243 protein-coding genes and 4 tRNA genes (2 of these 247 only partly in view) are annotated in these 222,552 nt (G+C 57.9%); 91 read left to right on the top strand and 156 right to left on the bottom strand.

Going from position 1 to position 222,552, the window contains the following annotated elements; genetic code table 11:
- The 7 genes in view from V8J84_RS16305 to dtd are tightly spaced (at most 46 nt apart) and all read left to right on the top strand, a layout consistent with a single transcriptional unit that may run on beyond the window.
- Positions 1-623, top strand: partial view of an SPFH domain-containing protein gene (locus V8J84_RS16305; RefSeq protein WP_339933099.1) — the 3' portion only. It extends 502 nt beyond the left edge of the window; the window shows 623 of its 1,125 coding nt (coding positions 503-1,125); its start codon lies beyond the left edge, outside the window; it ends in the stop codon at positions 621-623.
- Positions 624-657: 34 nt separating this feature from the next.
- The gene (locus tag V8J84_RS16300) at positions 658-1,080 is read left to right on the top strand and encodes a hypothetical protein (RefSeq protein WP_339933097.1); all 423 of its coding nucleotides are present in this window, start codon (positions 658-660) and stop codon (positions 1,078-1,080) included.
- A gap of 46 nt (positions 1,081-1,126) precedes the next feature.
- Positions 1,127-1,678, top strand: coding sequence for a cytochrome b/b6 domain-containing protein (locus tag V8J84_RS16295; RefSeq protein ID WP_339933095.1), 552 nt, complete (start codon positions 1,127-1,129; stop codon positions 1,676-1,678).
- The gene (locus tag V8J84_RS16290; RefSeq protein ID WP_339933093.1) at positions 1,675-2,097 is read left to right on the top strand and encodes a hypothetical protein; all 423 of its coding nucleotides are present in this window, start codon (positions 1,675-1,677) and stop codon (positions 2,095-2,097) included. The genes V8J84_RS16295 and V8J84_RS16290 overlap by 4 nt, the downstream gene beginning before the upstream one ends.
- A 2-nt stretch (positions 2,098-2,099) precedes the next feature.
- Positions 2,100-3,218, top strand: a complete 1,119-nt coding sequence (locus V8J84_RS16285) for a TFIIB-type zinc finger domain-containing protein (protein WP_339933091.1) — start codon at positions 2,100-2,102, stop codon at positions 3,216-3,218.
- 18 nt (positions 3,219-3,236) lie between these two features.
- Positions 3,237-4,145 carry a carbohydrate kinase family protein gene (locus V8J84_RS16280; protein WP_339933089.1) on the top strand — a complete coding sequence of 303 codons (909 nt, stop codon included), beginning with the start codon at positions 3,237-3,239 and terminating at the stop codon, positions 4,143-4,145.
- On the top strand, positions 4,142-4,579 hold the full coding sequence (gene dtd, locus V8J84_RS16275) for a D-aminoacyl-tRNA deacylase (RefSeq protein ID WP_339933087.1): 438 nt from the start codon (positions 4,142-4,144) through the stop codon (positions 4,577-4,579). Before V8J84_RS16280 ends, dtd begins: the two co-directional genes overlap by 4 nt.
- Here the strand turns inward: dtd and V8J84_RS16270 are convergent.
- From V8J84_RS16270 to V8J84_RS16255, 4 genes are all read right to left on the bottom strand, one after another.
- A complete protein-coding gene (locus V8J84_RS16270) occupies positions 4,576-5,055 on the bottom strand; it encodes a CAP domain-containing protein (RefSeq protein ID WP_339933085.1) in 480 nt (159 codons plus the stop codon). The genes dtd and V8J84_RS16270 overlap by 4 nt on opposite strands.
- A gap of 99 nt (positions 5,056-5,154) precedes the next feature.
- Complete coding sequence (locus V8J84_RS16265) at positions 5,155-5,943, bottom strand: metal ABC transporter permease (RefSeq protein WP_339933083.1); 789 nt, start codon at positions 5,941-5,943, stop codon at positions 5,155-5,157.
- Entirely contained in the window at positions 5,943-6,698 is a 756-nt protein-coding gene (locus V8J84_RS16260; protein ID WP_339933081.1) for an ATP-binding cassette domain-containing protein, read from the bottom strand. Before V8J84_RS16260 ends, V8J84_RS16265 begins: the two co-directional genes overlap by 1 nt.
- Positions 6,695-7,162 carry a transcriptional repressor gene (locus V8J84_RS16255; RefSeq protein WP_339933079.1) on the bottom strand — a complete coding sequence of 156 codons (468 nt, stop codon included), beginning with the start codon at positions 7,160-7,162 and terminating at the stop codon, positions 6,695-6,697. The genes V8J84_RS16260 and V8J84_RS16255 overlap by 4 nt, the downstream gene beginning before the upstream one ends.
- A gap of 71 nt (positions 7,163-7,233) precedes the next feature.
- Between V8J84_RS16255 and V8J84_RS16250 the strand changes: the two genes are divergently transcribed.
- Positions 7,234-8,283: a zinc ABC transporter substrate-binding protein gene (locus tag V8J84_RS16250; RefSeq protein ID WP_339933077.1), complete on the top strand. Its 1,050-nt coding sequence runs from the start codon at positions 7,234-7,236 to the stop codon at positions 8,281-8,283.
- On the opposite strand, the gene V8J84_RS16245 is transcribed toward V8J84_RS16250, so the two are convergent.
- From V8J84_RS16245 to V8J84_RS16230, 4 genes are all read right to left on the bottom strand, one after another.
- Entirely contained in the window at positions 8,280-9,383 is a 1,104-nt protein-coding gene (locus V8J84_RS16245; RefSeq protein WP_339933075.1) for a hypothetical protein, read from the bottom strand. The genes V8J84_RS16250 and V8J84_RS16245 overlap by 4 nt on opposite strands.
- A gap of 40 nt (positions 9,384-9,423) precedes the next feature.
- Positions 9,424-10,980 carry a trimethylamine methyltransferase family protein gene (locus V8J84_RS16240; RefSeq protein WP_339933073.1) on the bottom strand — a complete coding sequence of 519 codons (1,557 nt, stop codon included), beginning with the start codon at positions 10,978-10,980 and terminating at the stop codon, positions 9,424-9,426.
- Positions 10,981-11,075: 95 nt separating this feature from the next.
- On the bottom strand, positions 11,076-11,750 hold the full coding sequence (locus V8J84_RS16235; RefSeq protein WP_339933071.1) for an HAD family hydrolase: 675 nt from the start codon (positions 11,748-11,750) through the stop codon (positions 11,076-11,078).
- A gap of 8 nt (positions 11,751-11,758) precedes the next feature.
- Positions 11,759-12,037, bottom strand: a complete 279-nt coding sequence (locus V8J84_RS16230) for a DUF3572 domain-containing protein (RefSeq protein WP_339933067.1) — start codon at positions 12,035-12,037, stop codon at positions 11,759-11,761.
- A gap of 93 nt (positions 12,038-12,130) precedes the next feature.
- Here V8J84_RS16230 and V8J84_RS16225 point away from each other — a divergent pair, with 93 nt between their 5' ends.
- Entirely contained in the window at positions 12,131-13,519 is a 1,389-nt protein-coding gene (locus tag V8J84_RS16225; protein WP_339933065.1) for a diguanylate cyclase, read from the top strand.
- Here the strand turns inward: V8J84_RS16225 and V8J84_RS16220 are convergent, their stop codons facing one another.
- The 4 genes from V8J84_RS16220 to V8J84_RS16205 form a co-directional block, all read right to left on the bottom strand.
- Positions 13,520-13,987: a periplasmic heavy metal sensor gene (locus tag V8J84_RS16220; protein WP_339933063.1), complete on the bottom strand. Its 468-nt coding sequence runs from the start codon at positions 13,985-13,987 to the stop codon at positions 13,520-13,522.
- Positions 13,980-14,330, bottom strand: a complete 351-nt coding sequence (locus V8J84_RS16215) for a hypothetical protein (protein WP_339933061.1) — start codon at positions 14,328-14,330, stop codon at positions 13,980-13,982. The genes V8J84_RS16220 and V8J84_RS16215 overlap by 8 nt, the downstream gene beginning before the upstream one ends.
- Positions 14,323-14,913: an RNA polymerase sigma factor gene (locus V8J84_RS16210; protein WP_339933059.1), complete on the bottom strand. Its 591-nt coding sequence runs from the start codon at positions 14,911-14,913 to the stop codon at positions 14,323-14,325. The genes V8J84_RS16215 and V8J84_RS16210 overlap by 8 nt, the downstream gene beginning before the upstream one ends.
- Positions 14,914-15,001: 88 nt before the next feature.
- Complete coding sequence (locus V8J84_RS16205; RefSeq protein ID WP_339933057.1) at positions 15,002-15,472, bottom strand: calcium-binding protein; 471 nt, start codon at positions 15,470-15,472, stop codon at positions 15,002-15,004.
- Between the two features lie 194 nt (positions 15,473-15,666).
- Here V8J84_RS16205 and V8J84_RS16200 point away from each other — a divergent pair, with 194 nt between their 5' ends.
- Positions 15,667-16,062: a DUF983 domain-containing protein gene (locus V8J84_RS16200; protein ID WP_339933055.1), complete on the top strand. Its 396-nt coding sequence runs from the start codon at positions 15,667-15,669 to the stop codon at positions 16,060-16,062.
- Positions 16,063-16,069: 7 nt separating this feature from the next.
- Positions 16,070-16,735 carry an NUDIX hydrolase gene (locus V8J84_RS16195; RefSeq protein WP_339933053.1) on the top strand — a complete coding sequence of 222 codons (666 nt, stop codon included), beginning with the start codon at positions 16,070-16,072 and terminating at the stop codon, positions 16,733-16,735.
- On the opposite strand, the gene V8J84_RS16190 is transcribed toward V8J84_RS16195, so the two are convergent.
- The 4 genes from V8J84_RS16190 to V8J84_RS16175 all read right to left on the bottom strand — a co-directional run bounded on the left by V8J84_RS16190 (position 16,732) and on the right by V8J84_RS16175 (position 20,796).
- A complete protein-coding gene (locus tag V8J84_RS16190; RefSeq protein WP_339933051.1) occupies positions 16,732-17,634 on the bottom strand; it encodes an EamA family transporter in 903 nt (300 codons plus the stop codon). The two genes, V8J84_RS16195 and V8J84_RS16190, sit on opposite strands and share 4 nt — an antisense overlap.
- Positions 17,635-17,679: 45 nt before the next feature.
- Positions 17,680-19,146 (bottom strand): carnitine 3-dehydrogenase, encoded by a 1,467-nt coding sequence (locus V8J84_RS16185; RefSeq protein ID WP_339933178.1) that lies wholly within the window; start codon positions 19,144-19,146, stop codon positions 17,680-17,682.
- A gap of 184 nt (positions 19,147-19,330) precedes the next feature.
- Positions 19,331-19,891, bottom strand: coding sequence for a lipocalin family protein (locus V8J84_RS16180; protein ID WP_339933049.1), 561 nt, complete (start codon positions 19,889-19,891; stop codon positions 19,331-19,333).
- On the bottom strand, positions 19,888-20,796 hold the full coding sequence (locus tag V8J84_RS16175; protein ID WP_339933047.1) for a 3-keto-5-aminohexanoate cleavage protein: 909 nt from the start codon (positions 20,794-20,796) through the stop codon (positions 19,888-19,890). Before V8J84_RS16175 ends, V8J84_RS16180 begins: the two co-directional genes overlap by 4 nt.
- 265 nt (positions 20,797-21,061) lie before the next feature.
- Here V8J84_RS16175 and V8J84_RS16170 point away from each other — a divergent pair, with 265 nt between their 5' ends.
- Positions 21,062-21,514, top strand: coding sequence for a GNAT family N-acetyltransferase (locus V8J84_RS16170; protein WP_339933045.1), 453 nt, complete (start codon positions 21,062-21,064; stop codon positions 21,512-21,514).
- On the opposite strand, the gene V8J84_RS16165 is transcribed toward V8J84_RS16170, so the two are convergent.
- Entirely contained in the window at positions 21,508-22,551 is a 1,044-nt protein-coding gene (locus V8J84_RS16165; RefSeq protein ID WP_339933176.1) for an aldo/keto reductase, read from the bottom strand. The two genes, V8J84_RS16170 and V8J84_RS16165, sit on opposite strands and share 7 nt — an antisense overlap.
- 116 nt (positions 22,552-22,667) lie before the next feature.
- Between V8J84_RS16165 and V8J84_RS16160 the strand changes: the two genes are divergently transcribed.
- The 5 genes from V8J84_RS16160 to V8J84_RS16140 all read left to right on the top strand — a co-directional run bounded on the left by V8J84_RS16160 (position 22,668) and on the right by V8J84_RS16140 (position 27,795).
- Positions 22,668-23,249 (top strand): YceI family protein, encoded by a 582-nt coding sequence (locus V8J84_RS16160; RefSeq protein ID WP_339933043.1) that lies wholly within the window; start codon positions 22,668-22,670, stop codon positions 23,247-23,249.
- 85 nt (positions 23,250-23,334) lie between these two features.
- Positions 23,335-24,573 (top strand): MFS transporter, encoded by a 1,239-nt coding sequence (locus tag V8J84_RS16155; protein ID WP_339933040.1) that lies wholly within the window; start codon positions 23,335-23,337, stop codon positions 24,571-24,573.
- A 6-nt stretch (positions 24,574-24,579) separates the two neighbouring features.
- A complete protein-coding gene (gene metG / locus V8J84_RS16150; protein ID WP_339933174.1) occupies positions 24,580-26,343 on the top strand; it encodes a methionine--tRNA ligase in 1,764 nt (587 codons plus the stop codon).
- A complete protein-coding gene (locus V8J84_RS16145) occupies positions 26,343-26,930 on the top strand; it encodes a YdeI/OmpD-associated family protein (protein ID WP_339933038.1) in 588 nt (195 codons plus the stop codon). Before metG ends, V8J84_RS16145 begins: the two co-directional genes overlap by 1 nt.
- 64 nt (positions 26,931-26,994) lie before the next feature.
- Positions 26,995-27,795, top strand: coding sequence for a lytic murein transglycosylase (locus tag V8J84_RS16140; protein WP_339933035.1), 801 nt, complete (start codon positions 26,995-26,997; stop codon positions 27,793-27,795).
- Between the two features lie 64 nt (positions 27,796-27,859).
- Here V8J84_RS16140 and V8J84_RS16135 read toward each other — a convergent pair.
- The 3 genes from V8J84_RS16135 to V8J84_RS16125 form a co-directional block, all read right to left on the bottom strand.
- Positions 27,860-27,945 (bottom strand) — tRNA-Leu (locus V8J84_RS16135).
- Positions 27,946-28,019: 74 nt separating this feature from the next.
- Positions 28,020-28,478 carry a tetratricopeptide repeat protein gene (locus V8J84_RS16130; protein WP_339933033.1) on the bottom strand — a complete coding sequence of 153 codons (459 nt, stop codon included), beginning with the start codon at positions 28,476-28,478 and terminating at the stop codon, positions 28,020-28,022.
- Positions 28,479-28,595: 117 nt separating this feature from the next.
- A complete protein-coding gene (locus tag V8J84_RS16125) occupies positions 28,596-29,075 on the bottom strand; it encodes an Lrp/AsnC family transcriptional regulator (RefSeq protein WP_339933172.1) in 480 nt (159 codons plus the stop codon).
- 105 nt (positions 29,076-29,180) lie between these two features.
- Between V8J84_RS16125 and putA the strand changes: the two genes are divergently transcribed.
- A complete protein-coding gene (putA, locus tag V8J84_RS16120) occupies positions 29,181-32,633 on the top strand; it encodes a bifunctional proline dehydrogenase/L-glutamate gamma-semialdehyde dehydrogenase PutA (protein ID WP_339933031.1) in 3,453 nt (1,150 codons plus the stop codon).
- Positions 32,634-32,674: 41 nt separating this feature from the next.
- On the top strand, positions 32,675-33,418 hold the full coding sequence (locus V8J84_RS16115; RefSeq protein WP_339933029.1) for a rhomboid family intramembrane serine protease: 744 nt from the start codon (positions 32,675-32,677) through the stop codon (positions 33,416-33,418).
- A 68-nt stretch (positions 33,419-33,486) separates the two neighbouring features.
- Here V8J84_RS16115 and V8J84_RS16110 read toward each other — a convergent pair whose 3' ends face one another.
- Both V8J84_RS16110 and V8J84_RS16105 read right to left on the bottom strand, forming a co-directional pair.
- Positions 33,487-34,278 (bottom strand): inositol monophosphatase family protein, encoded by a 792-nt coding sequence (locus V8J84_RS16110; protein WP_339933027.1) that lies wholly within the window; start codon positions 34,276-34,278, stop codon positions 33,487-33,489.
- Between the two features lie 65 nt (positions 34,279-34,343).
- Positions 34,344-35,249 carry a LysR family transcriptional regulator gene (locus V8J84_RS16105; RefSeq protein WP_339933170.1) on the bottom strand — a complete coding sequence of 302 codons (906 nt, stop codon included), beginning with the start codon at positions 35,247-35,249 and terminating at the stop codon, positions 34,344-34,346.
- Positions 35,250-35,342: 93 nt separating this feature from the next.
- Between V8J84_RS16105 and metF the strand changes: the two genes are divergently transcribed.
- Together metF and V8J84_RS16095 are read left to right on the top strand one after the other, a co-directional pair.
- A complete protein-coding gene (gene metF / locus V8J84_RS16100) occupies positions 35,343-36,209 on the top strand; it encodes a methylenetetrahydrofolate reductase [NAD(P)H] (protein ID WP_339933025.1) in 867 nt (288 codons plus the stop codon).
- A 37-nt stretch (positions 36,210-36,246) separates the two neighbouring features.
- A complete protein-coding gene (locus tag V8J84_RS16095; RefSeq protein ID WP_339933023.1) occupies positions 36,247-36,744 on the top strand; it encodes a PaaI family thioesterase in 498 nt (165 codons plus the stop codon).
- Here the strand turns inward: V8J84_RS16095 and V8J84_RS16090 are convergent.
- Both V8J84_RS16090 and V8J84_RS16085 read right to left on the bottom strand, forming a co-directional pair.
- Positions 36,710-37,801 carry a DUF2235 domain-containing protein gene (locus tag V8J84_RS16090; protein WP_339933021.1) on the bottom strand — a complete coding sequence of 364 codons (1,092 nt, stop codon included), beginning with the start codon at positions 37,799-37,801 and terminating at the stop codon, positions 36,710-36,712. The genes V8J84_RS16095 and V8J84_RS16090 overlap by 35 nt on opposite strands.
- Positions 37,788-40,088 (bottom strand): xanthine dehydrogenase family protein molybdopterin-binding subunit, encoded by a 2,301-nt coding sequence (locus V8J84_RS16085; RefSeq protein ID WP_339933019.1) that lies wholly within the window; start codon positions 40,086-40,088, stop codon positions 37,788-37,790. Before V8J84_RS16085 ends, V8J84_RS16090 begins: the two co-directional genes overlap by 14 nt.
- Positions 40,089-40,332: 244 nt before the next feature.
- Here V8J84_RS16085 and V8J84_RS16080 point away from each other — a divergent pair, with 244 nt between their 5' ends.
- Positions 40,333-43,449: a valine--tRNA ligase gene (locus tag V8J84_RS16080; RefSeq protein WP_339933017.1), complete on the top strand. Its 3,117-nt coding sequence runs from the start codon at positions 40,333-40,335 to the stop codon at positions 43,447-43,449.
- A gap of 77 nt (positions 43,450-43,526) precedes the next feature.
- Here V8J84_RS16080 and V8J84_RS16075 read toward each other — a convergent pair whose 3' ends face one another.
- Complete coding sequence (locus V8J84_RS16075; RefSeq protein ID WP_339933015.1) at positions 43,527-43,685, bottom strand: Tat pathway signal protein; 159 nt, start codon at positions 43,683-43,685, stop codon at positions 43,527-43,529.
- Positions 43,686-43,770: 85 nt separating this feature from the next.
- On the opposite strand from V8J84_RS16075, the gene V8J84_RS16070 reads away from it, so the two are divergent.
- Positions 43,771-44,883, top strand: coding sequence for a pyridoxal phosphate-dependent aminotransferase (locus tag V8J84_RS16070; protein WP_339933013.1), 1,113 nt, complete (start codon positions 43,771-43,773; stop codon positions 44,881-44,883).
- Between the two features lie 229 nt (positions 44,884-45,112).
- On the opposite strand, the gene V8J84_RS16065 is transcribed toward V8J84_RS16070, so the two are convergent.
- On the bottom strand, positions 45,113-46,291 hold the full coding sequence (locus tag V8J84_RS16065; RefSeq protein WP_339933011.1) for a pyridoxal-phosphate-dependent aminotransferase family protein: 1,179 nt from the start codon (positions 46,289-46,291) through the stop codon (positions 45,113-45,115).
- Between the two features lie 175 nt (positions 46,292-46,466).
- Here V8J84_RS16065 and V8J84_RS16060 point away from each other — a divergent pair, with 175 nt between their 5' ends.
- Complete coding sequence (locus V8J84_RS16060; RefSeq protein WP_339933009.1) at positions 46,467-48,248, top strand: ABC transporter ATP-binding protein; 1,782 nt, start codon at positions 46,467-46,469, stop codon at positions 48,246-48,248.
- On the top strand, positions 48,241-48,972 hold the full coding sequence (gene ygfZ / locus V8J84_RS16055; protein WP_339933007.1) for a CAF17-like 4Fe-4S cluster assembly/insertion protein YgfZ: 732 nt from the start codon (positions 48,241-48,243) through the stop codon (positions 48,970-48,972). Before V8J84_RS16060 ends, ygfZ begins: the two co-directional genes overlap by 8 nt.
- Before the next feature lie 71 nt (positions 48,973-49,043).
- Here the strand turns inward: ygfZ and efp are convergent, their stop codons facing one another.
- Positions 49,044-49,607, bottom strand: a complete 564-nt coding sequence (gene efp / locus V8J84_RS16050) for an elongation factor P (protein ID WP_339933005.1) — start codon at positions 49,605-49,607, stop codon at positions 49,044-49,046.
- Between the two features lie 225 nt (positions 49,608-49,832).
- On the opposite strand from efp, the gene V8J84_RS16045 reads away from it, so the two are divergent.
- Entirely contained in the window at positions 49,833-50,156 is a 324-nt protein-coding gene (locus tag V8J84_RS16045) for a DUF6280 family protein (protein ID WP_055294189.1), read from the top strand.
- Between the two features lie 85 nt (positions 50,157-50,241).
- On the opposite strand, the gene V8J84_RS16040 is transcribed toward V8J84_RS16045, so the two are convergent.
- Positions 50,242-50,811 carry a cobalamin biosynthesis protein CobQ gene (locus tag V8J84_RS16040; RefSeq protein WP_339933002.1) on the bottom strand — a complete coding sequence of 190 codons (570 nt, stop codon included), beginning with the start codon at positions 50,809-50,811 and terminating at the stop codon, positions 50,242-50,244.
- A 53-nt stretch (positions 50,812-50,864) separates the two neighbouring features.
- Here V8J84_RS16040 and V8J84_RS16035 point away from each other — a divergent pair, with 53 nt between their 5' ends.
- On the top strand, positions 50,865-52,328 hold the full coding sequence (locus V8J84_RS16035; protein ID WP_339933000.1) for a cobyric acid synthase: 1,464 nt from the start codon (positions 50,865-50,867) through the stop codon (positions 52,326-52,328).
- On the opposite strand, the gene V8J84_RS16030 is transcribed toward V8J84_RS16035, so the two are convergent.
- The 3 genes from V8J84_RS16030 to V8J84_RS16020 all read right to left on the bottom strand — a co-directional run bounded on the left by V8J84_RS16030 (position 52,325) and on the right by V8J84_RS16020 (position 55,328).
- Positions 52,325-53,158: a hypothetical protein gene (locus tag V8J84_RS16030; RefSeq protein ID WP_339932998.1), complete on the bottom strand. Its 834-nt coding sequence runs from the start codon at positions 53,156-53,158 to the stop codon at positions 52,325-52,327. The genes V8J84_RS16035 and V8J84_RS16030 overlap by 4 nt on opposite strands.
- Positions 53,159-53,262: 104 nt before the next feature.
- Positions 53,263-54,627 (bottom strand): TolC family outer membrane protein, encoded by a 1,365-nt coding sequence (locus V8J84_RS16025; protein ID WP_339932996.1) that lies wholly within the window; start codon positions 54,625-54,627, stop codon positions 53,263-53,265.
- A 47-nt stretch (positions 54,628-54,674) separates the two neighbouring features.
- Complete coding sequence (locus V8J84_RS16020) at positions 54,675-55,328, bottom strand: protein-L-isoaspartate O-methyltransferase family protein (RefSeq protein ID WP_339932994.1); 654 nt, start codon at positions 55,326-55,328, stop codon at positions 54,675-54,677.
- Positions 55,329-55,466: 138 nt separating this feature from the next.
- On the opposite strand from V8J84_RS16020, the gene V8J84_RS16015 reads away from it, so the two are divergent.
- A tRNA-Cys gene (locus tag V8J84_RS16015) sits at positions 55,467-55,540 on the top strand.
- Between the two features lie 31 nt (positions 55,541-55,571).
- Here the strand turns inward: V8J84_RS16015 and V8J84_RS16010 are convergent.
- The 4 genes from V8J84_RS16010 to V8J84_RS15995 form a co-directional block, all read right to left on the bottom strand.
- A complete protein-coding gene (locus V8J84_RS16010; RefSeq protein WP_339932992.1) occupies positions 55,572-56,330 on the bottom strand; it encodes an IclR family transcriptional regulator in 759 nt (252 codons plus the stop codon).
- A 15-nt stretch (positions 56,331-56,345) separates the two neighbouring features.
- Positions 56,346-57,704: a TRAP transporter large permease gene (locus tag V8J84_RS16005; protein WP_339932990.1), complete on the bottom strand. Its 1,359-nt coding sequence runs from the start codon at positions 57,702-57,704 to the stop codon at positions 56,346-56,348.
- Positions 57,704-58,375, bottom strand: coding sequence for a TRAP transporter small permease (locus V8J84_RS16000; RefSeq protein ID WP_339932988.1), 672 nt, complete (start codon positions 58,373-58,375; stop codon positions 57,704-57,706). Before V8J84_RS16000 ends, V8J84_RS16005 begins: the two co-directional genes overlap by 1 nt.
- Before the next feature lie 115 nt (positions 58,376-58,490).
- Positions 58,491-59,723: a TRAP transporter substrate-binding protein gene (locus tag V8J84_RS15995; protein WP_339932986.1), complete on the bottom strand. Its 1,233-nt coding sequence runs from the start codon at positions 59,721-59,723 to the stop codon at positions 58,491-58,493.
- Between the two features lie 106 nt (positions 59,724-59,829).
- Between V8J84_RS15995 and V8J84_RS15990 the strand changes: the two genes are divergently transcribed.
- Positions 59,830-61,434, top strand: coding sequence for a GMC family oxidoreductase (locus V8J84_RS15990; protein ID WP_339932984.1), 1,605 nt, complete (start codon positions 59,830-59,832; stop codon positions 61,432-61,434).
- A 16-nt stretch (positions 61,435-61,450) separates the two neighbouring features.
- Here the strand turns inward: V8J84_RS15990 and V8J84_RS15985 are convergent, their stop codons facing one another.
- A complete protein-coding gene (locus V8J84_RS15985) occupies positions 61,451-63,886 on the bottom strand; it encodes a GcvT family protein (protein WP_339932982.1) in 2,436 nt (811 codons plus the stop codon).
- A gap of 327 nt (positions 63,887-64,213) precedes the next feature.
- On the opposite strand from V8J84_RS15985, the gene V8J84_RS15980 reads away from it, so the two are divergent.
- From V8J84_RS15980 to V8J84_RS15965, 4 genes are all read left to right on the top strand, one after another.
- Entirely contained in the window at positions 64,214-65,134 is a 921-nt protein-coding gene (locus V8J84_RS15980; RefSeq protein ID WP_339932980.1) for a LysR family transcriptional regulator, read from the top strand.
- A 77-nt stretch (positions 65,135-65,211) separates the two neighbouring features.
- Positions 65,212-67,290 carry a hydantoinase/oxoprolinase family protein gene (locus tag V8J84_RS15975; protein ID WP_339932978.1) on the top strand — a complete coding sequence of 693 codons (2,079 nt, stop codon included), beginning with the start codon at positions 65,212-65,214 and terminating at the stop codon, positions 67,288-67,290.
- Between the two features lie 5 nt (positions 67,291-67,295).
- Positions 67,296-69,005, top strand: a complete 1,710-nt coding sequence (locus V8J84_RS15970) for a hydantoinase B/oxoprolinase family protein (RefSeq protein WP_339932976.1) — start codon at positions 67,296-67,298, stop codon at positions 69,003-69,005.
- Complete coding sequence (locus V8J84_RS15965; RefSeq protein ID WP_339932974.1) at positions 69,002-70,213, top strand: NAD(P)/FAD-dependent oxidoreductase; 1,212 nt, start codon at positions 69,002-69,004, stop codon at positions 70,211-70,213. The genes V8J84_RS15970 and V8J84_RS15965 overlap by 4 nt, the downstream gene beginning before the upstream one ends.
- A gap of 43 nt (positions 70,214-70,256) precedes the next feature.
- Here V8J84_RS15965 and V8J84_RS15960 read toward each other — a convergent pair whose 3' ends face one another.
- Positions 70,257-71,156 (bottom strand): LysR family transcriptional regulator, encoded by a 900-nt coding sequence (locus V8J84_RS15960; protein WP_339933168.1) that lies wholly within the window; start codon positions 71,154-71,156, stop codon positions 70,257-70,259.
- A gap of 101 nt (positions 71,157-71,257) precedes the next feature.
- Here V8J84_RS15960 and V8J84_RS15955 point away from each other — a divergent pair, with 101 nt between their 5' ends.
- The 5 genes from V8J84_RS15955 to V8J84_RS15935 all read left to right on the top strand — a co-directional run bounded on the left by V8J84_RS15955 (position 71,258) and on the right by V8J84_RS15935 (position 75,627).
- On the top strand, positions 71,258-71,956 hold the full coding sequence (locus V8J84_RS15955) for a DUF4386 domain-containing protein (protein WP_339932972.1): 699 nt from the start codon (positions 71,258-71,260) through the stop codon (positions 71,954-71,956).
- Between the two features lie 36 nt (positions 71,957-71,992).
- Positions 71,993-72,994, top strand: a complete 1,002-nt coding sequence (locus tag V8J84_RS15950; protein WP_339932970.1) for an NAD(P)-dependent alcohol dehydrogenase — start codon at positions 71,993-71,995, stop codon at positions 72,992-72,994.
- A 131-nt stretch (positions 72,995-73,125) separates the two neighbouring features.
- Entirely contained in the window at positions 73,126-74,136 is a 1,011-nt protein-coding gene (locus V8J84_RS15945; RefSeq protein ID WP_339932968.1) for an AraC family transcriptional regulator, read from the top strand.
- Positions 74,137-74,380: 244 nt separating this feature from the next.
- Entirely contained in the window at positions 74,381-74,965 is a 585-nt protein-coding gene (locus tag V8J84_RS15940) for an NAD(P)H-binding protein (protein WP_339932966.1), read from the top strand.
- Complete coding sequence (locus tag V8J84_RS15935) at positions 74,962-75,627, top strand: hypothetical protein (RefSeq protein ID WP_339932964.1); 666 nt, start codon at positions 74,962-74,964, stop codon at positions 75,625-75,627. Before V8J84_RS15940 ends, V8J84_RS15935 begins: the two co-directional genes overlap by 4 nt.
- A gap of 160 nt (positions 75,628-75,787) precedes the next feature.
- Here the strand turns inward: V8J84_RS15935 and V8J84_RS15930 are convergent, their stop codons facing one another.
- A complete protein-coding gene (locus V8J84_RS15930; protein ID WP_339932962.1) occupies positions 75,788-76,372 on the bottom strand; it encodes a Crp/Fnr family transcriptional regulator in 585 nt (194 codons plus the stop codon).
- Between the two features lie 81 nt (positions 76,373-76,453).
- Between V8J84_RS15930 and V8J84_RS15925 the strand changes: the two genes are divergently transcribed.
- Positions 76,454-77,584 (top strand): alpha/beta fold hydrolase, encoded by a 1,131-nt coding sequence (locus V8J84_RS15925; RefSeq protein ID WP_339932960.1) that lies wholly within the window; start codon positions 76,454-76,456, stop codon positions 77,582-77,584.
- 84 nt (positions 77,585-77,668) lie between these two features.
- Here the strand turns inward: V8J84_RS15925 and V8J84_RS15920 are convergent, their stop codons facing one another.
- From V8J84_RS15920 to V8J84_RS15880, 9 genes are all read right to left on the bottom strand, one after another.
- Positions 77,669-78,160 carry a hypothetical protein gene (locus V8J84_RS15920; protein ID WP_339932958.1) on the bottom strand — a complete coding sequence of 164 codons (492 nt, stop codon included), beginning with the start codon at positions 78,158-78,160 and terminating at the stop codon, positions 77,669-77,671.
- Positions 78,147-80,303: an efflux RND transporter permease subunit gene (locus tag V8J84_RS15915; protein ID WP_339933166.1), complete on the bottom strand. Its 2,157-nt coding sequence runs from the start codon at positions 80,301-80,303 to the stop codon at positions 78,147-78,149. Before V8J84_RS15915 ends, V8J84_RS15920 begins: the two co-directional genes overlap by 14 nt.
- 9 nt (positions 80,304-80,312) lie before the next feature.
- Complete coding sequence (locus V8J84_RS15910; RefSeq protein WP_339932956.1) at positions 80,313-80,810, bottom strand: isoprenylcysteine carboxyl methyltransferase family protein; 498 nt, start codon at positions 80,808-80,810, stop codon at positions 80,313-80,315.
- On the bottom strand, positions 80,810-81,874 hold the full coding sequence (locus V8J84_RS15905; protein ID WP_339932954.1) for a type III polyketide synthase: 1,065 nt from the start codon (positions 81,872-81,874) through the stop codon (positions 80,810-80,812). The genes V8J84_RS15910 and V8J84_RS15905 overlap by 1 nt, the downstream gene beginning before the upstream one ends.
- A gap of 325 nt (positions 81,875-82,199) precedes the next feature.
- Positions 82,200-82,337, bottom strand: a complete 138-nt coding sequence (locus V8J84_RS15900; protein ID WP_339932952.1) for a hypothetical protein — start codon at positions 82,335-82,337, stop codon at positions 82,200-82,202.
- 263 nt (positions 82,338-82,600) lie between these two features.
- A tRNA-Arg gene (locus V8J84_RS15895) sits at positions 82,601-82,677 on the bottom strand.
- Positions 82,678-82,734: 57 nt separating this feature from the next.
- On the bottom strand, positions 82,735-84,168 hold the full coding sequence (locus tag V8J84_RS15890) for a sensor histidine kinase (protein WP_339932951.1): 1,434 nt from the start codon (positions 84,166-84,168) through the stop codon (positions 82,735-82,737).
- A 29-nt stretch (positions 84,169-84,197) separates the two neighbouring features.
- Positions 84,198-85,616: a dihydrolipoyl dehydrogenase family protein gene (locus V8J84_RS15885; RefSeq protein WP_339932950.1), complete on the bottom strand. Its 1,419-nt coding sequence runs from the start codon at positions 85,614-85,616 to the stop codon at positions 84,198-84,200.
- Between the two features lie 4 nt (positions 85,617-85,620).
- Positions 85,621-86,364 (bottom strand): TVP38/TMEM64 family protein, encoded by a 744-nt coding sequence (locus tag V8J84_RS15880; protein WP_339932948.1) that lies wholly within the window; start codon positions 86,362-86,364, stop codon positions 85,621-85,623.
- A 287-nt stretch (positions 86,365-86,651) separates the two neighbouring features.
- Here V8J84_RS15880 and rpmH point away from each other — a divergent pair, with 287 nt between their 5' ends.
- From rpmH to yidD, 3 genes are read left to right on the top strand one after another with little or no spacing between them, the layout of a single operon-like run.
- Complete coding sequence (gene rpmH, locus V8J84_RS15875; RefSeq protein ID WP_008231458.1) at positions 86,652-86,786, top strand: 50S ribosomal protein L34; 135 nt, start codon at positions 86,652-86,654, stop codon at positions 86,784-86,786.
- A 23-nt stretch (positions 86,787-86,809) separates the two neighbouring features.
- The gene (rnpA, locus tag V8J84_RS15870) at positions 86,810-87,226 is read left to right on the top strand and encodes a ribonuclease P protein component (RefSeq protein WP_339933164.1); all 417 of its coding nucleotides are present in this window, start codon (positions 86,810-86,812) and stop codon (positions 87,224-87,226) included.
- Positions 87,223-87,444 carry a membrane protein insertion efficiency factor YidD gene (yidD, locus tag V8J84_RS15865; RefSeq protein ID WP_339932946.1) on the top strand — a complete coding sequence of 74 codons (222 nt, stop codon included), beginning with the start codon at positions 87,223-87,225 and terminating at the stop codon, positions 87,442-87,444. The genes rnpA and yidD overlap by 4 nt, the downstream gene beginning before the upstream one ends.
- Before the next feature lie 26 nt (positions 87,445-87,470).
- Here yidD and V8J84_RS15860 read toward each other — a convergent pair whose 3' ends face one another.
- Both V8J84_RS15860 and V8J84_RS15855 read right to left on the bottom strand, forming a co-directional pair.
- Positions 87,471-88,013 carry a DUF3833 family protein gene (locus V8J84_RS15860; RefSeq protein WP_339932944.1) on the bottom strand — a complete coding sequence of 181 codons (543 nt, stop codon included), beginning with the start codon at positions 88,011-88,013 and terminating at the stop codon, positions 87,471-87,473.
- 15 nt (positions 88,014-88,028) lie between these two features.
- A complete protein-coding gene (locus tag V8J84_RS15855; RefSeq protein WP_339932942.1) occupies positions 88,029-88,625 on the bottom strand; it encodes a DUF1353 domain-containing protein in 597 nt (198 codons plus the stop codon).
- A 48-nt stretch (positions 88,626-88,673) separates the two neighbouring features.
- On the opposite strand from V8J84_RS15855, the gene ttcA reads away from it, so the two are divergent.
- The 9 genes from ttcA (at position 88,674) to V8J84_RS15810 (ending at position 96,962) form a co-directional block, all read left to right on the top strand.
- Positions 88,674-89,534: a tRNA 2-thiocytidine(32) synthetase TtcA gene (ttcA, locus tag V8J84_RS15850; RefSeq protein ID WP_339932940.1), complete on the top strand. Its 861-nt coding sequence runs from the start codon at positions 88,674-88,676 to the stop codon at positions 89,532-89,534.
- Between the two features lie 53 nt (positions 89,535-89,587).
- Positions 89,588-90,964: a bifunctional diguanylate cyclase/phosphodiesterase gene (locus V8J84_RS15845; RefSeq protein WP_339932938.1), complete on the top strand. Its 1,377-nt coding sequence runs from the start codon at positions 89,588-89,590 to the stop codon at positions 90,962-90,964.
- A gap of 121 nt (positions 90,965-91,085) precedes the next feature.
- On the top strand, positions 91,086-92,939 hold the full coding sequence (gene yidC / locus V8J84_RS15840) for a membrane protein insertase YidC (RefSeq protein WP_339932936.1): 1,854 nt from the start codon (positions 91,086-91,088) through the stop codon (positions 92,937-92,939).
- Positions 92,940-93,695, top strand: coding sequence for an MOSC domain-containing protein (locus V8J84_RS15835; RefSeq protein WP_339932934.1), 756 nt, complete (start codon positions 92,940-92,942; stop codon positions 93,693-93,695). It begins immediately after the preceding gene.
- The gene (yihA, locus tag V8J84_RS15830) at positions 93,695-94,342 is read left to right on the top strand and encodes a ribosome biogenesis GTP-binding protein YihA/YsxC (protein WP_339932932.1); all 648 of its coding nucleotides are present in this window, start codon (positions 93,695-93,697) and stop codon (positions 94,340-94,342) included. The genes V8J84_RS15835 and yihA overlap by 1 nt, the downstream gene beginning before the upstream one ends.
- 14 nt (positions 94,343-94,356) lie before the next feature.
- Positions 94,357-95,220: an acetylglutamate kinase gene (argB, locus tag V8J84_RS15825; protein ID WP_445285982.1), complete on the top strand. Its 864-nt coding sequence runs from the start codon at positions 94,357-94,359 to the stop codon at positions 95,218-95,220.
- Positions 95,221-95,279: 59 nt separating this feature from the next.
- The gene (locus V8J84_RS15820) at positions 95,280-95,786 is read left to right on the top strand and encodes a hypothetical protein (protein ID WP_339932928.1); all 507 of its coding nucleotides are present in this window, start codon (positions 95,280-95,282) and stop codon (positions 95,784-95,786) included.
- A gap of 37 nt (positions 95,787-95,823) precedes the next feature.
- The gene (locus V8J84_RS15815; RefSeq protein ID WP_339932926.1) at positions 95,824-96,459 is read left to right on the top strand and encodes a ferredoxin; all 636 of its coding nucleotides are present in this window, start codon (positions 95,824-95,826) and stop codon (positions 96,457-96,459) included.
- Positions 96,456-96,962 (top strand): SixA phosphatase family protein, encoded by a 507-nt coding sequence (locus V8J84_RS15810; protein ID WP_339932924.1) that lies wholly within the window; start codon positions 96,456-96,458, stop codon positions 96,960-96,962. Before V8J84_RS15815 ends, V8J84_RS15810 begins: the two co-directional genes overlap by 4 nt.
- A 77-nt stretch (positions 96,963-97,039) precedes the next feature.
- Here V8J84_RS15810 and V8J84_RS15805 read toward each other — a convergent pair whose 3' ends face one another.
- From V8J84_RS15805 to rpmC, 31 genes are all read right to left on the bottom strand, one after another.
- Positions 97,040-97,831 (bottom strand): amino acid ABC transporter ATP-binding protein, encoded by a 792-nt coding sequence (locus tag V8J84_RS15805; RefSeq protein WP_339932922.1) that lies wholly within the window; start codon positions 97,829-97,831, stop codon positions 97,040-97,042.
- Between the two features lie 14 nt (positions 97,832-97,845).
- Positions 97,846-99,159: an amino acid ABC transporter permease gene (locus V8J84_RS15800; RefSeq protein WP_339932920.1), complete on the bottom strand. Its 1,314-nt coding sequence runs from the start codon at positions 99,157-99,159 to the stop codon at positions 97,846-97,848.
- Position 99,160: 1 nt separating this feature from the next.
- Positions 99,161-100,438 (bottom strand): amino acid ABC transporter permease, encoded by a 1,278-nt coding sequence (locus V8J84_RS15795; RefSeq protein ID WP_339932918.1) that lies wholly within the window; start codon positions 100,436-100,438, stop codon positions 99,161-99,163.
- A 140-nt stretch (positions 100,439-100,578) separates the two neighbouring features.
- Entirely contained in the window at positions 100,579-101,598 is a 1,020-nt protein-coding gene (locus tag V8J84_RS15790) for an amino acid ABC transporter substrate-binding protein (protein ID WP_339932916.1), read from the bottom strand.
- A gap of 215 nt (positions 101,599-101,813) precedes the next feature.
- A complete protein-coding gene (locus tag V8J84_RS15785; RefSeq protein ID WP_339932914.1) occupies positions 101,814-102,524 on the bottom strand; it encodes an ATP12 family chaperone protein in 711 nt (236 codons plus the stop codon).
- Positions 102,521-103,180, bottom strand: a complete 660-nt coding sequence (locus tag V8J84_RS15780) for an HAD-IA family hydrolase (protein ID WP_339932912.1) — start codon at positions 103,178-103,180, stop codon at positions 102,521-102,523. The genes V8J84_RS15785 and V8J84_RS15780 overlap by 4 nt, the downstream gene beginning before the upstream one ends.
- Before the next feature lie 3 nt (positions 103,181-103,183).
- On the bottom strand, positions 103,184-104,233 hold the full coding sequence (locus tag V8J84_RS15775; protein ID WP_339932910.1) for an RluA family pseudouridine synthase: 1,050 nt from the start codon (positions 104,231-104,233) through the stop codon (positions 103,184-103,186).
- The gene (gene crcB, locus V8J84_RS15770) at positions 104,230-104,580 is read right to left on the bottom strand and encodes a fluoride efflux transporter CrcB (protein WP_339932908.1); all 351 of its coding nucleotides are present in this window, start codon (positions 104,578-104,580) and stop codon (positions 104,230-104,232) included. The genes V8J84_RS15775 and crcB overlap by 4 nt, the downstream gene beginning before the upstream one ends.
- Positions 104,577-105,890: a replication-associated recombination protein A gene (locus V8J84_RS15765; protein WP_339932906.1), complete on the bottom strand. Its 1,314-nt coding sequence runs from the start codon at positions 105,888-105,890 to the stop codon at positions 104,577-104,579. The genes crcB and V8J84_RS15765 overlap by 4 nt, the downstream gene beginning before the upstream one ends.
- A 95-nt stretch (positions 105,891-105,985) precedes the next feature.
- Entirely contained in the window at positions 105,986-106,402 is a 417-nt protein-coding gene (rplQ, locus tag V8J84_RS15760) for a 50S ribosomal protein L17 (RefSeq protein WP_339932904.1), read from the bottom strand.
- A gap of 120 nt (positions 106,403-106,522) precedes the next feature.
- Entirely contained in the window at positions 106,523-107,539 is a 1,017-nt protein-coding gene (locus tag V8J84_RS15755; RefSeq protein WP_339932902.1) for a DNA-directed RNA polymerase subunit alpha, read from the bottom strand.
- Between the two features lie 112 nt (positions 107,540-107,651).
- Positions 107,652-108,041: a 30S ribosomal protein S11 gene (gene rpsK, locus V8J84_RS15750; RefSeq protein WP_339932900.1), complete on the bottom strand. Its 390-nt coding sequence runs from the start codon at positions 108,039-108,041 to the stop codon at positions 107,652-107,654.
- A 15-nt stretch (positions 108,042-108,056) separates the two neighbouring features.
- The gene (rpsM, locus tag V8J84_RS15745; RefSeq protein ID WP_339932897.1) at positions 108,057-108,425 is read right to left on the bottom strand and encodes a 30S ribosomal protein S13; all 369 of its coding nucleotides are present in this window, start codon (positions 108,423-108,425) and stop codon (positions 108,057-108,059) included.
- Between the two features lie 160 nt (positions 108,426-108,585).
- Complete coding sequence (locus tag V8J84_RS15740; protein ID WP_339932895.1) at positions 108,586-109,263, bottom strand: hypothetical protein; 678 nt, start codon at positions 109,261-109,263, stop codon at positions 108,586-108,588.
- A gap of 29 nt (positions 109,264-109,292) precedes the next feature.
- On the bottom strand, positions 109,293-109,943 hold the full coding sequence (locus V8J84_RS15735; protein WP_339932893.1) for an adenylate kinase: 651 nt from the start codon (positions 109,941-109,943) through the stop codon (positions 109,293-109,295).
- The gene (gene secY / locus V8J84_RS15730) at positions 109,940-111,280 is read right to left on the bottom strand and encodes a preprotein translocase subunit SecY (RefSeq protein WP_339933162.1); all 1,341 of its coding nucleotides are present in this window, start codon (positions 111,278-111,280) and stop codon (positions 109,940-109,942) included. Before secY ends, V8J84_RS15735 begins: the two co-directional genes overlap by 4 nt.
- Before the next feature lie 123 nt (positions 111,281-111,403).
- Positions 111,404-111,886 carry a 50S ribosomal protein L15 gene (gene rplO, locus V8J84_RS15725; protein ID WP_339932891.1) on the bottom strand — a complete coding sequence of 161 codons (483 nt, stop codon included), beginning with the start codon at positions 111,884-111,886 and terminating at the stop codon, positions 111,404-111,406.
- A 217-nt stretch (positions 111,887-112,103) separates the two neighbouring features.
- Complete coding sequence (locus V8J84_RS15720) at positions 112,104-113,072, bottom strand: hypothetical protein (RefSeq protein WP_339932889.1); 969 nt, start codon at positions 113,070-113,072, stop codon at positions 112,104-112,106.
- A gap of 110 nt (positions 113,073-113,182) precedes the next feature.
- The gene (locus tag V8J84_RS15715) at positions 113,183-114,403 is read right to left on the bottom strand and encodes a threonine ammonia-lyase (protein WP_339932887.1); all 1,221 of its coding nucleotides are present in this window, start codon (positions 114,401-114,403) and stop codon (positions 113,183-113,185) included.
- 57 nt (positions 114,404-114,460) lie between these two features.
- Positions 114,461-114,817, bottom strand: a complete 357-nt coding sequence (locus tag V8J84_RS15710) for a DUF3775 domain-containing protein (protein ID WP_445285981.1) — start codon at positions 114,815-114,817, stop codon at positions 114,461-114,463.
- 149 nt (positions 114,818-114,966) lie between these two features.
- Positions 114,967-115,155 (bottom strand): 50S ribosomal protein L30, encoded by a 189-nt coding sequence (rpmD, locus tag V8J84_RS15705; protein WP_339932885.1) that lies wholly within the window; start codon positions 115,153-115,155, stop codon positions 114,967-114,969.
- A 16-nt stretch (positions 115,156-115,171) separates the two neighbouring features.
- Complete coding sequence (gene rpsE / locus V8J84_RS15700) at positions 115,172-115,774, bottom strand: 30S ribosomal protein S5 (protein WP_339932883.1); 603 nt, start codon at positions 115,772-115,774, stop codon at positions 115,172-115,174.
- Positions 115,775-115,887: 113 nt separating this feature from the next.
- Positions 115,888-116,253 carry a 50S ribosomal protein L18 gene (gene rplR / locus V8J84_RS15695; protein WP_339932881.1) on the bottom strand — a complete coding sequence of 122 codons (366 nt, stop codon included), beginning with the start codon at positions 116,251-116,253 and terminating at the stop codon, positions 115,888-115,890.
- 11 nt (positions 116,254-116,264) lie between these two features.
- Positions 116,265-116,798 (bottom strand): 50S ribosomal protein L6, encoded by a 534-nt coding sequence (gene rplF / locus V8J84_RS15690; protein WP_339932879.1) that lies wholly within the window; start codon positions 116,796-116,798, stop codon positions 116,265-116,267.
- Positions 116,799-116,808: 10 nt separating this feature from the next.
- Positions 116,809-117,201: a 30S ribosomal protein S8 gene (gene rpsH / locus V8J84_RS15685; protein WP_339932877.1), complete on the bottom strand. Its 393-nt coding sequence runs from the start codon at positions 117,199-117,201 to the stop codon at positions 116,809-116,811.
- Positions 117,202-117,213: 12 nt separating this feature from the next.
- Complete coding sequence (rpsN, locus tag V8J84_RS15680; protein WP_339932874.1) at positions 117,214-117,519, bottom strand: 30S ribosomal protein S14; 306 nt, start codon at positions 117,517-117,519, stop codon at positions 117,214-117,216.
- 17 nt (positions 117,520-117,536) lie between these two features.
- Positions 117,537-118,100: a 50S ribosomal protein L5 gene (rplE, locus tag V8J84_RS15675; protein WP_339932872.1), complete on the bottom strand. Its 564-nt coding sequence runs from the start codon at positions 118,098-118,100 to the stop codon at positions 117,537-117,539.
- Positions 118,100-118,405 carry a 50S ribosomal protein L24 gene (gene rplX, locus V8J84_RS15670; RefSeq protein ID WP_339932870.1) on the bottom strand — a complete coding sequence of 102 codons (306 nt, stop codon included), beginning with the start codon at positions 118,403-118,405 and terminating at the stop codon, positions 118,100-118,102. The genes rplE and rplX overlap by 1 nt, the downstream gene beginning before the upstream one ends.
- 1 nt (position 118,406) lies before the next feature.
- On the bottom strand, positions 118,407-118,775 hold the full coding sequence (rplN, locus tag V8J84_RS15665) for a 50S ribosomal protein L14 (protein WP_339932868.1): 369 nt from the start codon (positions 118,773-118,775) through the stop codon (positions 118,407-118,409).
- Positions 118,776-118,856: 81 nt separating this feature from the next.
- On the bottom strand, positions 118,857-119,087 hold the full coding sequence (gene rpsQ / locus V8J84_RS15660; protein ID WP_339932866.1) for a 30S ribosomal protein S17: 231 nt from the start codon (positions 119,085-119,087) through the stop codon (positions 118,857-118,859).
- Positions 119,087-119,296: a 50S ribosomal protein L29 gene (rpmC, locus tag V8J84_RS15655; RefSeq protein ID WP_339932864.1), complete on the bottom strand. Its 210-nt coding sequence runs from the start codon at positions 119,294-119,296 to the stop codon at positions 119,087-119,089. Before rpmC ends, rpsQ begins: the two co-directional genes overlap by 1 nt.
- Before the next feature lie 215 nt (positions 119,297-119,511).
- On the opposite strand from rpmC, the gene V8J84_RS15650 reads away from it, so the two are divergent.
- The 5 genes from V8J84_RS15650 (at position 119,512) to V8J84_RS15630 (ending at position 122,190) form a co-directional block, all read left to right on the top strand.
- Positions 119,512-119,949, top strand: a complete 438-nt coding sequence (locus tag V8J84_RS15650; protein WP_339932862.1) for a hypothetical protein — start codon at positions 119,512-119,514, stop codon at positions 119,947-119,949.
- Positions 119,946-120,320, top strand: coding sequence for a hypothetical protein (locus V8J84_RS15645; RefSeq protein ID WP_339932860.1), 375 nt, complete (start codon positions 119,946-119,948; stop codon positions 120,318-120,320). The genes V8J84_RS15650 and V8J84_RS15645 overlap by 4 nt, the downstream gene beginning before the upstream one ends.
- Positions 120,321-120,329: 9 nt before the next feature.
- Positions 120,330-120,950, top strand: coding sequence for a TIGR02466 family protein (locus V8J84_RS15640; protein WP_339932858.1), 621 nt, complete (start codon positions 120,330-120,332; stop codon positions 120,948-120,950).
- 103 nt (positions 120,951-121,053) lie between these two features.
- Positions 121,054-121,938: a polyphosphate kinase 2 gene (gene ppk2 / locus V8J84_RS15635; RefSeq protein WP_339932856.1), complete on the top strand. Its 885-nt coding sequence runs from the start codon at positions 121,054-121,056 to the stop codon at positions 121,936-121,938.
- Between the two features lie 9 nt (positions 121,939-121,947).
- Positions 121,948-122,190, top strand: a complete 243-nt coding sequence (locus V8J84_RS15630; protein ID WP_339932854.1) for a YdcH family protein — start codon at positions 121,948-121,950, stop codon at positions 122,188-122,190.
- 3 nt (positions 122,191-122,193) lie between these two features.
- Here the strand turns inward: V8J84_RS15630 and V8J84_RS15625 are convergent, their stop codons facing one another.
- The 6 genes from V8J84_RS15625 to rplB form a co-directional block, all read right to left on the bottom strand.
- On the bottom strand, positions 122,194-122,946 hold the full coding sequence (locus V8J84_RS15625; protein ID WP_339932852.1) for a leucine-rich repeat domain-containing protein: 753 nt from the start codon (positions 122,944-122,946) through the stop codon (positions 122,194-122,196).
- 229 nt (positions 122,947-123,175) lie between these two features.
- Positions 123,176-123,589 (bottom strand): 50S ribosomal protein L16, encoded by a 414-nt coding sequence (rplP, locus tag V8J84_RS15620; RefSeq protein WP_339932850.1) that lies wholly within the window; start codon positions 123,587-123,589, stop codon positions 123,176-123,178.
- Between the two features lie 14 nt (positions 123,590-123,603).
- Positions 123,604-124,308: a 30S ribosomal protein S3 gene (gene rpsC, locus V8J84_RS15615; RefSeq protein ID WP_339932848.1), complete on the bottom strand. Its 705-nt coding sequence runs from the start codon at positions 124,306-124,308 to the stop codon at positions 123,604-123,606.
- Positions 124,308-124,688: a 50S ribosomal protein L22 gene (gene rplV / locus V8J84_RS15610; RefSeq protein WP_339932846.1), complete on the bottom strand. Its 381-nt coding sequence runs from the start codon at positions 124,686-124,688 to the stop codon at positions 124,308-124,310. The genes rpsC and rplV overlap by 1 nt, the downstream gene beginning before the upstream one ends.
- Positions 124,689-124,691: 3 nt before the next feature.
- Positions 124,692-124,970, bottom strand: coding sequence for a 30S ribosomal protein S19 (gene rpsS / locus V8J84_RS15605; protein ID WP_339932844.1), 279 nt, complete (start codon positions 124,968-124,970; stop codon positions 124,692-124,694).
- 3 nt (positions 124,971-124,973) lie between these two features.
- Positions 124,974-125,816, bottom strand: coding sequence for a 50S ribosomal protein L2 (gene rplB, locus V8J84_RS15600; RefSeq protein WP_339932842.1), 843 nt, complete (start codon positions 125,814-125,816; stop codon positions 124,974-124,976).
- Positions 125,817-126,145: 329 nt separating this feature from the next.
- On the opposite strand from rplB, the gene V8J84_RS15595 reads away from it, so the two are divergent.
- Positions 126,146-127,594 (top strand): hypothetical protein, encoded by a 1,449-nt coding sequence (locus tag V8J84_RS15595; RefSeq protein ID WP_339932840.1) that lies wholly within the window; start codon positions 126,146-126,148, stop codon positions 127,592-127,594.
- Positions 127,595-127,688: 94 nt separating this feature from the next.
- Here the strand turns inward: V8J84_RS15595 and V8J84_RS15590 are convergent, their stop codons facing one another.
- The 10 genes from V8J84_RS15590 to rpsL all read right to left on the bottom strand — a co-directional run bounded on the left by V8J84_RS15590 (position 127,689) and on the right by rpsL (position 136,153).
- Positions 127,689-127,985: a 50S ribosomal protein L23 gene (locus V8J84_RS15590; RefSeq protein WP_339932838.1), complete on the bottom strand. Its 297-nt coding sequence runs from the start codon at positions 127,983-127,985 to the stop codon at positions 127,689-127,691.
- A complete protein-coding gene (rplD, locus tag V8J84_RS15585) occupies positions 127,982-128,602 on the bottom strand; it encodes a 50S ribosomal protein L4 (protein ID WP_339932836.1) in 621 nt (206 codons plus the stop codon). Before rplD ends, V8J84_RS15590 begins: the two co-directional genes overlap by 4 nt.
- Positions 128,592-129,437 carry a 50S ribosomal protein L3 gene (rplC, locus tag V8J84_RS15580; RefSeq protein ID WP_339932834.1) on the bottom strand — a complete coding sequence of 282 codons (846 nt, stop codon included), beginning with the start codon at positions 129,435-129,437 and terminating at the stop codon, positions 128,592-128,594. Before rplC ends, rplD begins: the two co-directional genes overlap by 11 nt.
- A 15-nt stretch (positions 129,438-129,452) precedes the next feature.
- On the bottom strand, positions 129,453-129,770 hold the full coding sequence (gene rpsJ / locus V8J84_RS15575) for a 30S ribosomal protein S10 (RefSeq protein ID WP_339932832.1): 318 nt from the start codon (positions 129,768-129,770) through the stop codon (positions 129,453-129,455).
- A 190-nt stretch (positions 129,771-129,960) separates the two neighbouring features.
- Entirely contained in the window at positions 129,961-130,878 is a 918-nt protein-coding gene (locus tag V8J84_RS15570; protein ID WP_339932830.1) for a nickel/cobalt transporter, read from the bottom strand.
- Positions 130,866-131,516, bottom strand: a complete 651-nt coding sequence (locus tag V8J84_RS15565; protein WP_339932828.1) for a DUF1007 family protein — start codon at positions 131,514-131,516, stop codon at positions 130,866-130,868. Before V8J84_RS15565 ends, V8J84_RS15570 begins: the two co-directional genes overlap by 13 nt.
- A 294-nt stretch (positions 131,517-131,810) precedes the next feature.
- Positions 131,811-132,986 (bottom strand): elongation factor Tu, encoded by a 1,176-nt coding sequence (tuf, locus tag V8J84_RS15560; RefSeq protein ID WP_339932780.1) that lies wholly within the window; start codon positions 132,984-132,986, stop codon positions 131,811-131,813.
- Positions 132,987-133,082: 96 nt separating this feature from the next.
- Positions 133,083-135,200 (bottom strand): elongation factor G, encoded by a 2,118-nt coding sequence (fusA, locus tag V8J84_RS15555; protein WP_339932826.1) that lies wholly within the window; start codon positions 135,198-135,200, stop codon positions 133,083-133,085.
- Between the two features lie 18 nt (positions 135,201-135,218).
- Complete coding sequence (gene rpsG, locus V8J84_RS15550; RefSeq protein WP_339932824.1) at positions 135,219-135,689, bottom strand: 30S ribosomal protein S7; 471 nt, start codon at positions 135,687-135,689, stop codon at positions 135,219-135,221.
- Positions 135,690-135,781: 92 nt separating this feature from the next.
- Positions 135,782-136,153, bottom strand: a complete 372-nt coding sequence (gene rpsL / locus V8J84_RS15545; protein ID WP_055294782.1) for a 30S ribosomal protein S12 — start codon at positions 136,151-136,153, stop codon at positions 135,782-135,784.
- Positions 136,154-136,550: 397 nt separating this feature from the next.
- On the opposite strand from rpsL, the gene V8J84_RS15540 reads away from it, so the two are divergent.
- Entirely contained in the window at positions 136,551-137,162 is a 612-nt protein-coding gene (locus V8J84_RS15540) for a hypothetical protein (protein WP_339932822.1), read from the top strand.
- 7 nt (positions 137,163-137,169) lie between these two features.
- Here the strand turns inward: V8J84_RS15540 and V8J84_RS15535 are convergent, their stop codons facing one another.
- The 9 genes from V8J84_RS15535 to rplJ all read right to left on the bottom strand — a co-directional run bounded on the left by V8J84_RS15535 (position 137,170) and on the right by rplJ (position 151,940).
- Positions 137,170-138,072 carry a DMT family transporter gene (locus V8J84_RS15535; RefSeq protein WP_339932820.1) on the bottom strand — a complete coding sequence of 301 codons (903 nt, stop codon included), beginning with the start codon at positions 138,070-138,072 and terminating at the stop codon, positions 137,170-137,172.
- Positions 138,073-138,110: 38 nt separating this feature from the next.
- Positions 138,111-139,100, bottom strand: a complete 990-nt coding sequence (locus V8J84_RS15530) for a fatty acid desaturase family protein (protein ID WP_339932818.1) — start codon at positions 139,098-139,100, stop codon at positions 138,111-138,113.
- Positions 139,101-139,372: 272 nt separating this feature from the next.
- On the bottom strand, positions 139,373-143,629 hold the full coding sequence (gene rpoC / locus V8J84_RS15525; protein ID WP_339932816.1) for a DNA-directed RNA polymerase subunit beta': 4,257 nt from the start codon (positions 143,627-143,629) through the stop codon (positions 139,373-139,375).
- Positions 143,630-143,704: 75 nt separating this feature from the next.
- On the bottom strand, positions 143,705-147,844 hold the full coding sequence (rpoB, locus tag V8J84_RS15520) for a DNA-directed RNA polymerase subunit beta (protein ID WP_339932814.1): 4,140 nt from the start codon (positions 147,842-147,844) through the stop codon (positions 143,705-143,707).
- Positions 147,845-148,205: 361 nt separating this feature from the next.
- Positions 148,206-149,060 (bottom strand): DUF4394 domain-containing protein, encoded by an 855-nt coding sequence (locus V8J84_RS15515; protein WP_339932812.1) that lies wholly within the window; start codon positions 149,058-149,060, stop codon positions 148,206-148,208.
- A gap of 109 nt (positions 149,061-149,169) precedes the next feature.
- On the bottom strand, positions 149,170-149,586 hold the full coding sequence (locus tag V8J84_RS15510) for a VOC family protein (protein WP_339932810.1): 417 nt from the start codon (positions 149,584-149,586) through the stop codon (positions 149,170-149,172).
- A 65-nt stretch (positions 149,587-149,651) separates the two neighbouring features.
- Positions 149,652-150,740, bottom strand: coding sequence for a sensor histidine kinase (locus tag V8J84_RS15505; protein ID WP_339932808.1), 1,089 nt, complete (start codon positions 150,738-150,740; stop codon positions 149,652-149,654).
- A gap of 244 nt (positions 150,741-150,984) precedes the next feature.
- Complete coding sequence (rplL, locus tag V8J84_RS15500) at positions 150,985-151,359, bottom strand: 50S ribosomal protein L7/L12 (protein ID WP_339932806.1); 375 nt, start codon at positions 151,357-151,359, stop codon at positions 150,985-150,987.
- 68 nt (positions 151,360-151,427) lie between these two features.
- Entirely contained in the window at positions 151,428-151,940 is a 513-nt protein-coding gene (gene rplJ / locus V8J84_RS15495; protein WP_339933158.1) for a 50S ribosomal protein L10, read from the bottom strand.
- 345 nt (positions 151,941-152,285) lie between these two features.
- Between rplJ and V8J84_RS15490 the strand changes: the two genes are divergently transcribed.
- Positions 152,286-154,031 carry an LTA synthase family protein gene (locus V8J84_RS15490; protein ID WP_339932804.1) on the top strand — a complete coding sequence of 582 codons (1,746 nt, stop codon included), beginning with the start codon at positions 152,286-152,288 and terminating at the stop codon, positions 154,029-154,031.
- 81 nt (positions 154,032-154,112) lie between these two features.
- Here V8J84_RS15490 and V8J84_RS15485 read toward each other — a convergent pair whose 3' ends face one another.
- The 8 genes from V8J84_RS15485 to V8J84_RS15450 form a co-directional block, all read right to left on the bottom strand.
- Positions 154,113-154,277 (bottom strand): hypothetical protein, encoded by a 165-nt coding sequence (locus V8J84_RS15485; RefSeq protein WP_339932802.1) that lies wholly within the window; start codon positions 154,275-154,277, stop codon positions 154,113-154,115.
- A 112-nt stretch (positions 154,278-154,389) separates the two neighbouring features.
- A complete protein-coding gene (gene rplA / locus V8J84_RS15480; RefSeq protein WP_339932800.1) occupies positions 154,390-155,088 on the bottom strand; it encodes a 50S ribosomal protein L1 in 699 nt (232 codons plus the stop codon).
- The gene (gene rplK / locus V8J84_RS15475) at positions 155,088-155,513 is read right to left on the bottom strand and encodes a 50S ribosomal protein L11 (RefSeq protein ID WP_339932798.1); all 426 of its coding nucleotides are present in this window, start codon (positions 155,511-155,513) and stop codon (positions 155,088-155,090) included. The genes rplA and rplK overlap by 1 nt, the downstream gene beginning before the upstream one ends.
- A 113-nt stretch (positions 155,514-155,626) precedes the next feature.
- Positions 155,627-156,157 (bottom strand): transcription termination/antitermination protein NusG, encoded by a 531-nt coding sequence (gene nusG / locus V8J84_RS15470; RefSeq protein ID WP_339932796.1) that lies wholly within the window; start codon positions 156,155-156,157, stop codon positions 155,627-155,629.
- A 185-nt stretch (positions 156,158-156,342) separates the two neighbouring features.
- Positions 156,343-156,537, bottom strand: a complete 195-nt coding sequence (gene secE / locus V8J84_RS15465; protein WP_339932794.1) for a preprotein translocase subunit SecE — start codon at positions 156,535-156,537, stop codon at positions 156,343-156,345.
- Between the two features lie 66 nt (positions 156,538-156,603).
- Positions 156,604-157,572, bottom strand: a complete 969-nt coding sequence (locus tag V8J84_RS15460) for a glycerophosphodiester phosphodiesterase family protein (protein ID WP_339932792.1) — start codon at positions 157,570-157,572, stop codon at positions 156,604-156,606.
- Between the two features lie 19 nt (positions 157,573-157,591).
- Positions 157,592-158,485 carry a hypothetical protein gene (locus tag V8J84_RS15455; RefSeq protein WP_339932790.1) on the bottom strand — a complete coding sequence of 298 codons (894 nt, stop codon included), beginning with the start codon at positions 158,483-158,485 and terminating at the stop codon, positions 157,592-157,594.
- Between the two features lie 50 nt (positions 158,486-158,535).
- Positions 158,536-158,611: transfer RNA gene (locus V8J84_RS15450), tRNA-Trp, on the bottom strand.
- A 108-nt stretch (positions 158,612-158,719) separates the two neighbouring features.
- Here V8J84_RS15450 and V8J84_RS15445 point away from each other — a divergent pair.
- Positions 158,720-159,409 carry a lysophospholipid acyltransferase family protein gene (locus V8J84_RS15445; RefSeq protein ID WP_339932788.1) on the top strand — a complete coding sequence of 230 codons (690 nt, stop codon included), beginning with the start codon at positions 158,720-158,722 and terminating at the stop codon, positions 159,407-159,409.
- Here the strand turns inward: V8J84_RS15445 and V8J84_RS15440 are convergent.
- Positions 159,401-160,051, bottom strand: a complete 651-nt coding sequence (locus tag V8J84_RS15440) for a CatB-related O-acetyltransferase (RefSeq protein ID WP_339932786.1) — start codon at positions 160,049-160,051, stop codon at positions 159,401-159,403. The two genes, V8J84_RS15445 and V8J84_RS15440, sit on opposite strands and share 9 nt — an antisense overlap.
- A gap of 108 nt (positions 160,052-160,159) precedes the next feature.
- Between V8J84_RS15440 and V8J84_RS15435 the strand changes: the two genes are divergently transcribed.
- A complete protein-coding gene (locus V8J84_RS15435) occupies positions 160,160-160,657 on the top strand; it encodes a ferritin-like domain-containing protein (RefSeq protein WP_339932784.1) in 498 nt (165 codons plus the stop codon).
- Positions 160,658-160,717: 60 nt separating this feature from the next.
- Here V8J84_RS15435 and V8J84_RS15430 read toward each other — a convergent pair whose 3' ends face one another.
- On the bottom strand, positions 160,718-161,491 hold the full coding sequence (locus V8J84_RS15430) for a hypothetical protein (protein ID WP_339932782.1): 774 nt from the start codon (positions 161,489-161,491) through the stop codon (positions 160,718-160,720).
- Positions 161,492-161,755: 264 nt separating this feature from the next.
- Positions 161,756-162,931: an elongation factor Tu gene (tuf, locus tag V8J84_RS15425; protein ID WP_339932780.1), complete on the bottom strand. Its 1,176-nt coding sequence runs from the start codon at positions 162,929-162,931 to the stop codon at positions 161,756-161,758.
- A 220-nt stretch (positions 162,932-163,151) separates the two neighbouring features.
- On the opposite strand from tuf (V8J84_RS15425), the gene V8J84_RS15420 reads away from it, so the two are divergent.
- From V8J84_RS15420 to V8J84_RS15410, 3 genes are read left to right on the top strand one after another with little or no spacing between them, the layout of a single operon-like run.
- Positions 163,152-163,505, top strand: a complete 354-nt coding sequence (locus V8J84_RS15420; RefSeq protein ID WP_339932778.1) for a YciI family protein — start codon at positions 163,152-163,154, stop codon at positions 163,503-163,505.
- Between the two features lie 3 nt (positions 163,506-163,508).
- The gene (locus V8J84_RS15415) at positions 163,509-164,750 is read left to right on the top strand and encodes an RNA polymerase sigma factor (RefSeq protein ID WP_339932776.1); all 1,242 of its coding nucleotides are present in this window, start codon (positions 163,509-163,511) and stop codon (positions 164,748-164,750) included.
- Positions 164,751-164,798: 48 nt separating this feature from the next.
- On the top strand, positions 164,799-165,170 hold the full coding sequence (locus V8J84_RS15410) for a VOC family protein (RefSeq protein WP_339932774.1): 372 nt from the start codon (positions 164,799-164,801) through the stop codon (positions 165,168-165,170).
- On the opposite strand, the gene V8J84_RS15405 is transcribed toward V8J84_RS15410, so the two are convergent.
- Both V8J84_RS15405 and V8J84_RS15400 read right to left on the bottom strand, forming a co-directional pair.
- Positions 165,167-165,562, bottom strand: a complete 396-nt coding sequence (locus V8J84_RS15405; RefSeq protein WP_339932771.1) for a hypothetical protein — start codon at positions 165,560-165,562, stop codon at positions 165,167-165,169. The genes V8J84_RS15410 and V8J84_RS15405 overlap by 4 nt on opposite strands.
- Before the next feature lies 1 nt (position 165,563).
- On the bottom strand, positions 165,564-167,876 hold the full coding sequence (locus V8J84_RS15400; RefSeq protein ID WP_339932769.1) for a DNA topoisomerase IV subunit A: 2,313 nt from the start codon (positions 167,874-167,876) through the stop codon (positions 165,564-165,566).
- A 145-nt stretch (positions 167,877-168,021) separates the two neighbouring features.
- Between V8J84_RS15400 and V8J84_RS15395 the strand changes: the two genes are divergently transcribed.
- The 6 genes from V8J84_RS15395 to V8J84_RS15370 all read left to right on the top strand — a co-directional run bounded on the left by V8J84_RS15395 (position 168,022) and on the right by V8J84_RS15370 (position 172,103).
- Complete coding sequence (locus V8J84_RS15395) at positions 168,022-168,564, top strand: SH3 domain-containing protein (protein ID WP_339932767.1); 543 nt, start codon at positions 168,022-168,024, stop codon at positions 168,562-168,564.
- Positions 168,565-168,602: 38 nt separating this feature from the next.
- Positions 168,603-169,427 carry an SDR family NAD(P)-dependent oxidoreductase gene (locus V8J84_RS15390; RefSeq protein WP_339932765.1) on the top strand — a complete coding sequence of 275 codons (825 nt, stop codon included), beginning with the start codon at positions 168,603-168,605 and terminating at the stop codon, positions 169,425-169,427.
- A 66-nt stretch (positions 169,428-169,493) separates the two neighbouring features.
- Positions 169,494-169,700, top strand: coding sequence for a twin transmembrane helix small protein (locus tag V8J84_RS15385; RefSeq protein WP_339932763.1), 207 nt, complete (start codon positions 169,494-169,496; stop codon positions 169,698-169,700).
- A 6-nt stretch (positions 169,701-169,706) separates the two neighbouring features.
- The gene (locus V8J84_RS15380) at positions 169,707-170,279 is read left to right on the top strand and encodes a cob(I)yrinic acid a,c-diamide adenosyltransferase (protein ID WP_339932761.1); all 573 of its coding nucleotides are present in this window, start codon (positions 169,707-169,709) and stop codon (positions 170,277-170,279) included.
- A 135-nt stretch (positions 170,280-170,414) separates the two neighbouring features.
- Positions 170,415-171,173: an electron transfer flavoprotein subunit beta/FixA family protein gene (locus V8J84_RS15375; RefSeq protein WP_339932759.1), complete on the top strand. Its 759-nt coding sequence runs from the start codon at positions 170,415-170,417 to the stop codon at positions 171,171-171,173.
- Positions 171,174-172,103: an electron transfer flavoprotein subunit alpha/FixB family protein gene (locus V8J84_RS15370; RefSeq protein ID WP_339932757.1), complete on the top strand. Its 930-nt coding sequence runs from the start codon at positions 171,174-171,176 to the stop codon at positions 172,101-172,103.
- Positions 172,104-172,169: 66 nt separating this feature from the next.
- Here the strand turns inward: V8J84_RS15370 and V8J84_RS15365 are convergent, their stop codons facing one another.
- Positions 172,170-173,015, bottom strand: coding sequence for a DUF6473 family protein (locus V8J84_RS15365; protein WP_339932755.1), 846 nt, complete (start codon positions 173,013-173,015; stop codon positions 172,170-172,172).
- 149 nt (positions 173,016-173,164) lie between these two features.
- Between V8J84_RS15365 and V8J84_RS15360 the strand changes: the two genes are divergently transcribed.
- Positions 173,165-174,040, top strand: a complete 876-nt coding sequence (locus V8J84_RS15360; protein WP_339932753.1) for a 3-hydroxybutyryl-CoA dehydrogenase — start codon at positions 173,165-173,167, stop codon at positions 174,038-174,040.
- A gap of 106 nt (positions 174,041-174,146) precedes the next feature.
- Here the strand turns inward: V8J84_RS15360 and V8J84_RS15355 are convergent, their stop codons facing one another.
- From V8J84_RS15355 to V8J84_RS15325, 7 genes are read right to left on the bottom strand one after another with little or no spacing between them, the layout of a single operon-like run.
- Positions 174,147-175,022, bottom strand: a complete 876-nt coding sequence (locus V8J84_RS15355) for a lysophospholipid acyltransferase family protein (RefSeq protein ID WP_339932751.1) — start codon at positions 175,020-175,022, stop codon at positions 174,147-174,149.
- 41 nt (positions 175,023-175,063) lie between these two features.
- Positions 175,064-175,333: an HPr family phosphocarrier protein gene (locus V8J84_RS15350; protein WP_339932749.1), complete on the bottom strand. Its 270-nt coding sequence runs from the start codon at positions 175,331-175,333 to the stop codon at positions 175,064-175,066.
- 3 nt (positions 175,334-175,336) lie between these two features.
- Positions 175,337-175,729, bottom strand: a complete 393-nt coding sequence (locus V8J84_RS15345) for a PTS sugar transporter subunit IIA (protein ID WP_339932747.1) — start codon at positions 175,727-175,729, stop codon at positions 175,337-175,339.
- Positions 175,726-176,652: an RNase adapter RapZ gene (gene rapZ, locus V8J84_RS15340; protein WP_339932745.1), complete on the bottom strand. Its 927-nt coding sequence runs from the start codon at positions 176,650-176,652 to the stop codon at positions 175,726-175,728. Before rapZ ends, V8J84_RS15345 begins: the two co-directional genes overlap by 4 nt.
- Positions 176,649-177,083: an HPr kinase/phosphorylase gene (locus V8J84_RS15335; protein WP_339932743.1), complete on the bottom strand. Its 435-nt coding sequence runs from the start codon at positions 177,081-177,083 to the stop codon at positions 176,649-176,651. Before V8J84_RS15335 ends, rapZ begins: the two co-directional genes overlap by 4 nt.
- Before the next feature lie 5 nt (positions 177,084-177,088).
- The gene (locus V8J84_RS15330; protein WP_339932741.1) at positions 177,089-178,825 is read right to left on the bottom strand and encodes a sensor histidine kinase; all 1,737 of its coding nucleotides are present in this window, start codon (positions 178,823-178,825) and stop codon (positions 177,089-177,091) included.
- 26 nt (positions 178,826-178,851) lie between these two features.
- Entirely contained in the window at positions 178,852-179,553 is a 702-nt protein-coding gene (locus tag V8J84_RS15325; RefSeq protein WP_339932739.1) for a response regulator transcription factor, read from the bottom strand.
- 304 nt (positions 179,554-179,857) lie between these two features.
- Here V8J84_RS15325 and V8J84_RS15320 point away from each other — a divergent pair, with 304 nt between their 5' ends.
- From V8J84_RS15320 to V8J84_RS15310, 3 genes are all read left to right on the top strand, one after another.
- On the top strand, positions 179,858-181,456 hold the full coding sequence (locus V8J84_RS15320; protein ID WP_339932737.1) for a phosphoenolpyruvate carboxykinase: 1,599 nt from the start codon (positions 179,858-179,860) through the stop codon (positions 181,454-181,456).
- Positions 181,457-181,513: 57 nt separating this feature from the next.
- The gene (locus tag V8J84_RS15315) at positions 181,514-182,059 is read left to right on the top strand and encodes a DUF3859 domain-containing protein (RefSeq protein WP_339932735.1); all 546 of its coding nucleotides are present in this window, start codon (positions 181,514-181,516) and stop codon (positions 182,057-182,059) included.
- A 118-nt stretch (positions 182,060-182,177) separates the two neighbouring features.
- Positions 182,178-183,866, top strand: a complete 1,689-nt coding sequence (locus V8J84_RS15310) for an acyl-CoA dehydrogenase family protein (protein WP_339932733.1) — start codon at positions 182,178-182,180, stop codon at positions 183,864-183,866.
- 82 nt (positions 183,867-183,948) lie between these two features.
- Here V8J84_RS15310 and V8J84_RS15305 read toward each other — a convergent pair whose 3' ends face one another.
- Positions 183,949-184,560: a hypothetical protein gene (locus V8J84_RS15305; RefSeq protein ID WP_339932731.1), complete on the bottom strand. Its 612-nt coding sequence runs from the start codon at positions 184,558-184,560 to the stop codon at positions 183,949-183,951.
- Between the two features lie 117 nt (positions 184,561-184,677).
- On the opposite strand from V8J84_RS15305, the gene V8J84_RS15300 reads away from it, so the two are divergent.
- Entirely contained in the window at positions 184,678-185,061 is a 384-nt protein-coding gene (locus V8J84_RS15300; protein WP_339932729.1) for an META domain-containing protein, read from the top strand.
- Here V8J84_RS15300 and recO read toward each other — a convergent pair.
- From recO to folK, 14 genes are all read right to left on the bottom strand, one after another.
- The gene (recO, locus tag V8J84_RS15295; RefSeq protein ID WP_339932727.1) at positions 185,058-185,780 is read right to left on the bottom strand and encodes a DNA repair protein RecO; all 723 of its coding nucleotides are present in this window, start codon (positions 185,778-185,780) and stop codon (positions 185,058-185,060) included. The genes V8J84_RS15300 and recO overlap by 4 nt on opposite strands.
- Positions 185,781-186,048: 268 nt before the next feature.
- Entirely contained in the window at positions 186,049-186,375 is a 327-nt protein-coding gene (locus V8J84_RS15290; RefSeq protein ID WP_339932725.1) for a DUF1491 family protein, read from the bottom strand.
- A gap of 6 nt (positions 186,376-186,381) precedes the next feature.
- Positions 186,382-187,299, bottom strand: coding sequence for a GTPase Era (era, locus tag V8J84_RS15285; RefSeq protein ID WP_339932723.1), 918 nt, complete (start codon positions 187,297-187,299; stop codon positions 186,382-186,384).
- On the bottom strand, positions 187,296-187,976 hold the full coding sequence (rnc, locus tag V8J84_RS15280) for a ribonuclease III (protein WP_339932720.1): 681 nt from the start codon (positions 187,974-187,976) through the stop codon (positions 187,296-187,298). The genes era and rnc overlap by 4 nt, the downstream gene beginning before the upstream one ends.
- Positions 187,973-188,809: a signal peptidase I gene (gene lepB / locus V8J84_RS15275; protein ID WP_339932718.1), complete on the bottom strand. Its 837-nt coding sequence runs from the start codon at positions 188,807-188,809 to the stop codon at positions 187,973-187,975. The genes rnc and lepB overlap by 4 nt, the downstream gene beginning before the upstream one ends.
- An 88-nt stretch (positions 188,810-188,897) precedes the next feature.
- Positions 188,898-189,302, bottom strand: a complete 405-nt coding sequence (acpS, locus tag V8J84_RS15270; RefSeq protein WP_339932716.1) for a holo-ACP synthase — start codon at positions 189,300-189,302, stop codon at positions 188,898-188,900.
- Positions 189,299-189,757 carry a hypothetical protein gene (locus V8J84_RS15265; RefSeq protein WP_339932714.1) on the bottom strand — a complete coding sequence of 153 codons (459 nt, stop codon included), beginning with the start codon at positions 189,755-189,757 and terminating at the stop codon, positions 189,299-189,301. Before V8J84_RS15265 ends, acpS begins: the two co-directional genes overlap by 4 nt.
- 27 nt (positions 189,758-189,784) lie before the next feature.
- The gene (locus V8J84_RS15260) at positions 189,785-190,096 is read right to left on the bottom strand and encodes a Dabb family protein (protein ID WP_339932712.1); all 312 of its coding nucleotides are present in this window, start codon (positions 190,094-190,096) and stop codon (positions 189,785-189,787) included.
- Positions 190,093-190,716, bottom strand: a complete 624-nt coding sequence (locus tag V8J84_RS15255; protein WP_339932710.1) for a LysE family translocator — start codon at positions 190,714-190,716, stop codon at positions 190,093-190,095. Before V8J84_RS15255 ends, V8J84_RS15260 begins: the two co-directional genes overlap by 4 nt.
- On the bottom strand, positions 190,713-191,456 hold the full coding sequence (locus V8J84_RS15250) for a pyridoxine 5'-phosphate synthase (RefSeq protein ID WP_339932708.1): 744 nt from the start codon (positions 191,454-191,456) through the stop codon (positions 190,713-190,715). Before V8J84_RS15250 ends, V8J84_RS15255 begins: the two co-directional genes overlap by 4 nt.
- Positions 191,457-191,495: 39 nt before the next feature.
- Positions 191,496-192,167, bottom strand: a complete 672-nt coding sequence (locus tag V8J84_RS15245) for a DUF2062 domain-containing protein (protein ID WP_339932706.1) — start codon at positions 192,165-192,167, stop codon at positions 191,496-191,498.
- A gap of 37 nt (positions 192,168-192,204) precedes the next feature.
- On the bottom strand, positions 192,205-194,337 hold the full coding sequence (locus V8J84_RS15240; protein ID WP_339932704.1) for a RelA/SpoT family protein: 2,133 nt from the start codon (positions 194,335-194,337) through the stop codon (positions 192,205-192,207).
- A 57-nt stretch (positions 194,338-194,394) separates the two neighbouring features.
- On the bottom strand, positions 194,395-194,748 hold the full coding sequence (rpoZ, locus tag V8J84_RS15235) for a DNA-directed RNA polymerase subunit omega (protein WP_339932702.1): 354 nt from the start codon (positions 194,746-194,748) through the stop codon (positions 194,395-194,397).
- Between the two features lie 87 nt (positions 194,749-194,835).
- Complete coding sequence (gene folK / locus V8J84_RS15230; protein ID WP_339932700.1) at positions 194,836-195,423, bottom strand: 2-amino-4-hydroxy-6-hydroxymethyldihydropteridine diphosphokinase; 588 nt, start codon at positions 195,421-195,423, stop codon at positions 194,836-194,838.
- A 99-nt stretch (positions 195,424-195,522) separates the two neighbouring features.
- On the opposite strand from folK, the gene V8J84_RS15225 reads away from it, so the two are divergent.
- The 7 genes from V8J84_RS15225 to rnhA all read left to right on the top strand — a co-directional run bounded on the left by V8J84_RS15225 (position 195,523) and on the right by rnhA (position 200,135).
- Positions 195,523-196,098 carry a LabA-like NYN domain-containing protein gene (locus V8J84_RS15225; RefSeq protein ID WP_339932698.1) on the top strand — a complete coding sequence of 192 codons (576 nt, stop codon included), beginning with the start codon at positions 195,523-195,525 and terminating at the stop codon, positions 196,096-196,098.
- 236 nt (positions 196,099-196,334) lie between these two features.
- Positions 196,335-197,045 carry a helix-turn-helix transcriptional regulator gene (locus tag V8J84_RS15220; protein ID WP_339932696.1) on the top strand — a complete coding sequence of 237 codons (711 nt, stop codon included), beginning with the start codon at positions 196,335-196,337 and terminating at the stop codon, positions 197,043-197,045.
- 176 nt (positions 197,046-197,221) lie between these two features.
- Positions 197,222-198,172, top strand: a complete 951-nt coding sequence (gene ispH, locus V8J84_RS15215) for a 4-hydroxy-3-methylbut-2-enyl diphosphate reductase (RefSeq protein ID WP_339932694.1) — start codon at positions 197,222-197,224, stop codon at positions 198,170-198,172.
- Entirely contained in the window at positions 198,169-198,624 is a 456-nt protein-coding gene (locus V8J84_RS15210) for a YdeI/OmpD-associated family protein (protein ID WP_339932692.1), read from the top strand. Before ispH ends, V8J84_RS15210 begins: the two co-directional genes overlap by 4 nt.
- Positions 198,621-199,073 (top strand): DUF3429 domain-containing protein, encoded by a 453-nt coding sequence (locus V8J84_RS15205; RefSeq protein WP_339932690.1) that lies wholly within the window; start codon positions 198,621-198,623, stop codon positions 199,071-199,073. The genes V8J84_RS15210 and V8J84_RS15205 overlap by 4 nt, the downstream gene beginning before the upstream one ends.
- 1 nt (position 199,074) lies before the next feature.
- Entirely contained in the window at positions 199,075-199,668 is a 594-nt protein-coding gene (locus V8J84_RS15200; RefSeq protein ID WP_339932688.1) for a class I SAM-dependent DNA methyltransferase, read from the top strand.
- 14 nt (positions 199,669-199,682) lie between these two features.
- Positions 199,683-200,135 carry a ribonuclease HI gene (gene rnhA / locus V8J84_RS15195; protein WP_339932686.1) on the top strand — a complete coding sequence of 151 codons (453 nt, stop codon included), beginning with the start codon at positions 199,683-199,685 and terminating at the stop codon, positions 200,133-200,135.
- Here the strand turns inward: rnhA and V8J84_RS15190 are convergent.
- Both V8J84_RS15190 and rpsU read right to left on the bottom strand, forming a co-directional pair.
- Entirely contained in the window at positions 200,132-200,647 is a 516-nt protein-coding gene (locus tag V8J84_RS15190) for a redoxin domain-containing protein (protein ID WP_339932684.1), read from the bottom strand. The genes rnhA and V8J84_RS15190 overlap by 4 nt on opposite strands.
- Positions 200,648-200,795: 148 nt before the next feature.
- A complete protein-coding gene (gene rpsU / locus V8J84_RS15185; RefSeq protein ID WP_339932682.1) occupies positions 200,796-201,002 on the bottom strand; it encodes a 30S ribosomal protein S21 in 207 nt (68 codons plus the stop codon).
- Between the two features lie 110 nt (positions 201,003-201,112).
- Here rpsU and V8J84_RS15180 point away from each other — a divergent pair, with 110 nt between their 5' ends.
- A complete protein-coding gene (locus tag V8J84_RS15180) occupies positions 201,113-201,808 on the top strand; it encodes a COQ9 family protein (protein WP_339932680.1) in 696 nt (231 codons plus the stop codon).
- 4 nt (positions 201,809-201,812) lie between these two features.
- On the opposite strand, the gene V8J84_RS15175 is transcribed toward V8J84_RS15180, so the two are convergent.
- A complete protein-coding gene (locus V8J84_RS15175) occupies positions 201,813-202,175 on the bottom strand; it encodes a hypothetical protein (protein ID WP_339932677.1) in 363 nt (120 codons plus the stop codon).
- Positions 202,176-202,236: 61 nt separating this feature from the next.
- On the opposite strand from V8J84_RS15175, the gene V8J84_RS15170 reads away from it, so the two are divergent.
- Positions 202,237-203,229 (top strand): NAD(P)H-quinone oxidoreductase, encoded by a 993-nt coding sequence (locus V8J84_RS15170; protein WP_339932675.1) that lies wholly within the window; start codon positions 202,237-202,239, stop codon positions 203,227-203,229.
- Positions 203,230-203,243: 14 nt separating this feature from the next.
- Here the strand turns inward: V8J84_RS15170 and V8J84_RS15165 are convergent, their stop codons facing one another.
- From V8J84_RS15165 to V8J84_RS15155, 3 genes are all read right to left on the bottom strand, one after another.
- Complete coding sequence (locus V8J84_RS15165) at positions 203,244-204,209, bottom strand: DMT family transporter (RefSeq protein WP_339932673.1); 966 nt, start codon at positions 204,207-204,209, stop codon at positions 203,244-203,246.
- A 225-nt stretch (positions 204,210-204,434) separates the two neighbouring features.
- Positions 204,435-205,541, bottom strand: a complete 1,107-nt coding sequence (gene leuB, locus V8J84_RS15160) for a 3-isopropylmalate dehydrogenase (protein ID WP_339932671.1) — start codon at positions 205,539-205,541, stop codon at positions 204,435-204,437.
- A gap of 58 nt (positions 205,542-205,599) precedes the next feature.
- A complete protein-coding gene (locus V8J84_RS15155; protein ID WP_339932669.1) occupies positions 205,600-206,496 on the bottom strand; it encodes a LysR family transcriptional regulator in 897 nt (298 codons plus the stop codon).
- A gap of 93 nt (positions 206,497-206,589) precedes the next feature.
- On the opposite strand from V8J84_RS15155, the gene V8J84_RS15150 reads away from it, so the two are divergent.
- On the top strand, positions 206,590-207,501 hold the full coding sequence (locus V8J84_RS15150; protein ID WP_339932667.1) for an NAD-dependent epimerase/dehydratase family protein: 912 nt from the start codon (positions 206,590-206,592) through the stop codon (positions 207,499-207,501).
- Here the strand turns inward: V8J84_RS15150 and V8J84_RS15145 are convergent.
- From V8J84_RS15145 to V8J84_RS15110, 8 genes are all read right to left on the bottom strand, one after another.
- Positions 207,436-208,476 carry an endonuclease/exonuclease/phosphatase family protein gene (locus V8J84_RS15145; protein WP_339932665.1) on the bottom strand — a complete coding sequence of 347 codons (1,041 nt, stop codon included), beginning with the start codon at positions 208,474-208,476 and terminating at the stop codon, positions 207,436-207,438. The genes V8J84_RS15150 and V8J84_RS15145 overlap by 66 nt on opposite strands.
- Before the next feature lie 11 nt (positions 208,477-208,487).
- Positions 208,488-209,285: a hypothetical protein gene (locus V8J84_RS15140; RefSeq protein WP_339932663.1), complete on the bottom strand. Its 798-nt coding sequence runs from the start codon at positions 209,283-209,285 to the stop codon at positions 208,488-208,490.
- Between the two features lie 414 nt (positions 209,286-209,699).
- Positions 209,700-210,305, bottom strand: a complete 606-nt coding sequence (gene leuD / locus V8J84_RS15135) for a 3-isopropylmalate dehydratase small subunit (RefSeq protein ID WP_339932661.1) — start codon at positions 210,303-210,305, stop codon at positions 209,700-209,702.
- A gap of 21 nt (positions 210,306-210,326) precedes the next feature.
- The gene (locus V8J84_RS15130) at positions 210,327-210,770 is read right to left on the bottom strand and encodes a hypothetical protein (protein ID WP_339932659.1); all 444 of its coding nucleotides are present in this window, start codon (positions 210,768-210,770) and stop codon (positions 210,327-210,329) included.
- A gap of 10 nt (positions 210,771-210,780) precedes the next feature.
- Complete coding sequence (locus tag V8J84_RS15125) at positions 210,781-211,239, bottom strand: hypothetical protein (protein WP_339932657.1); 459 nt, start codon at positions 211,237-211,239, stop codon at positions 210,781-210,783.
- On the bottom strand, positions 211,236-211,688 hold the full coding sequence (locus tag V8J84_RS15120; RefSeq protein ID WP_339932655.1) for a hypothetical protein: 453 nt from the start codon (positions 211,686-211,688) through the stop codon (positions 211,236-211,238). The genes V8J84_RS15125 and V8J84_RS15120 overlap by 4 nt, the downstream gene beginning before the upstream one ends.
- Positions 211,689-211,692: 4 nt before the next feature.
- Positions 211,693-213,096 (bottom strand): 3-isopropylmalate dehydratase large subunit, encoded by a 1,404-nt coding sequence (leuC, locus tag V8J84_RS15115; RefSeq protein WP_339932653.1) that lies wholly within the window; start codon positions 213,094-213,096, stop codon positions 211,693-211,695.
- A 228-nt stretch (positions 213,097-213,324) separates the two neighbouring features.
- Positions 213,325-213,924 (bottom strand): hypothetical protein, encoded by a 600-nt coding sequence (locus tag V8J84_RS15110; RefSeq protein WP_339932651.1) that lies wholly within the window; start codon positions 213,922-213,924, stop codon positions 213,325-213,327.
- Positions 213,925-214,070: 146 nt separating this feature from the next.
- Between V8J84_RS15110 and V8J84_RS15105 the strand changes: the two genes are divergently transcribed.
- The 6 genes from V8J84_RS15105 to V8J84_RS15080 all read left to right on the top strand — a co-directional run bounded on the left by V8J84_RS15105 (position 214,071) and on the right by V8J84_RS15080 (position 220,603).
- Positions 214,071-215,480 (top strand): mechanosensitive ion channel family protein, encoded by a 1,410-nt coding sequence (locus tag V8J84_RS15105; protein WP_445285980.1) that lies wholly within the window; start codon positions 214,071-214,073, stop codon positions 215,478-215,480.
- Between the two features lie 169 nt (positions 215,481-215,649).
- Complete coding sequence (gene rsfS / locus V8J84_RS15100; RefSeq protein WP_339933154.1) at positions 215,650-216,021, top strand: ribosome silencing factor; 372 nt, start codon at positions 215,650-215,652, stop codon at positions 216,019-216,021.
- 6 nt (positions 216,022-216,027) lie between these two features.
- Positions 216,028-216,498 carry a 23S rRNA (pseudouridine(1915)-N(3))-methyltransferase RlmH gene (rlmH, locus tag V8J84_RS15095; protein ID WP_339932649.1) on the top strand — a complete coding sequence of 157 codons (471 nt, stop codon included), beginning with the start codon at positions 216,028-216,030 and terminating at the stop codon, positions 216,496-216,498.
- Between the two features lie 83 nt (positions 216,499-216,581).
- Positions 216,582-218,096, top strand: coding sequence for a 2,3-bisphosphoglycerate-independent phosphoglycerate mutase (gene gpmI, locus V8J84_RS15090; RefSeq protein ID WP_339932647.1), 1,515 nt, complete (start codon positions 216,582-216,584; stop codon positions 218,094-218,096).
- A complete protein-coding gene (locus tag V8J84_RS15085; RefSeq protein ID WP_339932645.1) occupies positions 218,093-219,220 on the top strand; it encodes a murein hydrolase activator EnvC family protein in 1,128 nt (375 codons plus the stop codon). The genes gpmI and V8J84_RS15085 overlap by 4 nt, the downstream gene beginning before the upstream one ends.
- Before the next feature lie 18 nt (positions 219,221-219,238).
- The gene (locus V8J84_RS15080) at positions 219,239-220,603 is read left to right on the top strand and encodes a S41 family peptidase (protein WP_339933152.1); all 1,365 of its coding nucleotides are present in this window, start codon (positions 219,239-219,241) and stop codon (positions 220,601-220,603) included.
- An 82-nt stretch (positions 220,604-220,685) separates the two neighbouring features.
- On the opposite strand, the gene V8J84_RS15075 is transcribed toward V8J84_RS15080, so the two are convergent.
- On the bottom strand, positions 220,686-222,552 hold the 3' portion of the coding sequence (locus V8J84_RS15075; RefSeq protein ID WP_339932643.1) for a GcvT family protein. 581 nt of this gene lie beyond the right edge of the window; the window shows 1,867 of its 2,448 coding nt (coding positions 582-2,448); its start codon lies beyond the right edge, outside the window; it ends in the stop codon at positions 220,686-220,688.

Raw genomic sequence — 222,552 nt, 5'->3', positions numbered from 1 at the left:
AGGAGTTTTCTCGCGCGATTGCCGCCAGCGGTATTCCGGTGCTTGATATGGCCGCCAACACCGGTGAAGTGGGCAAACTGATTGCGCAAGCTATCAGCGGCACAATTGGGCAATACGGCATCAGCCTGCCAGAGCTTTATATCGAGAATATCAGCCTGCCGCCTGCGGTGGAAAAGGCACTGGATGATCGCACCAGCCGCGGCATTGCCGGTGATCTGGACGAACACATGAAATACAAGGCCGCCGAGGCGATGGCCGCCGAAGGCTCTGCCGCAGGACAAGCCATGGGCATGGGCATGGGTGCAGGTCTTGGCATGCAAATGGGTGGCATGTTCAATCAAGGTCCGTGGGGCATGGCCCAACAGCAGGCACCACAGGCCCCCGCAATGGCCCCTCCTCCACCACCGCCGCCCCCAGCAGAGCATGTCTGGCACATCGCCGATGCTGGCACTGTGACCGGGCCATTTTCCAAAGCAGCCATGGGCCGCAAGGTGACCGAAGGCAGTGTCACACGCGACACGATGGTCTGGACCCAAGGACAGGACGGCTGGAAACGCGCCGAAGATGCCGACGATCTGGCGCAAATCTTCACCGTGGCGCCGCCACCGCCGCCGGGTGCATAGCCCGATGACGGTGGCGGCCAAAACTGCGATTATCATGCTGACTAGCCTGACTTTGGCAGGATGTGACGCGCTGTCGGGCATGACCCGTAGCGTGTTCTCGGAACGCCCCGCGGGGGCAGAGCCTGTTGATGTGCTGGCCCTCAGAGCCGCCTTGGTTGAGCAATATCCAACCGCAGATACATTTGCGGCGCTTGATCCCAACGGGCGCGGATTGGTGCTTGGGCTGGATGGCTCGGCAAGCTTCCTTGCACCGGTGGGCAGCGTGCAACCGCGCGTTGAGACGACCATCGCCGGGTTTGAGGACAACACCATGTGTCTGGCAGAAGCCGGCGGCTGGTCGGGTGTATGCGTGGACCTGTTCCAGACGCCCGATGGCAGCTATTTCTGCGAAGGCACGTATGGTGACGGACGCGCGCTGGACTTCCCGTGTATCCTGCGCCCCTATCTAGATGGCTAGGGCAAGCACGCGAAACTTTTGGCCCTTGTTTCCCGTGGATCAGGGTATGACCAAGCTTCGCACATATCTGCCGCATCGGCGCACAACGATCAAATGGCTGCACTGGCTGACATTGCCGTTGCTCGTATGGTTCATTTTTGTGACGCCAACGGATGTGAACAAGATCGGACCGTGGGCGTTCAGGCTTCACTCTGTTCTCGGACTGATCTTTGTGAGCCTGGCACTTGGCTGGACCGCGATGTATCTGCGCAAAGGTCTGGTCGGACGTGCCGGACCAAAGCTGTCGCCACCTTTGCGACGGCTGCACCAGATCATGCACAAGGTTATGGTCTGGGGCCTGTTTGGTGTGGCCGTCACAGGTTTTTTGCTTGGATTGACATCAACCGTGCAACTTTGGGCCGGTGGGATCGTTCCTATTGCGATGCCATTGGGATTACCTGAAATGAATGATCTTGTCGGACAGGTCCATATCGTCGAATTTTATCTGCTGGCCGCGATTGTAATCGGGCATGCAGGTTTTCATATCTGGCGCCATGTCCGGCTGCATGACAACGCCTTGCGGATCATGGCCCCGCGCGCGCTGCACCGTTTTCTATGACCCGTCGCAGGATCAACATGGTTCTTCACTGGTCTGTGGTCCTGCTTGTCCTTGCGATGATGAAAGGTAGTGCTGGCGATCCAATCATCCGCTGGGCGCTGGTCACCGCCGGAGCGGTCTGGACCGTTATTGCAATCGTCAAAGGCCCTCTCGCCCGTCCGGGACCGAAGCTGGGCGACGGGCTGAAACGGGCCTACCGTCCCGCCCATATCGGGCTTTACGGCATCTTGGCCCTAACCATTGCGGCGCAGGCTGCCGCCTTGCTGGGCTATACCGATCAGCTGTTGGCGTGGTATGCCTTGCTGATCCTGTTTGGCGCTGGCATGTTTCACGCACTTTTTCAGCTTTGGCGCCACACGGCGCTTTATGACGGTGCGCTGCGCACCATCACACCTCGCATCTGGCACAAGCACCTGTAAATATGACCAATCCCTTCGATTTGACCCAAACCGTGACGCCAGTGGATGAACACCACTTCCCTTGCAACAACTGCGGGTCCGATCTGCGGTTTGATCCACAAACTCACCAGCTTTTGTGCGATCACTGTGGCAACGTCGAACAGATCGAGGCGACAAGCCCCAACGGCGGTATTCGCGAGCTGGATTTCAAAGACGCGGTCGCCAACAGGCTGGCCGACGAAGAGATCGAGGAAACCCGCGTCATCACCTGCCCCAACTGCGGGGCCAGCACCGAATTTGACGCCGATACCCATGCCGCCGAATGTCCGTTCTGTGCCACACCAATCGTCACCGACACCGGGACACACCGCCATATCAAACCGCGCGGCCTGCTGCCCTTTAGTCAGGACGAAGAGAAGGCCCGTGATGCGCTGATCAATTGGCTGGGCAGCCTGTGGTTCGCACCAAACGGATTGAACGAATACGCCCGCAAGGGCCGTAAGATGAATGGCATCTACGTTCCCTACTGGACCTTTGATGCCGACACCAAAAGCGCCTACTCCGGTGCGCGTGGCACGCATTATTATGAAACGCGCACGGTGATGCGCGATGGCAAGCGTCAGCAAATCCGCGTGCGCAAAACCCGCTGGCGGAATGTATCGGGCCGCGTTGCGCGGTTCTTTGATGATGTGCTGGTGCTGGCGTCCCGTAGCCTACCCAAGAAGTATACCGATGGTCTTGAGCCTTGGGACCTGTCGGCGCTTGAACCCTACAAGCCCGAATACCTCGCCGGATTTCGCGCCGAGGGCTATCAGGTGGAACTGACAGAAGGCTTTACCGAGGCCCGCGCCTATATGGACCGGATGATCCTGCGGGATGTGAAATATGATATTGGCGGGGATGACCAACGGGTCAGCAACGTGGAAACCCAGATTAGCGATGTGACGTTCAAGCATATCCTACTGCCCGTCTGGCTGGCCGCTTACAAATACCGCGGCCGCACGTTTCGCTTTGTCGTGAACGGTCGCACAGGCCGCGTGCAGGGCGAACGCCCCTATTCAAAGTGGAAAATCTCGTTTGCCGTCATTATTGGTCTCATCATTGCGGCTGGCGTGGGGTATGTTATCGCTAACAGCCAGTAATTGACCGGAGCCAGAACCATGATCCTTTGTGCGGGCGAAGCCCTGATTGACATGCTGCCGCGCGAAACCGTGCAAGGTAATCCAGCCTATGCGCCCCATGCAGGCGGCGCGGTTTTCAACACTGCCATCGGCTTGGGGCGGCTAGATGTGCCGACACAGTTCTTTTCCGGCATTTCCACCGATCTGTTTGGTGACATCCTTGTTGATGCTCTTGCAGCGTCCAAGGTTGATGCCAGCCCTGCAGAACGCTCTGACAGGCCCACAACGCTTGCCTTTGTGAAGCTTGTCGACGGTCAGGCCACTTACGCCTTTTACGACGAAAACACAGCTGGTCGGATGCTGGACACAGTGCCGGACGTGCAGGCCGATGCGTATTTCTTTGGCGGGATTTCACTTGCCGTCGAACCCTGCGCAAACACCTATGAGGCGTTGCAGGAAAAGGTCGCGGGCACGGCAGTGACGATGATTGACCCGAATATTCGTCCATCTTTCATCAAAGACGAACATGTCTATCGTAAGCGGGTTGGGGGCATGGTGGCGCGGGCTGACATCGTGAAAATGTCGGACGAAGACATGGAATGGCTGCTTGGCGGGTCGGACATGGCCGCAAAGGCACAGGACCTGATCGCAGAAGGCGTGAAACTGGTCTGTGTGACCGAAGGCGCCAAAGGCGTGACCGGATACACGAAAAATGGTGCCACCTTTGTTGCCGCTGACAAGGTTGAGGTCGTGGATACCGTCGGCGCTGGTGACACGTTCAACGCGGGGCTGCTGGCCGGATTGCATCGTACCGGCGTGCTGACCAAGGATGGTCTGGATAAGATGACCGAGGATCAGTTACAGCAAGCGCTTAGCCTTGGCGCACGTGCCGCTGCGGTCACGGTCAGCCGTGCTGGCGCAAATCCCCCATGGACCGGTGAAGTATGAGAGCACTGATCCAGCGGGTCAGTGAAGCGCAAGTTGATGTGGCCGGGCAGACGATCGGAAAGATTGATGCGGGGCTGCTGATCCTTGTGTGTGCGATGCAGGGCGACGATGCGGCCAAATCCAAGCAGCTGGCCGCTAAAATCAGCAAACTGCGCATCTTCAAAGACGAAGATGGCAAAATGAACCGCTCGCTTATCGATACCGGCGGCAGCGCCCTGATCGTAAGCCAGTTTACGCTGGCCGGTGATACATCTCGCGGCAATCGCCCCGGTTTTTCAAGCGCGGCCCCACCCGCCGAGGGAGAGGCGCTTTACCAGCAATTCATCGCAGATGTGCGTTCACTGGATATCACGGTTGAGACAGGACAATTTGGTGCCGATATGGCGGTGACGCTGACCAATGATGGCCCCGTCACCCTATGGCTGGACGTTTAGCAGCCTTTGGCAAGCACCAGCACCCAATTTGGCCCGCGCGGCCCTTGGGTGATGCCGATCCCCATTTCCTGCGCATCGCGCAGCAGCATATTGCTGCGATGCCCCGATGAGTTCATCCACCCGCTGATGATCTGGCCAGAGGTCGGATAGCCCCACGCAAGGTTTTCAGCCGTCAGACAGGACCGGTAACCTTCCGCCTGCACGCGCCGCCCGACAGATGATCCATCAGACCCGCTGTGCCCGAAGAAATTGTTTACTGACATATCGCAGGCATGCTTCATCGCGGCCTGCCCCAACGTAGCATTGTATTGCAGCGCCTGCAGTCCACGGGCCGCGCGGTTCGCGTTGACGCCCGCGGCAATTTCGCTGGCCATATCATTGACGTTCTGCGGCGTCGTGCAGCTGCTTGAGGCTGCGGCGTGACTTGCAGTCAGGCCAATACCTGCTGCGGCGATCAGGGATAAAAGGCGGTTCATCAGATCCTGCTTTCCATGTTGCGCCCCACAGGTAGGTATGGTCGCAAAACCCGGCAAGCGTTGGACAAAATGCAGGCCAAAGCCTGCCTATTGAAGGGATTATGCGCGCAGTTTTCCGCTAATCGTCGCGATCATAAAGCAGGCCACAGCCACGCAAACGATGGATGGGCCAACAGGGGTGTCCAACAACAACGCCATCTGCAGCCCTCCCAAGGCGGACAGCCCACCGATACCGATAGCGATCATCGCCATGCCCTCTGGCGTGCGGGCAAACGTCCGCGCTGTTGCGGCCGGAATGATCAGCAGGGCGGTGATCAGCAGCGCGCCAACTACCTTGATCGCAACGGCAACCACAAGCGCCAGCATCATGGTTAGCACAAGCTCTTCGCGGCGGGGGTTGATGCCTGCTGCGTAAGCAAGATCGGGGGACAGTGTCGCAGTGAGCAAGGATTGCCAGTGCCGCCAGATCACAAACAACACGATAACAGCGCCGCCCCAGATAATCGCCAGATCAAGTCGCGTGACCGTCAGAACGCTTCCGAAAAGATAGGAATCAAGGCTGATCCGCTGCCCGGGGATCAGCGCAACGGCCACCAGACCCAGCGCCAGACCGCCATGCGCAATCACCCCCAAGGCCGCATCTGCCGATTGGCCCTGCCCTGTCAGGCTTAGAAACAGGAATGCCATGGCAAGCGCTGTGACGATGACGCCTGCAAAGATCGACAGTTCAAACCCCAGTGACAGCGCGACGCCCAGCACCGCCGCATGGGCCATCGCATCACCGAAATAGGCCATGCGCCGCCAGACGACAAAACACCCCAAAAGACCAGCGGCCAACGCCGTGCCAAGGCCCGCAAGCGCGGCCCGCACCAGAAAATCATCCAGCATTACTCGGCGGCCTCGTGCTTATGGTCGTGCGAATGGTCGTGATCGTGGCTGTGATAATGGTCATGCTCGTGTCGGTAAAGTGCCAACGCGCCGCCTGTTCCCGTGCCGAAAAGCTCGCGATAGGCAGGTGCGGCACTCACCACTTCTGGGGTGCCTTCGCAACAAACGTGACCATTGAGGCAGATGACGCGGTCAGACGCGCTCATCACCACGTGTAATTCGTGGCTTACCATCAGGATCGCGCAACCAAGCGAGCGGCGGACAGCCTCGATCTGGCGGTAAAAGCTTGCTGATCCGGGCTGATCAAGCCCTTGCGTCGCCTCGTCCAGCATCAGCACCTGTGGCTTGCCCAGCAAGGCGCGCGCCAGCAAGACGCGCTGAAACTGGCCACCTGATAAGGACGCCATCTGCTGGTGTCCTACATCCGGCAAACCAGCTGTTTCCAGCGCCTGAACGGCATCTGCGTGGCTGACCTTCACCGGCAGGTCCAGAAACCGCCGCACTGTCATGGGTAAAGTAGGATCAATCGCCAGCTTTTGCGGAACATAGCCAATGCGCAAACCATCGGTCCGCGCGACCTGCCCCGCACCGGGCGTCTGCGCGCCAATAAGAACACGCAGAAGTGTCGATTTGCCCGATCCGTTTGGCCCGACAATCGTGACGATCTCGCCCGCGTTCAGATCAAGCGAGACACGTTGCAAAACGTGCCGTCCGCCAAAGCTGACATCGATATTATGCGCTGACAAAAGGGTCATGGCGCGTCCTGACAGGCAGGGCAAAGACCTTCGGCCTCAATCACCGTCTGTTCCACGTGAAAGCCGGTCGCTGCCGCAAACGTCTGATCAGCGGCCACCGCTTCTGCGACTTTGCCGCAGCCCCGACAAATCATGAAGGCCGGATCGTGCGTTGCGCCAGGATGCGAACATGCGACAAAGGCATTGAGCCGTTCCAGACGGTGAACGAAACCTTGCTCGACCAGAAATGTGAGCGCGCGGTACGCCACAGGTGGCTTATCGCCGAATCCGTCCGCCTCAAGCCGCGCCAGAACATCATAGGCGCCAAGGGCGGCATGCGCTTCCAGCAGAATTTCCAGCGTGCGGCGGCGTACAGGCGTAAACTGCACCTTGCGCTGATCGCAGGCCGCTTCCGCCGCAGCCAATGCCTGCGACACACACGCCGCATGATCGTGGCGCGCGAAACCTTTTGGATGATCCGACATTTTCGGCCTTGTTATGTTATAACATCACAATGTATAGCCTGTCGCGACCATTTGTTCAAGGGAGCGTCTTTATGATCCGCACAGCAACTGCCATTGCACTTGTACCGTTTGCGGCGCAAGCCGAGGTGCCACAGGTTCTGACGGACTTCGCACCGGTTTATAGCCTGACCGCACAGGTCATGGACGGGGTCGGAACACCGCAAAGCCTGCTGCCCGCCGGAGCCGAGCCGCATGACTACGACCTGTCACCGGGCGATGCTGCAAACCTTGCAGGCGCTGACCTGCTGGTCTGGGTTGGTCCCGCAATGACACCGTGGCTGGCCGAACCTGTGACGACACTGGCACCGGAGGCACGCCAGATTGTCCTGTTGGAGACATCAGGCTGGGAGCCGCTTGAAACACGCGGTGAGGCTGTGCACGACCACGACGATCACGAAGGCCATTCTGATCACGAAGGTCACGAAGGTCATTCTGATCACGCTGACCATGACGAGCATGATGATCATGAAGGGCACGACGACCACGCGGATCACGACGAGCACGATGATCACGCCGACCATGACAGCCAAGAAGATCATGAAGATCATGCGGGGCACGACCATGACCACGGCCCCATCGATCCGCATGCATGGGTTGATCCCGACATCGCCGCGATCTGGGTTGGGCAGATTGCTTCGGCCTTGGGTGAAATGGATCCCGATAATGCTGCGACCTACACCGCAAATGCGCAGGCAACACAGGCCAATCTGGCAGCTTTGGGCGCGGAGATTGAAATGATGCTGGAGGGTGTGACGGGGACATATATCCTGCCTCACGACGGCTATCAGTATTTCGAGGCGCGCTTTGATCTGCCTGCGGCTGGTGCAATTGCGGGATCTGACGCGCACGCCCCCGGCCCTGCCCGCATCGCAGCACTACAGGATATGGTGCAGTCTGGTGAGGTCACCTGCATCCTGACAGATCGCGAAACCGATCCCGCTTGGGCCACGCTTCTGATCGAAGGCACCGATGCACGCACCGCGATGATTGATGCCACCGCCGCGGACTATCCACTCGGCCCTGAAGCCTATGGCAACATGATGCGCAAACTGGCGCAAACGATGGCTGACTGTCTGCGCTAGATCGCTTTGGCAAACAGGTGAAGGCGGTGTTGCTGATCAGCACCCGCCTTGACCGCCTGCGCAAGACTTGCGCCGTTTTCATCCGCAATCCAAGTGTTGGCCAGCGTCTTGTAGCCCGCGTCGCGCGCGGCCTGCATGATACGCGCCATCAAAAGCGGATTAACGCCGCGATTTTGCAGCGCCGGAATAACGCCAAGAAATATCAATGAAATACCGGTATTCGTCATGCGATGACGCAGGTAGTGCCAAGGCGTTGATATCCCCATCCGGGAACCGATACGGCGCAGGAGCGGATTGAGATCGGGCACGCAAATGACGCAGGCCGCTGGCTTGCCATGATGATGCAGCACAACCGACAGACGCGGGTCCATAATCCATTTCATGTCCTTGGCCTGAAAATGAAACTCGTCGGCTGTGACGGGCACAAACATCGGATTGTCGGCGAATGACGCGTTCAGAATCAGCCGCGCGTCGTCCATTCTGGCGGGGATCGTGTGGCGGGTGACCGGTGCAAAGGCAAACGCAGGATCGTCAAGGATCGCCTGCTGCTTGGGGCCGATGGTTGGGCCACCGCGCGTTAGATCAAGCGAGAATGTCGCCATCGGAAATTGTGGTGCAAAGCCGTTTTCGGTCAAAAGCCGTGCGATGTGCGGCGGCGACCAGACCTGATCAAGGTAAGGCCTGCGATCGAACCCTTCCGTGACCACACCAATCTGCTGCATGGCCGTCAGGTTGAAGTTGCCGGCCATTTTCGAAAAGTCGCGCGCGCGCAGCCAATCCGCAGCAGCCGTCAGAAGGGCAGCGGCGGCATCCGCATCATCAGCACAATCAAAATAGCCGAAATACCCCAGATCAGGATCATGCATCGCGTTTGATTCTGCGTGAAAATGCGCCGTGATCCGACCAACAACGCGCCCATCGCGGTGGGCGGTGAAATAGGTCAGGTCGCTATTGCCGCGGAAAAGCGGATTGGCGGACTTGTCCAGAAAGCGTTTCAGATCGGATCGCAGCGGCGAAACATAGGGCGAATCTGTGCCATAGGCAGCAAAGGGGGCATCGAAAAATGCGTCGAAGTTTTCGGTCTGAAGCGTGACAGTCATGGCCTACCGTCGCATGTGGCGCACGGGCTGGGAAGCCTCATCAGAAATCGGTTGGCGCTCCGCCCTCGGACTTGCGACGATCGACAAAAGCTTCCAGTTCCTCGCGGATACCGGCGTCCATGGCGGGGGGCTCAAAGTTATTGACGATGTCTTTAAAGATGCGATGCGCCCGTTCAGCTGTCCATTCCGCACCCGCCTGCTCCCAAGCCTCAAAATTGCGCCAGTCCGAGACAAATGGCTGATAGAATGCCTTTTCGTAGCGGTCCTGCGTATGCTGGATGCCAAAGAAATGGCCCTGTGCGCCCACCTCCTTAATCGCGTCGATGGCAATCTCGTCCGGTCCTGTCGCTGTGATCTCCGGCTCCATATAGCGCTGGATCATCTGCAAAACCTCGCAATCCATCACGAACTTTTCAGGGCTGGCGATCAGCCCCCCCTCAAGCCAGCCTGCCGCGTGATAGACGATATTCGTGCCAGACTGCACAGCGGACCAGAGCGAGTTGGATGTTTCCCACATCGCCTGTCCGTCAGGCACATTGGCAGCACAGACACCCGATGCACGCATCGGAAGACCGTAAAACCGTGCCATCTGCCCCGTCATTTGGGTGGCCCGCATATATTCTGGCGTGCCAAACGCAGGCGCGCCGGACTTCATATCGACGTTGCTGGTGAAGGTGCCGATGACACAAGGCGCACCGGCGCGGACGTATTGAAAGAGAGCAATCGCCGACAGCGCCTCGGCAATGGACAACGTGACAGCCCCTGACATGGTGACGGGCGCCATCGCCCCGGCAAGCGTGAATGGCGTCACCACCACGGCCTGCCCACGCCGCACGCAGCGCAAGCAACCGTCGATCATCGGCACATCATGCTTGAGCGGCGAAGTTGAGTTGATGTTGGTATACATATGCGGCTTGGACTGGAACTCTTCCTCAGTCAGACCGCCTGCGATCTTGACCATCTCCATCACGTCCTCGACCCGCTCCTTGCCCAGCGAATAGGCGTGTGCTGCCTTGTCAGTGAGGGTCATTTTGTCGAACACCACATCAAGGTGGCGAACAGAGGCGTGCACATCGACAGGTTCCACCGGATAGCCGCCAGCGAAGTGGATGCAGTTGAAATACTGGGTGAGACGCAGCATGTCGGCGCATTGCGCGCGCGTGCCAGAGACCTTTTTTCCGATCTCAAGGTCATAATAGTTGGGCGGGGATGATACATTACCGAACAGAATGTGATTGCCGCCAATCGTAATCTCGCGGTTCGGGTTGCGTGGTGTGATCGTGAACTGGTCGGGGGCCTTGCCCACCATCTCCATCACCCAGTCGCGGCCCATCTTGACGTTGGTGCCATCAACCTTGCATCCCGCCTGCTTGAAAATCTCACGAGCTTCGTCGTTTAGAAATTCGATTCCGATCTCTTCAAGGATGCGCATCGCGCCGTCGTGGATGGCCTGCACACCTTCGGTGCCAAGAGGCTCTGTCGGGCGATCGGTATTTACCGGAATCCGCCATGGCATTTGTTCGATCACTTCGCCGCCGCGCCGCTGGGCTGCCCCTGCCCGTCCACCACCGCGCTGCCGTCTATTCCCGCTTGCCATCGTCACCATCCCGTCTCATCGTTTCAAGATCAGACTGGCAGGTCACCGAGCGCGATGAAGTTGCTTTTTCGACAAATTGCGTCGCAAACAGAGCCCTAGGCCCGATCAAGCCACGCAGGAATGTCAGCCACAGAGGCCAGAACCACATCTGCATGCGGGGCAAGTTCCTCGGCCGGTGCGGGTCCGGTCAGCACGCCAACGGTGACCATCCCTGCAGCGCGCCCTGCGTGCAGGTCATGCAAACTGTCACCAACCATCGCACATTTGGCGGCGGCAAGTCCGGTCTGGTCACAGAACGCCTGCAACTGACCGGTTTGCGGTTTGCCACCAAAGCCGCTGTCGGCACCCGCGATGAAATCGAACAGCGGCACAATGTCAGACCGTCCCAGATGTGCGCGCGCAGGGGCTTCCGCATCATTGGTCGCGACACCCAGTTTCAGACCGCGACCGCGCAGATTTTGAAGCAAACCGCGCAAATCTGCCGCCTCTTGCTGTGGCACAGATGTGGCTGCGGCCTTCATCCGCTCCATCAACGCGGGTTTATCAGGATCGGGCAGATGCGGCAGAATCGCATCGGCCACAACATCTACCGTCTCAGCGATAACAATACTGCCCGCGCGAAACCGTTTGGCTTCGGGATCAAATCCAAGCGTGTCGGCTAAAGCTGCAAAACGCGAAGCACTTCCCGCCGCTTCGGTCATCAGCATCATGTGCGCCCAAGCGCCCCACGTGGCGTTGAAATCGTAAAGCGTGCCGTCCTTGTCGAACACGATCCCCCTTAGGTCCAATGCACAGCCTCCGCACCTGGCAAGGCGTAGCGCGCCATCAGCGGCTGGTCATAAGCAATGTCATGGGCGTCACAAAACGCGACGACCCACGCGTCGTCCTGCGTCAGAAAATCCAGAACAGAGGCCTGAAACGCTGGATCACCCGCCTGTTGCCGCAGATCCTCAACCGAGCTTCCGGTTGCACCCAGAAAAACAGGACACAGGTCATCATTGCCCACAAGCCAGCCCAAGGCCTGCAATGCAATCATTTCGGCACGTTCTGGCGACATTTGCGGCATCCTGATGAAGTGAACTCTTTCTTAACGATTAGGCGGGAATGTAGCGACACGCGCTCCGTGGTGAAACCACACAAAGGAAGAAAGATGTCGGGAAGACTTCTGATCGTCGATACCATTGCCAGCAATCGCATCGTGCTGAAAGTAAAAATGCAGTCCGCGCAATACGATGTGCAGACCTGCGCCACATTGGATCAGGCCCGCATTGCGATCAGGCAGGCGCGCCCTGATATGATTCTGCTGAACATGGCAGACCCCGCCGAAGATCAGCATGCGTTCTGCCATGATCTGAAGTCCGATCCAGAAACCGCCGATCTGGCGATCATCGGCGTTGGCATGGTGGATACCTGCCGCGCAAGGTTTGCCGCCCTTGATGCAGGCGCGGACGAGGTGATGCCACGCCCGATTGAGGATGCACTGCTTTTGGCACGGATCCGCAGCCTTTTACGGATGCGCAACGCCAATGCCGAACTTTGGCTGCGCGATGGCACCAGTCGCGCTCTTGGCTTTGAAGAAGAAACCGCCAACTTCGTTCATGCCGCCAAAATTGCCGTTCTGACATTTGCCGAAAACTGCGCCTCTCCGTTTGTCGATCAGGTCAGTGAGCTGTTTCAACGCGGGCTAAAAGTGATGCCCGCGAAGACAGGACTATCCGCACAGGCACTTGCCCCTGTACCGGACCTGTTTGTTATTGATGCCACCGATGCGCAGGACGAAAATGCCATCTTCCGGCTCGTATCCGATCTGCGGTCACGCGCAGACACGCGGCTTTCATCGCAACTTGTAGTACTGCGCCCCGACGCGCGTGCCGTGGCCGCGATGGCGCTAGATCTGGGGGCCGATGACGTGGCCTTTGGTGGCATCGGCACGGATGAAATCACCCACCGGGCAGCGCGGCTTGTCCGTCGCAAGGAACAACAGGACAAGCTGCGTGCCACTGTCCGCAACGGCCTGCAAGCGGCGGTCACGGACCCGCTGACAGGCCTTTATAATCGCCGTTACGCCGAACCTCATCTGCTGCGCCTTGCTGAACAGGCAACCAAGACCAGTCAGGATTTGACGGTCATGATGCTCGACATTGATCACTTCAAACGGGTCAACGACACGCACGGGCATGCTGCAGGCGATTCAATCCTGCGCCAGACCGCGCAGCGTTTTCGGGAAAACCTGCGTGCTGTGGATATGATCGCCCGCGTCGGCGGCGAGGAATTCCTGATCGCCATGCCAAACACCAATTTCGCGCAGGCCGAGATTGCCGCCGACAGGCTCTGCCGTGTGATCAATGGCAAGCCATACATTTTGCAGGACGGCGCGCTGCATGTGCGGGTGACGCTGTCGATTGGCGTTGCAGTCTGGCATACGCAGGACGGCGCAATGCCAAGTGGCGACAGCATGTGCAGGCAGGCCGATGAAGCGCTATATGCTGCAAAACTCGGTGGCCGCGATCAGGTTTCGTTTGCGATGAATGCGGCCTAGCTAGGGGCGCGGCCGCGGGCGTTTCAGGGCCTCTTCCAGCCGGCCAGCAAACGCAGCCCTTTCCGCTGCATCCATATCGCGGATCACAGTGATCAGTGCTTCTTGAGCTGCGGACTGCAATGCCGCACCACGGTCCTGCATCTGCGCGAAAAATGCTTCCAGCGTCGTATCATCAAAAGCGTCGCTTTTCAGGGCATCAAGAACCGGGCGAAGATCGGCCGCAATATCGGCGCGGCGCAAACGTGTCGGGCCTGCTGAACCGCGCATTTCATCACGCAACGCATCACGTTGGTCGGGCAGCAAAGCCGCCGCTATTGGACCCGCGCCAAAATCGAACCCGCGCGGACCCTTATCCCAGCGGCCCGAGAAGGACGCGCCTACAACAAGACCAACGACGATGAGGTTCAAGGCCAATGATAACACAAGTACACTGCGCAGCAGCCGGGATGGACGTGCAGTATCAGCCATCAAACACGTCCTCCAACCCGTAAGAATACCCCATCAGGTCAACCTCTTGGGTTGTCCCCACGAGGTCCGCCGCCAGATTTTCAAGTGATACCGGCGGCGCAAATCCGATCCAGACGCCAGCCACACCAGCCGTCGCAAGACCACCGATTGCAGGCCAGCCGCCGATCAGATCGCGAAAGCTGCTCCAAGCTGACCGGCGCACCTTCGGCACCATCTGTGATGCAGGTTGCAAATCATATGCATCAGCCAGCACGCGGCTCATCAAATCATCACCCACCGGCGGAGCGCGGCGGGCGGCAAGATCCAGCATCTTGTCCAGATCATCCATCTTCGGATCAGTCATCATTATACCCCAGTGCATCCCGCTGACCTGCTAAAATTTCGGCCAGCGCCCGTTTCCCGCGTGCTGTAAGACTTTCCACGGACCGCACGCTGATGTCCATGATTTGCGCAATTTCCGGGTTCCCCAACCCTTCAAGATGCCGCAACGCAACTGCCTCTGCCTGCCTGTCCGGCAGCGTCGCAAGCGCATCCGTCAATGCCGTCAAGCGCGCCTGATCCTGCATTTGCGTCGTGACTGACGCGGTCGTATCCGCAGGTTCCGCGATCTGGTCAAGGCCGGTGCGATCCCGCCGTTTTCGCAACCTGTCCACGCAAAGGTTTGCGACCACGCGGTAAAGCCATGTTGAAATCTGCGCCTCGCCCGTTCGCCAGTCCGGCGCCACTTTCCACAGGCGCATCATCGCTTCTTGTGCGATATCTTCTGCTTCCGCCTGATCGTGCAACATCCGCGTGGCCTGCCCCACAACACGCGGCAAGTGACGCCCGACCAATGCCGCGGCCGCCGACCGGTCGCCAGCGGCATAGGCCAGCAAAAGCGCCTCGTCGTCCTCGGGCGGTGCAGATCGAGCATTTGTCTGGGTCATGGATTAGAAACGTAGCCACATCAGATCATCCTGGCAAAACCGACCTTGCGCGCGAGCGGGCCCGCGCACAAGGCCATGTGCGTATGTGTTAGCCGCGATCACGAGGACCGTTGCCGTCATGGTGGCGCGATCCCCGCCCACGGCCTTCGCCGCGATGAGCGCGCATCTCCTCAAATTCCTCGGCGCTGATGGCCCCGTCATCGTTCGCGTCAACACGCGAGAACATCCGCTCAGCGCGATCACCACGATCCGGCAGTTCATCCTGACTGATGGCACCGTCACCATTTTCATCCAGACGCGAAAGCATCCGCTCAACCGCCATTGCGGCACGTCCCTGCGCCGCTGCGGTCAGTTCGTCTTGTGACAACACGCCATCATCATTGGCATCTGCGGTGGCAAAACGGCCCTGCGATTGCAGTTCTTCCAGCGTCAATGTGCCGTCACCGTTGGTGTCAAGCGTTGCAAAGTCGGGCTTTTCACGGGGACCATCGGCGGCTGCATCCAGTGCCGGCAGCAGCATTGCACCTGTCATTGCAGCGATCAGAAATGTCGTTTTCATATGTCTCGTCCTTTTTTTGATCTCGGACTGGCCTGCTCAGCCAATCGATGTGGGTTCAACGGACGCGTCAGAAGTTTCCGGCGCTCGGCGTGCAAAAAAAATCTGTTTCATGCGGCTGAGCGCCGCAGAACCCGCACAAAGTCTTTATTTTTCAATCAAACACCGCCATGTAGAAGTCGAAACGGAGTGCCGCCATGCTGCAAGAAACCGACCAGACCCCCGATGATCGCCCGACCAAACCGGCCATGTGGCGTGGTTTTCAGCGCAAATGTCCGTCCTGTGGCGAGGCTCATTTGTTTGATGGCTATCTCAAGGTGGTGGACCGTTGTCCGGTCTGTAGCGAGGAATTGCACAATCACCGCGCCGATGATGGTCCGGCATATCTTGTGATCCTGATCGTCGGGCACCTTCTTGCGCCGCTTATTCACATCGTATGGACCCAGTTCCGCCCTGATCCCTTGGTAATGGCGACGCTGTTTTCGATCGGCTGCGTGGCGCTGTCGCTTTATCTGCTACCCCGCATGAAAGGCATGGTCGTCGGCATTCAATGGGCGCGACGCATGCATGGCTTTGGCGGGGCGTCCAGCTAGACCACCTATGGACAAGTCCCAGATTAGACATGCGGCCACCGTCATTATCCTGCGCGAGGACGCTGTGCTGATGGGGCAGCGTGGGGCCTCTGCGGCGTTCATGCCTGGTAAGTTTGTATTTCCCGGAGGCGCGGTCGATCACGGTGATGCGCAAATTGATGTGGGCGCACTGCCAGAACCGACGGCGACGCGGCTTACAGGTGAGAGTACCCTGAGCCCCCAGACACTTGCCGCCGCCGCGATCCGCGAGCTTTGGGAAGAGACAGGTCAGATCCTCGGCACGCCAGCCGATTGGGCCGATGCGCCGCAGGGATGGCGCGGCTTTGCCAGAACAGGACATCGTCCTGATGCCCGCAAGCTTGAGTTTTTCTTTCGCGCTGTGACCCCGCAGGGGCGACCACGGCGTTTTGATGCGCGCTTCTTCCTTGCTGGCGCTGACGCGCTTTGTTCCGATCCCGACGATTTCAGCAACGCAGAAGATGAGCTGTCACACCTGCAATGGGTACCTTTGCGGGACGCGCGGAAATTCGATCTGCCCTTCATCACACAAGTAGTCATTGCAGAACTTGCCAGCCATCTTAAAACCGGCGGCACCCCTGCCCACGTGCCGTTTTTCCGCAATGATGACGAGGCACATCTGGTGTCACGGCTGGGCGGCGCACCGGTTCTTTAGACGACCAGCACCAGCAACACGATGCTGCCGGTCAAAAGCAAAAGCCCCTGCCATTCCCGCGCTGTGATCCGCTCACCAAAGACCATGGCCCCGATGGCAATGGAAAATATCAGCTCAACTTGGCCAACCGCATTCACATAGCCGGCAGTTTGTAGCGTAAAGGCTGAAAACCAACACATGGTGCCGATCATGCTGGCCAGACCGGTCAGGGCGACCTTGCGCCAAGCCACCAAAACTTTACCGATCTCGCCCGCTTCACGCCAGCGCAGCCAAGCTGTCATGACCAAAACCTGATAGGCCGTTACACACATCATCGCGATTGTGGCGCGATAAAACGTATCGCCTTCTGCAATCGACAAAGATGCGCCGCGATAGAACACGCCCGAAAACCCGAACAAGAGGCCGGACAGAAGGCCCAGTGCTACAGCCTTGTTCAAAATGCGCTTGTGCCAACGGCCTGTCGCATTGGGCGGATCGGACAGGAGCAGCACGCCAGCCAGTCCGATAAATATGGCGATCAGGGCTGGCACAGTCACCGCGTCGCCCAAAATCACGAAGCCGATCAAAACGCTCAACAGGACTTCGGTCTTTTTAAATGTAATCCCGACGGCAAAATTGCGCAGCGAAAACAATGCCACAACGCACATCGTTGCCAATATCTGCGATGTCCCGCCCGCGATTGCATAAGCAAAGAAGACGGGCGACACTTTTGGCAATCCCTGTCCTGAAAACCACGCATATGACATCGCGATCAGCGCAACCAACGGTGCAGCAAAGACAAACCGCGCAAACGTGGCACCCGCGGTGGATAGGCCCGCTGATTTTAGCTGTTTTTGCAGCATGAACCGCAGCGACTGCGCCAGTGCTGCCGCGAACGTGATGTAGATCCAAAGCTCCATGTCGCTTGTTGTGCGCGAAACAGGGCCGCTATGCCAGCTTCCAGATTACCGCTTGCCGACGGCAGCACCAGCACCTTCAGGTAACGGCAACGATGCGTGGGCTTGCGCCACCTTGGCCAGCGGCACTGCGACGCGCGGATCAGGTTCCGACGCTTTGCGGGTCTCCAAACTGACATGGATCAGCATATGTTCCCCGGTCGCCAGCAACTGATCCCCAGACCGCATCCGGTGAAACAGATGAAGTTTCTTTCCTTTGCCAGCAATTACTTGCGTATCGATGCTAATCTTTGACCCGGCATGCACCTCATCAAGATGGCGGATATGCGTTTCGGCGGTGAAATAGCTGCCACCGGACGCGATATAATCAGCATCGCATCCGATCATGGCCATAAGCTGATCAGTTGCGTCGCCAAATGCCTGTAGATAGCGGGCCTCGTTCATGTGGCCGTTGTAATCCGTCCAATCAAGCGGGATTGCGCGGGACACCGTGACGATTGGGACAGACAAATCATCAACCAAATCAATATGTTTTACGACGTTCTTCAAGCGATCATCTTGTTTGTTTAGCAAAGCGCCGGCGCCAAAGTCCTGTGCTTTCAGGCCGCGCAGGATTGTCACCAGATTGTTGTCGCGGGCGCGTTCAAGTTCTCTGATCGTCATGTGGCCAGACTGCGTATCGGACTGATCGGCGATCTGGTCGATAAGGTCATCTGTGAGGTCCGGCACGTCCATCAGTTTTGTCCAAGGCCATGACAGGCAAGGTCCGAATTGTTCAATAAAGTGGCGCATTCCCGCCTCGCCACCGGCGATCCTGTAGGTTTCGAACAATCCCATTTGCGCCCAGCGCAACCCGAACCCATAGCGAATGGCGTTGTCGATCTCTTCCGTGGTCGCCACGCCGTCCTTGATTAGCCAAAGCGCCTCGCGCCAAACCGCTTCCAGAAAGCGATCCGCGATATGCGCGTCAATTTCGGCGCGGACATGAAGGGGATACATCCCGATCTGGTCAAGAATATCTTTTGCATTTTCAACGATTTGCGGGGCGTTTTTGTAGGACGGCACCAATTCGATAAGCGGCAGCAAATAGACCGGATTAAACGGGTGCGCGACGACGATTTGTTCAGGCCGCAACGCATCCTGCTGAAGCTCGGACGGTTTGTAACCACTTGTCGACGATCCAATGACAGCGCCCGCATCACAAGCTGCCTGAATTTCCGCATAGGTTTTGTGTTTGATATCAAGACGCTCTGGCACACTTTCCTGAATCCACGCGGCGGGCCAAACCGCCTCTGCGATGGAATCGTGAAACGACAAGGCGCCCTCAGCAGGCAACGCCACGTCGGATAGCCCGGGAAGCGACCGACGCGCGTTGGCCAGCACCTCGTTGATTTTGCGCTCTGCGTCCGGGTCGGGGTCAAAAACACGCACGTCCCATCCCATCAGAAGGAAACGCGCGGCCCATCCGCCGCCGATAACGCCACCACCAACGATTGCCGCAACTTTATTCTGCATCATCTTTTCAGTCTTTTCACGCTAGGTTTGGGCGCCATGCCCGCGATAAATTTGGCGGTGCCCCATGCGAGCAGAACCACGACTGCCAGTGTCGCAAGGATCGCCCCCCAAATAAGCTGATCCATTTGCAGGAGGATAAGGCCAAACAATAGCACGGCGATTGCCGCAGCCGGAATGCGCCACGTCATTGCGGCACAATCAGCAGACGTGACAGGTCATATCCGTTGAATGCCAAGACCTGTCGAGCGGCCTCAAGGCGATCCGCGGGAATGATCGGGTCACGGTTCAAAATCCAACCGGAGCGCCCGTTTGGCGCACCGACAACAGCGGTGCGATACCCCTCATCAACCCACAAAACCCAGTAGTCCGCAGCGCCAAACGGCACTGATGGGAAACTGACTTTCAGTTGTCCGGGGCCAACGATCTCCGCGCTGCCGTCAATCACGGACAAAACCTCGCCAGTTTCATCACGGCAGATATTCTGGACCGAGATGTGGTCCGTCGCGATCAGTTGATATTCGGCTGTCACGCCAACGCAGCCACGTTCAAATGGCACGGGATAGCGCGCCACCTCGTGCCAGACGCCGGTATAGCGGGCCGGATCAAACAGAGCTGCGGATGAAATGGGCTGTGAGGTGTCGCGGTACACCTCAAGCAGGCCGCCGTTGTCATCTTCGGTCACACCATCGCTACAGGCTGCCAGAAGGATGCACGCCGCAGCGGCCTTGATTGCCAGACGGATCATTGCGGCGCCTGCTTGGTCAGACCGAGCTTTTCGCGCACCGCGTCCGGCCCGATAACACGCGCGCCCATGCCTTCAATGATACCTTTTGCGCGGGTCACAAGTTCGGCATTGGTCGCAAGCTGCCCCTTACCAAGCCAGAGGTTGTCTTCCAGACCTACACGCACATTGCCCCCCGCCAACACGGCAGCGGCGACATATGCCATTTGATTGCGCCCAAGGCCAAAAGCCGAAAAGGTCCAATCGTCAGGCACGTTGTTCACCATCGCCATAAAGGTGTTCAGGTCGTCAGGCGCCCCCCACGGCACACCCATACAGAGTTGCACCAAGGCGGGCGCATCCAAAACACCGTCTTTTACCAATTGCTTGGCATACCACAGATGCCCGGTATCAAACGCCTCGATCTCCGGCTTGACGCCCAGCGCGGTCATCATCTTGCCCATCGCGGTCAGCATACCAGGGGTGTTGGTCATGACATAATCCGCTTCCGCGAAATTCATGGTGCCGCAGTCCAGCGTGCAAATCTCTGGCCGGCATTCCGCGATATGCGCCACACGTTCCGTGGCACCGACCATATCGGTGCCGTCCACCGTTGGTAGCGGGCTTTCCACGCCCCCAAAAACAATGTCACCACCCATCCCGGCGGTAAGGTTCAGCACCACATCTACATCAGCGGCGCGAATGCGGTCTGTCACCTCGCGGTAAAGCTTTGGGTCGCGCGACGGCACGCCGGTTTCGGGATCACGCACATGACAATGCACAATTGCGGCACCCGCCTTTGCCGCGGCGATCGCGCTGTCGGCAATGTGTTCAGGCGAGCGCGGCACATGCGGGCTACGATCCTGCGTGGCACCCGATCCGGTGACGGCGCATGTGATAAAGACATCGGTATTCATCGAAAGGGGCATGAGGGTCCTCGCCTGCGTGATTGCCGCAACCGTCCGCGATTCTGCGGCGCGGGACAAGTCTGGAAGCGACGGGTCTGTCGTGGTTGACAGATTAAAGCGGATAGTGCGATCACAATCGTCATGCACCTGAACGTATCTCATCGGCGATTTTACGGCCTGCTTTCATAGCGGCCTTCTTGTGCATTCCAACACAATCGAAAGCCGCCGCTTGGGGCGGCTTTTTTCTTTTGTCCCCCTTAGCGCGGCCAAAACCAAGGACATAGCAATGACACCCGAACTTGCCCGCCCGAGCGACCTGCCCGCCATTCTTAAGCTGATCCGCGCGCTATCTGCGTTTCACGGCGATACGGCCACAGTGACGCTGGGCCAGTTGCAGGATGCATTCTTTGGTCCGGCCAAGCGATCCACCGCCATTGTCATGCGCGATGGACCGAACATTACTGGCTATGCGGGTCTGAACCATACGCTATCGCTGCACACCGGCGTTGCCCGCATCGACATCCATCACCTGTTCGTCTGCGAAACCCATCGCGGGAGGGGCATTGGTAAGGCGGTCATCGCTTACGCCAAAACAATCGGGCGTGATGCCGGTGCGCGCGGGCTGACGATTGGGACCGACCCCAAGAACATCGCCGCGCAATCGGCCTATCGCGCGATGGGCCTTGAGGAAATCACCGATAGCGGGCCAAGGTTCTGGATTCCGCTTGAGGATCAGTAAGGCATCGGGTTTGCGCGGTTCGCGTCGTCAATCTCTGCAATGACCTCATCCGACAGCACCAGATCACGCCCTTTCAAAAGATGGGCAAGCTGGTCTGTCGTGGTGGCGCCAAAGATTGCAGAGACGGCGAACGGCCGCGTTGCCTGCCACGCCATCGCCAGGTGCACCGGATCAAGGCCGTGCTTGGACGCGATATCAAGATAGACCTGCGTGATCGGCAATGTGCGCGGGGTCATACGCCCGCCAAGCTCTGGCCCGATGGACCGGCGGCTACCTTCGGGGATGGCGCCGTCTTGATACTTGCCAGTCAGCAGACCACATGCCAGCGGCGAAAATGACAGCAGGACCACATCCTCGTTCACGGCAGTTTCGGCCATGTCGGTATCGTAGAGCCTGCACAGCAGGGAGTATTCGTTCTGAATGGCAGCAACGCGCGGCAGGCCATGTTTTTCGGCCAGATTGATCCACTGGGTCGTGCCCCAAGCGCTTTCGTTTGACAGCCCGAAGGCGCGCACCTTTCCCGCCTTGACCACATCGTCCATCGCCTCGAGCACGTCCATCATGTGATCCAACGTCTGCTGCTTGTTCTGGCCAGAGGGGTCATAGGTCCAGTTTTGCCGAAACATATAAGATCCGCGTTCAGGCCAGTGCAGCTGGTAAAGATCAATGGTGTCCGCTTGCAAACGCACAAGCGACTGATCGACAGCCTCGCGAATGATCTGGCCATCATAGCCCTTGCCGTCGCGCACAAAACCGCCGTTTGACCCCGATACCTTGGTCGCAACCAGCATGTCGTTTTTGCGGGTCGATTTCGCGCGCCACGTGCCCACAATCTTTTCCGAATTGCCCACGGTTTCGGCGGACACCGGGTTCACGGGATACATCTCGGCCGTGTCCAGAAAGTTGATCCCGGCCTCAAGCGCCATGTCAATCTGGCGGTGCGCGTCGCTTTCCGGTGTCTGATTGCCGAATGTCATTGTGCCAAGGCACCAGTCGGTGACCATCAGGTCGGAGCGGCCAAGCGGAATTTTCTTCATGATCATTGGGCTTTCTGTCTTATTTCAAGCGGACAACCTAACGTGTGTTATCGTGACGACAACCCGTGTCGAATTGCTGCTAGGCAAATCACAGGTGCCGCGACAAAGGAACGACGATGCTGACACGACGGACAATAATGGTATGCCTGCCTGCGCTTATTGCCGCGCCGAAAATCAGCTTGGCGGCCCCCGTGGCATACCGGCTTGATGCGGCTAGGTCGCAAGTCGGATTCTCTGTCACCGCAGCGGGTGAGGCTTATGCAGGCACCATGCCAATCACATCAGCCGATCTTGCCTTGGATTTTGGACAAGTCAGCAATAGCCGCGTGTCGGTCACCCTGCGCCCGGCTGCGGCACAGATGGGCATCATCTTTGCCACACAGGCGCTGAAAAGCGCCGAAGTCCTCGACACCGCGCGCTTTCCGTTGATCCAGTTCGAAAGCACGTCGATCCGCACCGGTGCCACATCAGCCGAAGCCGTGGTGAACGGACGCGTGACCGTGCGTGGCGTGACCCAGCCAATCTCATTGGCAGCAAGACTTAGCCAGCAGGCCGAAACGGTCGGGCAAACCGACCCGGAACTCACGCTGGTGCTGACCGGTGGTCTTGACCGTCACGCGTTTGGGGCGTCCGGCTACGCGAGCCTTGTAGCCCCTACCGTAGCACTGCGGATCGTGGCGCGGATCAGGCGCGCTTAGCTCATTGGCCATTAAACCAACTGTGCGCCAAACAGGGTCGCTTTCAGCCTAGTAATTCCGGCCCGTCCCGTCGCAAGGTCAGCACATGCGAATGCTGATCTCCTTTGCGGCCCTTTTTGCGTCAGTTGCCTTGCTGCAACTGTCATCAGGCGGCGTTGGCCCGCTGGACGCTTTGACCGGACTGGCAGGAGGCTTTTCGCGCGCCGAGGTCGGCTTTCTGGGGTCCGCGCATTTCATGGGCTTTTTTATCGGATGCTGGTGGGCACCGCGCCTGATGGGCGGTGTCGGACATAGCCGCGCCTTTGCCACGTTCACAGCGCTTGGTGCGATCGGCCTTGCGGCCCATGTGATCTTGCAAGACCCGATCTGGTGGGCAATTTGCAGGATTGCATCAGGTATCTGCATCGCAGGCTGCTATACGGTGATTGAGGCATGGTTGCAGGCCAAAGTGACGAACGAAACCCGCGGGCGGGCCATGGCCAGCTACCGCATCGCGGACACGGGCGCGTCTTTTGTCGCGCAATTCATGATCGGCGCATTGGCCAGCATGGAAACCTACATCGCCTACAACCTTCTGACGATCCTATGCTGCGCTTCACTGCTGCCGCTCACGCTGACCAAGACATCTCAACCCGCCACACCAGAGGCCACCCGCCTGCGCCCGTCGCTGGCTTGGCGTTGTTCACCGCTGGCAGTTGCCGCCGTGATCGTGGCGGCGATCTCGTCTGCATCGTTTCGCATGGTCGGCCCGATTTATGGACAAGAGGTCGGCCTGCGCCCCGACCAGATCGGTGCGTTTCTGGCGGCCTTCGTGGCGGGCGGTTTTATAGGCCAGTACCCGATGGGTTGGGCCGCCGATAAATACGACCGCCGCTATGTGCTGATCGGCTTGTCCATCGCAGCGGTGATCGCCTCTGCCGTGACAGTTTTCGCGGCGGCGTCGGGGCCCACTGGCGTGATGATTGCTGCGGGACTTTTCGGACTGACAACCTTCCCGATCTATTCGGTCGCCACCGCCCACGCCCATGATTTTGCAACCGGCGATCAACGTGTCGAACTATCTGCTGCCTTGATGTTCTTTTACGCGGTCGGCGCGATTGCAGCCCCCTACACCACGTCGACCCTGATCGAATACTTCGGATCTGCTGCACTGTTCTACTTCATTTCGATCACACACATTCTGTTGGTCATCGTCAGCCTAAGCCGGATGCGGGTCCGTGCAGCGCCTGACGAACGCACCGCCTATGTGACCGCGCCGCGCACCTCGTTCCAGATCGGCAGGCTGACGCGCCGCGCCCGCGATAATGATAGCGACAAGAGTTAGTCTGGCATCCGCCCCGCCCCTTCGCTAGAACGGCGCAACACCAGCAAGGACACGCACATGGCCCGCCACCTGATCACTTCAGCCATTCCCTACATCAACGGGATCAAGCATCTGGGCAATCTTGTCGGCTCGCAACTGCCAGCCGATCTTTACGCGCGGTATCTGCGCCAGCGTGGGCATGAGGTGCTATTCTTGTGTGCCACCGACGAACACGGCACCCCTGCCGAACTGGCTGCGGCCAAAGCGGGCAAGCCTGTCGCTGAATACTGCGCCGAGATGCACAGCGTTCAGGCGGATATCGCGGACGGTTTCGGGCTATCGTTTGATCACTTCGGACGGTCATCCTCGCCACAGAACCACGCGCTCACGCAACAGTTTGCAGGACGGCTCGCCGATATGGGCCTGATCCGCGAAGTGACCGAGGATATGGTGTATTCCAACGCCGATGGCCGCTTCCTGCCAGATCGATATATCGAAGGCACCTGCCCCAACTGCGGCTTTGACAGCGCGCGCGGCGACCAGTGCGACAACTGCACCAAGCAACTGGACCCGACCGACCTGATCGACCCACGCTCGACCATTTCCGGCTCCACCGATCTTGAAGTGCGCACGACAAAGCACCTCTACCTACGCCAGTCCGAGCTAAAAGACGATCTGGCCGCATGGATCGAAAGCAAGACAGACTGGCCCGTGCTGACCACCTCCATCGCGAAAAAGTGGCTGAACGATGGTGACGGCCTGCAAGACCGCGGTATCACCCGCGATCTGGACTGGGGTATCCCGGTCAAGAAGGGTGACGCCGACTGGCCCGGCATGGAGGGCAAGGTCTTCTACGTCTGGTTTGACGCGCCCATCGAATACATCGCCTGCGCGCAGGAATGGGAGGCCGCTGGCAAAGGCACCGATTGGGCGCGCTGGTGGCGCACCGACAAAGGTGCCGACGACGTGACCTACACCCAGTTCATGGGCAAGGATAACGTGCCGTTTCACACGTTGAGCTTCCCAGCCACGATCAAAGGCACGCAGGAACCGTGGAAGCTGGTCGATTACATCAAATCGTTCAACTATCTCAACTATGACGGCGGCCAGTTCAGCACGTCGCGCGGGCGCGGCGTGTTCATGGATCAGGCGCTTGAAATCCTGCCTGCCGACTACTGGCGCTGGTGGCTTTTGTCCCACGCGCCTGAATCGTCCGACGCGGAATTTACGTGGGAGGCGTTCCAGACGGATGTGAACAAAGACCTAGCCGACGTGCTGGGCAACTTCGTTAGCCGGATCACGAAGTTCTGCCGTTCCAAGTTTGGCGAGGCCGTTCCCGAGGCTGGCACGCAAGGGCCGGACGAGGAAGCGCTGATCGCTGCCCTCACCACCCGCATTCGCGCGTTCGAGCAGCACATGGACAATCGCGAAGTCCGCAAATCCGCCGCTGAATTGCGTGCAATCTGGGTACTAGGCAACGAATACCTGCAAGAGCAGGCACCTTGGACCACGATCAAAACCGACCCCGACCGCGCCGCTATGCAGGTGCGAACCGGTCTCAATCTTATCCGTCTCTATGCCGTCCTATCCGCCGCCTTCATCCCCGACGCCAGCAAAACCATGCTGGACGCGATGCAGACCGATGACGCAAGCTGGCCCAATGATGTCGCCGCCGCTATGACCGCCCTACGCGCTGGTCACGCATTTACAGTGCCTGAAAACCTGTTCCGCAAACTCACCGATGACGAGCGCGAAGAATGGGCGGAGCGGTTCGCAGGCACCCGCGACTGATGAGCAAGCTGGACGACGCAGAACAGGTGACGTTTGACAGCGTCCCTGCCCTGCGCGACTGGCTTGCTGCACATCACACGCAACCGGATGGCATCTGGAGTGTGACCTACAAAAAGGCGGACCCACGGTATGTGGCGGTCACGGATATCGTCGATCAATGTCTGTGCTTTGGCTGGGTCGACAGTCTCACGCGCGGCAAAGACGACTTTCGCACAATGCTCTACCTCGCGCCGCGCAACCCCAAGTCCAATTGGTCGCGGGTAAACAAAGACAAGATCGCCCGACTCGAGGATAGCGGCCAGATGACCGACGCAGGACGCGCCGTTGTGCAGCGCGCAAAATTCGATGGCACATGGACTGCGTTAGATGACGTCGAAAATCTGGTGATCCCAACTGATCTTCAGGCATCATTTGATGCCACACCGGGGGCTGAGGCTGCATGGCACGCCTTCCCCCGCTCGGTCAAACGGGGCGCTTTGGAAATCTTGCTGAATGCGAAACGCCCCGCCACCCGTGCCGCGAAGATCGCGACAATCGTCGATGACAGCACAGCAGGTCGCCGCCCGTTTCAATGGCGAAAATCGTAAGGTTATTGGATAACCGGCCCGTCATGCTATCATTCATGATGACGTTAACCACATGAGACTTGATATGTTTAAGACTTTATCCGCATCTGTGCTGGCCATTGCGCTTGGCACAGCATCTTACGCTGCCCAGTGCGGCAACGACGCCAGCGGTTTTGGCGCATGGAAACAGGCTTTCGCCTCCGAAGCTGCCGCTGCCGGTGTCGGCCAGCGCGGCCTGCAAGCCCTTGCCAACGCAAGCTATTCCCAATCCACCATCAACGCCGACCGCAATCAGCGTGGCGTGCGCTATGCGCTTGATGACTTTATCCGTATCCGCCTTGGATCTATCGACAGTTTTGCGACGCAAGCCCGCCGTGTGAAGGGCCAGAACGCAGGTTTCTACGCGTCGCTTGAGCAGGCCTACGGCGTTCCAGCGGGCATCCTTTTGGCGATTCACGGCATGGAAACCGGATTCGGGCGCAACATGGGCAACACACCAGTGGTCGATTCGATCACCACTGTTGCCTACGACTGTCGACGCGCGGGTTTCTTCACCCCACATGCGATTGCTGCGCTGAAGTTGGTGGATCAAGGCGGTCTGGACCCGAACCAACGCGGCGCTGCGCATGGCGAAATGGGTCATACGCAATTCCTGCCAGGCAATGCCCTGCGCTATGGTGTTGATGCTGATCGCAACGGTCGTGTCGATCTCTACAATCAGGCCGATGCAATGGCCTCGACCGCAAACTTCCTGCGGCAGAAAGGCTGGCAGCCCGGACAATCCTATCAGGAAGGCACGACGAATTTCCGCGTGCTGAATGAATGGAACGCGGCAACTGTATACCAACAGGCTATCGCGCTTTCTGCGGCCCGCATCGACGGCTAAGCTCGCGCCATAAAACGACAAAAGCCACCCGCGTATCACACGCGGGTGGCTTTTTTCTTGCCAGTGGTGCCCCCGGCCGGACTCGAACCGGCACGGCCGTACGGCCAAGAGATTTTAAGTCTCCAGTGTCTACCATTCCACCACGGGGGCCCGTGTCTGGGATAAGTGAGCCTTTCGTAAGGTGCACCTGCGCGGGGGGCAAGATGTTAGATGGGCTGCGCGGGTCAGATATCCTGCCCGGGTGGCTCGATGATCAGGCTGCGCTCGGATAGCCACGGGTTCAGCGCCACGGCAGCGCGCAATGCCTCTTGCGCCTCTTCCGTCCGGCCCAGCCCCATCAAGGTCAGTCCCTTGCCCGACAAAGCTGCAACGTGGTTTGGCAACAATTCAAGCGCGCGATCAAGATCAACCAGCGCTGCATCAAAATCCTGCCGCAGGAAATTGGCAAAGGCGCGCTGGTTATACCCTTCGGCATAGTCGGGGCAGTAAGCGATCAACTCGTCCAGCGTTTCACTTGCACCGGCCAGATCAAACCCTTCGCGCTTTCGCATACCCTCGTCCAGAAGTGCCTGCGCCTTGGCGTCAGGGGCATCGGTCCAGATTTCCCACAACTGCGCGCTTAGTTGGCGATTGCGGAATTGGCCGTCGGGCCCGTTCAATTCGGTATAGATGGTAGCCAGCATATCGGAATTATCCGCCACAGCTGGACAGGTTTCAGCAAAGGCAGGGGTCGCGCACACAAGGGAAAGAACAAGATATCGCATGCTATATAAACTGGCGCACGCTGCCGCAGCGTCAAGTCAGGGGGCGATTGGTGCCAATCCCTCTTCTTTCACGGCTTGCATCGCAACATATGTCGACGTGCTGGCCACATGCGGCAAAGTCGAGATTTTCTCCGCCAAAACAGCGCGGTATCCGGTCATCCCTGATGTTCTGACTTTCAGCAGATAATCGAACGCCCCTGCGATCAAATGACACTGTTCCACCTCGGCCACCTTCATCACCGCGGCGTTAAACGCAGCCAGCGCCGTTTCGCGGGTGTCTGACAGTTTCACCTCAACAAAGGCCACGTGATCACGGCCAAGCCGGATGGGATCGTACAATGCGCGATATCCGCGAATGACCCCTGTTTCTTCTAAACGGCGCAAACGCGCCTGCGTGGGCGATTTTGACAAACCGATTCTGCGGGCAAGTTCGGTCACGGATACCCGACCCTCGACGGATAATGCATCAAGTATCTTTTTATCGAATATGTCCAAAACCGAGTTCTTTTCGACCATCAAAATCACCATCATAAATACAAAAGTACGCTGGGGTTCAAATTAGCAGGTCAATCGCCTTTTGGCTATATGCTAATCTGAAGGCAGATTAGACAGGAGCCTCCCATGCCGCGCGATTCGCAAACCAACCTTCGGACCCGTATTGATGCTGCCATTTACGCCCCTGAAATGGAGGTGCTTGAAGACCTTATCGCGTCGGCTGCGCTGTCAGATGCAGACCGCCGCAATATCTCGGCTGATGGGGCCAATTTGGTGCGCAAAATCCGCAACAGCGCAGAGCCCGGTCTGATGGAAGTTTTTTTGGCCGAATACGGGCTGTCGACCGATGAGGGGATTGCGCTGATGTGTCTGGCCGAGGCGCTTTTGCGGGTGCCTGACGGTGACACGATGGACGCGCTGATCGAAGACAAGATCGCACCATCGGACTGGGGCAAGCACCTGGGCCATTCCGCGTCGTCACTAGTCAATGCGTCTACATGGGCGCTGATGCTGACAGGGCGTGTACTTGATGATGAACGCAAGGGGATTTCAGGTCAGTTGCGCGGCGCGATCAAGCGTCTGGGGGAGCCGGTAATCCGCACTGCCGTTGGCCGTGCCATGCGCGAAATGGGTCGCCAGTTTGTGCTTGGCGAAACCATCGAAAAAGCGATGAAACGCGCGGACGGCATGCAAGCCAAGGGCTTCACCTACAGCTATGATATGCTGGGTGAAGCGGCTCGCACGGATGCTGATGCACGCGCTTATCACCTGTCCTATTCCCGCGCGATCAGCGCAATTGCACAGCACTGCGTGCATGACAGCGTGGCTGAAAACCCCGGCATTTCTGTGAAACTGTCGGCACTGCATCCCCGCTATGAAGAGGCGCAGCGCGACCGCGTGATGGCCGAACTGGTGCCACGGTGCCGCGCGCTTGCCATGCTCGCGAAATCGGCTGGCATGGGGTTCAACATCGATGCCGAGGAGGCAGACCGCCTGTCCCTGTCACTTGATGTGATCGAGGCTGTTCTGGCAGAACCCGCCTTGGCCGGTTGGGATGGATTTGGCATCGTTGTGCAGGCTTACGGCCAACGCGCAGGTTTGGTGATCGACACGCTTTATGACATGGCGGAGCGGCTGGATCGCAAGATCATGGTGCGACTGGTGAAAGGCGCGTATTGGGACGCCGAGATCAAGCGCGCACAGGTCGAAGGGCTGGACGGTTTCCCTGTCTTCACGACAAAGGCGCACACGGATGTCAGCTATATCGCCAATGCACGCCGTCTGCTTGGCATGACAGATCGCATCTATCCGCAATTCGCCACGCATAACGCGCATACGGTTGCTGCCGTGCTTGATATTGCCCACGCCGAAGGGCGCACGGCGTCCGATTATGAATTCCAGCGTCTGCATGGGATGGGCGAAACGCTACACAAAATCGTACTGGATGCCCAACACACCCGCTGTCGGATTTATGCACCCGTTGGCGCACACGAAGATCTGCTGGCTTATCTGGTGCGGCGACTACTGGAGAACGGCGCGAACTCAAGTTTCGTAAACCAAATCGTGGATGAAGATGTCAGCCCGGAAACGGTGGCAGCATGCCCGTTTGAGGCAGTAGGAAAGGGCCTGACACTTCCCAAAGGGCCTGAACTATTCGAACCGGAGCGCCAGAATTCCAAAGGCTGGGACCTGACGCACACGCCGACCCTCGCACAAATCGAACAAGACCGCAGTGATGCGCTGCATACGGCGCTTAGTGCCGGTCCGATGCTGGCGGTTGACACGAAAAGTACCGATACCCGCCCGATCTTCAATCCGGCCAAGCCGTCGGACATCGTTGGCCATGTGACAGAAACGGCTGAAGCAGACATTGCAACTGCGCTATCGCATGCCGCGCGGTGGGACGCAGATGTTACTGCACGAGCGGCCGCCCTGAACGCTGCCGCTGATGCTTATGAGGCCAACGCCGGTGCGCTCTTTGCCATTCTCGCCCGCGAAGCTGGCAAGGGACTGCCAGATGCCGTTGCCGAATTACGCGAAGCGGTTGATTTCCTGCGCTATTACGCGGCGCAAGCCCTCACGTCCAACGCTCCAGCGCGTGGTGTCTGGACCTGTATCAGTCCCTGGAACTTTCCCTTAGCGATTTTCACCGGCCAGATCGCAGCGGCCTTGGCGTCCGGCAATGGCGTGTTGGCCAAACCGGCCGAACAGACCCCCCTCATTGCTGCAAAGGCGGTTGCGCTGCTGCATGAGGCTGGCGTGCCCCGCCATGCCTTGCAACTTTTACCCGGCGGAGGCGCTGTCGGGGCCGAATTGACCGGTGATAGGCGCATCGCGGGTGTGGCCTTCACAGGTTCAACGGCCACGGCGATGAAGATACAGGACAACATGGCGCAGAACTGCGCGCCCGGCACGCCGCTGATTGCGGAAACAGGTGGCCTAAACGCGATGATCGTGGACAGCACGGCACTGCCGGAACATGCCGTGCGCGATATCATCAACGGCGCTTTCCGGTCTGCCGGACAGCGCTGCTCTGCCCTGCGGTGCCTGTATGTTCAGGAGGACATCGCTGAAAAGCTGCTCAAAATGCTGAAGGGTGCGATGCAGGAACTGCGCATCGGTGATCCGTGGCATATTTCAACTGACGTTGGGCCGGTCATTGATAGCGCGGCGCATCGCGGCATCGCGGATTATATCGCAGCGGCCACGGCGGAGGGGCGGCTTATTCATGCGCTGACAACACCGACAGACGGGCACTTTGTCGCACCAACGATTCTGCGCGTGGATGGGATTGCGCAAATGGATCGCGAGGTTTTCGGGCCGGTGCTGCATGTGGCAACGTTTAAGGCTTCGGAATTGGATGACGTGATCGCGGCGATCAATGCCACGGGATATGGCCTGACGTTTGGCCTGCACACACGCATTGATGATCGTGTGCAAACCATCTTTGAGCAGGTAAATTGCGGAAATATCTACGTCAACCGCGACCAGATCGGTGCTGTCGTCGGCAGCCAGCCCTTTGGGGGCGAAGGGCTTTCGGGAACCGGACCGAAAGCCGGCGGTCCGCACTATCTGCCGCGTTTCGGCGTTCGGGCGCGGCCTGATATTGCCGCTGCATGGGACGTCAATGACAGCCTTAAGCGACTGAACAAGGCGATGCGGGATGCCCAGACACCTTCCGCCCCTGCCCCGCGTGATCTTCCCGGTCCCACCGGCGAGTCTAATCGCCATAGCGTCGCGGCGCGTGGTCCCGTTCTGTGCCTCGGCCCCGGCGCCGAGGCCGCAGCCGAACAGGCCAAGCAGGTCCGCGCCCTTGGCGGGATGCCGGTTACGGCAAACGGTCATGTCAGGCCGGAATGGCTGGCCACCTGTGACGAGCCCGGATCGGTTATCTGGTGGGGGGAAGAAAAGCTGGGGCAGCACTACGCTCTGGAACTTGCCAAGCGTGACGGACCCATCGTCGCTTTGATCACCGATTGCCCCGATGCGGCCCATGTGCTGCACGAACGGCATGTCTGTATTGATACGACAGCCGCTGGCGGAAATGCCGCGTTGCTTGCTGCTGTCAGCGAGGCCTGATCGCCCTTGACCGTTTGCGGGAAACCGCAGACGGTCGCCACATGTTACCGATCAGAGATCACAACCCGTCCGAACGCATCCCGTATGTCACCTATGCGCTTATTGCGCTGAATGTGGCGGTTTACCTTTTCGGGCTATTTTTCATCACCACAGACCGACAGATTGGCGCGCTATATTACGACTTTGCGATGATCCCTGCGCGGATCACAGCGGGCGAAAACTATCCGTCGCTTGTTACGTCGATCTTTTTGCACGCAGGCTTCATGCATCTAGCGGGCAATATGCTGTTTTTGTGGATTTTCGGAGACAACATGGAAGACAAGATGGGGCATATTCCGTTTTTGTTGTTCTATCTGGCCAGCGGCATCGGGGCCGACCTCGCGCAGTATGCGACAGATATCTATTCGCCTGTGCCAACCGTCGGCGCGTCCGGCGCGATTGCAGGCGTGATGGGGGGCTATCTGCTGCTGTTTCCCAAGGCCAAGGTGGATATTTTTATCTTTTTTATCATCATCTTCCGCATCATCCCGGTGCCAGCATGGATCATGCTGGGCATCTGGTTTGCGCTTCAGTTGGGCAATGGTGTGATTTCGGACGCTAGCGGCGGCGGCGTCGCTTATTGGGCGCATGCCGGTGGGTTTGTAATCGGGTTCTTGCTGACCATTCCGCTGTGGGTGCGCTTAGGCGGGGGCGGATTTTGGGCGCGGACAGGTGGACACCCAGACCACCCCGAAGCGACCTATCCCTTCACCAAATCCAGCGTTCCACGGGTGAAACGACGCTAGTATAGCTTCACTTGAGCCGGGCCTATGCGCCCCCAACCACGTTGGCCATTTTCAACCAAAAGTCAGAACTAGCTGCCCTTACGGATGATTTTAGCAAAGTTTTCGAACACCGGCTCATTCGAACAGATCAGCGCACCATCGATCAGGATGTCACCGTCAGGGTTCATTGGCTCAAGCATTCCACCGGCCTCTTTGACGATGATCAGACCTGCGGCGATGTCCCAAGATTTCAGATTCCGCTCCCAAAAGCCATCGTAGCGACCGGCTGCGACGTAGGCCAGATCAAGCGAGGCTGCACCAAAACGGCGCACACCGGCACAAACGGGCAGGAGACGGGCGAGATCCTGCAATGTCGCAGGCAAATCGGTCCGGCCAGCAAAAGGCAGACCGGTAGCAAAGATGCTTTCAATCAGCCGCGCACGGCCAGACACACGCAGACGGCTTTCGTTCAGCCATGCACCCTGCCCTTTTTCGGCGTAGAACATCTCGTCCTTGACCGGATCATAGACAACACCGGCCACGATCTGGCCCTTGTGTTCCAGCGCGATAGACACAGCCCAGTGCGGCAGTCCGTGCAGAAAGTTGGTGGTGCCGTCCAGCGGGTCAACGATCCAGCGACGGGTCGGGTCTTCGCCTTCGATTTCTTTGCCTTCTTCGCCGACAAAACCGTAGGACGGACGCGCCGCCAGCAGGTCTTCGCGAATGGTTTCCTCGGCCTGACGATCCGCACGGCTGACAAAATCGCCGGGACCTTTGGTCGAGACCTGAAGCTGCTCTACTTCGCCAAAGTCCTTGACCAGAGCGCGGCCCACCTTGCGGGCTGTTTTCATCATCACGTTCAGATTTGCGCTACCAGCCATCGGGGCCTCCTGCCATTGGATCAGGGGTGGCGTATAGGCCCCAGCGCGACGGGGAACAAGGGGGTCTAGCTGCGTTGCAGTTTCACCGCCTCTTGGCGCGCAAGCCGGATCAGATGTGCCATAAACGGAAGGCTGGTATCCGAACTGCGTGTGGCCGCAAAAAGCCTGCGTGTCATGCCGCCTTGGGTCAGTGGGCGCGTCACGTAATCGGCATTGTAGCGCACCTGACTGACCACCCAATCGGGCAGCACAGCAACACCGCGATTGGACGCGACCAGCAGCAGGATTACGGCTGTCAGTTCCACTTGCCGGATCGCTGCAGGTTCGACCTTGGCCGGTGTCAAAAGCTGGCTAAAGATGTCCAGCCGCGCACGATCCACCGGATAGGTAATCAAAGTCTCGCCGCGGAAATCCTCTGCCTCGATCACCTGTTTTTGCGCCAAAGGATGTTGGGCGGAAGCAACAAAGACAGGTTCGTAGTCAAAAAGCGGCGTAAAATCGGTGCCGTCCAGATCTTCGGGATCGGACGAGACGACCAGATCAACCTCTTCCTTTCGAAGTGCAGGCATTGCATCAAATGCCAGCCCGGGCCGGATATCCACATCCACGTCGGGCCAAGCCTTGCGAAACGCCTCAAGCACCGGAAACAGCCATTCAAAGCAGGCATGGCATTCAATTGCGATGTGCAAGCGCCCCGCTTTGCCAGCGATCAATCCGTCAAATTCCGCCTCTAGTGCAGCGACCTGCGGCAGGATTTGCTCGGCAGCAGCCAACATACGCAAGCCCGCTGGTGACAGCTTCAGCGGTTTGGACCGGCGCACAAAAAGCTCGACCCCCGCCTGATCCTCAATGCCTTTGATCTGATGGCTTAGGGCGGATTGAGTGATGTTGAGCTGTGCTGCTGCACGCGCCAGCCCGCCCGTATCGTGGATAGCCTTGATGGTGCGCAGATGGCGAAATTCGATATGCACTTGAGAAACGCTCATAATGAAGCTGAAAGTTATGAATTTGTCTCATGTCGCACAATGAGTGACAAGGGGTTAAACCAATAGAAAGCATGCATCATGACCTCGCCTTCCGTTTCTTACGAATTTTTTCCGCCGCGGTCAGTTGAGGGATCGTTCCGACTTTGGGACTGCATTAAGACGCTGTCGCCATTCGATCCGAAATTCGTGTCCGTGACCTATGGTGCTGGCGGCACAACCCGCAAGATCACGCATGAGGCAGTGACCGCGATCCATCGCAGCACGGGGCTGAACGTGGCCGCCCACCTGACCTGTGTTGATGCAACGCGGTCTGATACGCTGTCGATTGTTGATAATTATGCAGATGCAGGCGTGACCGAGATTGTCGCATTACGAGGTGATACGCCCAAGGGCGAAACAACTTTCCGTGCGCATCCCGACGGCTTTGCCAGTTCAATTGACCTGATTGCGGCGCTGACCGCTCGTGGTCAGTTCAATATCCGCGTTGGCGCCTACCCCGAAAAGCACCCCGAGGCTGATAGCCAGGCCGCCGACATCGCTTTTCTCAAGCGCAAGATCGACGCCGGTGCGACCTCGGCGATTACGCAGTTCTTTTTTGAGGCTGATACCTTTTTCCGGTTCCGCGATGCCTGCGTCAAAGCGGGGATTGATGTGCCCATCATTCCGGGCATTTTACCGGTAGAAAGCTGGCAAGGTGTCCAGAGATTTGCGCAGGGCTGCGGCACACATATTCCGCAGATCGTCGCTGATGGCTTTGAAAACGCGGCCCGCGATGGCACGAGCGATCTTCTGGCAACGGCCCTTGCCACCGAGCTTTGTGACGACCTGATCACAGGCGGCGTTGATCATTTGCATTTCTATACGCTGAACAAGGCCCGACTGACCCGCGATGTCTGTCATGCGCTGGGACTGACGCGGGACAAGCAGTTGCAAAACGTCGCGTGAGGTGGGACGGTCCGGCAGATTTGCCGGAGCCGCACCTATGTTTACAGCCCAGACACCTGATGACCTGCCCACGTTGGCTCAAACGCTGTCCATGTCAGGTCTGGAATTCATGCAAGGGGTGGTTGCTGGCACAGTGGCCCGTCCGCCCATTTCAGCTGTGTTGAACTACACGCTGGACACGGTCGAGGACGGTCGCGTTGTCTTTCGCGGCACACCGGAGTTTGCGCACACCAACCCGTTGGGCACCGTCCATGGCGGTTGGTATGGCACGTTGCTGGATAGCTGCATGGCCTGTGCGGTGATGACCAAAGTGCCGCGCGGATCGATTTACACGACGCTGGAATACAAGGTGAATATCATCCGCAGCATTCCCCTTGGCACAGAGATTGTCGCGACAGGCACCACGGATCACGCTGGGCGCAGCACCGGTGTCGCCCATGGTGAAATTCGCGGGGCGGGTGACGGCAAGCTCTATGCCACCGGCTCGACCACCTGTCTGATTATGAAGATGCCTGCGCCTGACGCGGAGGGGTAGCAGCTGTGGCGAAATCCGGCGCAAAAGCACGTTGGTACTTCGCGGCATCCACCGTGTGATGGATAGCCTCTGACCGGCAGCGTCCGATGATCCGCCGCTTGCGCCGCCAGAAGATCTTGCTCCATCCCCGCCAAGACCCGACAGAGGGCGCGGTGATGTCCTGCTCGAACCGTGCCCGCCATCCATCAGGAAGCGGCACGCGGCACATTTCAAGCCTGTCCAGCATCCAGACCAGCGGGATATTTGCCAGAGGGCGGCAGGCAAAATAATCGCCCAGCTGTCCGCCAACATCGCCGTGGCTGCCCTTGAACCAGACCTGTTCCATATTGCCCTGCCAATCCAGCGGACATTCCCACATCACAGGAGCATAAGCTTCTCTGGTTTCGTCAAGTGCGACAGCGTGAAAGCCGTTGCGCACATGTGGGCCAAGCGCATGGTTGTGGAAATTATGTGTCTCGGTCCCCCAGCGCCACAGGATCGGCAAACGCAGGCCCAGCGCCTTGACGGTATCCCAAACGGCAACCGCCTCAATCTGGACATCGGCGTGGCAAAACTCGCGGCGGAAGGCGTCGGCAAATTTGTTGCGCCCGCCCGTGCGGTAGTGGCGATAGGCCAATTCAATCCCGCGCACGGTTGCATGGTTAGCGGTGACAAGACCCACCGTATCAATCACCCCCGCAAGCGACCGGACAGCATAGGCGCCGCGCGAATACCCCACGAGGACGATCTGATCGCCTGGCCGATATCGCGATGCAAGGACACCATAGGCCCGCTTAATCTGCCGGTTGATGCCACGGCCTGTCATCACGTCCCATGTGCCACGCCAGTCGCGCCACTGAATGCCTGCCTCGTAATGCACTGTCAGACTGGCGCTGGCCCCTGCCTCTTGCAGCAATTTGTAAGTCAGGCCGGCGTTGGTTTCACGTCCATCAACAAGCGACGACATGGTGCCATCGAGAATGATGATGTGGGTCGCAGCCGCGCGCGTGCGGCTGATACTGTCTTCGGTGCGCGCGCGGCGCCCGAATAAAGAAAAGACCCAATCACGCAGCGGCACGCTTATCCCTCGCATCCTGAAGCCACTGCCATACACGGTGCGGTGTAAACGGCATCTCAACGTGGCGTACGCCCTCATCCCAAAGCGCATCAATGACGGCGTTTGTGACAGCAGCCAGTGCGCCGACTGTGCCAGCCTCACCGCAGCCTTTCATGCCCATCGGATTATAAAGCGACGGGGTGCCTTCGGTGCTAAACCCGATCATTGGCAGATCGTCCGCGCGGGGCATCCCGTAGTCCATGAAACTGGCCGTCAAAAGCTGGCCCTGTGCGTCAAACACAGTGCGTTCCGTGATCGCCTGCCCGATGCCTTGCGCCACGCCGCCGTGCACCTGTCCTTCGGCCAGCATCGGGTTGATCAAATTGCCAAAGTCATCAACGACGGTATAGCGATCAACTGTCACGACGCCTGTTTCAGGATCGATCTCAACCTCGGCTACATGGGCCCCGTTAGGAAAGCTGCGATTGTCCAGCGTGATGGTCGCGGATTGGCGCAGCAGGTCATCGCGACCTGCGTCGCGGGCCATATCGGCCACGTCCAGCATCGTAGGCGTCAGGTTTGACCCGGGAATACGGAAGCGTTCATCGTCAAAGGTGATTTCAGCGGCTGGCACGCCTTCGGCATCCGCCAAAAACGCTGTGAAAGCCTCACTGATCTTTTCCACAGCCGCCAGAGTTGCCGTGTTTTGCACGGTAACCGAGCGTGACCCACCCGTGCCACCACCCGTAGCGATCCGGTCGCTGTCGCCTTGCACAACTTCGATCTGGTCGGCGGGGATACCTGTCTGGTCTGACAGAAACTGCGCATAGACCGTCTCATGTCCCTGCCCGTTGGACTGCGTGCCCACATAGATCAAAGCCCCGTCACCGGTGAATTCGACTGTTGTCGTTTCAGTGGGCGCGCCAAGGATGCTTTCGATGTAGTAACAAAGCCCCATGCCACGCAATTTGCCGCGCGCCGCCGCATCGGCTTTGCGATCCGCGAAACCGGCGCGATCTGCTGTTTCTTCAATCCGGCTGAGAACCTTGTCAAATTCGCCCACATCATAGGTGACACCAGAGACGGTGGTGTATGGAAACTGGTCGGGGCGGATGAAGTTGCGGCGGCGCAATTCCCACGGATCAATGTCCAGCTGGCGTGCAGCCTCGTCGACGGTCCGCTCAAGAATAAAGATCGCCTCTGGCCGACCTGCGCCGCGGTAGGCATCCACGGGCGTGGTGTTGGTATAAACGCCGCGCGTGCGCATAAACGCCGTCTGCACGTCATAGGTGCCCATGAGCACCTTGGCGAAAAGATCGGTCTGGATCGCTTGGGCGAACTGCGAATTGTAGGCCCCCATATTTGCGATGGTATCAAGCTGGTAGGCCGTGATGCGCAGATCATCATCAAAGGCGATGGTCGCGGTTGTTGACAAGTCACGACCAGCATTATCGGTCAACATCGCCTCGGTGCGTTCAGACATCCAGCGGACGGGGCGATCCAGCATACGGGCGGCCTGTGCCACGGCAAAAGTTTCAGGATAACGCATCGCCTTCATGCCAAAACCACCACCCGTATCGGGATTGGTGACGCGGATATCCTTCGCATCCATGTTCAAGTGATAGGCCAGATCGTCCTTGGGGGCCCAGACACCCTGACCGTTGACAGCAACGTGCAGGCGTCCGTTTTCAATTTCAGCGTAGCAGCCGCGCGGCTCCATCGCATTGACGATGACACGGTTGTCGGGAACTTCTACGGTGACGACATGTGCGGCATCCTTTATTGCCGCAGCACAGGCATCCGGATCGCCCAGCCCCCAATCAAAGGCCTGATTATCGGGTGCCGTGTCATGGATGGCATCGCCGCCAGTGGCCAGATCCAGATGCACAGGCAGATCGTCGATCTCCAGCATGATCGCCTCGGCGGCATCCTTTGCGGCCAGAAGCGTGTCGGCAATAATCGCAACAACAGGTTCGCCCACGTGACGCACACGGCCTTGTGCAAGGATCGGGCGCACCGTCTGCGCGCCTTTTGATCCGTCACGGTTCTTCACTGTGACGCCTTTCAGCGGCAGCGTTACACCGGCATCCGCCAAGTCATCAGCAGCCAAGACCAGATGTACACCCGGCATGTCGCGTGCGTCGGCCAGATCAAGTGCTGTGATCGTGCCGTGGGCCACATTGGAGCGCAAGAAATACGCAAACAGCGCGCCATCCGGCGTGATATCGTCCACATAAGCGCCATGGCCGGTCAGAAACCGCTGGTCCTCTATCCGTTTGACCGATTGGCTGCGCCCGAATTTTTCCATTGTCATCGCCCTTGTTGCGTGCCCCGAAGGTAGCGGGGCGGCCTGAAGTGTAAAGCACGGCGCGCCCTCCTCACCAGAGTGTGCGCTTGCGCGATCAGATCGGTGATCTGCTTGGACAAAGTCGTAGCGGGGTTGCGATCAGGACGCCAGAGCACGCGTCGCCGCATCGTCACACCCACAATGCCCCTTTCAGGCCGCCTGCGGTTTCGCTAAGACCAGCGTGATCAAAAAGGAACGCTGACCGATGGCCATGGATAAGACATTTGATGCGGCGACTGCCGAACCACGCATTTTTGCGGCTTGGGAAAAGGCTGGTGCATTTCGCGCCGGTGCCAACGCAAAAACAGATGCTGCAACCTACTGTATCCAGCTTCCCCCGCCCAATGTGACAGGTGTCCTGCACGTCGGTCACGCATTCAACCACACGCTGATGGATATCCTGACCCGCTGGAAGCGGATGCAAGGGTTCGATGTGCTGTTCCAACCCGGCCTTGATCACGCCGGCATCGCCACCCAGCTTGTGGTGGAAAAGCAGATGGCCGCCAATGGCGAGCCAAAGCGTGCCGATATGGGCCGTGAGGCGTTCACCCGGAAAATCTGGGACTGGAAGAAAATTTCCGGCGGCACGATCCTTGAGCAAGACAAGCGCATCGGCTCGGGCATGGATTACGACCGCGTGGCCTTCACCATGTCCGGTGCGCCGAATGCGCCCGAGGGCGAGGAAGGCAACTTCCACGACGCCGTGATCAAGGTTTTCGTCAAGATGTACGAAGACGGCCTGATCTATCGCGGCAAGCGTCTGGTCAACTGGGACCCGCATTTCGAAACCGCGATCTCCGATCTTGAGGTCGAGAATATCGAAGTCGACGGCCACATGTGGCACTTCAAATACCCACTGGCCGGTGGCGCGACCTATACCTACGTCGAGAAGGACGAGGACGGGAATGTCCTGTTCGAGGAAGAGCGCAATTACATCTCTATCGCCACCACCCGCCCAGAAACCATGCTGGGCGACGGTGCCGTGGCGGTCCACAAGGACGACGAGCGTTACGCCCCCATCGTCGGCAAGCTGTGTGAAATCCCCGTCGGCCCCAAGGAACAACGCCGCCTGATCCCGATCATCACCGACCCCTACCCCGATATGACCTTCGGCTCCGGTGCGGTGAAGATCACTGGCGCGCATGACTTCAACGACTACGAGGTCGCCAAACGCGGCAACATCCCGATGTATGCGCTGATGGACACCAAGGGTGCTATGCGTGCCGATGGACGCAGCTACGCCGAGGAAGCCGCGACTGCCCAGCTCATTGCCAACGGCGAGGAGGAGTTCGACGAGGCCAAGATCGCCGCAATGAACATGGTGCCAGAAGCCTATCGCGGCATGGACCGGTTCGCCGCACGTCAGGCCGTGGTCGATGATATCACGGCCGAGGGCCTCGCAGTGATGACAGTCGCCACCGACCCCCGCTTGGGCAAAGCCGCTGTGAAAGCCCCCGTTGCCCCCGAAGAAGGTGGCGAGGCGCGCACGGATGCCGAAGAACTCGTCCCGCTGGTCGAAGCCAAGAAAATCATGCAGCCCTTCGGCGACCGCTCTAAGGTCGTGATCGAACCCGCGCTGACAGATCAGTGGTTCGTAGACACCGCAAAAATCGTCGGCCCCGCACTGGACGCCGTGCGCGACGGCACCGTGAAGATCATGCCCGAAAGCGGCGAGAAGGTATATTTCCACTGGCTGGAGAACATCGAACCGTGGTGCATCTCGCGCCAGCTGTGGTGGGGGCATCAGATACCGGTTTGGTACGGGCCAAGCAAAGAGGATCTGGACAACTTTTCTTTGCCACAAAATGGAACGACTATCACTTCTGGCGGTCAGCGAATTTGGCCTGTCTCACGAGCTTCCAAAATGTTTGGTGCGAGTACCGAGGCTGACGCGCTGAAACAGGCCCGTGCATATTACGGCAGCGAGGTAGACGTTCTCATTGCCTCAACTGCTGGCGAGGAACATGCTTTTCGGTTTGGCGATAAACTGGGGAAAAAGTTTGTCGAAATTCGCCGCGACCCCGACGTCCTCGACACATGGTTCTCCTCCGGCCTCTGGCCTTTCGGCACGCTGGGCTGGCCGGATGACACCGCAGAGCTGCAAAAATACTTCCCCGGTGACGTGCTGATCACCGGCTCCGACATCCTGTTTTTCTGGGTCGCGCGGATGATGATGATGTCCTACGCCGTCGAGGAGAAAGAGCCGTTCCACACCGTCTATCTGCACCAACTTGTCCGCGACGAGAAGGGCGAGAAGATGTCGAAGACACGCGGCAACGTGCTCGACCCGCTTGAGATTGTGGACAAATACGGTGCCGACGCCCTGCGGTTCACCAACGCGCAGATGGCGGCGCTGGGCGGCGTGCTGAAAATCTCCGAGGACAAGATCAAGGGCTACCGCAACTTCGGCACAAAGCTGTGGAACGCGTTTTCCTTCGCCGAACACTACGAGATCCCCAACACTGGCAACAACGCGCGGCCCGACGCGACGCAAACGCTGAACAAATGGATCATCGGCGAGACCGCCAAGGTCCGCGCCGAGGTGGATGCAGCATTGGAGGCCTACCGTTTTAACGACGCGGCCAACGCGCTTTACGCCTTCACATGGGGCAAGGTCTGCGACTGGTATCTGGAATTCTCCAAACCGATCCTGCAAGGCGACGACGCGGCCGCCAAGACCGAGACCCAAGCCACCCTGCGTTGGGTGCTGGACCAGTGCCTCATCCTGCTGCACCCAATTATGCCGTTCATCACCGAGGAACTCTGGGGCCTCGCCGACAGCCGCGAAAAGATGTGCGTCCACGCCGATTGGCCGACCTACGGGACGGAATTGATCGACGCCGAAGCCGACCGCGAGATGAACTGGGTGATCACCCTGATCGAAAGCGTGCGGTCCGCCCGTGCGCAAGTCCATGTGCCTGCGGGTGCGAAAGTGCCACTCTTGGTGCAGGGGCTCGACGCGAGAGGCCAATCAGCGTGGGACAACAACGCCACGCTGATCCAGCGCCTTGCGCGAATTGAGAGCCTCGAGAGCGTGGAGAGCTTCCCCAAAGGATGCGTCACCATCCCGATGGACGGCGGCACTTTTGGTATCCCGCTCGAAGGGCTGATCGACGTCGCCTCCGAAATCGCGCGTCTTGAAAAGACGCTTGGCAAGCTGGGCAAGGAATTGGGCGGCCTGCGCGGGCGGCTCAACAATCCCAAATTCGTGGCTTCCGCCCCCGATGATGTGGTGGCAGAAGCAAAAGCCAACCTCGCCCTGCGCGAGGACGAAGAAGCACAGCTCAATGCAGCCATCGCGCGGCTTCAGGAACTGGGCTAAACACAGGCGGACAGTCTGAAATTTGCAGACTGTCCGTCCATCCCGCATTTTTTTAAAAACTTGAAGAGCTTGTGGCGCTACGGCACGACCCGCTCCACCGCACGCATCATGCCTAGCGCTTTGTCGTAAACCAGCGTCAGGATGCGCCGCCCGTTCGGTTTAGCCGCCTGCGGAACGGCGCGCATACCAGCGGCAGCCGCACCCGTTGCCAAAAATCCTCGTCTGCTCAGATTCATCACACGCCCCTTAGTTGCGAACCATTCTCATGTATGCGTCATTTCTGCGATTGCAAGCGCACACGGTCCGCGCCAGATTGCGCGCATGACACATGATACAAGACTGACGCCGCTCGCCGCTTCCCTGCCCGCCTCTGTTCCTTTTGTCGGCCCAGAGACGCAGGAAAGGGCCCGCAATGCCCCGTTCAAAGCTCGCCTTGGCGCGAACGAAAGCGCGTTCGGCCCGTCGCCCAAAGCGATTGCGGCGATGCAAGCCAGCGTGGCGGACGTCTGGCAATATGCCGATCCGGAAAGCCATGACCTGCGGCAGGCGCTTGCTGACAATCACGGCATCTCGCCTGACAACATCATGGTCGGTGAAGGAATTGATACGCTGCTAGGGCTTATAGTGCGGCTTTATGTCGGACAGGGCGATCCCGTTGTGACGTCAGCGGGTGCCTATCCGACCTTCAACTATCACGTGGCAAGCTTTGGCGGTGATCTGCACGCTGTCCCCTACGCCGGTGATTTCGAAGACCCGGAGCGGTTGATCGCCACCGCTAAAACCAAAAACGCGAAGCTGATCTATTTCGCCAACCCCGACAACCCGATGGGAAGCTGGCATGATGCCAGCACAGTGGAGCGGATGATATCGGCTGTCCCAGACGGCTGCCTGTTGGTGTTGGATGAGGCGTATATCGAGCTTGCGCCAGACGGCACAGCACCGCGCCTGAACACTGATGATCCGCGGGTGATCCGGATGCGCACGTTTTCTAAGGCGCATGGCATGGCTGGCGCACGTGTCGGTTATGCTATCGGGCACGCGGATGTTATCAGCGGCTTCAACAAGGTGAGAAACCATTTTGGCATGAACCGGATCGCGCAGATTGGCGCATTGGCGGCTCTTGCCGATCAGGATTGGCTGGCCCATGTCACTACGCAGGTGGCAAAGGCACGCGACCGGATCGCGGCTATCGCATATGATAACGGCCTGACGCCGCTGCCATCCGCGACAAACTTTGTGACTGTGGAGTGCGGACGCGACGGTGACTTTGCCCGCAAGGTTCTGGCCTACCTGATTGATGCCGGTATTTTTGTCCGTATGCCCTTTGTCGCACCACATGACCGCTGCATTCGCATCAGCTGCGGAACGCCGGACCAGCTTGACGCCTTCGAAAAAGCCCTACCATCTGCATTACTCAAGGCAATGGAGCGTTAACGCCTCAAGCTCTATCATGAAGCCAAGGCGCAGCGACGGAGGTCTGTTTGTCCTATCACCGCGAACCACCCAAGTCGGTCGAAAACTATACTGATGCTTTCTTTGCGTCTTTCGGCGTTCTCTTGTTCATCGTGCTTTGGACCATTGCAGCGCTTGCCGGGTATCTTTGGGTGATGGTGACAGCGTGGGGCGTCGACAAGATTGGCCGTGCCATTTGCAGCAGGCTGCGCTAGGTCGCTTTTGCAATGACAGCGGCGGCTGCTGACAGTGCGCCCTCACCATGCGCTATATCCAGCGCCTGCAATCCCGCTTCCATCGTGCCAAGCAGCCCCATAATCATATGGGCATTCACGTGCCCCATGTGACCCAGCCGAAAGTACGCATCGGACGGCGTGCGCCCCAGTCCGATGCCCAAGGTGAGGCCCGCCTGATGTTCGCACCATTGCCGCAACCGGTCGCCATTTGGCGACCCGATCACACAAGACGTGACAGCATGTGACCGTGCAGCCTCGTCCGCGATATTAAGGTGAAGCGGTCCGGTCTGGGACCACCGATCAAACGCTGCCCAGATCGCGCGCGCCAATGTCTCATGCCGTTGCCAGATCGCAGGCATGCCCTCGTCCATCATCATGTCCAACGCCTGGCGGAGGCCATAAAGATGATGGGTCGGCGCAGTGCCATTGAAATACATAAAGAATTGCGCAGGATCTGCCCGCTTGCGCCAGTCCCAATAACTTGTGACCAGATCACCGCGCCGCGCCTCGGCCTTTTCGTTGAAATACACAAAGCCGAGGCCCGCAGGTGTCATGAGTCCCTTTTGGCAAGCAGCGACCATTACATCGACACCCCATGCGTCCATCTCGAACTGGTCGCACCCCAGAGACGCAATACAATCTGCCATCAAAAGCGCATCGTGACCCGCCGCATCGATTGCTTTGCGGATGCCCGCGACATCGTTCTTGGCACTGGTTGACGTATCCACGTGGCAGACCAGAACCGCCTTGATCTTGCCCTTGGTATCCGCCCGCAGCGCATCTTCAACGCGATCAAGGTCCACTGGGGCTGCCTCACCGTGGTCGATGGTCTGCACCTCAAGACCCATCCCCTTGGCCATCTCGCCCCAACCAACACCAAAGAGCCCTGTTGCCAGCACAAGCACTGTGTCGCCTTTAGACAGGACGTTTGCCAGCGCCGACTCCCATGCGGCATGACCATTGCCGATATAAATGGTGGCGTGCCCGTCCGTGCGCGCGACCTTTTTCAGGTCAGGGATCAGGCTGTGCGTCAGATCATGCAGTTCGCCCTCATAGATATTCGGGGACGCGCGGTGCATGGCCTGCAAAACCGCATCGGGGATGACCGACGGACCGGGGATCGCAAGATAGGAACGGCCATTGGCAAGTGTCATGTCATCGTGTCTTTCTGATTGTGTGCGGGCGTGCGCGCATGCCTGATGCCAGCCTTTGCAACACTAGCTGCGCCGCGCAAAGCGTCAACCGCGCAAATGTGGCATCCTTGCCCCGCCACCCTATTTACCGCTAGACCCCGTTTCAGTCACATCTGACAGGCCACAGGATATCGCAATGACAGTCGCACCGTCAGAGACCGGACCAAACGCATCGGCCTACACGCTTTTTCGCTGGTTGTGGCGCGATTATCTGCACCGCCACAAGTTCATTCTGGCGGGTGGTATCGTTCTTATGATGATCGAAGGATCAATGCTGGGCCTGCTGGCATACATGATCCAGCCGATGTTCGACGATGTGTTTGTGCAGGGGGACCGCGGCGCACTTTGGTGGGTTGGCCTGACGATCTTAGGGATATTCATGGCCCGCGCGGCAAGCTCTGCCGGTCAGAAAATCCTGATTACACGGGTGGGGCAATTGTCGGCTGCCGATATGCGCAGCCACCTTTTGCGGCACCTAATGTCACTCGATAGCGGGTTTCATCAGATTAATCCGCCAGGACAGTTGATCGAGCGGGTGCAGGGCGATGTCACGGCGATCAATTCGGTCTGGGCCAGTATCCTGATCAGCGTCGGTCGCGACCTGATCTCGGTGATTGTGCTTTTTGGCGTGGCCATCGGGGTCGATTGGAAATGGACCGCAGTGGCCCTCATCGGTGTGCCGTTTCTGGTGCTGCCGTCGCTCCTTGTGCAGCGCTATATCCGCAAACGCGCTGGCCTCGCGCGGGCACTCGCGGGCCGGATGTCAACGCGATTGGACGAGGTGTTTCACGGGATCAACCCGATCAAGCTGAACGCCTTGGAGACCTACCAATCCACGCGCTACGACGCCCTCTCGCAAGACCGCGTCCGTGCCGAGGTCAAAGCCGCCAAGGGGCAAGCCGCTGTGCCTGCCTTGATCGATATCATGACCGGCCTTGGGTTTTTCGGCGTCCTAATCTTTGGCGGTTCCGAGATTATCGCAGGCAACAAAACTGTCGGTGAGTTTATGTCTTTCTTCACCGCCATGTCGCTGGCGTTCGAACCACTGCGCCGCTTAGGCGCTGTCAGTGGCCAGTGGCAAACCGCCGCCGCATCCATCGATCGTATCCGCGAGGTGTTCAACGAAAGGCCGACACTGGTATCGCCAGCCACGCCCAAAGCTGCGCCATCCGGTGCGCCGACAATCCGCTTTGATGACGTGTCACTGCACTACGGCGATCTGGCCGTTCTGCGTGGAACCAGCTTTGTTGCCGAAGCGGGTAAAACAACTGCGCTTGTGGGGCCATCGGGCGCAGGCAAATCCACCGTTTTCAACGTGCTGACCCGCCTTGTTGAACCCAGCAGCGGCACGGTGGATATCGGCGGCACAACGATTGGCGACATGGACTTGCCTGCCCTGCGCAGCCTGTTTTCCGTCGTGTCACAAGATGCGGCACTGTTTGACGAAACATTGCGCGAAAACATTCTGCTGGGGCGCACGGATGTGTCAGAAGGCCAACTGCAAGACGCCCTGCGCGCCTCGAATGTGTCCGACTTTCTTGGTCAACTTTCTGACGGTCTGGAAAGCCCGGCTGGTCCCCGCGGATCCAATCTGTCAGGTGGTCAAAGACAGCGTGTCGCCATTGCGCGCGCCCTTTTGCGTGACACGCCCATCCTATTGCTGGACGAGGCCACAAGCGCGCTCGATACGAAGTCCGAAGCGGCCGTGCAGGATGCGCTTGAAAAGCTGTCGACAGGCCGCACCACGCTGGTCATCGCGCACAGGCTTTCGACCATTCGCAATGCACATTCGATCATCGTGATGGATGGCGGGCGCGTGGTGGATCAGGGAAATCACGACATGCTTCTTGAACGCGGCGGACTTTATGCCGATCTGCATCGTATGCAATTCAAACAGAAAGATGCCGCGCATGACTGACCGGACAGTGCTGACCCTCACAGGGGCCGACCGCGTTGATTTTCTGCAAGGATTGGTGACGAATGACGTCACCCGCACCGACACCGCCATCGTCTACGCCGCTTTGTTGACGCCTCAAGGCAAGTACATCGCCGATTTTTTCGTGATCCCGCAAAACGACCGCCTGTTGATCGACGTGGCGACGTCACACGCCCCGACGCTGGCACAGCGGTTGTCGATGTATCGCTTGCGCGCAGATGTGCAAATTGATGCGTCTTCGATCTCGGTGGCCCGCGGGACAGGCACAGCCCCTGATACCGCCCTGCCCGATCCCCGCCATCCTGATCTGGGCTGGCGCGATTACAGTGGTCAGGCCAAATCCGACGCGACGGACTGGGACGCATTGCGCGTCCAGTACCTCATCCCGCAAACGGGAATGGAACTGACGCCCGACACTTACATCCTAGAGGCAGGGTTTGAGAGGCTCCACGGCATCGATTTCAAAAAGGGCTGTTACGTCGGCCAAGAGATCGCCGCGCGGATGAAGCACAAGACAGAGCTGAAAAAAGGTCTGCGCCGCGTCCGCGTCGAAGGCCAGGCCACGCCTGGTGACGTCATCACATCAAATGATCGTCCCGCAGGCACGCTGCACACAGTGTCGGGCGATCACGCGATTGCCTATCTGCGGTTTGACCGCACCGACGCCATGCAAACGAAAAGCGCCAGCCTGCATTTGGCAGACTGACGCTTCATCTCGCTTATTTCAAAGTATCTCCTGCCGGAGACTCCGACAGGTTTTAAAGGCACTGATCGCGATTAGGCGCGTTCGACGTATTCGCCCAGTTCGGTGTTTACCACGATATCTTCGTCCACACCCACAAACGGCGGAATCATAACGCGCACGCCATTGTCCAGTGTCGCGGGCTTAAAGCTGTTCGCGGCGGTCTGACCCTTCACCACAGGCTCTGTCTCGACTACTTTGCACGTCACTTTCAGGGGCAGCGTGACGTTCAACGCCTCTTCCCCGTAGTATTCGATGTGCACGGTCATGCCGTCCTGCAAATAAGGGCGGCGGTCGCCCAGAATATCAGCAGGCAGTGCGATCTGATCGAATGTGGTGGTATCCATGAAGGTCAGCATGTCATCGGCTTCGAACAGGAACTGCTGGTCCTTCTGATCAAGGCGAATGCGTTCCACCTTGTCAGCTGACCGGAAGCGTTCGTTCAGCTTGCGACCATCGCGCAAATTCTTCAGTTCGACCTGCGCAAAAGCGCCGCCTTTTCCCGGCTTTACATGGTCCACTTTGACTGCGGCCCAAAGGCCACCATCATGTTCCAGCACGTTGCCGGGGCGTATTTCGTTACCGTTGATTTTGGGCATGGGTCACTTCGTGTCAAAAATAAGGCAAAAGGTTGATAGAAAGTTGACGCACCCTATATCTGGGTGTGAGGGGGCTGACAAGGCGACTAGATAAGCCATGTTTGGGCGCAACGTCATGCAGGATTTGCATGGCAGCCATGCAAAAAGAGCTTCCCCGAATCGAATGAACTAGGGCATAACGACCCGAACCTGAGAACCGCAAGAGCAAAAAACAAAGGACCGATTATGAGAGATTTTGTCGACGGCACAGCATTCAACAACGAGCAGGGAAACCGCGCTCGCAAGTTATTTGCCGCTGTTGTCCTCGCAGCCTTGGATGATGCAATCGCGGATGACAAAAAATACGGAAACGGCCCCGAGCAGATCGCACGTTGGGCCCGTTCGCGCGATGGTCGCGAGGTGCTTTCCTGCGCCGGTATCGACCCCAACGAACGCGTTGTTTCCGGCCTGATGGAATTTGTAGGCAAAGGTGTCCGCACATCCGTGGCGTTGTCCCGTGAAGAAAGCGAACGCCGCAACGCAGCCGAGCAGGAAGCCCGCGCCGCCTAATCGCATAAACAGTTACGTTGGCCCTGCCAGGCCGACCCATCTGAACGCCGCCCTCTGCTCGGGGCGGCGTTCTTCTTTTGCAGGTCTAGAACATCAGTCCAAAGATGATCGCGGGTGCCAATTCCAACAGGCCAATCGCAAGGATCAGGCCGCGCATCCACAACCCGTGAAAGCGACGCCACAAAAATCCGACACAGATCAGGACGGCAATCACGGCAAAAATGCTAACAATATCGCCATAGTGCGCCCCGTCCCAATAGCTGACGGGGCTTTCAAAAATCCAGTTGCTGATGGGCCAGAAATGCGCCCGTCCATCATCGTGGTGCAGCGGGAAATCCAGCATGAGATGCAGCATCGCGGCACCGGTCAAAGCGATCACCAACTTTGAGCCGACCATGATCGCAATTGCCAAAGCAATCCCCCACAGAACCATCGAATTATCGATCCGGAAGATGCTTTGCCAGCTTTCGGAAAAATACATCTCGCCAAACACCACGCGGGGCGGTGTTCCCATGACCTGCATTTCCCATGCCACGAGCAGATAAAGCGAAAGATCCGGAATAAGCGACCCAATCAGCGCCGCTGCGGTCACCGCCTTGCTGCGCGGCGTGCCAAATGCGGTCAGGCCGAAAATCAAATGCGCTGGCGTGTTCATAGGCTTTCCCTCTCGCTGCGGCATCATTAGACGTGGCATGCAAAGGGGACGCAATGACCAAAGCCATCATGATACAGGGCGCGGGCTCGAACGTGGGCAAATCCATGTTAGTGGCGGGCATTGCGCGTGCGGCGGTCAAGCGTGGCCTGTCTGTCGCCCCCTTCAAGCCGCAAAACATGTCCAACAATGCAGCCGTCACGGTAGACGGAGGTGAGATTGGCCGCGCACAGGCGCTTCAGGCGCTGGCCTGCGGGCTGAACCCTGTGGTTGACATGAACCCCGTGCTGCTCAAACCGGAATCCGAAGTGGGGGCGCAGGTGGTTGTGCAAGGACAGCGGCTGACCACCATGAAGGCCCGCGATTACGGACGCATGAAGTCAACGCTTATGCCTGCCGTTCTGGACAGTTTTCACCGGCTATCAGCGCAACACGATCTGATCATCATCGAAGGTGCCGGAAGCCCCGCCGAGGTGAATTTGCGCAGCGGTGACATTGCCAACATGGGCTTTGCAACCGCAGCAGGCGTGCCTGTGGCGCTCATCGGCGACATTGATCGCGGTGGTGTCATTGCGCAGCTTGTGGGCACACACGCCGTGCTGCCGCAAGAAGACCGCGACCTGATCCGAGCGTTCGGCATCAACAAATTTCGCGGCGATCCGACTCTTTTCTCCGATGGCATGGATATCATCGCTGACCGGACCGGTTGGGCGCCGCTTGGAATTATCCCGTGGTTTGCCGATGCGTGGAAACTGCCAGCCGAAGACGTGATGGATATCGCAAGTCGCGCGGGCGGACCGATTAAAATCGCCGTGCCAAAGCTGAACCGGATCGCCAATTTCGATGACCTTGATCCGCTGTCAGCAAGCCCCGACATTTCCGTCGAAATTGTTCCGGAGGGTCGCCCCCTGCCCGCCGACGCGGACCTGATCCTGATCCCCGGGTCAAAATCGACCATTGCCGATCTTGCCCATTTCCGTGTGCAAGGTTGGGACATTGATCTGCACGCCCACATCCGGCGCGGTGGACACGTGCTAGGCGTATGTGGCGGCTACCAGATGCTGGGCCGCGAGATTATTGACGAAGACGGGATAGAAGGCCCGCCTGCCCGCGTTCCCGGGCTGGGGCATCTTGATGTTGTGACGGTCATGAAACCGGAAAAGCGTCTTGCCCGCACCAGCGCTGTCCACATTGCCAGCGGCGAGACTGTGGACGGTTATGAAATTCATATCGGCAACACGACAGGGCCAGACTGCGCAAACGCGTGGTTGCAAATTGACGGGCGCGGCGAAGGGGCAGCCAATCACGACGGGCGCGTGCAAGGGTGCTATTTGCATGGGCTATTTGCGTCAGATGGCTTCCGCAGCCTGTTTCTGGAAAAGCTTGGGGCCGCGCCGGTGGCGACAGATTATCAGGCTGGCGTGACCAAGACGCTGGATGATCTTGCGCAGCACCTTGAGACACACATGGATATAGATGCGCTGCTGGCAATGGCCGCACCGGTCAAAGGGTCGGGTTAGTCGAAATCCTGTGCCGCCAGGATGCGGTGTATTTCGCGGCGAACCAGCTTGCGGACGTTGCGCGTGATCCGCTCGCCCATAACGCCCTGTAATTCCTGACGGATCACATCTTTGACCAGCTCGCGAAGTGTTTCTTCATCAAGACCGGCATCCGCCAGCATCGCGTCGTCAGACAGGAACGCGTTCAGCTTTTCATCAACCTGAGGATCAGGGGCTGTATCAACTGCAAGATCGTCGCCGAAGTCCTCCGTTTCATCAACGGCAGGCTCCTCCACTACGTGGTCGGACACACTATGCAGCGGGCGATTGTCCCGCATCAGCGCATCACGATCAAAATGCCGGAATGACGGCTCGGGCGCTGTGATATCAGCAACCGTTGCCTCGGGCTGCGGTGTGTCTGTTTCGGCTTCTGGGGCAGACTCTTCAACAGGCTCAATCTCTGTCACAGCGTAATCGGACAGGTCGTCAGGCTCGTCTTCAAATACAATCTCGACGGCGGATGATGTATCGGCTTCTGAGAACACAGTTTCGGCAGCCGTTGCAGCCAAGGCAGTTGCCTCAACCGGTGACGTATCCGAGGCCGCCTGAACAGCCGCATCACCGCTTACCCGATCTTCAGGCGCATCATCAATCTCAGCCTTGGCATCATCGCCAACACGCAAAGCCGGTGTCAGCACCAAGCGGTCAGGACTATTGGCAGCTGTCGGCGCCTGCTTGCTGGCCCCTGATACGGGTTTATCAGCAGCCCGCGATTTATCGCCCTCGGCCACAAGCCTGCGGATAGAAGTTAAGACATCCTCAATCTGGAGATTGGTCATCGGGTCGGACATTCTGTGATCCTGCTTTGGCCTCTAGGCAACTGTAACGCAAACTGCGTTATCAAACAACTGACAGTGCCTAAAATTGGAATGATCAAAGGCCGCGCGGCGGCACCCTAGTCGCCGATCGCCCGCAGAACACGATCAAGTGCCGCACCCTGTTCGGATGTGATCGTCGGCGCATCCTTTACCAGATTGTAGTACCCGGTCGGATCATACTGCTGCACCGGAAGATGCAGGTGCTGCGCCGTCAAAAGCCCCATTGCCGACAGAAGCGAATAAGACGCGATGACCTCGTCTGCCTGCGCGGAGATCTGGTTGGCTTGCGCATCAAGCAATTCCTGCTCTGCGTTCAGTACATCAAGCGTGGTGCGGGCGCCCAACGTGGCCTCCTCGCGAACGCCGCGGAAGGCGACCGTTGCGGCGCGGGCTTGCTGATCAGAGGCCTGTCGGGACGCGCGTGCAACCTCAAGAAACGCGTAGGCATTGCCTACCTGCTGCTCAAGATTGTGGCGCGTGATATGCAGGCTGGCACGGGCTGCATCGCGGCGGGCCATAAACTGGCGCACCTGACTGGACAGACGCCCACCCTGATAGATCGGACCGCCGACAGTGATGCCGATCTGACGCCCGACATTGGTATCCTGATCGATGCCGATGCTGCCGGTCAGACGCGCAGTTGGCTGCATCGCGGCTTCTGCACGACGGATGTTCAACTCTGCCGCGGTGACAGAGTGTTGTACCTCAAGAATATTGGGGTGATTGCGCACGGCGAATGCCTTGGCGTCGGCGATGCTGCGCGACACAGGCGCTGGTGTGACAGGCCGCAGCGCATTGGGCCGACGGCCAACGGCAACGCGGAATTCCTCAATCGAGCGTGCAAGCGCACCTTCAGCGGAGGCCAGCAAGCTACGTGCTGACGCAAGCCGCGCCTCGGCCAGTGACACGTCGGTTCTTGTCACTTCGCCCACTTCAAAGCGGTCCTGAGCTGCGCGAAACTCTTGCGTGATCAAGCGCACGTTATTTCGGCGCAGGGCCACAAACTCACTATCGCGGCGCACATTCATATAGGCCTCGATTGCGCGGAACAGCACCTGCTGCTCAACATTCCGCAACGCCTGACGCGTCCCCAGAACAAGCTCTTTCTGGCTGTCGATGGCCAGTTGGTTCGCACCGGCATCGAAAATCACAAGCTCGCCGGAAATCCGCGCGTTGGCTGCAATCAGGTCACCACCGGGGGCTTGCGGCGATGTCGCGGTCACGGTCGACGACCAGTTGATGATCGGCAGCGTGGCCGCAACGGCCTGCGCCACATCTTCGTCAGCCGCGCGCAAGAGGGCGCGGTTCTGGTCGAGCAAACCGGAATGTTCGTAGGCATAGACCAGCGCGTCTGCCAATGTTTCAGCCGATGCGGTGACTGTTGTTGCGCCAAGGGACACCATGACGGCGATCGCGCTGATGCTCTTGCGAATGATCTTCATGCTGCGTCCTCTCGTGCGGCGCATTGGCTACCGCGATATCCTAGGTGTTAAAGCGCAAAAGCGCGTGCGCGGGCAAACCCCGGCAACAATGGCGCACCTGCGTTAAAAGCAAAACGCCAGTTCACAGCGCCATCCAGATTGTGACCGATCCGCACCACGCCCAGCGCACCTTCCGCAAAGACACATGCAATGCGACCACCCTCTTTAAGCTGCGCAAGCAGGCTCTCAGGCACTGTCTCAACCGCGCCCTGAACGATGATCACGTCATAGGGGCCGGATTTGGCCGCGCCGTCCGCAAGCGCGCCGTGCATGACGGCGGCGTTATCGATGCCCTGATCCGACAAGATACCCTGAGCTTCTATTGCGCGACCCTCATCGTCTTCGACGCCGACAACAAATTCGACAAGGCGCGCCAAAATCGCAGTCGAATAGCCAAGACCACAGCCCAGGTCCAAGGCAACCTGATCGGTCTGCAAGTCCAACGCATCAAGCATTTTGGCCAGCGTGCGCGGCTCAAGCATTGTGCGCCCACCACCGATATCAAGGTTTTCACCGACATAAGCCGCCTCTTGCAGGCCGTCGGGCACGTATACCTCGCGCGGGGTTTCAAGCATGGCATCAATGATCGGGAATTTCGTCACATCCGAAGGGCGCACCTGAGTGTCGACCATCATCGTGCGGCGGGCTGCAAAATCTGTCACGCGCTAAACTCTTTCGTTCAGAATCCTGTTTGCCAATTAGATGCCATACATGGCTTAGCGCGGCAATGTCTCATGACACCTCCGCGGCATCTTGCGCAGGTCTAATGATTTGTATATCGCTCCGCTCACACCACGTGAGGCGAGTTGGCGGAGTGGTGACGCAGCGGATTGCAAATCCGTGTACACCGGTTCGATTCCGGTACTCGCCTCCACTTGACGCGCTGCCAAATTAGGCGTTTGCGCCTAAGTCAGAAGGTCTTCAAGCTGGCTGGCGGCGTTTTTAAGCACCTCATATGACTCCGACAAGGCGGCGACGCTTTTGCGTTGTACGGGCGCGTGCAGGGATAGCGTGGTGAGGAGCCTACCGCTGTCGTCGCGGATCGGGACGGCGATCGCAGCCATGCCGTCCATAAATTCCTGATTGTCGGTGCTGAAGCCCCTCTCGCGGATCATCGACATCTCGTCGGCCAGACGGTCGGCGTTCACGATGGTCCGACCCGTCATCTTTTCGCGCGGCAGCATTTCCAGCAGGCGGCGGAATTTATCGGATCGCAGCGATGACAAATACATCTTACCGCTGGCTGTGCAGTGGAATGGGACCTGCGTGCCCACGGGCAACTGGATCCGCAGTGGCCAATGGGTTTCAACACGGTCCAGATAGACCATCATAGAGCGACCCGGTGCAGCAAGATTGCAGGTCTCGCCCACCTCTTCGGCAAGCGATTTCATCACCAAAAGCCGTTCCGTCCGCAAGCGTTGCGATGACAGCGTATGGGCGGCCAGCTTGCGCAATCTTGTGCCCGGCCCAAAGGACCTGCCGTCTATATCACGCTGCAAAAGACCCTCGTCCTCGGCGGTGGCCAATAGACGGTGGATTGTTGGTTTGGGCAGGCCAAGCGCGATACTAAGCGCGTTTGGCGACTGAGGAAGTCCTTGCGCGGCAATGTATTCGACCAAGACGAACAGGCGCAGATTAGTCGGTATCTGACCTTTATCGCTCATCCATCAATGCCCTTCCTATCGGTCCGGCAGCAGCCATAGAGCGAGTTCCGGTGTCAGCGCAACCAAGATCCAGACGGCGATCAGTGAAATCAGATAAAGCGATGAATATCGCAGAAGCCTGAAATACGGCACGCCTGTCACACCTGACGCCACATACAGGTTCAACCCATACGGAGGCGTGATGAAACCAATCGACGCGCCCACAAGGAAGATCACCGAGAAGTGGATCGGATCAACGCCGACCGACGCTGCAATCGGCGCAAGGATCGGAGCTAGAATGATCGTGACGGGCAAGGACTCAAGGATCATGCCCGCCACAAAAACCATCGCCATGGCGGTGAATAGAACGGGGTAGTAACCGCCCATGCTGGTCACAAAGCTGCCGATCGTCTCTTGCGCACCCATCGCGGACAGGACCTGCTGCATAACCACGGAAACCGCGATCAGCGGGGCAAGGATGCCGGTGATCTGTGCTGACCGCACCACGATGGACGGGATGTCAAACAGGGTGAACCCTTCGACGACAAACATCGACGTCACCGACTTTTCCGATACAGGCGTGTCGGCATCCGTGCCCATCATTTTGTTCATGGGATAGGACAGCAAGCCCACGATGATGCAAAAGCCCACGGTGACGCCAGCGGCCTCGGTTGGAGAGAATTTGCCAGTGTAAATGCCCCACAGCACAAGACCGATAGCAAAAAAGCCAAGCCACGCGCCAATCGCGGTTTTTGTCACACGCATGAACGACAGGCGGATGAGATACCCCCAGCCGTTGATGGAACAGATCACAAAGCAGGTCACCATCATGCCCAGTACCATCAGCGTGCCCGGAATGATGCCCGCAACAAACAGATCGGAAATCGGCAGGTTCATCAAAAAGCCGTAGACGATAAAGATAATCGACGGCGGGATGATAATCCCCACTGTGCCGCCGGCCGCTGCTGTCGCTGCAGAGAACCGTTCGTCATAGCCGCCTTTGACCATTTCAGGATGCAGCATGGAGCCGATGGTGGCGGTTGTGGCCGAGTTCGAACCTGAAATCGCGGCGAACAAGCCGCAGGCGCCGATGGATGCCATCGCCAGACCACCGCGCAGCCAGCCAAGGCACGCATAGGCGAAATCGGATAATCGTCGGGCGATCCCTGATTTGTTGATCAGGTCCCCTGTCAGAATGAAAAGCGGCATCGCAAGCAGCGCAAAGCCCTTGTTGAACACGTTCAACATCTCCGCGCCCGTATTATCAAGCGGCAGATCGATCACAAAACTACAAGCCACAACCCAGTAGAAAATCACGAGAAGGACCGGTGTGCCCAGCATGAACAGGACTGTCACAGCAAGAGAGATCAGTGTGATAAGCGTGCTATCGGCCATCAGACATCACCTCCGATGACAGCCTGATTGATCAGGGGGCGGTTGTTGCGATAGTTGCTCCAGTCCTCGAAAAGGTTTTCGAAAACGCGCCCCGCCATCAGGATAAATGCAACGGGGATCGTAATCAGGAACCACCACTGCATGGTGTTATCGGTGCCCAGCACGATCTGGAAATTGGAATATGACCGGACAACCTCGCGCGAGACTGTCGTGATGACAATCATGCAGAACATCAGCCAAAGCACGGCATCAAGGCTAAGAACCGCGATCTGGCCCTTGCGCGAAAATTTGGTGCGGAATTCGTTAAAACTCAGGTGCGTCCGCAGGCGGACGTTGAACGAACAGCCATACCACGCCATGATCATAAAGATGAGCGGTGGCACAGTGGTAGACCAAGCCGGTTGGCCGGATAGGAAAAATCGCTGGATCACGCCCGAGAAGATAATCAGCGCCATCAGGATGTACGACCAGACGACAATCGTGCGTTCAAGGTTGCGTTCAAGCCACGGCACCGCGCGATAGAGATAATAAACAGCAAGCCCGCCAATCAGTGTCAGCGGAACAAAAACCACCCACGCTGCTTGCGACCGATATGCGTTCACCACCTGAAAATCGATATCACCACTGATTGTGCGCGTCACAATCGTGGCCGCGTCCCCCAAGATCGACATGCCACCCCTCCCGCTCTGTCATCTATGCCACCGGTTTGATGGTGGCTTATCTTGCGCGGTAAGGCCGCTTCGGGCAAGCACCCCAAGCGGCCAAACCAGTTTTTCGAGTGGCGTATTAGCCTTTCCACCAGCGTCGTGGCTCAACGTTCTCAGGCAAGGTGTTGGCGTCAATTGTGCGCACCTCGTCATAGATCTCCTGATAGGTGTCGGCACCACCCTGCCAGCCGTTGATCCGCTCGCGCCACTCTTCCCAAAGCTGCGGCTGGAACTCTGGCGAACACATCTCTTCGGCCTTGCGGATTTCAGCATCCGACAGGAACGCGTTGCGCACGTTGTTCTCGGCAAAGATTGTGCCTGGCAGCTGCGGATCGGACAGACCAACTGTTTTGACCAGCGCGGCCTCGTTTGCGGCCTGCACGTGTGTCTGCGCCCAATAGGACGATTCCATCACGGCATCCTGAAGATCACCCCCAAGACTATCGAAGACAGACGCGCTCATCGCGGTGTGCTCGGTGCCGCAGAAGAAGTTCAGGTGAACCGACTGGGACACAACTGGCGACATGTTGGCATAAGCCACAGCCGACGCCCATGTTTCAGCACCGTCGATCAGGCCCTGCTTGAGACCATCAAGCGTTTCTTCCCAAGCGATTGGCACAGGGTTCAGGTTTAGCGCGTTCATTGCGATCCGGCCAAGCTGCGTGCCGGTGACGCGGTTCTTGGTGCCGAACAGCTCTTCCACGGATGTAACCGTCGGCTTGTCTTCCCATGCCAGACCAAGCTGGATGCCGCGCAATTCTGCGTGGCTGAACAGGAATTTCAAACCGTGGTTGCGCTCGTAAGGTTCGCGCAGCATCGCCATCGACTTTGGCGAATACAGGAAGTGATACTGGTCCGCGCGGTTACGGAACATATAGGCGTAATCCAGCACGTTCAGATAAGGCGCACCGCCCGCAGAGTTCTGCGTGGATGCTGCGTAAATATCGACGATCCCCTGCTGGGTCTTTTCAACGCAGGATGTCTGGCCACAAATCTGGTTGTTGCCAATAAATTCGACCCGAATTTCGCCGTCTGTGCGGGCTTCAATGTCGCGTGCAAATTCCAGTGCGCCAGCACGTTCGATCAGCAGGTTCTGCGGGTTAAATCCGGCAGCACCGAACTTCAGCGTGAAGCGTGGCTCTTTTGAAAAGCGCCGCTCGTAGGTTGATTCTGCCGCCGAAGCGAGGTTGGCAGCAGTCATTGCGCCACCAAAAGCACCCGCAGCAAGCAGCGTGGAGCTCATGCCGTAAGTACCGGCAATCCTAAAGAAATCGCGTCGCGAGACACCATTGATCCGATTGTTAATTGTCATAGTTTCCTCCCATTTTGTCATTTATTGAGACATTTATTATCAAAAAAGACTAGATAAGTTTTTCACATCTGCATAGTGTTTTCTTCCAAGCGAAGGGAAAGCTGTCGTGAATGCAGATTACGTCATAGTTGGAGCGGGCTCTGCGGGGTGCGTTTTGGCCAACCGGCTTAGCGCCGATCCAAAGGCCAAAGTTGTTCTGCTCGAAGCCGGTCCCGCGGATCGCAATCCGTGGATTCACATCCCCGTTGGCTATTTCAAAACCATCCATAATCCCAAGGTGGACTGGTGCTACAAAACTGAACCCGATGAAGGTCTGAACGGCCGGTCCATCGAATGGCCGCGCGGCAAAGTGCTTGGCGGATCATCGTCGCTGAACGGACTTTTGTATGTGCGCGGGCAGCCGCAGGACTATGACCGCTGGGCGCAAATGGGGAACTCCGGCTGGGGCTGGGACGATGTGCTGCCGCTTTTCAAACGCTCGGAAAAGAACGAACGTGGCGCGGACGAATTTCACGGCGATCAGGGCAATCTGTCGGTGTCGAACATGCGCATCCAGCGGCCCATCACCGATGCCTGGGTCGCCGCCGCCCAGACCGCCGGCTATCCGTTTAACCCCGATTACAACGGCGCGCAGCAAGAGGGTGTCGGCTTTTTCCAACTGACCGCCCGCAACGGTCGGCGCTGTTCGTCAGCTGTCGCGTTTCTGAACCCGATCAAGTCGCGCAAGAACCTGACGATCATAACGCACGCCCATGTCGAACGTGTTGAGATTAAAGACAAACGCGCTGTGGCCGTTCACTACCGCGATCGTGCGGGCCAGACGCAAAAGATCACCGCAAACCGCGAGATCGTCCTTTCCGGTGGCGCGATCAATTCGCCCCAGCTTTTGATGCTGTCCGGTATCGGCGAAGTGGCGCAACTGTCGGATCACGGGATTGACGTGACCCAAGACCTGCCTGGTGTGGGCAAAAACATGCAAGACCATTTGCAGGCGCGTCTCGTTTACAAATGCAACGAACCGACCCTGAATGACGAGGTCGGCAGCCTCATGGGTCAGGCGCGGATCGGGCTGAAATACGCACTGTTTCGTTCAGGCCCGATGACAATGGCGGCAAGCCTCGCGACGGGTTTTCTGAAAACCCGCGATGATCTTGAAACGCCGGACATCCAGTTTCATGTTCAACCGCTGTCCGCCGAAAATCCTGGCAAAGGGGCCGATCCGTTTTCTGCATTCACCGTATCTGTGTGTCAGCTTCGACCCGAATCCAAAGGCGAAATCCGTCTGAGAAGCGCGAACGGTCGCGACTACCCGAAAATCATTCCGAACTATCTGTCGACAACCACTGACTGCCAAACATTGGTGGAGGGCGTTAAGATCGCACGCAGAATTTCGCGCTGTGCGCCGCTGACCTCGAAGATTTCGACCGAATTCCGGCCAAATCCGGAACTACCAATTGATGATGATGCGGCCACGCTGGATTGGATTCGCAACAACACCGCGTCCATTTACCACCCGACAGGCACCTGCAAAATGGGGCAGGACAAGATGGCAGTCGTCGATGACCGGTTGCGCGTGCACGGCATTCGCGGTCTGCGCGTGGCTGATTGTTCGATCATGCCAGAGATTGTGTCGGGCAACACAAACGCCCCCGCCATCATGATTGGCGAAAAGGCATCAGATCTAATCATCGCGGACAATCTCGCGGGCTGACCCCTCGCCCGTCAGATTAGCTGCGCATCCGTATGAAGTCAGGATCGTAGAGCGGTTGTGTGACGATCTGCGCGCCAACCATCTCGCCACACATGTCGATGCTCAACCCCGTTTCGTCGCCGCTGGTCTGGGGCGACACAAACGCATAGGCAAGGTTCATCCCAACACGGTGACCGTATTCACCCGACGTGACCGTCCCCACGACCTTCCCGTCACGCATGACAGATGCACCCGGGTGCGCGGGCGCGTGAGACGCCTCAACTTGCAACGTCACAAGCTGGGCGGTTGGTCCGTTTTTCTGCCGCGCAATCAATGCCGCCTTTCCGACAAAGTCGCCCTTGTCCAACTTCACGAACCGCGACAGCCCGGTCTCGAACGGGTCAAACTCTGTAATCAAGTCGGCCTTCCAGTGCAGGAACCCCATTTCCATCCGCATTGCCTCTACTGCGCGCGCACCAAAAAGCTTCAGGCCATGGTCGGCACCGGCCTCTTTTAGCGCGAGGTATGCTGCGTAAAGCGATGCGTTTGGCACATGGATTTCGTAGGCCAGCTCTCCGGAAAAGCTAACACCCATGACCGTGGCCGGGGCAAACCCGATGCAGCACTCGCGCACGGACAACCACGGAAACGCAGCCGCTGACCAGTCGCCGCGTGCACACTTTGCAAGGACATCGCGCGCTTTCGGTCCAGCCAGCACCAGTATCGTCTGGTCATTTGTAAGACTGCGCAACTGGACATCTTCACCATCTTTGACATGCGCTGCCAGCCAATCCATGTCGTGATATTCAGACGCAGCCGCTGACCCGTACCAAACCCGCGCTGGCCCGCGATCAGATGCAGGTAAATTGGCAAAGGTCGCTTCGGCTTTGACACAGCCATGGTGGTTCAGCAGATACCCCAGCCCGACGCGCCCGTCCCGCTTGGTCACGGTGCCACAAACCATTCGGTCCAGAAACGCGTGCCTGTCCGCGCCAGTGATCTCGATCCGGTTGAAGCCGTTTACCTCAGCCAGCCCGACATTGGCCTGCACATTTGCAATCTCTGCTGCGACAACATCGAATGCCTCGTCAAAGTCGAAGCTAAGGGTTGGATGAAAATCGGGCGACGGTTTGATGTAATCCACGCGCTCCCACCCGTTGACCACGGTAAACTCTGCACCTTCAGCGGCTAGAACGGGCGTCAGCGGCGTTGTCTTGGCGTTTCGGCCAGCAGGGCGGTGTTCGTGCGGAAAATGGAACCGGAATTCGTTTTGGTAATCCTCGATCGCCTTGCGCGCGGTCAATTCGACAGTTGCGTGTCCGGTAAAGCGGCGTGGATCGATGCACCATGTATCGTATTGCGCCTCACCATGCACGATCTGCTGAGCCAGAAGCCAGCCGTGCCCGCCCCCTTCGCCTAATCCGGCACGCAACCCGATAATGCAGAAGGCGTTGCGCTTGCCGGGGATCGGCCCGACCAATGGGGCGCCGTCAATCGTATAGGTGATAGGGCCGTTGACCACGCGCTTGATGCCAACGTCGGTCAAGGCCGGCATCCGTTCAAACGCACCTTCCAGCACGTCCATCACGCGGTCCAGATCATCGGGGCACAAATCGTTCGAGAACGCGGGGCTGATCCCGTCCATGCCCCACGTCTTGCAGTCCTGTTCATAAAATCCGACCAGCAGCCCGCCTTTCTCCTGACGTGAATAATAGTCGGAGATCGGGCATCGCAGCAGCGGCATCCTGTGGCCCGCTTCTGCGATGGCGGGAATGTCTTCGGTGATGAAATACTGATGCTCCATCGACGCGACAGGATGCTGCACCCCCATCATCGCACCGATTTCGTTCACGCGGTAGCCGCCCGCATTCACCACACAATCGCAATCGATATCGCCGTGTTCTGTGTGCACGGTCCAAGTATCGTCTTTGTGCCGGGTCAGCCCCGTGACAGGCGTATTGCGATAAACTTCGGCCCCTGCCTTGCGGGCGTGAAAGGCCAGCGCCTGACACAGTTGCGCCGGATCGATATCACCGTCTTCGCCATCCCACAGACCGCCTAGCAGATTGTCGGTCGAGATCAGCGGATGGCGGCGCGCACATTCCTGCGCATCGATCACCTCGTAGGTGACCCCCATGCCGCGCGCCATCGATGCAAAATGGCGATACCCCTGCATCTGTGCCTCGGTATTGGCCAGCCGGATACCGCCATCACCATGATGATAGCCCACCGGATAATCAGGATCGTCACGTAGTTTTTTGTAAAGCGCGATGGAGTGGGATTTTAGCCCCACCATCGTCTGGTTCATACCAAAGTTCGTGACTTGCGCTGCCGAATGCCACGTGGTGCCAGAGGTTAGCTCATCGCGTTCAACCAGAACGACATCTGTCCATCCCTCTTGGGTCAAATGATAAAGGGTCGAGCACCCCGCGATGCCACCACCGATCACAACGACTTTGGTTCTGGATTTCATGGCCTGCCCTGTAGTTATTCGCCGCGCAGTGTTGCACGCGACAGAACCGCTGGGACAAGATGTTTCTTTTGCAACCACGCGACAAAAGTGACTTGCGATCAAATCGGGTATCAACTGCCCGAACATACTCAAGCAAAACCGCGTGACTTTCCCATCAAGAATAAACCTTCAAGAGGATCGCAGAGACTGATGAAGCCGCGACTGGTTTGCACCGATGTCGGCATTGTCAAAAACGCGATGTTAGAACTGCAGGCAGTCGCAAATAACTTGCTGACACGATTTGAATGAGTAACGTCACAATCAGCAAAATCTATCATTGGGGTCCGAATGATAAAAAGCCGGTTCACGCTCAAGCAACTCGAGGCATTTGCCTTTGTCGTTGATACCGGAACGTTTCGGGCTGCGGCGGCGGCGCTTGGCACGACGCAACCCAATATCTCTGCGCGTATCACGGCACTCGAAACCGCACTCAATGTGGTCCTGCTCATCCGCGATGCAGGCCCTCTGCGATTGACGTCCGACGGTGAGAAATTGCTGCAAAAGACGCGCGAAGTTCTCTGGGCGGGAGAGGCGCTGATTGAGGAAGCCGGCCGTCAGGAATTGATCGAAGAAACACTCAGGCTTGGCGTCACGGAGCTTGTCGCCTGCACATGGTTGCAAGGATTTTTGCGCCTGATGAAAGACGCCTACCCCAAGCTGCGCATTCAGCTGGAGGTCGATCTTTCCACGGCCATCGAGACACGCCTGATGGAAGGGCAGCTTGATCTGGCGCTACAAACAGGTCCGTTCAAAACCAGAAACTTCACCAATGACGCTTTGGGTCAAGAGCACTACTGCTGGGTTGCCAATACCGAATTGCACCAACGCATCGATGACCAGCCCACTTTGGATCACCTGTTTGATCTGACCGTGATCACCCATGCCAAGCACACGCAGGCCTGTGCCGCGTTGCACAATGTAGCGAAGGCGCGTGGATTGGGTGCTGAGCGAATTGTGCACTCAAGCGCATTGTCCGCCTGCCTTCCCATGGTCCTTGAGGGCCTTGGTGTGGCACTCCTGCCCGAGCGGTTGGTCGCCGCAGAGGTGGTTGCCGGAAACCTGCATAAAATCCAAAGCGATTGGCTGCCTGATCCGTTGCTGTTTCATGCACGCTACGCCCCTGCCCGCGCGGCGCGCTATGTTCAGAAAGCGGCGCAGATCGCCAAAACGGCGATGGAGCACGATCAGCCAATCAATAAAATTGATTAGGGCGAAAGATTTAATCGATTTGATTAGTGCGCGCATTTCAGGCCATCTGCTTAGGTAACTCATTGCAGGAGCCTCAGATGGCAGCGACATCCATTCGTCTTGGCGTCGATATCGGCGGCACGTTTACAGACGTTGTTTTGGAAAAGGACGGTGTGCCGTTTTCGACCAAAGTGCTGACGACTTATGCCGCACCCGAGAATGCGATCATCGACGGAATGCATCAGGTTTGCGCCAAGGCGGGTGTCGCGCCCAGCGAGATTGACCAGATCATCCACGGCACGACCTTGGCGACGAATGCGCTGATCGAACGGCGTGGGGCCAAGACGGCCTTGATCACGACTGAAGGGTTCCGCGATGTAATCGAAATGCGCACTGAGTCGCGTTTTGAGCAATATGATCTCAATCTGAACCTGCCGGAGCCTCTCTTGCCGCGTCAGATGCGCTTTACTGTGGCGGGACGTGTAGATGCCAACGGCAAGGTCTTGGTCGATATCGACCGCGCAGAGGTCGAGGCCGTGGTGGACAAGATCGCTGCTGCCGGTTTTGAAAGCGTCGCAGTCGGCCTGATCCACTCTTACCTGAACCCCGCCCACGAAGAACTGGTGCGCGATGTTCTGGCCGAAAAACTGCCCGATGTCGCAGTGTCGATCTCGTCCGAAGTCAGCCCCCAAATGCGCGAGTACGAACGGTTTAACACCGTCGTCGCCAACGCCTACATCAAGCCGCTGATGGCCTCTTATCTGGGTCGTCTTGAGGATCGCCTGAAAGCGGAAGGCGTCGCCTGCCGCATCTTCCTGATGCACTCTGGCGGTGGGATTATCTCGATCCAGAACGCCGCCGATTTTCCCGTGCGTTTGGTCGAATCTGGCCCCGCCGGTGGTGCGGTATTCGCAGCCCACATCGCGGCGCGTTATGGTCTTGATAAGGTGCTGTCATTCGACATGGGTGGCACCACAGCCAAGATTTGCCTGATCAAAAATCAAACGCCAAAGACGTCACGGGTGTTTGAGGTTGCGCGCACTTACCGCTTCAAAAAGGGTTCCGGCATGCCCATCTCGATCCCCGTGATTGATATGGTCGAAATTGGCGCTGGCGGCGGATCACTGGCCCATGTGGATGCCATGCGCCAGATCCGTGTCGGCCCTGAAAGCGCGGGATCCGAGCCGGGCCCTGCGTGCTATGGCCGCGACGGAAAACGCCCCGCGGTAACGGACGCCGACCTTGTACTAGGCAAACTTGACCCTGATAATTTTGCGGGCGGATCAATCCAATTGCACCCCGACGCGTCCAAGGCCGCGTTGTCGCATCACGTTGGTGATACTCTGGACATGGATGCGGTTGAGGCGGCCTTTGGCCTGGCCGAGGTCGTGGACGAAAACATGGCCAACGCCGCCCGCGTGCATGCGGTCGAGAACGGTGAAGACTTATCCGAATACACGATGATCGCCTTTGGCGGCGCGGCCCCTTTGCATGCGGGCCGCTTGTGCGAAAAACTGGGCATTGACCGCTTGCTGGTCCCTCAAGGCGCGGGCGTAGGCTCCGCCATCGGATTCTTGCGTGCACCGTTTTCGTTCGAGGCAAACCGCTCTGTCTATATGAAGCTGAGCGATTTTGACGGAGACCGGATCAAGTCCCTGCTGAGCGACTTGAAGACCGAGGCAACCGGATTTGTGCGCACCTGCGACGCCGTCAGCCCGATCCTGTCGGAGTTCAAAGTTTACATGCGCTACACAGGCCAAGGCTGGGAAATCCCGATTGAGCTGACCGAAGAACAAGCCATGGCCCCGGATGCGGCGACCTTCGAGGCGCGGTTCATCGAAGACTACACCAAGCTGTTTGGCCGCCCCGTCGCGGGGATGGATATCGAGATCACGGTCTGGTCCGTCAATGCAACGACACCTCCTGAAGAGGTCGCGCGTATCGCACAAACGGGCGGGGCCGATACCGCCACAAGCAACGAAGCGCGCCAGATTTTTGACGCAGCATCGGGCAAGTACCTTGATGCGCAGATCGTCGATCGCTCGGCCATGGCGGCGGGCCAGCGCGCTGCCGGTCCTGTGGCGGTGGTTGAGGACGAGACAACGATCATCGTGCCTGCAAGCCGCGACGCCATCTGCCAGCCTGACGGCTGTATCGACATTGTGAGAAAGGGATAAGCGCGATGACACAAGAGCATTCAACAGTCGCCTATCAGGTCATGTGGAACCGCCTGATTTCCGTGGTCGAGGAACAGGCGCAAGCCTTGGTCCGCACAGCCTTCTCCACCTCTGTGCGCGAAGCAGGTGACCTGTCAGCAGGTGTCTATGACGTTGATGGTCAGATGCTGGCACAGGCCGTCACCGGTACGCCTGGCCACGTGAACGCAATGGCCGACGCAGTAGCCCATTTCATCCGCCGCATTGGTCGCGATAAGATCCACGAGGGCGACGTCTATATCACCAATGATCCGTGGGAAGGCACAGGCCATCTGCACGACATCACGATGGTCACGCCGTCATTTCACAATGGCAGTCACGTCGGCTTTTTCGCCTGCACCGCGCATATCGTGGACATCGGCGGGCGCGGGTTTGGGGCGGATGCAGCCAGCGTCTATGAAGAAGGCCTCTACATTCCGATCATGAAATTTGCAGATCGTGGAGAGGTGGACGAAACCCTGACCCGCATCATTCGTGGCAACGTGCGCGAGCCGGATCAGTTGATCGGGGATATCTACGCGCTTGCGACCTGTAATGAGATCGGCCACCGCCGCCTGATCGACATGATGGAGGAGTTTGCGCTCACGGATCTGAACGGCATCGCGGCTTTCATCCTCGACAATTCCCGCCGAGCAACAATCGAACGGATCGCCGCCCTACCACAAAAATCCGCGCAGGGCGAGATGACGATGGACGGCTTTGACCGCGCCATCACGCTCAAGGTTAAAGTCAGTGTGGAAGGCGACCGCATCGTGTCGGACTTCACAGGCTCTACGGGGCTGGACAAAAAGGGCATCAACTGCCCGCTGGTCTATGCCAAGGCCTACGCATGCTACGCATTGAAGGTGGCCATCGCGCCCGAAATCCCCAATAACGCAGCAAGCCTTGCGCCGTTTGAGATTACCGCGCCCGAGAACACAATCGTCAACGCCTTGCACCCCGCGCCAGTGGCCCTGCGCCATATCGTCGGCCACTTCGTGCCGGATGCGGTTTACGACGCCTTTGACAAGATTGTTCCTGGCCTGGTTCCGGCTGAGGGCGCGGGATGTTTGTGCAATTTCCAAGTCTCGTTGCGCCCCCGCACAGATGCCCCTGCCCCCGCAGACGCGCGGCGCTCCGAAGTGCTGACTTTCAACTCCGGTGGCTCTGGCGCGCGGCCTGAACATGATGGTTTGAACGCAACGGCCTTCCCGTCGGGTGTGATGACGATGCCGATTGAGGCCACCGAACACGCTGGCCCCGTGATCATTTGGCGCAAAGAATTGCGATCCGACTCAGGCGGCGCAGGCAAGACGCGCGGCGGCCTTGGCCAACACATGGAAGTCGGTGCGCAGGAAGGTCACGAGTTTGACATCCAGGCCATGTTTGACCGCGTCGATCACCCCGCACGTGGACGGCGCGGCGGCGGTGCGGGTGCGCCTACGACCATCGTGCAAGATGATGGCACCCCGATGAACGGTAAAGGCAAACAATTCGTGGCCCACGGGCGCCGCGTGGTCATGGCTTTCCCCGGCGGTGCTGGCTACGGCGACCCTGCGGAGCGGCCCATCGCCCAAGTTAAACGCGATCTCGCGCGTGGCTATATCTCGGCCGAAACGGCGGCACGCGTTTACAACTTACCTGCGGCAGATATCGCCGATATTGAAGCGGCTGTCGCAAAAGGAGACGCAGTATGAAGACCCAAGCGCCACAAAACACATCCTACGACATCATCATCATCGGAGGCGCGATGATGGGTGCATCGGCGGCCTGGTTCCTGTCAGATGACAAGGACTTCGACGGCAAGGTCCTCGTTGTGGACCGCGATCTGAGTTACGAAAACACATCAACGATGCACACCAATTCGTGCATGCGCCAGCAGTTCTCGGGCGAGTTGAATGTGCGCATCAGCCAGTTTGCAGCGGATTTCGTCAAGAACCTCCCGCGCTATATGGGCAACGACGACCGCGTGCCGGAGCTGTCCATCCGCTCGTTCGGTTACATGTATCTTGCGGACAACGAAGGCTTTGCCGATGTGCTGCGCGAAAGCCAAAAGGTGCAGGTTGCAGCCGGTGCCGCGACCCAATTGATGACGCCAGACCAGATCAAGGCCGCCTACCCGTTCTACAACGTCGACGACATCGTCTTAGGGTCGATCAACCTCGTGGACGAAGGCCTTTGGGATGCCACTGCCGTATTCGATTGGTGGCGCAAATCGGCGCGCGAACGTGGTGTGGAATACATTGAGAACGAAGTCGTGGCGATCACCAAGAACGCGGCGGGCACGCGCGTCGAAAGCGTGACCCTCAAATCAGGTGAAGTCATCGCTTGCGGTCAGGTTTTGAACGCATCTGGTCCACGGGCCTCCCGCACCGCTAAAATGGCGGGCATCACCGTGCCGGTCGAGCCGCGCAAACGGTATTCGTGGATTTTCTCAGCCGAGAAACCACTAGACCGTGACCTGCCGCTGACGATTGACCCCTCCGGCGTGCACGTGCGCGAAAACGGCGGCGGCACCTATCAGTGTGGTGGGCATTCCGACATTGATCCGGCGGTGGATTACGATGATTTCGCGATGGATCACAGCATGTGGGAAAACCACGTCTGGCCGATCCTTGCCACACGTATCCCTCAGTTTGAGGCGATCAAAGTGCAGTCGGAATGGGGTGGGCACTACGCGATGAACACCTTTGATCACAACGCCATCTTGGGTCCGCATACGGAGGTCGAAAACTTCTTCTTCCTCAACGGATTTTCCGGCCACGGCCTTCAGCAATCCCCGGCAATGGGGCGTGGCACGGCCGAGATCATGGTGCATGGCGCGTACAAAACGCTGGATATGTCGCAATTCCATTTTGATCGTATCCCTGCGGGTCGCAAGATCATTGAAAAGGCGATCATCTGACGATGCGGGCTCAAAGTCCGATCATCCACGCAGTGCGACGCGTCTATCGCTGGAGTTCCGCGACCAGAAAATCATAGACGCGTCGGATGCGGCGGCTGGTGGTGACTTCGCGGTGGGCGACAAGCCAGATGGGGAACGACAGCGGCTCAAGGTCAGGCAAAACGCGCACCACGCTTGGCTCTGCATCGCCAATCTGGGCGTCCAAAATTCCGATGGCGGCGCCCTGTTTCACAAGTTCCCACATCACCAGATAGCTTTCTGTCAGCAGAGGGAAGTTTGCCTCTGTCAGGCCAAGCCCAAGGCTGTTCAACCCTTTCAGCATCCCCCCGGTGCGATCCATGTTGATGAAATCCGCATGTCGCAAGTCATACGGCGTTTGGGGATTGCCAAGCGTTGCCACGTAATCCGGCGCGGCATAAAGAACCGCATCAGCCGTGCCGATCTTCTTGGCGATCAGGTCGGGTTCTGTCGGACGGAAATTACGGATCGCGATGTCAGCCTCACGACGCAGCAAATCGCTTGCGCGGTTGGAAACAACAATCTCGACCTGTATCCCAGGCTCTTCCAGCCGAAGCTTCGTCACAATCGGGGGGAGCAGGACAGCCGCATAGGTTTCGCTTGCTGAAATACTGATCGGCCCTTCAAGCGCTTGGGATTGGCCCAGCGCGGTCAGTGACACACGACCCGCCGCCTCGCCCATGCCGCGCACATGTTCCAGCAGTTCCATACCACTTGGCGTCAGCGTCAGACCACGCCCGACACGTTCGAACAGCACAACACCCAGTTCTTTCTCAAATCCATCGACCTGACGTCCGAGCGTCGGTTGCGCCATGCCCAGCGCACGCGCGGCCGCAGAAAGTGAGCCTTCTTCCGCCGTTACGAGGAAGGCACGCGCCTTGTTCCAGTCAAATTTTACCGACCGCCAATCCATGCAAATCTGCATACCAAAATTAGAGATTTGGTCAATTCGCATAGGTGCCAGTCGGGCGTACACCTCATTCCAAGATTTCACGCAACGCTCAACCGATCTTGAAAGGAAGTGACATGACCCAATCAACACAACACTGGGATGCCAAAGCGGCCCGCACCGCAGGCGGGCTCTATCTGGCCATTGCCGTTTGCGGCGGCTTCAGCATTGGATACGTGCCGATGCACATCGTGGGTGGCGATGGCGCGACCTCCAGCGCCAACCTACTAGCCAATCAAGGCCTGTTTCGACTGGGTGTCTTGGCTGACAGTGCCGTCATCCTGTTTGAACTGACGATCACCGCGATCCTTTACCAGATGTTCCGGCGCGTAGGCCCAAAGATGGCCATGACCGCGCTGATTGCACGGGCGGGCATGATTACCGTGATGGGCATCAACCTGCTGTTTTGGGTCATGCCGTATTTCTTGCTCACGCAGGCGGCCGGATGGGACACTGCGCAGCTTCACGCGATGGTGCAGTTTTGCTTTGAGGCGCACGCGATGGGCGTTTTTGTCTGGCAGCTCTTCTTTGGTGCTCATCTGCTGGCGCTTGGATGGCTCATCCTAAAATCCGATGTGGTGCCACATATTCTGGGACGCGGACTGTTCATTGGGGCCTTCGGCTATCTGATCCAAGGCGTCGCTAAACTGACTTTCATCGATGTGGCCGCCATCAACTACACCTTCATCGTGCTACTGGTCATCGTTTCTGTGTCGGAAATCAGCTTCGGCCTTTGGCTGCTGATCCGCGGTGGTCGCTTCACCTCGAAAACCTAACAGCCTGCACAAGCTGCGGCGTAAAGGAGATCACTCATGCTTGCCTACTCTTATACGCGATACGGATCTGCCGACGTGATCACACAGGTTGAAGTTCCCACACCAGAAATCAAGCCAAGCGAGGTTCTGGTCAGGGTCTATGCGACAACTGTCAGCGCGGGTGACTGGCGGGCTCGCAGCCTGACAATGCCGAGAGGGCTCGGATTTGTGGGTCGGCTGGTTTTCGGGATCACCGGTCCCCGCCGACCCATCCTCGGAACCGAGTTCTCGGGCGTGATTGAAAAGGTCGGGACGAACGTTTCCAACTTTCAAACCGGCGATGCGGTGATTGGATTTCCGGGCGCAAGCTTCGGCGCACATGCAGAGCTTATTGCAATGCCGGCGGATGGAAAGCTGATCAAAAAGCCTGATGTCCTCAGCTTCTCTCAGGCCGCCGCTATACCGTTTGGTGGCACGACGGCTTATGACTTCCTCGTCAACAAGGCCAAGCTACAATCCGGTGACAAAATCCTGATCAATGGAGCATCCGGCGCCGTGGGGTCCGCGAGCGTGCAAATCGCAAAGCATTTTGGCGCGCATGTCACAGCGGTTTCCAGCGGTAAGAATGCCGATCTTGTGCGGAGCCTTGGCGCGGATCGGGTCATCGACTACCGGACGCAGCATGTCGTCGAAACTGGTGTCCATTATGACATGGTCATTGACACGGTCGGCACTTTGCCATGGTCACGCGCCCAACACGCCATCCGACGCGGCGGGAAAATGGTGCTTATCGCAGGCGAGACCTCTGACATGATCTTTGGTGGCCTCAAGGCAGCGCTCAAGGGCAAAAAGATGGTCGGCGGTGTCGCATCAGAAAGCCGCGATGTTCTGGAAGCCGTGGTCGATCTTGCCAAGCATGGTTTCTTTACACCGGTGATCGACAGAAATTACGGGTTTGACGATATGAACGCTGCCCATGCGCACGTCGACACCGGACGCAAGCGCGGCAATGTTGTTGTCACCGTGGCCCCATTGCCAATAACAGCAAAGGTGGCCTAGCGCCTCGCGCGATTGGCGCAGGCTTTGCAGTCGGGCGCCACTTTCGCAGTCTCGGTTGATATAAACGTGGGTCGGGCCTTAGTCTTTCATCAGGCCACCAGATTGAGGTGACAGGAATGACCGAACAAACTATGGCAGCAGGTTTTGCAGCAGCATTTGTCGACTACGCCTGCGCGCAAGGTGCAAGTCGTGAGGCGTTGCTGGCTCACAGTGGTCTGACCGAGGATGATTTATCCGATCAGGACAATCGCATTCCAGCAATGGCGTATCAGGCGCTTATAGGCAGCGCGATGCAGCAAACAGGCGATACCGCACTCTTGCTGCGGCACACGCTCGAGTCGCGGCTTGAGATGATTTCGATCGTCGGACAGATCGTTCACACGTCCGCATCACTTGGTCACTCAATCGCGCAGTTGAACCGCTACCTGCGCCTGATGGCAGATGTGAACCTGACCGAGGGCAGCGACAGGTTTGAACTGCTGCATACGGACGCGGGCCTTTGGATCGTGGATCATCACGAAACGCCGGACGATCAATATCTGGCGGTTGAGGCATCTTTCGCGCGCTTCATCAGTGAGTTTCGCAGGTCATTTCCCGACGCCACCTTCGAGATCGGGATGGAGGTGACCTATCCACCTCCGCCGCATGTGGATCAATATCCAGACCTGTTTCGTGTGCCCGTCCAATTCAATTCAAGCCGCAATGCGCTGCAAATCGATCCGGTTTGGGACAGCCCGGCGACGCAGTTCGAGCCGGGCAATGCATATGCTTTTGGCATTTTTACGCGTCACGCCGATGAAATGCTGGCAAAGCTACGGACAGATGTCTCCGTTCGTGCGCAAATCGAGGCTCAGATCCTCCCCAAGATGCATGAAGGGGCGATCTCCATGGACAAAGTGGCCCAGGACCTCGCGATGAGCCGCCAAACGTTGTATCGGCGTCTGAAGGATGAAGGGATCACGTTCGCCGAGATACACGACGATCTGCGCCAACGAATGGCGCTGGAATATCTCGAAGGACAAAAGGTGACGGTGAACGAAGCCGCCTATCTGTTGGGATTTTCCGAGGCTTCATCCTTCGTGCGCGCCTTCAAGCGTTGGACCGGTTTAAGCCCAACCGCCTACCTAAATCAGGCAGCCTGACGTCACTTTGTAACGAAGTGTCAATGCAGTGATACCTGCGGTCATGCCCTGATCGCACACGGCCGGCTATCAGCTTTCTCAACAGTACAATGAGAAAGATCAGACCCATGCAAACGCGAGCGACCCTGACCGCAGCCCGATTGCCGCTCATGTCCCCAATTGCCGACAGCAATGCGATGCCATAGTCATTAAATATCTGCGGGGCGTCAGCTACCGCGTCGTCGCCTGACGACGGGCCGGACCCATGAAACGTGTCGTCATTGCAGGCGCGACGGAATGTCTTGGCCGTCACCTTTGCGCAGAATATCAGCAGCTTGGATGGTACGTGATCGCGCTTGTCGGCAATGCCAGTCAAGCCGGACTGATTGCAGCTGATCAACTGGCAGAAGCGCAAGCCACAAATCCCGCGACGCTTGTTGGCGTCATGGCTGGGGCCGACCTGATTGTGTCCTGTCTTGGAATGACACGGCAACCGGACAGGGCTGGTAATGGGGATGCCGACTACCAGGCTATTCTGAACCTGCTGCGCGAGGCGGAGCACACGGGTGTGGGACGTTTTGCCTATGTCTATTTCGCAGAGGCCGAAGTGCAAGAGAGTGCTGCGAAAACAGCCTTCGTGGCGGAATTGCAGCGCTCTGCAATCAAATCGACGGTCATGACGACACGCGACAGCAGCGGGCACGCTCACGCCATCCTCAGCGCATTGGGCATGGACCCGCCTGACGATAAGACCGCCACACGATGCCCAAAAGATGATCTTGAAAACCGCTTCGCCTCCAAAAGAACGCCGAAACTTCACCTTATACCAACCGAAAGGAAATCATCATGACCATGCAACGTATCGGTGGGATTGCCGCCTTGGCTTGTGCCGTAACCTACATTTTTGGCTTTGTTCTGCTTGTCACGGTCTTTGCCGACTCTGGCTTTGGCACGAACACTATCGACGCCGCGGGGATCGTTCGCTTTACCGTCGAAAATCAAGCACTCATGATCACGTGGAACACAGTGATCTATGTCGTCAATTCACTCGCACTTGCTGTGCTGGTCGTCGCACTGGCCAGCCGTTTGAAAGCAAAATCGCCGGATTGGGGCACCATGACGCTGGCCTTTGGCCTCATCTGGACCACGCTTGTCTTGGGTGCAGGCATGATCGGTAACGTCACCACAGAAACGATGGCAGCCTTAGCGCCTGACGACTTTGAAACCGCCGTGCTGACTTGGGAGGTCCTGCACGCAGTTGAACTGGGTCTTGGCGGAGGCAACGAAATTGCCGGCGGGGTCTGGATCCTGTGTGTCAGCATCGCAGGTCTGTTGCATCGGGCTTTGGGTAAGATCGTGATTGGGCTTGGGCTGCTCACCGGACTTGGCGGATTGCTGACGATCCTGCCGCCTTTGGGCGAGGTCGCGGGCGCTGTCTTTGGCCTTGGCGCAATCGCATGGTTTATCGCGGTCGGGCTCTCGCTTCTTTTAAAGCGCGATGCCGTTGCTTAACACGCTCGCGCCTCCACTTAGTCGACATGAGCCAGTAGCGCGAAGTATAAGGGTTTGCGCTTCTTCATGCGCGATAAATCAAGCGTTCCAGCCTTCCCCGACATACGGCGAGATCGAACAGAACGATAGCGATCTGGCGAAAGGCTCCCGCATTGCGCTCTCAATTGGTCGACGTGCCTCGCTCGGCCCCGCGAAGTCGACTGAGTGTGACCGATGTGACGCCAAGAAAAGATGGGATCATGTAATGACCGAATAGCCCTTCATGACGCGTGAATTTCTCGCGAAACCACGCAAGGCGGTCTGCGCCGCCAAGTGCTGCAAGGCACCACTCCCGGTCGGCTTTCAGCGCTAATTCCTGCTGCAAAATCCCGTTTGCCCATTCGCGAATTGGTTCGGATGCGATCATAAGCTCGGTTAAAGCGTTGCTATCCATCTGCGCAACCAACGCGTCCGCATTTACGTCTAGTGAAACGCGCGAGATGCCGTTTCGAGTGCGCGCGACATTTGGTGTGACAACGCAAGGACCAGCGTGAAAGCCGACGCAAATAGCGCGACCATCGGGATCAGTGATTTGGCTGGTGGCGCGTCCATCAAGAATGATGTGTTCGAGAAGGTCAGCTTCGCCCTGTGAGGCAATGTGGCGCCCTTTTTCGAACAGCTCAACACGCCATGCGGCCGCGAATTCACGCGCGGTGTCTTTATCCAAAGCGTTCGGCACACTGGTGAGAAAGGTCAAAAGGTCCAATTCAAGAATCCCTTATCAAACGATAATGCCTGCTTTGGCGGTGCTCGGTACGACGGTTCAAATGATAAGGAGAACAATCAAATGACGATAACATCGAAGCCACACAGTCAGCATGCGGACCCCTCCAACCTGTCGGCGTACGGGGTTTCACAAAGCGTGCGGAAGCGTACCAAGGTCAAAGTGGGTCATTCAACATATACCCGAGAAACGAGCAGTCGCATATTCAGGACAGTTCTGGCCATCGTCGGTGGTTTGACCCTGACGCTTCTCGCGGCTGCGCTTGGTTTGTTTTTCGCGACATCCGGCACATATGAAGTCGCCGCGACTGTTGTCGACGATGCGTCGCTTCCGCAGATTGAAATCAACGGCGTGCGTTTGCATGCAGAGACGCACGGCGACCCCTCGCACCCGGTGATCATTGTGCTTCATGGTGGTCCGGGCGGCGATTACAGATCACAGCTTGCCGCGACATCGTTGGCGGATACCCATTTTGTCGTGTTCTACGACCAGCGTGGCGCGGGACTATCCGAAAGAGTTCCTGCCGAAGAGCTTACCGTGCCCTTGTACATGGAAGAGCTGGACGGGGTGATCGAGAAATACTCCCCGGATCGGCCTGTCACCCTGTTGGGACATTCTTGGGGTGCAATGCTCGCGACCGCATACTTGGGCGAAGCTCCGGAAAAGGTTGCTCGCGCCGTTTTGTTGGAACCGGGCTTTTTCACAGGCGACGAGATGCAAGATTGGATGGCCGAAGCGCGTCCGTATATGTCCGGCCTCGATTTCTATAGGGACGCCGCAGTCGCGGCTTTCCAGTCTCTACATGTGTCTGGTCCCGACTCGAGCGCAGGTCAGGACTATATGATGAGCGAAATCATTCACGCATTCACCAACCATCCCGAAAACCCGTATCATTGCCCCGGCCAAGACTTCGACGCGCCGGCTTGGCGATTTGGTGCAACTGCCAGCCAAACGGCGGGCAAAACCGGTGCGGCCGAAATCGACCTTATTGCAAAAGGTGCAGGAAGCTATACCGGACCCGTTCTATTGCTCGCCAGTGCGTGTAACGACTGGATTGGCGAAGATGCGCAACGCATCCACCGCGACTACTTCCGGGATGGGGAACTGAAGATCGTTCCAAACGCGGGTCACGATATGATTTGGGACAATCCCGACGAAACACTGCCCCTGATCCGTGCATTTCTAGGCGAATAAATCAGAAGCTGGGGCCGCTCCATATCGGCGGCCCTAGTTGACGACCGCGGGCTAGAACTGAGAGTGATCACGACGGGCCTCGCCCTACCTGCCAAATGTGATATCGGACATCATGACGCTCGGGTTGCTGCGATCTGTCGACCTCAAGCGAAGCGAATTTTCCGACACCCGCCACTCCACATTTTGTGCGATGTTGCGACCGGTCACTGGGTCAACTGTATCGAAATTGAACGCGACTATGCCGTTTCTTTGAACGCCAACGATACCGCTGCTGCCTATGCCATCGGGGTTGGACCAGCGGCCAAAAATCTGCTCCTGACCTTCAGAACCTGTCAAAGTGCCTGCCAGCGATAGCCGTCGACCTGGCACAACGCATTGCCCTGTCAGGGTCAGGGTCAGTGCTGCGGCATCGTAGCTGTTAGCTATCTGGCAGCGGATAGTTTCCTGCGGGCCTTGCAATGTCTCTCTTGCCCAGCCTGATCCGCGCCACGCGCCATCCATTTCCGCAAGTGGGTCTGCGAAAGCCGCTGAAGCGGCGAGTATCGCGGCCATGAAAGACATTTTAGCTAAAAACATGCACGGTCCTTTTCCAAGTCAGCAAAGCAGGCAGCAAAAGTAGATCAATCAGCAATGCAGCCCAGAGCGTTACGATCATCATTCCACCAAACAACCGGATCGGGAAGAAATCGCTGAACAGCGTCACGGACAGGCCAACTGACAACAATAGCGTGGTGAGCACGATAACCTGGCCTGCTGACTTGGTCGCCAGTGTTACCGCTTGGGAGGGTGTCCGGCCTTTCGCTTTGGCCGCCGCGAATCTGCTGAGAAAATGTACGGTATCGTCAATAGCAATGCCGAACGCGATTGTCAGCGCCAGCACGGCCGTGGGGCTAAGTTGGCCCTGCGCCCAAAGATGTAGCGATGCGCCGGTGATCATCAATGGCAAGACATTCGGAATAATCAGAATTGGCACCAGTCGTGCCGAGCGAAAGGCAAGCGCAACCAACACCGTCGCGCCAAGCATCGCGACGATCAAGCCGGTCGAAAGTTGCTCGATAAGGCTGACGGCTTCTTGCCGCATGATCGTAGGTAGACCGATAATGGTATCCGCTCCGGCATTTGTGGCCGCGTCGTAAATCTCATCAAAGCGCGCGAGCGTGTCGTCGCTGCGCATTGGCTCCGGCATCGAGATAAATATCCGCGATGCGCTATCGTTTCCGCGAAGCTGATCCACTAAAGCGGATGGCAATGTGTCCAGTTCTTCTTGCGTCGGCGCTGTGTCCGGATGGCCCAGCCAGCGCGCAAAGTTCAACTCTGACAGCACGACCTTCGGGTCGTTTACATCCTCAAGCGCATTCACAATCTTCTGTGTGCTGTTCCAGTCGCCATTGCTTTCCACAACCATCTGAAACACGCCGCCAAAGTCTTTTGAAATAGCATCGTTCGTGGTCAACGTCGCGCTGTTATCAGGTAGGTTCTGATAGAGCGGAAACCATGCTTTTGTTTGAATGAAGCCAAAGCCGGCAAGAACCAGAAAAGCGATACAAGCTGCGATCGTCCTAGCGGGACGTGCTGCCCCCGCCTTTGCCAAACCTTGCGCGAAAGCTGCGCTCATTTGCGGCACAGGCTTGGAAGACAGCGGGATGGACTTCCCCAACAAAGCAAAAGTCGAAATGACAATTGCAAAAGAAAGGAGCGTCCCCACAGACCCCAGAACTGCAAATTCGAAAAGCTGGTCATTGCCGGTTAACATGATGCTGGCAAATGCCACGGCGGTTGTTAGCGCCGTTAATGCGCACGCGGGCCCAACGGTTATCACTGCCGCGCGCACATCTCCCTCTTCTTTGAGATGTCCTGCTAGATGAACGCCGTCAGCCACGCCCAGCACAAGCAGCAGGATCGGGATGACGTTGCTAAGCACCGTGATCGGATAGCCAAGCCATACCGTCAAAGCCAGCACGGCTGCCGTCCCGAAAAGCGCAGGAAAAACCGCGAGAAGTGCTATACGCAGGTCGCGCAGCAACGCAAAGGCGGCGAGTGTGACAATCACCGCCCCCCACAGGTTCAGCGCAATCAAGTCATCCTTTAACCCCGACACGATTTCAGCACTGATCACGTCTTCACCGGTTACATCGGCGGATAAGTTTGTGGGTAGCGCTCGGTCAAGCTCAGCTTGAATCCCAGATAGCGCCGCTGCCGTCGTTGTCCTGTCGGTGTTGATCGAAACACTCAGCAGCATCGCCGTCAGATCATCATTTAGGAAGGCCGGCAGACCTGTCGCGAGCGCCTCAAATGCGACCAGATCATCTTTGAAATCGGGGGCGATCGGTGTGCCAAACAACGGCGAGCCAGATGGGGCATCCGGCGTCGGGGGCCATCGGAGTACAAAAGGCGATGCCACCGCCGTTACCCCCGCCACAAACTCTAGGTCCAATGACACATTGCGCAACGTGTTCATGTCCTCGGCATCCATCGCATCTGGCGACGAGATATGGATCAATGCAGTCGTCAAAGGCGGCGATTGTCCTGCCTCGTAGGCGCGTTGCGCCTGTGAAAGTGGGCTATCGGATAGAAAAACGCGGTGGATATCGTCATCGAACGCCAACCGTGGCAACGTGCTGCCGATAAGAAGCAGTACAGTGAACAAAAGAAACGCAGCGCAGCGCGGAAACCTCAGCGCAGCGAGCCCGAGACGCTCACCGCCGAAGCCGATGCCCAAAGCCAAAGGTCAAGCCGCCCGCAGAGGCGCAAGCGCTTTATGTTCCACGCCAATCCTCACCCACAGCATTGCAGCGTTCAGAACAGTAAATATGACTGCCACCCAAACAAGTCCCAGCACCATTGGCGCGACGATGATTTCAGCCACGACCAGCATATAGTTGGGGTGAGAGACGTATTTGAAGGGTCCGCGCACGACTAGCGGCTCTTCAAGAATGATGATGCGCGTGGTCCAACGGGCACCAAGACTACCCAATATCCATACTCGGAATACTTGCAGGACTGCGAATAAAGCCAACCAACCAAAGGCAACAGCTTCGTCAAAACCGACAAAGACTAGACACGCGATCCACGCGCTGTGCATGACAACCATCACCGGATAATGCGACGCGCCAACCTCGTAAGCGCCTTTGGCAAGCAGCCGTTTGGTGTTCCGCTTTGCGATGACCAACTCACTCAGTCGCTGGACAATGATGAACCCAAGAAAAAGAAGCGTTGCCGTTTCCATTATGCGGCATCCTCACTGACATAAAATGGCAAGAAGGACGCTGTAAAACCCGGCCCCAATGCGCAGGCCATCATTTGGCCCGTTGTTCCCGCGTCAAGAACCGATTTCATAACGAACATCACGGTCGGGGCCGACATATTGCCAGCCGCCCGCAACGTATCGCGCTCAGCATCTAACGAGCCTTGCTCAAGATGCAGTGCGCCTTCAATCGCGTCTACAACCTTCGCGCCACCAGGATGACATACGTACCGATCAATCTGCGCGTGATTAAGATTTGCAGCTTTCAAGGCGCCGTCAGTCGCGGCGGAAAACTCTTCAGTCACAAACGTGGGGATTGATCGGTCAAACACCACGCCAAAGCCTGTCTCGTCGACATCCCATCCCATTATGCCAAGTGTGTCCGGCCACATCTTCTGATGCCCCTTGCCCAACATGACAGCTTTACCATTGGTCGGCGCAGTCGAGCTGATACAAGCCGCCGCTGACCCATCACCAAAAAGGACCGTCGCGATAATGTCGGCCTTCTGAAGTCGATCCGCACGAAACGATAACGAGCAGGTCTCAACAACCACCAGCAAGACTTTTGCATCTGGCATACCTGCTGCAAGGGACTGTGCGACGGACAGCCCAGAGACACCACCCGCGCACCCCAACCCAAATAGAGGGACGCGCATGATGTTTTCGCGAAAACCCATTTCAGAAAAGACCTGAGCGTCCAATGTCGGCGTCGCGATACCTGTCGAACAAACGGTCACGACGCAATCGACGTCCGCGCCGGTCCAGCCAGCATTTTCAAGCGCCAGCTGTGCCGCATCAATGAACATGGCCTTAGCGCCGGACATGAATGCGGAGTTGCGATCCGACCATCCATGATCTTGAAAAAACCAATCAATCGGAACGACGGAATAGCGTTTATCGATCCCGGCTGTATCAAAGGTTTTTGAAAGGCGATCAAATTGCGGATATTTGCCCTGAAAAATGACCGACGCACGCTCGCGGACATCTTCTTGCGTCAAACAATGCGGGGGTACGGCGTTTGAAAGGCCGTGGAGATAAACTGTCATAGCAGACCTTTTAGAATTTTAGGTCTGATGTTGTCGGCGTCAGTCCTCGCCCCGAAAAGGGGGCTCTACTTTTACCGATAACTCTGAGGATGGCGTAAGGTTCCGTTCACGCGAGGCATATCTATACCATTGACTGCTAACTAAACGCGGCGAGTGCCCAGACAGTTAGCAATCCCGAAGTCGAACAGTGCGCTGAAAAACGAAAACGAGGCTCTCTAGATTAGTCGTTTGACCACTGAACTTTGAGGCTTCCAACGGGCGGTTTCGTCTTCAAATCTCGGGACAGGTCCTCAAGCGGCAGGTTCCAAGCGATCTTTCGACACATCTACAAACGCGACCCGGCCCCCTCCATTGATTTCAATGCCATGCCCGTCAGCAAACCCATCGGCCCAGCGCCGAAAATCAGCGCCTCTTCCATCCATCGTTCGTGCACTGCGTCCAGCCCGTTCAGCACACAGCCCATCGGCTATGCAAGGGCTGCCTGCAGAAATCTCATCGCGCAAATGGGATGCACGGCAGACGCTTTCACAACGCTGTATTCGGCAAAGCCGCCGCGCGTCGTGACGCCGCAGGACCGCTAATCATTCCGCACCCCACACCACTCAAGTACCAAATATGGACGTAATCGAAGACAATTGAGCTAAAGTGAAAGACAAGCCAAGCCCAAGCCTACAAACGAAAAAGGCCGCCCAAGGCGACCCGTTCGAAACCATCAAAAGTGGTAAGTGGCGGACTGGGGAGGATTCGAACCCCCGACCCCTTGATTCGTAGTCAAGTACTCTATCCAACTGAGCTACCAATCCGCGTGAGGGCGATTTAGCCCTCGTGGCAGCGCGATGCAAGGGGCAATCTTGTGAAAATCACGATTGGTCCGGTGACGGCACGGCAACGGCCGGAATTGCAATGTCGCCCAGCGCCAGATCGGCCTTTGGTAACTGGATGCAAAAGGTTGTGCCGGTCTCGTCGGTGCGCTGCAATTCAAGCCGCCCGCCATGTCCGCGGATCAGATCGGCTGCAATCACCAACCCAAGACCGGAACCGCCCTTGCGCACACCCCCTTGGAACGGTTGGAAAAGATGTTCGCGGGCCTTGGGGGGCAGTCCCGGGCCAGTATCAGTCACTGAAATCCACCACGATTGGTCATCCTCGTGGCCGGTGATATTGATCTCACCGGGTTTGTGCGTGGCCATGATCGCCTGACGGGCATTGCGCACAAGATTAAAGAGCACGCGGAAAATCTGCTCGCTATCGGCGCGGATCATCATGCTGGCAGGCACGTCTTCGGAGAACGACAGATCATAGTCCGCCGCTGCAAGGCGTTCGCTGTCGATCACGTCATTGACCACCGTCGCCAGCGAGAACCGCGCCAGTGTGGGCTGCGGCTCATCCACCCGGCCAAAGGCAAGCGTCGTTTCGCAAAGATTGACGGCGCGCGTGATCGATCCCACCAGCTTGGGCGCCATCCGCTTCACAAGCGGATCGTCAGAGCTTTCGATCCGGTCGGTGAAAAGCTGTGCAGAAGTCAGGATATTACGCAAATCATGGCTAACCTTGGCGACGGCACCACCAAGCTGCGCCAGACGTTCCTTCTGGCGCAACGCGCCGGTCAGGTCGCTTTGCAACGATTGCAGCGCCTCCTCGGCCTTGCGCAGTTCGATCACCCCCGCAGAGGGTTCGATGATCCGGCGTGCATCCTCTGGATTGGCGGCATAGGCTTGCATCGCATCCACCACGCCCTTGATGGGGCGCACAAGAAACATGCGCACGGCCAGGAACAGCAAAACTGCTGTGATGATCGAAATGACAGCCGACAGAATCAATACGTTACGCCCGTAGGCCAGCATGGCTTCACGCAGGGGCACTTGCTCCATCGTGACTTCGATCAGTAGGCCACCGTCACGCACGGGATTACCCAAGACACGGATGATCCGCGGTTCTGTATCAACCAGCGTCATCATGGCATCACTGATGAGCGCCATCGCAGAGGGATCCCGCATGTCATAGGTCGCGTGAATTGGGGCCGGAATTGGCGACGACAGCGCCAGCAGCCGCGCCTGATCACGACGCAAAACCACGTTGAATACTTCCGCATTTTCAAGCAGTTCCGCCTCAAGCTCGGGCGAGATCATGTCATCGGCTTCCAAAGCCAATGATGCAATCTGCGCCCGCTCCAGACGCGCAAGCAGGTAATCCTCGCGAAAACGCGCCACGGACGGCACAAAGATCAACACCTCGGCCAGCATCACAAAGATGACCGTCAGGATCAGAAATCGCCCTGATAGGGTATTGAGCATCTGTGCCTTCCGCCTCCGCCGCAGCGGCTTTAGGGAATCCAGCGTTGGACCAGCCCAACCACTTTCTTCACCATGCCGCTTTCGAACAATCTGGGGCTAAAGTAAGCACCTGCCGCGCGTTTGTTAACCTCACTAATCGTGGGGTATGGCAGAACGGTATTCGCAATGGCCGACATCTTCATTTTGTTGGCAATCGCCATCGCCCACATGCCGATCAACTCACCCGCCAGATGGCCCGCGATGGTGGCCCCGACCGGACGGCCTTTGACGACCATGACCTTGATCAGACCGGTGGTTTTACGTTCCGCAATCGCGCGGTCATTGTGGGCATATTCAAAGCGCACGACCTCAAGCCCTGCGCCGTGGCGCGATTTTGCCTGCGCTTCGGTCAGGCCGACCTGCGCCAGCTCGGGGTCTGTATAGGTGGCCCAAGGAATGTGGTCGGTCCTTTGCTTGGATGGCAGCGCAAAAAGCAGCGACCGGATCAGCACGCCTGCATGATACCCTGCAACGTGTGTAAATTGCAGGCCGCCCGCGACATCACCTGCCGCATAGACTTTCTTGTTGGTGGTCGAGCGCAGATCGGGGCCAACCTTCAAGCCATGCTTGGTATAGGCAATCCCGCCCGCATCCAGATCAAGCTTGTCGATATTCACCTTGCGCCCCACGGCCATCAGCAGGTGCGATCCTGTGTAATCGCCCTTGGGCGTGTGCACTGTAATCTGGTCGCCCTGTCCGCTGATGCGTTCAGCTTGCGCTTCTTCAACGATCTCAACGCCCTCTTCGCGCAGGCGGTCCAACACGATAGCCGCCGCCTCGGGGTCGTCTTTGCCAAAGGCTTTGCCACCTTCAATGACGGTCACCTTGGACCCCAGCCGCACATGCGCTTGCGCCATTTCCATGCCGATCGGGCCACCGCCAACCACGATCAGGTGATCGGGGCGTTCGCGCAGGTCAAAGATATTTTCGTTTGTGTAGTGCTTTACCCCGTCCAGCCCGTCGATGGGCGGAACAAGCGGGCCTGAGCCCGTGGCTACCACAAAACGGCGCGCTTCGATGATCGTGTCACCGGCTTGCACTTCGGTCTTTGAAATGAAGCGTCCAAATTCCTGAATGACCTGTACGCCAAGCCCCTCGAATCGCTCGACACTGTCAACGGGGGCAATCGTGGCGATCACGTCATGCACGTGATCCTTTGCGGCGGCGTAATCAACTGCGGGTTCGGCCACAGCAACACCATATTTGGCGTTATTGAGACCCTCATGCGCATGCTTGGCTGACGCGATCAGCGCCTTGGACGGGACACAGCCGTAGTTCAGGCAATCGCCGCCCATCTTGTGGCCTTCCAGCAGGACGACCGATGCGCCCATCTGCACGGCACCCGCTGCAACCGACAGTCCGCCAGAGCCACCGCCGATAATACAAATGTCTGTCTTGATCCGGTTCATGGCTTCAAAGCCCTTTCTTGCCGCGCACGGCCTTTATGATGATCGGCATGGCAGCAAGTGCGCACAGGCCGAGAATTGGGATGATGATTGCTGGCTCGAAGATGATGCCAAGGTCTGGCGTCTCACCGCGGGCGAACACCTCGCCCAGACCCGCACCGACAGATGTATAGACAACCGCACCGGGGATGATGCCAAGGAAAGTCGAGATCACAAAACGGCGTACAGGCACTTGCATGAAGGCGGGCACAAGGTTGGCCATAAAGAAAGGGACAGCAGGCACCAGACGGATCAGAAACAGCATTGACCACTGGTTTTCGTCGATCCCGTCTTTGATCTTTTTGACGACCCCTTCGGACCCTTCGAGCTTTGCGCCCAGCTTTTCACCAAAGCCCCAGCGGGCGGCCATAAAGATCGCCGTCGCACCGATGGTGGCACCCGTGACATTGAAAAGCGCGCCGGGGAACGTGGCAAACAAAAACCCGCCGGTCAGGGTGGCAATGGTGGCACCGGGCAGTGAAAAGGCAACGATGACAACGTAAGCAGCAATAAAGACCAGCACCGTTAGCAAGTAATTGCTGTCACGAAAGGCGATCAATGCCTCACGATTTTCGGCCAATGCGTCAAATGTCAGATAATCACGCAGAAAGATCGCACCCAGAATGGCGACAATGGCGATGACAATCAGCGGGAGCCGCTTGAGGATCGGATTGCGGGTATCGTCTTGTTTCTCATCGGTCACGTCGGTCATCCTTTTGCCCTCTCTCGCGGCTTGCTTGAAAGGTAGATGGACTGAAGGCGATTGCGAACATAGACCTCCTCACGCCGCCTTGATCGTTTTGACACGGATGTTTCAGTATGGGGTGGCGCGGTCGTGTGATTGAAACATTTGACGCGGCGACCTTGTGCAATTTGTTGCAAAAATGCGGGTCTGTTTGCGTTGACACCAGCCAACGCCACCACTAAACGACAGCTCTGACATGCAAGCGGCCGCGAATCCGGATGGATCGGCGTGGCCATCAACCAAAGGACACCGCCATGAAGCGCACGTTCCAGCCATCGAACCGGGTTCGCAAGAACCGCCACGGATTTCGCGCACGTATGGCCACTAAGGCCGGTCGCAAGATCCTCAACAACCGTCGCGCCAAAGGCCGCGCGAAGCTGAGCGCGTAAGCGCCACAGCACTGGTTTTGACATTGGAACCGCCGGTGGACCCCGTGGATGGCAAGATTGCCGATACCACGGATGGTCCACCGGCGGTTTCCGTTTGTCCAAAGCTGATCGTTTTGACCAAGCGCGCTGACTTTCTGCGCGCCTCACACGCAAAACGGCAGGGGACGCCGGGCATTCACTTGCAGGCGCGCGAACGCAATGCCGACGAAACTGCGGCTGGTATCCGCGTGGGCTTCACCTGTTCCAAAAAGGTTGGCAACGCTGTTGCCCGCAATCGCGCCAAGCGGCGCTTACGCGAAGTGGCCCGCGCCATTCTGCCCCGGCACGGACAGTCAGGCTGGGATTACGTTCTGGTCGGGCGCAAGGATATCACAGCCACCCTGCCCCTTCCGCAGCTTGAAAAAGACCTGATCCGCGCGTTGGGAAAGGTCCACGGATGAGCCCGCTTGCCCACATCGCAGCCCTGCCCGTGCGCGCTTATCGCCTGCTCTTATCACCGTGGGTCGGACATGGCTGCCGCTTTCAGCCCACCTGTTCAGCCTACGCGCTTGAGGCACTGGAGAAACACGGCGGAATCAAAGGCAGCTATTTGGCTGTGCACCGCATCTGCCGCTGCCACCCTTGGGGCGGCAGCGGAATCGACAACGTTCCGGACTAGACCGAAGTTTCTAAAATTTCCGGACGCTAGTTCAGCTTTTCGAACGAAATACTGACGTCGCCGATGTCAAAGCCGTAGCGTTTCACGTAGGCGCGGTTGAACAGACGGTCTTCGGTCAGCAACCACATCCAGTCGTCAAATGTGACCCGCAGTGTCTCGTTGCTACCGTCAGCCGTCGGGATCGGCAGATCAATCTCGTACTGCCAGTTGAACCGGTTGTCCTGCTCTTGTCCCGTCGCCTGACCGATCACGCCTGGCGCTGTGCCGACCCAGCTGTCGGGTCCGGTTTTTTGCAGCGACCAGATGCGCTGCTCTGTCGATCCGTCTTCGTAGTCAAAGTCCTCAACTAGTGTCAGCGTCTCACCATCCCAGTCACCGCGAATATTTACGACAAAACTTCGGCGCACTGTGCCCAGCACGTCCTGAAACTGACCGTAGGCCACAAGATCACCGTCAAAGAATTCTTCCAGATTAAGCTTCAGATCAGGATCAAGGCTTTCATCCTCAAAAGATGGTTTGCCGGTACAGGCGGCCAGAAATGCAAACGCGGCGAGGATGACAAAGCGCATGGGTGGTCCTTTCGATTAGACCAAAGGTAACGCGGGGCGCGCATCGGACAAGGGCGGCCCGCCTGCGTAAAGCTGTTTGCGCACAGCCGGATCATGCAGATCGACGAACCGCTGATCCGATGTCCTGCCATAGGCCCCTGCCCCGAAAGCCCGCAGCGCCAGATAGATCGCCCAGCGCCGCCACAGGCTGACCCGCGCTTTTTCCATCGCCACCCGCATTAGCAAATCGGCAAAGGCACGGTCCGCCTGTCGGTTGCCGCGACCGGGCACATCCGCCCACGCCAAATACAGATAGTCATGCACAATCGCGGCCTCTAACCACGGGCCTACGCGCCCGACCAACAGTCGAAAGCCCCACGGGACACTTGTCAGGTCTGTGATCATGCCCGCAGGCACGACAATCTGATGCACGTCCGCTGCATCATCCGTCCAGCTGACCTGATACGGCTGACCTGTCAGATAGTCGGCATCCTCACCACTGCGCATCTCCGGCGCGTCGCGCAAACGCAGCAACACCAGGGCGGTATCGTAGGAAAAGTCACCGATGCCACCAGCTTTGTCAGGATAAGGGTTCGCTGCAGGGGCGTGACGGGGATTTGAATAACACTTCATGCTGAAATCCTCTTGGCTGGAGGCTGTGCGCAGGCTAGGGCTTGGCCCATGCTAGATGATGATACCGACATTCACCCGCTCTTCAACGGTGCGCCAAAAACCACCGCGTTCAAAAAGCTGCGCAAGCGTATCGTGGCCAATGTGCGCGAGGCAATTGAGCAATACGGCATGATCGAGCGCGACAGCCGCTGGCTGGTGTGCCTGTCGGGCGGCAAGGACAGCTACACCCTGCTTGCAATTCTCTACGAACTGAAATGGCGTGGGCTCTTGCCGGTTGACCTGCTGGCCTGCAATCTGGATCAGGGGCAGCCCGGATTTCCCGCAACCGTCCTGCCGGAGTTTCTGGAAAAAATGGGCGTGCCGCACCGGATCGAATATCAGGATACCTATTCCATTGTGATGGACAAAGTGCCTGCCGGGCGCACGTTTTGCGCGCTGTGTTCGCGCCTGCGACGCGGCAATCTCTACCGTGTGGCCCGCGAAGAGGGCTGCTCGGCAGTTGTGCTGGGCCATCACCGCGACGATATCCTCGAGACGTTTTTCATGAACCTGTTTCACGGCGGGCGTCTGGCGACGATGCCGCCCAAGCTTGTGAATGAAGAAGGCGATCTGTTCCTGTATCGCCCCCTTGCCCACGTGGCCGAAGACGATTGCGACCGCTTTGCCAAGGCCCTGAATTACCCAATTATTCCCTGCGATCTGTGCGGATCACAGGACGGGTTGCAGCGCCAGCAAGTAAAGCAAATTCTGGATGGTTGGGAAAAGAACAGCCCGGGCCGCAGGCAGGTCATGTTCCGCGCCCTGATGAACGCGCGCCCGTCGCATCTGCTTGATCCAAAGCTGTTCGATTTTGCCGGTTTGGAAACTTTTTCTCAACCGTTAACCGAACAGTTACCAGATCAGGGCTAATTTGATCCGTGAATGGTGCCCCCTGCCAAGGGTCTGCCAACCAGGGGATCATAATGCAAACACTCCGTAAACCGGCCTTTGTCTGGGCGTGGACACGTATCACGCATCTGTTTGAACAGCGCCTCCCGCAGGAAAAGCTGGTCAGGCGCTTGGATAAACACATACATAAGGCACTTCAGTCCGGCCAACGGACCGCGTTGATTATGATCGAAATCGACAGGTTTCGCATTATTCAAAGCAATTTTAGCGGGACGGAACTGGCGCAAATCCAGCGCACGCTTGAAGACCGGCTTAAGGCGCTGCTGGGTAATCCCAAAGGGCTGCGGCGGCTTGGCGACGGGCGGTATGCTTATGTGCCCACCCCTGACGAATACCAGATCGCGGGTCAGCTTCCCCGTCTGGCCAAGGCATTGCAAACAGTCACCAAACGGGCCGTTGCCGTGCAGGCCGGCCATATGGCGACGTCCATTTCAATCGGCATCGCAAGCGATGACGTGATTACGGATGTATCCGGTGCCACACTGGTCGATGCCGCATCGCTTGCCTTGTTTGAGGCCACAAACGCGGGCAGTTCAGCGATTTGCATCTATACCGCCGACATGCAGACCCGTGTCGCCCTCCGCTCAAAACTGGTAGAAGACGTGGCCCCTGCAATCGACTCAGGGGCGATCCACGCGTTTTTCCAACCCCAGATTGACCTGCATCGCGACAAGATCATCGGTTTCGAGGCGTTGGCCCGCTGGAAACACGCAGAACGCGGGATGATTTCACCGGCAGAGTTTCTGCCGGTCTTGGCGCAACTGGGGATGATGCGCGATCTGGGGTTTGCGATCCTGCGGGCCGCCTTGCAAGCCCTTCACGACTGGGATCGCGCAGGGTTTGACGTGCCCACTGTTTCGATCAACATGTCTGCAGAAGAATTGCGCAATCCTCACCTTGTCGATGCAATCTCGCTTGAGCTTGATCGTTTTGACCTTACGCCAAACCGATTGGTGATCGAGGTGCTTGAAACAGTCGTCGCCGCAGATCAGGACGATATCATCATGCGCAATATCAGGGATCTAAGCGCGCTTGGCTGTGCGATTGATCTTGACGATTTCGGCACGGGTCAGGCGTCGATCACCAGTATTCGCCAGTTTGGCGTGGACCGCATCAAGATAGATCGTTCTTTCGTCCAGCATGTTGATACCGATATTGATCAACAGGACATGATCCTGGCCATGCTGACAATGACGGACCGTTTGCGTGTTGATGTGCTGGCCGAAGGGGTCGAAACCCCGGCTGAGCTTGCCTTTATTTCCGACGCCGGATGCCATCTGGTGCAAGGCTATGCCGTGTCCCGCCCCATGGCAGGCGCGGATGTAGGACGCTGGATCAATGAACGGCTTTTCCACGCGTCATTCACCGGAAAACAGCAATACATCCAGTAGCGCGCACATCGCGTCGTTTTTACTGCGGCAAAGTGCGGAAATAAGGCAAAACCGCTTGACCTTTTGGTCCCTGACAGGTTGAACCACCTCACCTTTTTCAGTGTGACAGGCGGCGACCATAATGGACGAGCAGAACAAAAATCTGATCCTTGCGACAGTTCTCAGTTTTCTGGTGATCATGGTCTGGTTCTGGTTTTTCCCACCAGAAGACCCCGCGCTGACGCAGGCGCCGCCGCAGACAACCGAAGCTGTCACCGACGCGACCGTGCCGACCGCGGCAACCGATCCGTCAACGACAGCCGTGCCTGATACGCAAACCGATCCTGTTGCCGATGCGCCCCGTGTCGCGATTGAAACACCAGAGTTCTCCGGCAGCCTGTCGTTGCTAGGTGGCCGGATTGATGATCTCAAGTTGACGCAATACCGCGAAACGCTTGATGAAAACGCCGAAACTGTGCGTCTGTTCAAACCAGTGGGTGAGCCGAACGCCTATTTTGCGCTTTTCGGTTGGGCTGGCGCAGAAGGCATCGCTGCCGACGCCGTGCCCGGCCCCGATACGCTTTGGACACTGGAAAGCGGTGAGACACTGACCCCTGACAGCCCTGTCACATTGGCGTGGGACAACGGCGCAGGCCAAATTTTCCGCACCACGATTTCTGTCGACGAAGACTTCATGTTCGACTTTGCGCAAAGCGTCGAAAACGCGACATCTGACGCGGTCACACTGCGCCCCTATGGCCTGATCCGCCGTCATGGCGAACCGACAGACCTGAAAAACTTCTTTATCCTGCACGAAGGTCTTGTGCGCTTTACCGATGGTGAGCTTGAAGAGGTCGACTACGACGACATCGTGGATTACGAAGTTGATGACCGCGAACGCACCCGTGCTGACCGGATCGAAGCCACAGAAAGCGGCTGGATCGGCTACACCGACCACTACTGGATGACCACGCTGATCCCCGAGCAGGGTCAGCCCTTCCGCTCCACCTCCAAGTATTTCGAAGCGCGTGACCTGTATCAGGCCGAGGCCGTGATGCCGCTGGAAACCGTCGCTGCCGGTGCCACGACCACCGTCACAACCAAGCTCTTTGCAGGTGCAAAGGAATGGGATGCCATCCGCGACTATGAAAACGAAGATGGCGTCACCAGCTTTCTGGACAGTATCGACTGGGGTTGGTTCTTTTTCCTGACAAAGCCGATCTTCTGGCTGCTGCACACGCTGAATGTCTATATCGGCAACATGGGCTGGTCGATTGTCGTGCTGACCCTCATCATCAAAGCGATGGTGCTGCCGCTGGCCTATAAATCCTACGTTTCCATGGCCAAGATGAAAGAGCTTCAGCCCGAGATGGAAGCGCTCAAGGAGCGTACCGGCGAAGACAAGCAGGCCATGCAGCAAGGCATGATGAAACTCTACAAGGAAAATAAGGTAAACCCTGCTTCGGGCTGCCTGCCGATCCTGCTGCAAATCCCGATCTTCTTTTCGCTCTATAAGGTGATCTTTGTCACGATCGAACTGCGCCACGCACCGTGGATCGGCTGGATCAAGGACCTCTCCGCACCTGATCCATCGTCGATCTTCAACTTCTATGGTCTGCTGCCATGGGACGCGCCAGAGCCCGGCAGCATCCTGGCACTGCTGTTCATCGGTCTGATGCCGCTGGCACTTGGTATCTCGATGTGGTTGCAGCAAAAGCTGAACCCGCCGATGACAGACCCGACGCAGAAGATGATCTTTGCGTGGATGCCATGGGTCTTTATGTTCATGCTCGGTTCATTCGCCAGCGGTCTGGTGCTGTACTGGATTGCCAACAACATGATCACCTTTACCCAACAGTATCTGATCATGCGCAGCCATGGCGCGAAGCCTGACATCTTTGGCAACATCAAGGCGGGGTTCAAAAAAGACCCCAAACCCGCCAATGCCACAGGCAAGCCAAGCGGTAAGGCCAAGCCCAAGTCCGGAAGCAAATAGATGGGGACCGTCGCAGAAATCTGGCGGCACCCCATCAAAAGCCATGGCCGTGAAAAGATCGAAAGCGTCGATCTGACCGCTGGCATGACCATGCCGTGGGATCGCAAATATGCCGTGACCCACGCGCAGACCAAGTTCAGTGCGGCATCGCCGGATTGGGTGTCTTGCCGGAACTTCATGATCGGGACTATGACACCCGCGCTGGCCGGTATCTGGTCGCAGGTCGATGAAGCTGCCAATACGATCACGTTGCGCCATGCGGATGCGCCAGAGTTCACCTTTGATCCCGATGCGCCCACTGATGTTGCGCGCTTTTTGTCGTGGGTTTCCGATATCATTCCAGCCGACCGCCAGACCCCGACTGCGCTGGTTAGTGCGCCGGATCGTGGCATGACAGATACGCCGGAGCCAACGATGAGCATTGCAAATCTTGCCAGCCACGCCACGGTTGAGGGCCATCTTGGCCACCCGCTTGAGCGTGAGCGCTGGCGTGCGAATATCTGGCTCGACGGACTGGATGCATGGGCCGAAGATGACTGGATCGGCAAGACGATCCGCATTGGCAGCGCCACCTTTGCCGTGATCGATATGGCCGAACGCTGCAAACACACGACGGCCAATCCGGTGACCGGCGCCCGCGACGTTGACACGCTCGCAGCGCTGCGCAACGGTTGGGGACACCAGAATTTCAGCGCCTACGCCACAGTGCTGACAGATGGCCGGATCACGGTTGGCGATACTTGCGAGGTGCTGTGATGGAGTTGCGTTTTCCCGAGGCCGAGACGCCGGACGAGCATGCGCTTGAAAAAGGCCGCAAGCTTTTCGCTGGCGAGACGGAGTTCGTCAAAGGCGTGGTGGCCATGGACGGTTTGCCCCCTGCCGACCGGATCGAGGTCTGCTTTGCAGGCCGGTCCAACGTAGGCAAATCATCTCTGATCAATGCCCTGACAGGCCGCAAGGGGCTTGCCCGCGCTTCAAACACGCCCGGCCGCACGCAAGAGATCAACTATTTCACCGCAGGCGATATTTATGTGGTCGACCTACCCGGCTATGGCTTTGCCAACGCGCCGGTGCCCGTGGTCGAAAAATGGCAACGTCTGCTCAAGAACTACTTGTCGGGCCGCCAAACCCTGCGCCGCGTCTTTGTGCTGATTGATGCGCGCCACGGTGCCAAGGCCGTGGACGAAGAGATTATGACGCTGCTCGACCGCTCTGCGGTGACGTTTCAGGTCGTGATGACCAAGGTTGATAAGCTGCGCGGCGATGCGCTCGAACAGTCGCTGACAAAAACGCGCGCGGCTTTGGCAAAACACCCCGCCGCATACCCCGAGCTGATCCTGTCGTCTTCCGAAAAGGGGGACGGTATCGCGACGCTCCGCGCCATTATCGCCGGGATCGATTGATGAGGACGCAAGACATGACCCGTGATTTCAACGCCACCGCCAAAACGCTGTCACAGGCTCTACCCTATTTGCAGCGCTATGCTGGCGCAATTGTCGTGGTGAAATTCGGCGGCAACGCGATGGGCGATCAGGACGCGATGGCAGAATTTGCCCGCGATATAGTCCTGATGAAGCAAGTTGGTCTGAACCCCGTTGTGGTGCACGGCGGCGGTCCGATGATCAACGAGATGCTCGACCGCCTTGGTATCAAATCCGAGTTTGTTCGGGGCAAGCGCGTGACAGATCAGGCCACCGTCGAAGTGGTGGAAATGGTTCTCACCGGTCTTGTGAACAAGCGGATCGTTCAGGCGATCATGGACGAAGGTGGTCGCGCTGTCGGTCTTTCGGGCAAAGATGACGATCTGCTGGTCGCCGAAGCCGACAATCCCGAGCTTGGCTTTGTCGGTCGCCCTGTCGAGATGAACGTGCAGGTACTGCATGATCTGAACACCGCTGGAATCATCCCCGTTGTGGCCCCTGTGGCGACTGGCATGGACCCCGCCGAAACATTCAACGTCAACGGCGACACCGCCGCAGGTGCCATCGCTGGCGCGCTGAAGGCTGACCGTTTGTTGCTGCTGACAGACGTATCAGGCGTCAAAGGTGCGGATGGCGAGGTCCTGACAGAACTATCACCTGCCAAGGTCACGCAGCTGACCGATGACGGAATTATCGCAGGTGGCATGATCCCCAAAACCGAAACCGCATTGAAAGCGATCGAGGACGGCGTGCGCGCTGTGGTTATCCTTGACGGGCGCATACCTAATGCTTGCCTGATCGAACTTTTCACAGAATACGGTGCCGGCACACTTATCCGCGAGGCACGCCCCGCAAGCTGATCGGGCACAGCGGCGTAAAATATGCTAAACTCCCTGCATTTCAGCACAGGAGTTTTGATATGAAACACTTTTTTGCAGCAATGGCTGTTTCGCTCAGCATAAGTGCTCCGGCCCATGCGGCCGTCGACGGGTGCCTTGTCGGGACATGGTGGGCGGATATCAGCGACATTGCAGACCTGATGACAATGCAGATGGGTAGCCGCGCCACGGCACTTGGCGGGGATGCCCGCATGGATATCGCGGCCAGCGGCGACATGCGGATCACCGTGCGCAGTCTGCAGTTCAATGTCACCATGCCAGACGCGCCCGCGTCCGTCGTGACGATCAACGGCTATAGCGCTGGCGACATTGATGCGGCGGGCGGCGTCTGGACAGCACGTGTGCCGGACTACAATCTGACCGGCTCTGCCGACGTGCTGGGCCAGACGTTGTCGATCCCCTTCACGTCATCCACAGGCATGTTTGGTGGTGGTTTGGGCGGTTATTGGTGTAACGGATCGCAACTGGTCTTTGAGACCGACCCAAGCCGTCCTGCCGGCATCGCGCGAACCTGGCGTCGCGGTTAGCGTTGCGCCCCCGCCTGATCCCGTTAGTGTCGGGGGTATGACAGAAGCCCTGCGCACATCGCTCACTCCCCTTGGTCTGCAGGTGCTGGGCATTTGCGAGATCACGCCCGATGACGGCTTGTCAGAATGCGGGACGCTGCACCTTGTTGGCCCGTCCGAACCAGAGTTCTGGCAGGTTTTCAGCGCAAGCGACGAATACAATGATAGTGCGCCAGACCCGCTGGATCGCTGGTCGCGCCGCGTGCTTGGCGGTATTGCTGCCGATGCATCCGGTGCGGCGGTGTTTCCGTTTGGTGGACCGCCGTTTCACCCGATTATGACGTGGGCTCTGCGCACGGGACGTTTCTGGCATTCCCCGATCGGGTTTTTGGTGCATGATACGGCTGGATTGTTTGCGTCGTTTCGTGGCGCAATCCTCTTGCCTGACGCGACCGACAAACCACAGCCCAACTCGGAAAAGCCTTGCACGACCTGCGCCGCCCCCTGTGCCAGCGCCTGCCCTGTTGATGCCTTTGCAGACGGCTATGATGTTTTGGCTTGCAAGGCTCATGTGGCCTCGCCTCAGGGCCGCGATTGCCTGACCCAAGGGTGCCGCGCCCGCCGTGCCTGCCCCGTTGGTCAAGGCAACCGTTTGCCCGCACAGGCCGCATTTCACATGGAGGCGTTCTTATGACAACCAACCGCCGTTTGATCCTGATCCGTCACGCCAAATCAGGCTGGGATGATGCTTTTGCCGACGATCATGAACGCAAGCTCACCACACGCGGTCACACTGCAGCGCGGGCCATCGGTGAGTGGCTTTCTAAGCAGGCATACAGCCCCGATCTGATCCTATCCTCGGACGCGACACGCACCGCGCAAACGTCACACGATCTGATCGAGGGTCTTGGTGCCGCGCCCGAACTCATCCTTGTTCCAGCGCTTTACCACCCATCACCCGATACCATCTGCGAAGTTGCGCAAAAACATGATGCCCCGACCATCGCGATCGTAAGCCACAACCCCGGCACAGCGATGTGCGCGGCCGGACTGATTAAGCAGCGCCCAGCCCATCATCGCTTCAGCGACTATCCCACCTGCGCCACGACGGTCATAGACTTTCCCGCTGCCGATTTCGCAAAGCGCGGCAAAGGCACTTGCATTGATTTTATCGTGCCGCGCGATCTGACCGACTGAAACGCAAAGGGGCCGCACCGATGTGCAGCCCCTCAACTTCATTTGGCCAAAACACCTCCCGCCGGAGGCTCCCACCTTTAGTGGCCCAGAATCTGGCTCAGGAACAGCTTGGTGCGGTCCGACTGCGGATTGTTAAAGAACTCTTCCGGCTCGTTTTGCTCAACGATCTGGCCTTGGTCCATAAAGATCACGCGGTTGGCGACCTGACGGGCAAAGCCCATTTCATGGGTCACGCAAAGCATGGTCATGCCTTCTTCGGCAAGCTCGATCATGGTGTCGAGCACCTCTTTGATCATCTCGGGGTCCAGCGCCGATGTCGGCTCGTCGAACAGCATGATGCGCGGGCGCATGCAAAGGCTGCGTGCGATGGCCACACGTTGCTGCTGACCACCTGATAGCTGACCGGGATATTTATCGGCCTGCTCTGGGATTTTCACCTTTTCCAGGAAATGCATCGCAGTTTCGATGGCTTCCTTCTTGGGCGTTTTACGCACCCAGATCGGGGCCAGCGTGCAGTTCTCAAGGATCGTCAGGTGCGGGAACAGGTTGAAGTGCTGAAAGCACATGCCAACCTCTGACCGGATCTTGTCGATGTTCTTGAGGTCCGACGACAGCTCGGTGCCATCCACAAGGATGGTGCCTTGCTGGTGCTCTTCCAGACGGTTGATGCAGCGGATCAGCGTGGATTTACCGGACCCCGACGGGCCACAGATCACGATGCGTTCGCCACGGTTCACCGTCAGGTTAATGTCGCGCAGAACGTGGAACGTTCCGTACCATTTGTTCATGTCACTGATGGAGATCGCCACCTCGTCAGAGACTTGCATCTGGCTGCGGTCGATTGTGCGGTCAATTGCGGTATCAGACATTGCTCATGCCTCCCTTAACGATGTTCACGCTGGAGTTTTTTCTCCAGGTAGAGTGAGTAGCGGCCCATTGAGTAGCAGAAGATGAAGAACATCAGGCCGATGAAGATGAAAAGCTCCCAATAGATGCCGTTCCAGTCGGTGCTGGCGCGGATCAGGTTGGAAAAGCCGATGGGGTCGGCAAGGCCGATGAACACCACTAGCACCGTATCTTTGAAAAGACCGATAAAGGTATTCACGATCCCCGGAATGGAAATCTTCAGCGCTTGCGGCAGCACGATCAGACGCATGGACTGCCAGTAGTTCAGACCCAGACTGTCCGCGCCCTCATACTGGCCCTTCGGCAATGCGGCCAAGCCACCACGAATAACCTCGGCGATATAGGCGGCAGAAAAGAGCGTCACCATGATGATTACGCGCAGCGTCAGGTCAAAGTTCGTGCCCGGCGGCAGGAAGTAGTTCAGCAACAACTGCGCTGTGAACAGCCAGACGATCAGCGGCACGCCGCGGATCACCTCGATAAAGACCACAGCCGATGTCTTGATGATGAACAGATCCGACTGACGCGCAAGCGCCAGCAAGATGCCCAACGGTAGCGACAGAACGATTGCCGAAAGACCGATCACGACCGACAGCATAAAGCCACCAAACGCACGGCTTTCCACGAATTCAATGCTGATCGGCACCGCCGCATCCAGACCGGCCCAGATCGGGCCTGCAAGGATCAGCCAATACAGGATCGGCGCGGCAATCGCACCGATGATGCCTGCCAACGGACTGACGGGTGTCAGAAACTTAAATGCAACGTATCCCACCAAGAAACCAAGCGCGACGGACACGGGCAACCAGACCGACCCGCCCCACAAAAGCCAGAAGCAAACGAAAGGCGCAGCGGCGGTAATCGCCAGAACAGAGCGTGGCACGGATGTGAACAGGATCGGCGTGAGACCGACCAGAAAGATCACAAGCGCCAGAAGCGGCCGCCAGTAAAGCTCGGGTGGATAGAAGCCGAACAGCAACTGGTGCCACCGGTCTGTCAAAACAGCCCAGCAGGCAACGGATGCATCCGGCCCAAGTGTTTCGTCGCGGATCTCACGACATTCAGTCAGTGTGCTTGCATCCCAGATGCCGCCCAGCATCCATGGTCCAACGTGGATCAGGACCCAGTACACGACATAGATCGAGACAAGCGTCAGGATGATGTTGAGCGGCGACGAGAACAGGTTCTCGCGCGTCCAGCGGATCGCGCCAACCTCGGACACGGGAGGTGCGGATTCCGGCAGCATCGTCTCGCGGACATAGAGCACGGTTTGGGCGTGAGTATCGCTCATATCAACGCTCCCTCAGCTGAGTGCGGTTGTTGTAATAGTTCATCACCGACGAGATCAGCAGCGACAGAACCAGATAGAACAGACCCAAGAGCAGCATGCCCTCAAGCTCGCGTCCGGTCTGGTTGATGGTGATGCCGCCAAGCGTGGCGCGCACGTCCATGTAGCCCACCGCAATCGCCAGCGACGAGTTCTTGGTCAGGTTCAGATACTGCGAGATCAGTGGTGGCACGATCACACGCATCGCCTGCGGCAAGACCACAAGGCTCATGGTGCGGTTCGGCTGCAAGCCAAGTGCCGATGCGGCTTCTGTCTGGCCCTTGGACACAGCCAAAATACCCGCACGCACAACCTCTGCGATGAACGCGCCGGTATAAAGCGACAAAGCGATCCACAGCGCAATCAGCGAGTTACGAAGATGAACACCGTCAGAAAAGTTGAACCCTTTCAGATAGGGTTTCACAATCGTGGCGCCCAGAAAGAACAACACGAGGCCAACAGGGATGAAAAACACGGCCAAATTCACCCAAAGAGTATTGGGCCTGTCCCCTGTCGCTTCCTGGATGCGGGTAGCGCGCGTGTTGATCACACGGATCACGATCACGCTGATCAACAGCGTGCCAAGGATCAAAAGCCAGTCCATGCTACCGGATGCGACCGGCGTCAGGCCTTCCTGACTTGCGACAGCTTCGTCGCCGCTTAGTGAATTGGTGAAGCGAATGGTCGGGATGTATGTGCCACGGTTGGTGATCGCGATGCTATCGGCAAGGATCATGCTCGCCGCAGGATCTTCACCGCGAAATTCGTTGGGGCGTGGGGTCGATTCAGTGACCACCGCAAAGATCAGGATGATCCACAGCAGCAGCGGCACATTGCGAAAGCCCTCGACGTAGACGGCCATCAGCTTGTTGACGACCCAGTTCTTGGACAGGCGCAGCACACCGGCGATGACGCCGAGAACAGTGGCTGTCACACAGCCCAAAAGCGCCACAAGCAAGGTGTTGAGGATACCAACCACCGCCGCACGTCCGTGTGACATCTGGTTGTTATAGTCGATCAACATCTGGTTGATGTCGTAACCGGCAGCAGAGCTAAGGAACCCGAAGTTGAAATCCTTGCCAAGCGCGTTGAGGTTGCTGATCGTGTTATCGACAAGCCACCACAGACCGGCAACGATCAGGATCAGTGCGACCACCTGAATAGTGATCGAACGATAGCGGGTGTCATAAATAAGCTGGCTTGGCCGAAACGCGGATTTCGGCGCGTCAGTCATCGTGGACATGATAATCTCCCGTGGCACTCGTTTGGTTTTTCGTCGTCCGCCCGATTTTTCGGTGTCGTGACAACGCGATGTGCGCGTTTATTCTTGGTCGTCCAATGGCAAAAGGCCCGGGCGTTTGCCCGGGCCTTTCCCCGTAGGTCTTAGCGGAAAGGTGGCGAGTAGATCAGGCCGCCTTCGGTCCACAGTGCGTTCAGACCGCGAGCCAGACCAATCGGTGTGCTTTCACCGATGTTCTCCTCAAAGATCTCGCCGTAGTTACCGGCAACGCCGATCGCGTTTGCGAATGCGTCGGCTTCAAGACCGATCATCGCGCCCAGCTCACCTTCGGTGCCCAGCAGACGGTTGATCTCTGGGTTGTTGGTTGGTGCAGCGGACAGCTCGCCGATGTTGGCGGATGTCACACCCAGCTCTTCAGCTGTGATCAGCGCGTTCAGAGTCCAGCGCGCAATGTCGCCCCACTCGTTGTCGCCGTGACGGACCAGCGGGCCAAGTGGCTCTTTGGAGATGATCTCCGGCAGCAGAACGTGGTCGCCAGGTGTTTCGAAAGTTGCACGTGTCGCAGCCAGACCGGATGCGTCAGTTGTGTACACGTCACACGCACCGGCAAGGTACTGCTGCTGTGCTTCTGCGTTTGTTTCGATTGGCACGGGCTCGTACGAGATGTTGTTGGAGCGGAAGAAGTCAGCAAGGTTCAGCTCGGTTGTTGTACCGGTCTGAATGCAGACAGTCGCGCCGTCCAGATCTTTGGCGGAAGTCACGCCAAGTGCCTTTGGCACCATGAAGCCCTGACCGTCGTAGTAGTTCACGCCAACGAATTCGAACTTAAGGTCGACGTCGCGCGAGAATGTCCATGTGGTGTTACGTGCCAGCAGGTCGATCTCGCCGGAAGCGAGCGCTGTGAAACGTGTCTGACCAGTCGTTGGAACGAATTCGACAGCGTTTGCATCGCCAAGAACGGCAGCAGCAACAGCGCGACAGATCGCAACGTCAAAGCCTTCCCATTCGCCGTTTGCGTCGGGTGCGGCAAAGCCGACCAGACCAGTTGTCACACCACAGTTCAGCGTGCCGCGTGCTTTGACATCGTCAAGCGTCGCAGCCGATGCCGCGGCAGCAGACAGACCAGCAACAGTCAGTGCGCCGAGAAATACGGTTTTTTTCATTTTTACCTCTTCCTGAGTTTCCGCCAGAGTGTTTGGCGGATTTTCCGCCCCCTTTGCGGGGGACAGTTGTGAGTTGTAGAGAGTTTGCCCCTCTGACGCGGCTAGACTGGTCGGAATCGGGGCAAGACGTCAAGGGATCAAAGTAGAAACACCCCCTTAAAAGCGGGCAAAAATCCGTGATTTCACCTGTTGCAACTTGATTTGGCAGCTTGACGCTAAGGAAGGCTCATTTCAAAGAATCGTGCAGCATCTTCAAAGGCGCGGCGCTTGATCTCTTCTTGCGCAGCCGCGTCTTCATCGTCGCCCCATTGCTCGATTTGCCAGTGTTCGTCCACCCGCGACAACAGCCACGCAGCATCTGGGTCCAGGTGCCCCCGCATTACGGCCAAAGCCAGCACGATCGAACCTGACAGGCTGATCAGGTCATGCGCGGCGGTCAACTGGAACGGTGTGAGAGCCGTCAATTGCGATTTAAACGTCGCCAAAGCATCGCGGGTCTGCGGCACGTGCATCACACCTTCGCCCACGAACAGCCGCGCGCCGATGGTATTGGCCGCCCAATCCAAAAGCGGGTCCCACTTTTCAGCCTGTCTTGCCACCAACGCATCGGGGCCGGTTGCACGGTAGCACAGCAAATCGCTGTCGGCATAATCTGCCAGCAAATCAACAACTTCGTCAAACTGCGTGGCCACTTTATCAAGCGCTGCATTTGCCCCGCGTGTCACTGGCATAGTCAGCGGATTGATCGCATCCTCCTGCGCATCCCACTCCGCCGCAATCGCCTGCGCCATCGCGAGGCTTGGCACAACAAGGGTCGTTTTCGCCGGTGTCTTTACCGCGCGCCCGTCAAGCTGAACCGTGAAGCCACCGTCGGTTTCTACGGCTTCTGCTTGCTTCCAAAATCGCTTGGCTTTCCAGTCGCTCATGTCGTGTGTCCTGTCAGTTCGTCTATCGCCAGTTCCAGCGCGGTATGATCATGCACGATCCGGTCCGCACGGAGCGTGTCATGCGGATGATATCCCCACGCAACGCCGATGGTTTTCACGCCAGCTGCCCGCCCCATGTCGATGTCATAGGTCGTATCGCCAATCATGACCGTTTTATCGGCGTCGACACCGGTATCAGCCAAAACTGCCTGCACCATCGCTGGATGCGGCTTGGACGGATGAAAATCGGCCACTTGCTGGCTAAAGAATTTCCCGCCAAAACCGTGGCGTTCGATCATCTTATCCAACCCGCGTTTGGATTTCCCCGTCGCCACGGCCAGCAGCGTTTCGTCTTGCGCGTGCAGCTGGTCAATCAGGTCCGCCATGCCAGCGAACAATGGGCTTTCGCCGCCCTTGCCATCAGCCCCGCGCAGATCGGTGAACGCCTGCTTATATCCTGCGACAAGCCGCATCGTGTCGGCTTTGGGGCTAAGTTTGGTGAAAGCCTCAACGAGCGACAGCCCCACGATCGACAGCACTTGCTGACGGGTTGGAACGGTCAGCCCCTCGCCCGCATAGGCCACTTCCATTGCGGCCATGATCTCGGCTTGGCTATCGACCAACGTGCCGTCCACGTCAAAAATTACAACGCGCATGGGTTAGTCCGGCATGTTGAACGGATCAAAGGGCGCGTGGCTCACGTGCCAGCCCACGAAATCCCACGTGTTCTGCATGTGCTCTGGCAGAGGTGCGACAAACTGCATCTCGGCCCCCGTCATCGGGTGCTCGATGGTCAATGACCGCGCATGCAGGTGCATTTTGCGCGAAATATCACCACCCATGCCAGCGCCCCAGCCATCGCCAAGGTTCTCCTGCTCGGACCCACCGTATTTGCCATCACCAATGATCGGATGCCCGATCTCGGCCATATGTGCGCGTAACTGGTGCGTCCGCCCCGTGATCGGGACCAGCGCACACCACGACGCACGGCTGGCCAGCGTGTCCATCACCGCGTAATCCGACGTCGCGCGCTTGGCGCCCTCGGTGCTGTCCACATCGCGCGGATGCACGCAGCGCATCTTTTCGTTCTCGCCGCCGCGCCCGCCGCCGGACTTTACCAGCCCGTATTTGATCGTACCCGCACGCGGATGCGGCACGCCCGCAATCGCAGCCCAGTAAATCTTGCGCGTCTCGCGGTGCTTAAGGTTCTCGGTCAGCCCCTTGGCCGCCATGCGTGTCCGCGCCAACAGCAGCACACCCGATGTGTCACGGTCCAGACGATGCACCAGACGCGGCTTCTCTTCGTAATCAAACATCAGCGCTTCTGACATGCCGTCCACATGGCGCGTGGTGTTCGTGCCGCCTTGCGTGGCCAGACCGGGGGGCTTGTTGATCGCGATAATATGCTCGTCACGATAGAGCACACAGGACTGGATCAGCTTGGCATCCGCCTTGGTCACGCCCGCCTTCATCAGACTGCGCTGGTTCTCAACCTCTTCTTCGGTCGGCAGCGGCGGTATACGGACCTTCATACCGACATCTAGCCGCGCGTTCGATTTCACGCGGCCACCGTCCACACGCAACTCCCCCTTGCGGCACATCTTTTCGATGCGCCCTTGCGTCAGATGCGGGAACAGGCGCCGCAAGTAGCGGTCCAGCCGTTGATCAGCATCGTCAGGGCCAATGACCCGTGTTTGCACGCCACTCATGCGAAAACCTTTGCAATCCAGATGCCGGCAGCGCAGGCCGCAAGCGATAACAGAAGCGACGCCATAACATATCCGCCAGCCGCCGCCACCCTGCCCGCGTCAATCAGCCGTAACGTATCAAGGCTGAACGCCGAAAAGGTGGTAAAGCCGCCAAGAACGCCGGTGATGAAAAACGGCAACCATCCGTGCATGCCGCGCACTGTGAGGCTGTGCCAGATCAAGCCAATCGCAAGCGAGCCGATGACGTTCACCGTCAATGTGCCCAGCGGAAAGGCTACTGCTAGCCCCACCAGATAGCGCAGCACCGATCCGAGTGCCCCGCCCAAGGCCACTTGCAGCAAGATCACGACTTGCCCCTTTTCGTCCGCAGCCCCGCGAAATAATCGACGCGCTTTTTCAAATCACGCTCAAATCCGCGATCCACGGGCAGGTAATAGACACCGCGTTTCATTCCATCGGGAAAATAGTTCTGTCCGCTGAACCCGTCTTCAGCATCGTGGTCATAGGCATAGCCTGCCCCGAACCCCTGTTCTTTCATCAACGTGGTGGGTGCATTCAGAATATGTGCGGGCGGCGGCTCTGATCCGGTTTTCTTGGCGGCATTCATCGCGGCCTTGTAAGCGACGTAGCCCGCGTTCGATTTCGGGGCGAGCGCGAGATACGTCACCGCCTGCGCCAACGCGAGCTCCCCTTCGGGCGAACCAAGCCGCTCATAGGTCTCCCACGCGTCCAGACAAACGCGATGCGCCTGTGGATCGGCCAACCCGATATCCTCAACCGCCATGCGGGTGATGCGCCGCGCCAGATAACGCGGGTCTTCTCCGCCCGTCAGCATCCGCGCGTACCAATAGAGCGCCGCATCAGGATCGGACCCGCGCACGGATTTATGCAGGGCAGAAATCAGGTTGTAATGCTCGTCACCGGATTTATCGTATTTCGCCGCCCGCTTCATCAGGCGTTTGGTCAGATCGTCCACACCCAGCTTCTTGTCGGTCTTCCACGCCGCAATCTGTTCGATCAGGTTCAGCAGCGCCCGCCCGTCGCCATCGGCCATATTGATAAGCGCATCACGCGCGTCAGGTGCCAGCGGAAGGGGCTTGCCAAGTTCCTTCTCCGCCCGCTGGATCAGGCGTTCTAGATCACCCTCATCCAACCGCTTGAGGATCAGAACCTGAGAACGCGACAGCACAGCGGCGTTTAATTCGAACGATGGATTTTCCGTCGTGGCCCCGACCAGCAGGATTGTTCCGTCTTCCATATAGGGCAGAAAGCCGTCCTGCTGTGCTTTGTTGAAACGGTGGATTTCGTCCACAAACAGGAGCGTGCCTTTGCCGTTCTGACGACGCATTTTGGCGGCTTCAAAGACTTTGCGCAGGTCCGGCACACCGGTAAAAATCGCGCTGATCTGGACAAAATGCAGGTCGGATTCATTGGCCAACAGCCGCGCGATAGTCGTCTTGCCAACCCCCGGCGGCCCCCAGAAGATCAACGACGACAGCGATCCTGACGACAGCATGATGCCAAGGGGCGCGTCCGGTCCCAGCACCTGCTCTTGCCCGATCACATCACTCAGCGACTGTGGGCGCAAACGATCCGCAAGCGGGCGCGGGGCCATAGTGTCTGCTGCTTTTGCGCCGCTGTCAAAAAGATCTGCCATGCGTTTTACTTTCAAACAAAAGCTGCGGTGCCGCAACGACAAAGCCCCGCATCGCTACGATACGGGGCTTTGCAGAATTTCAATGAGCGGGCGGCTTATTCAGCGTCGTCCATCTCGACCAGACGGGCCTTGTCGGCGGCACCTTTGGCATCCACGTCACGATCAACGAATTCGATGATCGCCATTGGTGCCATGTCGCCGTAACGGAAACCGGCCTTCAGCACGCGGACATAACCGCCCTGACGCTCGGCATAGCGTGGGCCAAGCACTTCAAACAGCTTGGCTGTGTGCATTTCCTGCTTCAGACGCGCGTTGGCCTGACGGCGGGCATGCAGATCGCCGCGCTTTGCAAGCGTGATCAGCTTTTCGATCGTGCGCTTGAGCTCTTTTGCTTTTGGCAGCGTCGTTTTGATCTGCTCGTGCTCGATCAAAGAGCCAGCCATGTTTGCGAACATCGCCTTGCGGTGTTCGTGTGTCCGGTTCAACCGGCGGTATCCTCGTGCGTGACGCATGTGATAGTCTCCATTTTGTGTTAGGGTGGGCAGTCCGATGCGTGTCGGCTGCGCCTTTATTGGGGCAGGATGCCCGGGGTAGTCACTGCGGCGCGAAGGTGTCCCCGCGCCGCAAATATCTTAGAACGCGTCTTCGAACTTTTTCGCCAGATCTTCGATGTTGTCCGGCGGCCAGTCCTCAACGTCCATGCCAAGGTGCAGACCCATGCCAGACAGCACTTCCTTGATCTCGTTCAAGGACTTGCGGCCAAAGTTCGGCGTGCGCAGCATCTCTGCTTCGGTTTTCTGGATCAGATCACCGATATAGACGATGTTGTCGTTCTTCAGGCAGTTGGCCGAACGCACAGACAGCTCAAGCTCGTCAACCTTCTTCAGAAGAAGCGGGTTGAACTCCAGACCATCGTCGTCAGAGCCGGCAGACGCGGACTCAGGCTCGTCGAAGTTGACGAAGATCGACAGCTGGTCCTGAAGGATACGCGCAGCATAAGCCACAGCATCGTCAGGTGTCAGCGACCCGTCGGTTTCGACCTTCATGGTCAGCTTGTCATAGTCCAGCACCTGACCTTCGCGGGTCGGCTGCACGTCGTAAGACACTTTCTTGACCGGCGAATAGATCGCGTCGATCGAGATCATGCCAATCGGCGCATCTTCCGGCTTGTTCTTTTCAGCCGCAACATAGCCCTTACCGGTATTCACGGTCAGTTCCATGTACAGATCAGCACCATCGTCGAGGTGGCAGATCACGTGATCCTTGTTCAGGATCTCGATGCCGTTGGTTTCCGAAATGTCGCCAGCAGTCACAACGCCAGGGCCTTTGGCCTGAACGCTCAGACGCTTGGGGCCTTCGACTTCCATACGGATCGCAACACCTTTGAGGTTCAGCACGATATCGGTGACGTCTTCACGCACACCGGACACGCTTGAAAACTCGTGCAGCACGTTGTCGATTTGCACAGCCGTGATGGCCGCACCTTGCAGCGACGACATCAGGATGCGGCGCAGCGCGTTGCCCAGTGTCAGACCAAAGCCACGCTCAAGCGGCTCGGCAATCACTGTTGCCTGACGCGCAGGATCGTTACCCGGCTTTACTTCCAATTGAGTTGGTTTGATCAACTCAGCCCAGTTCTTGTGGATCATGTGTCCCTCCATTCCTGTCTGCCTTTCATGTCCAAAAGGCAAACGCCCGAGGTTTCAAAATGACGGATTGGGGCCGTGGACAAATCCACGACCCCAAGGCGTTTCGCTTAGATTAGACGCGGCGGCGCTTTGGTGGGCGGCAGCCGTTGTGCGCCATTGGTGTCACGTCACGGATCGATGTGATGTTGAAACCAACAGCGGCCAGTGCGCGCAACGCACTTTCACGGCCGGAACCAGGGCCCTGCACTTCGACTTCCAGTGTCTTCACACCGTGGTCTTGTGCTTTCTTGCCCGCATCCTCGGCAGCCATCTGAGCCGCATAAGGTGTGGATTTCCGCGAACCCTTAAAGCCCATGGTGCCAGCAGACGACCAAGAGATCGCGTTGCCCTGCACGTCAGAGATCAGGATTTTTGTGTTGTTGAAAGAAGAGTTTACGTGAGCAACGCCAGCGGCGATGTTCTTGGAGACCTTCTTTTTCGTACGACGAGTATCGCGTGCCATATCGAATGCCCTCCCTTATTTCTTCTTACCGGCAATGGCCTTTGCGGGGCCTTTGCGTGTGCGTGCGTTTGTCGATGTCCGCTGACCGCGAACTGGCAGGTTACGACGGTGGCGCAGGCCACGGTAGCAACCAAGGTCCATCAGACGCTTGATGTTCATCTGTGTCTCGCGACGCAGGTCGCCTTCCACAGTGAGGTTGGCGTCGATGTATTCACGGATCGACAGGATTTCTGCGTCGGACAGCTGGTTCACACGACGGGTCATGTCGATGTTCACGGCTTCGCAGATGGTTTCGGCAGTAGTTGTGCCGATACCGGTGATATATGTCAGGGCGATTGGAACCCGCTTTGCAGTCGGGATGTTTACGCCGGCAATACGTGCCACGTGTGCAATTCCTTTTCGTTGCGGGTCCGTTGTTCCAGACCCTTTTTTCACAACAGAAGCCCGCAGCGGTTATGCGCGGGCCTTCGTCATATCGAGGTGGTCTGTGGCGTCAGGGGGCGACCCTTAACCACAAGTTGATTCCCTTTGGGGATGGGGGCTTTTAGGGGTGTTCGCGGGTGGGGTCAACCGCCTGATGTTCCAATTGCCGCGACCGGACACGAAGCGCCTGAAATTGTCCGGACCGCAGCGCGTTTTTGTGCACAAACCCGATCTGGATCGGGATCACCGGCAGCTTGAGGATTTGCGCCACGGCAAACCGGTGGTGGCCGTTGCGTGCCCGAATAAGGGTGCCGTCACGGCCAATGTGACACAGAATGCCAAGCTCCTCGCGCAGGCCGTGCCCCCCGATTTCATCGCGTGTCTTCAACCGCCCTGCCGCACGGATTTCAGCATAAAGACGATCCAGCGCAGCATAGCGCGCCAATAACTCCGCACGGCTAAAGCAACCGTCCACCTCACCGTCACGGGCGATCTTCTTCATCAGATTGTCGATGATGCCCGTGTCTTCCCACGACTTGCCATTGACAAAACGGGCGGCGCACGCGCGGTATTTCCGTTCTTTACAGACCTGTTTGACAGCCAGATCCCAGTCACCATCACGAACCGTGCCCGATATGGCTTCATGGAATGGAATACGCTCGGGCAGTTTGCGGGGCGACCACTTGAGCTTGATGTCCTGCGGGTCGACGAACAATCGCTCGTGGGTCAGGGGCGCATGCCTGCCGTAGCGCAACAGATTGGAGACATCGCGTCCAACCTTTTGGACCCGCGCAGGCACGATGCGAGCGCGAGCACCCAAATCAGAGTTTAACTGTTGGACAGTGCAGACGAAATCGACTGCGCGACGTCGTCCATCGACGCCAGACCATCAACCGACGCCAGATCGTCTTTGGCGTAGTAATACCCAACCAGTGGAGACGTCTGTTTGTAGTAGGCCAGCAGGCGTGTGCGCAGGCTGTCTTCGTTGTCGTCGGCACGGCGCGTCTGGTCGGTGCTACCACAGTTGGAGCATTTACCGTCCGCAGGCCACGGCTTGGTGTTGTCGTTGTAGACCTCACCGCAATCACCACAGGTGGACCGAGCCGTGATACGGGCGACAAGCGCGTCGTCGTCGACCTGCATTTCGATCACGCGGTCAAGGTTCTCACCCATGTCGGCAAGCAGTTCACCCAGCGCGTCGGCCTGTGCCAGCGTGCGCGGGAAGCCGTCGAAGATATAACCGTCGGCGCCGTTGTCTGCCTCAAGCTGTTCGCGGATCAGACCGATGACAATCTCGTCGGTGACAAGGTTGCCCGCATCCATAACGGCAGCCACTTTCTGGCCCATCTCCGTGCCTGATGTGCGTGCAGCGCGCAGCATATCACCGGTGCTCAGTTGCACCATGTTGCGTTCGTCCACCAGCTTGCGTGCTTGTGTTCCCTTACCCGCACCCGGCGGCCCCAGCAGAATAATGTTCATCGACGCGACGGTCCCTTACGTTTGGCCCCGCCACGCTTGCCACGCAACTGAGACTTTTCGATCAGCCCCTCGTATTGATGGGCCAGAAGATGAGACTGGATTTGTTGGATCGTGTCCATCCCCACAGAGACAATAATCAGAACCGATGTGCCGCCAAAGTAAAAAGGAATGGCCAGCTGCGCGCGCAGAATCTCCGGCAGCAGCGCAACAAGCGCCAGATAGCCTGAACCAAGAACAAGGATACGCGTCACAACGTAATCAAGATACTCTGCCGTCTTTTTGCCGGGGCGAATGCCGGGCACAAAGCCGTTCTGGTTCTTGAGGTTGTCGGCCACATCATCAGTCTTGAACGCTACTTCCTTGGTATAGAAGTAAGTGAAGAACACGATCATGCCGCCAAAGAACAGCAGGTAAAGCGGCTGTCCGGGGCCAAAGTAGGCCAGGATCGTAGACATCACCGGTCCCGTCGATCCGCCACTGAATGTGCTGATCGTTGTGGGCAGCAACAGCAATGCCGAGGCAAAGATCGCGGGGATCACGCCAGCCGGGTTCACCTTGATCGGCAGGTGGCTGGAAGAGCTGTCGTACACCTTCATGCCACGCTGTTGGCGCGGGTACTGGATGTGGATTTTGCGCAAGCTGCGCTCCATGAACACCACAAACGTCAGGATCGCGATGACCATCAGAATCACGCCGATGATGACAGCAGGGCTGATTGCACCCGAACGACCTTGGGACAGGAACTGCGCCATGGCGGCAGGAATTTCGGCGATGATGCCGACGAAGATAATGAGCGAGATACCGTTGCCGATACCGCGTGCCGTGATCTGCTCACCCAGCCACATCAGGAACATGGTGCCGCCGACGATGGTGATGACGCAGGATGCGGTGAAGAACAGGCCCGGATCAGACGCCAGACCACCCGCCTCGAGCGATTTGGCTAGGCCGTAAGCCTGTGCCGTGGCCAGCAAAACCGTACCGTAGCGGGTGTATTGGTTCAGCTTGCGCCGCCCCTGCTCACCCTCTTTCTTGAGGTTTTTCAAAGGCTCCCACATGGAACCCAAAAGCTGCACGATGATCGACGCCGAGATATACGGCATGATACCGAGGGCAAAGATACCCATCCGCGAAAGCGCACCACCGGTGAACATCGACAGGATACCGCCGATGCCAGCGGCTGCATCTTCCATGAACGCACGCAGCTCGGCGCCATCGATTCCGGGAACCGGAATGTATGTGCCAAGGCGGTAAACGCACAGAAGGCCAAGGGTAAACAGGATGCGCTGGCGCAATTCGGTCGCTTTGCCAAGCGCGCCCCAGCTCATGTTGGCTGCCATTTGTTCTGCTGCGGATGCCATGGTGTCTCTTTTTTTTGAAAACGCCGCCGAGCGGTTCCCCGTCGGCGGCGTGCAAGGAAATCAGATCACTATGTAAGCGACGGTTTCGCCGCTCACAAGGTGTTACTCGGCTGCCGCTTCTTTCGGAGCAGTCACAGTCAGCTTACCGCCAGCCTTTTCAACAGCTTCAACGGCACCGGCAGATGCGCCAGTCACTGTGATGTTCGCCTTGGCCGAAAACTCGCCTTTGGCCAGAACGCGCACGCCGTCTTTGACGCGACGCAGCGCACCGGAAGCGACCAGCGCCTCTTCGGTGATGTCGTTTTTCGCGTCGATCTTGCCAGCGTCGATGAATTTCTGGATCAGACCAAGGTTGATGACAGCAAATGTCTTGCGGTTCGGCTTGTTGAAGCCGCGCTTTGGCAGACGCTGGTAGATTGGCATCTGGCCGCCTTCGTAGCCTTTGATCGCTACACCCGAACGGGACTTCTGACCTTTGATACCACGACCACCGGTCTTACCCATGCCGGAACCAGGACCACGGCCAACGCGTTTGCGTGGCTTTGTGGCGCCTGCGTTATCGGACAGTTCATTCAACTTATACATTGTCGCTTCTCCTTTTGCCGGAACTGACCCCCAGCGACGGGAGCGATCAAACACGGCGTTTCAACAGGTCGGATTCGTAGTGCCGACTGGCGGCGTATAGCGGGATGATCGGGGGCGATCAAGTGGTCCCGCCTGTCATTTTCCGAATGTGAAAAGCGTGCACCGGAAAATCGTGTTCTGCGGGGACACTTGCGCGCAAATGTCCCCGCAAGATGGATCATTCCTCGGCGACAAACGTGCCCTGAAGCGCCAACCCGCCAAACCCCAAACCGTTCTGAACAGTAAGCCCCTGCGAGATCGAGATTGCGCCCGATGCCTGATCAGCAGCCGCACCGTTAATCTGACCACGCAGCGCAATGTCGCGTGTATCAACCACGCCGTTAGCGGTCTGCGAGGTACTGGCGCTGTTTTCAAATGTGCCGTCCGCCATCAATGTGGCAGATGGCAAAGTAAAGACAGTTGTGTTCACGGCCCCAAGCATCGCGCCGGTATCGACATCAATTAGCGACAGGTTCGTGACCGTCCCGCCTATCGTGTCAGCGGCAAAATCAACGTCAAGCGCTACGTCACCGGTGCCGTTGTAGGTACGCGGGGCCCCCACAACGATTGCATCGCTGACGCTGTCCCCAACGTAAATGAATGTCCCGTTCATCGTTGTTGACGCATTCGGTTGCGACGCGCGTCCGTCGATGACAGACGTGTAAATGTCACCTCCAAAGGCACTAGAGCGGGCGACGTCTGTCCAGATGGCAAAGTTCGGATTGGTGGTGTTGTAATCGGTTTCGCGCAGTGAAATCGCCCACGATCCACGATCCTGGGTATTCAACGTAATCAGCTCGTTTTCATGGCCGATCACCATGTTGTTGCCATCCACGGCCGCGTCACCCCCGACAAAGGCCTGAAGGTTCTGTCTCGCAGGGACATTCACAACTGCATTCTGCACAACAATCGGAGTGTTCGGGCTAGCCGGATCGTCAATTGTCACGGTGTCAGTGCCATCGTCGAACCGGACGCGGCTGATCGTGCTATCAGCTGGCATCGGGCGGTTAAATCCGTTCTGGAAATTGGCCAAAGGCGACGGATTGTCAGTGTCGTAAAGGATAGACCCGTTCGAGCTGGTGCCAGAGCTACAGGCGCTCAGACCAGCTGCAACAACAGAAAGCAAAACAAAAACACGCGTGGACATAAGTCACTCCAATTCAAAGGCTTAGAAAAAAGAAGGATGGAAAAGAAAAAAGTATCTGTCGCGATGCTAGTCCAACTGACGACGCAATAACAACTGCTTTGCTGCGGGGGTCAAATGCCGCTGTCGGTCCGCAGTCGAAAACCCTTTCCGCGCAGGGTGCTGACGATGTCGTGGACGTGGCCCGCGTCGCGCGCTTCGATCACAACTTCCAGCTCTGCCTCTTTGAGCGATACAGATTGCATCATGCGTTGGTGAATCACCTCGATCACGTTGGCGCCTGCCTCGCCGATAATACGTGAAATATCCGAAAGCTGGCCCGGCGTGTCGTCAATTTCGAACGTCAGGCGTGTGATGCGGCCATCGCGCACGAGGCCGCGCAGGATAAGTGTTGAGAGCAAGCGGCTGTCGATATTGCCACCGCAAATCACAAGGCCCACCTTTTTGCCCGCGTAGGACGCCAGCTTGTTCTTGATCACGGCAAGGCCCGCACCGGGCGCGCCCTCGGCCACCAGCTTTTCAGCCGAAAGCAGGTCGAACACACCCTCTTCGATTTCAATCTCGGTTGCGCTGTCCACGCGGGTGACGTGTTGGCGGATTATGTCGATGTTGGCAGGGGCTGGCGTTTTGACTGCGATGCCTTCGGCCAGCGTGGCCCCGTCGAAATTGGTGGGCGCGTTGTCGAACTGGGCTTTGACGGCGTCAAAGACTTGAGCCTGAGCGCCGATGATCTCGATCGCTGGTTTGATGGCCTTTGCCGCGACGGCCATGCCCGCGATCAGGCCACCGCCGCCCACTGGCACAACGATCACGTCCAGATCGGGGGCCTGTTCGAGCATTTCGATGGCGATGGTCCCCTGCCCTGCGGCCACGTGGGGATCGTCGAAGGGATGAACGAAGGTCAGATTGTTTTTGGCGGCCAGATCAAGCGTGAACTGCACCCCGTCATCAAACCCTTTGCCGTGTTGGATGACCGTAGCACCGAAGTCTTCGGTGCGTTTGACTTTGTTGAACGGCGTGCCTTCGGGCATGACAATGGTTGAGGCGATGCCAAGCCGCGTGGCGTGATAGGCAAGCCCCTGTGCGTGATTGCCCGCGCTGCACGCGATGACGCCTGCTTTTTTCTGGGCTTCCGTCAGCGTGAGCAGTTTTGCCAGCGCACCACGGGCCTTGAAAGCGTTGGTGTGTTGCAAGTTTTCCAGCTTCAGATGCAGGTCGATCCCTAGCTGTAGCGACAGGCGCGACGCAGGCACCAGCGGCGTGCGGATGGTCGCGTCTTTGATCGCGGCATAGGTCTGTGTGATCAGGTCAGGGGTCAGGCGTGTCATCGTCATGTCGTCACCTGCGGCCAAGGGCATGTCAAGGAATGTCTGGCGCCGCGTCCCCGCCCGTCAGTCGCGGAAATGATCCTCGGCATCGGTGACGTCGACGCCAAGCGCCTCGAGCCCCGCCTCAAGGTCATCGCCCAGTTGCGGCAGACCTGACAGATAATCCTCGGTTGGCGCCGTTGCTTCGGCGCGCGCCGTTCTGAGCGCTTCGTCCCAGTCATCGGCATCAAAGGTGTCACGTCCGACCCACATGATCGCAACCAGATTGGCCGCTTCGTCGGCGTTCAAACCCGCGATATAATCGTGCAGTTGATGGCTTTCCGGTCCGTATTCCCGCGACAGAAAAATGACACGGACGACTTTGTTTGTGCTGATATCCGGCAAGGTAGCCTCCTGCTTTGGGACGACGTTTGACGCCATCACTACACCGCGCGGGGCCTCATTTTGCAAGATTTATCCATTTACGCCACACAACCCGGGCAGACCGCCAAAGCAAAAACGCCCCGCAGCATGGCTGCGAGGCGTTTCTAAAAATCGCGATCCGGATCAGTTGATACGGGAAAAAAGCCTTAGCCTTTTTCTTCGATGATCTCGACCATGTGGCTGACCGAGTTCACCATGCCGCGGACGGAAGGTGTGTCTTCCAGCTCGCGGGTGCGGTTCATTTTGTTCAGGCCCAGACCGATCAGCGTTGCACGCTGTTTGGCGGGGCGGCGGATGGGCGAGCCCACCTGCTTGACGACGATTGTTTTAGCCATTGTCATCTACTCCTGTTTACGCGTCTGCGGTGGCTTCGGCGACGGGGGCGTTGTGCGCCACGTCGGTCTGCTCATCCACGACATCACGCTTTGGCAGAATGTCAGCGACTTTCTTGCCACGGCGCTGTGCGACGTTACGCGGGGACTGCTCGGCCTTGAGGCCGTTCAGCGTTGCGCGGATCATGTTGTAAGGGTTGGCCGAGCCGATGGACTTGGACACAACGTCCTGCACGCCCAGCATCTCGAATACGGCACGCATTGGACCACCGGCGATGATACCGGTACCAACTGGTGCTGTGCGCATCACAACGCGGCCCGCACCGTGGCGGCCCTCGATGTCGTGGTGCAGTGTGCGGCCGTCGCGCAGGGCGACGCGGATCATCTGACGCTTGGCCTGCTCTGTGGCTTTGCGGATCGCCTCAGGGACTTCTTTCGCTTTACCTTTGCCGAAACCGACGCGGCCTTTTTGGTCACCTACAACCACAAGGGCTGCAAAACCAAAGCGCTTACCGCCTTTTACTGTCTTCGAAACACGGTTGATCGCGACAAGACGGTCCTGAAACTCAGGTGTCTGCTCTTCGCGGTTGCGGCCACGGCCGCGGTTTTCACGTTCTGCCATTGATGCAGTCCTTATGATGTGGGTCAACTGACCCCGTTTATCCGATCCCAGTGCGCGGATGCGCCCGGATCATCGAAGGCGCGAGGGGTTGCCCACCCGCGCCTTGCGCTGTCTTAGACTTTCAAGCCACCTTCACGGGCTGCGTCGGCCAGAGCCTTCACTTTGCCGTGGAACAGGAAGCCACCACGGTCGAAATAAGCAACTTCGACGCCAGCTTTCTTGGCGCGTTCTGCGATTGCAGCACCCACCTTGGCAGCGGCTTCGATGTTGTTCTTGCCGACCACGCCCAGATCTTTCTCGAGCGAGGACGCGGAGGCGATTGTCACGCCGTTCACATCGTCGATCAACTGGACGCTGATGTTCTTGTTGGAGCGGTGCACGGACAAACGGGGACGACCCACGTTTGCTGTGACCTTCTTGAGCTTGTTCCGGACGCGCATGCGGCGCTTCAGAAACAGGTTTCTTTTGCTGTTTGCCATAATGCGTGTCCTTACTTCTTCTTGCCTTCTTTGCGGAAGATATACTCGTCCACATACTTGATGCCTTTGCCCTTATAGGGCTCTGGCTTACGCCAAGCGCGGATGTTCGCCGCGACCTGACCGACAAGCTGTTGGTCGATACCTTCCACAACGATCTGGGTCTGCTTGGGAGCAGTCACCGTCACGCCTTCGGGCACTTCAAAATTGACGTCGTGGGAGTAACCCAGTGCCAGCTTCAGGGTGTTGCCCTGCATCTGTGCGCGGTAACCCACACCGTTGATCTCAAGCTCTTTCTTGAAACCTTCGGTGACGCCGTGGGCAAGGTTGGCGACCATCGTGCGGGTCATGCCCCACTGCTGACGGGCGCGCTTGGACTTGCCGCGTGGCTCAACCGTGACGGACTGGCCGTCAACGGAGATTGTCACGTCGTCTGTTGCTTTGAAGCTGCGGGTCCCCTTGGGGCCTTTCACTTCGATGGTCTGACCGGATACGGACGCCGAAACGCCGGATGCCAGTTCAACCGCTTTTTTACCAATACGAGACATTACGCTCTCCTTAGAATACGGTGCAGAGCACTTCGCCGCCAACGTTGGCTGCACGTGCATTTGCGTCCGACATCACACCCTTTGGGGTGGAGACAATCGACACACCCAGACCCTGACGGACCTGTGGGATGTCATTGGCGCCCATGTACACGCGACGACCGGGCTTGGAGACCCGCTTCACTTCGCGAATGACAGGAGTGCCTTCGTAATACTTCAGTTCGATACGCAGGGCGGGGTGACCGTCCTTGCCGTCAACTTTTTCGTAGCCACGGATGTAGCCTTCGTCAGCCAGCACATCCAGAACCCAAGCGCGCAGTTTGGACGCAGGTGATTCCACCGTTGCCTTGCCGCGCATCTGGTTGTTGCGGATACGTGTGAGCATATCACCGATAGGATCGTTCATATCTAATGCTCCTTACCAGCTCGACTTGACCATGCCGGGGATTTCGCCATTGGAACCAAGGTCCCGCAGCGCGATCCGGCTGATCTTGAGTTTACGGTAATAGGCGTGTGGACGCCCGGTCAGCTGACAGCGGTTGTGCAGACGCACAGCCGAAGAGTTGCGTGGCAGTTTCGCCAGCTCAAGTGTTGCCTTGAACCGCTCTTCTACGGGCTTCTCTTTGTCGTTGATGATCGCCTTCAGGGCTGCACGCTTTTCAGCATACTGCGCCACCAGCTTTTCACGCTTCACTTCGCGTGCGATCATGGATTTCTTAGCCATATCTAATTCCTTCCCGCTTAGCTGTTGAAAGGCATGTTGAAAGCTTTCAACAATGCTTTTGCTTCAGCGTCGGTTGCCGCAGTGGTGCAGATTACGATGTCCATACCCCAGTTCTCATCAATCTTGTCGAAGTTGATTTCTGGGAAGATCAGGTGCTCTTTGATGCCGGTGGCGTAGTTGCCGCGGCCATCGAAAGATTTGCCGGACACGCCGCGGAAGTCGCGGATACGTGGCATGGCAACAGTGATCAGACGGTCAAGGAATTCATACATCCGGTCGCCGCGCAGTGTGACCTTGGCGCCCAGTGGCATGTCTTCGCGGACGCGGAAACCAGCGATGGATTTCTTTGCCGTTGTTGTCATGGCCTTCTGGCCGGCGATTGTGGTCAGGTCTTCCTGAGCCGTCTTCGCCTTTTTGCTGTCACGGACAGCTTCTGCACCGCAGCCGATGTTCAGGACGATTTTGTCCAGACGCGGGATCTGCATGTCGTTCTTGTAGCCGAACTCTTCCTTCATGGTGCCACGGATTGTGGAGGCATAAAGGTCCTTGAGACGGGGGGTGTAGTTTGCGGTATCAAGCATCAGATCGCATCCCCTGTTGTCTTGGCGTAACGCACCTTGTTGTCACCATCCATGCGGAAGCCGACGCGGGTTGCTTTGCCGTTTGCATCTACAATCGCCAGGTTCGACAGCTGGATCGGCATCGCCTTGGGTGTGCGACCACCCTGCGATGTCTGGGACTGCTTTGTATGGCGGATTGCCATGTTCACACCGTCAACCACAGCTTTGCCAGCCTTGGGGTCGATGGATGTGATGGTGCCTTTGACGCCTTTGTCCTTGCCAGCAAGAACAACAACGTTGTCACCTTTTTTCAGCTTGGCGGCCATATTACAGCACCTCCGGAGCGAGCGAGATGATTTTCATGAAGTTCTTGGCACGCAGCTCACGCACAACTGGGCCGAAGATACGTGTACCGACAGGCTCATTGTTGTTGTTGAGGATGACAGCGGCGTTGCTGTCAAAGCGGATTGCTGTGCCGTCTTCACGGCGTACTTCTTTGGCAGTGCGAACGACGACGGCTTTACGCACGTCACCTTTTTTCACACGACCGCGTGGAATGGCTTCCTTCACCGATACGACGATAATGTCACCGACACTCGCGTAACGACGGTGGGAACCACCCAGAACCTTAATGCACTGAACACGGCGCGCGCCGCTGTTGTCAGCAACATCCAGGTTGGTCTGCATCTGGATCATTTGGTTTCTCCCGACCTATAGGGTCTGTCCCGATTTCCGACCGGGCCCCTAGGGTTTCGATTAATGCTGTTGACCAGCGCCTTAGGAGGCGATGACTTCCCAGCGTTTCGTCTTCGACTTTGGTGCACATTCCTGAATGCGGACGGTGTCACCTACGTTGAATGCGTTCTGCTCGTCATGAGCGCGATACTTCTTGGACTTACGGATCGTCTTTTGAAGCAATGGGTGCTTGTAGCGACGCTCGACCGAAACTGTGACGGTCTGTGCGTTCTGGTTGCTTGTGACAACCCCGGAGAGGATACGCTTAGGCATTAGTTAGACTCCCCTGCTGCGTCAGCTGCTTTTTGGTTCAGAATTGTTTTCACGCGTGCGGCGTTGCGGCGGGCGGCGCGGATGGCAGATGTGTTTTCCATCTGACCGGTCGCCTGCTGGAAGCGCAGGTTGAACGATTCTTTCTTCAGGTTGGTAAGATCGTCGCGGAGCTGGTCCGGCGTCTTATCGCGTAACTCATTGGCTTTCATGCCATTTTCCTTTGTCTCATACACCGGGGGGCCGCGCACATGCGTCACCCCTGACCCGGTGGATCGTGGTTGAAGTGCGCCGTATAGGGGGGTTTGGGGTGTGTGGCAACCCCAATGAAAGAGGCGTTTGCGCTTTATTTATTTAGTAGTTTCTGGCAAACTTGTCGTGGCCGCAATCTCTTCAATCAGCAGGTTTAAAGTTGGAATATCGGTAAATGACAAATGATGTAGATGACGATGAATCAGAAGAACCAAGCAGACCGACCGATATCGCTATTCCACCTGAAAATTTACCAAAGGGTCATCGGCAGTCATTTCGAAATCTTAGGCGCGATCTTAGCGAAGACGAACTGTCGAGCCCCGGTGTTCAAAAAATGGTAATGGATGAGTTTGATCGCCTCGACACTGAACTACGTATCGCGCAAGGCGATGCAGCGAAATACCAGTCGGAAGCCGTAAAGGTTGCTCGGCTGGAGGAAAAAATAAAAACCCACTTGGGGTTCGAAATCCTGTCTGCAGGGGGTATCGCAATTGGGCCGTTTTTTATGGCGCTCGCCTATAGTAATAACGAAAGCACATTGGCAACTCCCGTTGCAATTGGTGGAGCAGTGATACTAGTTGCCGGCATCTTTGCAAAAGTTGTGAAACGATGAAAATTGAACTGCGGTCAATAATTGGTGCTGGTAATCTTAGCATAGAACGGGTCACACTGCGCATAGTCGCGGATCTGGATATCGGTGATTACATGCTTGCACAGTCATTTATGTTTGACGAACAACCATCGACAAATTTACAAAATTGCTTCTGGTTTCCCTTCAAAGAAGTTTCAAAAGGAGACCTGATTGTATTGTACTCAAAAGAAGGGACACAGCGAGAGAAACCGCTCTCGACTGGAGCTAATGCGCACTTTTTCTACTTGGACCTAAAGCAACCAATCTGGGATGACAGCGATATGGGAGCTGTGATTATTGAGACGCCAGATTGGGTGAGCAAACCCTCTCAAGACCTGCTCAAAAGGACTTAAGATAGGGCAATGCCAAGAACCACCCCTCTTTTCACCACCCCGCTTTATCATGCGCCCCTTTCGGCCCACGGCAAACCCATCGACGCCGCCGAATTGACGCAATCTTGCGATGTAATCGCCAATGACGACGAGGCCGGACAGGAATGGTGCGAGGCGAACGCTTTTCCCGGATATACCTCTTACGCGTCGCTGACGGATCTGCCGTGGCGGTTTCCGATCTTCAAGGATCTGAAAAAGGCGCTGGACAAGCACGTGAAGGCCTTCGCCAAGGAATTGCACTTTGATCTGGGCGACAAAAAGCTGAAGCTGGAAGACCTGTGGATCAACATCCTGCCCGAAGGCGGCATTCACACCGCGCATATTCACCCGCACGCAGTGATTTCCGGCACGACCTACGTGCAGATGCCGCCCGATACCTCTGCCATCAAGTTCGAGGACCCGCGCCTTGCCATGATGATGGCCGCCCCGCCACGCCTTACCGACGCGCCAGAGCACCTGCGCCAGTTTATCTATGTGAAGCCGCAAGTTGGCGATGTGCTGCTGTGGGAAAGCTGGCTTCGGCACGAGGTTCCCATGAACATGAGCGAATATGAACGCATCAGCGTGTCGTTCAACTATCGCTGGGGCTGATTGCACGCTCCACAGGCCGGATGGCTTTTTGACCTGCATCAAAGTCTGACAGGCTGGCACCTGCCATGATCCCCCCAGCACACCGCTGATAAGGGGGGCATGCATGCCGACAAAATTGCAAGACACAACCAGCAGTCCGCACACCGAACAGATCATCGGATTTGCGGACGGCGAATACCCTTATGCCAGACGTCTGAGCCGACGCGCCTATGAAGCCGAAAAGGCTGCCCTTCAGGTGGAACTTCTCAAGGTGCAGCACTGGGTGCAGGACACCGGCCAGAAATTTGTGATGCTGTTCGAGGGCCGCGATGCGGCCGGCAAAGGCGGCACCATCAAACGCTTTACCGAACACCTGAACCCGCGCACGGCACAGGTGGTCGCGCTGAACAAACCCACCGACGAAGAAAAGGGCCAGTGGTTCTTTCAACGCTATATCAAGCACCTGCCATCGTCCGGTAACATCGTCCTTTATGACCGGTCTTGGTATAATCGCGCAGGCGTTGAGCGGGTCATGGGCTTTTGCGAACCTGCCGAATACCTTGAGTTTATGCGCCAAACGCCGGAGTTCGAGCGGATGCTGTCGCGCAGCGGGATCAAGCTTTTCAAATACTGGTTTTCGGTCACGCAGGAAGAACAGCACGCGCGTTTCAAATCACGCGAGACTGATCCGTTGAAGCGCTGGAAACTGTCTCCTGTGGATCGTGCCAGCATGGACCGCTGGGATGATTACACCGAGGCCAAAGAGGCGATGTTTTTCTACACCGACACCGCGGATGCGCCTTGGACTGTCATCCGGTCCAACGACAAAAAGCGCGCGCGCCTGAACTGTATGAAGCATTTCCTGTCGCAGCTTGATTACCCCGACAAAGACCCCGCCGTGGCCCAAGCGCCCGATCCCAAGATCGTGCTGCAAGCCACCCACGTTGTGCAAAATGCCGACCACATTCTGGCGGCGTCACTTCACCCCAAAACCCGCAAATCGACCTAAGGTAAAACCATGTCCCACGTCCCACACGAATTGAACGAAGAATTTCCCGACCTTGCGCAGACCATGTCGCAGATGCGTCAGTCCGATGCCCATTTCGCGAAGCTGACAGATGACTACCACGTCCTGAACCGCGAGCTTCACCGCGCCGAGACCAACGTAGAGCCGACGTCAGACGATCATCTGGTCGAGATGCGCAAACAGCGCTTGGCGCTCAAGGACGCGATCTATGCGATTGTGAAATCCAAGGACTGATCGTCAGCAAACGATCACGGCTGCGGTGTTGGAGACTTCCACGCCGCGGCTGCGCAGTGCGTCCTCGATCGGTTGCATGAGATCAAAGAAGCCGCCCTCGCCAAAGTAGGCTATATCGTAAAGCGACAGCTGTTTGAGGTTTGGAATACGGGCCAGCGGCGACAGGTCGCCAGAGACGGCCATCCCGCTTATCTCGAGTGTTTCAAGCGCGCGCATGCGGGCCAGTGGCGACAGGTCGTCAATCTGGCCGAACTCCATCAACAGCGTCTTGAGGTTTGAAAGGCGCGACAGATAGCTGATGCTATTGCCCTGCACGGCCCCGACCGACAATTCAGTGAGCCGCGACAGCCCGCCGATGGGGCTGTAATCAGTCACCTCATCCAGATCGGACGCATGCAGTAACGTTAGGTTTGGAAACGCACCCAGGCCCGACAAGTCAGAGACACCGGTGCCGCGCATGTGCAATTCGGTCAGACCGGTCAGCGCAGAGATGTCAGACAGATCATCAAAGCCGGTATAGCTGACCATCAGAATTTTGACGTGCGTCAGATCGGAAATGTCAGTGAAATCTTCGAGGTCCGCACCATCGAGATCGAGCAACTGGCACTGCGTCTCACGGCAATTCTGCACAAGGCGCTCACCTTCGGCAAACCGCTCGGCTTCGAAATCAATCGGGGGCGTGACGGACGGGCCATCGCAGGCCGCAAGGGCGGACAAAGTGGCGGCGACGAATGTCATGGCAAAAAGGCGGCGCATCTGAAATCTCCCTCGTGGAATGATCCCAGCCTAGCGCAAATATCTCCCATTTCCCAAGTGAGGTTTCCCTGACCGTCTTGTGGGATTCGAAAAGTGGCAAAGAAAAAACCCCCGCTGTGCGAACAGCGGGGGCTTTTCGTATTGTTCTGGCGTGGTGTCGCTCTCATCGTTTTCTCAAGGGAAAACGACTGCCGCGCACGCGGTGTCGCGCCAAGGCGCGACCCCGTATTTACCAGTCTTCGCGGACCACGGTGCGGGTCTTGATTGGCAGCTTCATCGCTGCAAGGCGCAGGGCCTCGCGGGCGATGGGCTCTGCCACACCGTCGATCTCGAACATCATGCGGCCCGGCTTTACCTTGCACGCCCAGAAGTCGATCGAACCTTTACCCTTACCCATACGCACTTCGACGGGCTTGGAGGTGACGGGTGTGTCCGGGAAGATACGGATCCAGACGCGACCCTGACGCTTCATGTGACGTGTCATGGCACGACGGGCAGCTTCGATCTGGCGCGCAGTGATACGCTCAGGCTCAACCGCTTTGAGGCCGAATGAACCAAAGTTCAGGTCAGACCCGCCCTTTGCTTCACCCTTGATGCGGCCTTTGTGCATCTTGCGGTGTTTTGTACGCTTTGGCTGTAGCATTTATCTTAGCTCCCTTAGCGACGGCCGGGGCCGCGAGGGATAGCACCCTCTTGCAGCTCGGCTGATTTGCGATCACGCGCCTGCGGATCGTGTTCCATGATCTCGCCTTTGAAGATCCAGACCTTGATCCCGATGATACCATAGGGGGTCATGGCTTCGTAGAGCGCATAGTCGATGTCGGCACGCAGTGTGTGAAGCGGCACGCGCCCCTCACGATACCACTCTGTGCGCGCGATCTCGGCGCCGCCAAGACGACCAGCGAGGTTCACACGGATACCAAGGGCACCCATACGCATGGAGTTCTGCACCGCACGCTTCATCGCGCGACGGAAGGACACACGACGCTCAAGCTGCTGACCGATGGACTCAGCTACCAGCATCGCATCCAGCTCTGGCTTGCGCACTTCAACGATGTTGAGGTGCAGCTCGCTTGCTGTCAGCTGTGCCAGCTTCTGACGCAGACCTTCGATGTCTGCACCTTTCTTGCCGATGATCACACCAGGGCGTGCTGCGTGGATTGTCACGCGGCATTTCTTGTGCGGGCGTTCGATGATCACGCGGGAAATACCGGACTGGGCACACTCTTTCTTGATGAATGCCTTGATCGCCAGGTCTTCAAGCAGAAGATCACCGTAGTCTTTGGTATCTGCATACCAGCGGCTGTCCCAGGTCCGGTTGACCTGAAGACGCATGCCGACGGGGTTTACTTTGTTACCCATTACGCTTGCTCCTCAACTTGACGCACCACGATGGTGATTTCCGAGAACGGCTTGATGATCTTGCCGAAACGGCCGCGCGCCCGTGGACGCCCGCGCTTCATGATCAGGTTCTTGCCGACGTAAGCTTCGGCAACGACCAGCTCGTCTACGTCAAGGTTGTGGTTGTTCTCTGCGTTGGCGATGGCCGACTGAAGACACTTCTTCACGTCGTCCGAAATCCGCTTTTTCGAGAAAGTCAGGTCCGTCAGGGCCTTTTCGACTTTCTTGCCGCGGATCAGGCCAGCAACGAGGTTGAGTTTCTGTGGCGAAGTGCGAAGCATGCGCAGTTTTGCACGGGCTTCGTTGTCGGCCACGCGGCGGGGATTCTTATCCTTGCTCATGGCTTATTTCCGCTTCGCTTTTTTATCTGCGGCGTGACCGTAATAGGTGCGAGTTGGCGAATATTCACCGAACTTCTGACCAATCATGTCTTCCGAGATGTTCACAGGGATGTGCTTCTTGCCGTTGTACACACCAAAGGTGAGACCAACGAACTGAGGCAGGATGGTTGAACGACGCGACCAGATCTTGATCACTTCGTTGCGGCCGCTTTCGCGCGATGCTTCTGCCTTTTTCAAGACATAGCTGTCGACGAACGGACCTTTCCAGACGGAACGTGCCATGAATTACCGGCCCTTCTTCTTGGCGTGACGCGAGCGGACAATCAGTCGCTGCGACGCTTTGTTCTTGTTACGGGTACGCTTACCCTTGGTGTCCTTACCCCATGGGGTCACAGGTGTCCGACCACCGGATGTGCGGCCTTCACCACCACCGTGCGGGTGGTCGATCGGGTTCATCGCGACACCACGAACGGATGGGCGCACGCCTTTGTGGCGCATGCGACCGGCCTTACCGAGGTTCTGGTTGGAGTTGTCAGGGTTGGACACGGCACCAACGGTGGCCATGCATTCCTGACGCACCAGACGCAGTTCGCCGGAAGACAGGCGGATCTGGGCGTAACCACCGTCACGACCAACAAACTGGGCATATGTGCCAGCGGCGCGTGCGATCTGGCCGCCCTTGCCTTCCTTCAGTTCGATGTTGTGAACGATTGTACCGATTGGCATGCCAGAGAATGGCATGGCGTTGCCCGGCTTGATGTCGGCCTTCGCGGAAGCGATGACCTTGTCACCAACAGCCAGACGCTGCGGGGCGAGGATATAATTCTGTGTGCCGTCTTCGTACTGGATCAGCGCGATAAAGGCCGTGCGGTTCGGGTCATATTCGATCCGTGCGACAACAGCGGACATGTCCAGCTTGTTCCGCTTGAAATCGACGATGCGGTAAAGACGCTTTGCGCCCCCACCAATACGACGCATGGTGATCCGTCCGGTGTTGTTCCGGCCGCCCGATTTCGTCAGACCCTGTGTAAGGGATTTGACGGGACGTCCTTTCCAAAGCTCCGAACGGTCAATCAGCACCAGCCCACGCTGGCCCGGCGTCGTCGGTTTGTACGACTTGAGTGCCATGTTAGCTACTTTCCGTTTGCTTGGCGGTCCCTACCCTCGCGGGCGGAACCTGATGTGAAAGGCCCCTGCTGTAACGCGAGGTGCCCGGGTGGAGATGCCTGCGCCGTTTGCGTGACGCCTGCATAAAAGACAGCCCCGGACGAATCCGAGGCTGGCGTTTGTGGGCTTGTAGCTGTGGTGGGGATGGGTGGCAAGGGGGTGACACCGCTTAAGGCTTCAAACTTGGCTATCAATATTGCTTCGCTCGAAATTGTACTTACACATTAGTTGCAACTAGAGCTTGCGCGTCGCTACTATGATTAAACAGCTTCTTCCTAAAAGGATTTCACTTGCCACGTTTTTCCCAAGTATTTGGTCTTACGAATTCGCAATCACAACTGGACTTCATCGATATAGAACTCACGCGAGACTCGCCTCTTTATCTGGACCCCTATGCTATACAGATCAAGTCTGACGATTGGTCTGACCTTTGTATTGATCAGATAAGATCATTCTTCACAGAAGTATTAAATGCTCTGAGAATGGATAATCAGGCCCGCGCGACCCATCTACTAAGCAATCTTCACGAACCCAACGAAACTTTCCTCGGGGTATCCAGAGGTGAACCAAACGGCAAAGCAATCGGAGAAAAAAAGGCTCGTCGGATTGCGCAATCCATCATAAACAGTCGTGCTTTCGAGACCGGAATTCTCGCTGATGTATCCGAAGCCGAATTGTTTGTTCGGTATGTAGGGCCGGACACAATCTCAGATCTCACTACTAATGTACTTAGAGGCCAGTTGGCGACCTATACCGCAGAACAATGTAAGCTATACAATATAGATACGTTTCCAACGCGTACCTTAGGACCAGTTTGGAACGCCCAGATAAGGGATTGGCAGGCAAGTACGTTGCAGCTTCCTAGGTACAACACTAAGCCAATTTTGCTAGTTCCTAAGCTATCTGTCAGACATCACTTGGCGTTGAACAGTCAGGAGTTTTATAACCACCACATGGTAGAGTTTTTGAAGGCTGAATATCATCAAGCTGGTGCCGCGCTTGTGCAGACCTACAAGGACGGGACTACCTACGTCACGAAAAAATCGGTTAAGGAGATACATCCGCTCATTAAGAATGATTTGGCACAGTTCGTTTTGGAGCATCCTGAAATCTTAGAACGATATAAAGCATTGAAAGGGTCAGAGGGCCCGCTCTCAAATGAAGACTTCGCCAGAATCGTTGAACATAACAACTTTGATGAAAGAATTTTTGCTAGAGCACTAATTAACCAGCTTGTGGCAATTCCACCCGGTAACGCGGAGGCTACAGCATACCACAATCTAACTTTGGGAATTTTATCTTTCCTTTTTTATCCTAGTATGGCCTATCCAATAAAGGAATATGAGATACATGAAGGACGAAAGCGTATTGATATCAAATTTACTAACGCAGCGACTGTAGGCTTCTTTTTTGAAATGATGCAAAGCCCTGCGGCGCGGGCGAATAGTATTTTTGTCGAGTGCAAAAACTACTCGCAAGAAGTAGCAAACCCTGAGCTCGATCAGATTTGCGGCCGATTTGCCCCAAACAGAGGCAAGCTAGGCTTTCTCTTATGCCGAAGTATCGACAATCGTCAGCGTTTCATCCAGCGCTGCAAAGATACCGCAAATGACGATCGAGGCTTTGTCATCGCAATCGACGATTCAGACTTGGTCGAATATTTGGAATTGGTCGAGAACAGCGCGCACGAGGCGATTCATGAGCGATTGCGAAATCGCTACAATGAATTAATCAACTAAGCATAGAAGCCACACTAAAGAGAAGGCCCCCGCATCACTGCGAGGGCCTTCTTCATTTCTTGCGTCAAGGCGGAGCTAACCCCCGCCCTACGGATCAGAGACCCGTGCTCACGTCGATTGTGTTGCCTTCGACCAAGGTCACATAGGCTTTCTTCACGTCTTTGCGTGTGCCCAAGGAACCGCGGAAGCGCTTGACCTTACCCTTGGTGATCGTCGTGTTGACCGCTTTCACCTTAACACCAAAAAGCGCCTCGACGGCCTCTTTGATCATCGGCTTGTTCGCGTCGATGGCCACTTCGAAGACCACAGCATTGTTCTCGGACGCTGTTGTGGCTTTCTCGGTGATGATCGGCTTGCGGATCACGTCGTAGTGTTCTGCTTTCGCGCTCATGACAAACGAGCCTCCAGTGCTTCGACACCTGCTTTGGTCAGGACAAGCGTGTCCGACTTGAGGATGTCATAGACGTTGGCACCCTGCGAAGGCAGCACGTCCAAAGTTGCGATGTTGCGGGCCGCCTGAGCGAAATCCGCGTTCACGTCCGCACCGTCGATGATCAGCGCACGCTTCCAACCCAGCGAACCGACCATTTTGGCCAGTGCCGATGTCTTGGCGTCCTTCACGTCGATGCTGTCGATGACGACAAGCTCACCAGCTGCCTTCTTGGCAGACAGTGCGTGCTTGAGGCCCAGCTTGCGGAACTTCTTGGTCAGCTCGTGACCGTGGCTGCGGGGTGTTGGACCCTTGTAGATACCACCGGACCGGAAGATCGGAGCACCGCGCGAGCCGTGACGTGCGCCACCTGTGCCCTTTTGGCGATAGATCTTCTTGGTCGAGTAGGACACTTCGGACCGACCCAGCGTGGAGTGCGTGCCTTGCTGCGCGTTTGCACGCTGCCAGCGGACCATGCGGTGCAGGATGTCCTTGCGTGGCTCAAGGCCGAAGATCGCGTCGTTCAGATCGACGGAGCCTGCAGCTTTGCCATCAAGTTTGATTGCATCAGCCTTCATTGTTTTCGCCTCCCTCTGGAGTTTCGTCGTTGGCCATTTCAGCCTCGGCAGCTTCCAGTGCGGCCTGCTCTGCTTCGGCTGCGGCCTTTGCGGCTGCTTCCTCTTCAGCGGCGGCTGCGGCGGCAGCTTCCTCGGCCAGACGCTTGGCTTCGTCGTCAAGCGACTTCAGACCAGCGGGATACATCACGTTCTCGGGCGTCGGTTTCTTGACCGCGTCCTTGACTGTGACCCAACCACCCTTGGAGCCGGGAACAGCGCCTTTGACCATGATCAAGCCACGGTCGGCATCTGTTTTGATGACCTGCAGGTTCTGTGTGGTAACACGGGCAGCACCCATGTGACCGGCCATTTTCTTGCCTTTGAACACCTTGCCGGGGTCCTGACACTGACCAGTGGAGCCGTGCGAACGGTGCGAGATCGAAACACCGTGTGTGGCACGCAGACCGCCAAAGTTGTGGCGCTTCATCGCACCCGCAAAACCTTTACCGATCGAGGTGCCGGCGACGTCAACGAACTGGCCCTCAAAGTAATGGTTGGCGGTGATTTCTTCGCCCACGTTGATCATGTTGTCAGGGGCCACGCGGAATTCAGCCAGCTTACGCTTTGGCTCAACGCTTGCAGCAGCAAAGTGACCGCGCATCGCTTTGGACACGCGCTTGACCTTTGCGTTGCCAGCACCGAGCTGAACAGCAACATAGCCGTCCTTCTCAACGGTGCGCTGTGCGACGACCTGAAGGTTTTCGAGGGACAGAACGGTCACAGGAATCTGCTTTCCGTCTTCCATGAACAGACGGGTCATGCCCATCTTTTTTGCGACAATACCGGTACGCAACATATCTATGTGCCTCCCTTACGCTTGCAGCTTGATTTCGACGTCCACACCGGCGGCCAGGTCGAGCTTCATCAGCGCGTCCACGGTCTGTGGTGTTGGGTCGACGATATCGAGAAGACGCTTGTGTGTGCGGATCTCGAACTGGTCACGGGATTTCTTGTCGATGTGCGGGCCACGCAGAACGGTGAACTTCTCAATCTTGTTGGGAAGCGGGATCGGGCCGCGAACAGAGGCACCGGTGCGTTTTGCTGTGGAGACGATTTCCTGTGTGCTTGCATCAAGCACCCGGTAATCAAACGCCTTAAGGCGGATACGGATGTTTTGGCTTTGCGCCATGTCATCACCCTTTATCTTAGGGTCCAGAACGGAGAGGAAGACATACGCCCATCGCAGGCCCTCATCGCGTCTTATTTGTCCAACTTAAAAAGGGCACGCATCGCGCACCCTTGTCTGGATAGCGGGCGTATAGGGGGAGTCTCTTGCGGTGACAACACCTTTTTTCGCCCAAACCGTATTGCCTCGCGGCTTATGCGACCCGCAAGAAAAGCTGGATCGCCAGCACAAGGATTACCGCACCGGCCAGCACTTCGACGCTGACCAGTAAGATGGCGGTACCGCGCGCCGATGCCGCCTGCGCCAGCGCACTTTCCCGCGCGCTGACAGCGGCCAGTGCCGTGAGGGCCGTGAACGCGGCCGTGCCCAGTCCCATCACCAGCACGCCGATGACGCCAGCCCAGTAAAGGCCAAGCGCATAGGTCAGGATCAAAAGAAAAATGGCCCCCGTGCAGGGGCGGATCGCGATGGCCGCAACCACTGCAAGGGCATCGCGCCACGTCTTTACCGCAGCCGCCTGATCCGGCGTTGGCGCGTGGGCATGACCACAGCTTGCACAGGTCGCAGGATCATGGTCGTCATGATCGCGGTCATGATCATGCGTGTGCGGCACCGCCCGCATCTGCCATCCCTTGCGCAACCCACGCAGGAACAGCCACAGGCCAACGCCCGCAATCAGCGCGTAGCTGACAGGTGCCATAGTGCGGTCTGCAAACGCCGTCAGCGCCTCGCGGCCCCAGCCCAGAACCGTCAGTGCCACCGTGACGATGACGATGGCAACTACGGCCTGCGCCAAGGACGACACGGCAGCCAGCCCCGCAAGGCGCTGTGCTGTAACCCGCACGCCCGTGCCGTAGCCGCCGATCACCAGTTTACCATGACCGGGGCCAGCCGCATGTACAAAGCCGTAGGCCAGACAAAGCCCCCACAGCCCCACCAAAGCGCTTGTGTCGCCCGCACGTAAGGCACGCAGGCTTCCTGCCATTGCGTTTTGCACATCGCGTTGCGTGGCCGCAGACCAGCGGCTGATATGATCTGCGCCGCCAAATCCCCACAGCCAGATCGCCCCTGCCACCAAGACAGCAAGGATAATCGCTGCTATCCCTCGCATGAGATCGTGATGGTTTCGGCAAACAGGATACCGACCGGCGGGAAGTCTTCCTCCGCACCAACATCAGCAGCAGGACGCCCGTAAAGAAGCTCATCCACCTCCGAATAGGCCGCGTTCAGATCGGGTTGCAGGACCGTGGCCGTGCAATCATCGCGTCCGACAAAACGAACCGGACCGTTGAGGCTGTAGGACACGTAGTAGAACGGATCATATACACGCACCGTGAACGGCGCGGACGGATCGGGCAGCGTGCCGATGGGACGTGTGTGGGCCTCTGTCACCAGACCATTTTCATAGGTCACGATATGATTTGTGCGCTCGTCGAGCGGCACGTTCGCGCCGCCTTGCAGCACCTCGAGATCACCACCAAAATCAGCGGGCCAGTTCACGACAGCGTCGGTCAGCGTGGCGACCTCGGCGTCGGTCAGAACCAGATCACCGTCCAGATCGATCCCAAGGTCGGACGTCAGAACAAGCGAGAAAAAGTCGTCGTAAGACCAGTCAAGCTGCACACCAACGGGGCGTTCGTCGTCAAAAATTACCGTCACGCCAACACCGACAAAAAGATGCGGGTGGGCCGTCGCTGTGGCCAGCGGCACGAGACAGGAAACGGCTGTGGCAATGGTCAATAAACGCATGAGCACGTGATACGTGAGCGGCGGGAAACCTGCAACGCGGATGCTGAATTGGCTGGCAATATGCCGCCGTTCGGGCGTTGCCCGAACTGGCTGTGGCGTTGGTGGCTGTGTCGGCTGACGTCTCTGGAAAAGCATGACTGGCGTGCGGGCTGGTCACATGCGGAATGCAAAAAGGCCGCCCGTGAGGGGCGGCCTTCTTATTTGTCAGGTGGGGTGGGTTCTCGGGATCTTTTTGCTCAAGGGCAAAAAGACCCTGCCACCCACGAGGTGCATTTCGCGTGGCGAAAGTGCCCCTTACTCGACGATTTTGGACACCACGCCGGCGCCGACGGTGCGGCCGCCTTCGCGGATGGCGAAGCGCAGACCGTCTTCCATAGCGATCGGTGCGATCAGCTCAACGTTGAACTTTAGGTTGTCGCCAGGCATCACCATCTCGGTGCCCTCTGGCAGAACAACTGTGCCTGTCACGTCAGTTGTACGGAAGTAGAACTGTGGACGGTAGTTGGCGAAGAACGGCGTGTGACGGCCACCTTCCTCTTTGGTGAGGATATAGGCTTCGGCCTCGAACTTTGTGTGCGGGTTCACGGAACCGGGCTTACAAAGCACCTGACCACGCTCAACGCCTTCACGGTCAACACCGCGCAGCAGGGCGCCGATGTTGTCGCCAGCTTCACCACGGTCCAGCAGCTTGCGGAACATTTCAACGCCTGTGCAGGTCGTCTTGGTGGTGTCGCGGATACCGACGATGGAGATCTCGTCGCCCACGTTGATCACGCCACGCTCGACACGGCCGGTCACAACAGTACCACGGCCAGAGATCGAGAACACGTCCTCGATTGGCATCAGGAACGGCAGGTCAACCGCACGTGCAGGTGTCGGGATGTATGTGTCGACAGCTTCCATCAGAGCAACGATGCTGTCTTTACCGATGTTGTCGTCACGCTCTTCCATGGCGGCCAGAGCCGAACCAGGGATCACAGGAATGTCGTCGCCAGGGTACTCGTAAGAGGACAGCAGCTCGCGGATTTCCATTTCCACCAGTTCCAGCAGCTCTTCGTCGTCAACCTGGTCAACTTTGTTCATGTAGACGACCATGTAGGGGATGCCCACCTGACGGCCGAGCAGGATGTGCTCGCGTGTCTGTGGCATCGGGCCATCTGCTGCGTTCACAACCAGGATCGCGCCGTCCATCTGGGCCGCACCGGTGATCATGTTCTTGACGTAGTCGGCGTGGCCGGGGCAGTCGACGTGCGCATAGTGGCGTGTCTCTGTCTCGTACTCGACGTGTGCTGTCGAGATGGTGATGCCGCGGGCCTTCTCTTCTGGCGCGCCGTCAATCTGGTCATACGCCTGGAAGTCACCAAAGTACTTGGTGATCGCAGCTGTCAGTGTCGTCTTGCCGTGGTCAACGTGGCCGATTGTGCCAATGTTCACGTGCGGTTTCGTGCGTTCAAACTTTGCCTTAGCCATTTTGCTGGGCTCCTTATCAGTTTTGCGGGTGCGGCGAGGTCAAACCCCGCCCTACATTTGGGTCGGATCGGCGGGGGCCAAGCCCCGCCGTGCCGGTTATGCGTATTTTGCCTGGATCTCTTCGGAGATGTTGGACGGCACCGGATCGTAGTGATCGAACTGCATCGTAAACTGCGCGCGGCCCGAAGACATGGAACGCAGTGTGTTGATGTAGCCGAACATGTTGGCCAGTGGCACCATCGCGTCGATGACAATCGCGTTGCCGCGTGTGTCCTGACCCTGCACCATGCCGCGGCGTGATGTCAGGTCACCGATGATCCCGCCGGTATAGTCCTCGGGTGTCACCACCTCGACCTTCATGATCGGCTCGAGCAGTTTCGCGCCAGCTTTGCGCATGCCTTCACGCATACACATACGGGCTGCGATTTCGAACGCCATGATGGAGGAGTCAACGTCGTGGAACTTACCGTCGATCAAAGCCACCTTGAAGTCGATCACGGGGAAGCCGGCCAGAGGACCGTTATCCATGACAGACAGGATGCCTTTTTCAACGCCCGGAATGTATTCCTTGGGCACCGAACCGCCAACGATGCGGCTCTCGAACGAGTAACCTTCGCCCGGCTCTGTCGGGGAAATGATCATTTTCACTTCACCGAACTGACCCGAACCACCAGATTGCTTCTTGTGGGTATAGGTGTGCTCAACTTCGTGGCCGATTGTCTCACGGTAGGCCACTTGTGGCGCACCGATGTTGGCTTCGACTTTGAACTCGCGCTTCATGCGGTCGACAAGAATGTCGAGGTGCAATTCGCCCATGCCCTTCATGATGGTCTGACCGGATTCCAGATCGGTTTCCACGCGGAACGAAGGATCCTCGGCTGACAGGCGCTGAAGGGCGATGCCCATCTTTTCCTGGTCGGCTTTGGTCTTTGGCTCAACGGCGATCTCGATCACGGGATCGGGGAAGGTCATTGTTTCCAGAACAACAGGATCTTGCGGATCACAGATCGTGTCACCTGTTGTTGTGTTCTTCAGACCACCCAGCGCGATGATGTCGCCAGCGAACGCTTCGGAGATTTCCTCGCGGTCGTTGGAGTGCATCATCATCATACGGCCCACACGCTCTTTGTTCCCCTTGGTGGAGTTGAGCATGTTGTCGCCCTTGTTGAGCTTACCGGAGTAGATCCGTGTAAACGTCAGCGAGCCGACAAACGGGTCGTTCATAATTTTGAACGCAAGGCCGGAGAACGCCATATCGTCGTCCGCACGGCGGGCGATGTTACGTGTCTCTGTCTCGTCGCCGGGCTTAAAGCCCATGTAGTCAACAACGTCGAGCGGGCTTGGCAGGTAGTCCACAACAGCGTTCAGCAGAGGCTGCACGCCTTTGTTCTTGAACGCGGAACCACCAAGCACAGGAACGAAAGACAGCGACAGGCAGCCCTTGCGGACCAGCTTGCGCAGTGTCGGCACGTCAGGCTCGTTGCCTTCCAGATACGCTTCCATTGCGTCGTCGTCCTGCTCAACAGCAGCTTCGACCAGCTTTTCACGCCACTCAGCGGCCTGATCAGCAAGGCTGTCACGGATCGGTGCTTTGATCCACGATGCGCCAAGGTCTTCGCCCTGCCACAGCCACTCTTCCATGGTGACCAGATCGACAAGGCCTTCAAGCTCTGTCTCGGCACCGATTGGGAAAGCGATTGGGATCGCACGCGCGCCGGTGCGGTCTTCGATCATCTCAACGCACTTGAAGAAGTCGGCGCCGATCTTGTCCATCTTGTTGACGAACACCATGCGCGGCACCTTGTAGCGGTCAGCTTGACGCCACACGGTTTCTGTCTGCGGCTCAACACCAGCGTTGGCGTCAAGAACACATACAGCGCCGTCAAGCACGGCCAAGGAACGCTCAACTTCGATTGTGAAGTCAACGTGGCCGGGTGTGTCGATGATGTTCATGCGGTGCTTGGGGCTGTCTGCCTCAGTACCGTTTTCTGTGCGCTCCCAGAACGTGGTTGTCGCAGCAGAGGTGATCGTGATGCCACGCTCTTGTTCCTGCTCCATCCAGTCCATGGTGGCCGCACCATCGTGCACCTCACCGATGTTGTGGGATTTGCCTGTGTAATACAGGATACGCTCGGAACAGGTGGTTTTGCCCGCGTCGATGTGGGCAATAATACCAAAGTTCCGGTAGAGTTCGAGTGGGTAGTCGCGTGCCATTTTTGGTCTGCTCCTAAATTACCAGCGGTAGTGGCTGAATGCTTTGTTCGCATCGGCCATCTTGTGGGTGTCTTCGCGCTTTTTCACCGCGGTGCCGCGGTTGTTGATCGCATCCATCAGCTCGCCTGCGAGGCGCTCTTCCATGGTGTTCTCGTTGCGCTTTTGGGCCGCAGCGATCAGCCAGCGGATGGCCAGCGCTTCGCGACGCTCGGGACGCACATCAACGGGCACCTGATATGTGGCACCACCGACGCGGCGCGAACGCACTTCGACGGCTGGCTTGATGTTTTCAAGGCACTCGTGGAACACTTCCATGGGTGACTTTTTCAGCTTATCTTCAACGCGGTCGAAGGCGTTGTAAACAATCCGCTCAGCAACGGCTTTTTTGCCGTCGATCATCAGGTTGTTCATGAATTTTGTCAGCACCTTGTCGCCATACTTGGCGTCAGGGAGAACTTCGCGTTTTTCAGCGGCGTGACGACGTGACATTTATCGTGTCTCTCTCTCGGTTCGGGCGATGGTGGGGTGAAACCCCACCCTACGATGGATGGTAGGGCGGGGTTTGACCCCGCCACCGGCAATTACTTCGGACGCTTGGCACCGTACTTGGAGCGGCGCTGCTTACGGTCTTTGACGCCCTGGGTATCCAGAACACCACGCAGGATGTGGTAACGGACACCGGGAAGGTCTTTCACACGGCCGCCACGGATCAGAACAACAGAGTGCTCTTGCAGGTTGTGGCTCTCACCGGGGATGTAGGAAATCACTTCGAAACCGTTGGTCAAGCGCACCTTTGCAACTTTCCGCATCGCGGAGTTCGGCTTCTTAGGAGTAGTTGTATAAACACGTGTACAAACGCCGCGCTTCTGCGGGCATCCTTCCATGTGCTGCGACTTGGATCGCGTGACTTTTGGCTGGCGCGGTTTGCGGATCAGCTGCTGAATCGTTGGCATCGTTTGATGTTCCCATCTATTCACATAAATGCGCCCGGCAAGCGCGGTATAAACTTGCCATCTGACAAGCACAAAAGACCCGCTGTCGCACCCTTACCGGAGGTGCGGAGCGGTTTGGCTACAGAGGAACAAGGAAGCATTATCCCGGTTCTTGAACGCAACAAACATGATATCGGGACGGATCGGGGAATCCCCCAAAGCCCGGATGAGCGGCGTATAGAATGTGACCGGTTTAGTGTCAACAGCCACCCAGTTTTCACGGGGCCCTCACGTCAATCGGCAGATTTCCGTTTACCGCAAAAAGTGGTGGGTTTCCGGACTTGTCAGCCTGATTGCAGCATCGTTACCCTGCCCGCATCACTGATTTTCAGGATAGATAAGGGAAGAGGACGATTTTATGTATATCAAACTGACAGCGGCCTGCGTGGCCGTCGCCGGATTAGCGGCATGTGAAACAGCAACGCCACCAACTGCGGGACAGGCGGAATATAATGCGGCTTTGGCACAGTATAACGCCGTGGTGTCCAACCAGCGCGCAGCAGCAAGTTCGCTTAGCGGCTTTACCACATTTACGGGCACTGCCATCTCGAATGCGGAATTTGCCGAAGAAGGCGGTTATCGCATGATCGGCGACATGGAGATGCGCGTCGATTTCAATGACAACAACGGCGATAACATTCGCGGCGAGATTGAAGAGATCAACATCATCGATCGCCGCAATGCCGATGGCAGCCAGTTGGCCGAAGGCGTGTTGAACATCCGCGGCACCGAGGTCAACGGCCAGATCGTGGCCACCGCAACAGGTGAGCTGGGCATCGTGCGCGTGGACAGCATTGCGCGGGAAACGACCAACGTCGATCTTGATCTTGAAGGCGAGACACGCAACACCTCTGCCTTTGCCGATACGATCACGGGCCGGTTCTCTGGCTTTGGTGCGGCAAGCACGACAAATGGTGTTGAGGCCGAATTCACCGGTGGCCGCTTCGTGCTGGACGATCCGTCCCGCTAATCAAACATCAGGCGCGCGTGGCAGCCAGCTTTGCGCGCCTGATCCTGAACTGATGTTCGCGGTAAAGCGTGAACAAGCCCATCGCGACCACGATACCGGCCCCTATCAGTGTCAACGCATCGGGGTAATCCCCGAACACAAGCACCCCGACAATGATCGCCACCACAAGGCTGGTATAGCGGAACGGTGACACAAAGCCGATCTCGCCCACGCGCATGGCAGCGACCGAACAGATGTAAGCCGCAACTACGAAAGACCCTGACGCGGCAAGCTGCGCCATCGCCTTACCGGTCACGGGCTGCCAGTCTTCAAACATAACTCCGACAATGGCCATGGCCCACACGCCCGCCGCCGCCGCAAGCGCCACTAGCGTGGATGGGGCCTTGGCTGTGATCCGGCGCGCCGACAGATCGCGGATAGTAATCAGGCCAACAGCGGCAACGACGTAAAGCGAATAGGCATTAAAATCGCTGCCTCCGGGGCGGATGATCAGCATCACCCCCGCAAATCCGACACCGATGGCCACGAGCCTGCGCCAGCCAAGCGGCTCTTTCAGAAACACTGCTGCCCCCAAAGCCACGGTCAGCGGCAACACCTGCAAGATCGCCGATACGTTGGCGATCGGCATGTTGAACAGAGCCGTGATGAACAGATAGGCCGATATCGTTTCAGCCAGCGTGCGGACGACAATCAACGTCGTATCGCGGCGCGACAGATCAAACCGCAGATGTCCCATGGCGTAACAGATCAAAAGCAGGACCGGCACAATAAACAGGCCGCGCATGAAAAGCGCCTGAAACAGCGGCACCTCGTCAGATGCGGCTTTCATGAAGGCGTCATTGAGCGTGAAGCCCGTCATCGACCCCATCATCAAAAGCGCACCGCGCAAGTTGTTGGAAAGCTTTGCCATCCCCCTGCCCTAGCAGCGTGTGCGCGGTGCCGCTATCCCTATTCGGCGGGCACCGTTGCCGGAGCTGATTGTGGCAAATCGCGAAAGCGGATCATCTTGCCGGACGCTTCGTCCCATAGCTTCCACTGCACGCAGGCAATCGCCTCAAAGACACCAAGCCGCGTCGGCTCCAGTTCATTCTCGAGCGCGCGGTGGCAGGCCTGCAGACGATAACACGGGATCTTGGCGTGCAGGTGGTGCAGGTCGTGGAACGCAAAGTTGAATGTCGCGAAGTGGAACAGCGGGCCCCAGTCCAGCACGCTAGACCCTTTCAGCGAAGCGTCTTCAAAATTGCAGCTTTCGGCATGTTCCCAATAGGCATCTTCATAGTTGTGGCCCACATAAACCATGAACACGCCCATACAGGCCGAAATCATGCCCGCGATGATCGTGAAGGCAAATGCCTGCCAACCGAACAAAATCCAAAGCGACGCCCAGAAGCCAAACATCAGCGTGTTCTGCATCAGGATATCGCGCATGCCTGTCTTGGCCGCGTTCTTGGGATACCGGTAGCGGATAAAGATCACAAAGATCGGCCCGATGAAATAGAGCACAAAGGCAGAGCGATAGATGCGGTAAAACAGCTTCATACCGGGGCTGGCGGCCTGATACTCTGCCACGGTCCACGTCAGCACCTCATGGGCATCACGTTCATCAAGGTTCCCGATATAGGCGTGATGGCGGTTATGGTTGTAGCGCATCGCGTAATAGGCATTGCCGGTGAAGGCCCCTGTCAGCACACCGACCACCTCGTTAGTGCGGCGCGATTTGAAGTAGGACAGATGTCCACAATCATGCTGGATACCAAAGAAACGGGTCGTGCCTGCAAAGAACATCAGCACGGCCACGGCCATAACAAGGAAATTGCCCCAGAACATCGTGCCAAGGACAATCGCGCCGGCATAAAGGGCAGCGGTATTGGCGACATGAAACCATGCCAAACTGTCGATCGGGGCGGCATAGGGTTTTGCCAAACGACGAATGCTCATCAAAAAATCTTTCTCGAAAATGGCCCTGAAAATGGGCCGCAGTAAAAATTAACCAAACGGTAAAACAGGAATTTCGTTCGGGCAAGTCAGGATGACCGTACCACGACGTGCAGAGCGGCTGACCCCAGTGGCATCTGATCCGGCAGAGGTGGACGGACGCAACAACGCCACAGTCCCTCGCCCGTCTGGAGTATCACCACCGATCACTTGGCCAAAACGCAAAAGGCCCACTGGTTCCAGCGGGCCTTTGCAATCTTTTATAGCGAGATGACTTACTCGTCGCGGCTTTCGGGTGTGTCGACAACCATTGTGTCGAACTCGTCCCCGCCAACGACATCGTCAGATGCCGAAGGCTCTGGTGCGGCAAGGGCCGCGGCCTGTTCAGCTTCTTCGCGGCGCGCTTCGATGACGACGTTGTCACGCGATGTTGCGATCGAACGCACACGCTGTGTCGCACCACCTGTACCCGCCGGGATCAGACGACCCACGATAACGTTCTCTTTCAGGCCAACCAGTTTGTCGCGCTTACCCTGAACCGAGCTTTCGGTCAGAACGCGTGTGGTTTCCTGGAACGACGCGGCAGAGATGAACGAACGTGTCTGCAAGGATGCCTTGGTGATACCCAACAAGATCGGCTCACCTTGAGCAGGACGATCACCGCGCTTGAGCGCCTTGGCGTTCGCCTCGTCAAACTCGGCCTTATCGACGTTCTCGCCCTTCAGCAGAACGGTGTCACCGCTGTCCTGAATCTCCCACTTCTGGAGCATCTGGCGCACGATAACTTCGATGTGCTTGTCGTTGATCTTAACACCTTGCAGGCGATACACATCCTGCACCTCGTCGATCATGTAGTCAGCCAAGGCCTCAACACCCATAACCGCAAGAATATCGTGCGGAGCGGGGTTGCCGTCCATGATGTAATCGCCCTTCTGGACAAAGTCACCTTCCACAACGGGAATGTGCTTACCCTTAGGCACCATGTATTCGACCTTCACCTCTGCATCATCGGCAGATTCAATCGCGATGCGGCGCTTGTTCTTGTAGTCCTTGCCAAAGCGCACGTAGCCATCGATTTCAGCGATGATTGCGTGATCCTTTGGACGACGGGCTTCGAACAGTTCGGCCACACGTGGCAGACCACCGGTAATGTCCTTGGTTTTGGCACCCTCGCGCGGAATACGTGCAACCACGTCACCGGCGTGAATTTCCTGACCGTCTTCAACCGACAGAACCGCGTCAACGGACATGCCATAGGATACGGGGTTGCCGTCATCCTTGAGGGCAGGTTCGCCATCTGCACCGACCACGATGATCTTTGGTGCCAGCTCATTGCCCTTGGGCGCTGCACGCCAGTCCGACACGATCTTTTGTGTCATGCCTGTCGCGTCGTCTGTTTCTTCGCGCACGGCAATACCGTTCACGAGGTCCACATAACGGGCTGTACCGGACTTCTCGGCGATGATTGGCAGTGTGTATGGATCCCATTCAAAGAGCTTGTCGCCGCGGTGAACATCGCCACCCTCTTTGACAAACACCTTGGAGCCATAACCAACCTTGTGGTTCGCACGCTCTTCACCGTCTTCACCCATGATCGCGATGACCATGTTACGGCCCATGACAACCATCTCGCCAGACGAGTTTTCCAGCAACTGTGCGTTGCGGAATTCGATCTTGCCTGGCTGGGATGCCTCAAGGAACGACTGCTGACCACCCTGCGCAACACCGCCGATGTGGAATGTCCGCATCGTCAGCTGTGTACCAGGCTCACCAATGGACTGCGCGGCGATGATGCCGACAGCTTCACCAATGTTGACGCGTGTACCGCGTGCAAGGTCACGACCATAACACATGGCGCAAACGCCGTCCTCGGCCTCACAGGTCAGTGGGCTGCGGATACGCATTTTGCCGATGGCAGCAACGTCGATCATGTCGGCTGTCCGCTCGTCAATGAGCTCGCCTGCTTTGACGATGATCTCGTCAGTGCCGGGCTTCACCACATCATCAGCAGACACACGACCCAGCACACGCTCAGCCAGCGATGCGACGACTTCACCATCGTTCACCGCAGCTTCTGCCGTGATGGCCATGTCGGTGCCACAGTCGACCTCGCGCACGATGCAATCCTGTGCAACGTCAACCAGACGACGTGTCAGATAACCCGAGTTCGCAGTCTTCAGCGCCGTATCCGACAGACCCTTACGGGCACCGTGGGTGGAGTTGAAGTACTCAAGAACGGTCAGACCTTCCTTAAAGTTCGAGATGATCGGCGTCTCGATGATCTCGCCGTTTGGCTTGGCCATCAGGCCGCGCATACCGCCCAGCTGCTTCATCTGTGTCACAGAACCACGCGCACCGGAGTGGGCCATCATGTAAACAGAGTTCGGCTCGCCTTCGACACCGCCTTCAAGTTCGGGCGTGGTCGAGATTGTGGACATCATCGCGTCAGTGACTTTGTCGTTGGCCTTTGACCACGCATCGACAACTTTGTTGTACTTTTCGCCCTGAGTGATCAGGCCGTCCATGTACTGCTGTTCAAAGTCTTTCACCTGATCGCGTGTCTCGTCGACCAGTTCCCACTTGGTGTCAGGCACAACCATGTCGTCCTTACCGAACGAAATACCGGCCTTGAACGCCTCGCGGAAGCCCATGGTCATGATCTGGTCACAGAAGATGACAGACTCTTTCTGGCCGCAATAACGATACACGGTGTCGATGACCTGCTGCACTTCCTTCTTGCGCAGCAAACGGTTCACGAGGCTGAACGGTGCTTTTGCATTGAGCGGCAGAAGCGCGCCCAGACGCAGACGACCCGGTGTGGTTTCAAAGCGCGTCAGCACCTCGTTACCTTCGTTGTCGATCTGCGGCATCCGCGCGTGAATCTTAGCGTGCAGGTGCACTTCACCAGCGGTAAGCGCGTGCTCGACCTCTTCGATGTTCGAGAACGACATGCCCTCGCCCTTCATGCCGGAACGCTCGATGGTCGTGTAGTAAAGACCAAGGATCATATCCTGCGAAGGCACGATGATCGGCGCGCCGTTGGCAGGCGACAGCACGTTGTTGGTGGACATCATCAGAACGCGGGCTTCCAGCTGTGCCTCAAGGGACAGTGGAACGTGCACGGCCATCTGGTCACCGTCGAAGTCAGCGTTAAACGCGGAACACACAAGCGGGTGCAGCTGGATCGCTTTACCTTCGATCAGGACAGGTTCGAACGCCTGAATGCCAAGACGGTGCAGCGTTGGCGCACGGTTCAGCATGACAGGGTGTTCTCGGATCACCTCATCCAAGATATCCCAAACTTCGGGACGCTCTTTTTCCACCAGCTTTTTCGCCTGTTTCACAGTGGAAGACAGACCTTTGGCCTCAAGCCGCGAGTAGATGAACGGCTTGAACAGTTCGAGCGCCATCTTCTTGGGCAGGCCACACTGGTGCAGCTTCAACTCGGGGCCGGTCACAATGACCGAACGACCGGAGAAGTCGACGCGTTTCCCCAAAAGGTTCTGACGGAAGCGACCCTGCTTACCTTTCAGCATGTCGGACAGCGATTTCAGCGGACGCTTGTTGGCACCCGTGATCACGCGGCCACGACGGCCGTTGTCGAACAATGCGTCGACGGATTCCTGCAACATCCGCTTTTCGTTGCGGACGATGATGTCTGGCGCGCGCAGTTCGATCAGACGCTTCAGACGGTTGTTACGGTTGATCACACGACGATACAGATCGTTGAGGTCGGACGTCGCAAAACGGCCACCATCCAGTGGCACCAGCGGGCGCAGCTCTGGCGGGATCACGGGGATCACGGTCAGAACCATCCACTCGGGGCGGTTACCGGATTCGATAAACGACTCGACGATCTTCAGACGCTTGATGATCTTCTTGGGCTTCAGTTCGCCTGTGGCTTCTTTCAGGTCAGCACGCAGCTGCTCTGCTTCGCCTTCAAGGTCGATCTGGGACAGCATCTCGCGGATCGCTTCGGCGCCGATGTTGGCCTGGAACGCGTCCATACCATAGACGTCTTGCGCGTCGTTATACTCTTCCTCGTTCATCAACTGACCATAGGTGAGGTCAGTCAGACCGGGTTCGATCACGACGTAGTTTTCGAAATACAAGATACGCTCAAGATCGCGCAGGGTCATGTCCAGCATCAGGCCGATGCGCGATGGCAACGACTTGAGGAACCAGATGTGCGCAACAGGAGCAGCCAGTTCAATGTGGCCCATCCGCTCGCGGCGGACTTTTTGCAGCGTGACTTCCACGCCGCATTTCTCGCAGACAACGCCGCGATACTTCATGCGCTTATATTTGCCGCACAGGCATTCGTAGTCTTTGATCGGGCCAAAGATGCGTGCGCAGAACAGGCCGTCGCGCTCAGGCTTGAACGTGCGGTAGTTGATGGTCTCGGGCTTTTTGATCTCGCCAAAGGACCACGACAGGATCCGCTCTGGCGAGGCCAGAGAGACCTTGATTTCGTCAAACGTTTTCGCCGGTGTGAGCGGGTTAAACGGGTTATTTGTCAGTTCCTGGTTCATTTCGATACCTTTTCAGTATGGCGGGAGAGTGGGAGTGGGCCGAACCTTTGTCCGGCCCCGGAATAAAGCGTGGCTTTAGTCCTCCACCTCCGCATCCAGGAGTTCCATGTTCAGGCCAAGGCCGCGGACTTCTTTGACGAGAACGTTAACGCTCTCTGGCACGCCGGCCTCAAAGTTATCTTCGCCTTTGACAATGCTCTCATAGACCTTGGTCCGGCCTGCGACGTCATCCGACTTGACCGTCAGCATCTCTTGCAGCGTGTAGGCCGCGCCGTATGCTTCCAGTGCCCAGACTTCCATCTCACCGAAACGCTGACCACCGAACTGGGCTTTACCACCCAGCGGCTGTTGCGTGACCAGGCTGTATGGACCAGTTGAGCGGGCGTGGATCTTGTCGTCGACAAGGTGGTGCAGCTTGAGCAGGTATTTCACACCCACCGTGACCTTGCGGGAGAATTGCTCACCCGTGCGGCCATCAAACAGCACCGACTGACCCGAGGTGTCGAAACCGGCACGCGTCAGCGCGTCGTTCACATCAGCCTCTTTCGCACCGTCAAAGACAGGCGTCGCAATCGGCACACCGCGTGTGACGTTGCCAGCCGCCTCGACCAGATGCGCCTCGTCCATATCGGCAAGACCTTCGTCATAGACGTTGTCGCCATAGACGATTTTCAGCGCGTCACGCACTGGGGTCATGTCACCGGAACGGCGGTATTCGTCCAGCGCCTCGTCCACTTGGATACCCAGACCGCGTGCGGCCCAGCCCATGTGGGTTTCAAGGATCTGACCGACGTTCATACGCGAAGGCACGCCCAGCGGGTTCAGACAGAAATCGACAGGTGTACCATCCGCAAGGAACGGCATGTCCTCCATCGGCACCACTTTCGAAATCACACCCTTGTTGCCGTGACGACCAGCCATCTTGTCGCCCGGTTGCAGCTTGCGCTTCACCGCGACGAACACTTTGACCATCTTCATGACACCCGGTGGCAAGTCGTCACCACGGCGCACTTTCTCGACCTTGTCCTCAAAACGGGCATCCATCTGACGCTTCTGCGCCTCGTACTGCTCGTTCAGGGCCTCGACCACTTGCGCGTCAGCCTCGTCTTTCAGTGCCAACTGCCACCACTGACCGCGGGACAGTTCGGACAGCGCCTCTTCCGTGATCTCGGAGTTCGCTTTGAAGCCCTTGGGGCCTTTCACAGCAACCTTGCCGATGATCATGTCGTGCAGACGGGCGTAGATGTTGCGATCAAGGATCGCCATCTCGTCGTCGCGGTCACGGGCAAGGCGCTCGACCTCTTCACGCTCGATCTGCAACGCACGTTCGTCTTTTTCGACACCGTGACGGTTGAACACACGCACTTCGACGATTGTGCCAAAGTCACCCGGCGGCAGGCGCAGGGATGTGTCACGCACGTCAGAGGCTTTCTCACCAAAGATGGCGCGCAAGAGCTTCTCTTCCGGTGTCATCGGGCTTTCGCCCTTTGGTGTGATCTTGCCCACGAGGATATCAGCGGGGCCCACTTCGGCACCGATGTACACGATGCCCGCTTCGTCGAGGTTGCGCAGGGCTTCCTCACCGACGTTGGGGATATCGCGTGTGATTTCCTCTGGCCCAAGCTTTGTATCGCGGGCGGCGACTTCAAATTCCTCGATGTGGATCGAGGTAAAGACGTCATCGCGGGTGATACGCTCAGAGATCAGGATCGAGTCTTCGTAGTTGTAGCCGTTCCAAGGCATGAACGCGACGACCACATTTTTGCCCAGTGCGATCTCACCGATGTCCGTGGATGGACCGTCGGCAATGACCTCGTCTTTCAGAACGGTGTCGCCCACCTTCACCAGCGGACGCTGGTTGATGCAGGTGTTCTGGTTGGAACGCTGGAATTTGCGCATACGGTAGATATCAACGCCTGCATCGCCCAGTTCCAGATCATGCGTCGCACGCACAACGATACGCTGCGCATCAACCTGGTCGATGATACCCGCGCGTTTCGCCATGATCGCAGCGCCGGAATCGCGGGCCACAACCTCTTCCATGCCGGTGCCGACAAGCGGCGCTTCAGCCTGCAACAGTGGCACGGCCTGACGCATCATGTTCGAGCCCATCAGCGCGCGGTTCGCGTCGTCGTTCTCAAGGAACGGGATCAGCGATGCGGCAACCGAGACCAGCTGCTTTGGTGACACGTCGATCAGGTCCACGTTTTCGCGTGGGGACAGCGTGTAGTCGCCGTTTTTGCGGGTCGAGACCAGTTCGTTGTTGAACGTGCCATCGTCAGCCATGTTCGCGTTGGCCTGCGCCACAGTGTGACGCATCTCTTCGGTCGCGGACATATACGACACTTCGTCAGTCACAACGCCGTCAATCACCTTGCGATACGGTGTTTCGATGAAGCCGTATTTGTTCACGCGGGCGAAAGTGGCCAGCGAGTTGATCAGACCGATGTTTGGGCCTTCCGGCGTTTCAATCGGGCACATACGACCGTAGTGGGTCGGGTGCACGTCGCGCACCTCAAAGCCTGCACGCTCGCGGGTCAGACCGCCCGGGCCAAGCGCGGAGAGGCGACGCTTGTGCGTAACCTCTGACAGCGGGTTGGTTTGGTCCATGAATTGCGACAGCTGCGAAGAGCCGAAGAATTCACGCACAGCCGCGGCAGCAGGCTTTGCGTTGATCAGGTCCTGCGGCATCACTGTGTCAATCTCGACAGATGACATACGCTCTTTGATCGCGCGCTCCATCCGCAGAAGGCCAACACGGTACTGGTTTTCCATCAGCTCGCCTACGGAACGGACGCGGCGGTTACCAAGGTGGTCGATGTCGTCCACGTCGCCTTTGCCGTCACGCAGTTCAACCAGCGCCTTGATGCACGATACGATGTCTTCCTTGCGCAGTGTGCGCATGGTGTCTTCGGCATCCAGATCAAGACGCATGTTCATCTTCACGCGGCCCACAGCGGACAGGTCGTAACGCTCGCTGTCAAAGAACAGCGTGTCGAACAGGGCAGACGCCGCATCAACGGTCGGTGGCTCACCGGGGCGCATCACGCGGTAGATATCCATGAGCGCGGTTTCGCGGTTCATGTTCTTGTCGTTGGCCATCGTGTTGCGCATGTAAGCGCCCACGTTGATGTTATCGATGTCCAGCACAGGCACAGTTTTGATGCCAGCATTGACCAGATCCATGACGGTACCGCCGATGATCTCGCCGTCTTTGTCCAACTCAAGCGTCAACTCGTCACCGGCTTCGACGTAGATCGCGCCAGTTTCTTCGTTGATGATGTCACGCGCGACAAACTTGCCAACGATTTGGTTGAACTGCACCAGCAGGTCGGTGACCTTGCCTTCGTCGATCAGCTTTTTGACGGAACGTGGTGTGACCTTCTCGCCTGCTTTGGCGAACACTTCACCAGTTGCGGCGTCAACAAGATCATGCGCAGGGCGTGTGCCGCGCACGCGCTCTGGGAAGAACTTGGTTGTCCAGGCCTTACCCTTCTTATCAAGCGTATAGTCAACAGTGTTATAGTAGGCATCCATGATACCTTCCTGATCAAAGCCCAGCGCATAAAGCAGGGTTGTCACAGGCAGCTTGCGGCGGCGGTCAATCCGGCAGAACACAAGGTCCTTGGCGTCAAATTCGAAGTCCAGCCAAGAGCCGCGGTAAGGAATGATGCGGCATGCAAACAGCAGCTTACCGCTGGAGTGCGTCTTGCCCTTGTCGTGGTCAAAGAACACGCCGGGCGAACGGTGCATCTGGGATACGATCACACGCTCGGTGCCGTTGACGACAAATGTGCCGTTTGGCGTCATCAGGGGCATGTCGCCCATGAACACGTCTTGCTCTTTGATGTCTTTCACAGACTTCGCGCCTGTGTCCTCGTCCACATCAAACACGATCAGACGCAGCGTGACCTTCAGCGGTGCTGAATAGGTCATGTCGCGCTGCTGACATTCCTCAACATCGTACTTCGGCTTTTCCAGTTCGTACTTCACGAACTCAAGCACAGCGGTTTCGTTGAAATCCTTGATCGGGAAAACCGACTGGAACACACCCTTGATCCCTTCGCCGTCCATTGGCGCGTCACTGTCGCCGGAGCGCAGGAACAGATCGTAGGATGATTTTTGAACCTCGATGAGGTTCGGCATTTCTAGAACTTCACGGATTTTACCGTAATACTTACGCAGGCGCTTCTGACCGAGGAAGGATTGAGCCATGTTAAGCAGGTCTCCATATTGTTGAAGCGCGCCTTGGGTGGGAACCAAGCCGCGCAGCTATGGCGGTTGTTGCGTTTCTATTCTGAAGTGCGCCCAAACACTTCTCCCGAAACAAGCAACTTACCTATCAAAACGCGCGTAGATTCGGCGCTTTGAAAGCTAAGTTTTTATGGGTTTTGTTGTATTTTGTGATGCCACACCAGTCCGACGAACCGCCCATCTAAGCCAGATCGGGCAAAAGTTCAAGGGAATCGGCATAAAATCCTGCGCCCGCAAATGGGGGCGCAGGATCCGTCATGGGACGAGGATGGTGCAGTTACACGGCAAGCCACTCACAACAAGCCGGGACCGCGCCGCCGCGTTACATGCCCATAGACACCGCAAAGCCTGAAAATCCCGTTACGCCCAGATCGGACAGCAGCGTGGCTTCGGCTGTTTCAAGATTGATCGCATAGAGCCCCGATGTCTCGGACCCGTCCAGTTGCAGGATGGCGTAGGCCATGTCGCTGCCCTCTTCAGGTGATACGATATCAAAACCGCCTGCCGTGACCAGATCAGCCGCTTCGCCGTCGATCATCACGGTGCCGATGGTTTCCAGCGTGCCTGCGTTGTTGGCAAGACTGACCAGCGCGTTGGTACGTGCGTCCAGTGCATATTGGAACGTGCTGCCCGCTTTGGCACCTGCAATCGCGTTTGTGTAGGCGTTGGCATAGATCAGCGGCTCTGTGCCTTCGTTCACGTCACCTTCGGCATAGGCCGTATCGGTGAAGCGCAGCACGGAATTCGCGCGTTCGTCATTGTCGCCAAAACCAACGGGGAAATAGACAAGGTTCGCACCGTCGTCACCCACCATACGCACAGCGTCGATGGCGTTGTTGAAGTCCATGGCCACAGCATTGCCCGACACCATCGCATCGTCAGCGAATGTGGCACCGGTATCTGTCAGCGCACCTGACATCGCGTCGATGGTATAGACCATCCCGTCGCGCGAAAACCCCAGCAGATCGCCGGTCACGGGGCGGTAGGCGATCGCATCAAGACGCGCGCTAAGGTCGTATGACGTCGCCGCTGCCGGATCAGCGATGCTGGACATGGTCACAAGCGTGTTGCCGTCACCGGCCAACGCATAACCCATCAGATTGGCGTGGCCGTCAGCGGCTGCGCCATTGGCAGCAAAAAGCGAGGCGGTGACAAAAGCGCATGTACGATAAAACATTGATATTCCTTTCAGTGATCAGGCCATTTGCGACCTGGATTACTGAAGGCACGTATATGGATAGCGAATAGTTTCAGGGCATCTGAAAGAAAATGCGCGTTGGGATTGCTCAGTCCTTATCGACCAACTGATGCACCTCAATGACATTGCCGTCAGGGTCGTAGAAAAACACCTGATGCCAGCCTTTGACCGCATCACTGCCCCAGTCGGAATAAGGCACACCTTGCGCATCCAGATGCGCCATGAAGGCCACGATATCGTCGGTGCGATAGGCAATGTGGCCGCGTTCTAACGGATTAACCACCTGCCCAGACCTGAAAGAGTTCAACACATCGCGCGGCGTCAGATGCATCTGGATCGCCCCGTCGGTGACGAACGACACATCGCCCACCAGCCCCTTCTCGTCGTTGATCGGCGGCAGTTCGGCCGGGTCCTCGTCACCTAATGTCAAAACGTCACGGTAGAACGCGTCCATCGCGGAGACATTGGTCGAACATAGATTGATATGGTGCAGCTTGAGTTTCATGCACCCAACCTGATCAAGTCAGCTGTTCGGTGCAAGCCAAACCCGCTACTGCCCACGCCCCTTGGCTACTGCCCGGTATGGGGAAAGGTTACTTTTATCGAACGACCCTGATCGGTTTCCGCGCTGACAAATTGACCATTTAGCTGATCTACAGCCGCTTCCATGACAACCTTACCGATCCCGGTGCTTTTCTCGGCGGTGTTCTCGGTCACGCTGGTATCGGGGTGTTCATCGCGCACGGTGAGAGACACAGTCTTGTTTTCAAGCTGTAGCGATACGTAAATTGTTCCGGTCTTATAGCCGATGAATGCATGCTTGTGTGCGTTGGTCAGCAGTTCAACAACGATGACGCCAACATGGACAATTTGCTCCACCTCAAGCGCGACCTGATCGCAAGACAGCTGCAATTCAATTTCTTTGTAATCGGACGCCATCAGATCATGAATATCGCGTGATAGCCGTTCAACGTAGCTACATGCATCCACGCCATCATTGTTCGATTGCGAAAGCATTGCTTCATACAGACGCATCACACTGTCGATGCGCCCACCGAGACGGCCCAATGACTGCCGCAAGGTTTCATCATCGGTCTTCCGGCTTTCCGACCGCACAATGCCCTTCAAAACAGCCAAGTTATTTTTGACGCGGTGATGCGTTTCCAAAAGCGCATTCTGCGCTGCTTCGCGGGCTTTGGTTTCGGCTTTTCCAAGCTGGATCGACTTCGTACGGTCCTGACAGGTTACGAAAATACCCAATGCGCCGTCACCGTAATCCTCGTCTAGGATAGGACTATAGCTGTACATCCAGTGACGGTCCTCCCAAACGCCATCGACCATTATCGGGATCAAGGCATCTTCGGACGTATAAGCCTCGCCGCTTGTCATCACAGTCTCGAGCTTGTCACCCACAGTTTCCCAAGCGTCAGCCCACAGAACACGCCCTTCCTGCCCGACCTGATCCAGGTTGCGATCCAATTCGAACAGACCTGCAAACGCATCATTGTAAAAGCAATACAGTTGGTCCCCCCAGAGAATTTCCGTGGGTTGCTGGCTGGTCAGCATGATCCGCAACATGGTTTTCAGTTCTTGGGGCCAGCCTTCGGGATGGCCCAGAGGATGCGCCGTCCATTCCTTACTGCGGACAGCACGCCCCATGTCGCCGCCTCCTGACAGGAAAGCCGGCGCCTTGCTACCATCCCACAAATTCAGTTCCTTGGAACCCGGCATAGCGTATTTCTCAATTTATAATACAAATTCAATATATACCGTTTTCGGGTGCTGAGAAGGCAATATTCCCAAGGTCCGAAATGGCGCAGCCAAACCTATGACATGCTCTATGAAAAAACCCGGAACGCATTGCTGCGCTCCGGGCTTTCTTGATCGTAGTGATTGAGGTGGCTTAGGCCAGCTCGACCTCTGCGCCAGCTGCTTCCAGCTTGGCTTTGATCTCTTCGGCTTCTGCTTTTGCAGCACCTTCTTTGATCTTGCCGCCAGCTTCAACGAGGTCTTTGGCTTCTTTCAGGCCAAGACCTGTGATGCCGCGGACTTCTTTGATGACGTTGATCTTGGATGCGCCAGCGTTCTTGAGAACGACGTCAAACTCGGTCTTCTCTTCTGCTGCTGCACCACCGGCGTCGCCGCCAGCTGCCATCATCACTGCGCCGCCAGCTGCGGGCTCGATGCCATACTCGTCCTTGAGGATGGTTTTCAGTTCTTGTGCTTCGAGAAGGGTCAGACCAACGATCTCTTCAGCAAGTTTCTTCAGATCAGCCATTTGCTTTTCCATTTCTAAATTAGTGTGTTCCAACGTGAGGGTGACACCCCCAAGTCAATCCAGATGCCTTATGCAGCTTTCTCTTCGATGGTCGAAAGAATGCTCGCGATGTTCGAAGCAGGCGCGCCAATGGCCCCGGCGATGTTGCTTGCAGGTGCACCAATGCAGCCAACGATGGAAGCGATAAGCTCCTCGCGTGATGGCATTGCAGCAACTGATTTCACACCAGCGACGTCCAGAGCGTTCTCACCCATTGCACCACCAAGGATGACAAGCTTGTCATTCTTTTTGGCGTATCCATCGACCACTTTCGCTGCTGCGACAGGGTCTTCGGAATAGGCAAGTACGGTCATGCCTTCGAGGTATTCAGCGATGCTTGCGCATGGCTTACCCTCAAGGGCGATTTTGGCGAGCTTGTTCTTGGCAACGCGAACTGCGCCACCTGCATCACGCATTTCTGCGCGCAGGTCCTGCATTTCGGCAACTGTCATGCCTTCGTAGTGGGCAACCACAACGACGCCAGAGCTTTCAAAGACTTGGCCGAGTTCATCGACCAGCTGTTCTTTTTGTGCTCTATCCACAGTTTCACTCCAAGTTTGGGGCGGTATGCCCCGGCTCAATTTGGCCGAACGGAACCGTCCGGCTGTCGTAGTCCATAAGATACGGGGGTTGAGCCTAGAGCAGCCTGCGGAGAGCCACAGGAATTTCGAGGTCTAATCCCGTCTCAAGCAGGAATTACAGGCCATGCGGCCAACCCACTGTCTCGGACGAAGAATCAAATCCAGCCGCAGCCGGATCCGAATAGGGGCGTCCTAAGGGCAAAAATCCGCTTTGTGAAGACCCTGTGCCTGCGTTTTCCCAATTTTTCTTGCGCAAGACCGCAGGATTGACGATCACCCCCTTACTCCGGTTGACGAAGGTGATCCATGCATACTGAGACGTCCCAGCGCGATCTGAAAGGCGTCGCCAAGCGTTATCTGTGGCGCGTCGCCCAGATTTTTACCTTGTTCGGGGTGCTGACGCTTATTCACCGTGCGCGTGGCGTCTATCTTGTGGAAAGCAAAACCGCCTTTGGTGATCTTTACGATCTCTATCCCGGGGCCAGCCAAATGGATGTGATCTGGATCGTTTATGGCAATGCGATCACCAATGGCTTGCAGGCGGATATCCTGTTTTGCCTGTGCTCCGCCCTGTTGCTGCCTGCACTGCCGCGTGTTGTGCGCATCGCGGCGACGCTTGCGCTCATCATCTTTTACGCCGCCAATCTTGAGCATATCCATTACAACCTTGCCCACATCGACTTTGGCCTTTTGGGGCTGGGCGCTGATGGCACGTTTCTGCTGGCACAATTCACCGAACAGCTCGCGATTTATCTGGCCGTGTTTGCGCTTTTTGCCGTCATCGTGGCGGCGATCCAGTGGATGCGGATCGGCGGATGGCTGTCCGTTATTCTAACCGTTCTGATCGTGCCCTTTGCGGCATTGCCGCTGGCGTCTTTTGATCCCGAAGACAATATGTGGCTGCAAACGCATCCACTTGTGCCAACCTTTTCCGCATCAAACCTTGCAGACGATCCGCGTCAGTTTGACATCGCAACGCCGACGCCGCTTGCCCAGCTTCCTGATACAGCAACGCGCCAGAATGTGCTGATCGTCTATCTGGAGGGCGTGTCGCATCACAGCATTGCCAAGGCCGATATGGCAACCCTGCGCGGCCTCAGCGACCGCTACACGACATATGACCGGTATTTTGCGCACCAACTGATTACCGCCAACGGGCTTTATGCGACGCTGCTGGGCGACTACCCGCTTTTCACCTCTCCCGACCGCAAATGGAGCCTGCTGCAAGCCGATGATCCTCTGACGCGAACCGCGTTGCCGGCGGTGCTGCGGGACGCGGGGTATCAAACCGCCTTCGTGCAATCGGCCGACCTCAGCTACATGCAAAAAGACCGCGTGCTGCCGTTGATCGGTTTCGATCAGATCGCGGGCGATGCCGATATCGACCCGAATGCGGCGCGGTCCGGTTGGGGCGTCAATGATATGGTGCTGTTCGACAAGGTGATCGAAACGATCGACGGTTTTGATCCCCATCGCCCGTGGATGCTGGCCACGCTGACCACCGGAACGCATAGCCCCTATAATGTTCCTGACGACTTTGCTGCGGGCGAGAACCGCCGGATCAGAGCGTTGAAATTCGCGGATGAAGCCGTTGCGCAACTACTAGCCGATCTAGAAGCGCGCGACCTTCTGGACGACACTTTGGTGATCATCACGTCCGATGAATCCCGCGAGGCGGTTCTTGGCAGCAGGCTGACCGGAGAGGTGGCGCTGAACTGGTTGCCGCTTATCGTGATAGAACCTGACGCCCTTGCTCTGCGCGTTTCGGACTACGTTGTCTCAACCGACTTGCCCGCGCTGGTGATGGCGCATTTGGATGGCCGCACCTTTGCCCCCTCGCAGGATCGGGCCATCATTCTGGGAAACATCATCGCAGGGCGTGTGAATGCGTTTGACCAGACAAGCGGCGAGCTGGTGTCATGCCGTGTCAGTGATTTCGCCTGTCTGGTTTATCGGGGCATCACCGACCTTGGCGATGTGCAGGGCTCTGTCTTTGTCGGGCAAGCGATGCTGCCCGCCTTTCAGGACCAGATCGAGGCGTTGGAAGAATAGACAGCAACCGAGGCCGGAAACCGCTGTTCTCAACAAAAAAGGAGGCGCATCACGGCGCCCCCTTTTTGCATACCCTCAGAATCAGCTTTTGCGGCTTTGATCCGTAGCGTTGGGACTACCCGCCGGGCCTTCGCTCATGGTTTCAGTAGGATTATGCCATTTGTCTTTGACGTTCTCGCGCGGTTTGGGCGTGTCGTCTTTGGCAATATCGGGACGGCGATCTTCGTTTTTGTCGTGGACGGACATGGTCGTTCTCCTTCTTGCTGATAGGAAAACGCATGGTGCCGCCTGTCGTTCCAAACGAAAACGGCGGCCCCGTCGGGACCGCCGTTCAATTCGTATCAAAAACCTGAAAGGCTTAGTTGCCAGTCGCGCTTGCGATGGACAGCGAAACGCCTGGGCCCATTGTCGAAGATACGGCGATCTTCTTCATGTATGTGCCTTTGGCGCCTGTCGGCTTGGCTTTCTGAACCGCGTCAACAAATGCTGTCACGTTCTCTTCCAGCTGCTTGGCTGTGAAAGAGGCCTTGCCGATACCCGCGTGAACCACACCAGCTTTTTCAGCTTTGAACTGCACCTGACCGCCTTTGGCGTCTTTGACAGCCTGTGCCACATCCATGGTTACTGTGCCAACGCGCGGGTTTGGCATCAGGTTACGTGGACCCAGAACCTTACCCAGACGGCCAACAACGCCCATCATGTCGGGTGTTGCAATGCAGCGATCAAAGTCGATTGTGCCGCCCTGAACAGTTTCCATCAGGTCCTCTGCACCAACGATGTCAGCACCAGCGGCTTTCGCCTCTTCTGCTTTTTCACCACGGGCGAACACAGCTACGCGAACTGTTTTGCCTGTGCCGTTTGGCAGGGACACTGTGCCACGGACCATCTGGTCGGCGTGACGGGGGTCAACACCCAGCTGCAGCGAGATTTCGACGGTTTCGTCAAACTTCGCCTTGGCGTTGTCTTTGACCAGTGCCACAGCCTCTTCGACAGTGACGTTCTCTTTGCCAGCAAATGCTTCGCGCGCTGCTGTTGTGCGCTTACCGTATTTTGCCATTACTTCACCTCGATGCCCATGGAGCGGGCAGAACCCGCGATGATCAGCATTGCGCCCTCGATGGACGTTGCATTCAGGTCTTTCATCTTGGCTTCGGCGATTTCACGCACCTGCTTGCCCGAGATGGAGCCAGCCACTGTACGACCGGGTGCGGTCGAACCGGACTGCAGCTTGGCGGCTTTCTTGATGTAATAGGACGCAGGTGGCGTCTTGATTTCCATCGAGAAGGACTTGTCTGCATAGTAGGTAATGACAGTCGGGCAAGGTGCGCCGGCTTCCATTTCCTGCGTCTTGGCGTTGAACGCCTTACAGAATTCCATGATGTTGATACCGCGCTGACCCAGCGCTGGACCGACGGGTGGGGATGGGTTTGCTTTACCAGCTGGCACTTGCAGCTTGAGCGTCCCTACGACTTTCTTGGCCATGTGGCCCTCCTTTTCAGCGACAGGCGATTGCCCGTCCTACAATGCCCCGATCATTTGGGGCGGTTTTGCCGTGGTTCGGGGTCACCCCCTCCCACGTCTGAACGCGCTTGCGGTTATTGCTTAACCACCTGCGTGTATTCCAATTCGACCGGCGTCGCGCGGCCAAAGATCGACACAGTCACCTTCAGGCGCTGGTTCTCGTCGTCCACTTCCTCGACCATGCCGTCGAAGTCTTCAAACGGACCGTCAGAGACCTTAACCTTCTCGCCCACTTCAAAGTGGATGAGGGTGCGCGGTGCTTCCTGACCTTCTTCGACGCGGCCAAGGATGGCCTGCACTTCGGCGTCACGCATCGGCATCGGGCGGCCTTGCGGACCCAGGAAACCAGTGACGCGGTTGATCGAGTTGATCAGGTGATAGCCCTCGTCGGACATTTCCATGTGTACCAGCACGTAGCCGGGCATAAAGCGACGCTCGGCTGTCACCTTCTTGTTGCGGCGGATTTCGATGACTTCTTCGGTCGGCACCAGCACTTCGTCGATCTGATCGACAAGGCCCTGCTCTTCGACTTTCTGACGGATGGTCTCGGCGATCTTCTTTTCGAAGTTCGACAGGACGCTTACCGAATACCAACGCTTTGCCATGTGACAGGTCACCCATATCAAGCACGGGCTTCCCCGCGCATTTTCATCCAAGTCGGGAAATAAAATACGGCGCGCAACTTGATTCGCCGCACGCCTTATCCCGAAGTTGTCGCGCTGATACCGCCAGCGCCGCGTCTGATCAAGGGGCGGGCCCTAAAAAAGCCCCGCCACACCAGCAGACGGTCTTAGCCGCCGAAGTAGGACAGGACGCCCTGCAATCCGCCGCGGATGATCAGATCAACCAGCGAAAAGAAGATCGCCGTCAACGCCGCCATGATAAACACCATGATCGTGGTCATCACCACCTCGCGGCGGGTCGGCCAGACGACTTTGGCGATCTCGGCGCGGGTTTCCTGAATAAAACGGACAGGGTTGGCCATCGGGGTCTTCCTTGTTGCAACACGAGGCACATACGCAGTCTTTGCCATCAGTTCAAGCGGTGATCGCTATTGCATCAGGGGGCCGATCAGCTCTGCCCTGTTGGTCCAGATATAGCCGTCAAAGTGGTCAGGCACTTGCGCCAAGGTCGCGGCGTCATCAATCCCGCTGGAAAAGCCGCTGCCGTCATATGGCCCCCACAAGATGACGTCGCTGCCCGCCGCCTGCATTCGTCGGGTGAACCGGTGCGGCCAGCCCCAAAGATACGGTGCGTAATCCAGCGGGACAGCCACAAGCGTGTTGCGACAGGCGTGCGGCATATACCCACTCCACCCCATCGCAGCGTAGCGGATCAGACAGCTGCGCAGTGTGGTGCGGTCAAAGCCACGCATGTCGGCGCGCGCGGCGAGAATGGCTTGTGTGGGTTCCGCACCGCCATATGCGCCAAACACTTGCGCTGTGGTATCCGGCAGGTCGCGTAACAATGCGTCGAGTGCGGCCGCGTCTTCGGCCTTGTTGCTTTTGAAGTTAATGAGCAACTGACCGCCAAGGTCCGCGGTCAAAACGTCTCGCAGCGATGGCATGGGACCCGCGGTGCCACGCAGCGCAAAGGTTTCGCCATCAGAGGTATAGCCATAGCCCAGATCAAGGCTTTGCAGATAGGCAAAGTCCTGTTGGTGCGTCACACCAGTGCCATCGGTCAGACACTCCAGCGTCCAGTCGTGGAACACGGCCAAGATACCGTCAGTCGTCAGGTGAACGTCAAGTTCAACGACATCAGCACCGGCGGCAACGGCTGCCTGCATTGATGGAATGGTGTTTTCAATCAATCCGTGGTTAGACGCGGCGACCGGATTGGCGCGGCAGGTATCCGCTGTGCGGTCGTCGCCCACATAAATCTGATGCACCCCGCGATGGGCCAATAGACGCGGTTGTTGGCTGTCTGGCACAAGCTCGAACACCGATGTGTTCAGGAACCAAATGGCAAGTGCGACCAACGCGATCCCGCCCGCTATCCGCAACCACCATTTCGACATCAGTCTGCCTTTCGCATCATCAGGGCCGCAGCAACGTGACACCGGGGGTTTCGCCGATGGCGGCCACTTGCGCCATATAATAGTCATCGGCAACGCTGCGCAGATCGGGATCGAACAGTTCAAACGGCGGGTTGTCAGGCGTTGCTGGCAGCTCGATTGCGATGTCGCGCACAGGGCGCTTCTCATTTCCCAGAACACGCTGCGACAAGACCGCGCCGACCGCAGCTTCGCTCAGCCGTGGCATCGCGCGATCCTCGACGGGGGCAATCTGCGGTCCTGCCTTTTCACCGACAAGCGCTGTGCAGATCGTGTTGAACTGAACCCCATAGTCTTCATACCGCCAGACCGTCAGCGCGCCGGTACCTTCGGCCTGCCGCAGGTCGGCAATGTAGTTGGACCAATCCACCTCGGAGGGCATGTTGCGCACCAGAAATTCATCCGGCGTCACGTCTTTGCCGCTAAGCAAAATCTGGCTGTAGATCGAGGCCAAGAAATCGGACGGATGGCGCACCGCGATGCACACGTCGATTTTGCGGCCAAGGGCGCGGGACAGCTTTGTAATGCGCTCTGGCGCCTGCGGATAGAGCGGTAGTGGCACCTTCCCCCATCCGCGCTGAAAGTTTCCGGCAAAGTTTTCCTCGGAAAAAACGATGCGCCCTGCCCCGTCTGCCATACGCTCAAGCTCGGCCAGTGGATCGGTGTCATCACGCGCGCGGGTCGGGTCAAACGGAAAGCCAAAGCGTTCGGCAAGTGTGTGCCCCAGTTTGCGCAGCGATTCCGGCCCATAAAAACGCACTCCGGCGTCTTGCAGGATATTGCCGGCTTCGCGCAAGGACAGCTGCAAATGGGTGCTGGCGGTTTTATGCGCCCCAAGGTGCAGCACGATTTGCGGATGTGAGGAGGATTTGACCATCAAAGTGCGTGTCCCAAGACGGACCCGCACGACAGTGCAGGTGGTGGCCTTGGCAGGGGCAGCAGGGCTTGAACCCGCGACCTACGGTTTTGGAGACCGTCGCTCTACCAACTGAGCTATACCCCTAAGGCCGATGTGTCGATTAGCCGGAACCGCGCGGCAGATCAAGGGCCAGCCTTGTCATTGATGCAGAAAATATCGCATCAAGGCGCATCGCCACACATTGGACCGCCCATGCCATCGACACTGCGCCGCCGCATCGAGAAATCCGCGTTTCTGGCCCGCGCAATTGCGACCCTGTTTGGATGGTATCTGCGGCTGTGTATCGCGACGAGCAGGTGGGAAGTGGCGGGTCTGGAGGCGTTGAAGGCTGACCTTGCAAACGGGCCGGTGCTTTGCGTGTTGTGGCACGGGCGCCTGATGATGATTGCGCCGCACTGGCCCAAAGACGCAGGCAACCTGTCTTGCCTGCATGATACCGCGCCTGTGGGACGGATCGCGGGCGCGCTACAAGCCTACTTCGGTCTGCAACCCATCGAAATGTCGGCCCGCAGGTCCAATGTCGCGGCCTCCCGCGCGGTGATGAAGCGCGCAAAAGAAGGCGTCAGCATCGGCATCACCGCCGATGGCCCGCAGGGGCCGGGATATATTGTCAAAGATGCATCCTTGGAATGGGCGCGGATCATGCAGCGCCCTGTCTATGGCTATGCTTTTGCCACGCGACGCCATCGCAAGCTCAAGACATGGGACGCGATGATGATGCCATGCCCCTTCACCAAGGGCGCGACGGCCTTTGCCCCGATTAAGCTGGACCTGCCACGCAAAGCAGATGCCGCCCAGATCGAAACAGCGCGGGGCCAGTTACAAGCAGGGCTTGAGGCGGTCACAGCGCAAGCTGATTCGATGGTGCAAACCTCAGACTGATACTTCCCGCAATGCCGCAAGGTCCGCGCCGACAATCGCAACCTCGTGCGCGATGATTGTCTCGATCGGCCAATTCCACCACGCGATGTCATTCAGCGCGGCGACCGTCCCCTCGTCAAAGCGCATGCGTCTGATCCGGGCGGGATTGCCAGCAATGATTGCATAGTCCGGCACTTTTCCCGATACCACAGCACCCGCCCCGACGATGACACCATTGCCGATGACCGCCCCCGGCATGACCTTCGCGCCCTGTCCCAGCCATACGTCATGACCGATGACCGTATCCGATCCCGGATCAGGCATGGACGGACGCCCGACAAGGCCGCCGCTGAAAATACCAAAAGGGTAGCTGGAAAACCCGTCATAGCGGTGATTGGCGGATGAGGTGATGAACTGCACGCCGTCGGCAATCTGGCAAAACCGGCCGATCCGCAAAGTCTCTGGCGAAAAAGGGAACAGATAGGGTGCCAGTGCCGCACCCCAGTCAGCGGGTGGAACGTGTGCGCTGGCATAGCTGTATCGCCCGACAACAAACTGCGGATTGTCGATGACGGCTTGCAGAAAAACCGTCCCCTGATGTGCCGTTCCATCGGGCAAGATTACAGGATGCTGCGTATCCGGTTTTGCAAATGCGTCTGTCATCATGCCGCCTTTCCGTCAGTGAACGACCAGCGTGACCCGATTGGAACGGTTCTGCAAGCTGGTGCGTTGTCCCCGCGAACACGTAATTGAATTCAAAGGAGAGCTATCATGGCCCTGAACACACTCCACGATGTCTATCACGATCAACTGCAAGATCTCTGGAGCGCGAATACGCAGTCGCTCGAGATTGTGGGCGAACTTGGTCGCGCGGCAAGCGATAAGGCGCTGTCTGAGGCGCTGATCTCGGGTGCAAACGGCATTTCCGAAGGCATCGAAGCTATCGCCGAAATCTGCAACACCCATGATATCAAGCCAAACGGCGAGCACTGCAAAGGCATGGAAGGTCTGGTCGCAGAGGCCAAGGCACACGTGCTGAACGCTGAATTTGGCGACCCTGCTGTGCGCGACGCGATGATCATCACGCAGTACCAGCGTATGGTGCACTACGCCCTTGCCGGATATGGCTGTTTGCTGGCCTTTGCAAACCGTCTTGAACTGGACGGTGACGGTGCGAAGTTGCAGCAATGCCTTGATAATACATTCGACGGTGATCGCACGATGACCGATATCGCGATGAACGGCGGCGTGAACGCTGAAGCGGCCTAAGTCCGACAAAGCAGATAAGCGAAATGGCCGTGCCTTCGGGCGCGGCCATTTTTTATGGCGCTACCGGAACCAGCCAAGGTGCGTCTGGATGGGACTATCCGCGTATGGGTCAGCCGCCACTTTGGGTGCCGCAGGCTTTCGCACCACCTGCTGCTTGGCCGCGGGCTTGGGCGGCGGGGTTGGCTTTTGATCGCGTGCGAGGGCGCGCCGTTTGCGCCATCTGCGGAACTTCACAATCGCCGCACCGAAAAACGCGATCTGGAAGACCACTGCGATGCCAGCGATCAGCCAGCCGTCGTTCTCAAGCGCATCAAGTCCTTCCGCACGCGTTTCCATCATGGGTGTGATGACCGTCGCGTCACCGGCAATCGCACGCTGTGCTATGTCGCGCCGCAGGTCGGTAAAGCGGGATTGGTGGCGTGGGAGAAATCCGCCTAGCGTGACAAGGTCACCATCCTGCGCCAATCCGTTCAGCACAGCTTCAAGCCGGTCATCCTGATAGCTTGGCACATAAAGCGCAAGCAGGCGCTTTGGCGGCGCTGTGGATTGCAACAGCGCATAGCTGTGGTTCACCCCATCCAACTCAAGCTCTCGCACGCCCAAGTCACGCCGCCAGCGCGCCGTGATATTGATTTCACCTGCAATGCTCGCACTGTGGGAAAGCCGCGCGAGGTGCAGAGGCTGAGGGGCAGGCTGGGGCGCGATACGCGCCTGCGCAATCTCGCGGTGTGTCTCAAGCGTGTCTTCCACCGTTGTCAGCGTGAGCGGCAAAAATGACAGCCCGATCAGGGCAAATAGCCACCACGGCACAAGGCGAATGATAAAACGTCCCACTGAAAATGATCGCCCTACGCTGCACTGAACACCCGCGATGGAAACATGGCCGCATGCGGATTTGCAAGAGCGCGGCTGTTCTGAACGCTGAAATTCGGTGATGCCAGTGATCGGGAGAATGAAGGGCAAAGCAAAAAGGCCGCCCTTGTGGGGGCGGCCTTTTCGATTTGTAGCAACCGTGTGCCGGGGCGTTGTTCTCGTGCGCTTTGTTTCACAAAGCCACTGTCACAAAGTGCCCCGCACGGGTAACTGCGCGAAGCGCAGTTACTCCACGATTTTGGACACAACGCCGGCGCCGACGGTGCGGCCGCCTTCGCGGATGGCGAAGCGCAGACCGTCTTCCATAGCGATCGGTGCGATCAGCTCAACGTTGAACTTTAGGTTGTCGCCAGGCATCACCATCTCGGTGCCCTCTGGCAGAACAACTGTGCCTGTCACGTCAGTTGTACGGAAGTAGAACTGTGGACGGTAGTTGGCGAAGAACGGCGTGTGACGGCCACCTTCCTCTTTGGTGAGGATATAGGCTTCGGCCTCGAACTTTGTGTGCGGGTTCACGGAACCGGGCTTACAAAGCACCTGACCACGCTCAACGCCTTCACGGTCAACACCGCGCAGCAGGGCGCCGATGTTGTCGCCAGCTTCACCACGGTCCAGCAGCTTGCGGAACATTTCAACGCCTGTGCAGGTCGTCTTGGTGGTGTCGCGGATACCGACGATGGAGATCTCGTCGCCCACGTTGATCACGCCACGCTCGACACGGCCGGTCACAACAGTACCACGGCCAGAGATCGAGAACACGTCCTCGATTGGCATCAGGAACGGCAGGTCAACCGCACGTGCAGGTGTCGGGATGTATGTGTCGACAGCTTCCATCAGAGCAACGATGCTGTCTTTACCGATGTTGTCGTCACGCTCTTCCATGGCGGCCAGAGCCGAACCAGGGATCACAGGAATGTCGTCGCCAGGGTACTCGTAAGAGGACAGCAGCTCGCGGATTTCCATTTCCACCAGTTCCAGCAGCTCTTCGTCGTCAACCTGGTCAACTTTGTTCATGTAGACGACCATGTAGGGGATGCCCACCTGACGGCCGAGCAGGATGTGCTCGCGTGTCTGTGGCATCGGGCCATCTGCTGCGTTCACAACCAGGATCGCGCCGTCCATCTGGGCCGCACCGGTGATCATGTTCTTGACGTAGTCGGCGTGGCCGGGGCAGTCGACGTGCGCATAGTGGCGTGTCTCTGTCTCGTACTCGACGTGTGCTGTCGAGATGGTGATGCCGCGGGCCTTCTCTTCTGGCGCGCCGTCAATCTGGTCATACGCCTGGAAGTCACCAAAGTACTTGGTGATCGCAGCTGTCAGTGTCGTCTTGCCGTGGTCAACGTGGCCGATTGTGCCAATGTTCACGTGCGGTTTCGTGCGTTCAAACTTTGCCTTAGCCATTTTGCCAATGCCCTTAAATTCGTGGGCCGAACCGACCCGTTTCAACATCGCGGGCGATGTATTGTGAATTGCGGGGGAAATCAAGCACTGTCGGTGCGGGACACCAAAAAACCCGACCGCCGCAAATAATTCTGGTGCGAATGTCGATTTCGGGGATTGCCGCGCGTCTGGTATGTAGCAGGACAGACGCTGCCTGCGGATTTTGAACAGGAGAGACACCGTGCAATATATTTGTCTGATTTATTCCAACGAAGGGTCCGAGCCGCCCGCCGGCACGCCAGAATTTGCATCCTACATGCAGGGTTACGGCACTTTCACCCAGTCGTGCATCAAAGACACGTCACTTGTGCACGGCGATGCGTTGCAGCCCATCGCCACCGCCACCACGGTAAAGGTGCGCGACGGCAAAACCATCACCACCGATGGACCGTTTGCCGAAACCAAGGAACAGCTTGGCGGCTATTACTTGCTGGACTGCGAGGATCTTGACGCAGCCATCGCCAAGGCCGCCCAAATCCCCACGGCCAAGTTCGGACGGATTGAAATCCGCCCCGTTGTGGTCTGGGACGACTGATCAATGATCGCGCCCCCAACCGCCAGGCAGGCCATTGCCACGGTCGTGCAAGAGGAATGGGGGCGCATCCTTGCGGCGTTGGTCAAATCGCTGGGCGATTTTCAATTAGCCGAAGACTGCCTGCAGGATGCCGTTGCCAAGGCGCTGGCGGTCTGGCCGGAAAACGGTCTGCCCGACGTGCCTGCTGCGTGGTTGATCACCACAGCCCGCAGGCGCGCGCTGGATATTGTGCGGCGTGATGCGCGGTTTGCAAAGCGCGTGCCAGAGCTGTCGCATCTGGCCGATATGGCCAACACAGCGCCCGATCACGAGGTGGCCGATATGATCCCCGACAAGCGGCTTGAGATGATCTTTACCTGTTGCCACCCCGCGTTGGACGAAAAGACACGTGTGGCGCTGACGCTGCGCACTTTGGGCGGGCTGTCCACCAACACCATTGCCGCTGCATTTCTCGATCAGCCTGATGCCATGGCCCAGCGCCTTGTCCGCGCCAAGCACAAGATCGCAAGCGCGGGCATTCCCTATGTCATTCCTGACAAAACCGCCCTGCCCGACCGGATCGCAGGTGTCCTGTCGGTGATCTATTTGATCTTTAATGCCGGCTATACGGCTGCAAACGCCGGCAAGTCAGGGCTAAGTGACGAGGCGATCCGTCTGGGCCGGATCATTCACCAATTACTGCCGGAGGATTGCGAGACCGCTGGATTACTTGCCCTGATGCTGCTCCATGATGCGCGACGGGCAGCACGGCTTGATGCGCAGGGCCGTATGGTCCCGCTATCTGACCAGAACCGTCACCGCTGGGATCGCGCGAAAATTGCCGAAGGAGATGCGCTTCTGAAATCGGTTTTGCCAAAGGGGAATGTGGGTCCCTACCAGCTTCAGGCCGCGATCAGCGCTGTGCACACCACTGCACCATCATGGAACGCAACCGATTGGCCGCAGATTGTGGCGCTCTATGATCTTCTTTATCAGGTCACGCCCACACCCGTGGTGCAGATCAATCGCGCGATGGCTGTTTCACAGATCAACGGCCCGCAGGCGGGTCTTGCGCTGTTGGATGATCTTGCGGGCACGATACAGCTTGAGCGGTATCAATCCTACCATTCGGCGCGCGCTGATCTGCTTGAACGCGCGGGGCATCTTAGCGCGGCATGTCACAGCTATGACGCCGCCATTGCCCTGACCGAACAGGAAGTCGAGCGTGCATTTTTGACGGCGAAACGCGCGCGGATTTCGCATTAACAGCCCGATCTGCTAGGCTTCGCCCAACAACAGCGAAGGGAGAGAGCCATGAGACTTGGTGCATTTTCGATCAGCCTGAATGTCAAAGACCTTGCGGCATCCAAGGCGTTTTATGAAAAGCTGGGGTTTTCAAAGATGGGCGGGGATGAGGGGCACGGCTATCTCATCCTGAAGAACGGCGACACAATCATCGGCTTGTTCGGCGGTTTCATCGAGGCGAACACACTGACGTTCAATCCCGGCTGGGACCAGACCGCACAGAACACCGATGACTTTGACGATGTGCGCGACATCCAGAAACGATTGAAAGCGGCGGGCGTCAAGTTGGAAACCGAATGCGATGAAAGCACGGAAGGCCCCGCGCATATCACGCTGTTTGATCCTGACGGCAACGCGATCCTAATCGACCAGCACCGCTAGGGATCAAGCAATACGCATATCATCCGTGAATTGCTTAAGCGCACGACCGCCGTCCGGCCTTCGGGGATGTCGTAAATTTCGGGCGTGCCATTAAAGCCGGTTTGAGCTGCGACAATCTTGGGGCCTTCTACATCGCAGCGGGCCTGCCCAAAAACCTTGAGACACGAAACCTCTGGCCCGCTTTTGACGGGGAGAAGATCGAAACTGGTATCAAGCCGCTGTTCGCTGCGGACCCGATCCTGAAACTCCATCCCGTTGGGGAGTGTGTTAATCATCGGGCATTCGTCACCGATTGGCTGGCTTGACGCGTACCAGTAGCCGCCGCCCAATCCCACTACGACAACGGCGGCACCGCCGATCAGTCCGTATCTGAATATCTTTTCGATGTTCATGTCAGGTGAATTTATTATCGCGCGGGAAGCCGCGTGGTGCCATGCGGCCCGCGCTGGCGCGTTTTCCGACCCATTCGCCAAGCTCGGATTCCGTGCGGGTGCGTCCAGCCGGATCGAGCCACGACAGGCCATCGGCCAATTGGAACGTGGTCACGTCGGACATGCCGCCGTCTTTGTATTTCTGCAGACGCACGCCTTTGCCACGACCCATTTCGGGCAATTCATCCAGCGGGAACACAAGCACTTTGCGGTTCTCACCCACCACGGCCACGCTATCGCCGTTCACGCGACGACAGGTTCGCGCAGTGGCAGCGCCTACGTTCAACACCTGCTTACCCGCGCGAGTTTGCGCCACGACATCATCCTCGGGCACAATAAACCCGTTACCTTCGGATGACGCCACAAGCAGGCGCATGCCCGGCTTGTGAATCAGGATGTCAACGATCTCGGCCTCGTTTGGCAGGTCGATCATCAGGCGCAGCGGTTCGCCCATGCCCCGTCCGCCGGGCAGGTTGGCAGCAGAGACAGTATAGAAACGCCCGTTTGCGCCAAAGACCAGCAGTCGGTCCGTCGTTTCAGCGTGGAAGATAAAGCGCGGGCCGTCACCGTCTTTGAACTTCAGCTCGCGGGTCAGGTCGATGTGGCCTGTCATGGCGCGGACCCAGCCCATTTGGGAACACACCACCGTAATCGGTTCACGGTCGATCATCGCCTCAAGCGGCACTTCAACCACTTCAGCGGCTTCGGCAAACTGCGTGCGGCGCGCCCCGCCTTCGCTGTCGCGGCCAAATTTCTTGCGGGTTTCGCGCAGTTCATCGGCGATCCGCTGCCATTGCAGATCACCGCTGGCCAGCAGATCTTCCAGACCCATACGCTCTTCCATCAAGGCGTCGCGCTCTGCGATCAGTTCCAGCTCTTCCAGACGTCGCAACGACCGCAGGCGCATGTTCAGAATGGCCTCGGCCTGCACCTCGGACAAGGACACTTCTGGATCGGCGCCGGCGACAATGGGCGACACGAAGTCTTTTTCTGAGGTGGCGCGCGCATGCTCCCTGCCCCAATCCTCGATCATCAGGGCCTGCTTGGGGTCATCGTCGTAGCGGATTATGTCGATCACGCGGTCAAGGTTCAGGAAGGCGATGATAAAGCCTTCGAGCACTTCGAGACGGTGGTCGATCTTGTCCATCCGGTGCTGTGACCGGCGCACCAACACATCGCGGCGGTGATCAAGGAACGCACGCAGCACTTCTTTCAGCGAACAAACCTTTGGCGTCAGCCCGTCAATCAGCACGTTCATGTTCAGCGAAAACCGCGTTTCCAGATCAGAATTGCGGAACAGCATGCCCATCATCAGTTCAGGGTCCACGGTCTTTGAACGCGGTTCCAGCACAACGCGGATGTCTTCGGCGCTTTCGTCACGCACATCGGCGAGGATCGGGACCTTCTTGGTCTGGATCACCTCGGCCAGTTTTTCGATCAGCTTGGACTTTTGCACCTGATAGGGAATTTCAGTGACAACAACCTGCCACTGCCCTCGGCCCAGATCCTCAACCTCCCACTTGGCGCGCAGCCGGAACGCGCCACGCCCTGTGCGGTAGGCTTCGGCGATATTCTCGCGCGGTTCGACAATCGTACCACCCGTCGGGAAATCAGGGCCGGGAATGTAGTTCAGCAGCGTGTCGTCGCGGGCATCGGGCGTCTTGATCAGATGCAGGCAAGCGTCGATGACTTCGTGCAGGTTATGCGGCGGAATGTTTGTGGCCATGCCCACCGCGATGCCGCTTGAGCCGTTGGCCAGCAGGTTGGGATAGGACGCAGGAAACACCGACGGTTCTTCAAGGCGACCATCGTAGTTGGGGCGAAAATCGACCGCGTTTTCTGCCAGCCCTTCCATCAACGCCTCGGCGGCGACGGTCATTCGCGCTTCGGTGTAACGCGCGGCGGCGGGGTTATCCCCGTCGATGTTGCCGAAGTTGCCTTGACCGTCCACCAGCGGGTAGCGCACGTTGAAATCCTGCGCCAGTCGCGCCATCGCATCGTAAATCGCGGCATCGCCGTGCGGGTGGAAATCACCCATCGTGTCGCCGCTGATCTTGGCGGATTTCAGGAACCCGCCCGTTGGCGACAGCCGCAGCCGTGACATTGCGTAAAGAATACGCCGATGCACAGGTTTTAAGCCATCACGCGCGTCAGGCAGCGCACGGTTCATGATCGTCGACAGCGCATAGGTCAGATACCGCTCGCCCAGCGCTCGGCGCAGGGGTTCGGTCACATCGTTTTCGGGTGACATGTGGTCAGTATCATCATCGCTCATACCAAATGATGTAACGGGCGGAACCCAAGGCGGCAAGAGACGTTCATCAGGGGAAGGGACAATAGATTTTCCCTGCGAAATTGTCACGGTTTCGTGTTAGAAATCGGCAATAGCTGCAAAAACACGATTCTGCTTGGGGGACGACATGGGCAAGTTCATTATCGCAACTTTTCTGCTTTTGGGCTGGGGCTTTTACGAGCTGTCCGGCGGAGCAGAGTTTGAACCAGAGCCGTGGCCAACGCAGGTTGCAGCGGTTGAGGTCGAGGCTTTGCCATCGTCCGATGTGGCTGATGCTGTTGAAGTGACCCGCGCTGATACCACCGATCTGAACAATGTGGCCCCGACCCAGTCAGACGACCAGCAGCTTCTGGTGGCGTTGCAGACCGCCCCCGCCGAGGAAACACCAGGCGAGGCGCCAGTGGTCGCCGAAGCCGAGACAGCGATTGTCGAAGAAACCCCGCAAGAAGCCGTGGCCGAAGCCCCCGCAGCGCTTGACCTGCGGGCTGTCGCTGGCAGCCGCGTAAATATGCGCGAAGGCCCCGGCACGAACTTTGGTGTCATCGACACGATTGATGGCGGCACACAGGCCGAAGTGATCGAGGTTAACGCAGACGGCTGGGCGCGTATCCGTCTGACCGGCACCAATCAAACCGGCTGGATGGCGGAACGCCTGCTGTCCCCGATCTAAGGCTTGCAAAGACATATGCGCCGCTGCACTGAAGGCGCATGACACGTTCTATTCTGATTACCGGATGTTCAAGCGGGCTTGGATATGATGCGGCGCACGGTTTACGCGCCCGCGGCTGGCGGGTCTTTGCGTCCTGCCGCAAGCAAGCTGATTGCGATCGCCTGATTGCCGAAGGGTTTGAAAGCCCGCGCATTGATTACGCCGATATCGACACGATCTATAACGGTCTGGCCGAGGTTCTTGAGGCCACAGGCGGCACGCTCGACGCGCTTTACAACAACGGCGCTTATGCCTGTCCCGGCGCGGTTGAGGATTTGTCGGGCGCGGCCCTGCAAGAGATTTTCGCCTCAAACGTCTTTGGCTATCAGGACCTGACCCGCGCGGTCATCCCTATCATGCGTGCACAGGGTCACGGACGGATTATCAACTGTTCATCCGTGCTGGGCCTTGTCGGTCTGAAGTGGCGTGGCGCCTACGTGGCAACGAAATACGCGCTGGAGGGGCTGACAGACGTGCTGCGCATCGAAATGCGCGACACACCTTTGCACATCATTCTGATTGAGCCCGGCCCGATCACATCGGATATCCGCAAAAACTCGGTCCCGCATTTTGAAAAATGGATCGATGTGGGCGGGTCCGCGCGGTCGGGTGAATACGCCGAACTGCATGACCGGCTTTATAAGGACAATGGCAAGGACACGTTTGAACTGCCCGCCAGTGCCGTCACGAAAAAGCTGGTGCATGCGTTGGAAAGCCGCCGCCCGCGTCCGCGCTATTTCGTGACATTCCCGACATATCTGATGGGCACATTGCGACGTATCCTGCCAACCCGCGTGCTGGATATGATCACGTCACGGGTTTAAACCCGCCTCCCCTTTTCTTTGGCGGCATGCCTGCTAAGTCAAAGCCTGAACAAAAAAGGACCTGTCATGGCTGACGACCCGCTTTTCATTCTTGTCGCGATTTCCTGTCTGATCGTTGCCGGTATCCTGCTTTTCGGGGTCGGCACATTTGGCAAAGGCGGCGAGTTCAACCGCAAGCACGCCAATCGCATCATGCGCTGGCGGATCGGGGCGCAGTTTGTCGCCGTGATCCTGATCCTCGCTTTCGTTTATATCCGTCGTCAAACAGGGTAATTCCAGATGGTCGTTCTCAATAAAATCTACACCAAAACAGGCGATAGCGGCGAAACTGCGCTTGGCAACGGCAGCCGCGTGGCGAAGCACTCTATGCGCGTTACGGCCTACGGCACGGTGGACGAAACCAACGCCACGGTTGGCATGGCCCGCCTGCATGCGGATGGTGACATGGACGCGCAACTGGCCATGATCCAGAACGACCTGTTCGATCTTGGTGCGGACCTGTGCCGCCCCGATATGGAGATGGACGGCGAAGCCGAATACCCGCCATTGCGCATGTCGGACGCTCAGGTTGAACGGCTTGAGGCAGAGATTGACACGATGACCAAAGCGGTTGAACCCCTGCGTAGCTTTATCCTGCCCGGTGGATCGGCTTTGGCGGCACATCTTCACCTTTGCCGCACCGTATCGCGCCGCGCGGAGCGCCTGACGGTGGAGCTTGCCACGATGGAATCTGTGAACCCCGCAGCGGTCAAATACCTCAACCGTTTGTCCGACTGGTGCTTTCAGGCGTCGCGCATCGCCAACAACGATGGCAAGGATGACGTGCTGTGGATTCCCGGCGCCAATCGCTGACAAGTTGACGCGCACGTCAATAACATGGCGTCACATGGCCCAACCGCGTCGATTTTACACTGTTTTCGGCGGGCCGCGCGCGTTACCCATTGGCTGAGTGAATAAAACCTCGATTCTAATGGGAGAACACCGCCGATGAAGGTCCTCGTACCCGTCAAGCGCGTGATTGACTATAACGTGAAGGTCCGCGTCAAAGCGGACGGTTCCGGTGTCGATCTTGCCAACGTCAAAATGTCCATGAACCCGTTCGACGAAATTGCCGTCGAAGAGGCGATCCGCCTGCGCGAAGCCGGTAAGGCCGACGAAGTGGTCGCCGTTTCCATCGGCGTGAAGCAGTCGCAGGAAACGCTGCGCACTGCCCTTGCCATGGGTGCTGACCGCGCGATCCTGATTGTGGCCGCTGACGATGTGCACACGGATATTGAGCCGTTGGCCGTTGCCAAACTGCTCAAGGCAGTGGTTGATGAAGAGCAGCCCGGCCTTGTTCTGTGCGGCAAGCAGGCCATCGACAACGACATGAACGCCACTGGCCAGATGCTCTCTGCACTATTGGGTTGGTCGCAGGGCACATTCGCGTCCGAGGTTGATATCGACGGCGATCACGCGACAGTCACACGTGAAGTGGACGGCGGCCTCCAGACCATCAAGGTCAAGATGCCAACAATCGTCACCGTGGACCTGCGCCTGAACGAGCCGCGTTATGCGTCCCTGCCCAACATCATGAAGGCCAAGAAAAAGCCTTTGGACGAAAAGACACCAGCGGACTACGGCGTTGACGTCACACCACGCCTGTCCATCGTCAGCACAACCGAGCCAGAGGCCCGCAAGGCAGGCATCATGGTCGGTTCGGTTGATGAGCTTGTCGAGAAACTCAAAGAAGCGGGGGCTGTATAAATGGCTGTTCTTCTCATTGGTGAAGTCACCGACGGCGCACTGGCGCTGGACGCAACCGCAAAGGCCGTATCGGCCGCAACTGCACTTGGCGACGTCACCGTGCTTTGCGCGGGCGCAAATGCTGCCGATGCTGCGGCTGAAGCTGCGAAGATCGACGGCGTGAAAGCCGTAATCTGCGCTGAAGATGCAGTTCTGGGCCACCGTCTGGCCGAGCCGACAGCAGACCTGATCGTCTCGCTTGCTGGCGATTACAGCCACATCGTGGCACCCGGCACGACAGATGCGAAAAACGTGATGCCTCGCGTGGCAGCCTTGCTGGACACACAGATTGTGTCCGAGGTTACCGCCATCGTGGACGCCGATACGTTCGAGCGTCCGATCTACGCAGGCAATGCAATCCAGACCGTCAAATCCGGCGACGCAACAAAGGTGATGACGATCCGCACAGCAGGCTTTGACGCCGCTGGCATGGGTGGTTCGGCTGCTGTGTCCAACATGGGTGCCGCTGGCGATCCCGGCCTGTCGGAGTGGGTGGAAGACAAGACGGCAACGTCTGATCGTCCAGAGCTTACATCGGCTGGCGTCGTTGTCTCCGGTGGTCGCGGTGTTGGCTCCGAAGAGGACTTCGCGCTGATCGAAAAGCTGGCAGATACGCTGAACGCCGCTGTCGGTGCATCGCGCGCTGCGGTGGATTCGGGCTACGCACCAAACGACTGGCAGGTTGGCCAAACCGGTAAGGTGGTTGCCCCTGATCTTTACGTCGCCGTCGGCATCTCTGGTGCGATCCAGCACTTGGCCGGTATGAAGGACTCCAAGATCATCGTCGCGATCAACAAAGACGAAGAAGCCCCGATCTTTCAGGTGGCCGATTACGGTCTGGTCGCTGACCTGTTCGAGGCTGTTCCTGCCCTCACCGAAAAGCTTGCCTAACGCAGCATCGCCTGTGTGAAGTGATGAAAGGTCCGCAGTTCGCTGCGGGCCTTTTGCATGACTGGTCTACCCGGTCGATAATAACCGCTGCAAAACCGGCGTCAGCATAGCGCTGGCCTCGTGGTGGCACGCGACCCCCATCATATCGTTGGCGGCTTGCGTCTGCATGGGAGGGATAAACATCCCCTTTGTCCCTTGCCCCAAAGCCACGCTTGTTGGTTTGGCCGTGATGATATCCATCACCTGCGGTCGCAATTCCTCCAACATCGCTTTGGTAATGAAAAGCGGATCGACCGACAGCGGGTTATGATACGAATCCCAGCTTTGATCGCTAATGTCATGCTTGGAGAACCACAGCAGCACCGATTTCGGACCGATCTGGTTCAGCATATTCCGCATCCGTGCAACCCAAGCAGCACGCAGTTCGGAAATCACGATATCAAACCTTTCCGGCGACATCGCGTGTAACGCGCCCAGCATGTGCCGGGTAAAGGTGAAGTCTGAAAAATCCACTTCCGAATAGATCGCCTCAAGCACGGTCGAGGCCCGTAAAAACCGGTCATTGCGGCGCGGATGCACCGAGTAGAAACGATTGGAAAGATAATTGGCCCCCATAATCTGCACGACAGTCATATCGGCATCATGGCATGCGGCCATGATCGTGGGATCGTTTACAAAGGCATCCACCCCGCCGTTCACACAGCCGAAATTCACACATGGCCGTCCCAGCGCCTTTTCTGTCAGGGCCGGAAACGGTTGATCGATGAATTTTCCAAAGGTTTCGGTCCCGCCGATAAAGGCCAAATAGGGTTCATCCAGCCGTCGCCGGGGACCGCGAAAAAAGATCCGCGACATGCCATAGCGGCAGGGCGCATAGGATAGTCCGCCACCGTCGATCGTTTCGTGTTTCATCTTCTCTCACCACATTTCAGGGACTTGCCCGAATATCGGGGAAAATGCTTTGCAAAATGCTAATATGAAAAATGCTACATATTGATCCGGGTGGTTGAAGCTGGCCCCATGGCAGGCATAAGGTGCGCATCATCACAAGAGGGACGATCATGAGCATTCAGCAGGTTGGAATTGTCGGTGCAGGCCAAATGGGGAATGGCATTGCCCATGTGTTCGCGCTTGCCGGATTTGACGTGAAAATGACCGACATCAGCGCCGACGCGCTAACCGCCGCCGTTGCCCTGATTGATCGCAACATGACCCGTCAGGCCGATAAGGGGCTGATTTCCCAAGACGATAAGTCGGACGCGATGAAGCGGATCACGACCACGCAAACACTGATCGAACTGGGACCAAGCGACCTGATCATCGAGGCCGCGACCGAGCGTGAAACCATCAAGACCGCCATTTTCGAAGACCTTGTCCCGCATTTGACGCCAGATACGATCCTGACGTCCAACACCTCTTCCATTTCGATCACACGGCTTGCGGCGCGCACGGATCGTCCGGAAAAATTCATGGGCTTCCACTTCATGAACCCCGTGCCGATCATGCAACTGGTTGAACTTATCCGCGGCATCGCAACCGACGAGGCGACGTTCAAGGCATGTCACGGCGTTGTCGACAAGCTTGGCAAAACCGCCTCTACTTCCGAAGATTTTCCCGCCTTCATCGTCAACCGTATCCTGATGCCGATGATCAACGAGGCGATCTATACACTTTACGAAGGTGTGGGTTCGGTCAAATCCATTGATACGTCGCTGAAGCTGGGCGCCAACCACCCGATGGGCCCGCTTGAACTGGCCGACTTCATTGGTCTGGACACGTGCCTGGCGATCATGAATGTCCTGCACGACGGATTGGCCGACACCAAATACCGCCCCTGCCCACTGCTCACAAAATATGTAGAGGCAGGCTGGCTCGGACGCAAATCGAAGCGTGGTTTTTATGACTATCGCGGCGACACACCAGTGCCCACGCGCTAGCCACTTGCGCGCCGCCGTATCGTATCATTTTGCCTGAAATACTCAAATTGCAGGGGCGGCGCAGCCGCCCCTGCCCCTGGCGACGTGCAACGCACGGCGCAAAACCTCAGTCTCGGCGTAGCGACAAAGTCAAATCCCGCAGCCACCCCATAAAAGATCGCGCATTGGAAATACGCGCATCAATCTCGGCGGGGTCAATCGGATCTCCGACGACAGGTGCAATGGGTCTGTTCTTGGCCCGCACAACCTCGTGCACCAATAGCCCCTGGCGCAACGTGGGGGACAACCTGTTGGCAATCTGGTAGCTGCGTGAATTCCGCCCCTCGAACTTGAGCGGGACAACAACGGCGCCAGAGGTGCGGATCAGCTTGGCGGTAAAGACATTCCATTCGGCCTCTTCCACAGGGCCGAACATCGTTGACGATGTGGCCACAACGCCGGAGGGGAAAAGTGCGACAACCCCACCCTGCTTCAGGTAGGCCATTGCCTGCCTGCGCATCTCCACCATTTTGGTCTGCGCGTCAGGATCGTGGGGAAACGGCACCGGGATCAGAAACTGCGTTGCTTCCTCGTCAAAGTTGGTCAGCACCGAGCGGGTCAAAATCCGGTAATCGGGCCGCACCTTGCCAATGATATTCGCCAGCGCGATCCCGTCGACCAGCCCGTGCGGATGGTTTGCAACGACGATGACCGGCCCCGTTTTCGGAATTTTCGCAAGCTCGCTGTCGGGTGTGGCAAGATCAATGCCCATAACCTTAAACACGCGGTTATAAAACTCCTGCCCGTGGGCAGGCCCCATCGCCTCGAATTCCTTGACCCAGCGCCCGACGGTCACCTTACCGGTCATCATTTCCATCGTGTGGATCACGCCACGCTTGATAGGGTCGGCAAAGGTATTGGCATAGCTTAACGCACGACGGTCATAGCGGCCTTGAGGGATGGGCGCATGCTGTTGGGCTTTATCTGGCCTTGATTTGCGCATCGTGTCCGACAAGAGGGGTCCTTCCAAACGGTCCCTGCAATTCAGTCGCCTTCACCAAATTTATCAGCGACCAGTGCGGCGATCGCCTGTGACAAATTATCTGCGTCAGGTCCGGCCGTCTCAACCTCAATAAAGGTTCCGATGGTGGCTGCCAACATCAAAAGCCCCATGATGCTATCGCCATCCGCCTCCATCCCGTCCTTGCGGACAACAGCGCGGGCGTCATGATCCTCGACCACCTCTGCAAGTTTGGCAGAGGCGCGGGCGTGCAGTCCTTTGATATTTTCGATGCGCAGGCGCTGGATGGGCATTGTTCAGGGTGTTCCGACAGAATGGCTGTTGATGTATTTATGCGCGGCTGCCAGCGATGCCTCAACGGCCTCGGGCACGGCGCGGTGGCGGGACTTGGCCAGCTTGATCAGCATGGGCAGGTTCGCCCCGTAGAGGATACGGCGATTGCCGGGGTTACAGGCGCGTAAAGACAGGTTTGACGGTGACCCGCCGAACATGTCGGTCACGATCACCACACCGTCGCCGGTATCCACCGTGTCGGCCGCATCGCAAATCTCGGCCTGTTTGGCGCTGCGGTCGTCTTCTGGCGCGATGGCAACGGTGCGCACACCCGATTGGGCGCCCACGACATGTTCCATCGCGGCACGGTATTCCTCGGCCAACCGTCCGTGCGCGACAATCACGATCCCGATCAAGCAGATAACCCTTTCCCACCTTCAGGCGCGTGTTTCGCGCGCCGCTCTAGTTCACGGTGACGTTTAGACACGTGCCACCCATCCTGCGCAAGCGATAACGCCACCCGTTCCGCAACGGCCACTGACCTGTGTTGCCCGCCGGTGCAGCCGAACCCGATGGCCAGATGCGATTTCCCTTCGCGCTTGTACGCAGGCAAGAGCAGATCACCCATGCTGGTCATATTGGCGAGAAATCCGTCGAAAAGCGGATCGGCTGCGACGTAGGCATCCACCTCCCGATCGCGCCCGTCTTTACTTCGCAACGCAGCGTCCCAATGTGGATTGCGCAAGAACCGGCAGTCCACAACAATATCCAGCCCGCGCGGGAGGCCGCGTTTGTAGGAAAAGGAATGGATGGAAATGCCAAGCATCCGCCCCTTCTGCGGCGCGAACCATCTGTCGATGTCTTCTCGCAGATCGTGGGGCGACATCTCGCTGGTATCGATCAACACATCCGCGCGCGCCCGCACAGGTGCCAGCAAGTCGCGTTCGTTTGTAATGCCTGCCAATGCGGGACCCGCTGCCGCCAAAGGGTGCCTGCGCCGCGTTTGCGAATATCGACGTACCAGTTCATCTTCGTTGGCATCAACGTAAAGAACCTGCGTCGCAAAGTGCGGATCATCCATCGCGGCCTCAATCAGCGCGATCAGGCCCGCCACACTGAAATCGCGATTACGCACATCAAGCCCGATCGCCATCGGCCCGGTTGGCGCGGCCCCGTCAAGGAGCCGCGGCATCAGCGACAGGGGCATATTGTCGATCACTTCGAACCCGAGATCTTCCAGCGCGTTGATCGCCGTTGAACGGCCCGCACCTGACGGTCCTGTCACCAGCACCAGCTGGGCAGGGTCGCCTTGGGTCTGGGTTGCGTCTAAATCGGTCATCTGTCGCTTAATCCTGCGCGCAAAAATTGTATCATCGCTGCTGCAAGATGTGGCGACTGTGGCTTGTGAAACAAGGGGATTGTGACACCTAGGACCGTTATGTCGCGGGCAGGAGGAAGCCGGACCGGCTCGGATGTGTCCAGATCAATCTGCGCTATCACAGGCGTCGGGCCGCATGTGTCGGCCGATAAGATGCCAATGCCGCGCGCCTCGATCAGACCGGAAATTGTGGCCGGACATTCGGCAATAAGCTGTTTTCCAACAGCTTTCAGCATCACGCGATCGTCTGCCACCAGGGTCGCGCCGCGCGACATCATTTCAAGCGCCAAGCCGCTTTTACCGGACCCGGATGCGCCCGTGATAAGCAGAGCGGCCCCGTCCACGGCCACTGAGCTCGCGTGCACAATCAGGTGATCGGGCGCAGTAGCCACACAGATTAGACGGGCAAGCCCACGACGAAACGTGCGCCCAGTGGGTCAGAGGTGACATCAGCTTCGGTCGGGCGAATGTTTTCCGCCCAGATCACGCCGCCATGTGCCTCGACAATCTGTTTGGAGATCGCAAGACCAAGGCCGGAGTTGTTGCCAAACTGCCCCTCGGGACGCTCGGAATAGAACCGCTGGAAGACCTTTGCCAACGCCTCGTTCGGGATGCCGGGGCCGGTGTCTTCAACGACGACAAGTACGCGATTTTCGCGCTTGCGGGCCCAAACGCGGATTGCGTCGCCATCTTCACAGAACGAAATTGCATTGGTGATCAGATTGACAAAGACCTGCGCCAAACGCCCCTCAAGACCCTGCACCATCATCTGCCCCTCTGGCAGATCGGTGATGTAGTCCACGCCCTTGTCGTCTGCTTCTTTGCCAAGGAATTCGTTCAGATTGCCCAGCATCTTCATCAGGTCAAAGGATTCTTCTTCCTCTTTGACCAGTTCACTATCAAGTCGCGAGGCGTTTGAAATATCCGAAACAAGGCGATCAAGGCGGCGCACGTCGTGTTCGATGACCTCAAGCAGCTTTTCGCGCTGGTCGTCCCGCTTGGCGACCCGCATCGTCCCCACGGCAGAGCGAAGTGATGCCAGCGGGTTCTTGATCTCGTGCGCCACATCGGCGGCGAATTGTTCGTTACCTTCGATCCGTTCGTACAGCGCCTGCACCATGCCGCGCAGGGCACCGGACAATCGCCCGATCTCGTCAGGGCGGGCTGTCAGATCAGGGATGCGGACCTTTGTTGGCGACATTTTACGCGCGTTCTTGTCACGCCCCAGTTCGGCGGCGGCGGCCAGATCGGCAAGCGGATTTGCAATCGTCGAGGCAAGCACAAGGCTCAGGCCGATGCTGATCGCCATGCCCACCAAAAACAGGCGCAACACCTGTTCCCGCTCTTGCGCAACAAGGCGGTCAAGCTCACCCGCGGCATTGGCAAGAGCTACGACGCCTACCGCCGTATCGCCTTGGAAAACAGGGCTTGCCACAACAAAAGTTGTTACACCGCCAACGGTTTTGGAGTGGACATGTGTACCGCGGTCAACTGCATCCGCGATGCTGATCTTGGCAAATTCAGCCGTATCCAAAGGTTCCGCAGGGGTCGAGCGCATTTTTGGTGCGACCAGATCGGCCACGCTGTTCCACGTGCCTTGCAACAGATCGGTGATGTAAGTGCTGCCAGCAGTCCGGTCGAGCCCGTCGATCATACCATCATCAGGCGCGCCTTCGGCCGAGCCGACCAGTTCGCTTTGGGTATCATAGACGAACACCTGCACGCCGCCGCGCAGGTCCAGCTCATCCAGCGTCATTTGCACGTCAATTCCGTCACCGGTGACCAGATTGACGGGTGACGTGACCGGCATCTTCGCCTCAAGCACGTCGGCGACAAGTTCGGCCTCGTTCACAAGGCCAGAGGCCCGCTGAAATGCAAGATTGTCGCGTGACGGATTCAGATAAAGAACACCCGCAATCAATAACATCAACGCAATCAGGTTGAACGTGATGATCTTGCGGGCAATGGGCGAATGGCGCAGCGCAAGCATGCCGCGCCGTTCGCGCCGTGTTTCGATTTCTTCACCGATGCCGGTTGGTGCAACCCAATCATCGCCCAGCACAAGATCCGGCTGCCGTGCGGCGGCCCGCACGGATTCCAGATCACGCACATCGATTTTTGGGGCAACCGTCATCAGTGACTCACTTTTTGCTGCTGCCGTTATTCTTCGTTGTAACGGTAGCCGATGCCATAAAGCGTCTCAATCGCGTTAAACTCATCATCCGTATTGCGCATTTTCTTGCGCAAACGCTTGATGTGGCTGTCGATTGTGCGGTCGTCGACATAGACCTGATCGTCATAGGCCACGTCCATCAGCTGATCGCGCGATTTCACAAAACCGGGGCGTTGGGCCAGCGCCTGCAACAGCAGAAATTCGGTTACGGTCAGGGATACGTCCTGCCCTTTCCATGTCACTGCGTGGCGCAGCGGGTCCATGGAAAGCTGGCCACGGACCATCACCTTGTTTTCTTCGCTATCATCCAGCACGTCACCGCTAATCGCATCCTGACGACGCAGAAGCGCGCGAATACGTTCCACCAGCAGACGCTGCGAGAACGGCTTTTTCACATAATCGTCAGCACCCATGCGCAGACCCAGCACTTCGTCAATCTCGTCGTCCTTGGACGTCAGAAAGATCACGGGCATGGATGTCTTCTGGCGCAGGCGCTGCAACAGGTCCATGCCATCCATGCGGGGCATCTTGATGTCCAGCACAGCCAGTTCCGGCATTTTCTTGTTGAAAGCGTCCAGCGCGGACTGACCATCGTTATACGTTTCGACCTCGAAACCTTCGGCTTCAAGCGTCATGGACACGGACGTCAGGATGTTCCTGTCGTCGTCCACCAATGCGATTTTCGACATGGGAGTTTTACCCTTACTGCTCTGATTGTTGTTCTTGCCTGCTTTTTTCCAACTTTTCACCGGATTGCAGGCACGAATCAATCCTAAATTGCGAATCACCCCGAGGGCCGTGCCTTATTTGCCGCTAAATTGGGTAAGGAATGACTAAAATGTCTCACCTTACGGCAAGACACCGCCTTGATAGCGCTAACAGCAAAATGGTTGCGCTAACGGTAGCGCAAAGGGGGTCGCCGCCTTTTAAATCATGGTGTTAGGTGAGGATATCCGCGCCGCTGTGGCGCGATTGATTTGCAGGAGAGCACTCATGGACCATGGTCAGGTCAACCCAACGATGAAACTTGAAGATCAAGGCATCACGGGGCTTGGCTATGTTTATTATAACCGTTCTGAAGCTGAATTGCAGGATGCCGCCGTGGCCGCGGGCGAAGGTGTCACGGGCAAAGGCGGCACGTTTTTGGTCACGACAGGCAAGCACACGGGCCGGTCACCTAAGGATAAATTCGTCGTCCGCACCCCGTCAGTCGAAGATACGATCTGGTGGGAAAACAATCCGCCGATGGAGCCTACGGCCTTTGATACGCTTTACGCCGATATGCTGGAGCATATGAAGGGTGGCAGCTATGACGTGCAGGATTTGTTCGGCGGCGCTGACCCGGCGCATCGCCTTGATGTGCGCGTCATTACCGAGCTGAGCTGGCACGGGTTGTTCATTCGCCACCTGCTGCGTCGCCCCGACGCGTCAGAGCTGGACAGCTTCACCCCCGATTTTACCATTATCAACTGCCCGTCTTTCAAGGCTAATCCGGACAAGCACGGCTGCCGCAGCGATACGGTGATTGCGCTGAATTTTGATAAAAAGCTAATCCTGATTGGCGGCACGGAATACGCGGGCGAGAACAAGAAATCCGTCTTCTCTTTGCTGAATTACCTGCTGCCCGAAAAAGGCATCATGCCGATGCACTGCTCGGCCAACCACGCGCCGGGCAATCCTGTCGATACGGCCGTGTTCTTTGGCCTGTCCGGCACCGGCAAAACAACACTGTCGGCTGATCCGTCCCGCACGCTGATCGGCGACGACGAACATGGCTGGTCGGATCGCGGCACCTTCAACTTTGAAGGGGGCTGCTACGCCAAGACCATCGGACTGGACCCAAAAGCAGAGCCAGAAATCTACGCGACGTGCTCCATGCCGCACACGGTGATCGAGAATATGGTCTTTGATCCCGACACAATGGAGCTGGATTTCGAAGACGACAGCCTGACCGCAAACATGCGTTGCGCCTACCCGTTGAACTACATCTCGAACGCATCCGACACCGCGCTTGGGGGGCACCCCAAGAACATCATCATGCTGACTTGCGACGCGTTTGGCGTTCTGCCTCCGATCAGCCGCTTGACGCCAGCGCAAGCGATGTATCACTTCCTGTCGGGCTTCACGTCCAAGGTGGCGGGGACAGAGCGTGGCGTGACAGAGCCTGAGCCCACATTCTCCACCTGTTTCGGCGCGCCCTTCATGCCGCGCCGCCCTGAAGTTTACGGCAAGCTGTTGCAGGAAAAGATCGCCACGCATGGCGCAACCTGTTGGTTGGTGAACACCGGCTGGACAGGCGGCGCTTACGGCACCGGATCGCGGATGCCGATCAAGGCCACGCGCGCACTGCTTTCCGCAGCCCTTGATGGCACGCTGGTCGAGAACGTCTTCCGCAAGGACGAGAACTTTGGCTTTGAAGTGCCAACCACTTGCGAGGGTGTCGACGCAAAACTGCTGAACCCGCGCGATACATGGGGCGACAAAGCCGCCTATGACGCGCAAGCCGACAAGCTCGTGGCGATGTTCAGCGACAATTTTGCCAAATACGTGCCGTTCATCGACGACGATGTAAAAGCTGCGGCGATCGGCTAATCACTTGACAAGGGCGGGGGCTACACCCCGCCTTTGTTTTTGGGTAAAGTCGCCATCATGAAGCATATTGCACTTCTCGTGGCCTTGGCCCTGCCCTTTGCGGCGAACGCACAAACAGGCCCGCAGCCCGACAAAATCAGCCCTGCCATGGCATCGGTCGAAACCGGTGTCATTTGCGCGCCACCCGCCACCGGTGAAGTTGAAGCGCCAGGCACCGTGGCTGGCACCACCCATCTGATCGCGGACGAGCCACCTTTCGTTTCAACCGCGCGCCGCGTGCCTGCGGTTCTGGGCATTGGCTTTGGCATCAAATCACAAAGCATCGACAGTGGCGGGATTTCTGATGTCGTCATGCGTATCACGCACCCGCCAATGGGTGATGCGGGCGTGACAGCACAGACGTTTACCAGCTCTATCAGTGGCATTGATCCGTCGCTGACGTTCTACCAGTTTGATTTTGACTACGAGCTTTTGCCCGGCATCTGGCAGATGGAAGCATCCAGCAACGGCACCGTTTTGTATCGCACAACATTCGAGGTTGTGACCCCCGATCAGATACCGGAACTGGCCTCAATCTGTGGCTTTGAAGAGCTGTTGTCGTAGTCCGAGCGAGCCAAACCCCAAATCACGTGCGACATTTTAGTTCTTTTTCGCCAAATCAAGCGAACGATTGTTGCGCTGCGACTGCAAAGGGTTTATCTCTGCACCTGCAAAGTAAAGGATGCGCCCGATGGATGGACAAGACATGACAATCAGCCCGTCACCGTTGCTGATCAATTTGCTGGACCTTACGGCGGATAGTTTGCCTGCTGTTGATGACGTTCTGTCGCGTGCGAAGTCATCAGTCCGTGACATGGTGGTGCAGGACGGACGCGTATCGGGCGCTTTGATCGAAGACCATCAGACAGCTGCTCATGGCCTTGCGTGGCTGGCGACATATGCGCAAGCGCTACACCAGATGCACAATTGGGCCACAGCCCTGAAGGCCGACAGCAAATTCGGTGAGGTGGAACAGCTGCTGTTGCAGATCACATTCGGAGAATACCTCTGGCAAATCTACGGCGGCATCCAGATGAACCAGGGCGAGATGGTGCGCGGTCAGGATATGGGGCTGAGCCAGGATGATCTGCGCGCTCTGATGATCCCGGCGGTGGCCACCCTGTGCGAGCAGGGCAACACCCAAGCCGCCCGCCTGCGATTGGTTGATCTGATGCAGGAACAGTCCGCCAATATCACCGTTGGTGCATCAGGACTGGATGAAGAGCTTGAGATGATCCGCGAGCAATTTCGCCGCTACACCATCGAAAACGTCGAACCCTATGCCCACGATTGGCATCTGAAAGACGAACTGATCCCGATGGAAGTGATCACCGAACTGGCCGAGATGGGCGTATTCGGCCTGACGATCCCCGAAGAATATGGCGGCTTTGGCCTGTCGAAGTCCTCCATGTGTGTGGTGTCCGAGGAATTGTCGCGCGGGTATATCGGTGTCGGCTCACTTGGCACCCGTTCCGAGATTGCGGCCGAGCTGATCCTGTGCGGCGGCACGGAGGAGCAAAAGCAAAAATGGCTGCCCCAGCTTGCCAGCGCTGAAACGCTGCCGACAGCGGTCTTCACCGAACCCAACACCGGATCAGACCTTGGTGCATTGCGCACCCGCGCCGTCAAAGACGGCGAAGACTGGTCCATTACAGGTAATAAAACATGGATCACCCACGCGACCCGCACGCAGGTGATGACAGTGTTGGCCCGCACCGATCCCGAAAGCACCGACTATAGGGGCCTGTCGATGTTCCTTGCCGAAAAGACACCCGGCACCGAAGAAGTCCCCTTCCCCACCGACGGCATGACCGGTGGCGAGATCGAGGTGCTGGGCTATCGCGGCATGAAAGAATACGAACTGGCCTTTGACGACTTCAAGGTGAAGGGCGAAAACCTGCTGGGTGGCGAAACCGGCAAGGGCTTCAAGCAGTTGATGCAAACTTTTGAGAGCGCCCGCATCCAGACCGCCGCCCGCGCCGTTGGCGTTGCACAGTCCGCGCTGGATGTCGGTATGCAATACGCGCAGGACCGCAAGCAATTTGGCAAACCGCTCATCGCCTTCCCACGCGTGGCCAGCAAATTGGCGATGATGGCGGTTGAAATCATGGTTGCCCGCCAGCTCACGTATTTCAGCGCTGCCGAGAAAGATCAGGACCGCCGCTGCGATGTTGAGGCTGGCATGGCGAAACTACTGGGCGCACGTGTGGCCTGGGCCTGCGCCGACAACGCGCTGCAAATCCACGGCGGCAACGGCTTTGCGCTGGAATATAAGGTCAGCCGCATCCTGTGCGACGCGCGCATCCTGAATATTTTCGAAGGCGCTGCCGAAATTCAGGCGCAGGTGATTGCCCGCCGCATCCTTGGTTAAGTTGGTCGCGCCGCACGTCGCAGACCAATGAAAAAGCCGCCCCGCAGCACTGCCCGGGGCGGCTTTCTTTTGTACTTAGTGTTTAGCGCAGAGGCAGCTCATCATCGCTGTGCATGACGGTCACCACCTCGCAGGGGAAGCCGGCCAGTGGAGTCTCGTCGCCGCTGACGCGCCATTCTTCGCAACTATCCATGGCGATCTGCACCGCCTCTTCCACGTCGCGCCCGTTCAGCGAACTGCCCCACGCGCCGTCACCGCTTGACGCAATCGCGGCAAACCCCTGTTCGTTCAGGCCATAAACCTCGATCACGCCTTCCGAAATTGCGGGGCTGATCGGCGGATAGTTGTCGGGGGAAACACCTTTGGGCAGCAATCGCGCCACAATCCGGCACTGGCCATCATAGTCGGACACGTCCGAACAAAACCGCAAAGCTGACGCCTCTGCTGCGGCAACTGAATTAGCCTCGTTGGCATAGCCATAGGCCGTGCTCGGGTGCAGCGCGAAGGCACCAAAATATGTGGCGTCACGCAGATTGTCAGTCACGGTCTGACGCATCGCCGGATCAAGCGTGATGCTTCGGTCAAAGACAAGCGTGGATGACTGCGGCAGGTTCAGCACATCTTCCAGCGGATAGCCCTGCGCGGATGCGGACAGGCCCAAAGCACACAAACCGGCTGTCAAAACAGATCGCATATCAAACTCCTTTTCGTAAAATCATCGTCACTAGGACAAGCCTTTCGCGCCGCGCTGTCAAGCCAGCACATCCCGACTTGCATTGCAGCGCAGGGTGATGGCGCGGTAGGATGGGGTATGCTGCGTGTCTTTCCGATTATCATCATGCTGTCCACCTGTGGCCCTGACGAAACGCTGACTGGCTATGGCCAGACGGATGACGTTTACGTTTTGCAAACCATGAACGATACGCCTGTTGCGCAACGCATCACCCTGTCGCTGTCCGATCCCGGTCGGATCAGCGGGGACGCGCCCTGCTACAGCTATACCGCGCGTCAGACGGCCCCCTACCCGTGGTTTGACGTCAGTCCGATCGCGGCAATGCGCATGGCCTGCCCCGACCTTGCGCTAGAAGTAGACTTTTTCGCCGGCTTGCAGTCCATGATGTTTGCCGAGGCTTTGGGCGATACGCTCATCCTCACGAACGAGGACGGCGATAGCATGGTGTTTCAGGTGCCCTAACGGCTGATCGCTTCGATAAAGCGGGACCGCGCGACAGGCATTGGCTTGTCGCCCAAGCCGCGCAACAGCCGATGTTCGATGAAATACCCAGTGGTGCCAAGTGCCGTGATAATCTCTGCGTTGGCCGCGTCGCCCTTGCCCGCCAGCACCGGCGGCAACGCCAACATCCTGTCCGCCCACTCCCCTGCCCCTTGGCGGCTGACGGCACGCCCAGATTTTGGCGAAACATAGATCAATTCTTCATTCACGCCGCGCACCGCACAGGCGGACAGATCAAGACCGTAACCCAGCTCCTCCAGCAGCACCTGTTCCCACCGCAGATAGGCCAACGGCCAGATGTCTGATTGGCCAAGCAAATCCAACAGCGCCACGGTGCGCCGGTAGATAACGGTATGCGCCTCGCGTTCGGGCAGTACCATCACCGCAAGCGCGCAAACGGCGTTTAGACCAGCCAGCGACAGCCTGTCTCCCATCGCCACTGCCGAGCGGCTGCGCAGGGGTTCAACGGTGAAAGACCCCAGATGCTGGTCCAGCCGCGCGGCCCATGTGACGCGCAATTGCGCCCCCGGCTGTAAGATCGGCGCGATCTTGCGGCTGCGCCCCCCCCGCACAATCCCCGCATGGCGACCGTGTTCTTCCGAAAACACCTCGATAATGACGCCGTTTTCGCCAAACGGGCGCGTTGAAAGAAGCGCTGCATCATCAGTCCACGTGATCATATGGCGACTATCGCCGCGTCAGTGCGAGGGTTGCAAGAGCGGCAAACGCCGCACCGCCTCCGGCGGGAGTATTTGGGGCAAAATGATACAGGTCGCACCACTTTGCCCCGTCACGCTGCGGAAGACCCGCTGCATCACTTTGCACGGCCATCGGCTCTCCAGCCTGTACCGCATAACAAGGGTGGGCGATTAACCTTAACAGCGCGTGAACAAATTGCGACAGGTGTATCATTTTGCCAAAAATACTCAAAATTCCGCAGTCTGATGCTTACGCCAAGCCCGGATCATCAAGCAGGTGGCGGCCCTGCTTGTCTTCGACCTCGATCACCCAAAGATCGGGGTCAAACCCGCGCTGGCGGCTGAGTGACGCATCCACATCGACCTCATCACCCTGCGCTAACACCGCCCAAGTTCGTGTATCCGCCATAAGATCAAACTGACGCTGGTAACACGCAGCCTGCCCATCAAGGGTATTGAGTTTCACCAGAACAGCGCCCGCGGTCTTGTCACCTTTCACGACAACAAACGCCGGAATATCCAGAAGACGCAGGCGTGTCAGATAGGCCGCAACCCAGACATCAGTCGTTAGGCGCATGAGGCGCTACCCGTCATTACCGTCTTTGTAATCAAGTCCCATCTCGGAATAACGCTCGCGCTCTTCCAGCCAGTTGGGACGAACCTTGACCTGCACAAACAGATGCACGCGGCGGCCCAGAAATTCTTCAAGCTCCAGCCTTGCAGCTGTATTCACAGCCTTCGCCGTCTCGCCCTTTTTGCCCAGCACGATCCCTTTGTGACCGTCGCGGGCCACGTAGATCAGTTGGTCAATGCGCACAGAGCCATCCTTGCGCTCTTCCCAGTTTTCGGTTTCCACCGTCAATTCGTAAGGAAGTTCCTGATGCAACCGCAGTGTCAGTTTTTCGCGCGTAATTTCGGCGGCGATATTGCGCATCGGTGTGTCGGCGATCTGGTCCTCGGGATAAAGCCACGGACCTTCGGGCATCTGGTCAGCCAGCCATGACCGGAGCGCGTCGCACCCGTGGCCACGCTCTGCCGAAATCATGAACGTCTCCGCAAACGGATAGGCGTCGTTCATGTCGGCGGTCAGCGCCAGAAGCGCCTCTGTCTTGACCTTGTCGATCTTGTTGATCGCCAGCGCGACCTTAGCTTTGCCGGTTTTTTCTTGCAGCGCCGCAAGGATCGCTTTCACGCCTTCCGACATGCCGCGATGCGCCTCGATCATCAGGACGACCACATCGCTGTCGCCAGCCCCGCCCCATGCAGCCGCGACCATCGCACGATCCAGCCTGCGGCGCGGTTTGAACAGACCCGGCGTATCCACGAAAACCAGTTGGGTTTGTCCTTCGATTGCGATGCCACGGATGCGTGCGCGGGTGGTTTGCACCTTGTGGGTGACGATGCTGACCTTGGCGCCGACCATACGGTTCAGCAGCGTGGATTTGCCCGCGTTGGGTTCACCGATCAGGGCCACAAAACCGGCTTTTGTCGTCTCGCTCATGTGCTGACCTTTTTCAGGAGTGCTGTGGCAGCGGCCTGTTCGGCCTGCCGTTTCGATCCGGCTGTTGCCGTTTCCGAGGGACCTGACGTGAGGCGCGCCTCGATTGTGAATTGCGGCTGGTGGTCGGGGCCTGACCGGCCCACCTCGACGTAAGCAGGGGGCGGCTCGCCACGGCCCTGCGCCCATTCCTGCAACGCCGTTTTGGCATCGCGGGCATCATCTTTGACGTCAGTGATCCGCTTACCCCAGAGGCGCAGAACGATGTCTTGCGCGGCTGAAAATCCGGCATCCAAAAAGACCGCGGCAATCACGGCTTCCATCGCATCGGCCAAAAGAGCCTCTTTGCGGCGACCGCCTGATTTCATTTCGGAGCGGCCCAGTTTCAGCACCGCACCAATGTCGATCTCGCGGGCGACAGCCGCGCAGGTTTCGCGCCGGACAAGGGCGTTGTAGCGCGGGGCAAGCAGGCCTTCGGCGGCGGACGTATCAGCCTTAAGAAGCGCATCTGCCATCACAAGACCCAAGACGCGGTCGCCCAGAAATTCAAGCCGCTGGTTATCATCGCGGTGGACCGTGACCATGGACGAATGTGTGACCGCGCGCACAATCAGTTCGGGCCGGGCAAAGCTGTGCCCAAGACGTTGGCAGAAGGCAGACAGATCAGCCGACAGTTTCATTCAAGCGCCTTAAAGAAGCGGTCGCTGCGCCATGTCCAGAAGGCCAGCATCGACCGGCCAGCACTGGAAAAGATCACGCGATCCGCGCGACCCACAAGATCTTCGCGCGGGACAAAGCCGACACCGCGCGCGGTCTGCGCCACGCGGCTGTCCGTGGAATTGTCGCGGTTATCGCCCATGAAGAAGAATTCGTCCTCGGGCACGGTGAACACGCCTGTGTTGTCAGACTGCTGCGTGCCGATGTTCAGGATAGCGTGGCGCGTGCCGTTTGGCAGCGTTTCATACTGACGCGATTTGATACAATCAGCACCCTGCCCCACAGCACCGTTTTCGCAGCGCGGCAACAGACCCTGTGGGCCCTGATATTCCATCGTTTCAACAAACTGGCCGCCGTCCTCAAGCTTGACCGCTTCATCGTTGATGTAAAGCACGCCGCCTTTCATCTGGATGCGATCACCGGGCAGGCCGATCAGGCGTTTGATAAAATCGCGACCTGTGACGGGGTGACGGAACACGACGATATCGCCACGCTCGGGATCAGAGCCGAAAAGCCTTTCTTCGGAGCCCTCAAAGACGCCACAGAAATCGTCTGCGCCGATATCAATGCCAATGGCCGGAATACGGATCGATGGGCAGGATGCATAGGAATAGCCGTAGGCCATCTTGTTGACGAAGAGGAAATCACCAATGAGCAGAGTGTCCTTCATCGACCCCGACGGAATCCAGAAGGGCTGAAAAAAAAGCGTGCGGAAAACGCCTGCAATCAGCAGCGCATAAACAACGGTTTTCACCGTTTCCGCAATCCCGGCCAGAACGCCTGTGCTCTCGCTCATCGTATCATCCCTTTTTGGTTCATGGCTACATGAGGCCGGGGGCAAAGCCTGTCAAGCGGGCAGCAAGGTCACAAAGCGGTGCAGCGCCCTATTCCTGCACGGGGCGGGCCTCGATCACGACAAAGGCCTGCGCCCAAGGGTGATCGTCAGTCAGCGTGACATGGATGGTTGCCACGTGGCCGGGCGGTGTCATCTGGTCCAGACGGTCCCGCGCCCAGCCTGTGACCTCCATAACCGGTTGGCCGGTGCGCAGATTGCTGACGGCCATATCCTTCCACGCGATCCCCATAGCAAGGCCGGTGCCCAGCGCCTTGGAGCACGCTTCTTTCGCGGCCCAGCGTTTGGCGTAGGTGCCTGCAATATCCTTGCGACGTTCGGCCTTGGCCTGTTCGATGTCGGTAAACACGCGGTTCTTGAACCGATCACCAAAGCGGTCAAGCGTGCCTTGGATACGGTCGATATTAGCCAGATCAGTGCCGATACCGAGGATCATTCCAGCGGGGCCTGCAAAGCGGCCGTAATCTCGCCCGTGGACTGGTTGAGCGTCAGGGCAAGGCCGACGGTGGGCGCATTGCTGGTGGCGGGATCATAGACAGCCACGTTCATATCAAAAAGCAAACCGCGTGCGGGATCGTAGCCAGCACTCAAGCTGGGCCAGAACACACCCGCAAAGCCGGTGTTTTCGGTCAGGCTAACGACCTTGCACTGGCGGATGCCCAATTCGTCATAGGGCGGCGACAGGATCAGGATATGCGCGGCCCCGACGGCGGGTTCGACGGTATCAAGATAGGCCAGCCGGACAGCACCGTTGGCAAAAAGGGCCGTATGCTCTTCCCACGGTTCGACAACGGCATGGGTGCTGGCCCGCCAGTCGCAATCTGAAACCGTCTGGGCCTGAGCGGCAAAGGGGCTGGCGATAAGGGCTGCGGCGGCAAGTATCATTTTCATATTAAAAGACCTTTCTTTGAATGGCCGTCAGACTGGCATTGCCGCGACCGCAAGATCAACCACCATAATCCCGTCCGCTTTGCACAAGGCAACCAGCCGCTTGCCCAGCGCCTGATGCGTGGGATCAGCTGCATACAGTGAAAGAGCATCTTCGTTATCAAATGTGCAGACAAAGCCATAAGGGTATGCGGGCGACCTGCCTTCAAAATCACGATTGGGGCCGTGTTCGAATGCGGTAAAGCCCGGCAGGTCCAGCAGGCTTAGCTCTGTCAACACTGCCAGCAGTTCGACCGGATCATAGCCATCGGCAAGGTTCAGCATGACGATATGGCGGATCATGTCAGACGCGCCGTCAAGATTTTCAGCCCCGCCAATCCGAAAAGCAGCGCAAACGTAGCCTCGAACCAGCGACGAAGGCGTTGGTAGCCGCGCACAAAACCACCTAGCGAAAACAGCAGCCCGTAGCCCCAGAACACCGTGCAGGACACGGCCAGCAACGACAGATAGGTGGTGCCGATGTCCCACGCGCCCGATCCCGGCGGCACGGCAATGGCAAAGATCGCCCCCCAGCCGAAGATTGCCTTGGGGTTGGTCAGGTGGATCAGTAGCCCTTTGCGGAACAATCCACCCAGCGCGCCCGCCTTCGCGCCAACTTGTGTGAGCGGTTTGTCCGTTATCGCGGATTTCATCGCCTTGTAGGCCAAATACAGCAGGTAGGCCGCACCGACATAGCGCAGCACCTCAACCAGCCAGACATTGGCAACCATGATCGCCGACATGCCAAGCGCCGCAGCCAGCCCCCATGAGGCAGAGCCCACGATGATCCCGCTGGCCACGGCCAGTCCCGCCATCCGGCCACGATCCATCGCCGTGCCCGCAATCGCGAGTGTCGCAGGCCCCGGTGATCCGCCGCCAATAGCCCATGCCACCAGTAATAAAGGAAACTCCCAGCCGGTCATGTCCGCGCCGCGTCCATCGCGGCACGCATCTGGCGCAGCGCCTCTTCCAGCCCTACAAAAATCGCCTCGCCGATGATGAAATGCCCGATGTTCAACTCAACCGCCTGCGGGATCGCGGCGATGGGGCCGACACTTTCAAACGTCAGGCCGTGACCATAGTGGATTTCCAGCCCTGCCTCGTGCCCGTAAGCGCCCATGGCGACCAGACGCGCGAGTTCGGCGTCAGCCTCGTCCATGCGCCCTTCGGCAAATGCATCGCAGTATGTGCCGGTATGCAATTCGATGATATCCGCGCCGATCTTGGCAGCGGCATCAACCTGACGCTGCTCTGGCCCGATAAACAGCGACACCCGTGTGCCCGCATCCTTGAACGGCTTGATGTAGGCCGCCAGTCGGTTATCGTCGCCTGCAACCTCAAGCCCGCCTTCGGTGGTGCGCTCCTCGCGCTTTTCGGGCACCAGACAGACCGCGTGCGGCTGTGTCGCCAGCGCAATGGCCTGCATTTCATCCGTGGCGGCCATCTCGAAGTTCAGCGGGATATCAATGGCGGCCTTGATGGCGGCCATGTCTTCATCCCTGATATGGCGGCGGTCCTCGCGCAAATGGGCGGTGATGCCGTCAGCCCCCGCCTTTTGCGCCAACAAAGCTGCGCGCACCGGATCAGGGTTATCGCCGCCACGGGCATTTCGCACGGTTGCGACGTGATCGATATTCACGCCAAGGCGCAGGGGGCTGTTCATAACGCGGGTCCTTTATCAGTCACCGTCAACCTAGCCCGCCTATTGGCCAGCGTCATCCATATCGTTGGATTTTTTGCCCAGTTGCGCCAGCTTGGCCTGCAACGCCTTGCGCCGCCGCTTTTGATAAGCCGCGATCAGTGGCACCGAGATGTAGTAGCAGATCGTCGAGACAACGACGCCGGAAATCGCGCCGCCAATCAGGTAGGGGTAAAACACCTGTTCGTAAAACAGGCCCAACCCGTGCCAGTCGGCCTGCGCTGGCGTGAAGAGCGCCTTCATATTATGCCACAGATCGCCAAAGGCACTTGAGAACTGACAGCCCAAGCCGCACATGCCGGTTTCCGGCGTGCCCGTCAGAACGGTGCGGTCAAACGGATGCCCCAACAGGCTGTGGCCTGTAGACAACGCCGCCACGCCAATGGGCACATAGGTCAGCGGATTGCCAAAGAACGTCGCCATCAGGGCCGCAAGGATATTGCCGCGCATCAGCTTGGCGATCAGCGCGGCCACGATAAAGTGAAAGCCGTAGAACGGTGAAAACGCAGCAAAGACACCCGCCCAGATGCCGCGCGCGATCTTTTCGGGCGTATCGGGCAAACGACGGACGCGGTGTTTGACGTATTGCGCCGCCCTGCCCCAGCCCCCGCGCGGGTAGACAAAATCGGCCACGACCTGCCAGATCGGGCGTCTATCCCTGCGCTTAAAGACCAATCGTTACGTTCCTTTGCCTGCTCGGCTTGGTTTTGGGTTACCCGAGGCTGACGCTGGCCAGACCCGGATCGCGATGCCGCGAAATTTCCGACACATTGCTATCCGCGTCCAGCGCGGTTCTTACCCGATGTAGGTGCTCTGCATCACGTAAATCAATATCCATCATAAGACGGTAATAATCTGGCTTTCGTTCGATAAAATTGAGGTCCGATATATTCGCGTCCTGCTCACCGATCAGCGTGCAGATGCGGCCCAGAACACCGGCATCGTTTGTGATGGTCACATCAAGCGTGACGGTGTTGGTCGCGGTGTGGGTGCCTTCCTGCCAGTGCAAGTCAATCCAGCGTTCGGGCTGATCCTCGTAATCGGCCAGCGCATCGCAGTCGATTGTGTGCACCACAACACCCTTGCCCTTGAACGTCAGGCCGATAATCCGCTCTCCCGGCACAGGCTGGCAGCACCTTGCCCGCTTGTAACTTTGGTCATCGCCAAGACCGACGACGGCACGGTTCGCGTCAATCTCATCGCCGGGCATTTCTGCCAGATCGGGATAGATCGCGACAACCACATCGCGTGCGGTAATCTCGGCACTGCCAAGCTGCGCCAGCATCTCATCAACGCTTTCCATCGCCAGCGTCTTGGCTGCGATTGACAGCGCCTTGTCCGTGGCTTTTTTGCCTGCGTTCTCAAATCCGACACGCGCCAGTTCGCGCCCCAGACGGATAAATCGTCCGCGATCTTCCTGCTTGAGGGATCGCCGGATTGCGGTTTTTGCGCGCCCCGTGACAGCGATGTCGATCCACGTGGCCTGCGGTTTTTGCCCTTCGGCGGTGATCACCTCGACCGACTGGCCGTTCTTCAGTCGCGTCCAAAGCGGCACGCGCAAGCCGTCCACTTTGGCCCCCACAATGGCCGACCCGACCCGCGTGTGCACAGCATAGGCAAAATCAATCGGCGTGGCCCCGCGTGGCAGCTTGATCACGTCGCCCTTGGGCGTGAAGCAGAACACCTGGTCCTGATACATCTCAAGCTTCACCGCCTCGAGAAACTCGTGGTGGTCCTGATCGTCGTCCAGACGTTCCGTCAGCTTTGAAATCCACTCTACCGGATCAACGGCAAACTGGTTCTCCACACGTTCACCATTGCGGTAAGACCAATGCGCAGCCACGCCGGTTTCGGCAACCTCGTGCATCTCGCGCGTGCGGATCTGCACTTCGACCCGTTTGCCGTCACGGCCAGAGACGGTGGTGTGGATAGACCGGTAGCCGTTCGACTTGGGCTGGCTGATATAGTCCTTGAACCGCCCCGGCACGGCCCGCCAACGCTGGTGGATCGCCCCCAGCACGCGGTAACAATCGGCTTCTGTCGCGGTGATGATACGGAACCCGTAGATGTCGGACAGACGGCTGAAAGATTGCTCTTTCTCCTCCATCTTCCGCCAGATCGAATAGGGCTTTTTGGCGCGGCCAGCGACCTCGGCCACGATGCCTGCTTTTTCCAGTTCGACCCGCATGTCAGCAGTGATCTTTTGCACCACATCGCCAGTTTCACGCTGAAGCGTGATGAACCGCCTGATGATGGAATTGCGCGCCTCGGGATTGAGCACGCGGAACGCCAGATCCTCAAGCTCTTCGCGCATCCATTGCATACCCATCCGGCCAGCCAGCGGGGCGAAAATCTCCATCGTCTCGCGGGCTTTCTGGGCCTGTTTGTCGGGGCGCATGGATTTGATCGTGCGCATATTGTGCAAGCGGTCGGCCAGCTTGACCAGCGTCACCCGCAAATCGCGGCTCGTCGCCATGAAGAGCTTGCGAAAGTTTTCCGCCTGCTTGGATTGCGCGCTGGTCAGTTGCAGGTTGGTCAGCTTGGTCACGCCGTCCACAAGCTCTGCAATCTCGCGGCTGAACTTGGCCTCAACGTCCGCGAACGAGGCTTTGGTGTCCTCGATGGTGTCGTGCAAAAGCGCCGTCACAAGCGTGGCATCATCCATCTGTTGCTCTGCCAGAATGGCAGTGACGGCAACGGGATGGGTGAAATAAGGCTCACCCGAATGGCGGAACTGCCCATCGTGCATGTCCTCGCCATAGGCGTAGGCATCACGCAGCAGTTTTTCATTTGTGCGGGGGTTGTAGGCGCGGACCAGTGTGATCAGATCGTCTGCTGTCGTCATCTGGCCCGTGCCTCGATTGTGGCCCGCCGGATATCCGACAGGCCAGACCGGCGCGGTTTAGCGCTGGCCTTGCGCTTCCATAAGGGCACGCAGCAGTTTTTCTTCTGACATGTCATCTTCTACAGGTTTGTCAGCTTCCTGACCCATCAGCAAAGACATGCTGTCTTCTTCAGGCTCATCAACTTCAATCTGTGTCTGGTTTGCTTCGATCATACGCTCGCGCAGATCGTCGGCACCTTGCGTTTCGTCAGCGATCTCGCGCAGGGACACGACAGGGTTCTTGTCGTTGTCGCGGGCAACGGTGATCGGGGCGCCGGATGCAATCTCGCGTGCCCGATGGGCAGCCAGCATCACCAGTTCAAACCGGTTCGGGACCTTATCAACACAATCTTCTACCGTCACGCGGGCCATTGGCGCACTCCACTCTCGATACGGGGGATTCTATGAATTACGCCGCATACGCCCTCGCGCCTGAAAACACAAGCCCCGCAACGCCACTCAAAGCCTGACAACACTGGCAAGTTCATCCGCCGCACACGCATCGCGCATCTGATCAACGGTCAGGCCGCTGACAGGATGCTGCCACTGCGGCGCCACGTCAGATAACGGCACCAACACAAATGCGCGATCCTGCATCCGCGGATGTGGCAGGATCAGACGGTCGGGCGCATCCTGCATCTGCTCTGCCAACGGCAAATCCCGCCAGTGCGCAAAGGTAGGCCGGTCCGGCATCACGGACTGGCCCACCGCGATCAGATCAAGATCAAGCGTGCGCTGCCCCCACCTGACATCGCGCGTGCGCTGCGCCTTGGCCTCGATCCGGTGCAAAAGCGCCAGCAAATCCTCGGGCGCTATCGATGTTTCAATCGCAGCCGCCGCATTTACAAAATCTGGCCCGGCACCGGCTGGAAAGGCAGGCGTGCGGTAAAAGGCGCTGATCCGCGACTCTCCGCCTGCGGCCTTGGCAAGTCGCGCAAGGCCTTCTTGCACAGTCTCTAGCGGTCCGCCCCATGATGACGTTGCGTTCGACCCTGCCGCGATCAGGGCAGTTGACCTTGCGGATATCCGCTCGTGGACTTGCGACATGACCTGATTTGACCTAGCTATTGCAGTGCTGCGTGACATTTTTTTACCACTCACACACTCACGGACAACACGCAGTACATTTTTGGAAGGACATTATTAATGTTTTATCGTGACGAGCGTCTTGCGCTCTTCATCGATGGTTCAAATCTGTATGCGGCTGCCAAGTCGCTTGGCTTTGACATCGATTACAAACTTCTCCGGGCAGAGTTTATGCGCCGCGGCAAAATGCTGCGTGCGTTCTACTACACCGCTTTGCTGGAAAACGACGAATACTCTCCCATCCGCCCACTTGTCGACTGGCTGCACTACAACGGCTTCTCGATGGTGACAAAACCAGCCAAGGAATACACCGACAGCATGGGTCGCCGTAAAGTGAAGGGTAACATGGACATCGAACTCACGGTGGACGCCATGGAACTTGCCCCGCATGTCGATCACGTTGTTCTCTTTTCGGGTGACGGTGATTTCCGGCCGCTGATTGAATCGCTGCAACGCAAGGGCGTGCGCGTCTCTGTGGTGTCAACGATCCGTAGCCAGCCGCCCATGATTGCCGACGAACTGCGCCGCCAGTGCGATAACTTTATCGAACTTGATGAACTGCGCGACGTGATTGGCCGCCCCGCACGGGAGCCGCGCCCTGAGCGCGAAGAGGCTTTGGCAGACGACGCCGAATAGGCACAGCCAAACCAATCGTACAAAAATACAGCCGGTCAGGGAAACCTGACCGGCTGTTTGGTATTCAAATACATCTTTACCGCGCGCAACCAGATCACCACTCACTGCAAACCGGCCATTTATCACGCTCACACAACGCACTAGCATAAACAAAGCACCCGTCATAAGGTATCCCCACAAACAGGGGGGATACGGTTTCGGTGAAGTTGTTCGAGCACGCTCAGCAGATTGAGCAGATGACAGAAATCGCACAGCTTTGGGATACTTGCCTTGCTGTTCTATCAGAACACGGCGTTGATTTCGTGATCTACAACACCGTTGATGCTAATGGTGACAACCCCTTTGTGCTGACCAACGTGCCAGAAATTTTTGCAACCGTTGACCCCACCAACGATCCGTTTCTGGCCCATTGCTGCACCAGCTATGAAATCTGGTCCACCGGCCCTGAATTCCTGCCCGACTACGATTACCTGCCACCTGCGGCAAAGGCATTTATCTCCGCCGCGTCGCGCACAGGCTTTCGCGCGGGGCTTGGCATCCCCATGCGCCTTGAAGGCTCCGAGCGGTATGGCGGCTTTAACATCGGCACGCAGCTGAACCGCGCTGCATTCGAGGCGCAGATCCTGCCACTGGCCGAAGACTTCCGCTTTTTCTGTCTGCTCATGCACCGCCGGATTGAGGAGTTGTCCCGCGACGGGCTGACAACCCAGTCAGATGATTTCCGCGCGCTTCTTGTTGCACCCGAAAATGCCGTGCTGGCCAATCTCAGCCCCCGCGAAAAAGAGGTGATCTATCTGGTGGCCAAAGGGGTGAGCCGCAAGGAATGCGCGCGCCTGTGCGGCATATCGCCCAACACCGTGGCCGAATACACCAAATCCGCTTACCGCAAACTGGGTGTCCAGAACCGTGTCGAGGTCGCTAATTTGGTCACCCGCAGCACCGGATAGGCGTTTTTTGAATTGGTATCGTATGATCGCCGTAGGCGGGGCCTGTCCCCGCTTGGCCCACCGGGCCAACCTCAAAAAATGATGTGCGGCGTCAGCCGCTCCGTTGGATCACGCATCGCATCACTGGACCTTGCGCGCCCAAAGCCTTACCTCTGGACAAAGCGAAAGAGGCCCCGATGACACGATCCCCCCTCACCCTTTATCTGGCCGCACCACGCGGATTCTGCGCAGGCGTGGACCGCGCCATCAAGATCGTCGAAATGGCGATCGAAAAATGGGGCGCGCCTGTCTACGTCCGCCACGAAATCGTGCACAACAAATTTGTCGTTGATGGCTTGCGCGACAAGGGCGCGATCTTTGTCGAAGAACTTGATCAATGCCCTGACGACCGCCCTGTCATTTTCTCGGCCCACGGCGTGCCAAAAGCCGTGCCAGCCGCCGCCGCCAAGCGCGAAATGATCTACGTTGATGCGACCTGCCCGCTTGTGTCCAAGGTCCATATCGAGGCGCAGCGCCATGCCGATGCGGGCCTTCAGATCATCATGATCGGCCACGCAGGCCACCCCGAAACCGTCGGCACCATGGGGCAGCTGCCCGAAGGGGATGTCCTACTGGTCGAGACACCCGCCGATGTTGAAACGGTCGCGGTCCGCGATCCGGCGAAACTTGCCTTTGTCACCCAGACCACCCTGTCGGTTGATGATACCGCTGATGTTGTGGCCGCTTTGCAGGCCCGTTTCCCGCAGATTGTCGGACCACATAAGGAGGACATCTGCTACGCCACCACTAACCGTCAGGAAGCGGTGAAGGTGATGGCCCCGAAATGTGACGCCATGCTGGTCGTGGGAGCACCCAATTCTTCCAACTCCAAACGTCTGGTCGAGGTTGGCGCAAGGGCGGGCTGCAATTATGCCCAGCTTGTCCAAAGGGCCAGCGATATTGACTGGCGCGCACTCGACGGCATCACCTCCATGGGTATCACCGCTGGCGCTTCCGCACCGGAAGTGCTGATCAACGAAGTGATCGACGCCTTCCGCGACCGCTATGACGTGACTGTCGAAATGGTGGAAACCGCCGTTGAGAACGTAGAGTTCAAAGTTCCCCGTGTGCTGCGAGAGCCTGCATGAGCGGCGATTACCACGCATTTGAGGGCACGATCATTCCGATGGAGTGGGGCACGGCCACCTACACCGTTCTACCTTTGCCAAATGCGGTTTCAGACGCGCTGGCACAGGAGGGCGCAAAACGTGTGGAAGGCGAAATTGGCGACTATCCCGTGAACCTTGCCTTGACCAAAGCACCTGTGATTGACGCGGTCTTTCTTTACACTGGCAAGACGTTTCTGCGCGATAGCGGCCTGTCACCGGGTGAGGTGATTGACGTGCGCTTGCGCATGGCGCCGGAACAAGATGTCGAAGTGCCAGAAGACCTGACACTGGCCCTGCGACAGGCGGATCGCTCTGCGGCGTGGGCTGCTCTGACGCCGGGCAGACAGCGCGGCTTGATCCACACGGTTAACTCGGCCAAACGCCACGAGACCCGAACCAAACGCATCGCGAAAGTTGTGATGGACCTATGACGCACATTCCCCGTTCCGCCCTGCTTCTTGGCCTTGCCGGCCTGCTGCCGTTTTTGCTGGGCATGGTGACAATGCTGCGGCCCGAAGGGTTCGGCTTTTGGGTGCAGCAAAACTTCGGCGGGCGATTTGTCGGCCCGTATCTGCAACTGGCGTACGGCGCGATTATTCTGTCGTTCATGTCCGGCGTGCTTTGGGGTTTTGCTACCAAAGCCGAAGGCCAGCTGGCCGCAATGGGCTACGGTCTGTCTGTGATACCTGCTCTTTGGGCGTTCTTCATGGTTGGCGGCGGACCAACTGCTGCGGCGGTCAACCTGATCTTCGGATTTCTGGGACTTCTGGTGCTGGATTGGTATTTCTGGCGGCTGGGCCTTGCGCCGAAATGGTGGATGCACCTGCGTATTCTGCTGACCGCTGGCGTCATCATCACGCTCTTGCCGATTGTATTTTAAGATGGTCGACGCCAAGACAATCCATTTCTACGACACCGCCGCGGATCGCTATGACAACCTGACCAAACGCGGCGCACCAGATGCGCATTTGCTGGCATTTATGGATTTGCTTCCAGAAGGCGCTGACGTGCTCGATCTGGGCTGCGGCCCTGCGCGCGCCTCTGTGCATATGCGCGACGCAGGCTTTCATCCCGATCCTGTGGATGCGTCCTCGGGCATGGTAAAGCTTGCAAATGACGCGCATGATATCGGCGCGCGCCTGCTGACATTTGATGATCTGGACATGGTTGCGGCCTACGATGGCGTCTGGGCCAACTTCTGTCTCCTGCACGCCCCGCGCACCGACCTGCCCCGCCATCTGGCCGCGATTGCAACGGCGCTGCGTCCGTCTGGCGTTTTTCATATCGGCATGAAAGTCGGTGAGGGCGAGGATCGCGACCACATCGAGCGCAAATACACCTACGTCACGGTGACCGAATTGCGCGGGCTGCTGGAGGACGCGGGATTTACAATTCTGGGCATTGACGAGGGGCGCGAAAAAGGGTGTGCAGGCACCGTTGATCCATTCGTCGTGATGCGCGCCCGAAAACCCTAAGTCGAAAGCCTGAAATGCCACAACTTTATGCCTACACAGACGGTGCCTGCTCCGGCAATCCCGGCCCTGGCGGCTGGGGCGCGATCCTGATCGCCCGCGAAGGCGAGACGGTGGTCAAAGAACGCGAATTGAACGGCGGCGAGGCGCATACAACAAACAACCAGATGGAGCTGATGGCTGCGATTTCCGCGCTTGAGGCTTTGTCACGCGACAGCACCGTGACGGTCGTGACCGACAGTTCCTACGTCAAGGACGGGATCACCAGCTGGATTCACGGCTGGAAAAAGCGTGGCTGGAAAACGGCTGGCAAAAAGCCGGTGAAAAACGAAGACCTGTGGAAGCGCCTTGATGCCGCCACCCAGCGCCACAACGTGACGTGGGAATGGGTCAAGGGCCACGCGGGCCACCCCGAAAACGAACGTGCCGACGAATTGGCGCGCGCCGGAATGGCCCCGTTCAAGCCTTAGGCGTGCGTGCCGCGGATCGGATAGCCTTTATCGCGGACGAATTTGATCCCGTTCAGCACGCCCTCAAGATCGGGGCGCAGGAACGGAGCGTTCGACACGTCAATCATCTGCACATTGCCGTCTGCATTGACGACATACAGCCCCGGCTCTGCAAATGGCCGGTCAGTTTCTTCGGGCGAGCGCGGATCAGACACGAAAAGCCCTAGGGTTTGCATGTCTGCAATACTGAGGTCGTAGCCAACCGCACCTGTGTAGCCTGTCTCATCAACAAAGGCCTGCGCCTTTTCCTCCGGATCACCTGAGACCAGAGCAACAGAAACACCAATATCGGCGAACTTGGATTGCATAGGCTCAAGCGCTTTGGCGTATTTCTTGCAAATCGGGCAATGTTGGCCGCGATAAACGATGATCAACTGCCAGTCGTCAGCCTGCCCCAGCGTTATCGTCCCGCCACCAAGCTTTGAAACCTCTGTTGTGGGAAATGCGCTGCCTGCGTCCAATGTGATTGCCATGGTCGTGTCCTTCATTTGATTGTGTCACCTGCCTAACGCCCCAGCGCAGCCAGCGTTGCAAAGACACGAACACGAAGGTGTGTTGCAGAACAAAAAACCCCCACAGCGGACTGCGGGGGTTCTTTAATTCGAAACGTCTAGGGGTGCTTTACAGCAATCCCTCACGCTGCGCTTTCTTACGCGCCAGCTTACGCTGACGGCGGATTGCTTCGGCCTTTTCACGGGCCTTGCGGATCGACGGCTTTTCGAAATGCTGCTTGAGCTTCATTTCACGAAAAACGCCCTCACGCTGAAGTTTCTTCTTCAGAGCACGCAACGCCTGATCGACGTTGTTATCACGAACACTAACCTGCATGTGGTTTTCACCACCTCTCTAAGTTGGATTTGCAATAAGTTGCAGGAAGTGGGCATGTAGCAACTCTGCCCTAGTTTGTCTAGTATCCCCGCCAAGAAGGAGCACCGCTGATGAACACGCCTGCCGATCCGATCAAAACACAGCTTCTGGAAGCGATTGTGCCGCATGTGGCGTTCGACGGATGGTCCCCGCAGGCGTTTGAGGCGGCAATAGCGGACGCGGATATCACTCCGGCAGACGCCCGTGCTGCTTGCCCGCGCGGCGCTGTTGATCTGGCGATTCTCTTTCACGAACAAGGCGATGCCGCCATGGTCGCCGCGTTGGCCAACAGCAATCTGGACGGCATGCGGTTTCGCGACAAAGTGGCCCATGCCGTGCGCCTACGACTGAACGTGATCGACGACAAAGAGGTCGTGCGCCGTGGCACAACGCTTTTTGCCCTGCCCCATCTTGCCCCTGAGGGCGCGAAACTGATCTGGGGCACTGCGGATGCGATCTGGACGGCCTTGGGTGACACATCCGACGATGTGAACTGGTACACCAAACGCGCCACGCTTTCGGCGGTCTATGGTTCTATTGTCCTGTTCTGGCTTGGGGATCAAAGCGCCGGTCACGCCGAGACAGATGCGTTTATCGACCGGCGGATCGACAATGTGATGCAATTCGAACAGGTCAAAGCCGGTGTGCGCAACAACAAGGTGCTTGGCCCGCTGACAGCCCCGCTGGAGCGGATGATGGGTATGATCAAAGCGCCATCGGCTGCGTCAAACATGGACCTGCCCGGCATCTGGCGCGACCCGAAGTAGGCGGTCAGCCGCTGCGCAACAGGGTGGCCAAGGTCACGCAATGCAGGATTGCAATGGGGATGTTGGCGCCCACAACCGGATTATCCATTCCAACGATGCCCGCAGTCAGGAATTTATAGACGATCTGCACGGCAAGCAGCCCCACGGCCAAGGTTGCCACCTGTTGCTGCCACCCCAGCGCCAGCATGGCCAGTCCCACCGCTGATAGCACAAGAATTGCGATATAGATGCTGGTCAGGATGCGGCGGGCCGGTGTGTCAGGGCCAAAGGCTGCGTCCATGCCAGCGCTGTCTTGCAAGATACCCGGCACAACTGCGGCAAGAACCCCGACGTTCACCAGCAATGAAATTGTCAACAAGATGATCATTGTTCATAACTAGCCTGACCGCGCCGCCCATCAACGCGCCCGAAATGAAGGACATCCCACCATGGTTTACCCGCTGACAGGCCGCGCCGTGCATATCGCCAAAGCTGGCGGGCCAGAGGTGCTGACCCTTGGCAGTGACGCGCCCAAAAGCCCAGCCGCTGACGAGGTGCTGATCAAGGTGGCCTATGCAGGCGTCAACCGTCCTGACGCGCTGCAACGTGCAGGGCTTTATGATCCCCCCAAAGGGGCTAGCCCTATTCCCGGTCTGGAATGCGCAGGCGAGATTGTCAGCGTCGGCCAAGGTGTGACCCAGTGGAAAAAGGGCGACAAGGTATGCGCCCTTCTGCCGGGCGGTGGCTATGCCGATTACGCGGTGACACCTGCCGCACATTGCCTGCCAGTCCCCTATCCGATGACACTGAAGCAGGCGGCGTGCTTGCCAGAGACCTTCTTTACGGTCTGGTCCAACGTATTCATGCGCGGCGGGCTGCAAGCGGGCGAAAGGTTTTTGGTGCACGGCGGTTCGTCCGGCATCGGCACCACGGCAATCCAACTGGCCAAAGCGTTCGGCGCGCGTGTTTTTGCCACGGCTGGCACCGATGAGAAATGCGCGGCCTGCACCGACTTGGGCGCAGAGGCTGCTTTCAATTACCGCGACAGTGATTTTGTGGAGCAGATGCGTGCCGTTGGCGGGGCCGACCTGATCCTTGATATGGTCGGTGGAGACTACATTCCGCGCAATCTCAAGGCGCTGGCGGACGATGGTCGGTTGGTGCAAATCGCCTTCCTGCAAGGGCCTAAGGTTGCGGTGAACTTTGTGCAACTGATGACCCGCCGCCTGACGATGACAGGCTCAACCCTGCGCCCCCAGTCCGATCTGGCCAAGGCGCGGATCGCGGACGCCCTGCACGCGCAGGTTTGGCCGCTTTTGAACGCGGGACGCATCGCGCCCGTCATGGATCAGGAATTCGCGCTTGAAGATGTGGCAGCCGCCCATGCACGCATGGAAAGCAGCGCACACATCGGCAAAATCGTTCTGCGCGTCAACGGATAGCGCGTCGCAGGCCATTATTGCTTGCGCGGCGGCTTGTTACCTTCGGCGCGCATGAACAGGCTGATGCGCGGCGTTGTGCCTGTTTCGGACCGTGACCGCGTGCGCAGGACAGGCGTGTTCTGGGACGCGTCCGATCTGCTTTCACGCAGCACGATATAGACGCCAGAGGCGATGATGATACCCGCCCCAATCGCTGTTGGCTGGTCAATCGTTTCGTTAAAAAAGAAGAACCCGTAGGCGGACGCCCAGACGATCTGGCTGTACTGCATTGGCGCGATGATCGCCGCCTCGCCTGCCTGATAGGCCACGATGATCATCCGGCTCGCGGTCCAGGCAAAGGCCGCGACGATGGCCAGCATGCCCAGATGCTCGATCGGCATCGGCACATAAACCAATGGCAACAGGCAGCCCATGACGACAAAGTTCGTGACCATCGGATAAAGCAGCATAACAACGGGACGTTCTTCCGCGCCAATCTTGCGCACGACGATAGAGGCCACGGCACCGCCGGTGGCAGCAGCAAGGGCCGCCGCGTGGCCCAATGTCAGTTCGGTTGTGCCGGGACGCAGGACCACCAGAACGCCGATCAGGCCGACAATCACCGCCATCCAGCGACGCATTCGCACACGTTCGCCCAGAACGGGAATCGCAAGGATCGTGATCATCAGGGGCGACGCAAAGATGATTGCGTAAACCTGCGCCAATGGCAGCACTGAAAACGCATAGAAAGCCGACACACCGGTGACCACTGCGGCCAGCGTGCGCAGCGCCAGCCACCACGGGTGCTTCGGGATCAACGTGCCGGACGTGGCATCCCGCATCAGCATCACAGTGGCCAAGGGGAACGACAGCAGCACCGAAAAGAACACGATCTGGATGGGTGAATAGGCACCGCCCAGCACTTTGATGATCACGTCATGGGTCGAAAAGATGCCAAACGCCGCAAGGGCAAACAGGGCGCCACGTGCATTGGGTGACATTCAAAGCATCCTTTTGATCGCGCGTCGGGTGTTACCGCTCACTGCCAAAGGATGTGACGCAGGTCAACGGTCAGCCGCGCATGGCTGCCCCCGCAGAAATGGCACATCAGCGGGTGTGAAGATGCTGGCCTAGGTGCCCAACAGACGTAGACAAGCCATGTTTCCGGCAAAACCAAGGGGTCTCCCGTAGCCCTATGAGGCTACGGAAATCATCTAAGTGCAGCCTTAGGTCAGCGACGCGTCAAGCTGTGCGAGGATCGCATCACCCATCTGCGTTGTCGTCAGCGGCGTGCCACCTTCAGGACCCATCAGGTCACCCGTCCGCGCACCCGAGGCCAGCACGTCCTCGATCGCCTTTTCCAGACGATCAGCTTCGGTGCCTTCGTCAAAGGAATACCGCAGCGCCATCGCAAACGACAGAATGCAGGCAATCGGGTTCGCCTTGGATTGACCGGTAATGTCGGGGGCAGAGCCGTGGACCGGTTCGTACATCGCCTTCGGGCGACCGTTGGCCATCGGCAGGCCAAGCGATGCGGATGGCAGCATGCCCAGCGATCCGGTGAGCATCGCAGCGCAATCTGACAGGATGTCGCCGAACAGGTTATCGGTATAGATCACGTCAAACTGCTTGGGTGCGCGCACCAGCTGCATCGCGCCGTTGTCGGCATACATATGCGACAGCTCCACCTCGGGGTAATCCGCGCTGACCTCTGTCACAACATCGCGCCACAGGATCCCGCTTTCCATGACGTTGGCCTTTTCCATCGAGCACAGCTTCTTGTTGCGCTTCATCGCCAGTTCGAACGCCGCGCGTGCGCCGCGTTCGATCTCGGCTTCGGTATAGCGCTGGGTGTTTACGCCAACGCGCATGTTGTCCTCGGTGTGGATGCCGCGCGGCTCCCCGAAGTAGACGCCGGATGTCAGCTCGCGCACGATCATGATATCAAGGCCAGACACGATGTCCTTTTTCAGCGACGAGAAATCGGCCAAGGCGTCAAAACACTGCGCGGGACGCAGGTTTGCGAACAGGTCCATTTCCTTGCGCAAGCGCAGCAGGCCACGCTCCGGCTTCACGCTGAAATCCAGATCGTCGTATTTCGGGCCGCCCACGGCCCCCAAAAGCACCGCGTCAACCTCTTGGGCTTTGGCCATCGTATCGTCATGGAGTGGCGTGCCGTGCTTGTCATAAGCGGCACCGCCAACCAGATCTTCGGACACGTCAAAGGCCATATCGCGCTTGTCGCCGAACCACGTGATGACGCGCTTCACCTCATCCATAACCTCGGGGCCAATACCGTCACCGGCAAGTATCAAAAGGGATGGGTTCGACATCAGGCTAATCCTTCGCAAAAACTGGGTTGCCGTTGGTTAGCCCGTTGTTGCACGGGGTTCAAGATACCAAGCGGCCCAACCCGTCAGCAAGCAAATCCCACACTCTTCGAATACGGGGCGTCTGGCGCATCGCCTCGTGGGCGGTCAGCCATATCGGCAGCGGCGGGATCGGGAATTGCAGATCAAGTTCCTGCACGTCCGGGTCTTTGGCGGCGATACTGCATTGGGCAAAGCCGATGCCGCAGCCCGCCCGCAGCAGCTCCAGATAGGCGATATGATCGTCACAGCGCGTTTTGAAGAAATCGCGCCCCACGTCAAAGCCAGCCTGCGCAAAGCCTTCCCAGATAGCAGGATTTTCATCGTAGCCGACGAAATCATGGGTCAGCATATCGTCAGGCGTCTGAGGCGTTCCGCGCCGTGCGACATAGTCTTTTGATGCGAACATGCCCAAGGCCAGATCACCTATATGGCGTGTGATCAGATCAAGCTGCGTGGGCCGGTACATGCGCAAGGCGATGTCGGCCTCGCGGTAGAGCAGGTTGCGGCTTTCATCGGATGGTACAAGTTCAATCGCGATCTCGGGTTCGGCCTGCCGGATATCCGCGATGATCTGCGGCAGATGATAAATGGAGGTGGCAGCACTTGCGGTGATGCGCACCGGCCCTGCAAGACGGTCCGTCTGCCCCGCCGATGTCAGAACGATCTGATGCATCGCATCGCGCATCTGACGCGCTGGCGCGACAAGGGCCGCACCGGTATCGGTCAGGCTTAACCCGCGTGGATTGCGATGGAATAGCTCGGCAGCAAGCTGCGTTTCCATCGCCTTGATCTGGCGGCCTAGTGTTGGCTGGCTGGCGTCCAAATCGCGCGCGGCGGCAGACAGGCTTCCTGTCTCGGCGACAGCCAGAAACGCCTGCACCAGCGACCAGTCCAGCGTGCTAATCGATTTGTCCATTCAATTATGAATACATGACCTGCATTTTTTGGCAATTTCTTTTCGTCAATGCATAGGAGAGGGTCGGGTCAGATTTCAGCAATGGAGATGACCATGACACAGACAGTTCTTATTCTAGGCGGCTCTGGCCGCATTGGCACTCACGCTGCAGCCGCGTTCTGGGATGCGGGCTGGGCCGTTCGGCATTTCGATCGCAAGACCGATAACATGACGCAGGCCGCACGCGGTGTAGATGTGATTGTCAACGGCATGAACCCTGCCAATTATCACAACTGGGCCAAGACCATTCCCGCGATCACCCATCAGGTGATTGCCGCAGCAAAGGCCAGCGGGGCCACCGTCATCATTCCCGGCAACGTCTATAATTTTGGCGATCGCGGTGGGCAGTTTGACGAAACGACCCCGCAAACACCAAACACCCGCAAAGGCCAGATCAGAAAAGAGATGGAGCAGGCCTACCGCGATGCAGGCGTGCCGACCATCATCCTGCGGGCCGGCAACTTTCTCGATCCCAACCGTAACGGCGATATCCAGTCGCTGCTGATCCTGAAGTCGGCGCATAAAGGCATCGTGACAACGCTCGGCGATCCTGACGTGCCGCAGGCCCATGCCTATCTGCCCGATTGGGCCCGCGCTGCCGTGATGCTGGCTGAAAAGCGCAGCACGCTGGACGTGTTTGAGGACATCCCCTTCCCCGGCCATACCTTTACCATGCGCGACCTTGCCGTTGCCGTGGAAAGCCGGACAGGCAAGCCGATGCGCCTCAAGCGTTTTCCGTGGTGGTCCGTCACGCTGATGGCGCCGTTTTGGGAACTGATGCGCGAGTTTCGCGAGATGCGCTATCTGAATGATATGCCGCACTGGCTTGGAACGGACAAATTTGACCGCCTGTTGCCGGAGTTTCAGGCCACAGACCTGCAAACAGCGATGCTTGCGGGCCTAGCGGGCGATATCAACCCAGACCAATCGGTGGGCACCGGTCGCAAGACCATCGCTGCCCAATAGATCGGCGTCGGCAGTATCGGGGGCGGGCCAGAAGACGCCCGCCCCTGTCACGGTCAGGTTTGCGGAGGGCAGCACATAGCTGACCCGCAGATTGCCAGGTCCGGTGTCGGGCCAATCTGCGGTATCAGTGGCCGGATCACCCCCATGCGGTGCATCAGCCGCCAAAGCACCACCATCGCTGCGCGGCGCAGGGTCTTGCAGACGCGGATCGGACAAAAACGCCGCCATCGCATCGGCGTAGCCATCCCCGTCAACTGGATCTAGATTGCTGTTCCCAAGCACGACAAACTGCTCTGGCGCGGGTCCATAAACGCTGTCCAGCACGTGGCTCCACAGCATCAGCTCGTCACGGTTGCGCAATCCGTTTCGATCCTCTGGCCCGTCGAAAACCGGTGGAGAGGCAGAAAAGGCCAGCAGTGTGATTTGCCCACCATCAGGCAAGGCGACCGGCACCATCCAGTGTCCGCTGTGCGACAGGCGCAGGACACCATAGACTGACGCCGCATCGGGATGCGTGGGCAGTGTGGCATCCGGCACGTCACGCCACAGAACATCAGACAGATCGCGCGCCTCGTCCGCCAGAACGGGCAGTCGCGACAAAAGCGCCATCCCGCCGTCACCTGCAAACCGGCCATAGCCCATCGCATCGCGCGCATCCCCCAGATAGCCGTCAGCATCCAGATCAAGACCCGTTGCCATGCCCGTATTGGGCGGCCACGCGAATTGGGTGGTATAGCCCGCATCAAGCGCATCGGCGAAAGCGGACAGCGCCAGACCGTCAAGATCATAATCGAAATCGGTCAGCAGCAGGATATCCGGCGACACTTTGCGGATGATCTGCACAATGCTGGCCAGCTGGTTATCTTCGGCCTTCAGGATATCACGCAGCAGAAGACCGGGGCCATCGCGGCTTAGCGGGGCGGCATAAGTGGCAATGCGCAACGGCTCTGCCAACAGGGCAGAGCCGGAGGCCATCAGGAAAAGGGCTAGGCCGAGATCATACCATCTGCGACGGCAGCGGCGTAGGCCCGCTTGCGTTGCAGGTAGATCATCTGCGCCACACGGCTGAGGGCCACACCACGCATCAGAAGGCTTGCTGGCAAAAAGGCCCATGCGGTGACTGTCCAGATCAGTGTTTGCGGGTCGGCAAAGCTGATCGGCGCCATGAAACTTGACGTCAGCTTGAATACCGCTGGCACCAAGAATGGCAGCAGAAATCCTAAGATAAGGTTAATTTGACTGTCGCGGTTGAGGCGATCGACCACATCACCGCCGGCTGTCGGGTCGAATGTTGGCAGGTTCACCCAAACGTTAAATGACCGGCTGCGGCGCGGCCAAGCATGGCGGCGCAGGATCAGAACAAAGACGGCCAGCGAAATCAGCGACACGAAATACGAAAGACCCGCCGCCGTGCGCATGGAGGCTACGACCTCGGCGTCGGTTGTCGCGGGCAACATGACCAGCATCAAGCGCACCGGCGAATAGGGAAAGTCGATCGACGTGCCGATCCGCTCACCAATCACCTGGAAGAACTGTGTGAACGTGGACGGGTCATCCGCACCACGGAAGATGATCGACAGGGCAAACACGGTGGCAAAAAGAGCACCAAAGCGCAGGCGGTTGAACGGTGGTGCGGCGCGAAATTCCACAAGGCTGGGGCTGGCGGAGGTGTATTCGATCACGGTGAAAATCGCGGCGAACAAGGCCACAAGTGTCACAATCTGCACGCCGTCCGACCCGCCGCCCGGCAATAGGATTGACGGCGTCATGATCATCAAAGTCATCAAAGCTGCGCGTGAAAGCGCACCTGGCAAGCGAGATTGCACTGCGTTACTACCCTCATTCCGGCCGGACGCGATACGATGCCGTGTCCTTGTTCCGTTCTGATCCTGCTTTTGATTTGCAGGTTGCCTCATTCTTGCCATGTTTCTGCCCAGTTTCAGAGAATCCATCAAGCTCGAGGATCATCTGACGCAAAAACTGCGGCTCTTTTGGGACAGAACTGGTGCGAGATTGCAACCATTTGGGGCTGAGGCTGTGGCTATGAAGGTCGCGCCACAAGATGTTGTATCAGCACGCTATTTTGTCGCAACAAGGCGACGCGATTTATCATCAATCTAAATCAAGATGCGCGGATTGGTGATCCGCGATACAGCCTGACGCCCCTGTTTGAGGGCGTCAGGCCAACGCTTATCGCCTTAGACCCAAGGGCGCGCTGATCCGGCCTGCGCCTCAAACGTGTCGATTGCGGCGGCCTTTTCCATCGTCAGACCAATATCATCCAGACCGTTCATCAGGCAGTGCTTTTTAAATGCGTCCACCTCGAAGCTATAGACCTCGCCGTCCGAAGATGTGACGGTCTGCGCGTCCAGATCAACGGCGATGCGGGCATTTGCACCTTTCTCGGCGTCTTTCAACAATGCGTCGCGCTGATCTTCCGGCAGGACAATGGGCAGGATACCGTTCTTGAAGCAGTTGTTGTAAAAGATGTCGGCAAAGCTGGTGGAGATGACGCAGCGGATGCCGAAATCCGCAATCGCCCAAGGCGCGTGTTCGCGCGAGGAACCGCAACCAAAGTTGTCACCCGCCACAAGGATCGATGCCTCGCGGTAGGCTGGTTGGTTCAGCACAAAGGTCTCGATTTCGTTGCCCGCATCGTCATAGCGCATCTCGTCGAACAGGTTCACGCCAAGGCCGGAGCGTTTGATGGTTTTCAGGAACTGCTTGGGGATGATCATATCGGTGTCGATATTAACCAGCGGCATAGGGGCGGCAATCCCGGAAAGCGTTGTGAACGGTGTCATGGTGTATCCTTTACGAAAGGGTCAGGCCGCTTGTGCGGCAAAATAGCGGGCGCTGATATCGCGCAAATGCGCCATCAGCAGTGAAAGGTCGGGCTGTGTGGCATGCTGTGATGTCTGCTGCCACGTCCGGTTTTTGGCGGGCGATGCGGGGCGCGGTGCAAAGACCGGCTTGAAAATACGCGACGACGCCCAGCGGCTCCCGCCCACGCTGCCGCGCATGTGGCCCAGCACACCGCGATCCGCCAGATCGACCATCAGCGAATTTGCCTGTTCGACCGGCACGCCTAGCGTTTGCGCAAGGCTCCACGAACTGATCGAAACACGCGACTGCGCATGTATGATCGCACCGTGGAGGGCTGCGGCTGAATAAGGTGCCGCCTTGGCCACGCGGGCCAGCGGAACACGGGGGAGCAGAGGTGCGGTGACCGCTGCGCCAATCATGGTAAGAAAGCTGCGTCTTTTCATGTCGTCCCCCTCACGCCACACATCGCGGGCTAAGCGTGAAGCCGTAGTCGCGGCATAGCTGATGCAGATGCGCCATAAACGGCTGCTGTTGCACCGATTGCGCATCAGAGATCTCAGACTGCCGCGCTTGGCGCAGCTTGGCACGGGTGGCGCGTGATGCGGCGTCGAGCCCCCAGCAATCGGGGCGCAGAATATTGCTCACCGCCCGTACTGATCCGCCAGAGCCGACCACAGGGGTCACGTGACCCGCCGTTGTCATTTCCGCGATCATCGCTTCGGCCTGTGCGGTTGTCACTTTCAGGCAGTAGGCAATCCCGCGCACCGATACATGCGGGCGCGTGCGGGCGTGGAATACGGCAAGGCCATACATATAGCGGTTGTAGGTCGCAGCCTGTGCAGGGGCCGCCATTGGCAGCGCAGGTGTCGCAATCACGGCACCCAGCATTTGCAGAAAACCGCGCCGCTTCATGCCACTGCCCCCAAAGCCCGCGGGCTGAGTGTCAGGCCGCGCTGGACACACAAATCGTGCAGATAGTGCAGCATGTGGTTCACGGGCCGTGACGGCTGCGAGTGGCGCGATGTCGTCTGCGTCTCTTTCTTCTGTGTCACGGGCCGCACGGCATAAGGCACAACCGGACGGAATACGCGGCTGGCGGCACTGATCGGTCCGTTGGCGCATCCATGCACCGGCCCCACAACGCCACGCCGCGACAAGTCGAGCAGCAGCTTCTCCGCCTCGGGCATCGGCACACCGACACGGCGTGACAGACCGATCACGCTGACCAGCGGATATTTACGGGCATGCGCCGCCACCGCCGCAGAAAGATTGCGCGCAGCCCCCTGCCCCATTGCGGGCATGGCCGGAGCCGCCAAAGCCGCCCCAAGCATTGTCAGAAAGCTGCGCCGTTTCATCGTCATCGCGCTACATCATCTCCCGCACGTCGGTCAGCTTGCCCGTGATCGCAGCCGCAGCCGCCATCTGTGGCGACATCAGGTGTGTACGTCCGCCACGGCCCTGACGGCCTTCGAAGTTGCGGTTGGACGTGGCCGCACAGCGCTCACCGGGAGCAAGTTGGTCGGGGTTCATCGCAAGACACATGGAGCAACCTGCCAGACGCCATTCAAAACCGGCATCGATAAAGATTTGCGCCAGCCCCTCTTCCTCGGCCTGTGCGCGCACAAGACCGGAGCCGGGCACGACCATCGCGCGCGTGACGGCGATTTTCTTACCCTTCAGGATTTCGGCAGCGGCACGCAGGTCTTCGATGCGACCATTGGTGCAAGATCCGATAAAGACGGTGTCGATAGCGATGTCGGACAGCGGCGTGCCGGACTTCAGGTCCATATAATCAAGCGAGCGTTGCGCCGCGCCAACCTTGCCACCTTCAAAATCGTCGGCAGCTGGCACGTTGGCAGTGATCGGCAGCACGTCCTCGGGCGATGTGCCCCATGTCACGACAGGCGCGATGTCTTCGCCCTTCAGTGTGATCGTCTTGTCGAAATGCGCGCCTTCGTCGGTGAAGAGCGTTTTCCAATAGGTCACAGCAGCTTCCCACTCGGCGCCCTTTGGCGCATGCGGGCGGCCTTTGCAGTATTCGAACGTCTTTTCGTCAGGTGCGATGATGCCAGCGCGTGCGCCGCCTTCAATCGCCATGTTGCAGACGGTCATGCGTCCTTCCATGGACAGATCGCGGATCGCCTCGCCCATGTATTCGATGACATAGCCCGTGCCGCCAGCGGTGCCTGTCGCACCAATGACGGACAGGGTGATATCCTTGGCCGTGACGCCAGGGCGCAGTTTGCCCGTGATCTCGACCTTCATGTTCTTGGATTTCTTCTGGATCAGCGTTTGCGTGGCCAGAACGTGCTCCACCTCGGATGTGCCGATGCCGTGGGCCAGCGCACCGAACGCACCGTGGGTCGCGGTGTGGCTGTCGCCGCAGACAACGGTCATGCCGGGCAGTGTCCAGCCCTGCTCTGGCCCCACGATGTGCACGATGCCCTGACGGACGTCGGACACGGGGTAGTAGTGCAGACCAAATTCCTTGGCGTTCTTGTCGAGCGCCTCGACCTGAATGCGGCTGTCCTCGGTCATCGTCGCCGCATTGGCGCGGTCCAACGTTGTCGGGACGTTGTGATCCGGCACGGCAATCGTCTGCTCGGGCTTGCGGACGGTGCGGCCTGTCATGCGCAGACCTTCAAACGCCTGCGGGCTGGTCACTTCGTGGACAAGGTGACGGTCGATATACAGCAGGCAAGTGCCGTCTTCGGCTTCGTGGGCGACGTGATCATCCCAGATTTTATCATAGAGCGTTTTGGGGGACATGGTCCTCTCCCGTGGTTTGTCAGTGGTTATTTGCGAGGCGTGCGGGAACGGCCGACGATTAGCCGTTGGATAGGACAGTGCAGGACGCGCCAAAAAACCGCCAAGGCAGTCGTGCGCGATCATCCATATCAAAAACCTTGTTCATAAGGGTCAGATACACACACCAGCCCTGCCCCGCAAGGGTCATTGGCGTGTGATCTTTCCCCCTTGAACGCGCGGTAGCGGACCTTAGTCGGCGGTTACGTTGATGAAAATCTCGGCGCCGCCAGTCATTGTACCACTTTCAACGGATGCTTTGCCCGCACCTACCATATAGGTGCCACCGTTCCCGAACAGACGATTGCGCAAGGCACCATCGACAGTGATCACCTCACCTGTGCTGCGGGTCAGCGTGCCGTCAACATCGGCGTCAATCACGGTGCGCCCCTGCTCTTGCTCAAGCCCTGTGCTGGCGACGGTCAACTCACCGTCATAGGTGCCTGTCGGATCGTCAAAATCATAGAAGCGGCCACTGAGCACATCGCTACCCGGTGCCCCGAAGGTTGCGGTCAGCGTGGCGCGCCCGACCGCCTCTCCTGCTGGCACCACCGATCCGTCAGATGCGATTTGCGCAAAGCCTGAATAGTTTGTGGTGCCCGGTGGCGGCAGGTTGGCCTGCGGCGCGGAAAAGAGCGCTGCGTTCTCATTCTGCAATGCCTCAAGCAGGGGCTTGTTCACGCCCGGATCGCGCATGGGATCACCTGCTGAGCCGTTGTTGCTGCCACCACAGGCAGCAAGGGTCATCAAAGCAGGAATAGCGATCAGCACAGGGAGGGAAGGTTTGGTCATATCAGTCACTTTCTTTAAAAATCGATGGTTTAATAGTCTGAATTAATCCCGTGCGCCCGCGCTGTGTCAAGAGATCGGAATAGCTGCGGTGGTTGATCCAAGCGGTGACTTCCGGCACAGTTGGACAAACGCAAAGCGGGCAGGCAATGGCACAACACACTGAATTGTCCGAACCAGGTTCGGGACCGGACTCTGTTATCACCGACCAGCAGGTTGCGGCGCCGCTGGAGGAAATTCTCGATATCGGTCAGTCGCTTTACATGCAGGCAGAGGTTTTCCTCAACAGCTTGCTGCGGCCATGGAATTTCTATCAGATCGTGATTGCAATCGGCCTCTTTGCGCTGGCGCATGTGCTGCGCGCGATCTTTGGCCCGCGCATCCGCGAATGGATGGCCAGCCGTGAAAACTGGCCCAAATGGCGGATCCGGATCCTTGTTGTGATCCATCAGCGGCTCAGGCCGATCTTTTTCGTCAGTCTGATCTGGCTCACGGTCTGGACCATGCGGGCTGTCACATGGCCAAGCCGCAGTTACCTGCTGTCCGTCATCGCCACATTGGCCTTGGCGTGGCTGTCGGTTGTGTTCCTGACCCGCCTGATCAAAAGCCCGACACTGCGCAAACTGGTGCGTTACGGCGCGTGGATTTACGCCACTCTTTATATCCTTGGTCTGGTCAGTGAGGCGGAAACCTTGCTGGACACCGCAGGCTTTAACGTTGGCGGCATCCGGTTTTCGCTGCTGTTGCTGGTGCAATCGGTGGTCATTCTGGGTGTGCTGATCACGCTGGCCCGTTTTGCCACCACAACCACAGCCAGCCGGATCAGAAGCAACGAAGACATCAGCCCGTCCATGCAGGTGCTGATCGTCAAGGTGCTGCAAATCGGGCTTTACGCGGCAGCCTTTTTTATCGGTGTGAGGTCGCTGGGCATTGATCTGACCGGCCTTGCAGTGCTTTCGGGTGCGATTGGTGTGGGCCTTGGTTTTGGTCTGCAAAAGGTCGTGTCCAACCTCGTGTCGGGTGTGATCATCCTGCTGGACAAGTCGATCAAGCCCGGTGACGTGATTTCGCTGGGTGAAACCTTTGGCTGGATCAACTCGCTGGGTGCCCGCTACGTGTCGGTCGTCACGCGTGACGGCAAAGAATACCTGATCCCGAACGAGGACCTGATTACCGGACAGGTGGTGAATTGGTCCCACTCCAACGATTTTGTGCGGCTCGATATCCATTTTGGCACAGCCTACGGTGACAACCCGCACGAGGTACGCAAGCTGGCGATTGAAGCCGCGCAAAGCGTGGATCGCGTGCTGCGGTCGCGGCCTACGGTGTGCCACATCATCGGGTTTGGCGACAGCTCTGTGGACTATATCCTGCGGTTCTGGATTTCCGACCCCACTGGCGGCCTGACCAATATCCGCGGCAACGTGTTTCTGGCCCTTTGGGATACATTTGCGGCCAACGGCATTTCGATCCCCTTCCCGCAGCGCGAGGTGAAGGTGCTGAACACCGAAGACGCCGCGCAAGCCGGTGCTTTTGTGCCACCTGATGCGGCGGACTGACACGCACGCGCGAAAATCTGCGCCTTACCACGGCGTGCATGTTGAAATCACAGCGTGCCGTTGCTAGCTTGGGGCAAGCCTTGTGCCGGGGCGAAAACTTGGTTTGGAACGGCACACAACGGAGGACAATGAACTGTCTTTTACACCATCGGTCGCTGGCGCGGCCAACATGGACGCCAAACCGATGAGCGTCCAACCGCACGCAGACAGCGAAGTGCTGCTGGCTGCCATTCTGAAATCTCTTAACGACGACAAGGGCGAGGACATCGTGCAGATCAATCTGCGCGGCAAATCCGAGATCGGTGACTATATGGTTATCGCTTCGGGCCGGTCCACACGTCAGGTCGCGGCGATGGCCGAAAAGCTGACCGAGCGCCTGAAGGCGGAATTCGGTGTGCTGTCCAAAACCGAAGGCAAGGATGCAGGCGACTGGGTCCTGATTGATACCGGCGATATCATTGTGCACATCTTCCGTCCGGAAGTGCGCGAATTCTATCAGCTGGAAAAGATGTGGATGCCCTCCAAGGCTGACGCTGAATAACCCGCGATGCGGGTGCACATCTGCGCCGTGGGCCGCCTGCGCAAGGGGCCCGAGCGCGATCTTTATGACGACTATCTCACACGGTTTGACCGGACCGGGCGCAATATGGCGCTTGGCCCGGCCAAACTGATTGAGGTCGAAGACAAAAAGGGCGGCGGTATGGCCGCCGAAGCGGCCCTGCTTGAAAAAGCCATTCCCGCAGGGGCACTGATCTGCACATTGGACGAACGCGGCGACGTGATCAGCTCTCCGATCTTTGCGGATCGTCTTGCAAGTTGGCGGGACACCGGCCGGCAGGATGTGGCGTTTGTGATCGGTGGTGCCGACGGCATTGATCCCGCACTTCGTGCGCGTGCTGACGCATCACTGAGTTTTGGCAAAATGGTCTGGCCGCATATGCTGGTCCGCGTGATGCTGGCCGAACAGCTTTACCGTGCGGCCTCAATCCTGTCCGGTGGTCCTTATCATCGGGCCTGAGATGAGTTGTTTTGGCCAAATGAAGATGGAATTGCAGGGCCTAATCCGCTAGGGCTCTGCGCAAAGCTGCAAGGAGCGATGCCATGACCACACCCAAACCTGTTGTTTTGTGCATTCTGGACGGATGGGGTCTGTCCGACAGCAAGGACGGCAACGCGCCCGCCCTTGCCCGCACACCAAACTTTGACCGGATCATGCAAGGGCCGCACGCCCAGCTGTTGACCCACGGACGCGACGCTGGCCTGCCAAGCGGGCAGATGGGCAATTCAGAAGTAGGCCACACGAATATTGGCGCGGGTCGCGTGGTGGCGATGGATCTGGGCCAGATTGATCTGGCCATCGAAGACGGGTCATTTGCCACGCAAAAGGCCATCCAGTCCTTTGCCGATACGCTCATACAGTCCGGTGGCACTGCCCACCTGATGGGTGTTGTCTCCGACGGCGGTGTGCACGGCCACGTGGCGCATATCATCGCAGCGGCCAAGGCGTTACGCACCGCCGATATCCCTGTTATTCTGCACGCAATCACCGACGGGCGCGATGTGGCACCATCTTCGGCCAAAACCTTTATGACCGACCTGCAACGCGATCTGCCGGACGGCGTGACGATCGGCACCGTGATCGGGCGGTATTTCGCGATGGACCGCGACAATCGCTGGGAACGTGTGCAAACGGCCTATGACGCGATGGTGAACGGCAAAGGCGATGCAGCGCCAGATGCACAGTCCGCGATCGCGCAGGCCTATGATCAGGACAAGACCGACGAATTTATCCCCGCAACCGTGATCGGCGACTACGCCGGATTTGCGGAAGGCGACGGTCTGTTTTGCCTAAACTTCCGTTCTGACCGCGCGCGCGAGATTCTGGCGGCCATTGGCGATCCCGATTTTGACGGCTTTGACCGCGACCTGCCAAAACTGGCCGCGCGGCTGGGCATGGTCGAATACTCGGACAAACACACGGCCTGGTATGACACCGTATTTCCCAAGCGCGACATCCCGAACACGTTGGGCGCATGGGTGGCAAAGCACGGCAAGACCCAGTTCCGGCTGGCGGAAACCGAAAAGTATCCGCATGTAACGTTCTTTCTGAACGGCGGGAAGGAAACCCCAGAAGAAGGCGAAGACCGCCACATGCCAAAATCACCGAAGGTTGCGACCTATGATATGCAGCCCGAAATGTCGGCAGGCGAAGTCACGGCGGCTTTTGTTGATGCGATTGGCAAGGGCTATGATCTGATCGTCACGAACTACGCGAACCCCGATATGGTCGGTCACACCGGTGATCTGGACGCCGCCATCGCCGCCTGCGAGGCAGTAGACAATGGTCTTGGACAGGTGCTCGAGGCATTGAAAAAGGCTGGCGGCGCGATGATCGTGACCGCTGACCACGGTAATTGCGAAGTGATGATCGCCCCCGATACAGGCGGGCCGCACACTGCTCATACGCTGAACCCCGTGCCGGTGGCTCTCGTTGGTGGACCTGCTGGCGCAAAGCTGCATGACGGGCGGCTGGCCGACCTTGCGCCCACATTGCTGGGCCTGATGGGGCTTGATCTGCCTGACGAGATGACCGGAGAAAGCCTGATTTCGGCATGATGCGTCTGGCTGCACTCTTGCTGTGTCTGGCGACGCCCGCAACATCGCAAGACACGGCGGCCGCTATCGCACAGGCGGCGGCTGATCGGCTGGAAAACGCAGGCGAACAACTGGCCCGCGCACAAGGCGCCCGCAACCGTGTGGCTGCACTGACCGAAACCGTGCAAGCCTATGAGGACGGGCTGGTCGCCATGCGCGACGGCCTGCGGCGGGCTGCGATCCGGCAATCGACACTGGAAACCGACTTGCAAAACAAGAGCGCCGAAGTCAGCCGATTGCTGGGCGTGTTGCAGTCCATGGGTCGCGCGCCCACGCCGCTGCTATTGCTGCATCCAACCGGTCCGACTGGAACTGCGCGTTCGGGGATGATGGTGGCTGATGTCACCCCCGCCATTCAGGCCGAAGCTGACGCCCTGCGCGCGCAACTGGAAGAAGTGGCGCTTTTGCGGACGCTGCAGCAAAGCGCGACACAGACATTGCAAGACGGGTTGGAAGGCGCACAGGCCGCACGCGCGGCCCTTAGCACTGCCGTGCAGGAACGCACCGATCTGCCGCGCCGCTTTACCGATGACGGTGTGCAAACGGCCCTGCTGCTGGCCAGCACCGATACGCTAGACAGCTTTGCCGCTGGTCTGAGTGATGCACTGCTGTCCGATGTGGCACCCGCCGCCGATCCCGCCGCAGTTAAAGGCGATCTGTCCCTGCCCGTGCAGGGCCAGCTTTTGCGCCGCTATAATGCCGAGGATGCGGCAGGCGTTGCCCGCCCGGGGATCATCATCGCCGCCCGTCCGCGTGCGATCGTGACAAGCCCGGTTCCTGCAACAATCCTGTTTCGCGGCCCCTTGCTCGACTACGGCAATGTGGTGATCATCGAACCCGCAGCCGACGTTCTTTTTGTGATCGCCGGACTGGCCGAGGTTTACGGCGAGGCGGGTCAGGTGATCCCCGCAGGTGCCCCGCTTGGCCTTTTGGGCGGAGATCAGCCTGCTGCTGACGCAATTTTGACCGGATCGGATGGGAATAGTGCAGTAATAGCCAGCGGCGGACAGTCGCAGACCCTTTATCTTGAGGTCAGAGAAGGGCAAAGTCCGGTAGACCCGGCCACATGGTTTGCGCTGGAATAGATGATTGAGGTTTCTGAGATGAAAAAGCTGATGATGGCTGCCGCTGGCGGTTCTGTTTTGGGATTGGTCGCAACGACCCAAATCGCGGGCCCGCTTCTTGCGCAAGAGGCATCCAACAACGCCACTGTGTACGAACAGCTTGATCTGTTTGGTGACATCTTTGAACGCATTCGCGCAGGCTATGTCGAAGATGTCGACGAAGGCGATCTGATCGAGGCTGCGATCAACGGCATGCTGACATCGCTTGACCCGCACTCCAGCTATCTGTCCGCCGAAGATGCCGCCGACATGCGTGTGCAGACACGCGGCGAATTTGGCGGTCTGGGGATCGAGGTCACGCAGGAAGAGGGCTTTGTCAAAGTCGTCTCGCCGATGGATGGCACCCCTGCCGACGACGCTGGTATTCTGGCCGGTGACTTTATTACGGCCGTTGACGGCGAAAGCGTGCTGGGACTGACACTGGATGACGCGGTTGAACTGATGCGCGGGCCTGTCGGGTCCGAGATCATCATCACCGTGGTGCGCGAAGGCGAGGTAGAACCGTTCGAGGTGTCCATCATCCGCGACACGATCAAGCTGACCGCCGTGCGTCACCGCACCGAGGGCGCTGCTGTCGTGCTGCGCGTGACGACATTCAACGACCAGACGTTCCCCAATCTTGAGGAAGGTCTGAACGAACAGATCGAAGCCGCTGGCGGTATCGACAACATCGACGGCATCGTGCTGGACCTGCGCAACAATCCGGGCGGCCTGCTTAATCAGGCAATCTATGTGTCCGATGCGTTCCTTGAGGCGGGCGAGATCGTCTCGACCCGTGGCCGCGACCCGCAGGACGGCGATCGCTTCAATGCACAAGCCGGTGATCTGGCACAGGGCAAACCGATTGTCGTGCTGATCAACGGCGGTTCCGCGTCTGCGTCCGAGATTGTTGCAGGTGCGTTGCAAGACCACCGTCGCGCCATCGTGGTCGGCACCAAATCGTTTGGTAAGGGGTCCGTGCAAACCGTTGTGCCGCTGCAAGGCGAAGGCGCGATGCGTCTGACCACCGCGCGCTATTACACGCCATCAGGCCGCTCTATTCAGGCGCTTGGCATTTCGCCCGATATCATTGTGGAACAACCCCGTCGCGCCCCGGAAGAGGAAACAGAGGATGGTGACGAGCCACGCCAGTTCCGCTCCGAGGCGGACCTGCGGGGCAGCCTTGATAACGACAGTCTGACCGAGGACGAAATCCGCCAGATCGAGGAAGATCGCGCCCGCGCCGAAGCCGCAGCCGATCTGCGCGAGGATGATTATCAACTGGCCTATGCCATTGATATCCTGAAAGGTCTAAATGCCCTTGGTCCGCAGGTCGACGTTGATGTGACCGTCGACGCTGACTGATCAACGCCACACTGGCAAAAAACACAAAGCGCGGGACACAGTCCCGCGCTTTTCTCGTTTTCGGTCCGCGTTGATAAGCGCTTCAAACCTTAGCGCGGTCGCCTTTGGGATCATAAAACGGCTTGGTCTGCGCAATGGCTTTCACTCGCGTGCCCATCACGTCAATCTCATAAGTGCTGGCCAGCATATCGGCCACAGGCTCCCCCGCTTGCGCACAAGGCACGTAGCCCATGCCAATCGCCGCACCCAGATGATGGCCATAGCCGCCCGATGACAGGTAGCCCACAAATTCGCCGTCCCGCAGGATCGGCTCGTTGTGATACAAAAGCGGCTCTGGATCGGTCAGCTGGAACTGCACCAACCGGGTGGCCAACCCGCTGTCCTTCTTGCGCAACACGGCATCACGACCGATAAACTCCGGCTTGTCCGTTTTGACCGCAAAGCCAAGGCCCGCCTCCAGCACGTGATCCTCTGACGTGATATCGTGGCCAAAGTGACGGAAACCCTTTTCCATGCGGCAGGTGTCCATCATGTGCATCCCGCACAGGCGCACGCCCATATCAAAGCCCTTTTCGGCCAGCACCTCAAACACATGGCCGCACATGTCGGACGGGACATAGATTTCCCAACCCAACTCCCCCACGTAGGTCACGCGGTGCACGCGGGCCAGCGCCATGCCGATCTCGATCTCTTGAGCCGTGCCAAAAGGATTCGTTTCGTTGCTAAAGTCGTTCGGCGAAACCGCTTGAAGCAACTCACGCGAACGTGGGCCCATCACGGCCAACACGCCCTCGCCTGCGGTGACGTCCGTGATCACCACGTTAAAGTCGCCACGGTTGCGCATCATCCATGTTTGATCCGTCAGACGTGTCGCTGCAGGTGTCACGACCAGATAGGCATCCTCGGCCAAACGCGTAACGGTTACGTCCGCTTCGATCCCGCCATTGCGATTGAGGAATTGGGTATAGACGATCTTGCCCACCGGCACGTCAAACTGTCCGCCACCGACGTAGTTCATAAACGCCATTGCATCGCGGCCTTCGACGCGGATTTTGCCGAAAGACGACATATCATACATGCCGACGTTCTGGCGCACCGACATGTGTTCCTCGCGCACGTTGTCAAAGAAGTTCTGGCGGCTCCAGCTATATTCGTACTTGGCTTCCTGCGCCTCGCGGGCAAACCAGTTGGCACGCTCCCATCCGGCGAGCTCGCCCATCACAGCACCGCGTTCCAGCAGATGTTCATGGAACGGTGTGCGGCGGACGCCGCGCGCGGTGGCCTTTTGGCGGAACGGGAAATGATCTGCATAAAGCAGGCCAAGACTTTCGGCCGCGCGGGCCGCAAGATAGGTTTTGTTCCCCTGAAACGGCTGCATGCGGCTGATATCCACGTCGCCCAGATCAAACGGCTTTTCACCCGTATCCATCCACTGCGATAGCGCCATGCCCGCGCCGCCCGCTGACTGGATACCGATGGAATTGAAGCCCGCCGCGACCCAGACGTTATCCATCTCGGGCGCAAGGCCAAGGTGGTAGGCGTCGTCGGGCGTAAAGCTTTCAGGGCCGTTGAAAAATGTGTGGATACCCGCCTCGGCCAGCATCGGCATCCGGTTGACTGCTTGCTCAAGGATCGGCTCGAAGTGGTCAAAATCCTCTGGCAGTTGGTCGAATTCAAAGTCTTTTGGAATACCGTCAACCGCCCAAGGCTTTGCCACAGGCTCAAACGCGCCAAGCAAAATCTTGCCCGCGTCCTCTTTATAATAGGCACATTCGTCAGGCACGCGCAGCACGGGCAGTTGTTGCAGCCCCGCGATAGCTTCGGTCACGATGTAGAAGTGTTCACAGGCTTGCAGCGGCACGTTCACGCCCGCCATGCGGCCCACTTCATGCCCCCACATGCCACCACAGTTCACGATCATGTCGCAAGTGATCTGCCCTGTCTCAGTG

The sequence above is a fragment of the Yoonia sp. 208BN28-4 genome (assembly GCF_037543925.1).
Lineage (GTDB): Bacteria > Pseudomonadota > Alphaproteobacteria > Rhodobacterales > Rhodobacteraceae > Yoonia.
The sequence above is the reverse complement of the archived record's forward strand: the minus strand, read 5'-3'. Positions and strand labels throughout refer to the sequence as shown.

Excerpts from the sequence above, each read along its gene's own strand:
- V8J84_RS16300 (WP_339933097.1), top strand. The coding sequence starts at position 658 with ATGCTGACTAGCCTGACTTTGGCAGGATGTGACGCGCTGTCGGGCATG.
- V8J84_RS16295 (WP_339933095.1), top strand. The coding sequence starts at position 1,127 with ATGACCAAGCTTCGCACATATCTGCCGCATCGGCGCACAACGATCAAA.
- V8J84_RS16290 (WP_339933093.1), top strand. The coding sequence starts at position 1,675 with ATGACCCGTCGCAGGATCAACATGGTTCTTCACTGGTCTGTGGTCCTG.
- V8J84_RS16285 (WP_339933091.1), top strand. The coding sequence starts at position 2,100 with ATGACCAATCCCTTCGATTTGACCCAAACCGTGACGCCAGTGGATGAA.
- V8J84_RS16280 (WP_339933089.1), top strand. The coding sequence starts at position 3,237 with ATGATCCTTTGTGCGGGCGAAGCCCTGATTGACATGCTGCCGCGCGAA.
- dtd (WP_339933087.1), top strand. The coding sequence starts at position 4,142 with ATGAGAGCACTGATCCAGCGGGTCAGTGAAGCGCAAGTTGATGTGGCC.
- V8J84_RS16270 (WP_339933085.1), bottom strand. The coding sequence starts at position 5,055 with ATGAACCGCCTTTTATCCCTGATCGCCGCAGCAGGTATTGGCCTGACT.
- V8J84_RS16265 (WP_339933083.1), bottom strand. The coding sequence starts at position 5,943 with ATGCTGGATGATTTTCTGGTGCGGGCCGCGCTTGCGGGCCTTGGCACG.
- V8J84_RS16260 (WP_339933081.1), bottom strand. The coding sequence starts at position 6,698 with ATGACCCTTTTGTCAGCGCATAATATCGATGTCAGCTTTGGCGGACGG.
- V8J84_RS16255 (WP_339933079.1), bottom strand. The coding sequence starts at position 7,162 with ATGTCGGATCATCCAAAAGGTTTCGCGCGCCACGATCATGCGGCGTGT.
- V8J84_RS16250 (WP_339933077.1), top strand. The coding sequence starts at position 7,234 with ATGATCCGCACAGCAACTGCCATTGCACTTGTACCGTTTGCGGCGCAA.
- V8J84_RS16245 (WP_339933075.1), bottom strand. The coding sequence starts at position 9,383 with ATGACTGTCACGCTTCAGACCGAAAACTTCGACGCATTTTTCGATGCC.
- V8J84_RS16240 (WP_339933073.1), bottom strand. The coding sequence starts at position 10,980 with ATGGCAAGCGGGAATAGACGGCAGCGCGGTGGTGGACGGGCAGGGGCA.
- V8J84_RS16230 (WP_339933067.1), bottom strand. The coding sequence starts at position 12,037 with ATGTCGCCAGAACGTGCCGAAATGATTGCATTGCAGGCCTTGGGCTGG.
- V8J84_RS16225 (WP_339933065.1), top strand. The coding sequence starts at position 12,131 with ATGTCGGGAAGACTTCTGATCGTCGATACCATTGCCAGCAATCGCATC.
- V8J84_RS16220 (WP_339933063.1), bottom strand. The coding sequence starts at position 13,987 with ATGGCTGATACTGCACGTCCATCCCGGCTGCTGCGCAGTGTACTTGTG.
- V8J84_RS16215 (WP_339933061.1), bottom strand. The coding sequence starts at position 14,330 with ATGACTGATCCGAAGATGGATGATCTGGACAAGATGCTGGATCTTGCC.
- V8J84_RS16210 (WP_339933059.1), bottom strand. The coding sequence starts at position 14,913 with ATGACCCAGACAAATGCTCGATCTGCACCGCCCGAGGACGACGAGGCG.
- V8J84_RS16205 (WP_339933057.1), bottom strand. The coding sequence starts at position 15,472 with ATGAAAACGACATTTCTGATCGCTGCAATGACAGGTGCAATGCTGCTG.
- V8J84_RS16200 (WP_339933055.1), top strand. The coding sequence starts at position 15,667 with ATGCTGCAAGAAACCGACCAGACCCCCGATGATCGCCCGACCAAACCG.
- V8J84_RS16195 (WP_339933053.1), top strand. The coding sequence starts at position 16,070 with ATGGACAAGTCCCAGATTAGACATGCGGCCACCGTCATTATCCTGCGC.
- V8J84_RS16190 (WP_339933051.1), bottom strand. The coding sequence starts at position 17,634 with ATGGAGCTTTGGATCTACATCACGTTCGCGGCAGCACTGGCGCAGTCG.
- V8J84_RS16185 (WP_339933178.1), bottom strand. The coding sequence starts at position 19,146 with ATGCAGAATAAAGTTGCGGCAATCGTTGGTGGTGGCGTTATCGGCGGC.
- V8J84_RS16180 (WP_339933049.1), bottom strand. The coding sequence starts at position 19,891 with ATGATCCGTCTGGCAATCAAGGCCGCTGCGGCGTGCATCCTTCTGGCA.
- V8J84_RS16175 (WP_339933047.1), bottom strand. The coding sequence starts at position 20,796 with ATGCCCCTTTCGATGAATACCGATGTCTTTATCACATGCGCCGTCACC.
- V8J84_RS16170 (WP_339933045.1), top strand. The coding sequence starts at position 21,062 with ATGACACCCGAACTTGCCCGCCCGAGCGACCTGCCCGCCATTCTTAAG.
- V8J84_RS16165 (WP_339933176.1), bottom strand. The coding sequence starts at position 22,551 with ATGAAGAAAATTCCGCTTGGCCGCTCCGACCTGATGGTCACCGACTGG.
- V8J84_RS16160 (WP_339933043.1), top strand. The coding sequence starts at position 22,668 with ATGCTGACACGACGGACAATAATGGTATGCCTGCCTGCGCTTATTGCC.
- V8J84_RS16155 (WP_339933040.1), top strand. The coding sequence starts at position 23,335 with ATGCGAATGCTGATCTCCTTTGCGGCCCTTTTTGCGTCAGTTGCCTTG.
- V8J84_RS16145 (WP_339933038.1), top strand. The coding sequence starts at position 26,343 with ATGAGCAAGCTGGACGACGCAGAACAGGTGACGTTTGACAGCGTCCCT.
- V8J84_RS16140 (WP_339933035.1), top strand. The coding sequence starts at position 26,995 with ATGTTTAAGACTTTATCCGCATCTGTGCTGGCCATTGCGCTTGGCACA.
- V8J84_RS16130 (WP_339933033.1), bottom strand. The coding sequence starts at position 28,478 with ATGCTGGCTACCATCTATACCGAATTGAACGGGCCCGACGGCCAATTC.
- V8J84_RS16125 (WP_339933172.1), bottom strand. The coding sequence starts at position 29,075 with ATGGTCGAAAAGAACTCGGTTTTGGACATATTCGATAAAAAGATACTT.
- putA (WP_339933031.1), top strand. The coding sequence starts at position 29,181 with ATGCCGCGCGATTCGCAAACCAACCTTCGGACCCGTATTGATGCTGCC.
- V8J84_RS16115 (WP_339933029.1), top strand. The coding sequence starts at position 32,675 with ATGTTACCGATCAGAGATCACAACCCGTCCGAACGCATCCCGTATGTC.
- V8J84_RS16110 (WP_339933027.1), bottom strand. The coding sequence starts at position 34,278 with ATGGCTGGTAGCGCAAATCTGAACGTGATGATGAAAACAGCCCGCAAG.
- metF (WP_339933025.1), top strand. The coding sequence starts at position 35,343 with ATGACCTCGCCTTCCGTTTCTTACGAATTTTTTCCGCCGCGGTCAGTT.
- V8J84_RS16095 (WP_339933023.1), top strand. The coding sequence starts at position 36,247 with ATGTTTACAGCCCAGACACCTGATGACCTGCCCACGTTGGCTCAAACG.
- V8J84_RS16085 (WP_339933019.1), bottom strand. The coding sequence starts at position 40,088 with ATGGAAAAATTCGGGCGCAGCCAATCGGTCAAACGGATAGAGGACCAG.
- V8J84_RS16080 (WP_339933017.1), top strand. The coding sequence starts at position 40,333 with ATGGCCATGGATAAGACATTTGATGCGGCGACTGCCGAACCACGCATT.
- V8J84_RS16075 (WP_339933015.1), bottom strand. The coding sequence starts at position 43,685 with ATGAATCTGAGCAGACGAGGATTTTTGGCAACGGGTGCGGCTGCCGCT.
- V8J84_RS16070 (WP_339933013.1), top strand. The coding sequence starts at position 43,771 with ATGACACATGATACAAGACTGACGCCGCTCGCCGCTTCCCTGCCCGCC.
- V8J84_RS16065 (WP_339933011.1), bottom strand. The coding sequence starts at position 46,291 with ATGACACTTGCCAATGGCCGTTCCTATCTTGCGATCCCCGGTCCGTCG.
- V8J84_RS16060 (WP_339933009.1), top strand. The coding sequence starts at position 46,467 with ATGACAGTCGCACCGTCAGAGACCGGACCAAACGCATCGGCCTACACG.
- ygfZ (WP_339933007.1), top strand. The coding sequence starts at position 48,241 with ATGACTGACCGGACAGTGCTGACCCTCACAGGGGCCGACCGCGTTGAT.
- efp (WP_339933005.1), bottom strand. The coding sequence starts at position 49,607 with ATGCCCAAAATCAACGGTAACGAAATACGCCCCGGCAACGTGCTGGAA.
- V8J84_RS16045 (WP_055294189.1), top strand. The coding sequence starts at position 49,833 with ATGAGAGATTTTGTCGACGGCACAGCATTCAACAACGAGCAGGGAAAC.
- V8J84_RS16040 (WP_339933002.1), bottom strand. The coding sequence starts at position 50,811 with ATGAACACGCCAGCGCATTTGATTTTCGGCCTGACCGCATTTGGCACG.
- V8J84_RS16035 (WP_339933000.1), top strand. The coding sequence starts at position 50,865 with ATGACCAAAGCCATCATGATACAGGGCGCGGGCTCGAACGTGGGCAAA.
- V8J84_RS16030 (WP_339932998.1), bottom strand. The coding sequence starts at position 53,158 with ATGTCCGACCCGATGACCAATCTCCAGATTGAGGATGTCTTAACTTCT.
- V8J84_RS16025 (WP_339932996.1), bottom strand. The coding sequence starts at position 54,627 with ATGAAGATCATTCGCAAGAGCATCAGCGCGATCGCCGTCATGGTGTCC.
- V8J84_RS16010 (WP_339932992.1), bottom strand. The coding sequence starts at position 56,330 with ATGAGCGATAAAGGTCAGATACCGACTAATCTGCGCCTGTTCGTCTTG.
- V8J84_RS16005 (WP_339932990.1), bottom strand. The coding sequence starts at position 57,704 with ATGGCCGATAGCACGCTTATCACACTGATCTCTCTTGCTGTGACAGTC.
- V8J84_RS16000 (WP_339932988.1), bottom strand. The coding sequence starts at position 58,375 with ATGTCGATCTTGGGGGACGCGGCCACGATTGTGACGCGCACAATCAGT.
- V8J84_RS15995 (WP_339932986.1), bottom strand. The coding sequence starts at position 59,723 with ATGACAATTAACAATCGGATCAATGGTGTCTCGCGACGCGATTTCTTT.
- V8J84_RS15985 (WP_339932982.1), bottom strand. The coding sequence starts at position 63,886 with ATGAAATCCAGAACCAAAGTCGTTGTGATCGGTGGTGGCATCGCGGGG.
- V8J84_RS15980 (WP_339932980.1), top strand. The coding sequence starts at position 64,214 with ATGATAAAAAGCCGGTTCACGCTCAAGCAACTCGAGGCATTTGCCTTT.
- V8J84_RS15975 (WP_339932978.1), top strand. The coding sequence starts at position 65,212 with ATGGCAGCGACATCCATTCGTCTTGGCGTCGATATCGGCGGCACGTTT.
- V8J84_RS15970 (WP_339932976.1), top strand. The coding sequence starts at position 67,296 with ATGACACAAGAGCATTCAACAGTCGCCTATCAGGTCATGTGGAACCGC.
- V8J84_RS15965 (WP_339932974.1), top strand. The coding sequence starts at position 69,002 with ATGAAGACCCAAGCGCCACAAAACACATCCTACGACATCATCATCATC.
- V8J84_RS15960 (WP_339933168.1), bottom strand. The coding sequence starts at position 71,156 with ATGCAGATTTGCATGGATTGGCGGTCGGTAAAATTTGACTGGAACAAG.
- V8J84_RS15955 (WP_339932972.1), top strand. The coding sequence starts at position 71,258 with ATGACCCAATCAACACAACACTGGGATGCCAAAGCGGCCCGCACCGCA.
- V8J84_RS15950 (WP_339932970.1), top strand. The coding sequence starts at position 71,993 with ATGCTTGCCTACTCTTATACGCGATACGGATCTGCCGACGTGATCACA.
- V8J84_RS15945 (WP_339932968.1), top strand. The coding sequence starts at position 73,126 with ATGGCAGCAGGTTTTGCAGCAGCATTTGTCGACTACGCCTGCGCGCAA.
- V8J84_RS15940 (WP_339932966.1), top strand. The coding sequence starts at position 74,381 with ATGAAACGTGTCGTCATTGCAGGCGCGACGGAATGTCTTGGCCGTCAC.
- V8J84_RS15935 (WP_339932964.1), top strand. The coding sequence starts at position 74,962 with ATGACCATGCAACGTATCGGTGGGATTGCCGCCTTGGCTTGTGCCGTA.
- V8J84_RS15925 (WP_339932960.1), top strand. The coding sequence starts at position 76,454 with ATGACGATAACATCGAAGCCACACAGTCAGCATGCGGACCCCTCCAAC.
- V8J84_RS15920 (WP_339932958.1), bottom strand. The coding sequence starts at position 78,160 with ATGTTTTTAGCTAAAATGTCTTTCATGGCCGCGATACTCGCCGCTTCA.
- V8J84_RS15910 (WP_339932956.1), bottom strand. The coding sequence starts at position 80,810 with ATGGAAACGGCAACGCTTCTTTTTCTTGGGTTCATCATTGTCCAGCGA.
- V8J84_RS15905 (WP_339932954.1), bottom strand. The coding sequence starts at position 81,874 with ATGACAGTTTATCTCCACGGCCTTTCAAACGCCGTACCCCCGCATTGT.
- V8J84_RS15900 (WP_339932952.1), bottom strand. The coding sequence starts at position 82,337 with ATGGGCTGTGTGCTGAACGGGCTGGACGCAGTGCACGAACGATGGATG.
- V8J84_RS15890 (WP_339932951.1), bottom strand. The coding sequence starts at position 84,168 with ATGCTCAATACCCTATCAGGGCGATTTCTGATCCTGACGGTCATCTTT.
- V8J84_RS15885 (WP_339932950.1), bottom strand. The coding sequence starts at position 85,616 with ATGAACCGGATCAAGACAGACATTTGTATTATCGGCGGTGGCTCTGGC.
- V8J84_RS15880 (WP_339932948.1), bottom strand. The coding sequence starts at position 86,364 with ATGACCGACGTGACCGATGAGAAACAAGACGATACCCGCAATCCGATC.
- rpmH (WP_008231458.1), top strand. The coding sequence starts at position 86,652 with ATGAAGCGCACGTTCCAGCCATCGAACCGGGTTCGCAAGAACCGCCAC.
- yidD (WP_339932946.1), top strand. The coding sequence starts at position 87,223 with ATGAGCCCGCTTGCCCACATCGCAGCCCTGCCCGTGCGCGCTTATCGC.
- V8J84_RS15860 (WP_339932944.1), bottom strand. The coding sequence starts at position 88,013 with ATGCGCTTTGTCATCCTCGCCGCGTTTGCATTTCTGGCCGCCTGTACC.
- V8J84_RS15855 (WP_339932942.1), bottom strand. The coding sequence starts at position 88,625 with ATGAAGTGTTATTCAAATCCCCGTCACGCCCCTGCAGCGAACCCTTAT.
- ttcA (WP_339932940.1), top strand. The coding sequence starts at position 88,674 with ATGCTAGATGATGATACCGACATTCACCCGCTCTTCAACGGTGCGCCA.
- V8J84_RS15845 (WP_339932938.1), top strand. The coding sequence starts at position 89,588 with ATGCAAACACTCCGTAAACCGGCCTTTGTCTGGGCGTGGACACGTATC.
- yidC (WP_339932936.1), top strand. The coding sequence starts at position 91,086 with ATGGACGAGCAGAACAAAAATCTGATCCTTGCGACAGTTCTCAGTTTT.
- V8J84_RS15835 (WP_339932934.1), top strand. The coding sequence starts at position 92,940 with ATGGGGACCGTCGCAGAAATCTGGCGGCACCCCATCAAAAGCCATGGC.
- yihA (WP_339932932.1), top strand. The coding sequence starts at position 93,695 with ATGGAGTTGCGTTTTCCCGAGGCCGAGACGCCGGACGAGCATGCGCTT.
- argB (WP_445285982.1), top strand. The coding sequence starts at position 94,357 with ATGACCCGTGATTTCAACGCCACCGCCAAAACGCTGTCACAGGCTCTA.
- V8J84_RS15820 (WP_339932928.1), top strand. The coding sequence starts at position 95,280 with ATGAAACACTTTTTTGCAGCAATGGCTGTTTCGCTCAGCATAAGTGCT.
- V8J84_RS15815 (WP_339932926.1), top strand. The coding sequence starts at position 95,824 with ATGACAGAAGCCCTGCGCACATCGCTCACTCCCCTTGGTCTGCAGGTG.
- V8J84_RS15810 (WP_339932924.1), top strand. The coding sequence starts at position 96,456 with ATGACAACCAACCGCCGTTTGATCCTGATCCGTCACGCCAAATCAGGC.
- V8J84_RS15805 (WP_339932922.1), bottom strand. The coding sequence starts at position 97,831 with ATGTCTGATACCGCAATTGACCGCACAATCGACCGCAGCCAGATGCAA.
- V8J84_RS15800 (WP_339932920.1), bottom strand. The coding sequence starts at position 99,159 with ATGAGCGATACTCACGCCCAAACCGTGCTCTATGTCCGCGAGACGATG.
- V8J84_RS15795 (WP_339932918.1), bottom strand. The coding sequence starts at position 100,438 with ATGTCCACGATGACTGACGCGCCGAAATCCGCGTTTCGGCCAAGCCAG.
- V8J84_RS15790 (WP_339932916.1), bottom strand. The coding sequence starts at position 101,598 with ATGAAAAAAACCGTATTTCTCGGCGCACTGACTGTTGCTGGTCTGTCT.
- V8J84_RS15785 (WP_339932914.1), bottom strand. The coding sequence starts at position 102,524 with ATGAGCGACTGGAAAGCCAAGCGATTTTGGAAGCAAGCAGAAGCCGTA.
- V8J84_RS15780 (WP_339932912.1), bottom strand. The coding sequence starts at position 103,180 with ATGCGCGTTGTAATTTTTGACGTGGACGGCACGTTGGTCGATAGCCAA.
- V8J84_RS15775 (WP_339932910.1), bottom strand. The coding sequence starts at position 104,233 with ATGAGTGGCGTGCAAACACGGGTCATTGGCCCTGACGATGCTGATCAA.
- V8J84_RS15765 (WP_339932906.1), bottom strand. The coding sequence starts at position 105,890 with ATGGCAGATCTTTTTGACAGCGGCGCAAAAGCAGCAGACACTATGGCC.
- rplQ (WP_339932904.1), bottom strand. The coding sequence starts at position 106,402 with ATGCGTCACGCACGAGGATACCGCCGGTTGAACCGGACACACGAACAC.
- V8J84_RS15755 (WP_339932902.1), bottom strand. The coding sequence starts at position 107,539 with ATGATCCACAAGAACTGGGCTGAGTTGATCAAACCAACTCAATTGGAA.
- rpsK (WP_339932900.1), bottom strand. The coding sequence starts at position 108,041 with ATGGCACGCGATACTCGTCGTACGAAAAAGAAGGTCTCCAAGAACATC.
- V8J84_RS15735 (WP_339932893.1), bottom strand. The coding sequence starts at position 109,943 with ATGAACATTATTCTGCTGGGGCCGCCGGGTGCGGGTAAGGGAACACAA.
- secY (WP_339933162.1), bottom strand. The coding sequence starts at position 111,280 with ATGGCAGCCAACATGAGCTGGGGCGCGCTTGGCAAAGCGACCGAATTG.
- rplO (WP_339932891.1), bottom strand. The coding sequence starts at position 111,886 with ATGTATAAGTTGAATGAACTGTCCGATAACGCAGGCGCCACAAAGCCA.
- V8J84_RS15720 (WP_339932889.1), bottom strand. The coding sequence starts at position 113,072 with ATGTCCACGCGTGTTTTTGTTTTGCTTTCTGTTGTTGCAGCTGGTCTG.
- V8J84_RS15715 (WP_339932887.1), bottom strand. The coding sequence starts at position 114,403 with ATGACGATGACACGCCTGACCCCTGACCTGATCACACAGACCTATGCC.
- V8J84_RS15710 (WP_445285981.1), bottom strand. The coding sequence starts at position 114,817 with ATGGCGTCAAACGTCGTCCCAAAGCAGGAGGCTACCTTGCCGGATATC.
- rpmD (WP_339932885.1), bottom strand. The coding sequence starts at position 115,155 with ATGGCTAAAACAATCGTCGTCAAGCAGGTGGGCTCGCCCATCCGCCGC.
- rpsE (WP_339932883.1), bottom strand. The coding sequence starts at position 115,774 with ATGGCAGAACGTGAAAACCGCGGCCGTGGCCGCAACCGCGAAGAGCAG.
- rplR (WP_339932881.1), bottom strand. The coding sequence starts at position 116,253 with ATGGCAAACAGCAAAAGAAACCTGTTTCTGAAGCGCCGCATGCGCGTC.
- rplF (WP_339932879.1), bottom strand. The coding sequence starts at position 116,798 with ATGTCTCGTATTGGTAAAAAAGCGGTTGAACTGGCATCCGGCGTTTCG.
- rpsH (WP_339932877.1), bottom strand. The coding sequence starts at position 117,201 with ATGAACGATCCTATCGGTGATATGCTCACACGTATCCGCAACAACCAG.
- rpsN (WP_339932874.1), bottom strand. The coding sequence starts at position 117,519 with ATGGCTAAGAAATCCATGATCGCACGCGAAGTGAAGCGTGAAAAGCTG.
- rplE (WP_339932872.1), bottom strand. The coding sequence starts at position 118,100 with ATGCTTGATACCGCAAACTACACCCCCCGTCTCAAGGACCTTTATGCC.
- rplX (WP_339932870.1), bottom strand. The coding sequence starts at position 118,405 with ATGGCCGCCAAGCTGAAAAAAGGTGACAACGTTGTTGTTCTTGCTGGC.
- rplN (WP_339932868.1), bottom strand. The coding sequence starts at position 118,775 with ATGATCCAGATGCAGACCAACCTGGATGTTGCTGACAACAGCGGCGCG.
- rpsQ (WP_339932866.1), bottom strand. The coding sequence starts at position 119,087 with ATGCCTAAGCGTATCCTCTCCGGGGTTGTCACAAGCAACCAGAACGCA.
- rpmC (WP_339932864.1), bottom strand. The coding sequence starts at position 119,296 with ATGAAAGCCAATGAGTTACGCGATAAGACGCCGGACCAGCTCCGCGAC.
- V8J84_RS15650 (WP_339932862.1), top strand. The coding sequence starts at position 119,512 with ATGACAAATGATGTAGATGACGATGAATCAGAAGAACCAAGCAGACCG.
- V8J84_RS15645 (WP_339932860.1), top strand. The coding sequence starts at position 119,946 with ATGAAAATTGAACTGCGGTCAATAATTGGTGCTGGTAATCTTAGCATA.
- V8J84_RS15640 (WP_339932858.1), top strand. The coding sequence starts at position 120,330 with ATGCCAAGAACCACCCCTCTTTTCACCACCCCGCTTTATCATGCGCCC.
- ppk2 (WP_339932856.1), top strand. The coding sequence starts at position 121,054 with ATGCCGACAAAATTGCAAGACACAACCAGCAGTCCGCACACCGAACAG.
- V8J84_RS15630 (WP_339932854.1), top strand. The coding sequence starts at position 121,948 with ATGTCCCACGTCCCACACGAATTGAACGAAGAATTTCCCGACCTTGCG.
- V8J84_RS15625 (WP_339932852.1), bottom strand. The coding sequence starts at position 122,946 with ATGCGCCGCCTTTTTGCCATGACATTCGTCGCCGCCACTTTGTCCGCC.
- rplP (WP_339932850.1), bottom strand. The coding sequence starts at position 123,589 with ATGCTACAGCCAAAGCGTACAAAACACCGCAAGATGCACAAAGGCCGC.
- rpsC (WP_339932848.1), bottom strand. The coding sequence starts at position 124,308 with ATGGGTAACAAAGTAAACCCCGTCGGCATGCGTCTTCAGGTCAACCGG.
- rplV (WP_339932846.1), bottom strand. The coding sequence starts at position 124,688 with ATGAGCAAGGATAAGAATCCCCGCCGCGTGGCCGACAACGAAGCCCGT.
- rpsS (WP_339932844.1), bottom strand. The coding sequence starts at position 124,970 with ATGGCACGTTCCGTCTGGAAAGGTCCGTTCGTCGACAGCTATGTCTTG.
- rplB (WP_339932842.1), bottom strand. The coding sequence starts at position 125,816 with ATGGCACTCAAGTCGTACAAACCGACGACGCCGGGCCAGCGTGGGCTG.
- V8J84_RS15590 (WP_339932838.1), bottom strand. The coding sequence starts at position 127,985 with ATGAGCGCGAAAGCAGAACACTACGACGTGATCCGCAAGCCGATCATC.
- rplD (WP_339932836.1), bottom strand. The coding sequence starts at position 128,602 with ATGAAGGCTGATGCAATCAAACTTGATGGCAAAGCTGCAGGCTCCGTC.
- rplC (WP_339932834.1), bottom strand. The coding sequence starts at position 129,437 with ATGTTGCGTACCGGTATTGTCGCAAAAAAGATGGGCATGACCCGTCTG.
- rpsJ (WP_339932832.1), bottom strand. The coding sequence starts at position 129,770 with ATGGCGCAAAGCCAAAACATCCGTATCCGCCTTAAGGCGTTTGATTAC.
- V8J84_RS15570 (WP_339932830.1), bottom strand. The coding sequence starts at position 130,878 with ATGCGAGGGATAGCAGCGATTATCCTTGCTGTCTTGGTGGCAGGGGCG.
- V8J84_RS15565 (WP_339932828.1), bottom strand. The coding sequence starts at position 131,516 with ATGCGTTTATTGACCATTGCCACAGCCGTTTCCTGTCTCGTGCCGCTG.
- tuf (WP_339932780.1), bottom strand. The coding sequence starts at position 132,986 with ATGGCTAAGGCAAAGTTTGAACGCACGAAACCGCACGTGAACATTGGC.
- fusA (WP_339932826.1), bottom strand. The coding sequence starts at position 135,200 with ATGGCACGCGACTACCCACTCGAACTCTACCGGAACTTTGGTATTATT.
- rpsG (WP_339932824.1), bottom strand. The coding sequence starts at position 135,689 with ATGTCACGTCGTCACGCCGCTGAAAAACGCGAAGTTCTCCCTGACGCC.
- rpsL (WP_055294782.1), bottom strand. The coding sequence starts at position 136,153 with ATGCCAACGATTCAGCAGCTGATCCGCAAACCGCGCCAGCCAAAAGTC.
- V8J84_RS15540 (WP_339932822.1), top strand. The coding sequence starts at position 136,551 with ATGTATATCAAACTGACAGCGGCCTGCGTGGCCGTCGCCGGATTAGCG.
- V8J84_RS15535 (WP_339932820.1), bottom strand. The coding sequence starts at position 138,072 with ATGGCAAAGCTTTCCAACAACTTGCGCGGTGCGCTTTTGATGATGGGG.
- V8J84_RS15530 (WP_339932818.1), bottom strand. The coding sequence starts at position 139,100 with ATGAGCATTCGTCGTTTGGCAAAACCCTATGCCGCCCCGATCGACAGT.
- rpoC (WP_339932816.1), bottom strand. The coding sequence starts at position 143,629 with ATGAACCAGGAACTGACAAATAACCCGTTTAACCCGCTCACACCGGCG.
- rpoB (WP_339932814.1), bottom strand. The coding sequence starts at position 147,844 with ATGGCTCAATCCTTCCTCGGTCAGAAGCGCCTGCGTAAGTATTACGGT.
- V8J84_RS15515 (WP_339932812.1), bottom strand. The coding sequence starts at position 149,060 with ATGTTTTATCGTACATGCGCTTTTGTCACCGCCTCGCTTTTTGCTGCC.
- V8J84_RS15510 (WP_339932810.1), bottom strand. The coding sequence starts at position 149,586 with ATGAAACTCAAGCTGCACCATATCAATCTATGTTCGACCAATGTCTCC.
- V8J84_RS15505 (WP_339932808.1), bottom strand. The coding sequence starts at position 150,740 with ATGGGGCGTGCTGTCCGCAGTAAGGAATGGACGGCGCATCCTCTGGGC.
- rplL (WP_339932806.1), bottom strand. The coding sequence starts at position 151,359 with ATGGCTGATCTGAAGAAACTTGCTGAAGAGATCGTTGGTCTGACCCTT.
- V8J84_RS15490 (WP_339932804.1), top strand. The coding sequence starts at position 152,286 with ATGCATACTGAGACGTCCCAGCGCGATCTGAAAGGCGTCGCCAAGCGT.
- V8J84_RS15485 (WP_339932802.1), bottom strand. The coding sequence starts at position 154,277 with ATGTCCGTCCACGACAAAAACGAAGATCGCCGTCCCGATATTGCCAAA.
- rplA (WP_339932800.1), bottom strand. The coding sequence starts at position 155,088 with ATGGCAAAATACGGTAAGCGCACAACAGCAGCGCGCGAAGCATTTGCT.
- rplK (WP_339932798.1), bottom strand. The coding sequence starts at position 155,513 with ATGGCCAAGAAAGTCGTAGGGACGCTCAAGCTGCAAGTGCCAGCTGGT.
- nusG (WP_339932796.1), bottom strand. The coding sequence starts at position 156,157 with ATGGCAAAGCGTTGGTATTCGGTAAGCGTCCTGTCGAACTTCGAAAAG.
- secE (WP_339932794.1), bottom strand. The coding sequence starts at position 156,537 with ATGGCCAACCCTGTCCGTTTTATTCAGGAAACCCGCGCCGAGATCGCC.
- V8J84_RS15460 (WP_339932792.1), bottom strand. The coding sequence starts at position 157,572 with ATGTCGAAATGGTGGTTGCGGATAGCGGGCGGGATCGCGTTGGTCGCA.
- V8J84_RS15455 (WP_339932790.1), bottom strand. The coding sequence starts at position 158,485 with ATGGTCAAATCCTCCTCACATCCGCAAATCGTGCTGCACCTTGGGGCG.
- V8J84_RS15445 (WP_339932788.1), top strand. The coding sequence starts at position 158,720 with ATGCCATCGACACTGCGCCGCCGCATCGAGAAATCCGCGTTTCTGGCC.
- V8J84_RS15440 (WP_339932786.1), bottom strand. The coding sequence starts at position 160,051 with ATGACAGACGCATTTGCAAAACCGGATACGCAGCATCCTGTAATCTTG.
- V8J84_RS15435 (WP_339932784.1), top strand. The coding sequence starts at position 160,160 with ATGGCCCTGAACACACTCCACGATGTCTATCACGATCAACTGCAAGAT.
- tuf (WP_339932780.1), bottom strand. The coding sequence starts at position 162,931 with ATGGCTAAGGCAAAGTTTGAACGCACGAAACCGCACGTGAACATTGGC.
- V8J84_RS15415 (WP_339932776.1), top strand. The coding sequence starts at position 163,509 with ATGATCGCGCCCCCAACCGCCAGGCAGGCCATTGCCACGGTCGTGCAA.
- V8J84_RS15410 (WP_339932774.1), top strand. The coding sequence starts at position 164,799 with ATGAGACTTGGTGCATTTTCGATCAGCCTGAATGTCAAAGACCTTGCG.
- V8J84_RS15405 (WP_339932771.1), bottom strand. The coding sequence starts at position 165,562 with ATGAACATCGAAAAGATATTCAGATACGGACTGATCGGCGGTGCCGCC.
- V8J84_RS15400 (WP_339932769.1), bottom strand. The coding sequence starts at position 167,876 with ATGAGCGATGATGATACTGACCACATGTCACCCGAAAACGATGTGACC.
- V8J84_RS15395 (WP_339932767.1), top strand. The coding sequence starts at position 168,022 with ATGGGCAAGTTCATTATCGCAACTTTTCTGCTTTTGGGCTGGGGCTTT.
- V8J84_RS15390 (WP_339932765.1), top strand. The coding sequence starts at position 168,603 with ATGACACGTTCTATTCTGATTACCGGATGTTCAAGCGGGCTTGGATAT.
- V8J84_RS15385 (WP_339932763.1), top strand. The coding sequence starts at position 169,494 with ATGGCTGACGACCCGCTTTTCATTCTTGTCGCGATTTCCTGTCTGATC.
- V8J84_RS15380 (WP_339932761.1), top strand. The coding sequence starts at position 169,707 with ATGGTCGTTCTCAATAAAATCTACACCAAAACAGGCGATAGCGGCGAA.
- V8J84_RS15375 (WP_339932759.1), top strand. The coding sequence starts at position 170,415 with ATGAAGGTCCTCGTACCCGTCAAGCGCGTGATTGACTATAACGTGAAG.
- V8J84_RS15370 (WP_339932757.1), top strand. The coding sequence starts at position 171,174 with ATGGCTGTTCTTCTCATTGGTGAAGTCACCGACGGCGCACTGGCGCTG.
- V8J84_RS15365 (WP_339932755.1), bottom strand. The coding sequence starts at position 173,015 with ATGAAACACGAAACGATCGACGGTGGCGGACTATCCTATGCGCCCTGC.
- V8J84_RS15360 (WP_339932753.1), top strand. The coding sequence starts at position 173,165 with ATGAGCATTCAGCAGGTTGGAATTGTCGGTGCAGGCCAAATGGGGAAT.
- V8J84_RS15355 (WP_339932751.1), bottom strand. The coding sequence starts at position 175,022 with ATGCGCAAATCAAGGCCAGATAAAGCCCAACAGCATGCGCCCATCCCT.
- V8J84_RS15350 (WP_339932749.1), bottom strand. The coding sequence starts at position 175,333 with ATGCCCATCCAGCGCCTGCGCATCGAAAATATCAAAGGACTGCACGCC.
- rapZ (WP_339932745.1), bottom strand. The coding sequence starts at position 176,652 with ATGACCGATTTAGACGCAACCCAGACCCAAGGCGACCCTGCCCAGCTG.
- V8J84_RS15330 (WP_339932741.1), bottom strand. The coding sequence starts at position 178,825 with ATGACGGTTGCCCCAAAAATCGATGTGCGTGATCTGGAATCCGTGCGG.
- V8J84_RS15325 (WP_339932739.1), bottom strand. The coding sequence starts at position 179,553 with ATGTCGAAAATCGCATTGGTGGACGACGACAGGAACATCCTGACGTCC.
- V8J84_RS15320 (WP_339932737.1), top strand. The coding sequence starts at position 179,858 with ATGGACCATGGTCAGGTCAACCCAACGATGAAACTTGAAGATCAAGGC.
- V8J84_RS15315 (WP_339932735.1), top strand. The coding sequence starts at position 181,514 with ATGAAGCATATTGCACTTCTCGTGGCCTTGGCCCTGCCCTTTGCGGCG.
- V8J84_RS15310 (WP_339932733.1), top strand. The coding sequence starts at position 182,178 with ATGCGCCCGATGGATGGACAAGACATGACAATCAGCCCGTCACCGTTG.
- V8J84_RS15305 (WP_339932731.1), bottom strand. The coding sequence starts at position 184,560 with ATGCGATCTGTTTTGACAGCCGGTTTGTGTGCTTTGGGCCTGTCCGCA.
- V8J84_RS15300 (WP_339932729.1), top strand. The coding sequence starts at position 184,678 with ATGCTGCGTGTCTTTCCGATTATCATCATGCTGTCCACCTGTGGCCCT.
- recO (WP_339932727.1), bottom strand. The coding sequence starts at position 185,780 with ATGATCACGTGGACTGATGATGCAGCGCTTCTTTCAACGCGCCCGTTT.
- V8J84_RS15290 (WP_339932725.1), bottom strand. The coding sequence starts at position 186,375 with ATGCGCCTAACGACTGATGTCTGGGTTGCGGCCTATCTGACACGCCTG.
- era (WP_339932723.1), bottom strand. The coding sequence starts at position 187,299 with ATGAGCGAGACGACAAAAGCCGGTTTTGTGGCCCTGATCGGTGAACCC.
- rnc (WP_339932720.1), bottom strand. The coding sequence starts at position 187,976 with ATGAAACTGTCGGCTGATCTGTCTGCCTTCTGCCAACGTCTTGGGCAC.
- lepB (WP_339932718.1), bottom strand. The coding sequence starts at position 188,809 with ATGAGCGAGAGCACAGGCGTTCTGGCCGGGATTGCGGAAACGGTGAAA.
- acpS (WP_339932716.1), bottom strand. The coding sequence starts at position 189,302 with ATGATCCTCGGTATCGGCACTGATCTGGCTAATATCGACCGTATCCAA.
- V8J84_RS15265 (WP_339932714.1), bottom strand. The coding sequence starts at position 189,757 with ATGAAAATGATACTTGCCGCCGCAGCCCTTATCGCCAGCCCCTTTGCC.
- V8J84_RS15260 (WP_339932712.1), bottom strand. The coding sequence starts at position 190,096 with ATGATCCGCCATATCGTCATGCTGAACCTTGCCGATGGCTATGATCCG.
- V8J84_RS15255 (WP_339932710.1), bottom strand. The coding sequence starts at position 190,716 with ATGACCGGCTGGGAGTTTCCTTTATTACTGGTGGCATGGGCTATTGGC.
- V8J84_RS15250 (WP_339932708.1), bottom strand. The coding sequence starts at position 191,456 with ATGAACAGCCCCCTGCGCCTTGGCGTGAATATCGATCACGTCGCAACC.
- V8J84_RS15240 (WP_339932704.1), bottom strand. The coding sequence starts at position 194,337 with ATGACGACAGCAGACGATCTGATCACACTGGTCCGCGCCTACAACCCC.
- rpoZ (WP_339932702.1), bottom strand. The coding sequence starts at position 194,748 with ATGGCCCGCGTGACGGTAGAAGATTGTGTTGATAAGGTCCCGAACCGG.
- folK (WP_339932700.1), bottom strand. The coding sequence starts at position 195,423 with ATGTCGCAAGTCCACGAGCGGATATCCGCAAGGTCAACTGCCCTGATC.
- V8J84_RS15225 (WP_339932698.1), top strand. The coding sequence starts at position 195,523 with ATGTTTTATCGTGACGAGCGTCTTGCGCTCTTCATCGATGGTTCAAAT.
- V8J84_RS15220 (WP_339932696.1), top strand. The coding sequence starts at position 196,335 with ATGACAGAAATCGCACAGCTTTGGGATACTTGCCTTGCTGTTCTATCA.
- ispH (WP_339932694.1), top strand. The coding sequence starts at position 197,222 with ATGACACGATCCCCCCTCACCCTTTATCTGGCCGCACCACGCGGATTC.
- V8J84_RS15210 (WP_339932692.1), top strand. The coding sequence starts at position 198,169 with ATGAGCGGCGATTACCACGCATTTGAGGGCACGATCATTCCGATGGAG.
- V8J84_RS15205 (WP_339932690.1), top strand. The coding sequence starts at position 198,621 with ATGACGCACATTCCCCGTTCCGCCCTGCTTCTTGGCCTTGCCGGCCTG.
- V8J84_RS15200 (WP_339932688.1), top strand. The coding sequence starts at position 199,075 with ATGGTCGACGCCAAGACAATCCATTTCTACGACACCGCCGCGGATCGC.
- rnhA (WP_339932686.1), top strand. The coding sequence starts at position 199,683 with ATGCCACAACTTTATGCCTACACAGACGGTGCCTGCTCCGGCAATCCC.
- V8J84_RS15190 (WP_339932684.1), bottom strand. The coding sequence starts at position 200,647 with ATGGCAATCACATTGGACGCAGGCAGCGCATTTCCCACAACAGAGGTT.
- rpsU (WP_339932682.1), bottom strand. The coding sequence starts at position 201,002 with ATGCAGGTTAGTGTTCGTGATAACAACGTCGATCAGGCGTTGCGTGCT.
- V8J84_RS15180 (WP_339932680.1), top strand. The coding sequence starts at position 201,113 with ATGAACACGCCTGCCGATCCGATCAAAACACAGCTTCTGGAAGCGATT.
- V8J84_RS15175 (WP_339932677.1), bottom strand. The coding sequence starts at position 202,175 with ATGATCATCTTGTTGACAATTTCATTGCTGGTGAACGTCGGGGTTCTT.
- V8J84_RS15170 (WP_339932675.1), top strand. The coding sequence starts at position 202,237 with ATGGTTTACCCGCTGACAGGCCGCGCCGTGCATATCGCCAAAGCTGGC.
- V8J84_RS15165 (WP_339932673.1), bottom strand. The coding sequence starts at position 204,209 with ATGTCACCCAATGCACGTGGCGCCCTGTTTGCCCTTGCGGCGTTTGGC.
- leuB (WP_339932671.1), bottom strand. The coding sequence starts at position 205,541 with ATGTCGAACCCATCCCTTTTGATACTTGCCGGTGACGGTATTGGCCCC.
- V8J84_RS15155 (WP_339932669.1), bottom strand. The coding sequence starts at position 206,496 with ATGGACAAATCGATTAGCACGCTGGACTGGTCGCTGGTGCAGGCGTTT.
- V8J84_RS15150 (WP_339932667.1), top strand. The coding sequence starts at position 206,590 with ATGACACAGACAGTTCTTATTCTAGGCGGCTCTGGCCGCATTGGCACT.
- V8J84_RS15145 (WP_339932665.1), bottom strand. The coding sequence starts at position 208,476 with ATGGCCTCCGGCTCTGCCCTGTTGGCAGAGCCGTTGCGCATTGCCACT.
- V8J84_RS15140 (WP_339932663.1), bottom strand. The coding sequence starts at position 209,285 with ATGACTTTGATGATCATGACGCCGTCAATCCTATTGCCGGGCGGCGGG.
- leuD (WP_339932661.1), bottom strand. The coding sequence starts at position 210,305 with ATGACACCGTTCACAACGCTTTCCGGGATTGCCGCCCCTATGCCGCTG.
- V8J84_RS15130 (WP_339932659.1), bottom strand. The coding sequence starts at position 210,770 with ATGAAAAGACGCAGCTTTCTTACCATGATTGGCGCAGCGGTCACCGCA.
- V8J84_RS15125 (WP_339932657.1), bottom strand. The coding sequence starts at position 211,239 with ATGAAGCGGCGCGGTTTTCTGCAAATGCTGGGTGCCGTGATTGCGACA.
- V8J84_RS15120 (WP_339932655.1), bottom strand. The coding sequence starts at position 211,688 with ATGACGATGAAACGGCGCAGCTTTCTGACAATGCTTGGGGCGGCTTTG.
- leuC (WP_339932653.1), bottom strand. The coding sequence starts at position 213,096 with ATGTCCCCCAAAACGCTCTATGATAAAATCTGGGATGATCACGTCGCC.
- V8J84_RS15110 (WP_339932651.1), bottom strand. The coding sequence starts at position 213,924 with ATGACCAAACCTTCCCTCCCTGTGCTGATCGCTATTCCTGCTTTGATG.
- V8J84_RS15105 (WP_445285980.1), top strand. The coding sequence starts at position 214,071 with ATGGCACAACACACTGAATTGTCCGAACCAGGTTCGGGACCGGACTCT.
- rsfS (WP_339933154.1), top strand. The coding sequence starts at position 215,650 with ATGGACGCCAAACCGATGAGCGTCCAACCGCACGCAGACAGCGAAGTG.
- rlmH (WP_339932649.1), top strand. The coding sequence starts at position 216,028 with ATGCGGGTGCACATCTGCGCCGTGGGCCGCCTGCGCAAGGGGCCCGAG.
- gpmI (WP_339932647.1), top strand. The coding sequence starts at position 216,582 with ATGACCACACCCAAACCTGTTGTTTTGTGCATTCTGGACGGATGGGGT.
- V8J84_RS15085 (WP_339932645.1), top strand. The coding sequence starts at position 218,093 with ATGATGCGTCTGGCTGCACTCTTGCTGTGTCTGGCGACGCCCGCAACA.
- V8J84_RS15080 (WP_339933152.1), top strand. The coding sequence starts at position 219,239 with ATGAAAAAGCTGATGATGGCTGCCGCTGGCGGTTCTGTTTTGGGATTG.